The sequence below is a fragment of the Bacillus infantis NRRL B-14911 genome, from assembly GCF_000473245.1.
Classification (GTDB): Bacteria; Bacillota; Bacilli; order Bacillales; family Cytobacillaceae; genus Bacillus_AB; species Bacillus_AB infantis.
The window spans coordinates 1596282-1826967 of sequence record NC_022524.1; the positions used below are offsets into that span (position 1 = coordinate 1596282).

Genomic DNA, 230686 nt, shown 5'->3' on the forward strand with positions numbered 1-230686 from the left:
CGGAAAGCACTGAAGCTTACAATGATTTGCGGTCTGCTTTTTTCTCTGGCAACTGCCATTGCAGGTGATATTTCAGCAAAATTCCTTGCAAAAGAGCAGCCGGAAAAATTGGCTGCAGCTGAATGGCATTTCGAAACAGAAAAAGGCGCTGATCTGATCGTCTTTGGGACGATTGATGAAAACAATGAAATAAGGAATGAAATCCGTATACCAAATGCACTGAGCTTCCTTGCAGGCAGCTCCTTTGATACAGAAGTGATTGGCCTGAATGAATTTCCGGAAGATGAGCGGCCTCCGCTATGGATCCACTATCTGTTTGATTCGATGGTTTCAATCGGCTTCTTTGCTCTCGGCATTTCTGCGCTGTTTGTCTTTCTGTCATATTGGAAAAAGGCTAACCCTTTTAAAAAGTGGCTGCTGTTCCTCATTGTCTGCTCAGGGCCTCTATCCATGCTCGCAATCGAATTCGGCTGGATCTATGCCGAGGTCGGCAGACAGCCCTGGATATTAAGAGGCTATATGAAGGTGGCGGAGGGGGCTACACAGGCAGATAATGTGGGCGTGACCTTCTTGATGTTTTTAGCTTTGTACATTGTATTGGGGATCATCACAGTCACTGTGCTGCTTAAAATGTTCAGAAATAAGCCGGCACAAGCCGAATTTAATGATCGTTTCCCGGACTCTCCGGGCATAGGCCAATAAACTGGGAAGGGGTGGGAGACATGAGCATTGAAATCCTTGGCATAACGGTTCTCTGGGTATTTCTCTATGGATATGTTATTGTGGCATCAATCGATTTTGGAGCCGGTTTTTTTGCTTATTATGGACGGATCACAGGGAAGGAGCATGTGATCAGCCACATTATCAGCAGATATCTATCTCCTGTATGGGAAGTGACCAATGTCTTTTTTGTTTTCTTCTTTGTCGGGCTGGTCGGCTTTTTTCCGGATGCAGCCTATTATTATGGAACTGCTTTGCTGATACCCGGAAGCATTGCCCTGATCCTCCTTGCCATTAGAGGATCATTCTATGCATTCGGGAATTATGGCTCAAAGGACAATTCGTTTTATCTGTTTCTTTATGGCGCAACGGGCCTGCTGATACCCGCAGCACTGTCGACGGCATTGACGATTTCTGAAGGGGGATTTATTGAAGAACAGGGAAATAAGGTCATTTTCCTTGCCGGAGAGCTTGTAAGCTCCCCTTATTCCTGGTCTGTGGTGATTCTTGCCATTGTATCGGTGCTCTTTATCAGTGCTGTATTTCTTACTTATTATGCAGACAGGGCTGGAGACACTCCAGCAAGGGATCTGCTGAGGACGTTTGCCCTGTTCTGGAGTCCGCCAACCATTCTTGCCAGCTTCCTTGTCTTTGCTTCATTAAGGGAGCATAATGAGCGCCATTTCAATAATGCTTTAGAGATTTGGTGGATGTTTGGCTTATCGCTTCTCTGTTTTCTGGCCGCTATGCTGATGGTTTATAAGAAAAAGAGATTTGGGACCAGTTTTATCCTGGTTATGCTTCAATTCTTTTTTGCCTTTTTCGGATATGGCGCTTCCCATCTCCCTTACATCCTTGACCCGTTCATAACGATCTATTCAGGTTATACAAATCCTGAAATGGGGATGGCGCTGGTTGCGGCATTTATAGCAGGGCTGCTGCTCCTCATCCCGTCATTGATCCTCTTGATGAGGCTGTTCCTGTTTAATGCCGATTATGTTAAGGGTGAAAAGTGAATGCTACTAAGAGTTAAGCTATGATAAAATAGAGACGAACTTTGAAACTGCTGGAGGAATATCCGTGAAAAAAGAATTTGCCGTAATAGGTTTAGGACGGTTTGGAGGAAGTATTTGCAGGGCGCTCGCAGAAGAGGGCATGGAGGTAATGGCAATCGACAATGATGAGGACAGGGTGAACGAATTTGCACTGATTGCATCTCATGCCGTTGTCGGGGATACCACCGATGAAAATGTTCTTAAAAGTCTGGGCATCAGGAATTTCGATCATGTCATTGTCGCCATTGGTGACAATATCCAGGCCAGCATCCTTACAACGTTGATTCTAAAGGAAATCGGTGTGAACAAGATTACTGTAAAAGCGCAAAATGATTATCATGAGAAAGTCCTGCGCAAAATTGGAGCAGACCATGTTGTCCATCCTGAAAGGGATATGGGCAGAAGAATTGCCCATAATATTGTCTCCAACAATGTACTGGATTATCTTGAACTTTCAGATGAACACAGCATCGTGGAGATTGTGGCCAGCGATAAGCTTGGCGGAAATTCGATTATCGATTTGGATGTCCGTGCCAATTATGGCATCAATATTGTTGCGATTAAAAGAAAAAATGAAATCATCGTATCCCCGCAGGCAAATGAAGTGATACGGGAAGATGATATCCTCATCGTTATTGGAGCAGATGTTGATATCAACCGCTTTGAGAAGAAGCTGATGGCTTAACCCAAGCCCCGGCAGGACCTGCGAAAACGGCAGATGTCCATTGACTGCTTGTAAAATGGAAAAAGCACTCACAAATATTTGTGAGTGCTTTTTAATATGGTTTATTACACTTCCATAATGATCGGAAGGATCATTGGACGGCGCTTTGTTTTTTCATAAAGGAAAGGTGATAGTGTGTCAGTAATTTCATTTTTAATTTCAGACCACTGTGTCGTTTTTCTTTCCATGACCTTGTTCAGATGCTTAGAGATCAAGGATTGGGCATCGCTGATCAAGTCGCCTGATTCACGCATGTAGACGAAGCCGCGGGAAATGATATCAGGACCTGCGGAAATCTTAAAGTCTTTCATGTTGATGCTGACTACGACAACGACCAGACCTTCCTCAGAAAGGATCCTGCGGTCTCTGAGGACGATATTTCCGATGTCACCCACACCGCTTCCGTCGATATATACAGAACCTGAAGGAATCTTTCCTGCCACCTGAGCGGTATCCTCGCTCAGGGCCAGAACTTCTCCATTGTCCATTATAAAGCAGTTTTCTTCAGGAATGCCGCAATCTATCGCAAGTTTAGAGTGCATTTTCTGCATTCTGTACTCGCCGTGGATCGGCATGAAGAATTTCGGCTTGATCAGTCGAAGCATCAGTTTTTGCTCCTGCTGGCCGCCATGCCCGGAAGTATGGATGTCGTTCAGCGGACCGTGAATGACTTCTGCACCTGCACGGGACAGCATGTTGATTGTTCTGCTGACACTGATCGTATTTCCCGGAATAGGAGAAGATGAGAACACTACTGTATCACCTGGGTTGATCTGGATCTGGCGGTGTGTTCCATTGGCAATCCGTGATAGGGCTGCCATAGGCTCTCCCTGGCTTCCTGTGCAAAGGATGGTAACCTGGTTGGCTGGGAGCCTGTTGATCTGCTGTGCGTCTATGAATACATCCTTAGGAGCGCTTATATAGCCAAGCTCCCGCCCGATGTTGATCGCAGCTTCCATGCTCCGGCCAAAAACAGCCACTTTTCTGCCATTGGTCACAGCAGCCTCGATAACCTGCTGAAGGCGATGGATATTAGAAGCGAATGTTGCAAAAATAATCCGTCCATCCACTTTGCGGAAAATGTCATGAATGCTTTCTCCTACACGGCGTTCAGACATAGTGAAATTAGGAATTTCACTGTTGGTGCTGTCAGAAAGGAGGCATAGGACACCATCCTTGCCGATCTCTGCCATTTTTGTAAGGTTCGCAGGCTCCCCGACAGGAGTGAAGTCAAACTTGAAATCCCCGGTATGGACTACCTGCCCCGGCGGAGTTTTCACTACGACCCCATATGAATCAGGGATGCTGTGTGTAGTCCGGAAGAAAGTGACAGAAGTTTTTCGGAATTTGATAATATCATCTTCCTTGATTTCAATCATTCTTGTCTTTCTCAAAAGGCCATGCTCTTCCAGCTTATTGCGAAGAAGGCCAAGGGCGAGCTTACCGCCGTACACAGGAATATTCACCTGTCTTAATAGATAAGGAATGCCGCCGATATGGTCTTCATGTCCGTGCGTAATGAAGAGGCCTTTGATTTTGTCTTCGTTTTTAACTAAATACGTATAATCAGGGATTACATAATCAATTCCCAGAAGCTCATCCTCAGGGAATTTAATGCCAGCATCGATCAGGATGATTTCATCCTGGAACTGGACTGCATAAGTGTTTTTGCCGATTTCCCCAAGTCCTCCAAGGGCAAATACAGCTGTTTGATCGTTCTTGACAAATTTCATAAATTATCAGATCTCCAATACTTTAAAGTCTTCGTTTCTTTTTTCATATTCCAGGTAATCGCCTTCAACAGGGACTACGAGTTCAATGTTATAGTGTTTGTCCGCCAGCTTCGTACGTACATCTTTCGGGGAATCTCCATCAACATAAACGGTTTTCGTTTTTTCCCTCACTGGGACTTCTTTAATGGATTCCTGGTAATAAACTTTAAAAATCATCATAAATCGCTCCTTAATCCGATATAACTTTTTCTATTATATAAAAAAATAACATGTTTTTCATGTTTTTTCTTTTAAAAGAACATAAAGCACAGTTTTTCCTTATATTTCCGGGGGATAACGAACGCCCCAAAAAGGAATTTTCAGTTTGTTGATTTACACTGTCCACCGCCCTGGCGTGTTATCTTCAGAGGTCCGTGGAGAGGCTTTTCCGCATTTTCATTTTCCGGCTCCGGCGGCTAGAGCCTCGAGTCATAAGCCACGCCAGAATTAAAGGCAAAGAAAGCCTTTTATTCTGCGGTGTCTTATGCTGGGCCCACAGGATGTGGGTCATGCAAGCGTTGCCACAGGACGTGGCGTATTTAGCCTGCGTTCCTTTACCTGAGCAAGCCGCCTCCGCTTTTCTCATTGTCCAGCTCCAAAGCCTAGCCCCTCGAGTCATAAGCCAATCAGGCCAGAAGGTTAAAGAACAACCTTCCGTCCTGCTCGTCTTATGCTTGAGGCCCGCAGGACGCGGGTCATGCAGACGTTGCCACAGGACGTGGCGTTCTTAGTCTGCGTTCCTTTGTGACCAAGGCTTTTCCGCATTTCCCATTGTCCAGCTCCAGTGGCTAGAGCCTCGAGTCATAAGCCACCCAAGAATTAAAGGCAAAGAACGCCTTTTATTCTTGCGCGTCTTATGCTTGTCGGCTCTGGGCAAGCCACTTCCGCATTTCTATGTAACCTTTATACAATTTACCTTAAAGAAGGAGCCCTTCGCAAGTTTGAAGGGCTCTGGGGTTATGCGATCGATTTTTTGCGAAGCATGTCTTTCCACTGTTTCAGGAGCTTTTTGCGCAGCTTCTTTAACATAGTGGATCATCTCCTTACTTCCTATTTTAACCCAACCTTGTCCAATGTAAAGGATTACAATTACTGCTGCCGAACACAACCGTTTTTTTGGGGGGCATTAAGAAAGCCGCCTTTTCTTCTATTATATGATGAAAAGGCCAAAAATCTCATGGATAATGATGGAATAATGTTAAATATGCTGGATTGACATTTAGCATTTCAAGGGTTAGCTTTTAACAGAGTGAAAGTTATCTTGGAAAGAAGAGTGGAAAAATGGGTAAGCTTTATAGTGCGCTGCTCGCTCTAAGTCTGATTTGGGGCACATCATTCCTTTTTATTAAAATTCTGCTCCATGATCTGGGCCCTGAGGCGGTTGTCTTCGGCAGATGCCTATTTGGTGCAGCAGCATTGTGGGGGATCAGCTTTATTAAAAGAGAAAAGATTCAGTGGAAACGCCTGCCTTTCAGGTTGCTGATCCTGGTCGGGCTCATCAATAATGCACTTCCCTGGTATTTTATTTCTAAAAGCGAGACGGCCATTTCATCGAGTATGGCCTCTGTCATTAATGCCACTACACCGATCTGGACGATCATCATTGGGTGGCTTTTCTTCGGTTCAAAGCTCCGGAAAAGCCAGTGGGCCGGTATTATGATCGGATTCTTCGGTATTTTTATTCTCAGCGGTTTCCGGACCGGGGATTTGGCAGAGGGGAATACCGCAGGAATCGTATTCATGTCTATGGCAGCATTCTGCTATGGATTAGGGACCCATCTGTCCAAAAAGTATCTCGAGGGCGTTTCCGTCCTTCAGATTTCCCTTTTTACGCTTACATCAGCCGCCCTGGCAAGCGGCCTGTATACCGGGATTGCATCTCCTTCCAGCATCCCGCTTCTTTTTGCGCCGGAAAGACTCGGTTCTCTAGTTATACTCGGCGCCCTGGGCTCGGGCGCAGCCTATCTGCTATACTATTTCCTTGTACAGAAGGGAAGCCCGGAGTTTGCCTCCCTCGTCACCTATATCGTCCCCGTATCGGCAATCGCATGGGGGTACTTTCTCCTTGGCGAGCATATTAAGCCAGGGATGGCTGTTGGCCTGGCTGTCATCTTTCTGGGAATATATATTTCCTCCTATAAAGTCAAGAGGGTAAAGAAACAAGATCTGGCTGCTTAAGAATGCAGTCCATGCAAATGGAAAGGAAGTAAAAAATGAAGAAAATTGTTTTTTTTGATATTGATGGAACACTGCTGGACCACGGCAAAAACCTTCCGGTAAAAACGAAGGAAGCAATCAGGCTCCTTCAGGAAAAGGGGGTATTTACGGCAATCGCGACCGGCCGTGCTCCTTTCATGTATGAAAGTCTCCGGGAAGAGCTGGGCATTGATTCTTATGTCAGCTTTAATGGCCAGTACGTGGTGTTCGAGAATGAACCGATCTATGCCAATCCTTTGGACACAAAAGAGCTGGAAAGGCTTTTAGAACATGGAAAAAGGAATGGGCATCCGCTCGTTTTTATGAACGAATCAACCATGAAATCAAGTGTGCCGCACCATCCCCATATTGAGGAAAGCCTTGGCACACTTAAGTTCCCGCATCCTGAGAAAGATGAAAGCTTTTATAATGGGCGGGAAATCTACCAGTCCCTTATTTTTATGGATGACAGTCTCGAACAGGAGTATCGCGAAGGATACGGGAAATTCCATTTCATCAGATGGCATCCCCATTCCGTCGATGTCCTTCCTGCCGGGGGCTCAAAAGCGGAGGGCATAAAGAAAATGATCAGCCGTCTCGGCTTTGCAATTGAGGATGTGTATGCATTCGGAGATGGCTTGAATGACATTGAAATGCTCCAGGCCGTCGGCACGGGGGTTGCCATGGGCAATGCTGAAGAAGAAGTGAAGCGCCATGCGGACCATATCACCTCAGATGTCGGGGAAGACGGAATCTGGAACGGTTTGAAAAAGCTTGGTTTGATATAAGAAAAAAGAAGCAGGCAAAGGGGCCTGCTTCTCCTTTTAGGATTACCTTTCAATCGGGAGGGCATCCTTCATTATTTCAAACGGGTTTTCCTTATTGATATGGTCATAGAACATGACTCCGTTCAGATGATCGATTTCATGCTGAAAAACGATTGCCGGTAGGCCTCTCAGCCTTAGTTTCACTTCTCTGCCGTCTATATCAAAGGCTTTGAGGGTAATCCTTGCATAGCGCGGAACAAACCCGGGAAAAGGCTCATCGACTGAGAGACATCCTTCTCCGGACGTTAAAAAGGCTTTCTCGACCGAATGGCTGACGATTTTCGGGTTGAAAAGTGCAAAGCTGTACAGTTTCCCATCTGTATCAGTCACATGGACTGCAATCATTCTCTTCAGGCAGTCAATCTGCGGGGCGGCAAGCCCAATTCCAGGCCTCAGCCCATACTTTTCAGCCAGGGCAGGATTTTGGCTGTTTCTTACATATTCCATCATTTCGGCAAGAGTCTGTTTATCTTCGGCAGAAGGGGGCATAGGCACCTCTTCAGCCGTTTTCCTGAGGGATGGGTGGCCATCCCGGATAATATCCGCCACTGTTATCATTAAAAATCCACTCCTGTGCATGCCTTTTTCGGCAGAAATTTATTATAATATGTTTTAACTGCTGTGCTGGCGGGTAAGTGATTAAAGTTCAGGGAGCTGTATGTACGTCAATAGTCTAACAGACATAAAGAAAAAAGTTAATAAAGAAAAGGTGCTCTGTCGAAGCACCTTTTCGGCTTGTATTAGAATTTCCAGCAGGAACAGCCTACAATAATAAGAAGAATGAAGAGAACGACAATTAAAGCAAATCCTCTTCCGTAGCCAGCTCCGCCTACAGGGTAGCCGCAGCCGTAACCGTATCCACCATAACCATACATAAGGATAACCTCCCTGAAATAAAGTATCGTCCCCTACATATTTATAAGTTTTATGGACGATTTACTATAGCCTATGAAAGAAGGAAAAAATGGTGTAGGCCGCTGCCCAGTCATAAATGAAAAGAATGAAGAATATGTATCTTTATGGCATTATCCTGCTGAATTCTAATTAAATGGTTGGACAAGCTTTTTCATAAAATTAATGAAGAATCTTGGACCACACCTATATGCAGCTTATATGCAGCAGCTATTTTCCACTTAGGGGGTTTAATGATGTCCGTTATCAGAAAGAAAAAAGTACTGGCTGTATTATTTTTAAGTTTGTTTGTGCTCGGGGGATGCATGAACAAGGAGACACCAGGTGAAAAAGCCTACAGCCTTCTGGAGAAAACTGCAGAAGCAGAAGACGGGTTTGAAAAGCAGCAGGACCCGCTTGTTAAACTGGAAAAGCAGGAAAAAGAACTTTATGATCAGATCATTGCGCTGGGCATGAAGGAATTTGACCAAATTAAAAAGCTGTCAGATGAAGCCCTTGAAGCCGTGGGGAAGAGGGAAGAGCTCATGAATAAAGAGCAGGAGAGCATTGAATCCTCCAAAGAAGAATTTGCACCTCTTAAGGATATCATCCCTGACATTGAAGATAAGGAAGCAAAAGAAAGTGCTGAGGAACTGTACAAAGTGATGATGGACCGTTACAGCGTCCATGATGAACTATACAGTGAATATAAGAAGGGCCTTGAACTGGACAAAGAGCTGTATTCGCTGTTCAAGAAGGAAGACCTGACAATGGAGCAGCTGGAAGCCCAGATTGAAAAAATCAATCAATCCTATGAGCAGCTGACGGTCCATAATAAAGAATTTAATGAGCTGACAAAAAAATATAATGAAATAAAATTATCCTTCTATAAGCAGGCTGGTGTAGAGGTTGCTGCTGAGTAAACATAAGCATAGAGGCAACGCCTGTTAAAAGGGGTATATTCGAGAAGTCTTTCGGTCAGATGATGCCGAAAGACTTTTTGTGCTGGACACAAAGTATTTTTTTGAAATAATTCTTCCTAAATAATTCTTCTCTTGTTATAACACATCCTGTTAAAAAGCTGCTTTTTTATAGTACAGTTAATAAGGACTTATTAATACAGTTTTTTAAAATACTCGAAATAATTTTTGAAAAATAGGTTTAAATAATTGACTGTAACGGATTTCTTATAATAAAATGAGTAAGGTGATTTCATTGCTTGTATCAGTGAGACATATATAATTCAATGATACAGAAAATGATTGTAAAGAAATATCAGAATAGACGTTTTTTCCGGAGGCATCTGTGGAAAACTAAGTAAAACTATGTTTTGCAGCTGTCAAAGGATGAGCCGGACAGTTTTTTTGCATGTACGGCTAAATTTAATAGGGAAAAAACAAAAGCAGATTTCTAAGATGAATTCATTTTGGGTATTCTAAGCTTTGTGTATTTATCTCTTAAAATAATGTCTTTTTAATGAAAGGAAAGGGTGACAAAGATGGCTTCTAAAACGAAGAAAGCACAATTGGATGCTACTAAAGCGCTTGAGGCGGTAGAAGAGCAGTTTGAAATGTTTCAAATATTGAATGAAGAAGGCGAAGTCGTAAATGAAGCGGCAATGCCTGAATTAAGCGATGAGCAGCTTCAGGAATTGATGCGCCGCATGGTATACACTCGTATTCTTGATCAGCGTTCCATCTCTCTAAACAGACAGGGGCGCCTTGGATTCTATGCGCCGACAGCAGGACAGGAAGCTTCACAGCTTGCTTCACAGTTTGCTCTTGAGAAGGAAGACTTCATCCTTCCGGGATACCGCGATGTTCCTCAAATGATCTGGCACGGCCTGCCGCTGTATCAGGCATTCTTGTTCTCACGCGGACATTTCCACGGCAACCAGATGCCTGAAGGTGTGAATACAATTTCACCTCAAATCATCATCGGCGCCCAGATCATCCAGGCTGCAGGTGTGGCTCTTGGGATGAAGAAGCGCGGTGCCGGTTCAGTAGCTATTACATACACTGGCGACGGCGGAGCTTCACAAGGTGATTTCTACGAAGGTCTTAACTTTGCAGGGGCATTTAAGGCTCCAGCGATCTTTGTTGTTCAAAACAACCGCTTTGCGATTTCCACTCCGGTAGAAAAGCAATCAGCGGCTAAGACTGTAGCTCAAAAAGCAGTCGCAGCAGGTATCCCTGGAGTTCAGGTAGACGGAATGGATCCCCTTGCTGTATATGCAGCAGTCAGCGATGCCCGCAAACGTGCAGTAAACGGCGAAGGCCCGACTCTGATTGAAACGATGACATACCGCTATGGCCCGCATACAATGGCTGGCGATGATCCGACTCGCTACCGTACAACGGACCTTGACAACGAATGGGAAAAGAAGGATCCTTTAGTCCGTTTCCGCAAATTCCTTGAAAACAAGGGCATCTGGAACGAAGAAAAGGAAAATGAAGTAATCGACCAGGCTAAAGAAGATATCAAAGAAGCAATCAAGAAAGCTGACGGTTATCCGAAGCAGAAAGTAACAGACTTCATGGAGAACATGTATGAAGAAATGCCTCGTAACCTTAAAGAACAATATGAAATTTACCAAGCAAAGGAGTCGAAGTAAGCGATGGCGCAAATGACAATGATCCAGGCAATCACCGATGCGTTGCGCACAGAAATGCGCAATGATCCGAACGTACTTGTGTTCGGTGAAGACGTAGGCGTTAACGGCGGTGTATTCCGTGCTACGGAAGGTCTTCAGAAAGAGTTCGGCGAAGACCGCGTATTCGATACTCCACTTGCTGAATCTGGAATTGGCGGTTTAGCAATTGGTCTAGGCCTTCAGGGCTTCCGTCCAGTGCCGGAAATCCAATTCTTCGGATTTGTGTTCGAAGTAATGGACTCAATCGCCGGCCAAATGGCGCGTATGCGCTACCGTTCAGGCGGCAGATACCATTCTCCTGTCACTGTGCGTTCTCCTTTCGGGGGCGGAGTGCATACTCCGGAACTTCACTCTGACAGCCTTGAAGGGCTGATGACTCAATCACCAGGTCTAAAGGTGGTTGTGCCTTCAACTCCTTACGATGCAAAAGGACTTCTGATTTCATCTATCCGTGACAACGATCCGGTTATTTTCCTTGAGCATCTTAAGCTATACCGTGCATTCCGTGAAGAGGTGCCTGAAGAAGAATACACAATTCCTCTTGGCAAGGCTGATGTGAAGCGTGAAGGTTCAGACCTTTCCATCATCACATACGGAGCAATGGTTCATGAATCATTAAAAGCAGCAGAAGAACTTGAAAAAGAAGGCTATTCAGTAGAAGTAGTAGACCTTCGTACAATCGCACCGCTGGACCTTGAAACAATCATTGCCTCTGTAGAGAAAACAGGCCGTGCCATTGTGGTCCAGGAAGCACAGAAGCAGGCAGGCGTAGCTGCTCAGGTTGTTGCTGAAATCAATGAAAGAGCGATTCTCAGCCTGGAAGCTCCAGTTCTCCGCGTAGCAGCACCTGATACTGTCTATGCTTTCTCTCAAGCAGAAACAATCTGGCTGCCAAACTACAAAGATGTACTGGAAACAGCTAAAAAAGTACTTACTTTCTAATAGATCAATTTTTTAATGGGAGAGGGAAGTTTTTTCTCCCTTTCCTGCATCATCACTCAATTTACTAACAGGAAGGTGAACCCATTGTCATTCCAATTCAGATTACCTGATATCGGTGAAGGTATCCACGAAGGTGAAATCGTAAAATGGTTTATTAAACCAGGCGATAAAGTTCAAGAAGATGACGTATTGTGCGAAGTGCAAAACGATAAATCAGTAGTAGAAATTCCATCCCCAGTTGAAGGGACTGTTGAAGAGGTCCACATCAGCGAAGGAACAGTTGCTACTGTTGGACAAGTGCTCGTATCTTTTGACGCACCGGGGTATGAGGATTTACAATTTAAAGGTGAACACGGTGATGAAGCGCCGGCAGAAAAAACGGAAGCACAGGTTCAATCAACAATGGAAGCTGGCCAGGATGTGAAGAAGGAAGAAGCTCCTGGACAGGAAGACGCCGGTAAAGGCACAGTTATTTCCCAGCCCGATGTTGATCCTGACCGCAGAATTATCGCTATGCCATCAGTGCGCAAGTTCGCACGCGACAAAGGCGTTGATATCCGCCAGGTAGCAGGCAGCGGTAAAAACGGACGTGTGCTGAAGGAAGATATTGAATCATTCTTGAACGGAGGCTCTCAAGCTCCTGCTCAGGAAGCACCACAGGCAGAGGCAGCTAAGGAAGAAGCAGCAGCACCAGCGGCAGCAGCAGCTCCTCAAGGCCAATATCCGGAAACCCGCGAGAAAATGAGCGGAATCCGCAAAGCGATTGCAAAAGCTATGGTTAACTCCAAGCAGACTGCACCGCATGTTACATTAATGGATGAAATCGATGTAACAAAACTGGTAGCACACCGAAAGAAATTCAAGGAAGTTGCAGCAAACAAAGGCATCAAGCTTACATTCCTGCCTTATGTGGTAAAGGCATTGACTAGTGCATTGCGTGAATTCCCGGCGCTCAACACGTCAATTGACGATGCTGCTGGCGAAATCATCCACAAGCATTACTACAACATTGGAATTGCTGCTGATACAGAGAAAGGCCTGCTTGTTCCTGTCGTGAAGGATGCTGACCGCAAATCTACATTTGCTATCTCTGATGAAATCAACAGCCTGGCAACCAAGGCCCGTGACGGCAAGCTTGCTGCGGATGAAATGAAAGGCGCTTCTTGCACAATTACCAATATCGGCTCTGCGGGCGGACAATGGTTTACACCTGTCATCAATCATCCTGAAGTAGCGATCCTGGGAATTGGCCGCATCGCTGAAAAGCCTGTAGTGAAAGATGGAGAAATCGTTGCAGCACCAGTTCTTGCACTTTCTTTAAGCTTTGACCACAGAATCATCGATGGCGCAACAGCACAAAATGCATTAAACCACATCAAGCGTTTACTCAACGATCCAGAACTATTGTTAATGGAGGCGTAATTAAATGGTAGTTGGAGATTTCCCTATTGAAACAGATACTATAGTAATCGGTGCAGGTCCTGGAGGCTATGTTGCCGCTATCCGCGCAGCACAGCTTGGACAAAAAGTAACAATCGTTGAAAGAGGAACTCTTGGAGGCGTCTGCCTGAATGTCGGCTGTATCCCTTCAAAGGCTTTGATTTCAGCTGGACACCGCTATGAACATGCTAAGCATTCAGAAGAAATGGGCATTTCAGCGGAAAATGTGAAAGTAGATTTCACAAAGGTACAGGAATGGAAAGCCGGAGTTGTCAAGAAGCTTACTGGCGGTGTTGAAGGCCTTCTTAAAGGAAACAAGGTAGAGATCGCACGCGGAGAAGCTTTCTTCGTTGATGCAAATACTCTGAAAGTAATGGATGAGAAGTCTTCCCAGACTTACACTTTCAAGAATGCAATCGTTGCGACAGGTTCACGCCCAATCGAACTGCCTGCATTCAAATATTCAAAGCGCGTGCTTGATTCAACAGGCGCACTGGCTCTTGAAGAAGTTCCTGAGAAGATCGTTGTCATCGGCGGCGGCTACATCGGAACCGAGCTTGGCGGAGCTTACGCTAACTTCGGTACTGAAGTGACCATCCTTGAAGGAACTGATGAGATCCTGAACGGATTTGAAAAGCAAATGTCTTCATTGGTTAAAAAGAACCTGAAGAAAAAAGGCGCTAACATCATCACTAATGCACTTGCAAAAGGTGTTGAAGAAACTGACAGCGGTGTAACAGTCAAGTATGAAGTAAAAGGCGAAGAAAAATCTGTTGAAGCTGATTATGTCTTCGTTATGGTGGGACGCCGTCCAAATACTGACGAGCTTGGCCTTGAGCAGGCCGGCGTTGAAATGTCAGACCGCGGCATCATCAAGATCGACAAGCAGTGCCGTACAAGCGTAAGCAACATCTACGCTATCGGTGACATTGTTGAAGGACCTCCATTGGCTCACAAAGCTTCTTATGAAGGTAAAATCGCAGCTGAAGCAATCGCTGGCCACAATTCTGAGATCGACTATCTTGGAATCCCTGCAGTTGTATTCTCTGATCCTGAACTGGCTTCAGTGGGTTACACTGAGCAGCAGGCTAAAGAAGAAGGAATTGCAGTCAATGCTGCCAAATTTCCATTTGCAGCAAATGGCCGTGCCCTTGCTTTAAACAGCACTGACGGTTTCGTGAAGCTGATCACACGCAAAGAAGATGACCTTGTCATCGGTGCGCAAATTGCTGGTGCAAATGCATCTGACATGATTGCTGAACTTGGCCTTGCCATTGAAGCAGGCATGACTGCTGAAGACTTGGCTATGACTATCCATGCTCACCCAACACTTGGCGAGATCACTATGGAAGCAGCTGAAGTTGCACTTGGAAGCCCAATTCACATCATTAAATAATTTGTGACTGCATGCAGGACTTATAAAGAGAAAGACCTTTCCTCACAAAAGAGGGAAGGTCTTTTTTATGTGCCGGTCCTAAGTGCTTTAGACAGCGGTTCAATGATTTTGTCTTTTGATGCATCGCCATTCACTTTTGCTGTAATCCTGTTCTGGTGCAAAACTAAAATGGCCGGGCATCCTTTAAGTTCGAATGTACTATAATACTTTTTCGCCTTGGCAGCCGTTATGACTTTCATTTTCTTCATTTCATCCGGAAATTCCTTTTTCAATTCTATGATTGCATCATAATATGGTGCTTCATTTTGATAGTCAGATTCATCTGTAAAGAAAATCACCTGCTTTTGCGAGCTATCAAGCATTAAATCATCAGCAGCTTTCGTCTTGCTGCAGGAAACGGTCAATATCATAAAAGAAGCTAACAGCAAAAAACGGAAACTCTTCATTTATGCTCACCTTTTCTTCTCTTAATGTGTTAAAAGCTGTAAATAATTTCGTCATAATAGCCCATATTTTAACATAATAAATAGTAATATCTCCGCTTGTCACCCAATTGTTACAAAATTGAAAAATACCCGGCCGGAGTGGTACATATAATACATATAAGCCTGGATTACAAGCAAACATATGAAGGGAATATATATTGCAATTGGCGGTGTTTATATGAAGACTTATTCGGTGATCATGATCCAGCTGATTATATGGAGCGGCTATACTTTTTTGGAGTGGCTTTCTAAGCATGACCATCCAGTTTATAATGTTCTCATGTTTTTTGTATTTTTCTATCTTGCTGTTATTTTGGGTAATTTCATCATAAAATCACCGAAGAGAACTTTTATGGTCACTATGCTGTCTTTGGGGCTGTATGGTTGCTTTCAGGCGGCTCTGGCATTTATTCATTATTGAGAGTACCTGGTGGTAGTTGAACGGAATTTATAAGGCAGCCTGCAGACTTTCCTTTCTAGGGTAAAATGGGAGGACCACTTGAAGATATAAGGTGATGGCAGCATGGGCAGCTAGGACCACTATTCTTAGGAAATAGAAAAAATAGCGGTTCCAGTCGGGTGAGCTAGAATCACTATTCTTAGGAAATAGGAAAATAGCGGTCCCAGCAGATAACCTGTAGCCTCACTTTTGAAAAAATCACAAACGCAGCAGGATAACAATGCTATATAAAAATACACCAACCAAAAAAGCTTCGGGATAAATCATCCCGAAGCTTTTCTATTATGCAGATTTTTGCTGTTTTTCTTTTGTATCGCTCACATTTTCTTCTTTTAAAGCTTTCATCAGTGAAAATACAATCAGGAGCATAATAACTGTAAATGGCAGGGCGGCAATAATCGATGCACGCTGCAGTGCTTCAAGGCCGCCTGTCCACAGCAGTATGGCTGCAGAAGCAGACTGTATGATGCCCCAAACAAATTTAACTTTATTTGGCGGGTTCAGGCTTCCGTTCGTCGTTTGCATGCCAAGCACGAAGGTTGCCGAGTCCGCTGAAGTGATGAAAAAAGTGCTGATAAGGAAGATGGCAAGCAAGGACAGCACCATTGATAGCGGGAAGTGCTCAAAGACAGCAAATAAAGCGATCTCCATGCCATTCTCGGTCATCGTATCCATGATTGGCGTATTTTCAAAGAATTCGAGGAAAATACCGGTTCCTCCAAATACTGAAAACCAAAGCGCACCGAATAATGTTGGTACAGCAAGGACACCGATGACAAACTCCCTGATGGTCCTGCCTTTTGAAATCCGTGCAATGAAGGTTCCCACAAATGGAGCCCACGCAATCCACCAGGCCCAATAGAAAATGGTCCAATCCTGGAACCATGTCAGTTCCTGATCAAACGGGCTGAGCCTGAAGCTCATGGATGGCAGGTTCTGCAAGTAAGAACCGATAGTAGTGGTGAATAGATCCATAATAAAATTGGTAGGCCCTACAAACAGCATGAATAGCAGCAGAAGAATGGCCAGGATGATATTAAGATTGCTCAAGTATTTAATGCCTTTATTAAGCCCTGTCTGGGCCGAAAGCATAAATAAAACCGTGACAGCGGCTATAATGATCATCTGTGTCCCGATGCCGTTGCTGACGCCGCTGAACACATGTGACAGGCCGCCGCTTATTTGAATGGCACCCAGTCCCAGTGAAGTGGCTACACCGAAGACAGTTGCAAATACTGCGATGAAATTGATTAGTACACCAAGCATTCCGTCAACTTTGTCCCCTAAGATGGGACGGAGAATGGAGCTGATGACCCCTGGAGCCCCTTTCCTGAACTGAAAGTAAGCCAAAGCAAGGGCTATCACTGCATAGATGGCCCAAGGGTGGAGTCCCCAGTGGAAAAAGGAATATCTCATGGCTGTTCTGGCAGAATCCGGCGTTTCTCCGTCGCCGAATGGCGGATCGAAATAATGATACATAGGCTCTGCAGCTCCCCAGAATACAAGGCCTATCCCCATTCCTGCACTGAACAGCATCGCAAACCAGGTTAAATAACCGAATTCGGGCTGCTCATTATCTTTCCCTAAACGAATGTTTCCATACTTTGTGAAAATAAGTACAATAGCAAAAATTAAAAAGATCGAGGCTGACAGCATATAAAACCAGCCAAATTTCTCAAGGATGAATCCTTGAACATTTTGTGTAACAACGTCTAAATTTGCATTGGGCAATATCCTTTTTGGAATAAGCCCCCAGATAATAAATAATACAGTTACGATAACTGATACCCAAAAAACTGGTGTCAGTTTCTTCATCCAATCCCTCCAAATCAAATCGTACATATGTGCAGGCTCAGCCATTGCTGATGAATAGGCTGCAGTTTTATGTTTAGAAAATAGTATGGTGTGGAAACAGTGGTTTAGGGAAAACAGCAGATAGAAATACATTACGGATAAAAAGGGGGAGTTATTTCGATTGTCTCTACCAGTTACAAACCATTTTCTATACTAACATTTTATAAGTATAATAAAAAGCATAACGCTTATTGGAGGGGTAATGATGTATAAAAAAACTGCCGCCTTGGTGCTGTCTGCCATGCTGCTTTCTGCGTGCGGTGCAGGCGGAGAAGCAGGCAAAGATAAGGGAGAAGAGACGAAAAATGCCGTGGAAACGGCTAAAGAGCAGGGAAGCAGCGATGCGGAAGAAGCCGTTGAAAGCGGAGAGGCAAGCGGTTCTGATATAGAGGAGACCGGATCCAAGGAGGAACAGCCGGCTGAAACGGAGGGTAAAGAGCCTTTATACCGCATTAATGAAAATAATTGGACTATTGAGCCGCTGGCAGATGCGAACAAAAAAGTGGTCCTCCTTACCATTGATGATGCGCCTGATAAACATGCCGTAGAGATGGCTAAAACATTGCATCAGCTGGGTGTCAGCGCCATATTTTTCGTTAACGGGCATTTTCTGGATACCCCGGAGGAAGAAGAAAAATTGAAAGAGATACATAATCTGGGTTTTCCAATCGGGAACCATACATACAGCCACAGTAATCTAAAGGAAATTACCCCGGCACAGCAAAAGGAAGAGGTATTGAAATTAAATAAACGTGTAGAAGAAATCATCGGGGAAAAGCCTCGATTTTTCAGGGCTCCTTTTGGGATCAATACCGATGCAAGCAGGGAGGCTGCTGCAGCGGAAGGAATGGAGCTCATGAACTGGACATATGGATACGATTGGGAAAAGGACTATCAAAACAAAGAGGCCTTGACGGACATTATGGTCAATTCCCCATATCTGACCGACGGAGCCAATCTGCTTATGCATGACAGAGATTGGACGAATGCAGCGCTGGAGGGGATTGTAAAGGGCCTTCAGGCAAAAGGGTATGAAATTGCGGATCCTGACAGGATCCAAACAGCTTTATAAACCAGAAAAAGAGCGGCATCGAGTGCCGCTCTTTCTTCTTACCTTCTAACATTCCCTTTAAATAATCTAGCTATTATAGTTGTGACTGCGAAAAAGAAAAGAAAATAGCTCAGCTCTGTCAACACGAGGGGAGTAAGCTTGTAATTCGTTTCTTTTTCCAGGGGAGATTCAAATTGTATAACCACCGGATATGCATCCTCCTGCTCTGGCAGATAGCTGGTCTGCTCGGCAAAAGGGAAAGGGCCCCCGAATAGAAGATTCTGTGTTAATGAATCCGGCTTGTCTTCCAGCCTTGCGTCAAAGATGAAAGGGGACACCAGTGTAAAAGCCAGACTGACTATTATGATGATTAGGACTCTTTTCTTCAAGCTGACAACTCCTTAATACCTGAAACTTATTTCAACGAATCTATATTATCATACCTTATTATTTTCGCCCGTTAAAGTACATAATTCTTCCGTTGAACAGCTGCAGTTCAGCCTGGAGTTTCTTAGCTAAAAATTTACAGAATTCATTCGCTTTGCTTTTGTCGCCCATTGCTGCATTTTCCGGCAGGGTAAGCTGTATATAGGATTGGATCCGCTCTGTGCTGTCAGCATCTTGTATCGTTTCTGTTCCTACTCCTATCAGTATCGTATTATAACGGTCATCCAAAGATTGCAGCCAAAGCCGTTTTCCGTCTCCTTGTGTATATTCCTTTATTTCATAAGGAAAGGCTGCTTTGCTGTAACCCCAATCAACCTGATCGCCGGTTTTTGCGGTTATAGCTTTATAATATTCCAGTAAATCTTTTACCTCCTGAATTGTAATCGTTTCCTGGCTTGATGTTTTAACCAGTTTTATGTAAGCGCTGCTCGACATGAAGAAACCTCCTTTAAAAACAGAATATTTAGATTTAATTTTACCATTCTTGTGGGATGCTGTAACCTTATAGAAGTTTTTAAAAGGGAATGATCCTTCCTCCCTGGAAAAAAAGAATGAAAAATAAGCGATAACCCGCAAAATGTGTCATACAATTTAGGCTTGATATTTTAATAATGTTATAATATTATAGATTTAGAGTAAAATAAAACGCTTTCAAAACCAAATTCAGCGAAAAGGGGATTGAACAGATGGGCACAATTGTATGTCAGGATTGCAATTCAACAATCGATCACTTTGAAGATGAAAAGGTAACGGTTCTGTATGCGAAATGCAATTGCAGAAAAGGCGGACAAAAAGAGAAAAGCAATTAGAATCAGCATTAAAAATGATTTTATAGAAGAAAGCATGCAAAAATTGCATGCTTTCTTTTTTAAAGTTTAGGAATTTATAATTAGTAATCCTTGTGGATTATTATCAATTCTTGATCCACGTCCAGCAGCTGCGCCGAGGTCACAAGCCAAACCTCCCAAAAAGGCAAAGAACGCCTTTCCGGGAGGTTCGTCTTGAGGCCCCCCAGGATGGGGGTCATGCAGACGTTGCAGCAGGACGTGGCGTTTTTAGTCTGCGTTCCTTAAGGGGTGGATCAAGGCGCTTGCGCTTTTGTTCCATATTCTTACCTGATCGCTTTATGCTCTTTAATCACACGCAGGAATTTGAAATCGTAGTCCTCAGGTCCCTGGACAGGCAGTCCTGCCTCCATATTTGTTTTAATATAGACAAGATTATCCTTCGTGATGATTTCCCCTGGAATGAAGATTGGGATTCCTGGAGGGTAGACCATGATGAATTCTGCAATGATGCGCCCTTCAGATTCGTCAAAAGGGACAAGCTCAGTTTCTGCATAAAAAGCATCCCGTGGCGTTAACGAAAGCACCGGTATATTAGGCAGCATCACTTTTGCATCCTTACGTTCAGTTTCTTGAAGGCCGCCCGCAGATAATTCCCTGAGTGCCGCAAGCAGGGCATCTGCCTCTTGTTTGGTATCTCCTGGAGTAATGATGCAGAGGATATTATATAAATCTGATAGCTCGACCTCGATATTAAACTTCTCGCGGAGCCATTTTTCTACATCATATCCTGTTACATTTAACTCTTTCACAGAGATAATCAATTTGGTCGGATCATAATCATAAGCCGCCTTGGTTTCAAGAATCTCGTCACCGACACAGTAGAGGCGGTCAACCTCATTGATTTCTTTCCTCATATACTGTGCCAGGTCTATTGTCCGCTCAATCAGCTCTTTCCCCTCTGTAGCAAGTCTTCTTCTTGCAACATCAAGAGACGCAAGCAGCAGATAGGAGGTGGAGGTCGTTGTCAGCATGCTTAGGATCGACTGAACGCGCTTAGGGGAAACAAGATTTCCTTTAACATTCAGGATTGAACTTTGCGTCATTGATCCGCCCAGTTTATGGACACTGGTAGCGGCCATATCGGCGCCAGCCTGCATCGCAGACATCGGCAGGTCTTCATGGAAATGAATATGAACACCATGTGCTTCATCCACAAGGACAGGCACCTCATAGGAATGAGCGATCTCAACAATCTCCTTCAGGTTTGCTGATATTCCGAAATAGGTAGGATTGATAACCAGCACACCTTTAGCGTCGGGATGCTGGCTAAGTGCCTTCTCCACTGAATCTGTAGTGATTCCATGTGAAATTCCCAGCTTTTCATCAACCTCCGGGTGAATGAAAATAGGGGTCGCACCTGAAAAGACAATGGCTGACATCACAGATTTATGAACATTTCTTGGTACGATAATTTTGTCCCCAGGCCCGCAGACTGCCATGACCATCGTCATGATCGCTCCGCTGGTTCCCTGAACTGAAAAGAATGTATGATCTGCACCAAATGCTTCTGCAGCCAGGTCCTGCGCCTGTTTGATGATTCCTTTCGGCTGATGGAGATCATCAAGGGGGCCGATGTTAATCAAATCGATTGACAGGGCATTATCTCCGATAAATTCACGGAACTCCGGGTCAATTCCCGCCCCTTTTTTATGTCCGGGTATATGAAATTGAATAGGGTTCTTTTTTGCATGTGCCAGTAAACCGCTGAATAACGGTGTTTCAGATTGTAGCAACTATTCCCACACCTCTTTAATCATTGTCGTTAATATACTTATAAAACAAATGAATTATAGCATTAAAGCATATGGATGCAAAGCGATTCTAGCCGGCATTGGCAGGCAAATTTGCAGAGCGGCTGAATATATCCCTTTTCTGTAGCATTCGATGAAATACTCTTGACTATTCGCCCCTGCGCCCATACAGTGGATTTCCGGTTTCCCGCCTGTTAAAAAAGGAATTTTCAGCTGCTGTCCCGAAGTATTTGAAGGAGAATTGAGAAGGAAAAGGGGAGACAAAGATGAAATGGCAGACTAGAGTAACGGAATTATTGGATATACAATACCCGATCATTCAAGGAGGCCTCGCGCATCTTGCGTACTCTGAGCTTGCAGGAGCGGTTTCCAATGCAGGCGGACTGGGACAAATAACAGCCATGTCGCTGCCTTCGCCGGAGGAGCTCAAAACGGAAATCAGAAAGGTCAAAACGATAACGGAAAAGCCTTTTGGCGTTAATTTTGCCATCGGGCAGCATGGCAGGCCATTCGAGGGGTTCCTGGAAGCAGCGCTTCAGGAGGGTGTCCCGGTCATTTCCATGACGGGCGGGAATCCGGCTCCGATTTTTGAGATGCTGAAGGGAACTGATGTCAGGAAGCTTGTGCTTGTGGCGGCAAGAAGGCAGGCTGTTAAAGCAGAAGAACTCGGCGCAGATGCTGTGATGGTTGTCGGCCAGGAGGGGGGAGGGCATCTTGGAAGGACAGATACCGGGACAATGGTGCTTGTTCCCCAGGTTTCAGATGCTGTGTCGATCCCAGTGATCGCCTCTGGCGGGATCGGCGACGGCAGGGGCTTGATGGCTGCCTTGAGCCTTGGTGCGGAAGGAATTGAAATGGGCACAAGATTTGTGGCTACAGAAGAGTGTGTGCATGCTTCAAAGCTGTATAAAGAAAGACTGGTCGGGGGATCGGAAAATGACACCATTGTCATTAAACGTTCGCTCGGGGCTCCTGCGAGGGTCATTGCCAACTCATGGGCAGACAGAATATTGGAAATTGAAAAGAATAATGGCAGTTATGAAGAACTGAAGGATTATATAAGCGGGCAGGCAAACAAGCGCTATATCCATGACGGCTCTGAAACTGAAGGATTTGCCTGGGCAGGGCAGGTAATGGGCATGATTAAGGATATTCCTTCAGCTGGCGATCTGGTCAGCAGGATTATTAAAGAAGCAGAAGATATCCGGCGCTCATGGGCAGACTAGGACAAGAATTGCAAAATTTTCTTGGACTGGTTAAAATCAGCTAAGATGCTTGAAGAGGAGTGAACATCTTTGGAATATCAATATCCAATCGACCCGGATTGGTCGACAGAAGAAATTGTAGACGTGATAAAGTTCTTTGAGAGCGTTGAAGCCGCTTATGAAAAAGGGGTCGACAGGGAAATCCTTATGGATTCGTACCGCCGTTTTAAAGAAATTGTACCAGGCAAGGCCCAGGAAAAGACAGTCTGCAGCGAATTTGAAGAAACGAGCGGGTATTCGCCATACCGTTCCGTAAAAGCAGCCAAAGAGGCAAAAGCCGGGGACAAAGTAAAAATGAAGTAAACAAAAGAACCTGCATCGATCTGATGCAGGTTCTTTTGGCAGTTTGGGCGTCTGGACCCGTTTATGCCATTTTGTATAGGGGTAATAGATTTTTAAATACAGAATCAGCTTTCTGCAGGAATTCCTCAGCGCTGAGCTTGATGGCTTCTTCACGCGGTATGTTGACACCGCAGAGGATTTCCGCCTTTTTAACGTTTTCGAGGCGGTCGAACATGGCCTCAAGTTCTGACTTATCAAGGGAACTGTGAGAAACGGCGCCAGGCTTTGTGTGATCTCCTGACCATACATAGCTGCCGGGGATGCTGCTGTAGATTTCGCTTAAGTTTTTCTTTAATGCAGCCCCGAATTCCTTTTTATTGGGTGCTTCGTAAATGGTGGCAAACCAAATGAACACATGGCTTTCCCATAATCCGATCTGAAAATGGGGGAGCATTTTATATCCTCTTGGATTAGCCGCAAAGGCAACCCAGGTATCATTTGGCGGATTGATTGTCCTTCTGGCATGCTTGGCAACATGGGGATGCATTTCATCTCCTGTAAGAGCTGATAAGCCCGGCGCAAAATAGCTGCCCAGCTCCTCAAGCTTTGGACGGATATTTTCTTTCAAGCTATCCATTCTTTCTTCTAGTCCATCTATTTTAAAAACATCAAAGTCTGCATTGGAAAAGCCGCTGAATGGCATATGTATAACCTCCTGCTGATTTTGGCAACATTGTAGCACAGCGCAGGAAAAAGGGGAAATGAACAGCTTCTGACCTCTTATTTACAGGCAATGGGTATCAGCACAATTTTGTTGCAACTGCTTTGAGGACTTCATATTATAATAAAAAAAGATATCTGAAAATTCAACTAAAACCGGAAGGGGTGCAAGATCATGAAACAATTAATGAATTCTGTAAAGAAAAAAGCCGGTGAAAAGGAAAGAACTGCCGTACTGAGGCTTGAAATGGATTATGAATTGGCGACACTTTTCGAAGCAATGGGCGACAATAATGAGAATGTCAAAAAAAGAACAAAACAAAAGCTCGAAAAGATACGTGAAGAGCTGGTTAGGCTGAAAGCGCTGTGAGAGAAAGGCTCTAGCATTTATTTAAATATATATAAAGGTTCATTAAAAAGGAGAAAAAATGTCAGAATGGTCAGCTGAAAACTTCTATAGAAAATAAAAACGGGCTCCCGGTAACATGGGTGGAGTCCGTTTATTATTTTTTCTGAAGGGAAAAAAGAAGGATATTGCTTAATAGAGTGAGGCGGGGGGACGCTATGCTTGAGAAGTTCCTGCATTTCCGATAATCTTATCATTAATATATGGCCGGGCGCAGGGCGCTGGCAGCTGGAGCCCGGCCTTTACGGAGGAAAGAGAAATGACGAACTGGGACCATATTGATGAAAAAGCAAAAGAATGGGTAAAAGAAGCCGGAAGAAGGATTAAGGATTCTTTCCAAAAAACGCTGACTATTGAAACGAAATCCAACCGGAATGATCTTGTGACTGACATCGACCAGGCGACCGAGCAGTTTTTTATCAGCAAAATCAATGAAACATATCCTGAACACCGCATTTTTGGCGAAGAAGGATTTGGGGACAAAATAGAGGATCTGGATGGAGTTGTCTGGATTATCGACCCAATTGATGGAACAATGAATTTTGTTCATCAGCAAAGGAATTTCGCCATATCGATCGGGATATATGAAGATGGGGTTGGAAAGATCGGCCTTATTTACGATGTGGTCCATGATGAGCTTTATCATGCTTTCCAGGGTAAAGGCGCCTATCTGGACGATATGCAAATACCGAGCCTGAAAGAAGCAAGTGTCCAGGATGCTATCATAGGGCTGAATGCTACCTGGGTCACTGAAAACAAAAGGATCGACCCAAGTCTGCTGGCCCCGCTTGTCAGGGATGTTAGAGGCACCCGTTCATACGGATCTGCTGCTATTGAAATGGCTTATGTTGCAACAGGCCGCATCGATGCATATATATCACTGAGACTGGCCCCGTGGGACTTTGCTGGAGGGAATATCCTTATAACCGAATTGGGAGGCAAAGCGACTACCCTGAAAGGGGAAGATCTGAACCTGTTAGAGCAAAGCTCAGTTTTCATCTGCAAGCCTGGCCTGCATGAAAAGATCCTCAGGGACTATTTGCAAAATGGCAGCTGGTAAGATCACCTCAAGGAGCCTTTCAGCAGTAGACTATGCTTTTTTTCAATATTTGGCTGACCATTCAGGAGAATGGCTAGTGCATGAGACACAGGGGAGGGGCATTGAGGAATACATAGAGGTGTATTCAGAACTTGATGGAGAATGGAGAGTGTGGGAGAAGGATGGTGAAAGGGCGGGTGTTACCTTCCATGTAAGAAGGGCACCTTCTAACCGGAAGCCTTGGCTCGGGACTATCCTTGTTCATCCGGACAGAAGAGGGACAGGCCTTGGCTGCGGGATCCTCTTGACACTAGGGGAAGAATTGGCTGCAGAGAATAAGGCGGTATTTGCCGCTGTTCCAGCAAGTGAATCCGGCTGGCTGGAGTTTCTTTCGAAAAGCGGCTTTGAGCAGTATAAATCCGAAAAAGATGAAGGAGGCAAAGAGCACCTCCTTTTGCTGAAGCCTCTTCAGCCATGAACAGCAACAGACTATAAAAAGAAGCCGGACCCCCAATGGGCCGGCTTCTTCGCTGGTTCTATAGTTATAATAATCCGTTTTCGCGCATTTTCTTCTTGGTTTTAAATCCGAAGCCCATTACAAGCACAAGGGCTGCAATACAGGCAATTACCCCGAATATACTTTTCTCGGCAATCGATATGCCGACACCCATGATGCAGGCTGCTGCTGCCACGGCAAAGAATAATAAAGGCCACTTAATGTTTTTCAAAAAAATCCCCCTCCCTAAAGTTTAACCGGGACCAGGCACCTGAAGATTCACTTAAAATCATAAGCAAGTCCAGAATTGAAGCATGGAAAATGTATATCAAGCCCAGTCTTTAGGTATAGTGTAGATATGTGTTCTTTTCTTTAAAATTTATTTTACACAAAAAACTTTTAGTTTACCACTGTCATTATGGTATAATGTTTTAGTTGTGATTGTTTATAAAGCTTTAAAATAAATTAGCTTAGAATATAGCTAGGAGTGAATTTTTTGAAAATCAGAGAAGATCTTCGCAATATCGCGATTATTGCCCACGTTGACCACGGAAAAACGACACTTGTTGACCAGCTGCTGAAACAGTCAGGAACTTTCCGGACTAATGAGCATGTGGAAGAACGTGCGATGGATTCCAATGACCTTGAAAGAGAGCGCGGAATTACCATCCTGGCTAAAAATACAGCCATCCAGTACAAAGATACAAGAATCAATATCCTTGATACTCCGGGCCACGCTGACTTTGGCGGCGAGGTTGAGCGTATCATGAAAATGGTTGATGGTGTTCTGCTTGTTGTCGACGCATACGAAGGCTGTATGCCGCAGACGCGCTTTGTATTGAAAAAAGCGCTTGAACAGAATCTGACGCCAATTGTTGTTGTCAACAAAATTGACCGTGACTTTGCGCGTCCTGCCGAAGTCATTGACGAAGTCCTTGACCTGTTCATCGAGCTTGATGCCAATGAAGAACAGCTTGAGTTCCCTGTTATTTATGCATCTGCCATCAATGGAACAGCAAGTACAGATCCTGAAAAGCAGGATGAGAACATGCAGTCACTTTATGATGCGATTGTCGATCATATTCCTGCACCAGTTGACAATAGTGAAGAGCATCTTCAATTCCAGGTTGCCCTTCTTGACTATAACGACTATGTCGGAAGAATCGGGATTGGCCGTGTTTTCCGCGGAACCATGCAGGTCGGCCAGCAGGTTGCACTCATGAAGCTTGACGGAAGTGTAAAACAATTCCGTGTTAGCAAAATTTTTGGCTTCTTCGGGCTGAAGCGCCAGGAAATTCAGGAAGCGAAGGCAGGCGACCTGATTGCCGTTTCCGGAATGGAAGATATCAATGTAGGGGAAACCGTTACACCTGTTGAGCATCAGGAAGCTCTTCCTGTCCTCCGTATCGACGAGCCTACACTGCAGATGACATTCCTGGTCAATAACAGTCCATTTGCAGGAAGAGAAGGCAAGTTCGTTACATCACGTAAAATTGAAGAAAGGCTTCGTGCCCAGCTTCAGACAGATGTAAGTCTTCGCGTAGAGAACACTGAGTCACCGGATGCGTGGGTCGTGTCAGGACGCGGTGAGCTTCACCTTTCCATCCTGATTGAAAATATGAGACGTGAAGGCTATGAGCTTCAAGTGTCAAAGCCGGAGGTCATCGTAAAAGTAATCGACGGTGTAAGATGCGAGCCTGTTGAGCGCGTGCAGATCGATGTTCCTGAGGAGCATACTGGTTCAATCATGGAATCAATAGGTGCCCGAAAAGGCGAAATGCTTGATATGATTAATAACGGCAGCGGCCAGGTCCGCCTGATCTTTAACGTTCCTGCTCGCGGCCTGATCGGATATACAACTGAATTCCTGACGCTTACCCGCGGATATGGAATCATCAACCATTCCTTTGACAGCTATCAGCCAATGGCACAGGGCCAGGTTGGCGGAAGGCGCCAGGGTGTTCTTGTGTCCATGGAAAGCGGAAAAGCTTCTACTTATGGAATCATGCAGGTTGAAGACAGAGGAATCATCTTCCTTGAAGCCGGAACAGAAATCTATGAAGGCATGATTGTTGGAGAACATACTCGTGAGAATGACATCACCGTCAATATCACAAAAGTAAAACAGGCTACCAATATCCGTTCTGCCAATAAAGACCAGACGGCTACTATGAAAAAGCCGCGCATCATGACGCTTGAAGAAGCGCTTGAGTACCTGAATGATGATGAGTATTGCGAAGTGACTCCGGAATCCATCCGCCTGCGCAAGAAAATCCTGGATAAGAACGAACGTGAACGGATCGCTAAAAAGAAGAAATACGCAGAAACGAACTAAAGACTAAAAAGGAGGAGAGCAATATGATTGCTGAACGCCTGTCTTTTTTCGCCGCGTTATATAAAGTGGACGAGAATCCTGAATTAGGAATGTGGATGCTCTATATAACCATCATTCTTTTATGTGTAGTCGTATTCAAGCTCGGATTTGCCAAAAAGCTCCCGCTGGCAAAGTCGGCTGTCATTTATTTGTTTTTAATCCTGGGCTGCACGGTCCTGACCTTTTTGGGAGTCTTTCTCCCAATTGGGGAGGGCCTGGTGGTTGCCGCCCTTATCCTGATCATCTATAAAATCAGGCTGCACCAGCAGAAAAAACAGGAAGCAGGCATGTAGCAGCCGGGGAGGCAGGTCGTTATGATGAAATCTCTGCAGGATTCAATCTATAATTGGCTTACAATCAAGGTTGTTTGCGATGCACGGCCGGAGGATACTGCAGCTGCAGAAACGGAAGAAATGTTCAAAGCGATTCTGACTGAGGACTTAAAGCTTTCAGAGATTGAGGCTGTTAAAGAAGCGGATTTTTACACTGTCTTTTTTACAGATAAAAATGAAAGAAGAAGCTTCCGTTTTCCGGCTGAGCTGATCGATGTCATGCTGGACCAAATCAATGAAGAGCCGGAGAAATATCCGAACTTCCCATTATAAGAAAAACCCGCTTCCCTCATCAGGGCAAGCGGGTTTTTCTGATTCCCAGCCAAAAGAAGCTGGCGAGGACTATGCTGTAGAGAATATGGCCTGCTGTCCACAAACCGAATGCCATCATATCACCCGGGAGCGGTACCTGCCGCTCTGCCAGAAGGGAGAGTGGAAAATAGAGCAGGAGGGCAGGAAAAGTGATGGCAAACGACCATAAAAAGCATCCCCGGAGTGTCGGCCATTTTCCGGCCTGCAGAATAAGCAGCAGGCAAAAGCTTAACAGCAGCGAAAATAGGAGATGGAAAAAGAATTCAGATGCCTCGCTCCAGCGAATATCCCCCAGCACGGGAATAAAATCGATATTCAGAAGCAGCACATACACTTTCTTGCCGGTCAATGTTTCAGCGGCCTTCAGGAATAATCCCAAAAAAAAGCCTGCTCCAGCCCCGGAGGCAAGGGCGGTTTTTACCATTCCTCTTCTTCCGTGCGGCTCCGGTAAAGCTTAAAGTTGCCTGTGGCGGCCCTTTGGTTGGTTTTTTCCGTTATTCTTTCTTCGCACGGCTTGCACATATACGTATGGATCGGCCGGTTACGCAGGCGTTTTGCCTGAAATGATTCATTTTCAATCGATTCTATCTTATCGCAAAGCACACATTTTACTCTCATAATGACACCCCGATTTATTAATGTAGTTGAATGATCAGAAGTCTGAAGCAGCACTGGTCCTCGCGGCCGGCCCTCTGCCTATTTTTCAGCCGGAGGGACAGCCCGTCAGAAAAGCTGCTTATCTATATTGCTTATTTATATTATAGTACAGTTTGGCAAGAGTTTCGAATTAGATTGCACCGGGGGCAGAGCATCTGGGAACGGGTTCTTGAAAGTTGGGGAAAGTCATACTATTATAGGACTAAGAGGAGGGGAAAGTAATGGCAAATCAAGTTGAGCCGAGGCTGATCAAGCCCTTATTCGATGAGCTTCAGCAGGAGCGGTTTGTTACTCTCGCAACAGTGGACCATGAAACAGGCGGGCCGAACGTGAATGCTATATCATGGGTCCTGGCAAAGGATGAAGAAACAATCTGCTTTGCTATTGACAGCAGATCGAGGATTATTGAAAATATTAAACATAACAGGCATGTAGTCATCAATATCATTGCCAACGAATCTACATACTCCATCCAGGGAGAAGCGGCAGTGAAGCTGGAAAAAATGGAATCTGTCCCCCTCAAGCTGGCACTTGCAGAACTGAAGATCAGTGAGGTAAGGGATGTTATGTTTTATGGATCTAAAATGACAGCTGATCCCCAATATGACAAAACATATGATAAAAAAGCAGCAGAAAGGCTCGATCAGCAGGTGATGGAGGCCATGAAAAAAGCTTAGTCGCGGGACTAAGCTTTTTTTGTGCTGATTCATATAACTTTAATCTTTATGGTAATTCGATTGCTTTTGCTGCTTATCCTCCAGCTCAGAACGTTCTGATGAATTGAGCTTGTTTTTTGGCTCCTCGGTCGCATCCTTCGGCTGGGGCTCAGTGATGTCCCCGGGAACTTCAGGCATAATCCTTCCCGTGATATCTGCGAGTTCATTCAGTATGCCCTGGATGGGACGCCCGTTTTGTATATCCTGGCCGACTTCCCGGATCCTCGCATTCAAGTCCGGGTCTGCTACTACAAGCGCCCTTGCCCCATGAGGGTCGTTGCGCAGGCTTTCTGTAACAGAATATTTAATGGAGCCCACTTCAGATCTGTCTATATCTTTATCCACATCAATCCCTACAATGGCATATCCTGCGAAAACCACAGCCGCCGCATCTTTGACATTTGGCACCCTTTCTGCCAGATCTACAAGATGCCTTGAGATCTCCTGTTCTGATTCCCTGCTGTTATTCGTAATGGTGCTGTTCTTAACATTCACCAGATTCCGGCTGCCGTCATCTGCTGATTGGCTGTTCGCAGCACAGCCTGCCAGCATTGAAACAGCGGCTATATAACCAAGCCATCTCTTCAATTTAAGCACCTCCAATTATTCTTATTCCAGATGTTTTCCAGATGCTGAAAAGCTACATGCCCGGGAAAGTTCTTCGTAAGGATTATTCTGCAAAAATTCGTCTATCTTTATGCAGGAAAACATATAGTTTACCAAGGCTTGTTTCTTAAAGCTTATGATTGCTTCTTCAAGCCAGGCAAAATGCAGGCTCCGGACAGCGAAATATAAGCCTTAGAAGAAACATTCATTTTGACCTACAAGGAGCAGGAGGCATCATATTGACGAAAATATATGTATTGGATACCAATGTCCTGCTGCAGGACCCGCATTCTATCTTTTCTTTTGAAGACAATGAAGTAGTCATTCCGGCAGTTGTCCTGGAAGAGGTTGACTCTAAGAAACGATATATGGACGAGGTTGGGAGAAATGCAAGGCAGGTTTCGAGGCTGATTGATAATCTGAGGGAAACCGGCAAGCTGCATGAAAGGATTCAGCTTGAAAATGGCGGGGGACTCAGAATTGAGCTGAATCACCGGTCTTTTCATGAATTGCAGGAGATATTCATTGAAAAAACAAATGACAACCGGATCCTTGCAGTCGCAAAGAATCTTTCACTGGAAGAAGAGACTAAGGAAAACGGCCGCCCGGTCATACTTGTCAGCAAAGATGCATTAGTGAGGGTGAAGGCGGATGCAATCGGGCTTCAGACAGAAGATTTTCTGAGTGACAGGGTGGTTGAAAATGACCATATTTATACGGGATTTCTTGAGGTGTATGTAAGCGTCGATCTTTTGGGGAGATTTTATGAAAAAGGGGAGGTGCCGCTTGCTGATATAGCCAATCACCCTTTTTATCCCAACCAATTCATCATTATGAAAGATGCACTGGGCTCTTCTTCTTCTGCGATAGGCATAGTAGACCAGGCGGGAAAGAAAGCCAGAAAGCTTGTGTTTGACGGGGACCATATCTGGGGGATCCGCCCTCGCAATGTACAGCAGACAATGGCCGCAGAGCTCCTTCTCCGTAAAGATGTGCCGCTTGTGACGCTGGTTGGGAAAGCGGGGACAGGGAAGACACTGCTCGCACTGGCAGCCGGCCTGATGCAGACTGAGGATTTCGGAGAATACAAAAAGCTGCTGGTGGCCAGGCCGATCGTTCCTGTAGGCAAGGATATCGGCTATCTCCCGGGGGAGAAAGAAGAAAAATTAAGGCCATGGATGCAGCCGATTTACGATAATCTGGAATATCTTTTTAATGCCAAGAAACCGGGCGAGCTTGATGCCATCCTTGCAGGGATGGGGTCGATCGAGGTCGAGGCGCTCACATATATAAGGGGAAGAAGCGTGCCGGATCAGTATATCATCATTGATGAAGCCCAAAACCTTACCAAGCACGAAGTAAAGACCATCCTTACCCGGGTGGGAGAAGGAAGCAAGATTGTCCTGATGGGAGATCCGGAACAGATCGACCATCCGTATCTTGATGCCTTCAATAATGGACTTACCTATGTAGTGGAAAGATTTAAGGACCAAAAGATTTCAGGCCATACTAAGCTTATTAAAGGGGAAAGGTCAGGTCTGGCACAGCTGGCAGCTGATCTTTTATAAGAGGTATATATATGGCGGGCTGGAGCGGGATATAGCAGTTTCAATTTCATGTCATCCGTATGGCGCACGAAAAAGGGGAACTTGAGCCGCTGTATCAGTAAGAGAGGGAACAGCGGCCTTTATGGAACTTACTCCTGTAATACAAAAGCTGATTACGCCCTGTAGAATATTAATCTTATGCCCATAATTAAAGAGGGCGGAGCATCCCGGCTCCCCCCTCCTGCATGATAATCAGCGAACGATGAACTGCTTTATATGCTTGATCGGATTATCCTTATTGCTTCCGTCTCCGTAATAGACGTGCACAGGGCCGTCCTCTTTCAGCGGCTTGCCGTTCAGAGAGTAGCCGAGGATCAGATCTTCAGCGGTTTCCAGCGGCATTTCCACCTCGCCGTCACCGGCAGAGATGACAAAGGAAGAGGCATCTTCAGCAGGTTCGGCATTTTTAAGGAAAGGCTTTAAGGGAATGCCAAAAGTCCCGTTAAGCACTTTTTCTTTCTCGAATTTTTTTTCGGTCTTTAATGTCGGAGGATGGACAGCACCCTCCATGATTTCTCTGTCCCAGTGCTTTGAAACTGATTTTGTATACTCTTCGAGCTCATCCTTTTTGATGATATCAGCGTGAAAGAATTCGTTCAGGTCTACCCTTCGGTCATCAAAAATCCATACACCGGGATCAAGTGTGATCTCAAATTTCACTTTCCCTTTTATCATTATGATATTGTCCATAACTAGCTACCTCCTGTATGTACCTTCTTAAATTATACCTATTTTTGTCTGTGAAAGATACTATGGGACCCTCACACTGGAAGCCCCTCCTGGCGGGGTGCTGGTATTTCTCCCCGCATGTGCAGCTTTCCCCTTATATGTCTTGCATTTTTGCCTTCTTAAGTATAAAATTTATAGATAGATAATCGCTCGGAAACGGGGGGATCCATGTTGGCGTCAGAACTGATAGTCGATCATCAAGAAAGAGCCAATGCCTTGCTTAAGGCGGACGCTGATAAAATATTAAAGCTTATTAAAGTGCAGATGGATAATCTGACAATGCCCCAGTGCCCTTTGTATGAGGAAGTGCTTGATACGCAGATGTTCGGTTTATCCCGTGAAATAGATTTTGCCGTCCGGCTCGGGCTCATCGAGGAAAAGACAGGCAAAGCCATCCTGGGAGAGCTTGAAAAAGAACTCTCCATCCTGCATGAAGCTTCATTAAGAAAATAAATGTAAAAAACTCAAACTTTCTTTTAACACAAGGGTTTGAGTTTTTTTGTACATGCTATGGTAAAGAAAAAGAAGTGCAGCATAATTTTAAATAGTATGACATAATTCTGATGTTTGATGAATTAATATGTTACATTAAAATTAACATTTCTTTACTTCAATGCAGGAATCTCCTTTCTATAGTAGAATAGGTAATACAACGCAGAAGATGAGGAAGAGGTTGGATGTTCAAAAAAATATTAAAATCATACGATTACACATTGATTGCTGTCGTCGTTATGCTGGCATTATTCGGTCTCATTATGATTTACAGTGCAAGTATGGTAACAGCCGTGCAAAGGTATGGCTTCGAAAGCGACCATTTCTATCAAAGACAGAAGATCTATCTGCTCGGGGCCGCCTTAGTATTTATTTTCACAGCACTCTTTCCCTATAAGGCGCTGATCAGCAATAAGATCCTTGTTCCGATGGTTTTCGGTTCACTGATCGGCCTTGGCGCTTTGTTTATATTCGGCCATGTGGCAGGGAATGCGCAAAGCTGGTTTAAACTCGGGCCATTGAGCCTCCAGCCTTCAGAATTTGTAAAGATTTTTGTTATTATTTATCTATCAGCCGTTTATGCAAAGAAACAGAGCTATATCGACCAGTTTAATAAAGGGGTTGTCCCACCCCTGGTATACTTGATCCTTGTCTGCATGCTTGTGGCTGTACAGCCGGATTTCGGGACAGCGGCAATCATTTTCCTGATATCGGCCACAATCATCCTGAGTTCCGGCATGAGCTATAAAAACATCTTAAAGCTGTGTCTGATTGCCTTTATCATTGCCCTCCCGTTTATCCTGATTATGAATGACAAGCTCTTCTCCGATGTGCAAATGGCCAGGATCCAGGTTCTTCAGGATCCCTTTGCAGATGCCCAGAATGACGGGTATCATCTTGTCAACTCTTTCCTGGCTCTCGGAGCAGGCGGTGTAAAAGGGCTCGGCCTCGGGCAGAGCGTGCAGAAGCTTGGCTATCTGCCAGAACCGCACACAGATTTCATCATGGCTGTCATAGCAGAGGAGCTGGGGGCATTCGGTGTTTGTTTCGTTCTGCTCTCACTTGGGTATATCGTTCTGAGGGGCCTGTACATAGGGATGAAATGCAAGGATCCTTTTGGAAGCCTGCTTGCCATCGGCATTGCTGGGATGATCGGCATCCAGTCATTCATCAACCTCGGAGGGATTTCAGGCGTGATACCTCTGACAGGGGTCCCGCTTCCATTTGTGAGCTACGGCGGATCTTCACTTCTGCAGCTTTCAATTGCGATGGGGATTCTTGTAAACGTATCAATGTTTGTAAACTATGAATCTAAATATAAAAATAGAGCCAGCGAAAAACAGGCAGAACAAAACCAGAAAGTTTCCGGGGGAGCCTATTTTTATAAAAAATAAGCGCAGGGGACGTGTTTTTTCCTTGCGTTTTTTTACACATTCACTCTTAATACAGGAACGCTTTAAAGCTGCAGGCATTTAAATCAGGGCTGCAGGCTTTGGCCGCTTTGCTGCAGAATCTCTGCTGCAAAGCGGCCGAAGTCTTTACATATAGCAATACAAATTAGCCAAGCCTTTCTGCAAGTTCCGGAAAGGCATCTAAAAGACTATGGATGGGGTGGAATTTGTGAGCAGACAAATTAATAAGGTACTGGTTGCCAATAGAGGAGAAATCGCAATCCGGGTTTTTCGGGCATGCACTGAGCTGAATATCCGGACCGTGGCTGTTTATTCTAAGGAAGATTCAGGCTCCTACCACCGGTATAAAGCAGATGAGGCGTACCTCGTCGGAGAAGGCAAAAAGCCGATTGATGCCTATCTGGATATAGAGGGGATCATCGGGATTGCGAAGGCAAGAAATGTTGACGCCATTCATCCCGGCTATGGTTTTTTGTCAGAAAATATTGAATTCGCTAAAAGATGTGAAGAGGAAGGCATCATTTTTATTGGACCAACTTCCCGGCACCTGGATATGTTCGGGGACAAAGTAAAGGCAAAAGATCAGGCGATGCGTGCGGGAATCCCTGTCATTCCGGGGAGCGACGGGCCCGTTAAAAGCCTGGAAGAAGTGATTTTATTCGGGAAGGACCATGGTTTCCCGATCATCATCAAAGCCTCCCTTGGCGGCGGAGGCAGAGGGATGAGGATTGTCAGAAGCCTTGATGATGTGAAAGAGGCATACGAAAGGGCGAAATCAGAAGCGAAGGCTGCTTTCGGGAATGATGAGGTTTATGTTGAAAAATTCATCGAAAACCCTAAGCATATCGAAGTTCAGATCATCGGTGACAAAAGCGGGAACATCGTCCACCTGTTTGAAAGGGACTGCTCAGTGCAGCGGCGCCATCAAAAAGTGGTCGAGGTTGCACCGTGCGTCTCTCTCTCTGAAGAATTCCGCGGGAGAATCTGTGATGCGGCTGTAAGGCTGATGAAAAATGTCGACTATGTGAATGCCGGAACAGTGGAATTCCTTACCTCCGGGGATGAGTTTTTCTTCATTGAGGTAAATCCCCGCGTACAGGTTGAGCATACGATCACTGAAATGGTGACAGGGGTGGATATTGTCCAGACGCAGATCCTTGTCGCAGAAGGATTTGATCTCCATAGCCGGGAAGTGGGGATCCCTGCACAGGAGGATATAAAGATCAATGGCTATGCGATCCAGTCCCGGGTTACCACTGAGGATCCTCTGAACAATTTTATGCCTGATACGGGGAAGCTCATGACCTACCGATCCGGTGGCGGTTTCGGGGTGAGGCTCGATGCAGGCAATGGCTTCCAGGGGGCTGTTATAACCCCATATTATGATTCACTGCTCGTCAAACTGTCCACATGGGCACTAACCTTTGAGCAGGCTGCTTCAAAAATGGTGAGGAACCTGCAGGAATTCAGGATCCGCGGAATCAAGACAAATATTCCTTTCCTTGAAAATGTCGTCAAGCACGAGAAGTTCATTACAGGGGAATATGATACATCTTTCATCGACAAATCGCCTGAGCTGTTTTTATTCCCTAAACGAAAAGACCGCGGCACAAAGATGCTTGCCTATATCGGCAATGTAACAGTCAACGGCTTCCCGGGGGTAGAGAAAAAGAAGCGGCCGGTTTTCGAGAAGCCGAGGATTCCGAAGCTCCGCTATAACCAGGAATACCAGGACGGGACAAAGCAGATCCTGGACAGCCAGGGTCCGGAAGGTCTGGTGAAATGGATCAAGGAGCAGGATAAGGTCCTATTGACTGACACCACCTTCCGTGATGCCCATCAGTCCCTGCTGGCCACGCGCGTACGTACGACTGACATCGCGCATATTGCAGAACCGACAGCAAAGCTTCTGCCGGAAATGTTCTCTTATGAAATGTGGGGAGGGGCAACCTTTGATGTTGCATACCGTTTCTTAAAAGAGGATCCTTGGGAAAGGCTTCTCAAGCTAAGGGAAAAAATGCCGAATGTCCTTTTTCAGATGCTTTTGAGGGCTTCCAATGCTGTAGGCTATAAAAACTATCCTGATAATGTGATCAGGGAGTTTGTTCAAAAGTCTGCTTATGCAGGCATCGATGTTTTCCGTATATTTGACAGCCTGAACTGGGTCAAAGGGATGGAAGTGGCGATAGAGGCTGTGCGTGATACCGGCAAAATAGCAGAAGCAGCCATCTGCTACACCGGCGACATTTCGGACAGCGCGAGGACCAAGTATAATCTGGAATATTACAAATCAATGGCAAAGGAGCTTGAAAACCAGGGAGCGCATATTCTGGCAATTAAAGATATGGCGGGGCTGCTCAAGCCGAAATCAGCGTATGAACTGATTTCAGAGCTGAAAGAAACAGTTGATATTCCAATCCATCTTCACATGCATGATACGAGCGGGAACGGCGTCATGACCTACAGCAAGGCTATCGAGGCCGGTGTGGACATTGTGGATGTTGCACTAAGCACGATGGCCGGCCTGACTTCACAGCCAAGCGCAAGCTCCCTGTATTATGCCCTTTCAGGAGAGGAACGCCAGCCTGAAGTAAATGTTGAAGCACTGGAGCAGCTGTCCCACTATTGGGAAGATGTCCGGAAATACTACCAGGATTTTGAGTCCGGAATGAAGTCTCCACATACGGAGATCTATAAGCATGAGATGCCTGGAGGGCAGTACAGCAACCTGCAGCAGCAGGCAAAAGCGGTAGGCCTTGGGGAAAAATGGGACCTGGTCAAGGAAATGTATTCCCGGGTCAACCACATGTTCGGCGATATCATAAAAGTCACTCCTTCATCAAAGGTTGTCGGCGATATGGCTCTGTATATGGTCCAAAATGAATTGACAGAAGAAGATGTCATCACACGCGGACACTCGCTCGACTTCCCTGATTCTGTAGTTGAACTGTTTGAAGGGTCTCTCGGCCAGCCTTATGGCGGCTTCCCGAAAGAGCTTCAGGAAGTTATATTAAAGGGTAAAGAACCAATCACTGTAAGGCCGGGAGAGCTTCTGGAGGACGTGGATTTCGATAAGCTTAAGGAGAAGCTTTTCCACGAGCTCGGAAGGCCGGTGACAAGCTTTGAAGCGATTGCCTATGCACTGTATCCGAAAGTATTCATGGAATACTGCAGCACTGTCGAGCAGTTTGGCGATGTTTCCGTTCTGGATACGCCGACCTACCTGTACGGCCTGAGGCTGGGAGAAGAAATAGAAGTGGAAATTGAAACTGGAAAAACGCTGATTGTAAAGCTTGTTTCCATCGGACAGCCCCAAGCGGACGGCACCAGGATCGTTTACTTTGAATTGAACGGGCAGCCCCGCGAGGTTTCCATCAAGGATGAAAGCATTAAAATTGCTGCATCTGCAAAGATGAAGGCTGATCCTAAAAATGAGAAGCATATAGCAGCATCCATGCCAGGTACAGTTATTAAGGTTATTGTTGAAAAAGGGGAAAAGGTCGAAAAGGGCGATCATCTGATGATCACGGAAGCGATGAAGATGGAAACGACCGTCCAGGCCCCTTATTCCGGTACGGTCGGTGAAATCCATGTTGCAAATGGGGAAGCCATCCAGACTGGAGACCTTTTGATCGAGCTTTCGAAATAGAGGAAATCAGGGCCGAAAGAAAAAATATAGCAAAAGAGGATGGGCAGCCGGTGAGTTGCCCATCCTCTTTTTTATGAATACAGCAATGAAGCATTTTTTTAAAGCTGTTTCATCGGTCCTTATTGAACAGGAACAGACCGGTGTGCCGCATTGTTTTCTTTTTCAGCTGCAGGCGGCACGCTTGCAAGTGCTGCGGCGTTTTTCTTGCTCCTTGCAGTAAGGAGGATAAAATAGCTGAAAACACCGAACAGGCATGAGATGAAGAAGGCATGTCCAAGTGCAATGAACAAGTTGAGGCGGGATATAACAACCATCGCTCCAAAAGCAACCTGAAGGGACACAAGGATAAAGGATATAATCCATCCCCAGAACACGACCTTCTGGTGGCGGTAATGCCTGACGGCCAATATGGTGATATAACCTACCCAAAGAAAAATAATTCCGGCAGCAGCCCTGTGGCCCATCTGTATCCATTCATACATATTGCCCGGCAGCATAATGCTGTCATTCAGGCAGAATGGCCAATCGCGGCAAACAAGGCTGGCATTGGTATGCCTGACGAGGGCACCGCTGTACACGACCGCATAAGAATAAATCGTAATGCCGATGATATGCTTTTGCATCCGTTTATCCAGAACAAGCTTTTCCGCCTGGAACTTTTTATCCACCTCAAAAATCAAAAGTGTGAGGAGCAGGACTGAAGCAAAAGATATCAGGGAAATCCCGAAATGAAGGGCCAGTACAAAATCTGACTGCCCCCATTTAACCGCAGCTGCTCCGATCAGACCCTGCAGGACGAGAAAGAAGAAAGAGACAAGAGCAAGGAATTTTGTTTCTCTTACATGGCCCAGCGCTTTCCAGGACCAGACCGAGAGCACCAGGACCAGTATGCCGACCCCGCCGGATACAACCCGGTGGGCCAGTTCGATGATCAGCTCCGGCGTTATATTGCTCGGGATGAGCTCTCCGTGGCAGAGCGGCCAGGATCTTCCGCATCCCATCCCGGATTCAGTTTTTGTCACAAGAGCCCCTCCAAGGAGCACCATCAGCATTCCGATCGTTGTCAGCACTGCAAACCATTTAAGCAAACGCTGCAATCATGTCACCTTCTTTTAAATTAATTTCATAAATTGCCATAATAGACTTAATCTGTATAATAATAGGGTATAATAGTTCAGGTGAGGCAGCCGGCGCATCGTATCACGAAAACGCTGACTGTTCGATACTACACAATTATGGAGGATTTTACAACTCCCCGGCAGCATATTCCGGCTATAATCTATTATTCATTCAAGTCAGTTGTACTAATAGGTAAGATCTCCGTAATGCTTCAATTATATATTATGCTAAAAAAGTAACCAGTTACAATGTTTGTCATCTCCTCGACACAAATTAGTCATAATTAATTCGAAAAAAATTCACAAAAAAACGCCAAAGTATGATTTAATATACAGAGGCATAGTTATTTTTCTACACAAACTTTTGACAATTTTTATGACATTTGAATAGTAATAACTGCTATTTCGATTAGCATTCCCTCGTTTTCTGTTGCAAATATAGCATCGTATTACTTATAGTAGTTGTAGTGTAGAAAAGCTTTATTTGTGATAAGGGTTAAAGGAGGAGAAGTTATGTCAAACACAAGGGCTTTCAGTGAAGCTGCTTTAGAAAACAGTGAACGAAGCCTTCAAGCCAATATACCGGAGACAACTGCATGGAAGGATTTCCTGGCGCTCATCAAGGTAGGTATAATCAATTCAAACATGATCACTACCTTCACTGGTTTGTGGCTGGCCCTTCATTTTACAGATCAGCATTTTTTCAACAATCTTGATATTGTTTTTTATACACTGGTCGGATCTTCACTGATCATTGCGGGTTCCTGTGCATACAACAATTACTATGACCGCGATATCGACCATTTGATGGAAAGGACAAAAGACAGGCCTACAGTTACAGGAAAGGTCAGCCCGGGCAGGGTGGCACTGCTGAGCATATCCACCATCGCATTGGGAACCTTGCTGCTGCTCCTTGCATCACCCGCAGCTGCTGTAATTGGATTGATAGGCGTCTTTAGTTATGTAGTCCTCTATACAATGTGGACTAAGCGCAAGTATGTTTCCAATACAATCGTAGGAAGCATTTCCGGAGCAGTGCCGCCGCTGATCGGCTGGGCTGCAGTTGACGGAAACCTGGACATGATAGCTTGGGCGCTGTTCCTTGTTATGTTTGCCTGGCAGCCTCCTCATTTCTACGCACTTGCCATGAGGCGTGCAGAGGAATACAGGGCAGCAGGCATACCGATGCTTCCGGTTGTAAAAGGGTTCCGCACTACGAAAAAACATATTTTTGCATGGCTGGCTGTGCTTCTGCCCCTGCCGCTGATGCTTACATCTCTCGGTCTTCCATTCCTGATCCTTGCTTCGGCATTGAATGTCGGCTGGATAGTCCTTGGGATCTATGCCAACAAATTCAAGGATGATATTAAGTGGGCAAAGGCAATGTTCATTTACTCGCTTCAATATCTGACGATTATGTTTGTGGCAATGGTGATCGTTACACTTATTTAACCTACGTTAGGAGATTCCCTTCCGCGCATGCGCGGGGGAGGGAATTTATCCATATTTTTTTTGATCAAACAACAAAAGAAATTTTTTACGAAAGAGGGGTTTGATTAAGCATGAAAAGGCTTGCAAAATGGCGTCTTGCATCATTGTTTGCAATTTTGACGCTCATTCTTTCCGGGTGCGGCGAACCGTTTTTGTCCACGCTTCAGCCTTCCGGGGAAGTTGCGAAAACGCAATATGACTTAATGCTGCTGAGCACGGCGATTATGGTGGGAGTAATTGTCGTTGTCACGGTGCTTTTCCTGGTTGTTATTTTTAAGTTTCGCCGCAAAGACGAAAGAATTCCAAAACAGGTTGAAGGAAGTCACAAATTAGAAATCATCTGGACAGTTATTCCTATTCTTCTGCTTCTTGTTCTGACCGTTCCTACAGTAGCACAGACTTTCAAGCTTGCGGATGTTTCTCCAATGGAGAAAAAGAACGAAGAAGGGAAAACGGATGCATTGGTTGTCAATGTCCGTGCAAATCTTTACTGGTGGGAATTTGAGTATCCAAACCAGGAGATCATCACTGGGCAGGAACTTGTCGTTCCAACTGGTGAAAAGGTTTACTTTAATCTGAAGGCATCTGATGTTAAGCATTCATTCTGGGTCCCTGCAGTCGGGGGCAAGATGGATACGAACACTGATAATGTCAATAAGTTCTATCTGAAGTTCGATAAAGAGAGCTCTGATGTTGCAGGCGATCTTTTTTACGGAAAATGTGCGGAGCTTTGCGGACCTTCACATGCTCTGATGGACTTCAAGGTGAAAGCAATCTCTGGCGAAGAGTTTGATCAGTGGGTTGCGGATATGCAGAATGCAGAAGAGCCTCAGCCTCAGTCAGAAGTTGCACAGCAGGGTCAGGAGATTTTTAACAACAGCTGTATCGGCTGTCACGCTGTGACTCCTGTGGATGGAAGGCCGGAGCAGGCAAGGCAGGCTCCAAACCTTGCAAACTTTGGCGAGCGCGACCGCGTTGCCGGTATCCTGGATCACAATGAAAAAGAATTGAAGAACTGGCTGAAGGATCCTGAAGCTTATAAGCCGGGGAATAAAATGACTGGTACATATGGCCAGCTTTCAGATGAGGAGCTTGACGCTCTGACAGAATATCTGATGGGCCTTAAAGTTCAGGAGTAACGAGTTCGAAAGGGAGGTAAAACTTGTGAGTACCTACGCTCAGAAGAAAGGATTCGGCGCCACTTTATGGGACTATCTAACAACAGTGGACCATAAGAAAATCGCGATCCTTTATCTAATTGCCGGCGGTTTCTTCTTTATAGTGGGTGGACTTGAAGCCATGTTCATCCGTATTCAGCTGGCAGTTCCAAACAATGATTTCTTAAGTGCCGGCTTGTACAATGAGATATTGACAATGCACGGTACAACCATGATATTCCTGGCAGCTATGCCATTGATCTTTGCTTTTATGAACGCAGTCGTTCCTCTTCAGATCGGTGCGCGGGATGTAGCGTTCCCGTTCCTTAACTCACTTGGGTTCTGGCTGTTCTTCTTTGGAGGAATCTTCCTTAATCTGTCATGGTTTTTAGGAGGGGCTCCAGATGCTGGTTGGACGTCTTACGCTTCCTTATCGATGGCATCTGAAGGCCACGGGATCGATTTCTATGCACTCGGACTGCAGATTTCCGGTGCTGGTACCCTAATCGGGGGGATTAACTTCCTTGTAACGATTGTCAATATGCGTGCCCCTGGCATGACATATATGCGTATGCCATTGTTCACATGGTCTACATTTGTAGTATCTGCACTTATTCTGTTTGCGTTCCCGGCTCTTACTGTCGGTATCTTTCTATTGATCTTTGACCGCATGTTCGGCTCTAATTTCTTTGATGTTGCCAACGGCGGAAACACAGTTATCTGGGAGCATTTATTCTGGATTTTCGGACACCCTGAAGTATATATCCTGATTCTGCCTGCTTTCGGTATTTTCTCTGAGATCTTTGCTACTTTCTCAAGAAAAAGGCTGTTCGGATATTCTTCCATGGTATTCGCAACGGTATTGATCGGTTTCCTTGGCTTCATGGTATGGGCTCACCATATGTTTACAACAGGGCTCGGGCCAATTGCCAACGCTATCTTTGCTGTAGCGACAATGGCGATCGCTGTTCCTACAGGTATCAAGATTTTCAACTGGCTCTTTACAATGTGGGGGGGGAGCATCAGATTTACAACACCGATGCTTTATGCAGTAGCCTTCATTCCTTCCTTTGTTGCCGGCGGGGTAACAGGGGTTATGAACGCAGCTGCTCCAGCCGATTACCAGTTCCATGACAGCTACTTTGTTGTAGCTCACTTCCACTATGTAATCGTTGGCGGTGTTGTTCTTGGACTATTGGCAGGCCTTCATTTCTACTGGCCAAAAATGTTTGGAACCATGCTGAGCGAAAAGCTTGGAAAGATCACTTTCTGGCTGTTCCTGATCGGTTTCCATCTGACATTCTTTATCCAGCACTTCCTGGGCTTGATGGGTATGCCTCGCCGCGTATTCACATTCCTGCCTGGACAGGGGCTTGAAACAGGAAATATGATCAGTACAATTGGTGCATTCTTCATGGCAGTTGCCGTGCTGATTTTGCTTATCAATATCATTGTGACAAGTGTTAAAAATGTTAAAGTCGGGAATGACCCTTGGGGAGACGGGCGCACACTGGAGTGGGCTATCCCTTCACCGCCGCCATTCTACAACTTTAAGCAGACGCCGCTTGTCCGCGGTTTAGATGCATACTGGCTTGAAAAGATGGAAGGCAAGAACGCGTTGACGCCTGCAGAGCCGATCGGCGATATCCATATGCCTAATTCATCTTTCATTCCATTCATGATTTCGTTTGGACTGTTCGTAGCTGCCTTTGGTGCAATGTACCACGGCGACGACGGCAACAACTGGGGCATTCCTGTCCTGATTCTCGGCATGGCCATTACACTGGGCTCCATGTTCCTGAGATCTGTCAAGGATGACCACGGCTTCCATATCCATAAAGAAGATTTACTTAAAGAAGATGATGACAAGGGGGTAAAGGCATAATGCATACAGAAGAAAAAATGACTGTAGAAACATGGCCTGCATCGCCTGAGAAACAAACCCTCGAAGCAAAGAATAAATTTCTGGGCTTCTGGTTCTTCCTTGGCGGGGAGACGGTGCTTTTCGCATCTCTCTTCGCAACCTATCTTGCTTTAAAAGATAAGGTTCCGGGAACAGAACATGCCCTGGCTAAGGACCTGTTTGAATTGCCGCTCGTCTTTGCAGCTACCATGCTTCTATTGACGAGCTCACTGACAAGCGTTTACGCCATGTACCATATGAAAAATTTCAACTTCAAGAAGATGCAGCTCTGGATGTGGATCACCGTTGCCCTCGGCGCTGCGTTCCTTGGACTGGAGATTTACGAATTCAATCACTATGTGCATGAATACCACCATACATTCACAAGCAGTGCTTTCGGTTCAGCCTTTTATACGTTGGTAGGCTTCCATGGAGGACACGTTGCATTCGGTCTCCTGTGGATCACAACACTGCTGATCCGCAACTCAAGACGGGGATTGAGCCTTTACAACGCTCCAAAATTTTATGTCGCAAGCTTATACTGGCATTTTATTGACGTTGTTTGGGTATTTATCTTTACAGTAGTATACTTAATGGGAATGGTGGGATAAACTGATGGCGAATCAACAACCGAACTCAGGTAACCCAAGAGTAGACATTGAATACCGTCGCAAGAAAAGTGCAGAGGAAATGAGAATGCAGGTCATCACTTTTGCCCTGATGATTTTCCTTACGCTTGTAGCATTTGTAGCTGTTGGCTATGAGGAATTTTCGGCATGGTTCATCGTGCCGTTCATCCTGATCCTTGCAGTTGTGCAAGTTATCTTCCAGCTTTATTATTTCATGCATATGAGCCATAAGGGCCATGAGGCTCCTGCACTGTTCCTGTATTCCGGCTTGCTCGTGGGTGCAATTACAGTATTGGCTTTCATGACAATTATCTGGTGGTAAAAAAGAAATCGGCTTTTAGCCGATTTTCTTTTTTTTGTATGAATAAGGAGATTTGATGAACTTTGTGCAGGGCTTGCCTGCAGTAAGCTGTGTATTATTGAGTTTCATCTCCAGCAGCGGTATAATGGCTTTGTACATGCATTTGACAGTGCAAGCGACAATATTACTTTAAGAGGTGGCAAGCGATGCTTACACTAGACATATTCGGTTTTAGAGCGCTTTGGAGTCCTTATTTCTTTATAGTCATGCTGGCAATCCTTGCAGCCTATTTTCTGTTGACAGTAAAATACCGGCAGCGATTCAGCGGGAGCACCCCGCTTTCAGCCAAACAGGCAGTTCTGTTTACGGCTGCTATCATTCTTGTGTATGCAGTAAAAGGCTCACCGGTAGACCTGATGAGCCATATCACCTTTTACGCGCATATGATTCAGATGTCGATACTATATCTGATTGTACCGCCCCTTTTGATTACAGGGATCCCGGAATGGCTATGGCGAAAGATACTGGCACCGGCAAGTATTCAAAAAGTTTTCAGGTTCTTAACAAAGCCCCTGATAGCCCTGATTTTGTTCAATGGAATTTTCTCCATTTACCATATTCCATTGATCTTTGACGCAGTCAAGACGAATATGTGGCTTCATGGCGGCTATTCTATACTTCTGTTCATCCTTGCCGGGCTGATGTGGTGGCCTCTTGTGAATAAACTTGAAGAATACGAATCCTTGAATGGGCTGAAGAAGGTCGGCTATATTTTTGCTGACGGCATTCTTCTTACACCTGCTTGTGCGCTGATCATTTTTGCAGACACACCTATTTACGCGACCTTCTCGGATCCGCGTGCCTGGGCTGATGCCATGCATCTCTGTGTTCCTTCAGCCACGCTGGCTTCGCTCAATTTGAGCGGTCCTGAAATGTTCAACAGCATGTCTGCCCTCAATGACCAGCAGCTTGGCGGCGTTCTTATGAAGGTATTCCAGGAAGTTGTATACGGGGTTGTCCTCGCTCAGGTCTTCTTCCAATGGTACAAGAAGGAACAGCAGGAAACTGAAGCAGAACTTAAGGCTTCCAGATCGCTTGATCCGCAGATTGCTGAGTAGGAAAAAATCTCCCAGGCCGGGAGATTTTTTCTATTAAATGGTATCTGGATTTATGAACAATTAGGGAACATTGCTGAAAGAAGCGGATTGTTTATTGAAAAATCGCCGCTGTTTTAATAGAATTGATTTTGTAAACATGAGTCCAGAGAGGAAGTTATTATGAACTATTCATTGCCTGTTTTGCCTACAATCAGCACCACGTTCATTGTATTGAGCGCTGTTACAGTAGCGATCGGCTGGTATCAGATCCGCCAGCGGAAAATAGAAGCGCATAAAAAGACAATGCTGCTGGCGGCAGTATTTGCTATCATTTTCTTCATTATTTATGCGAGCAGGACGGTTTTTATCGGCAATACTGCCTTTGGAGGGCCGGATGATATAAAAATTTATTATACCTTATTTTTGATTTTCCATATTACATTGGCTACTACAGGAGCAGTATTCGGCATTGTCACACTGCTGACCGGCTATACGAATAAATTGGAAAAGCACCGAAAAATTGGTCCGATAACAAGCATCATCTGGTTTTTTACGGCGATAACAGGAGTAGCTGTTTATCTGCTGTTATATGTGTTCTATCATGGCGGGGAAACCACATCAGTCATTAAAGCAATTTTAGGATTCTGATTAAGCTCTGCAGTCCGCTGCTATACAAAAGGGAGGCTCCGCTTGACGGTGCCTCCCTTTTACTGTCTTATGATTCTGAATGAAGGAAATACAAGCCACTCTATAGAATAGATAAAAGTAGAATGGAGGCAATGACAGTGGAAATAAAATTATTGCAAGAGGATTCATTTGATGAAGCCATCAGGCTTTCCAGTTATGCTTTTCAATATCATGTACCAGAAAGTGATTTCCCTAAAAGGAAAGAAACAATGAGGAAACATAAGATATATGGAGCCTATGAAGATGGAAAACTGGCTGCCAAGCTTCACTTACTGGACTTAAAAGTTAAAATTCAGGACAAAGAATGGAAAATGGGCGGAATAGCAGGAGTGGCCACCTTTCCTGAGTACAGAAGAAGGGGCTATGTATCAGGACTAATGCGCCAGGCTCTGTCGGCTATGAAGGAAAATGGGCAGATAATATCCTTTCTCCATCCCTTCAATATTCATTTTTACAGGAAATACGGATGGGAACTGGTTTCTGACCAAAAAAGAGTTGAAATCAATAAAATAGATTTACATATGATCGGCCAGCTGTCCGGAAGGATCACCAGATTTAACAAAGATCACCATGATGCAACAGCAGAAGAGATATACGACCGCTTCACCAGCAAGTTTTCCGGCATGCTTGTCAGGGACAGGGACTGGTGGCTCAAGAGTGTTTATTCCGACTATCAAATTGCGGTATGGCAAACGGATGAAGGAAGGCCGGAAGGTTATATTCTTTACAAGGTTGAAAAGAGCATCCTCGACATTCAGGAATTAGCTGCTTTAACTGCTGAAGCTCGGATTGGTTTGTGGAACTTTATCTGCCAGCATGATTCTATGGTTGATAAAGTAAAGGTGCTTACATCGGTCCACGATCCTTTCCCGTACTATCTCAAGCAGCCAAAGCAGCATATGGAGGTCACCCCTTATTTTATGGCACGGATTGTAGATCTTTCAATGGCATTGGGCACCTATCAATTTAACGGAATTCCGGAACAATCATTGTTCCTGCATGTTGCAGACGAATTAGCTCCCTGGAACACAGGGACCTATCAGCTGTCAGCCAATGGTGTTCAATACTTTCCGCCAAAAGAGGGGGGCAGCTGCGCCCATCCGCCAAAGAGAGGGCTGCAATTGAGCATCAATGCACTGACGGCTGTTATCACTGGATACAAGCGGCCGATTGAGCTGTATGAACTTGGAGAGATCAAGGGATCTGCAGAAGATGCTGACATATTTGAAAAAATGGTTCCCCATCAAAAAGCGTTTTTCTATGATTTTTTCTAACAATAATTATGAGCAGCATGAGTTTGGGTAAGCTGCCGAATCTCTTTAACTCCAGAAAAAAACAAGCAGGGATCTTTTATATAAGAGCCCTGCTTGTTTTTTGAAACTGTTTAAACTTTGAAATCCATCTTAATCAGCCCTGCTTCTTTTGCAGAATTGAAAGCAATCAAAATAAGCGGCCCGATGATAAAGCCAAGAATGCCAAGGAGCTTAAGCCCGAGATACATGGCTATCAAGGTGGAAAGTGGGGAGAGCCCGATGTGGGTTCCCATTACTTTTGGCTCTACGGTTCTTCTGATGATGAGCAGGACAGCTGCCAGGACGGCAAGCTTCGTGCCCAGAACCACATCCCCTGTCAAAAGATGAAACAGCGCCCACGGCCCGAGTATAACAATTGAGCCTATGATCGGAATGAAATCAATGATCCACAGGACGAGCGCCATGACCAGTGCGATATCCGGCGCTATGATAAGAAGCCCGACAAGACTCACAAAAAAGATGATCAGGCTTACGAGGAACTGTGCCTTGAAAAAGCCCAGTACAACATAAGAGAGACGGGATGTCATGAAAGAGACCTTATCGGCTGTCTTTTCTGTCAAGTGGTTGTAGGCACCACGCCGGAGCCTCGGAAGATCGATCAGGAACAGGAATAATGCAATTAAATAAACAAGGAAGCTGACAAGATAATTCGGGATATTGGTAAGCAGCGCCTTCACATTATCAATGCTTACATATGCAACCAGTTCAGTTTTCGTTTTATTCAGGAAAGTCTGTACCTGGTTGCTGATCTCATCCACCACATCTTTTGGAAGATCTTCTGCAGCACGGGTGAACTTTTCCTCTGCATCAAGCCATGCATTGTTTATTTCATTCACATATTCCGGAGCATTTTCAACCAGCTTAATGGCTTCGGTGATCACTTTTGTCGTAATAAAATATCCGGACAGTCCAATAAACAGAACAAAAGCAATGAAAACGATCATGACGGAAATTCTTCGTTTGATGTTAAGTTTTCCCTGCAGAAGCTTTACGAGCGGTTCAAGCATGAGTGCTGTTATAAAAGCAACAATCAGCGGGACGGAAACAGGGAGGATGAAATAGAAAAGCGTGCCTATTAAGATTAGCCCAATAAGCCAGATGAAAAAACGTTTTGTAAAAAAACCGGACAAGGTGAAACTCCTTTCCAAATCACTGAGGGTTTAGCTTCAGATATTGATTCTTTAAACTGAGATATATTATTATATTATATTACGCAGAACTGCTGGCCTACAACTGATTTTGTCCGCTATTTTATCTGGAAAAAAAGACGCATGGTTTCATGCGTCTTTTACAGTGCTTCCCATTGTAATGCGGTTCCTGCAGCTTACAGTGCAAACCCTTTAACTTTGCTCTGGATGTCTGCAAGGGTTTTTTCGCATTGGCTGACCAGTGTCTTAGGGAAGCTTTCTCCTTCTCCATACTCAATTCCATGGGGATAATAATGCTTTCCTAATAAAGGAGTCATCAGCTGGATAACGGCTTTATGGGAGCCGATATCCCCTTCCGCTGCGTAACCGAAGACACGCAGATAGAAAACGCCTTCTTTTAATTCAAACTTGCGGTCGTATGTAACTCTTTCATAATCCCATTGGCCTTCACGGACCAATCCATGTTCAAGCATCACTTCATCAAGACGTGTAAGGTCTGCTTTCAGTTCTTCCAAACCAGTATTTTCGAACTTCATCTTTGTCCCTCCTGAAAAACAATGCCGTCCTTTTGGACAGCAATTCTGTAAGTAAAGGCAACCAGCGGCCAAGCCTTTCAAAAAAGGCATCCCGGGACTATAAGCAATGAAATCGGGACCCTTTTATCTCAAATTTAATAATAGTAGAAAAATGTCAAAGTTGCAACGAATAGATGAAGAAAACTTAAAACAGTCACAATTATGCTGGTCTTTATGGCTGTCCTTATTTTCCCGCTGCAGTACATAATTATCCCTTGACTGGAAACCCTATCTTTTAGCGAATCTGTCTGCCCCTCTGAATGAGGCGGCAGGCAGGAATCAAATAAGGAGGGCTTATAATGAAGAAAATTGGCGATATAATGACAAGAGATGTAGATTGCTGCACTCTTCTGGACAATATGTATGAGGTAGCTTTGAAAATGAAGGAGCAGGATGTCGGCGCCATCCCGATTGTGGATGCTGACAGGCTTGTAGGGATGATTACAGATCGGGACATCGTGGTAAGAGGGGTGGCAGAGAAGCATCCGGGATCTACAAAAGTGGAGGATATCATGAGCAGTGATCTTGTTACAGTCTCGCCTGATGCCAATATCAGCGAAGCATCAAGGATCATGGCTGAGCATCAGATCAGGAGGCTTCCTGTCGTAGAAAACGGCAAACTGGCCGGCATCATATCCCTCGGCGACCTTGCCGTCAGCAGCCGCACCAACGCCCAGGCCGGAATGGCCCTCACAGACATCTCTGAACACGAAAATGAAGCAACTCAATAAACTGCTTAGTAAATTTTTTATTTGGATTAAAACCTTGTAGCAGGTCAGAAATCTAATCTATTGCGATTGATTTTCAAGATTAGTTTAATTTTGTTAATAGGGCTGATGATTTCCGCTCCAGACACTTCGCTTTCCGCGGGGCGGAGTTGAGCCTCCTCACGCTTACGCGCTGCGGGGTCTCAACATTTCCGCTGCTGTCCCGCAGGAGTCTACGTGTCTTCCTCTACAATCATCAGGGTTTCAAAATTTAATTGCTGCCCGAGCTTAACCTAATAATAATTTACTTTAGGACTGCTTAAGCAGTCTTTTTGTGTTTTCAATGACAAACCTGCAATTTTGTCATTCTATTCTATTAAAAAGAAAGTTGAAAATGATATAATAATCTATATACTGCGGCATATAATGATAGAAAAGATAGAAAAGACGGCAGGGAGGGGGCTGGAGTCTGCTAAAATTAATCCGTATTTTAATTATTGTATCCATTTTTTTGGTGATTAGTTTTTATTTTAATATATCATCAGACCCTAAAGACGAACTCCTGATCAGTGATGAGGAAACGAAACCCCAGAAAGACGATTCTCTCAGCGAGCAAAATATGATTGACGAATCTTCCTTAAAGCTTCCGGGGGAGGGCCTGTCATCGCTTATTGGCAAAAATGCCTCTGATCTGCAGGTCTTGCTTGGTGACCCGGAACGTAAAGACCCATCAGAATATGGCTATGAATGGTGGATTTATAAGAAAGGCACCAGCCAGTATGTTCAGGCGGGCGTATTGGATGGAAGGATTGTCACGCTGTTTGCCACAGGGCCCGATGCTGACGTGAGTCCTTTCCATATAGGTCAGCCGGTCAGCGAAATTTATTCTTCTGTGTTTATTGACACTAATATTAATTTTCAATACAAAGGCAGCTCATACCGGTTTGAACTCTCTGAAGACGATCTGAATACCAGGCCGCTCATCAAGGCCGGAAATATTTATGCACAGCTGTATATCGACCGTTTCACAGGCGAGCTGTCCAGCATCAGGTATATGGATGCCCCGACGCTTGTAAAGCTCCGGCCTTATGAACTGGTATACAGGGGTGAGCTGATAGAAGCCAAGCCTTCAGAGCAGGCAGAAAAGAGGCTGATTGAAGAAGGAAATGAAAAACAGATATTCGACATCAGCAACTTTATCAGGGCAAGGCATGAATTGAATGTGCTTGAATGGGACGAAGCTACTGCAAAAGTAGCTTATGAGCATAGCAGGGATATGTTTGAAAGCAAACAGTTTTCCCATACCTCGGAAAAATACGGCGAGCTGTCGGACAGGCTTGAGGCTGGGGAGGTTTTTTATCAGATGGCTGGCGAGAATATCGCTGCTCACTATGTGGATGCTCCCGCAGTAGTTGAAGGCTGGCTGAATAGCAAAGGCCACAGGGAGAGCCTGCTAAACCCGGACTTCACCCACCTGGGCGTCGGCGTGTACGACAGGCATTATACTCAGAATTTTATACAGAAATGGCAAGAGTGAAGATAGTCAAAGAGGCCTCCGGACTGCCGGGAGCCTCTTTTTTTTAGTCTGTTTCAAGGGATGCTGTCTGATTCAGTCCTTTTTTGGGCATTGAACGGTTTACAATGAAAATATCTTTCTGCCATTTCCCGAAAAGGATAATAAATTCGCCCTCTTTAAAACCGGGATACCTGAATTCTTGATCTGCTGCCTGCAGCTTTCTGGCTATGATTGTCTTTGCTGAAGCCTGGAGGCGCATTTCAAGCACCCAAACATACAGATGATGATAATAGCGCTGCTTTTCAAGGTGAAGCGCAGTGACTTTCCCTTCAATCACAGCTTCTTCAGGGACCATGCCAATACTTCTCCATTCTGCTTCGGAATTCCGCCTTTCCTTCCTCGTGACCCAGAAGAAGTATAAGCATATAATAGGGATGACAATGGCGGTGACCATAGCGCCCTCCTTATTTTTTTTCTATAACAAAAAAGCTGCCAGTAGCCTGTGCGATCTTCCGTCCGTCAGCCCTGTATACATCAGCAGAAAGAACCATGGTCTTCGTGCCTTTGTGGCTGAGGGCGGCTGTACATATAATGTTTTCGCCTTTACCGACAGCCAGATAGTGGATATTCAGCTGTGTGGTGACTGCCCCATAGCCCTCAGGCAGAAGGGAGTTGGCAAGGGTGCCCATTGCTGAATCGACAGCAGTGGCCGTGATCCCTCCATGCACGATGCCGAGTGTATTATGCAGGAGGGGGGAGACGGGCATTGTAATTTTGCATTCCTGTGCTGTGATGGTCCGGTCCATATGCAGGATGCCGCCTATATAGGAGCTGTTTATGTTATCCTGCTTCTTCTTCACTCCGGCAAGAAGTGTGTGCAAAACCTTCCTGTCGTCATCAGTGGCCTGTTCAAGGCAGGCTTCGAATAAATCCCTTAGCTGCTCATCCATAAATATCACCTTTCACATGCTTTCTGCTTCATATCTTATCATTTAATTGGCATTTTTTGCATCTGTGAAAGACAGCTTTCACATTTCATGAAGCTTTTTCATATGGTAAAGTAGGCGAATGCATCAGATGAGGTGATTGGATTATGACAGTAAAGAAACTTCATCCTTCCGTTGCGCAATTCAAGGACTTCGTAAAATCCAGGCCGCATATCATAAAAGAAGTAAGAGATGGAAAGTCGACGTGGCAGGATCTATACGAAGATTGGTACCTTCTCGGTGAGGAGGATGCCAGATGGGGCGAATCGGATCCTGGGGCAGAAGTGAAGGAAGAGGAGAAAAAAAGCGACTGGATGTCCACGGTGATGGGCACCGTCAAAAAAATGGATCCCGGCCAGGTGCAAGGATATATTAATAATCTCAGCCAGGCCCTGTCTGCGGTCCAGGGCGTAATCTCCCAATTCCAGACAGGAGGCCAGACCCCAGGCTCACAAAGCCCGGTCCAGGCAAAACCGCCAAATCCTTTTTCATTCCGAAAAGATTGATTTAAGGCAGGTGTGAGATGAGAAGAGATATCCTTGACTATTTAGAGCAGAAAAAAGAACTGAAGCAATTTATTAGAGAACAGCCCCAATGGTATCGCACTTTGTCCAGGAATCCCCAGGAAATACAAGCGCTGGAGGTTGCCGCACTGCATTATTATAAAAGAACGATCCCGCATCATGTTGAGAAGTTCACCAATGGCGTCCAGATGGCTTCCATGATGATGAGCATGTTTCAGGCAATGAACTCACAATCTTCATAGTAAGCTCTTCTCCCGGGAGAAGAGCTTTTTTCATTGTGTTTTAAAAAAAGATTCGCTCTCTCTTTGAAAATTTCTGCTCATAAACAGCTGCCTTCCAAGAAAGACTAGTAATAGCCTGGTGGCAAAGGAGGAACAAGAAATGAAAAAAGTAATCGCCTTGTTCATTGGAATCGGAGCAGTGCTGGCTGCCGGATGCGGCAAAGATTTGCCGGAGCCGGAGGCAAAGCTGTTTGAAACAGCGGATATTGGGGCTAAAAACATTTCAGCAGCAGGGCTGAAGGAAAAGGAGAGCCCGCTATTTGTTAAATATACAATCCATGGCAGTGACCTATACATAGACTGTATCGTTACAGGAGTTTCTTTCCGGGATGGTGCAGGGGAACAGCAAGGGAAAATCCTGCTGTATGCTGACGGAAAGAAAGTGCGGGAAGTCCATGCTGCTTCCTTTTCGGTCAAAGGGCTCGCAAGCGGACTCCATCACATAAAGGTGAAAGTAGTTTCAAAAGGAAGTACTGGGGGGGCAGAAAAGGAATTTACTGTAAAAATACCTTAAGCACATACTTCGCAATTTAACATATTCATGATAGAATATGAATCGGAGGTGGGCTTTTCATGCTTGCAACAACCGAAAGAGTCGAATTGCTTGAGAGAGCTGACCAATTATCGGCCATGATTCTTACATCAGAAGCGGCGGAGCAGTACCGCGCTTGTTTATATAAAGTGAAAAACAGCAGGGAGACTCAAAGGAAAATTCAAGCCTTTGTAAAAATGAAGGAGCAGTACGAAGAAGTGCAGCGCTTCGGAAGGTATCATCCTGATTATAAAACAGTGATGATGAGCATCAGGGAAGTGAAAAGGGAGATGGACATGGACATTCATCTGGCTGAGTTCAAAAAGGCTGAAACAGATCTGCAAAGCCTGCTTGACGAAGTCAGTCTCATCATTGGAAAGTCTGTCTCGGAAAGTGTTAAGGTGCCGACTGGCAACCCGTTCTTTGACTCCAGCTGCGGAGGCGGCTGCGGATCAGGCGGAAGCTGCAGCTGTTCCGCATAAATCAGCATGGCCCGGGAGCTTGTACTCCCGGGCTTTTTGCATTCCGCAGCGGCACATAAGTCTATAAGCTTTTCTTGATATATGCCTTTTTGTTTGCTAGACTATAAAAAACTGCCAAATTGAAGGGGAAAATTATATGCTAGGTCAGCGACAGGGAATCATTGTTTGGCTTTATTCTCTTAAGCAGGCAAAAATGCTGAGACGGTTTGGGAATGTCCACTATGTTTCCAAAAAGCTGAAGTATGCGGTCATTTACTGCGATATAGAGGATACTGAGGCATTGATCCAAAAAATTTCATCCTATTCATTCGTAAAAAAGGCTGAGCCTTCCTATAAACCGTTCCTGAAGACAGAATTCGAAAATTCGAAGCCGGATAAAGCGAAAGAATACGATTATAAAATGGGTATTTAAAAAGGCAGGGAGAAATCCCTGCCTTTTTTTCTGATGAACAAACAATACAATTCTGCTGCGCTGAGCCTTCTATCCTGAAGTGCCTTAAGCTTGTCGGGGCTGATCAAGGCTTTTCAGCATTTCTTAGTGCAGCGGCTGAATATAATGGTTCAATCTGAGAATGCCGATGAGGTACTGATAGAATAATTCTTTTTCTGCAAAGAGTGCAGAAGGCTTGACTTCCAGCCGGATTATTTCCTTTTCGCAATCATCAGCTAAATCCTTAAATAATTGAAACCTGGCGTTGGGAGCTTTGTCAGGATGGGGGATACCTTCCCGGCAAATATACAGAGGCTGGAATTTCCCTGTCTCGGCAGGCCTGAGCACCGCGGCGACCGATGTCATCTCTTTCCCTTCATAAGCGGATTGAAATGCTATCAAATGCTGCAGCCGATGTTTGTTAGAACGGACAATTTCAAGTAATTCATATATATCGGAATAGCCTTCTCCCAATTCAATAAAACGCTGGATCACATAGATTCCTCCTGGTTAATATGAAAAAATTTAATGAATCTCCTGATACTTTATCACTAAGCAGAGTGTTTGAGAAGCCTGCACTCTAATCTGGAAACGGGTCCTCTGGCGGAAAATTATAGAAAGAACGAAAAAAACTCAAATCACGAATCAGGATAAAAGTTTCATGAAATCGTAAAAAAAAGGATAGTCCTGGTCAGGTTCATTTGCTATTGTATGAATAAAGAATTATTTTTCGAAGGGGAATCGGCATGTGGAAAGGATTGTTTCTCAGTTTTTTGGCATTAGGGACTGTAATCGGCGCAATGCTGTTCTTTCAGTGGAATGCCTACTCCAAACAGTCAGAGCCTTCTAAGGTGCTGGAGTCAGCCCAACAGGAGCTGACAATAGAAACAACACAAGATCAATTATTCGTTACACAGACAATAAAAGGCCTGTCGAAAGGCAAAGAATACAGAACTGTCAACACAGAAAAGCAGTTCAGATGGGAATGTCCCGGCATAGAAGGGAAGGGATGCAGCTCTTCTGATGAGGATCCGTCCACATTCATTTCTGAAGACGGCAGCCTCACCTTCGAATATATAATCCCTGTGGGCGCTTCTCCAGCCGCGTTCCTGCTGACTGATTGGACGACCATGATTCCTGATGTTCACATAGATGATACACTCACCGTCATTGTAGATTCCTCCAGAAGGTCCGGAACCTGGTCTGCCGGCGGCCGCCCGGAAGGGTACAAGCAGGGAGAGCTGATCGATTATTATGTGTTTGAACGGGAAGGAGACGCACCGGCAGTCTTCTGGCAGGCTGAAAAGCTGAACACTTTTGAGGCAGGCGATAATGTCATCTTTTTAGCTGCGGAAAAAGAAAACGGACTTGCCATAGCTCCGGAATCGGCGGAGAAAATGGCAGATCTTCCGTTCTTAACTTTAATACAAACCAGTTCCTATAAAGAAGCTGCCGGCAGCGGACTAATGATTATCAATCCCGGAACTGATCCAAATGAGCTGATGGCTAAAATTCTGTCTCAAGCTCTAAAAGAGAAATTCAGCGGGACACCTCCTGGTGAAACCTGGCTGCTGGATTTAGCAGCTTCGGCAGCACTCTCACAGGAGCCTGGCTCTGAAAAGGCAAAAAGTCTTCTGGCAGGGCTGAAGGAGGTCATGGGTGAAGAAGGAATGGAACGATTTTACTCTTACGTTAAAAACTCGGATTCTCTTAATGCGGAACAGCTGGATCGTTTCCTTGTAAGTGAGCTTGGAAAAGATACAAGCTATTTCACCTTGAACAAAGATGAGAAAGCTCCTTATATTCCTTTTTATTTTGCCGATGAGCGGAATATAGATGTCAATGGGACAGAGTCAGATTTGGAGGCAATCGGCCTGGATGGAAAAACATATTTTCCATTTATTAAAACTGCAGGGCTGCTTGGATTCAAAGCGGAAAAAGTTTCTGCTAAAGAAATTCTCCTTCAGGGGGCAGGCAATAATAGCTACCGTTTCTATCTGGACAAAAACATTTTCATATACAATGAAGAGGACTACGGGCTCCTGGAGAATCCGCTGGTAACAGTAGGATCAGAGCTTTTTATGGACAGTCACTGGCTGGAAGCACTATTTAAAATTAAAGTTGCCGAAGATGAACACAGGATTTCTATCGAAAAAGGCAAATAAGAAAAGCTGGCGATGCCAGCTTTTTTCATTTGTTCGTCTGTTAAAAGAAAAGAATGTACCGATAACTATCTAATTTCAAACTTTCCAGCACTCCCGCCATTCTTTTGGCAGAAACAGAAAAAAACCCTGCATTCCTGCAGGGCCCTTCTATATCCCATAGGGACAGAAGGCAAAGGGAGAGGAGAAACCGGAGGAAGAACTTATGGGGAAACGTAAGTCTTCTCCGCGGTTGGCAACAACACCCTCGAATAGATGTTGTTACTTACATTATTTCCATAAAGAACACGGTTATACACCTTTTGGGAACATTTTTTGCAGTTAAGGAAATTTACTAATCCAGCGCCTGCCCCTCGAGTCATAAGCCAAGCCCCCCCCAAAAGGCAAAGAACGCCTTTTCGGGTGTCTTGTCTTAAGGCCCCCAGGATGGGGGTCATGCAGACGTTGCCACAGGACGTGCCGTTCTTAGTCTGCGTTCCTTAAGTGAGCAAGGCGCTTCCGCTTTTCTGCAAAGAAGAATGTGGTATTTCTCTACTTCGGTCACTGTCCAGCTCCAGCGCCTACCCCCTCGAGTCATAAGCCAAGCCCCCAAAAAGGCAAAGAACGCCTTTTCGGGTGTCTTGTCTTATGCTTGTCAGGGGTGAGCAAGGCGCTTCCGCTTTTCTGGTGAATCCGCTTTCAAATAGCCTGTTGGCGGCATGGGGCGAATTGTGTTAGGATAAATAAGAAAATAAGGGAAAATGTCAAATGATTGTGGTGATGAATGATGAGAGTGGTGTCAGGTGAATGTAAAGGCATTTCTTTAAAAGCAGTGCCCGGAAATACAACAAGGCCAACCACCGATAAGGTTAAAGAAGCTATTTTTAACATGATTGGGCCGTATTTTGATGGCGGAACCGGACTCGACCTTTTTGCCGGCAGCGGAGGCCTCGGAATTGAAGCTTTAAGCCGGGGGCTGGTTAGCGTGATTTTCGTTGACCGGGAAGGAAAGGCAATCAAGACGGTCCATGAAAACCTGGAAGCCTGCGGCCTAGAAGAAAAGGCGGAGGTTTACCGGAACGATTCTGAAAGGGCATTGAAAGCGATTGTTAAAAGGGAAATTTCCTTTGACTATATCTTCCTGGACCCTCCTTATAAAAAACAGCAGCTGTTGAAGCTGATGGAATTGATCGGCCGGCATTCCCTCCTGAAAGAAGAGGGAGTTATCGTTTGTGAACATGCTTCAGATATAGAGCTGCCGGGTGAGACAGGGAATTTTGTGAAAACTAAAAGCGAGACATATGGAATAATAGCAGTTTCAATTTTTACATACAGCAACGGTAATGAAGGAGGATGACAATGGCAAGCATTGCAGTTTGTCCGGGCAGCTTTGATCCCATTACATATGGCCACCTGGATATCATTAAAAGGGCCTCGAAGGTTTTTGACCAGATTCATGTGGTCCTGCTTAATAACTCATCCAAAAATCCGCTTTTTTCTGTTGATGAGCGCATCAGCCTGATCAGTGAGGTGACGAGGGAATTCCCCAATGTGAAAGTGGACTCTTTCCAGGGACTGCTTGTTGACTATGCAAAAGGGGTCGGGGCAAGCGCAATCATCAGGGGCCTCAGGGCGGTTTCAGATTTTGAGTATGAGATGCAGATTACATCAATGAACCGGGTCTTGAATGAGGAAATAGAAACGTTTTTCATGATGACAAACAACCAATTTTCTTTTCTAAGCTCCAGCATCGTCAAAGAAGTGGCTAAATACGGCGGAGATATTTCCGAGCTTGTGCCAGAGGCTGTCCAAAAAGCGCTCAGCGGGAAATTCAGTCTTCAGCAGTAAAAATAACCGGCGTGTGCCGGTTATTTTTTTTGTGCATCTCCTGCATAAATTTGCCTGCCCAGCAGGAAAATATAGACAAGCAAAGCTGCGAGTGTTATCAGCGGTCCATGCTCTGCCAGGAAGGCTGCAGCCTGTGAATAAGCATTTCCGCCAAATAGCCCAACAGGCAAAGCATTGGAAGGGGCATCTGTATGATAGAACCTCTCATAGACTGGCCCCCAAAGAAGAAAGGCGAACATAGCCGCAGCAATTCCATGGATGATTCTTGCAGCAAAGAAAGGCTTAAAGCCGATATCTGTCTGGGCCAGAATGCTGGCCACCTGAGCCTGTACACTAAACCCTGAGAATCCCAGTACAAGACTTGTTACGATCACCTGCTGCATCAGGGTGGCCTGCTGAATCTGGCTCGTCATCTGGCTTCCCAGTGTTATTTCAAACAGACCTGATATAAATGGGATGCTGAGCTCGGAAGGAAGACTGATGCTGCTGAAGGCGACTGCTATGAATTCGGCTGCAAAAGCTGTGATATGCAGATGGAAGAGCAATTTATTGATAACCGAAAATAAGATGATGAAGCCCCCGATCATAAGCAGCGTCTGGACTGATGACATAACAGCGTCGCCGAGCAATTTACCGATGGGCCTGTTGTCATTGATCCTTGTCTGATGGAGAGCAGAAAACGCAGCCCTGAGAGAATTTTTCCTTTTTGGCTTTGAGCGGGTCATCTCTTCTTTTCTTCCATAAAATCGCATAATCAGGCCGACAGTAATATTTCCAAGATAGTGGGCCAGAGCCAGTATGATGCCGATTTTTGCATTGTTGAAAAAACCGACAGAGACTGCTCCAAAAATAAACAGGGGGTTGGATGAGTTTGTAAAAGAAACGAGCCTTTCAGCTTCTGTTTTAGTCAGCTGATCTTCCTGGCGCAGCCTGGCAGTAAGTTTTGCCCCGGCAGGATAGCCTGAAGCCATCCCCATCGCCCAGACAAAACCTCCGACGCCCGGAACGCGGAAAAGCGGCCGCATGAGCGGCTCCAGCAAAACGCCGAGGAATTTGACCACCCCGAATCCAATCAGCATCTCAGATACTATGAAAAAGGGGAGGAGAGAAGGAAAGACAATTTCCCACCACATATTGAGGCCTCTAATCGACGCGTCGACTGATTCTTGTGGAAAGGATATGAGCGATACAGCCATTAATGTAACGGATGAAGCTAATATGAGTGTTTTTAGTTTGGAACGCAACACCGGCAAATCCTCCCTTATCAGGTAAACAAACTGTGCAGCTCATGCAGAACAGTGATAAACTGTATTTATAATCAGCGGGCCGGGTCTGGAGCGGCAAACCGTCCCTCCTGAGGCGCAGTAGATTTTTCAGCCAATATACAGGGTTTTCCATTTGCTTTGCCCAATCGGCTTCAGCCGGGCACGCCTTGTCCCCATATATCCCAATATACTCATAGAAAGATAAAATAGACCATAAGATTAAACCAGGCTTTATTGTGTTTGATGCGGAGGTAAGCAAATTCTTGACTATCGCCCGCCATGAGTCATATATAAAAGGGGGGATGCTGATGAGGCAGCCCGTGATTGGATTGGCGCTGGGATCAGGGGGAGCCAGGGGGTTCGCCCATCTTGGCGTCATCAAAGTGCTGAAAGAGGAAGGAATTAACGTCGATGTGATTGCCGGGAGCAGCATGGGAGCGCTTGTAGGCTGCTTTTATGGAGCAGGACTGGACATTGACAGGCTCTATAAGCTGGCAGGTGCTTTCAAAAGAAAGTACTATCTTGATTTTACAGTGCCGAAGATGGGGTTTCTGGCTGGCAAGAAGGTGAAGGAACTTATTCGATTGTTTACCCATGGCAAGAACCTGGAAGATCTTGATATCCCTGTCAGAGTGGTTGCAACTGATCTTAAGGCAGGGGAAAAAGTTGTTTTCAGCAAAGGGCCGATTGCTGATGCCGTCAGGGCAAGCATATCAATACCCGGGATTTTCACTCCGGAAAAACTGGAAGACCGGCTCCTGGTCGATGGGGGAGTCATTGACAGGGTGCCGGTGTCAGTTGTCGAAGAAATGGGAGCGGACCTGATCATAGCTGTCGATGTGTCAAGAGTGAAGACCAGCTCTGACATCACATCGATATTCGATGTGATCATGCAAAGCCTGGATATTATGCAGATGGAGCTCGTTTCGAACCGGGAGATCGCCTCTGATATCATGATCAGACCGCATGTGGAAATGTACAGCTCAAGGGCTTTCACCAATATTGAAGATATCATCAGGATTGGGGAAGAGGAAGCAAGAAAGCAAGTTCCCAGAATAAAGGAAGCTATTCAAAATTGGAAGGGGCAAGAAGACGATGAAGAGAAATAAAATCTTCCTCCGTTCCTTCTTTATCGCTGCAGTGATTTTGCTGGCAGGGTTTTTCTATTATCTGCCTTACTATGTAACAAAACCAGGCATGGCCAAGCAGCTGGAACCGATAATTGAAGTGGAAGGCGGATATGATGAGGCAGGGGACTTCATGCTTACAACCGTCAGGATGGGCAGGGCCAATATTTACTCCTATCTGACTGCAAAGGTGAGCAAGTTCCAGGAAATCTATCCTGTCGAGGAAATTAGGCGCGAAGATGAAACTGATGAAGAATACAATGTCCGCCAGCTGCATCTGATGGACACATCAAAAACAGCAGCCATTGAGGTTGCCTATAAAAAGGCTGGCCTGCCGGTGGATTATGAGTACAGAGGGGTCTATGTGATGAATGTCCTGCCTGATATGCCTGCTGACGGAGTGCTGAAGGCCGGCGATATGATAACACAAGTCGACCATCAGAAATTCAAGTCGTCTGAAGAATTCATTTCATATGTCAGCAAACAAAAAGAGGGAGACACCATTACACTTGCCTATAAAAGAGGCGGGGAGAGCAAAGAAGCAGAGGTTTCCCTGAAAGCTTTCAAGGATGATCCTGATAAAGTCGGGATCGGCATATCGCTTGTCGATGACAAGGAGATTAAAGTCGAGCCGGAAGTCAGCCTCAATACAGAGGAAATAGGCGGTCCGTCCGCTGGATTGATGTTTTCACTGGAAATCTACAATCAGCTGACTAAGGAAGACTTGACAAGAGGTTATCAGATTGCAGGAACAGGAACCATTTCTGCCGATGGAACAGTCGGAAGGATTGGCGGGATTGAGCAGAAAATTGTAGCGGCCGACAAAGCTGGCGCAGAAATCTTTCTGGCGCCGAATGAAAATGGCGCAGCCGGGTCGAACTACAGCGAAGCAGCAAAAACTGCCGAGGAGATCGGGACAGATATGAAAATCATTCCGATCAACACATTTGAAGAAGCGGTAGATTATTTGGAAGGTTTGGATCCAAAATAACTAAGCAGGCAGGATCAATCCCTGCCTGCTCCTTTTTTGTCAGGCCCTGCTGCCTTTCAGATAGATTGGCGGCTGAGTGTATTCCATTTCCAGCAGTTTCTGGCGCTGCGGATGTGGGAGGGCTGAAGCATAGATCCTGGCTGCACGTATATCCTGCCGCAGAGCTTCTTCCGGGCTGGAAGACAGCTTGGAGATGAGAGGCAGGCCGAGGCTTCCTTTTTGCCTGTTTAAATATATCCGCCCTTCCTCACTCATTCCAAGCAGCCTGAGGTAGGATGCTGACTTAGGCTGCGGCAGCATTTCTTCTTTTTTCGTGTTAGTCAGTATATGGACACAAGCGCGCTGCAGCCTTGTCCATGTATACCGCTTCGTTTTTATGGATTCCATGAATTCATGGAAGGTTCCTGCCTTTATAGCCGAAAGCATGACTCTGTTTTCAAGGCCCTCTTCCATTTCATAGATTTCCTTTAGTTCAGGAGCTGACATCTGGAGCAGCCGGTACTTGAGGAAGGGCCAGTACATTTCCCACTTGTGGAAGGCACCGAAGGTTTTTTTATAATCTTCCATGATTTCAAGCGTTGTTCCAGGAACGTAAGATTTGATATCGGTCAGTACCTTCCCTTCTGAAAACAAAGCTTTCCTAATGCTCGTTGCACTTGCAATGGTCTCTGATGAGAAGTATTCGTCATGGTAGCCGGCACTTTTTCTTTCGACAGTCAGGAGCTCCAATTTTCGATGGCGGGAATGGACCGACTTGGCGTACTGATAGCCGAGAATATTGTTAGGCTTGGACAGGTCCAGACCATCTTCGCCAAGCCCGAGATCTTTGAAAGCAAGGGACAATGCTTTAGGATAGCTGTTTCCGTCTCTCATATGGTGCTTGACCCTTTCCTGATAGGCTTCATTATGCTTGTCGAGCAAATGGACGGTAAAATTGAATTTATCGATGTCTCCTGATTCGCTCCCAAAGCAGAGGGAGCTGCATCCTGAGGCAGCAAGAATGGAAACCGCCCCGTCCGCAAAAGTTTCGGCATTTTGAACAGCGAATTTATAGGGAAGCTCAAAGACGAGGTCGGCGCCGGCTTTTAACGCCATTTCAGCCCTTGCCCATTTCGAGAGCAGCGCCGGTTCGCCTCTTTGGAGGAAATTTCCGCTCATGACAGCAATGGCAATATCTGCGCCTGCTGCTTCCCTCGATTTTTCCAGATGATATAAATGCCCGTTATGGAAAGGATTATACTCAACGATTACACCAACTGCTTTCATAAGAACATTCCCCTTATAATGGTTTAATATCGGCTGCTTGTGATAAACCTATATTATAGTGACAGAAGCTATAATGGTAGATGAGCCTTATCCTTCAAGCGGAAAAAGCCCGGAAAATAAGCCGATTCTGCGTTTAACTAGCTTAAATTATAGTGTAAAGAAAAAATATTGACAAATAATTATATGAAAGCTATAATTACTTTTGTTGCCTTGGGGTGATTCGTATGAAATGGACAATAAGTCAATTACAGAAATATCGAAGCAAGGATTATCCGATCGATGAAACAGTGGATGTGAGCGGGATCAGGGAAACCGACCCGACGATCAGAGAAGTTTCTCCGATTCATATATTTGGCCGGGCGGATATAGATTCGTCCAAGGTGACTTTTCATTTAACGATTAAAGGTCATCTGGTGCTGCCTTGTTCTCGTACGTTAGTTGATGTGCATTATCCAATTAATGTTGAAACAACTGAAACATTCCTCTTAAAAGGTTTGGATTATGAAACCGAAGAGGAAACCCATCAGGTGAAAGGCGATGTCATTGATCTTCAGCCGATCATTGAAGAAATCCTTTTGCTTGAAGTCCCTATGCAGGTTTTTTGCGAGGACAGCGGTGAAGAGGGTGCCCCCCAATCCGGCAAGGACTGGGAAGTCATCCAGGAGGAAGACCTTCAAAAAAAAGTCGACCCCCGGCTTGCTGGGCTTGCGAATTTCTTTGATCAAAATGATCCCTCCGGCGAATAGCAGGAAGACTGGGATTATGATCCCCGGAATATTTCCGGACTAATGAACTACTACAAGAAGCATTTGAAGAATCCAGCGAATACCTGGCCTTCATAACTTTCTTAATACTCTTTAAGGAGGTGGGAAGAATGGCTGTACCTTTTAGAAGAACTTCTAAAACTGCGAAAAGAAAACGTCGCACTCATTTCAAACTGCAAGTGCCTGGTATGGTAGAATGCCCAAACTGTGGTGAGATGAAACTTGCTCACCGCGTGTGCAAGGCTTGCGGAACATACAAAGGAAAAGAAGTTGTTAACGACTAATTTTCACCTTTAAAAGCACAGGGATTTTGTCCCTGTGCTTTTAATTTGGGCTTTTTTGGGGGAGCTGGGCTGTTCTGCGATTTTATTGCTATTTAGCTGGACTTCTTCCTATAATGGAAGAAAAGTGAAGGAAGATGATGATGCCGTATTTGATAGAACAGCATGAAGATGGACTGCTCCAATTCACGATCAACAGGCCGGAAGTCCGTAATGCAATCAATTATGAAGTAATGGAAGGGCTGAGGGAGGCTGTCAATCTGGCGGGCAGGAAAGAGGTTAAGGCACTCATGATAACCGGAGCCGGCCGCCAGGCTTTTTGTTCAGGCGGAGATTTGGGGCTCTTCCACAGCCTGAAGACAGAGGAGGAGGCTTTTGGAATGCTGTCCGGGATGGCGGCAATCATGAAAGACCTGCTGTTCCTGCCAAAACCGACAGTCGCTTTTTTAAATGGGGCGGCGGTCGGAGGGGGCTGTGAGCTTGCCTCTGCCTGCGATTTCCGTATAGCAGCTTCAGGTACAAAGGCGGGATTCATCCAGGGAAAGCTAGCAATTACCACAGGCTGGGGCGGAGGCTCTATTCTAATGGAGAAACTCCTGCCCGCCCATGCTCTAAAAATGCTGGCAGAAGCGACGGTTTATGAATGCTCTGAATTGCTGGAGCTCGGATTCATCCATAGACTAAGCGAAAAAGATGCGCTCGAAAGCTGCAGGGACTTTTTGTCAAAAATCCTTCAGCTGGATGTAAATGTGCTTGAAAGCTACAAAAAGCTGCAGATTGAAAAGTGGCAAAACAGCCATATTTTGGAGAGAATTGACGATGAGGTCCGCCGCTGTGCAGTTTTGTGGGAAAAGGATGAGCATCATGCCCAGGTGGACAAATTTCTAAATCGCTCTTAATTATTTTAATTATTATGCATCAGTCTATCTTTTCTAGCAGAAGCATATGCTTTTAAAAAGACTAGGAGGGATAGCTGATGTCGACAACAAGGCAGGATGCCTGGACCCAGGATGAGGATCTGCTGCTTGCTGAAGTGGTGCTTCGCCATATCCGGGAAGGCGGTACACAGCTGCAGGCCTTCGAGGAAGTGGGAAAACAGCTTTCAAGGACCCCTGCGGCCTGCGGTTTCAGATGGAATTCTTATGTGAGGAAGCAATATAAATCAGGGATTGAGCTTGCTAAGAAACAGCGGAAGGAATTGAAGAAAAAGCCGGAAGCAGTCCAGACTGGCAAGCAGGAACCTGAATCCGCCAAAACGGAGGATGGTACCTCAACGGAAAAAGCCGCTACCGGGGCAGAAATCCCTGAAGTTGAGGTTATAGTGGGTTACATTGAAGCATTGTACCGCAAAGCCAATCAGCCAGCCGCGGCTGAGACGGGAGAGCAGATCAAGAAACTGGAAAATCAGGTATATTACCTGGCTGCAGAAAACGAAAGGCTGCTGAAGGAGATTTCTGTCATGGAAAGAGACTATGAAGCGCTTACGGAAATAATGGAAAGGGCAAGGAAGATGGTGGTGCTGAAAGAGGAAGACCGCCAGCAGAAAACAAAGAACAGCCAGCAGGTATTTCAAAAGTGATCATACTAAAAAGCGGACAATTGATGTCCGCTTTCTGGCTGTCTGCCCCTGTTATTTGCTTTCAACCGTCTGTTCAGAGGCTCCGGCAGGAATCCACACCAATGGGTTTTCTCCCAGATCCCTTTCTATGTCATACGAGACGGAAGTGAATCCCATCCTCTCCCAGAATTCCTTTGATTTGATGCGGGGATTGGTTTTGATAGGAAGACTGAAGCTTTTCGCAAAGTTCACAAGCGCAGTTCCGTACCCTTTGCCCTGGTAATCAGGCAGAACTTCCAGCTTCCAGAGCTCAAGATAATCCTGCGGCGGGCTGAAATACCGGTCAAACTTCGCAGCCTCCCGGTAAAGACTCATTCTGGCAACCAGCTTATCCCCGAAATAGATCCCGTAAAAAGGAGACTCGCTGTCGTTCTCAATAATATTGGCTTCAAGATCTTCAAACATGGATAATTCCTGCAGGCCATATTCTTTGAATCTTTTAAATTCCTCAAGTGTTTTATAGTTCACCTTTAATTTTTCTACTTTAAATTCCATTATGTTTCCCCCTTGCGTACTGGTTACATTACATCATATGAATTTTTTTGCCCTGCAGTATAGAAAATTAAACCTGCCTGTTACAGCAAATATTTGAAGGCGCTTTCCAATATTATATAACAAAATAACAAATAATTCTGCATAATCAAGTTGTAATCGATGTTGAATTTTATGGCAGCATGCAGATATCTGGAATGAATGCTGTTGTCAGGCAAAAAGAAAGAGAGCTATTAGCTATTTTCAAATAATATAGAAAGCGTTTTCAAAAAAAGAAGGGAAAAAGGAGAACTTTGTAGAAATATATTTTATTGCAGGGATTAAGCCAGGAAAGGGGACTGAATGTGCGAAAAATACTGATTGCAAACCGCGGGGAGATTGCCTCGCGCGTTATTAGAACATGCCGTGAAATGGGAATTGAAACGATTGCTGTTTACTCAGATGCAGATAGCGGAATGCCATATGTCCAGGAAGCAGATCATGCTTTCCGGATAGGGGAGCCCCCGGTTGGCAGATCTTATCTCAAAACAGATGAAATACTGCGGATTGCCAAAGCTGAAGGGGCCGATGCTATTCACCCAGGCTACGGCTTTTTGTCAGAAAACGCGGCTTTTGCCCGCGCTGCAGCTGATGAGGGGATCGTCTTCATCGGACCCTCCCCTGAGACCATAGAGCTGATGGGAGATAAAATCGTTTCCCGGGATACTATGGCCAAGGCGGGAGTTGCGGTCGTTCCGGGAAGCAGTGAAGGTGTCGCTACGCTGGAAGAAGCTATAAGCCTTGCAGATGAAATGGGCTATCCTGTCATGCTTAAGGCAAGCGGCGGCGGGGGAGGGATCGGAATGATCCGCTGTGAAAATGAGCAAGCGCTCGCTAAGTCCTACGAATCAACGAAAGCACGGGCAAAAGCTTATTTTGGCTCAGATGAAGTATTCGTAGAAAAGTATATTCCTAATGCCAGGCATATCGAGGTCCAAATATTCGGGGATTCATTCGGAAACCTTGTGCACCTGTATGAAAGGGACTGCTCCATCCAAAGAAGACACCAAAAAGTGGTTGAGGAGTCGCCATCCCCTTTTTTATCTGAGGGGACAAGGCAGAATATGCTGAAAACAGCGCTCAGAGCAGGAGAAGCGGTCGGCTATGTGAATGCCGGAACTGTTGAATTCATTGTAGATGAAGAAGAGAATTTCTATTTCCTGGAGATGAATACAAGGCTCCAGGTCGAGCATCCCGTAACCGAGCAGATCACCGGCCTGGATCTTGTAAAATGGCAGATCCTCGTGGCAAGGGGCGAAAAGCTTCCATTGCTGCAGGATGAAATAGCAAGGAACGGCCATGCAATCGAGTTCAGGCTTTATGCAGAAGATCCTGTAAGTTTCATGCCTTCTCCGGGAAAAATTGATAGCTTTTCCTGGATAAAGGGGGACGGGATCCGGATGGATAACGGATATCTCGCTGAAAACACAGTCACACCTTTTTACGATCCAATGATTTCGAAGTGCATCATTTTCGGGGGCTCGAGGTCAGAAGCGATCCAGCGGGCATCTGATTTCTTTACACATTTGGAAATCACGGGGATCAAAACAAATGCTCCTTTATTTCAGCAGATATTGAATGACGAAGATTTTATTAAAGGAAATTATACAACTGCCTTTTTGGCGGAAAAGAAATTTGCAGTTCATTAAGAGGAGGAAATCACATGAAAGAAATAACATCATCAATGGCTGGTACAGTTTTGAACACAATGGCAGGGCCTGGGGACGAGGTCAAGGCCGGCCAGGAAGTCATTATGCTGGAGTCCATGAAAATGGAAATCCCGGTTGAAAGCCATATGGACGGAAAAGTAGCTGAGGTAAAAGTCTCGGCCGGTGATTTTGTCAATGAAGGAGACGTTCTGATCGTACTGGAATAGCAGTCCGCCAAAAGAAAAAGAGGAGGCATAACATGAAGGCAGTCAACACTTTGACCGAAACATTAAGGGAAAGGTCCGAAGCGGCAGAAGCCGGCGGGCCCCCTAAATATCATGAAAAGCTGAAGGCGCAAAATAAGCTGTTTGTCAGAAAGCGCCTCGAGCTTTTATTTGATGACGGGGAGTATATGGAAGACGGCAAATTTGCCAATTGCAAGGAAGAAGGCCTCCCGGCTGACGGTGTTGTTTGCGCCACTGGAAAAGTGGGCGGACAGACAGTCTGTGTCATGGCAAATGATTCAACCGTAAAGGCTGGATCCTGGGGGGCAAGGACCGTCGAAAAAATCATCCGGATCCAGGAAACCGCCGAGAAGCTGAAGGTTCCATTATTGTATTTAGTAGATTCTGCCGGCGCCAGGATTACAGATCAGCTGGAAATGTTTCCAAACCGCCGAGGTGCCGGCCGAATATTCTATAATCAGGTCAAGCTGTCGGGAGTCATCCCGCAGATTTGCCTGCTGTTCGGCCCATCTGCTGCAGGGGGGGCTTATATACCGGCTTTTTGTGATATCGTCATCATGGTGGATCAAAACGCATCCATGTACCTGGGTTCACCAAGGATGGCTGAAAAGGTCATTGGGGAAAAGGTGACGCTGGAAGAAATGGGCGGAGCACGTATGCATTGTTCTGTCAGCGGCTGCGGCGACGTACTTGCATACAGTGAGGAAGAAGCGATCGAATATGCCAAACGGTACTTGCCGTACTTCCCTCCAAACTTCCTGAAGAAAACGGAACTGCTGGAGGGAATGGCAGCCAAAGAGGGCCGTCAGCTGGAAGACATCATTCCGGTTAACCAAAATGCGCCTTTTGATATGTATGAATGCATTGATGCATTGATTGACGAAGGCAGTTTCTTTGAAATCAAGAAGCTGTTTGCTCCTGAAATCGTTACCGGGCTGGCTCGGATAGGCGGGAGAGCTGTCGGTATCATTGCCAATCAGCCGAAGGTTAAAGGCGGTGTGCTGTTTGTTGATTCAGCCGATAAAGCGGCAAAATTCATTCAGCTCTGTGATGCCTTCCATATTCCGCTGCTGTTCCTTGCAGATGTCCCAGGTTTCATGATTGGCACAAAGGTTGAGCGCGCCGGCATTATCCGCCACGGCGCAAAGCTGATCGCAGCCATGAGCTCGGCAACTGTTCCGAAGATATCCGTTATTGTGCGGAAGGCATATGGGGCCGGATTATACGCAATGGCGGGCCCTGCATTCGAACCTGACTGCTGCATTGCCCTGCCGACCGCACAGATTGCGGTAATGGGCCCTGAAGCCGCCGTCAATGCAGTATATTCCAATAAAATCAATGAAATAGAAGATCCAAAGGAGAAAATCGCCTTTGTCCAGGAGAAGCAGCAGGAATACAAAGAACATATTGATATCTACAGGCTTGCTTCAGAATTGATCGTAGATGATATTGTCGCTGCCTCTGATCTCCGCGATCAGCTGATCGAGAGATTCTCTTATTATGAAACAAAAGAACTGAATTTCAGCGTGAGAAAGCATCCGGTTTATCCGGTTTGATAGAAAGGCCTCATCAGGGCTAGGCTTTGCTGCTGGATAATAGAAGAGAGGAGGGTTCCGGTCCAGAGGCTGGAACCCTTTATTTGTAGATAAAGAAGACAGAGGTTCCTAGTCAAGGCCGCTAAGACCCTCTGACCAGGAAAAAAGAAAACAGAGGGTTTCAGTCAGAGCCACTGAGGCCCTCTAACCAGAAAAAAAAGAAAACAGATGGTCTTAGTCAAGGCCGCTAAGACCCTCTGACCAGGAAAAAAGAAAACAGAGGGTTTTAGTCAGAGCCACTAAGGCCCTCTAACCAGAAAAAAAGAAAACAGATGGTCTTAGTCAAGGCCACTAAGACCCTCTGATCAAGAAAAAAGAAAACAGAGGGTTTCAGTCAGAGCCACTGAGGCCCTCTGACCACTGTAGTTCTGCTCCGCTCTACTAATCACGCCAAAATTGCCTTTAATTTACTTTTAAATACCTTCTGCGCGTGATGGCCACTTGCCTGATTTCATCCCATAACTTCAGCTTTTTTTATAAAAAAAAGAAAAAGTCCCAGGCGGAGTACAGGAAGTTGGCTATATCTGATAGAATATTACTAAAAGTTACAAAATAGAGGAGTTATTATGAAAATAGGAATCATTGGCGGGGGGGCCATTGGATTATTATTTGCAGCATTCTTGCAGAAAGGTCATGACGTCACTCTGTATGTCCGTTCTGAAGAGCAGAAAAAGCTTATCTCTTCATATGGGATTTCATTATTGGCGGAAGGCAGGGAACATATTTCTTATGTACAGGTGCTGCTGACTGATGAATGGAAGGGAGAAGAAGAGCTTTCCATTATTGCGGTCAAGCAATATGATATCCACCCCCTTATTTCTATCATAAATGATAAACAGGCGGCGCCATCCTCTTCTTTTTTATTTCTCCAGAATGGAATGGGCCATCTGTCACTGCTTCACGAACTCAGGGCCAGGGCCATCCTTGTAGGAACTGTTGAGCATGGGGCTTTAAAAAAAGATGCAAGGACCGTTCAGCACACAGGTGCTGGAAGAACGAACATAGCGGTTTTCTCAGGAGAAGGAACAGAAGCGGCCGAATGCCTGGAGGAAACTTCAGGGGACTTTCCTTTTACTGTCCGCAAGGATTACAAGGAAATGCTCCTTCAAAAGCTTGTCATCAATGCTGTAGTCAACCCGTTGACTGGCATTCTTCAAGTGAAAAATGGAGAATTGATTGAAAATCCCTTTTATTACATAGTAGTGCAGAAATATTTTGCGGAAATTGCCGCTGTGCTGGAGCTGTCCGATCCTGAAGAAGCTTTTGATGCTTTGGTTTCAGTCTGCAGGAAAACTTCATCAAACACTTCATCTATGTTAAAAGACCTGCAAAACCAGAGGCAAACAGAAGCTGATGCCATTCTCGGATATATTCTGGGAGAAGCGGATAAAAAAAATAAACACGCTCCCCTTGTTCATGCATTTTATTCGTGCATCAAGGGGAAGGAGCCTGGAAACTAGGGGGGATCCATCATGTCATCATTCTTTTCGGCAGTTGCCGCAACACTTGTAACAGTACCGCTGCTAGGCTACCTGATTGTATTCGTCATCAGCAAGCAGATTACAGGAAGCCACAAAAAGTCAGTCCGCATTGCACTCGACTCTAGTACATTTCTTCTTATTCTTTCTGTTCATTTTTTGATCCTGGCTATTTGGGAACGGTCTTATTTATGGATTATAGTGCTGTTCATGCTGTTTGCTGCAGTCATATTCACAGTCATCCATTGGAAAGTTAAACAGGAAATTAATATCCAGATGATTTTCAAGGGGTTCTGGCGATTCAATTTTCTTTTGTTTTTCTCTGCCTATATTGTCCTTTTGATCTTCGGTGTCTTTCAAAGTGTCTCCGGCTATCTGTCTATTCCGTAAGCAGGCAATGCTCCGATAGTCATTTTTGGGGCATGTTTCTCAGGCAAAGTTTTTTTCTTTTCAATTCTGACAATGATATACTCAGATAGGAGTGAAAATTGTTGACCAGAAAGGAAGTACTTAGATGGAGATTTTAAATCTCTCACTGCCGGCATCCAGCCGGTTTGCGACAGATTATACGTCTCATGAGCCTGAGGTGGAGCGTTTTTTCCATTACCGCTATCATGATGCCAGCGAATATCAAAGGCGTTTGAACGAGCTGAAGGGACGGAAGTTTTACAGAGAAGAGCTTGCCGATTATATCGGGCAATATATGTCCAGATTTCCTTCTTCGGACAAAACCGGCATTTCATTAGATAAGCTTCGCTCGGAGGACAGTGTGGTCATCATCGGCGGACAGCAAGCAGGAATATTGACTGGGCCTTTATATACTATACATAAAGTAATTTCTATAATTGTTCTTGCAAAGCAGAAGGAAGCCGAACTCGGAGTTCCCGTTGTACCGGTGTTCTGGATAGCCGGGGAGGATCATGATTATCATGAGGTCAATCATATCTTTGCGGAGAACAGCGGGCGGATTGAAAAAGCTGTGTATCCGCATAAGATACTGGAGAAGAAAATGGTATCTATGATCGAGCTGGATCGAGCCCTGTGTTTCCGCTGGGCTGAAAGCCTGATTGAAGGCTATGGAGAAACAGAGCATACAAAAGATCTGCTTCAGTTTGTCCAGCGGGCTGCCGACGAGTCAGAAACCTTTGTGGACTTTTTTTCATATATGATTATGGAGCTGTTTAAGGAATATGGCATTTTGCTTGCCGATTCAGGCGACAGCCGCCTGAGAAAGCTTGAAAAAAACATTTTCTCTGAACAGCTGAGCCAGTTTTCCTCCATCACCAAAGCTGTCAAACAGCAGCAGAGGGAAGTGGAGGCGGCCGGTTTTAAGCCGGCGATCGAAATAGGAGATAATGCAGCAAACCTTTTCTTCTATGATGAACTCAATTCTGAAAGGGTCCTTCTGGAATATAATGAGGAACTCAACGTATTCGAAGGCAAAAACGGAGCTATTCAGTTTTCTCTTGATGAACTGTCGCTGATTGCCAAGGGATCGCCTGAAAAGCTAAGCAATAATGTGGTGACAAGGCCAATTACGCAGGAACGGCTTTTCCCGGTCCTTGCTTTTATTGCCGGCCCGGGGGAAATTGCCTATTGGGCAGAGCTCAAACAGGCATTTGAACATCTCGGCATGGAGATGCCTCCGATTGTGCCAAGGCTGAATATCACATTGCTGGAAAGGCCTGTTGCTTCGGACATCCAGGATCTGGACCTGGAAATTGCAGCGGTTTTGGAAAATGGAACAGGCAAAGAGCAGGAAGCTTTTGTGGATGGAGTAAAGGACCAGGCGCTTTCAAGCCTTTTCGGAGAAACGAAAAAGCAGCTGATCAGCCAGTATAAGATGATTGAAAGCCGTCTTCGGGAAACTGACAGGGGAATGCTGCCCCTGCTTGAAAAAAATGAATCTTTTCTTCTAAAGCAGCTGGATTTCATGGAGGCGAAGACTGAAGAAAGCTTGAAAAACAGGCATTCAGCCATTCTTTCTAAATACAGGCGGATTGAAGCTGCCTTAAGGCCATCGGGGTCGCCTCAGGAACGGATCTGGAATATCCTATATTATCTGAATTTGCATGGTCTTACCCTTATAGACGATATAATGGAGCTTCCATTTGAGTTTGATGGAAAGCATAAACTGGTAAAGCTCTAAAAAGAAGGACGGCCACTGACCTGCATGCCTGTAAAGAGGTTTGGGATGGAAACATTCCAAACCTCTTTTTTTTTATGAGTTTTTTTGAAATGGAAATTTGTTTCCCCATCCCTTGTCAATATGGCTGGGAATTTTTTCGCATTGAGAGCAGCGCCTGCATCCAGGAAAGAATTTTCCATCAGGAAATAAAAAGGAGAAAAATAATTATTTACCAGAAGGATTTGCAGAATGCAAGGAGAATATTAAAAACATGTGGAGGAAAGTGGGGGAATGTGGTACATTTGAGTTGGAAAGTGGGGTTTAGGGCATGTTCATGGGCGAATACCATCATAATGTTGATACAAAAGGCCGTTTGATAGTGCCTGCTAAATTCCGTGACAATTTGGGCGAAATGTTCATTTTGACACGCGGGCTTGATCAATGTTTGTTTGGCTATCCGCTTTCTGAATGGAAGCAGCTTGAAACAAAGCTGAAAGGGCTGCCCTTGACCAAGAAGGATGCACGAGCGTTTACCCGCTTTTTCTTTTCCGGTGCATCTGAATGCGAACTCGATAAGCAGGGAAGAATCAACATTTCCAGCCCGCTCATGCAATATGCGAAGCTGGAAAAGGAATGTGTCATAGTAGGCGTTTCCAATCGAATCGAAATATGGAGCAAACATCTGTGGGAAGATTTTTTTGCAGAGTCAGAGGAATCTTTTGCTGAAATTGCAGAAAATATGATTGGGTTTGATATATAATGGGAATGTTTTATTAGTATAATAATTCCTCGATGATTCGATTGGAAGGTGGAAGACAAGGATGTTTGATCATAAAACAGTTTTGCTGGAGGAAACGGTAGCCGGTCTCGATATTAAGCCGGATGGCGTCTATGTCGATTGTACAATGGGCGGGGCCGGCCACAGTGAACTGATTCTGACACAGCTGTCAAGCCGGGGGAAGCTGTATGCTTTTGACCAGGATGAAACAGCTATTGAAAATGCACAAGAGAAGCTCAGCAAATATGGAGACAAAATCACTATAATAAAAAGCAATTTTCTTCATTTAAAGGAAGAGCTGGAAAAAGCCGGAGTCACTGAGGTGGATGGTGTGCTCTATGATCTTGGCGTATCTTCGCCGCAGCTTGATACACCTGAGCGGGGATTCAGCTATCATCATGATGCTCCGCTTGATATGCGGATGGATAAGGATGCAAGCCTGTCCGCTTATGAAGTGGTGAATGATTGGCCGTATGAGGACCTTGTCAGGATTTTCTTCCGGTATGGCGAGGAAAAGTTCTCAAAGCAAATAGCAAGAAAGATTGAAGCCGCCAGGGAGAAAGCACCGATTGAGACGACCTCCCAGCTGGTCGAACTGATAAAAGACGGCATACCGGCACCGGCAAGAAGGAAGGGCGGCCATCCTGCCAAGCGGGTTTTCCAGGCAATCAGGATAGCTGTCAACGATGAGCTTGGTGTTTTTGAGAAGTCGCTTGAGCAGGCTATTGATATTCTAAAGCCAGGCGGCCGGATCAGTGTCATAACTTTCCACTCGCTTGAGGACAGGATATGCAAAGCGACTTTCAAGAAAGCAAGCGAGACTCCGCCGCTGCCTCCGGGCCTGCCGATCATTCCAGACGAGTTCAAGCCGGTGCTTAAGCTTGTTGCAAGGAAGCCTATACTTCCATCAGAAGAAGAGCTGGAAGAAAATAACAGGGCGCGGTCGGCAAAGCTGAGGGTTGCAGAAAAACTGTAAGCAGACTAATAAGGGGACAAGCTTAACAGCTTGCCCCAATATAAAAATTAAGGCCAGGCATTGCCCGGCCCTATATGATCACAGGAGGGATAAAATGAGCAACTTGGCAAGGAAAATGCAGCAGGAGGAAGTACAGCAGCACAAGACAGCTGTAAAGGTGAAGAAGGTTAAGATTAAGAACCTGTGGCTCTCGCCCGGCGAAAAAATAATGGGTGTCGTTTTTGGGGCCATTGTCTGTTTTGGCGCTGTCCACATCATTTCAAACCAGGCTGCCATTTATGAGATGAACAAAGATATCCAGGATATCCAAACCTCTATAAACGAGAAAGAAAAATCAAATCGCGAGCTTGAAATGCAAATCAGCGAGCTAAGTACATACGAGCGCATTTTTGAAAAAGCAAAATCTCTTGGTCTGACACTTAATGAAAATGTCAGAGGTGTACAGGATAAATGATGAAAAAACAGCCAAATATCAATTATGGAGCAGCGATATTATTTGTAATATTCAGCCTGCTCTTTTTTGTTCTGATGTACAGATTTGTGTCAATTCAAATAACAGGAGAAGCGGGCGGCCAGCCTTTGGCGGCAAAAGCGGAGCAGAAGTATACCAATGAACGCGTCCTTGAGGCGAAAAGGGGAACCATCTATGACCGGGGGGGCGATGTGGTAGCAGAGGACGCCAGCTCATTTACGCTGGTTGCCATTCTTGATAAAGATATGACTGTCAACAAAAAGAAGCCTAAGCACGTGGTTGACAAAGATAAAACGGCAAGGGAGCTTTCCAAGGTAATTGACCTGGAAGAATCCGAGATTAAGAGGATTCTATCAAAGCCTGATGCCAAACAGGTGGAGTTTGGTACGGCAGGCCGCAATATATCCAATTCGCTTAAGAGGGAAATCGAGGACCTGAAGCTTCCGGGAATTTCTTTCCGGCCGGAAATCAAGCGATTCTACCCTAATGGTATGTTTGCATCCCATCTGGTGGGCTATGTTGAAAAGCCCGAAGAAGAGGATAAGGATGAGCCGGAAAGAACGCCGGCAGTCGGAAAGCTCGGGATAGAAAAAAGCCTGAACACCGTCCTGAGCGGCATCAATGGGAAGGTAACCTATGAAAAAGATCACTGGGGATATCTTCTCCCGGGGACTGACGAAAAGGTAAAACCGGCCAAGGATGGAAATGATGTTTATCTGACGATCGATAAAAAAATCCAGACATTTCTGGAAGACAGCATGAATAGTGTCCAAAAAGAATATAATCCGAAGAAAATGGTGGCGATCGTGGCTGACCCTAAGACAGGGGACATCCTGGCCATGTCTCAGCGGCCGTCCTTCCATCCCCAGACAAGGGAAGGCCTGTCAGATGATTGGTATAATGAGGCAATCGAGACTTCATTTGAACCTGGTTCGACCATGAAGATATTTACGCTGGCATCAGCGATTGAAGAAGGGCAGTTCAATCCCAATGCCTGGTATGAGTCAGGGACCTATGTGGTGGACAAGGGATCAAGGCCGGTCCGGGACCATAACTATGGACGGGGATGGGGTTCAATCACCTATCTCGAAGGAGTGCAGCGATCCTCCAATGTTGCTTTTGCAAAAATTGCCAAAGAGCAGCTTGGCTTTGATGCTTTCAGGAAGTATTTGACCAGGTTTGGGTTTGATAATCCTACCGGAATAGACCTTCCGAATGAAACAGGTGCTAAATTCGCCTATCAGTATCCGATTGAAAAGGCAAACACTGCATTCGGACAAGGGACGGCTGTCACGCCGATCCAGCAGATCCAGGCAGCAACCGCCATTGCGAATAAAGGGCAGATGATGAAGCCCCATGTGATTGACAAAATCGTTGATTCAGCAACAGGAGAAGTAATCAAGGACACAAAGCCTGAAAGCGCCGGAAAGCCGATATCCGAAAAAACGGCGAAGGAAGTCCTTGATATACTTGAAACAGTAGTTTCATCAGAGAAAGGTACAGGCTATAAAAAATATAATCTGGAAGGCTATAAAGTTGCCGGGAAAACCGGAACCGCACAGATTCCGGGATCAGGCGGATATTTGACCGGGCCAGAAAACTATGTTTTCTCCTTCATGGGCATGGCGCCGGCAGAAGATCCTGAGCTGGTCATGTATGTGGCAGTCCAACAGCCGCAAATCGATGATTACGTAAAAGGGTCTCTGCCTGTATCGCAGATCTTCAAGCCGGTTATGCAGAACAGCCTTCAATATTTGAATATAGAACCTTCAAAGCAGACGAAGGTCGAAGCAAAAGAGGTTCCGGATGTTGCAGGCCTTTCTGCGGATGATGCTGCCAAAAAGCTGAGCGGCGCAGGGTTTGTGCCGGCGGTGATCGGGAAGGGCGGCAAAATAACGGGACAGCTTCCGGAACCGGGAGCTTCTATACTCGAAGGGGAACGGGTAGTCATTAAAACGGACGGGACTTTGAATGTTCCTGATATGCAGGGCTGGTCTATGAGGGATGTTATGAAGACGGCTAAAATTGCCGGCCTGAAGCTGAATACGGTAGGCAGCGGCTTTGCAGTCAAACAGAATCTTTCCCCGGGATCTCCAGTCAAAGAAGGCGAGTTTCTAATTGTGGACTTTGAAACGCCTCTGGAACAATACAGCCGGTCAGCTGCCGAAGAGGATGAAGCTGCCGGCGGGGAAGACGCTGAAGAGGAAGAAGTATTGGATTAACAGTAAAGGGCGCACCGTTTCAGGCGGTGCGTTCTATTTGTGCTGGTACAAGCATATAGTTGAACGAGCCATAATTGAAGGAGGTTCGTTTTTCATGCGCGTTTCAAATGTTACCGTAAGAAAACGGTTGACCATTGCTTTATTGGCAGGCATACTCATCTTTTTCATCATCGATATCCGGCTCGGATATGTCCAGTTTTTCCTTGGCAGCATGCTGACGGATGAAGCTAAAGAGCTGTGGAGCCGGGACATCCCGTTCGAGCCGGAAAGGGGAGAAATCGTCGACCGCAATGGTGTGGCTTTGGCAACCAATGTCAGTGCCCCGACCGTCTATGTCGTTCCAAGGCAGGTAAAGGATCCTGATGAGACGGCTGAGAAGCTGGCCGCCATACTGAATATGTCCGAGGAGAAGGCGCTTCAGCTGATCACCAAGCAGGCATCAAGTGTGAAAATACCTGAGGGCAGAAAAATTTCCCATGAAAAAGCAACAGAAATCAGGGCAGAGGGAATGGCTGGGGTCTATATCGCCGAGGACTCCAAGCGGCATTATCCTTTTGGCAATTATCTTTCACATGTGCTCGGATTTGCCGGGATCGACAACCAGGGGCTGATGGGGCTGGAGCTTTACTATGACAAAGATCTGAAGGGCGAGAAAGGCTCTGTCAAATTTTACGCAAATGCAAAAGGACAGCGGATGAATGATATGGCAGATGATTATAAGCCGCCGGTCGATGGCATGGACCTGAAGCTGACGATCGACTCGAAGGTGCAGACGATTGTCGAGAGGGAGCTGGATATTGCAGAGGCGGCCTATAATCCGGACGGGATCATTGCGATTGCCATGAACCCGAATACAGGGGAAATCCTCGCAATGTCAAGCAGGCCGGACTTTGATCCTGCCAATTTCCGGAACGTTGCGCCGGATATTTACAACCGGAACCTGCCGGTCTGGAGCTCATATGAGCCGGGCTCCACTTTTAAAATCATCACTCTTGCAGCTGCCCTTGAAGAAGGGAAAGTAGACCTTGCCGAAGATCACTTTCATGATCCGGGCTACACTGAAGTAGGAGGAGCGAAGCTGCGCTGCTGGAAAAGAGGGGGGCATGGAAGCCAATCATTCCTCGAAGTCGTGCAGAATTCATGCAACCCGGGCTTTGTGGAATTAGGAGAAAGGCTTGGGAAGGAAACACTGTTTAAATATATTAAAGACTTTGGTTTTGGTGCAAAAACAGGCATAGATCTTCAGGGTGAATCAAAAGGGATCTTATTCGATCTTGAAAATGTCGGTCCGGTTGAACTGGCGACCACTGCTTTTGGACAGGGTGTTTCCGTTACGCCGATCCAGCAGGTTGCAGCAATATCAGCAGCCGTCAATGGCGGGACGCTGTATACACCATTTATAGCAAAAGAGCTGATTGACCCTGCTTCAGGTGAAATCGTGATGAGAAAAACCCCTGAGGCTAAGAGGAAGGTCATATCAGAGGAAACTTCTAAGGAAATCCGCCTAGCACTTGAAAGTGTAGTGGCTCAAGGGTCCGGGAAAAAAGCGTTCGTAGACGGATACAGGGTCGGCGGCAAAACCGGGACTGCGCAAAAGGCGGAAAACGGAAGATATCTCGAGAACAATCATATTGTGTCCTTTATAGGCTTTGCCCCTGCGGACGATCCTGAGCTTGTTGTTTATGTGGCAGTTGACAATCCTAAAGGCACTATCCAGTTTGGCGGGGTGGTTGCTGCACCGATCGTCGGGAATATCATGGGCGACAGCCTTAGGGCAATGGGTGTTGAGCCGAGAAAGGAACAGCTTGAAAAAGAGCTGACATGGCTGGATACTCCGATGGTGGAAGTGCCCGATTTAGTAGGCATTACGAAAAAGGAGCTCGGCGAATTGATTGTCAACCTGAAAATAGACGGCAGCGGGGAAGGCGAGACAGTTGTCAGGCAAACCCCTCAGCCTGGTGTGAAACTGAAGGAAGGGTCTACAATCAGACTGTATTTTGATGACAAATAAGAGCAGGATGCGGGCGGCCGGTCAGCGCTGCCCGTTTTCTTTAGTAAGAAGCAAAAGGAATTTTCTCATCCATTTCAGTCAAAGGAAGTTTTTCTTTAAATTTTCATTACTAAATGGCTAAAAGAAGAATAATCATGTAAAATATAAGTCGCCATGCAGGAATTATTTTGGCTGAGAGCTTTAGGGAAAGCATACAGCTGCTTTTTCAGCTATGAAAAAAGCAGCTGCAGATCCGCTGCGTGGCCGACTGAGCAAAACGGCAGGGGATGATGCAGGCTGATGCTGCCTGTCTTTCCTGCGGAATGAGAGGAATGGGTTCAATTGAAATTACATACACTGCTACACTATCTCCACCCCTTTAAACCTTTTGGTGGTGATAATCCTGAAATTGTGTCCTTAGAAAATGATAGCAGGCAAGTGAAAAAAGGGAGCTTGTTCATCTGCATCGAGGGCTTTACGGTTGATGGACATCATTATGCAGAAACAGCTGTCCAGAACGGGGCGGCGGCCGTTTTGGCTGAGAGGGAGCTTTCGCTGAATGTCCCTGTCATCATTGTCAAGGATACAGCAAGGGCCATGGCTGTACTGGCGGATGCTTTCTACGGCCAGCCAAGCCAGCAGCTGCATTTGATTGGAATCACCGGTACAAACGGGAAAACGACGACAAGCCATCTTATTGAAAAGATTCTGGCTGATGCCGGCAAAAGCACGGGCCTCATCGGGACGATGTACACCAAAGTCGCCGGCGAGACGCTTGAGACGAAGAATACGACGCCGGAAAGCCTGACATTGCAGAAGACCTTTGCTTCCATGGTCGAAAAGAAAGTGGAAGCGGCTGTTATGGAAGTAAGCTCCCACGCACTTGATGAAGGGCGCGTCCATGGCTGTGATTTCAATGTGGCCGTGTTTACTAATCTGACACAGGACCATTTGGATTACCACAAAACAATGGACGAATACAGAAGGGCTAAAGGCTTGCTTTTTGCACAGCTTGGGAGCGCGTTCTATCACAATAAACCTAAGTATGCTGTACTGAATGCCGATGATCCGGCAAGCGCCGAATACAGGAAATCGACTGCCGCGCAGATTCTGACCTATGCAATCGATAATGAGGCGGATTTGCGTGCCGTGCACATCCAGATGGATGCCAGAGGCACTTCATTTGACCTTGTCAGCCCGTTTGGCGTGCACCCTGTTGCCATGCAGCTGATCGGCAAATTCAGTGTTTATAATGTGCTGGCTGCAATTGGGGCAGCTTTGGCTTCAGGTCTTGAGCTCGAAGCGATCCTGGAATCCATTTCAACTGTCAAAGGTGTCCCGGGCAGATTTGAAACAGTGGATGCCGGACAGGATTTTTCTGTGATTGTCGACTATGCGCATACTCCTGACAGTCTGGAAAATGCATTGGAAACAGTAAAAGAGTTTGCTGAGGGCCGGATTTTCGTCGTAGTTGGCTGCGGCGGTGACAGAGACAGAACCAAAAGGCCACTGATGGCTAAAATCGCCTGCGGGCTTGCAACTGATGCGGTATTTACATCGGATAATCCGAGAAGCGAAGATCCGGAAGAAATATTGAAAGATATGGCTGCGGGCGTCCCTGAAGGAAATTATACAATGATAGCAGACCGCAAAGAGGCAATAGCATACAGTGTTGGTGCTGCAGGCAAGGGAGATGTGATTCTCATAGCAGGCAAAGGGCATGAAACATACCAGCAGATCGGCGGGCAGACATTTGACTTTGACGACAGGACTGCAGCCAGAGAAGCTATACAAAACAGATAACTAGGGCAGCAGCCGGGAAAGCTGCTGCTCCGATGATATACTCTATAACAAATAATAAATAGATATACTGAAAGGCTTTTGATCATGACGAATACTATTCAATCCAGCGGTGCCGAATGCGGCATGGCTGCCCATAACTACCATAAGATAGAAAATAAAAGTCTTAATGACAGGCTCACTACATATGATATTGCAGTAATGAATGAGCGGGCATTACAGGAAGGAGGGGAATAAAATGATGGAGCAGGCAATATTTCTGACAATCCTGATGGGGTTTTTAATAACAGTCCTACTATCTCCCATTTTCATCCCTTTCCTTAGAAGGCTGAAATTCGGCCAGAGCATCCGGGAGGAAGGACCGCAGTCGCACCAGAAAAAAACCGGTACGCCGACAATGGGCGGGATCATGATTCTGCTTTCGGTTACTGTGACTACCCTGGTGATGTCCAGCAAGTTTGCAGAGCCTACAGCGGAGATATATATGGTCCTGCTGGTCACACTGGGCTTTGGGCTTCTCGGTTTTCTAGATGATTTCATCAAGGTGGCGCTAAAAAGGAATCTAGGCCTTACTTCTAAGCAAAAGCTGCTGGGCCAGATTATCATATCGCTCATTTTTTATTTCATCTTCCAGACAAATGAATTTTCAACAGAGGTGTCTATTCCATTTACAGATCTGTCCATTGATTTAGGCTGGAGCTATGCATTGTTCATCATTTTTTGGCTCGTCGGCTTTTCCAACGCCGTCAATCTGACAGACGGGCTGGACGGACTTGTTTCCGGTACTGCGGCAATCGCGTTCGGTGCCTTTGCTGTTCTGGCATGGAACCAGTCCCAATTTGAAGTGTCGATTTTTTCAGTTGCTGTTGTGGGTGCTGTCCTGGGATTCCTTGTATTTAATGCCCATCCGGCAAAAGTATTCATGGGCGACACCGGTTCGCTTGCCCTGGGCGGTGCAATTGCAACTGTTGCCATCCTGACAAAGCTTGAGTTCATCCTGATCATCATCGGGGGAGTTTTTGTCATTGAGACGCTTTCTGTTATTCTGCAGGTAATATCTTTTAAAACAACTGGCAAGAGGATTTTTAAAATGAGTCCCCTTCACCACCATTATGAGCTTGTCGGCTGGTCGGAATGGCGCGTAGTAGTGACTTTCTGGACAGTCGGGCTCCTGTTTGCAATCCTGGGAATCTATATCGAGGTGTGGTTATAATTGAAGCAGATAGATACTTACAATCATAAAAAAATTCTTGTACTCGGACTCGCCAAGAGCGGGGTGAGTGCAGCTTCTCTGCTGCACAAGCTGGGGGCCTTCGTTACTGTTAATGATATGAAGCCTTTATCTGAAAATCCGGAAGCCCAGGGCTTGCTTGAGCAGGGGATCAAGGTTATTTGCGGAGACCATCCGATAGAGCTTTTGGATGAAGGGTTTGAACTTATTGTTAAGAACCCGGGAATCCCTTATCATAATCCAATGATAGAGGGCGCCATGGAGCGCAGCATTCCTGTCATTACAGAAGTGGAGCTTGCGTATCAGATTTCCGAAGCAGCATTTATCGCGATCACTGGAACGAACGGGAAGACAACAACCACAACCCTTGTCCATGAAATGCTGGAAGCGGGCGGAAAGTCGCCGTTGATTGCGGGGAATATTGGGACGGTTGCCACAGGCGTTGCTGAAGGTGCAAGATCCGATCATACCATTGTCATTGAGCTGTCTTCTTTCCAGCTGATGGGCATAGAGGCCTTCAGGCCGAAAATCGCGATTCTTACAAATCTGTATGATGCCCATCTGGATTATCATGGGACAAGGCATGATTACTTTGAAGCCAAAGCCAATATTACTAAAAACCAGACAGAAGAAGATTACTTTATTATCAATGCTGATCAGGAGGCTGTCATTCAATTAGCAGAAGAAAGCCGCGCCCGGATTGTGCCGTTCTCTGTCAGCAGGGTTCTTGAGGCAGGGGCATGTGTAAAGGATGGCTGGATCTGCTTTAATGGGGAGCCTGTCATGAAGCGGGAAGATGCATCCCTTCCCGGCAATCATAATCTGGAGAACATCCTTTCTTCGATTGCAGCCGCGAAGCTTTCAGGCGTGGATAATAAAGCGATCTTTAAGGTCATGTCCTCTTTTGCAGGTGTCAAACACAGACTTCAGTATATCGGTGAAGTGGATGGACGGAAATTCTACAATGATTCCAAGGCTACTAATATACTTGCTACGAAAAATGCCATTGCCGCTTTTGATGTTCCTGTCATACTGCTGGCCGGCGGCCTCGACCGCGGCAATGGCTTTGAAGAATTGATCCCTTCACTGGCTAATGTAGAAACATTGATCACCTTTGGGCAGACAGCCGGAAAAATAGAAGAGGCAGGAAAGCTTGCGGGAATAAAATCGATCATGCGTGTCGATAATGTTGCTAGCGCCGTACCAGCCGCCCACAGGCTTTCAAAGCCGGGCGATGTCATTCTCCTCTCGCCGGCATGTGCAAGCTGGGACCAATACAAAACTTTTGAGGTCAGGGGAGACATTTTTATCGATGCGGTGCATAAGCTTAAGTAAGGGCTTGTCCCGGGCGCTGACCGTCCGGGAGCGACTGCATCTTCATTGTGCTGCAAACTAGAATGCATGCTCATGCAGGCCCTAAAACTTGCATTCGAGGTGTATTTTGTTGCCAACAAAAAAATCTACTCCGGACTTTATATTGATTTTAGTTACATTTACTCTGCTGGCAGTCGGCCTCATTATGGTATACAGCGCCAGTGCCATTTGGGCAGAGTATAAGTTTGATGATTCCTTTTTCTTTGCGAAGAGGCAGATGCTCTTTGCAGCTGCAGGCATCATGGCCATGTTTTTTATCATGAATATCGATTATTGGACATGGAGGACCTGGGCCAAGGCAATTGTAATTATTTGCTTTGTACTGCTGGTTCTCGTTCTTATTCCCGGGGTGGGAAATGTAAGGAATGGATCAAGGAGCTGGATAGGCGTAGGGGCATTTTCCATCCAGCCTTCCGAATTCATGAAGCTTGCCATGATTGCGTTCCTGGCTAAGTACCTTTCTGAAAGGCAAAAGCTGATAACCTCTTTCCGCAAGGGGCTCCTCCCTTCCCTTGGGCTCGCATTTCTTGCATTCGGGATGATTATGCTTCAGCCTGACCTTGGGACAGGGACCGTGATGATCGGGACCTGTGTGGTTATGATATTTATCTCCGGGGCGAAGATAAGCCATTTTGCTGTTCTTGGGCTTATCGGCCTGGGGGGCTTTGCGGGGCTGGTGCTGTCAGCTCCGTACAGGATGAAGCGGATCACATCATTCCTTGATCCATGGGAGGATCCGCTTGGGAGCGGCTTCCAGATCATCCAGTCACTATATGCAATAGGGCCAGGCGGGCTATTCGGCCTTGGCCTCGGGGAGAGCAGGCAAAAGTTTTTTTATCTGCCTGAACCCCAGACCGATTTTATTTTTGCCATCCTGGCGGAAGAATTGGGTTTCATCGGTGGTTCTTTCGTGCTTTTATTGTTTTCTCTCCTCCTCTGGAGGGGGATAAGGATTGCGCTGGGAGCACCTGATTTGTACGGCAGCTTCCTTGCCGTGGGAATCATTGCGATGGTGGCGATCCAGGTTATGATAAACATCGGGGTTGTTACCGGGCTGATGCCGGTAACAGGGATTACACTCCCTTTCCTCAGCTATGGCGGTTCATCCCTCACTCTAATGCTGATGGCGATCGGAGTCCTCCTGAATATAAGCCGGCATGCGAGATATTGACCCTGTTTCCGACAGGGTTTCTTTTTACTTTCCGGGCTGGCTTTACAAGGGAAAGAAGCTTTCTTCAGTTCAGCTTCAAAAATCAGGGTGACTATCCAGATATTTTAAGGATTTTTATTACATTTGCATGACATTAATGTTATGGCTTATTAGAGCCGTTTAGATTATAGTAGAATGGGGTAAAGCGTGAGAGTGTTTTTTAAGGGAGACTTTGTGCTGCCACCCCTTTAAGGCTATTAATGCCTGCTAAATACCAACACTCTTCTTTGAGGTGAAAGTCATGAGAATTGCAGTCAGCGGAGGCGGTACAGGAGGACATATATATCCTGCACTCGCATTGATCAGAGAAATTCAAAAAGAGAATAAAGACACAGAGTTTTTATATATAGGCACAGAAAAGGGGCTCGAAAGCACTCTCGTGGAAAGAGAAGGCATCCCGTTTAAATCTATACATATCACTGGCTTCAAAAGAAAGCTGTCTTTTGAAAATATGAAAACTGTATTCAGATTCCTGAAAGGAACAGCTGACAGCAGGAAAATGCTGAAGGACTTCAAGGCGGACATTGTCATCGGAACCGGCGGCTATGTGTGCGGTCCTGTTGTCTATGCAGCTGCCAAGCTTGGCATCCCCACAATCATACACGAGCAAAATAGTGTCCCGGGACTGACCAACAAATTCCTAAGCAGATATGTCGATAAAATCGCAGTCTGTTTTGAAGAAGCAAAAGAATTTTTTCCATCTGAAAAGGTTATCTTGACTGGAAATCCCCGCGCCTCAGAAGTGATTGGCCAGGACCCTGTCAAAGGCAGGCTTTCAGCCGGTCTGAAGACAAATATCCCTTCTGTTTTAATTTTTGGCGGCAGCAGGGGCGCAAGGCCGATTAATGAAGCTGTGCTGAAATCGCTCGCCGAGCTGCAGGATAAGCCTTACCAGGTGCTGTATGTGACAGGAGAAGTGCACTATGAGGAAGTCAGAAAAGAGGTAGAACTGGTCGGCAATCCGCCAAATGTGATCATAAAGCCATTTGTCCATAATATGCCGGAGGTTTTGGCCGGCACGGACCTGACTGTGGCAAGGGCGGGGGCGACCACTCTTGCAGAGCTGACATCACTTGGAATCCCGAGCATACTGGTGCCAAGCCCTTATGTGACCAACAACCACCAGGAGAAAAATGCCAGGGCCCTTTCTGATAACGGGGCAGCAGAACTTCTGCTTGAAAAAGAACTGACCAGCAAGAAGCTTGTCGCTTCAATTGATGGAATACTCCTTGATGAGAAGAAACTGAAGGATATGAAAAAAGCGGCCAGGGAATTGGGGATACCGGATGCTGCCAGAAGGCTGCACCGCGTCATGGAAGACCTTGTCCGTAAGAAGGGCCAGTAGCCCAAAGAGCTTAAAAGACATAAGATAGTAAAAAGAATGGAAAGGGAGGTATATATGGACGAATTGATCAGCAGGCTTAAAGATATGCAGGTTGGAAAAGTGAAAGAACAAGAACCTTTGGCCAACCATACAACCATGAAAATAGGCGGACCCGCCGATTTGTTTGTAGAGCCTTCATCTATAGACAATTTCATTAAAACAATGGAGCTTATCCGTGAACATGATATCAAGTGGAGGGTAATAGGCAGGGGATCGAATCTGCTTGTATCAGATAAAGGGATTGAAGGGGCCGTCATTAAGCTTGGCCCAGGATTGGATAAACTGGAAGTGGATGGTTCTGAAGTGACTGCGGGCGGAGGATTCTCTATTGTGAGCCTGTCCGTCCAGATCAGCCGGAAAGGCCTTTCCGGCCTGGAATTCGCAAGCGGCATCCCCGGCTCGGTCGGCGGTGCAGTCTATATGAATGCAGGCGCCCACGGGTCTGATATTTCAAAGATCCTAAAAAAAGCTTTTGTGCTCTTTGAAGATGGAACCATGGAATGGCTCACCAATGAGCAAATGAAATTTTCCTACCGTACATCAGTTCTTCAGAAGGAGCGGCCCGGCATCGTACTTGAGGCAGTGTTCAGCCTTCAGGAAGGAGAGAGGGACAGCATAGTGGCAGAGATGCAAAAGAACAAGGATTACCGGAAAGAAACACAGCCCTATAATTATCCTTGTGCAGGAAGCATCTTCCGCAATCCTCTTCCACAATATGCCGGCCAGCTGATTGAGTCTGCAGGTTTAAAAGGCCACAGCATCGGCGGGGCTAAGATTTCCGAGCTGCATGGAAACTTCATCGTAAATGCCGGCAGCGCGTCGGCCGAAGATGTTCTTGGATTGATCGAGCATGTAAAAGATACTATCTATTCCCAATTTAAGGTTAAAATGGAAACTGAAGTGGAAATTATCGGCCGAAAGTAACAGGAAATTCTCCTTACTGCTGCCATTTATTGTGATATAATATTTCCTTAGAAATAACCTTTAAAAGCCGGCAGAAGACACACCGGCATCCGGATATGCCGGTGCCCATTCTGCTTTCCGTCTGACGAGAACGTTATGCTGCCTGCCAGGCTGATAGGCTATTGGCATTATGCGGCTCAAGCTTTTATAGTGAGGTGAAGGTTATGGAGAAAGGGAACGTAGTCTCGCTGGAGGATCGAATTCCCAAACTGAAGCAGCAAAGAAGGAAAAAAGCGAACCGCAGGCTTATCGTTTTATTGCTTTTATTCTTTTCTATGATTGTTTTTGTGATATATTTCCAGTCGCCTTTAAGCCGTGTAAAAGAGATCAGCATTAGCGGAAATCAGACATACACGACAAAAGAATTGATTGCCGTAAGCGGCCTTTCTAAGAAAACAAATATTTGGAAGGTTGATAAGGGGGCAATTGAGGGTAGACTGAAAGAGCTGCCTGAAATCAGCGGGGCTGAAATAAAAACCCGCCTCCCCAATACGGTTGACATCAAGGTGGCTGAGCACAATCGCATTGCCTACATAGCGAAAGAAAAAAGTTTTTTGCCTGTACTTGAAAACGGGATGATACTTAGCAAACAGGAAATCACAGACATTCCAGTTAATGCACCGCTGCTGCTCGGATTCAAGGAGGGCGACGTCCTCCTTGAGATGATAGACAGCCTGGAAAGCCTTCCGAAAGAGGTGCTGAACGCAATTTCGGAGATTCATTATTCTCCTAAAGAAACGGACGAGTATCATATTACTCTATATATGAATGACGGGTTCGAAGTTAGTGCAACATTGCGGAGCTTTTCAGAAAAGATGGCGCATTATCCTTCAATCATCAGCCAGCTGGACCCTGGGGTCAGCGGTGTGATTGATCTGGAAGTAGGTTCTTATTTTAAAGCCTACGGTCCGGAAGGAGATGATAGCCGTGGAGAAGAAGAAGAAGAAGAAGGTGAAAGGTAAGCGGGTTGTCCTTTCATTGGTGCTCCTTGTTCTCGGCTATATGCTTTCATTTTCCTATCACTTTACAAAAAGTGAAAATGAGGAAGCAGACATGACAGGCAGCCAGTGGGAACGGGACTCTGCACTGAGAAGCCAGCTCATCAGCATGGAAGAGCGCAACCGCAGGCTCCAGAAGGAATTGGACAGCAAACAGGGACAGGTTCTCCAATTCGAAAAGGATTTGTCAAAAGAGGCGCAGGTATATTTCAACCTGGCAGAGGACGCAGAAAAATACAGGATGTATCTTGGGAAAGTCGCCGTCCTGGGCAAAGGGGTGGAGGTCACATTGGCTGACGGGGATTATAATCCCAGCGAAGCCAATGTAAACAGCTATATTGTCCATGAACACCATGTTTTCAAGGTAATCAATGAACTGTATATCTCTGGTGCTTCAGCTGTTGCAGTTAACGGCCAGCGCCTTTCCCATGACTCATATATTTTGTGCAAGGGCCCTGTCATTGAAATTGATGGAAAGCAGCATCCGGCACCTTTTATCATTGAAGCAATCGGCGATCCGGAGGTTCTTTCTTCAGCGCTGAACCTTACAGGCGGAGTCAAGGATTCGCTTGTCAACGAGAACATCCAGTTCTCGCTGGAGGAAAAGGCTGAAATCAAAATGGAACCCAATCTGGGGAATTAAATACGGCTGATCCACTTACTGGAAGCAGAGAAAGTAAGGTGGAAATCGTGAAAAGGAATCAGATCATAAGCTTTACGGTAATTTCCGCTGTGATCGGCTTTATGATTGCGGTCCAGTTCCAATCCGTCAAAGAGCCGGTGGTGAGGGATACCCGCGACACATGGCAGCTTAGGGAGGACTTGCGGAAAGAACAGGAAATTCAGCTGAGGCTGATACGGGAAATCAGATCAAACGAGCTGAAGCTTGCTCAATATGAAAATAAGCGGGAACAAAGCAAAGAACAGGTGCTGAAGGAAACGCTGGATGAGCTTAAAGAGGAAGCTGGCCTTACGGAAGTAAAAGGTCCGGGGGTTATCATCCTCATTGAGCCTGCTGTTGAAGAAGCACTCCTGGGCAATGCACCCGGTGATGTTTCGCCTGATCTGCTTAAAAGGCTGGTCAATGAGCTGAATATGCATGATGCTGAGCAAATATCGATTGACGGGCACAGAATCATTAATACGACCGTCATCCGCGATATTAACGGCGAAACCAAAATCGACGGCCATGCAGTCAGTTCTTTGCCGATTGAAGTCAGAGCGGCCGCAGAAGATATGCAGTCAGCTCAAAAGCTTTATAATCAGATGCAGGTATCCAAATCGGCAGAAGAATTTTTTGTCGAAAATCTCAGGGTCACTATCCTGAAGCCAAAGGAGAACATTGTTATCCCTGCCTATCAGGACACGATCCGGGTAAAAAATATGGAACCTGCAGAAGAAAAAGGAGGCAGTTCTTAATGTGGCTTCCCGTACTGGGTTTGCTTATCGGGGCCATACTGGGCCTTCTTACGGACTTCAGGATCCCTGATGAGTACTCCAATTATTTGTCTATTGCAGTGCTGGCTGCCCTTGACACCCTGTTTGGGGGCATCCGTGCGCATCTGCAGGATATATATGATGAAAAGGTATTTGTATCCGGCTTTTTCTTTAACATCCTGCTGGCAGCATCTTTAGCTTTTCTGGGGGTTCATCTTGGTGTAGACTTGTATTTAGCCGCTGTTTTTGCGTTTGGTGTAAGGCTTTTCCAAAACATAGCGGTCATCCGGAGAATTATTTTGACCAAATGGTCGAACCGAGAAAAAGTAGAAAAAAGTTAAGATAGAATAAAGGGAAATATATTAGTTTTGCCGAATAATTTAAATGATTATATTAATTTAAGATAAAACTAAAAATTGGCATTATTGTTGTTCAATAATCGGATTTGCAAAAGGAGGTGCCAGAGAATGAACAGCAATGAAATTTATGTTAGTCTTGACATCGGTACATCCAGTGTAAAAGTAATCATTGGTGAAATGGTCAACGACTCTTTAAACATTATCGGTGTAGGCAATGTGAAGTCTGAAGGATTGCGCAAAGGCTCAATTGTTGATATAGATGAAACCGTTCATTCTATAAAAAAGGCAATCGAACAAGCTGAGAGAATGATAGGGATGGAGATCAGGCAGGTCATCGTCGGCATCACCGGAAATCATGTCATGCTCCAGCCTTCGCATGGAGTAGTGGCAGTCTCCAGTGATAACAGGGAGATTACAGATGAAGATGTTGCAAGGGTGATCGATGCCGCCCAGGTGGTTTCCATCCCTCCTGAAAGAGAGATTGTGGATGTCATTCCGAAGCAATTCATTGTAGACGGTTTGAATGAAATAAACGACCCGCGGGGCATGATCGGTGTCCGCCTGGAAATGGAAGGCACCATTATTACAGGTTCTAAGACAATTCTACATAATATTCTGAGATGTGTTGAAAGAGCAGGGCTTGAAATTTTGGACATAACGCTCCAGCCGCTTGCAGCAGGGGCATTCGCACTTTCAAAGGACGAAATGAATCTCGGAGTGGCCTTGGTCGATATGGGCGGCGGCTCTACAACCGTTGCCCTGTTCGAGCAGGGAATCATGAAGGCAACAATCGTACTTCCTGTCGGCGGGGACCATATTACAAAGGATTTATCTATTGGCCTCAGGACCTCTACAGAGGATGCCGAAAAAATCAAAACAAAATACGGTTATGCTTTTTATGACCATGCTTCTGAAGATGAAGTCTTCAGTGTCCCGATTATCGGGAGCGATCAGCACCAGCAATTTAATCAGCTTGAAATTTCTGATATTATTGAAGCAAGGATGGAAGAAATTTTCGATCTGATCCAGAATGAGATTAAGAGATTGGGAGTCAGCGACCTGCCAGGAGGCTATGTCCTGACAGGTGGAGTAGCCAACACCCAGGGCATCCTGGAACTGGCACAGATCATTTTCCAGAACCGCGTCCGGATTGCTATTCCGGATTATATCGGCGTAAGGGAGCCGCAGTATACAACAGCAGTCGGCCTGATCAAGTTTGCCTATAAAAATGCAAGGCTTCAGGGCAGGAAGATAGAGCCTGCCCAAGTGAACGAAGCGAAGGAGAAACGCGTCCAAAAACAACCGCAACCAAAAGCAAGACCGGAAAAACAGCCGGAAGAAAAGATTACATCACGAGTTAAAAAGTTCCTTGGCTACTTTTTCGAGTAAACAGTGCTTTAAGGAATATCGACGAATTAGGAGGATTTGTCATGTTGGAATTTGACACTAATTTAGATTCACTAGCGACCATAAAGGTTATCGGCGTTGGCGGCGGAGGAAATAATGCGGTAAACCGCATGATCGAACACGGCGTTCAAGGCGTAGAATTCATCGCAGTTAATACGGATGCACAGGCACTGAACCTCTCGAAAGCAGAAGTGAAAATGCAGATCGGCGGAAAGCTGACGCGCGGACTGGGTGCCGGTGCTAATCCGGAAGTAGGCAAAAAGGCTGCTGAGGAAAGCAAAGAGCAGATTGAAGAAGCACTGAAAGGCGCAGATATGGTGTTTGTCACTGCCGGAATGGGAGGCGGTACAGGTACTGGAGCTGCACCTGTCATTGCACAGATTGCAAGGGACCTGGGCGCTTTGACAGTAGGGGTCGTTACAAGGCCGTTTACATTCGAAGGCCGCAAGCGTGCCGGTCAGGCTGCAGGCGGAATTGCTTCCATGAAGGAAGCTGTTGATACCCTGATTGTCATTCCGAATGACCGTCTATTAGAAATTGTAGACAAAAGCACTCCGATGCTTGAAGCATTCCGTGAAGCGGATAATGTGCTTCGCCAGGGTGTTCAGGGCATATCCGACCTGATTGCCACTCCAGGGCTGATCAACCTTGACTTTGCTGATGTAAAGACCATCATGTCAAGCAAGGGTTCTGCACTGATGGGGATCGGCGTCTCTTCAGGAGAAAACCGTGCGGCAGAAGCGGCAAAGAAAGCTGTTTCTTCTCCGCTGCTTGAAACGTCCATTGATGGTGCACAGGGTGTCCTGATGAATATCACCGGCGGTTCAAGCCTGAGCCTTTATGAGGTTCAGGAAGCTGCAGATATCGTAGCCTCCGCTTCAGACCAGGATGTCAATATGATCTTCGGTTCTGTTATCAATGAAAACCTGAAAGACGAAATCGTGGTTACAGTAATTGCGACTGGGTTCAATGAAGAAGTGGCCGCGCCAAAACCGGCACGCCCATCATTTGGACAGCCTAAACAGCAGCAGACGCATTCACCTTCCCTTAACCGGGACAGGGACAGGGAGCCAAAGCGCGAAGAGCAGAGCCATGAGCCGCCTGTAAGGAACTCATCATCTCAGTCTTCACAAGGTGAAGAAACATTGGATATCCCGACTTTCCTGAGAAACCGCAATAGAAGAAGATAAGATAGCATTCGCTGAACGGCGCCTCATTATGAGGCGCCGTTTTATTTTGGTTTTTAAGATTGATTCGTATTTTTTAGACAGGCATATAAAACAAAATACTGACAAAAACCGAAGGGAATAGTGAAAAAATTCTCCTAAACAGGCTACAGAAAGTGACACACTTCAATGATATGGCTGGGGTATACTTTTCCATAAGATTAATAGATAGATGAATAATCAGTTTTTGGCATCCGGACTTAATAAGCCGGATATGTCTGGAGTGAAGCTGGGTTGGCTATTTATTTGGATATCATTTGGCTGCTGAACTTTCTTTTTGACAGCCTCCTGCTGTATCTCACAGCGATCTTCCTGAAAAGGGATGTTTCTATTTGGCGGATACTGGCGGGCGGTGCTGCGGGCTCAATGATCGTTCTGCTCGCGGTAACACCGGTTCAGTCTATTTCCGGGCATCCGCTATCAAAGCTGCTTTTTTCAATTGTCATGGTCGTCCTTGCCTTTGGATATAAAAGGGCCGGATATTTTATTAAAGGCCTGTTTACTTTTTATATGGCAACTTTCCTCATTGGAGGGACTTTGATAGGTGCCCATTATTTTGTGAAATTTGATTTTGAGCTTTCTTCAGCCGTCCTGCTGGGAAGTGTCAAAGGCTTCGGGGATCCGATCAGCTGGATGTTTGTCATATTTGGATTTCCTGCTGCCTGGCATTTTTCACGGAAGCATGGAGAAAACATGGAAATGGCCAATATCCAATATGACCAGCTGGCTGAGGTCTGCATTTCGATTAATGGGATTGACCTGAACTTTAAGGGGCTTGTTGATACGGGAAATCAGCTTTATGATCCAATATCCAGGACTCCGGTCATGATTGCATCCCTAAAAGGGATGGCAGAAAAGCTTCCTGAAGTTCTCCTCGCCGTTTCCCAGGATCCTGAGCCTTTCCTGATGGGGGAGGCAAGAATCCCGCCTGACTGGGAAAATCGGATGAGAATTCTTCCTTGCAAGGTGGTTGGACAAGAACATCAGCTTATTATTGCCATGAAGCCAGACAGGATCATCATCCAAAGGGGGGAAGAAAAAATCCTGGCAGGCAAGGCGCTCATCTCTTTTACAATGCAGCAGCTCTCCAGTGATGATGCATTTGACTGCATTATCCATCCAAAGATGATGACAGGTGCCGGAAAAGCAGAATCAGCGGAAAAGGTAAGTTAATAATACTATACTCGGAAAAACATAATTTAGAAGGAGGACAACTCATGAAAAATTTGAAGTTTCGCCTATCCTATTACTGGTATAAACTGCTGATCAAACTTGGGCTCAAGACTGATGAAATATTCTATATAGGCGGCAGCGAGGCTCTCCCTCCCCCTCTTTCAAAAGAAGAAGAAGAAGTTCTTCTGATTAAGCTCCCCAAAGGCGATAAAGCTGCAAGATCAATGCTGATCGAAAGAAATCTCCGCCTCGTCGTATACATTGCCCGGAAGTTTGAAAATACGGGCATCAATATTGAAGACCTGATCAGCATCGGGACAATCGGGCTCATCAAAGCGGTCAACACTTTTAATCCGGAAAAGAAAATCAAGCTTGCCACTTATGCATCCAGGTGTATTGAAAACGAAATACTGATGTACCTGAGGCGGAACAATAAAATCAGGTCGGAGGTTTCCTTCGATGAGCCTCTGAATATTGACTGGGATGGGAATGAGCTCCTTTTGTCCGATGTGCTGGGAACCGAAGAAGACATTATTACTAAGGACCTGGAGGCGAATGTAGATAAGAAGCTTCTGCTGAAGGCCCTTCACCAGCTCACTGACAGAGAGAAGCAGATCATGGAGCTCCGTTTCGGCCTCGGCTCTGGCGAGGAAAAAACACAGAAAGATGTGGCTGACATGCTTGGCATTTCACAGTCTTACATATCAAGGCTAGAAAAGAGAATCATCAAAAGATTGAAAAAGGAATTCAACAAGATGGTTTAAAATTTTTTTTATCCCGCTTATCCCTTATTCAGACTGTATATGCCGTTTATTCCGGGGATCATGGAAAATCGGTATGTGCATATTTTTCCTTTCCGAGGAGATACTGTTTTTTGTACAGCAGCTCCTGTGAGGAGGGAAATGGATTGACTCGAAATAAAGTAGAAATTTGCGGTGTTGATACATCAAAGCTTCCCGTTTTGAAAAACGAAGAAATGAGAAAACTCTTCAAGCAAATGCATGAAGGTGATACATATGCCCGGGAGTGCCTAGTCAATGGCAACCTTCGGCTGGTACTGAGTGTCATCCAGCGCTTTAACAACAGAGGCGAATTTGTAGATGATCTCTTCCAGGTGGGATGTATCGGCCTGATGAAATCTATTGATAATTTTGATTTAAGCCAGAATGTAAAGTTCTCCACTTATGCTGTTCCGATGATCATTGGTGAGATCAGAAGGTATTTGAGGGATAATAATCCTATCAGGGTATCAAGGTCATTAAGAGATATAGCCTACAAAGCTTTGCAGGTCAGGGAACGCCTGATGAGTGAAACGTCAAAGGAACCAACGGCTGAGGAAATAGCCAGGGTCCTTGAAGTGCCCCATGAAGAAATCGTGTTTGCACTTGATGCGATACAGGATCCGGTCTCATTATTCGAGCCCATCTATAACGATGGAGGCGATCCGATATTTGTCATGGACCAGCTGAGCGACGAGCGCAATAAAGATATTCAATGGATTGAAGAAATTGCCCTCAAAGAAGGCATGCGCAGGCTTAACGAAAGAGAAAAGCTCATATTGAGAAAGCGCTTTTTCCAAGGCAAAACGCAAATGGAAGTAGCCGAAGAAATCGGCATCTCCCAAGCCCAGGTCTCCCGCCTTGAAAAAGCCGCCATCAAGCAAATGAACAAAAATATCCAAAGCTGAAAGCTGCTGAAAAGCAGCTTTTTGTTTTGGGTTTTGTAAGTGCTCCATGCTGGCTGAAATATGATCTAAAATCCACGTGTGTATATTTAGGGTTAATGGCCAAAAAATTTATGAAAACCTGTTGATTGCAGTGGAAGGCACGAAGACTCCTCATAAAATGCATGCGCATTTTCTTCGTGCGATGTGATTTCAGGGAAGAAAATTCAGTGTCCTATGGGAGATAGCGGAAATGTTGAGACCCCGCAGCGCGCAAGCGTGAGGAGGCTCAACTCCGCCCCACGGAAAGCGAAGTGCCTGCAACGGAAATCACCAGCCCAATCAATAAGTAAAAAAATTGAAGATAACTTATCTCGTTATTCTTAGCCGCGTAAGATGTTTTAGCTGTTATTGAATATTTCCCTAAAACCCCCCATCAAATCAAAATATTCCATCCTTCCGCAACATATAATCAAGTAAGCAACAAATGGCGGGGGTGGACCATGGTTAAGATATCAGAATTCCAGGTCAAGGACGTAGTAAATGTGGCCGACGGCAAAAAACTTGGAAGCATCGGGGATATTGACATCAATCTGATGAGCGGAAAAATTGAAGCCGTCATCATCAGCGGAGCAGGAAAAGTCCTCGGATTCTTTGGAAAAGATGAGGATATCATCATTCCGTGGAAAAATATTTTAAAAATCGGCGAGGACGTCATTCTTGTTCGCTATAAAATCTCAGAAGAACTCAAACAGGTGGAAGAGGATGCGTAAGCTTCCTCCTTTTTTCTGTAACACGAACATTCTTTATGATAAACTAAAGAAAAACACGAAGAGGACACGATAAATGGAGCCATTTGTACTAAAGGAAAGCAAGTTTTTTTCCATTGAAGACTGGACGGAAAAGTTTCCGGGCCTTGCTGCAGGTTTTTCCACGAAAAATGGAGGGAATAGCAATGGAGACTACAGCAGCCTCAACCTTGGCCTTCATGTAAATGATTCTGTCCAGGCGGTATGCGGCAACAGGGAAATTTTCTCTGAGTCAATAGGCTTTCCATTGCCAGCATGGACGGGGGCAGAGCAGACCCATGAAACCTTTATACGGAAAGTATCAAAGGAAGATGCAGGAACAGGATCTTTGGATTATGGCCAGGCATTCAGGAGGACTGATGGCTTTTTCACACTTGAGCAGGGCCTGCTTTTAACTCTATGCTTTGCTGACTGTGTCCCACTTTATTTCACACATCCTGATTCAGGGGCTATAGGGGCCGCACATGCCGGCTGGAAAGGGACTGTCGGCGGGATTGCCGGAAATATGGCCGGTGTCTTTAAGAATGAAGGAATCGATCCGGGGGAAATTTTGGCGGCAATCGGGCCTTCCATTTGCGAAAAATGTTATATTGTCGACGGCAGAGTTGTCAATTTAGTGAAAAATAGACTAGAAGATGTCGATAAAAAACCATATAATCAAGTAAAAGAGAATCAATACCAGCTTGATCTGAAAGAAGTGAACAAACAGCTTCTCATGAAATCAGGCATCCGGGAAGAGAATATAATTGTATCCGGCTATTGCACCAGCTGCCATGAGGAATACTTTTTTTCCCATCGCAGGGATGGGGGGAAGACTGGCAGGATGATGAGCTACATAGGCTGGAAGGAGGCTGACTGCAGCTAGATGAAGGTAGAGGAAAATCTTAAGAGCATCCAAGAAAAAATAGATGAAGCCTGTAAAAGGTCAGGGAGAAATCCCGGCGAAGTGACCATAATCGCTGTAACAAAATATGTTTCCACGGAAAGGGCAAAAGAGGCGGTGTCTGCGGGAATCGGCAATTTGGGCGAAAACCGGGATGATGGTATGCTTGCCAAGCATGAAGAAATCGGCCATGCTGCCAAATGGCATTTCATCGGATCGCTGCAGACCAGGAAAGTCAAGAATATAATCGGCATTGCCGATTATATCCACTCACTGGACAGGCTTTCACTGGCGAAGGAAATAGACAAGCGGGCAGAAGAAACAGTCCAATGCCTGATACAGGTCAATGCTTCCGGTGAAGAGTCAAAACAGGGGCTTTCTCCTGAGGAAGTGATTCCGTTTGTAAAAGACCTGGAGGCTTATCCTTACATTTCTGCTGCAGGGCTGATGACGATGGCCCCTTTGACGGACGATGAGGAAGTATTGCGGCATTGTTTCCGGACACTGAAAACTCTGCAGAAGAATATCCAGGATTTAAACCTTGCTCATGCGCCTTGCAGGGAACTTTCCATGGGCATGTCCAATGACTTTGGAATTGCAGTGGAAGAAGGGGCCACCATGGTCCGGATCGGAACTGCTCTTGTCGGAGAATAAGCAGGAGGTATAAAAAATGAGCATTAAATCAAAAATAAAAACATTTTTTTTCCTTGATGATGAATATGACTATAAAGAAGAGGAAATCATCGAAGAAGAAATCGAACCTGTCAGGCCTCAAAAACAGCCTGCTTCTCCAAAGCAGAATGTGGTCAGCCTGCAAAGTGTCCAGAAGTCTTCAAAGGTTGTGCTTGTTGAACCCAGGGTATATGCCGAAGCCCAGGATATTGCAGACCAGCTTAAAAACCGCCGGGCTGTGGTAGTTAATCTGCAGCGCATCGAAAGGGACCAGGCAAAAAGGATTGTCGATTTTTTGAGCGGCACGGTATATGCCATAGGCGGCGACATCCAGAAAATTGGAACAGATATCTTTTTATGCACTCCAGATAATGTGGAGGTGTCAGGGAATATTTCCCAAATCATGCAGGAGCATGATCTAGAAAATGCGAGGTGGTAGCACTACATGGCAACAGTAGTAGGTATTTTAAGTCAAATAATTTCGTTATATTCCTGGGCATTGATTATTTACATATTGCTGTCCTGGTTTCCAAATGCAAGAGAATCGTCCATTGGCCAGTTTTTAGCCCGTATATGCGAGCCATATCTGGAACCATTCCGCAGGTTCATACCGCCGCTGGGGATGATTGATATCTCGCCGATCGTGGCGATTTTTGTCCTGCGGTTTGCCACCAGTGGACTATATCAGCTCTATTATTGGGTTGCATAGAATTACCAATAACTTGGGACTCTGAGCAGTCCCTTTTTTGGTGGCTGCTGTGATATGCTTGAACATGTCCGCAGATGCCTTCCTGAATAATATAAAAGGAGAGTGCCGATGTCTATTTATCAGCATTTTCGGCCTGAGGAGAAAGAATTCATCGACCAGTCTCTGGGCTGGAAGGACTATGTTGAAACATCCTATGCACCTAAATTGACTGACTTCCTTGATCCGAGAGAGCAGCAGATTGTAAAAATGATTGTCGGGGAGCATTCCGGCGTGAAGCTTCGCTTATTCGGGGGAACTGAGGGTACAGAGCGGAAAAGGGCCCTTCTATATCCTAAATATTTTACCCCTGATGAAGAAGAATTCTCTATCACGCTCTTTGAAATAAATTATCCCAGCAAATTTGTTTCAATCGAACACCCTCAAATACTTGGCAGCCTTATGGCTCTTGGCTTGAAGAGGGGGAAATTCGGGGATATCACTGTCCAGGATGAAAGGGCGCAGTTTTTTGTCTCCCGCGAAATTGAAGACTATGTAAGCATGCAGCTGGAATCGATCGGCAAAGCTTCCGTCACTCTGAAAAAATTGCCGCTGGAGAAAGCGATCACTGCAGCAGGTGCATGGGAGGAATCGTCAGCTTCTGTTTCCTCGCTGAGACTGGATGCCGTCATTTCGGCCATATACAATATTTCCAGGCAAAAATCACAGCTCTTTGTCCAGCAGGGTCTTGTAAAAGTTAATTGGGGACAAGTAGAGGATCCTTCTTTTGTTTGCGGGGAAGCTGATGTTCTTTCTGTAAGGGGAAAAGGCCGATCTAAAATCATAGAAGTAGAAGGAAAGACAAAGAAAGATAAATGGAGAATCATTACGGGAAAGCAAAAATAAATTATTTTTTTGCAGGATTTTAAAAGAAAATGTCGAATATATCTTTATCACTGTGATAATATCAGAAATCAGCGTATTCACGCTGTCATACATATGCTTTAAGACTCATAGGGGGTGGCATTATGCCTTTAACACCATTAGATATACATAACAAGGAGTTCAGCAAAGGCTTCAGAGGCTATGACGAAGATGAAGTAAACGAATTTCTTGACCAGATCATCAAGGATTACGAAATACTGATCAGGGAGAAAAAGGAGCTTTCCGAAAGGCTTACAGATCTGAATGACCGGATCGGGCATTTCACCAATATTGAGGAAACGCTGAACAAATCCATCGTCGTTGCACAGGAAGCCGCTGAAGAAGTCAGGCGCAATGCACAGAAGGAAGCCAAGCTGATCATCAAGGAAGCGGAGAAGAATGCCGACCGCATTGTGAATGAATCCTTATCAAAAGCAAGGAAGATTGCCCTGGAGATCGAGGATTTGAAGAAGCAGTCAAAGGTCTTCAGAACACGGTTCAGGATGCTGATCGAAGCACAGCTGGATATGCTCAATACAGAGGACTGGGACCATCTCCTTCAGTATGAGCTCGATTCAACGGATCTGAAATCAACTGAGGAAGAAGACTCACTGGCTTGACGTAGCCTGCATGAATCGAATATAATCCATATCATAAGAAAATATTGACTGCGTTGAAAGGGACAGTACAGCATTCTATATGCTTTTAAGATTAAGCGATCCAGGGACGGTGGGAGCCTGGAATAAGCAGATTGCTGGAAGATCACCCTAGAGTACCTGCCTGAACGTTCTCCGAACCAGTAAGGTGCAGGCGTTTCATCCGCGTTAAGGATGCTTTGAGCGGGCAGAATGATTCTTTTCTGTCTACAAGGGTGGTACCGCGGGAGCTATAAGCCTTCTCGTCCCTTTACCGGGATGAGAGGGCTTTTTTTGTTTTTCTCAAGTGGAAAACGCCCGGTAACGGCAAGTCAAATTACCTAAATGAAAGCAGGAGGAATTGCAGTGGAATACAAAGATACATTATTGATGCCAAAAACAGAATTTCCGATGCGCGGAAATCTCCCAAAAAGGGAGCCGGAAATCCAGGGCAAATGGGAAGAAATGAATATTTATGAAAAGGTGCAGGAGCACACGAAGGGCCGGCCGATGTTTGTTCTCCATGATGGCCCTCCATATGCTAACGGCGATATCCATATGGGCCATGCGCTGAATAAAATCCTTAAAGATTTTATTGTCCGCTACAAGTCCATGAGCGGATTCCATGCACCATATGTACCAGGCTGGGATACCCACGGCCTGCCGATTGAGCAGGCATTGACGAATAAAGGCGTTAAGAGAAAAGAAATGACAGTTGCCGAGTTCAGAAAGCTTTGCGAGGAGTATGCCTATGAACAGGTTGACAGCCAGCGTTCACAATTTAAACGCCTTGGCGTCCGCGGCGACTGGGAAAACCCTTATATCACGCTGCAGCCTCAATATGAAGCACAGCAGATCAAGGTATTTGGCGATATGGCTAAAAAAGGCTATATCTACAAAGGGAAGAAACCGGTCTACTGGTCACCTTCAAGTGAATCAGCACTTGCCGAAGCGGAGATTGAATACCAGGATAAGCGCTCTCCTTCCATTTATGTTGGCTTTAAAGTCAAAGATGGAAAAGGTGTATTGGATCAGGATGTCCAAATCGTCATCTGGACGACAACTCCTTGGACGATCCCGGCCAATCTGGGGATCAGCGTCCATCCTGACCTTAATTATGTGGTTGCAGAAGCGGGCGGCAGCAAATATCTGGTCGCAGAAGAGCTCTTGGAATCTGTGGCAGGAGAAACTGGCTGGGAAGACCCGGCTGTCGTTAAGACAGTCAAAGGAAGCGAGCTGGAAAACATCCTTGCCTCCCATCCGCTTTATGGCCGCGATTCGCTTGTCATGCTTGGCGACCATGTAACCGTTGATGCAGGTACAGGCTGTGTCCACACTGCGCCCGGCCATGGTGAAGATGACTTTTATGTTGGCCAGAAATATGGACTTGAGGTATTGTGCCCAGTCGATGATAAGGGTCTTATGACCAATGAAGCTGAAGGCTTCGAAGGCCTCTTCTATGACGAAGCCAACAAGCCGATCACCGAAGCGCTTAAAGAAAAGGGTGCATTATTGGGCCTGAAGTTCATCACTCACTCTTATCCGCATGACTGGAGAACGAAGAAGCCGGTCATTTTCAGGGCTACAGCGCAATGGTTCGCATCCATCAAGGACTTCCGCAATGAGCTCCTGGAAGCTGTTAAAGAAACGAAATGGGTGCCGGCATGGGGAGAAACACGCCTGTTCAATATGGTCCGCGACCGCGGCGACTGGTGTATTTCCCGCCAGCGTGCATGGGGCGTTCCTATCCCTGTCTTTTATGCTGAAAACGGCGACAGCATCATTACTGATGAAACAATTGATCATGTTTCTGCCCTTTTCAGGGAACACGGCTCCAATATCTGGTTCGAGAAAGAGGCCAAAGAGCTATTGCCTGAAGGGTTCACACATCCTGGCAGCCCGAATGGCAAGTTCACAAAAGAAACGGATATCATGGATGTCTGGTTTGATTCCGGCTCATCCCACCAGGCTGTCCTGGAAGAACGCGATGATCTGCAGCGTCCTGCAGACCTTTACCTTGAAGGCTCTGATCAGTACAGAGGCTGGTTCAATTCATCCCTGTCCACCTCAGTGGCAGTAACTGGAAAGGCGCCGTATAAGGGCGTTCTTAGCCACGGCTTTGCACTTGACGGCGAAGGCAGGAAAATGAGTAAATCCATCGGAAATGTTGTCGTTCCGGCGAAGGTCATGAACCAGCTTGGAGCAGATATCCTGCGTCTTTGGGTGGCATCTGTAGACTACCAGGCAGACGTAAGAGTCTCTGACCCGATCCTGAAGCAGGTTGCTGAGGTTTACCGCAAGATCAGAAACACATTCAGATTCCTGCTTGGGAACCTGGCTGACTTCAATCCTGAGAAAGATGCAGTTGTCTTTGAAAACCTCAGGGAAGTCGATCAGTTCATGCTCGTGAAGCTGAACAAGCTGGTCAAAAACGTCAAGGAAGCTTATGACCGCTATGAATTCGCAGGCATTTACCATGCGATCAACAATTTCTGTACATTGGACTTAAGTTCATTCTACCTGGATTTTGCCAAAGATGTTCTTTACATCGAGGCCGAAGATAATGCTGACCGCCGTGCGATTCAGACAGTGCTTTATGAAAGCCTTGTTGCGCTTGCAAAGCTGACTGCGCCGATTCTTTCTCATACAGCTGATGAAGTATGGTCCTTTATCCCTGCTGCGAAGGAAGAAAGTGTACAGCTGACAGACATGCCTGAATACAAAGAGCTTCCTAATGCAGATGAACTGATGAAAAAATGGACATCATTCATGAATTTGCGCGATGAAGTGCTTAAAGCACTTGAAGAGGCACGAAATGAAAAAGTGATCGGGAAATCCCTGGCAGCAAAGATCACTCTTTATCCAACGGCTGAAACTAGAAGCCTTCTTGACAGCATTAAAGAAGATGTGAAACAGCTGTTCATCGTTTCCGCCTTTGAAATCGGCGGAGAGTATGGCGAGGCGCCTGAAGAAGCCCTCAAGCTCGACAAAGCGGCAATTCTTGTGTCTAAAGCAGAAGGCGAAACATGCGAGCGCTGCTGGACAGTTACACCGGAAGTCGGTGCTGATTCCAGCCACCCTTCGCTTTGCCCGCGCTGTGCAAGTGTTGTAAAAAACAACTATAGCCATTTGGCATAATAACAAGACCCGGCTGCCTGGTGCAGCCGGTTTTTGATTTTTTTCCTGTCACCTAACCCCCGAAAGATTACCTTTTTTTCGATAAATCCTTCCACCTTATCTAAACTTTGTGCTCTTTGTTAAATGTTTATCAGGTTCTGTGCGCCCAGGCCGGAGATAATAATTTTAAACAAAGAAGAACGGAGGAAGCGGCAATGGACAGCTCATTTGAAAAGCTCTATTCAGAACTCCGTGCAACTAAAGAGGAATTGCTTCAGAGGCTGGAAAGCGGAAGATGCTCAGCCCTTATCCAGCCATTAATATATGATGAGTTGGCCGATATTAACCGCGCCATCGGAAAATTGGAAAAAGGGGAATACGGAAAATGTGAAATATCCGGGGAATTGATACCGGAAAATCTGCTGTCAGTCATCCCAACTATGGTAGCATTGTCAGATTATGATAAGCTTGGGGCGTTTTGCCGAAAGCCGATGGAATCAGTTTTTGAACCGTCCGCAGACACCGCTTCTTTCTTGATGATGATTATGAGAGGCTGAACCGGTCAGCAGCAGCCTTCATAGTGGATAAAAGGTGTCGTTTTCATGGAGATTATGCTAAAATGCTAAGGTAATGACTTCAAATTGGAGGTAGCCTTTGTGTTTTATTACATAATTGCCTTATTTGTTATTGCTCTGGATCAGCTGACCAAATGGCTGATTGTTAAAAATATGGAGCTTGGTGAAAGCATCCCGGTGATCGAGAATTTTCTTTATATCACATCGCACCGCAACAGGGGGGCGGCATGGGGAATTCTTGAAGGGCAAATGTGGTTTTTCTATGTTATTACAGTTGCCGTCATCATAGGTATTGTCTATTACATCAAGACCGCAGCAAAAGGGAAGCGATTGCTTGGCATCGCACTGGGATTAATGCTCGGAGGGGCGATCGGCAATTTTATCGACAGGGTTTTCCGCAAAGAAGTGGTTGATTTCGTCAACACATATATCTTTGGATATGATTTTCCTGTCTTTAATGTGGCCGATTCATCATTGGTTGTCGGGGTAATCATACTGATGATACAAATGCTCCGGGAAGAGCGGGAAGCGAAGGAGAAATCGAATGGAGAAAATGGAATACATCATTAATGAAGAAGTGGCAGGGGAAAGGCTTGATAAAGCTGTTTCACTGCTGAACGAAGAGCTGTCAAGATCACAGGCGCAGCAAATGATCAAGGATGGCCATATCCTTGTCAACGGCCAGGGAACTAAAACGAATTATAAATGCAGCATTGATGATAAGATTGAAATATCATTCCCAGAACCGGAAGAGCTTGATGTCTTACCGGAAGAGATGGACCTTGATATCTATTATGAAGATGGTGATGTCCTTGTCGTTAATAAGCCTAAGGGAATGGTCGTCCATCCTGCGCCGGGTCATGCATCAGGAACGCTGGTCAATGGCCTTATGGCACACTGCAAGGACCTTTCCGGCATCAATGGCGTCCTGCGCCCGGGAATCGTTCACCGCATCGATAAGGATACATCAGGCCTGCTGATGGTTGCCAAGAATGATATGGCCCATGAAAGCCTGGTGAATCAGCTTGTTGAAAAAACCGTGACAAGGAAGTACCAGGCAATTGTTCATGGAACCATCCCTCATGACTATGGAACGGTTGATGCTCCGCTTGGAAGGGATCCTAAAGACAGGCAGAGCATGACAGTGGTGGATGGCGGAAAGCATGCGGTCACGCATTTTCATGTGATTCACCGCTACAAGGATTTTACCCATGTGGAATGCCAGCTTGAAACAGGAAGGACCCACCAGATCCGCGTTCATATGAAATATATCGGCTATCCGCTGGCAGGGGACCCGAAGTACGGGCCAAGAAAGACACTTGAAATCGGCGGACAGGCACTGCATGCAGGTGTTCTGGGCTTTGTGCATCCAAGAACCGGGGAATACATGGAATTTGAGGCTCCACTTCCGGCATACTTCTCGGAACTCCTGGAAAAACTGGGCAAGTAGCATCTAAAAAATAATAATCGTTGACATCTGTCCTAAAATATTTTACTATAGCTTTAATGAATATGACCTTTAAGACCAGTCCTGTGAGACTGAGAAGGTATCGGATACGGAAGGGATTCCCCTTCCTGCACTAAAAGTGCAGCCAAACCTCTCGTCGTGCAGGCGGGAGGTTTTTTTATACAAGAATCGTGCAGCCTGATGCTGGAGGGTGATAACATGACACAAAAAGCAGTGGTATTAGATGAACAGGCAATCAGGAGGGCATTGACCAGGATTGCCCATGAAATCATTGAGAAGAACAAAGGGATAGATGAATGTGTGCTTGTAGGGATCAGGACCCGAGGCATCTACTTGGCAAATCGCCTGGCTGACAGGATTGAACAGATCGAGGGTAAAAGGATCCCTGTCGGGGAGCTGGATATTACGCTGTACCGTGATGATCTGACAAAGAAAACGGATGACGATCAGCCGCTGGTCAAAGGCAGCGACATTCCGCAGGATATCACCAATCAAAAAGTCATCCTCATCGACGATGTACTGTATACAGGCAGGACAGTCAGAGCGGGCCTCGATGCCCTGGTAGACATCGGCAGACCGGCTGCGATTCAGCTGGCAGTCCTGGTGGACAGGGGCCATAGAGAGCTCCCGATCCGGGCAGATTATGTAGGCAAAAACATACCGACTTCCAGCTCGGAAAAAATAGTCGTTGAACTGAAGGAAGTAGATGAAACCGATCAAGTAAGCATCTTTGAAAACTGAACATCCCCCTTTTAACGCAGTCCAGAGAGGCTGGCAAAGGGGAACATGGCTGGTGTCTTTTCAGCTGTGCTCCTATGCCCTCTGTGCGAAAAAGCAAGAGGGTTTTTTGCGGGGAAAAGACGAATACAAAGGAGACAAAGCCATGAATAAACCATTATTAGACGTAAACGAAGTACCAAAGCCATTTCAATGGATTACCTTAAGCATCCAGCATTTATTCGCCATGTTCGGCGCAACCATTCTTGTTCCTTACCTCGTCGGACTTGATCCGGCCATTGCACTCATTTCGAGCGGACTTGGAACCATTGCTTTTCTGATCATCACAAAATGGCAGGTTCCGGCATATCTTGGCTCATCCTTTGCCTTCATCGCACCGATCATCGCAGCGAAGACTGCAGGCGGGCCGGGCGCAGCCATGATCGGCAGCTTTATGGCCGGCCTGGTATACGGCATCGTGGCGCTTATCATTAAAAAAGCAGGTTATCGCTGGATCATGAAGCTGCTTCCGCCTGTTGTGGTCGGCCCGGTCATCATTGTCATCGGACTTGGTCTTGCAGGCACAGCGGTAGGAATGGCAATGAACAATGCAGACGGGGAATACAGCTTCCTGTACTTTTCCGCCGGCCTCGTCACATTGGCGGCCACGATTGTTTTCTCCATCTACTTTAAAGGGATGCTGAGCATGATCCCGATTCTTGGCGGGATCATCATCGGGTATATATACTCCGTATTTGCGGGTCTTGTAGATTTCACTCCGGTTCTCGAAGCAAAGTGGTTTGAAGCACCAAATTTCCTCATTCCATTTGCAGATTATAAAGTTGATCTGTCATCATTGAAGATCGCATTGCTGATGGTGCCTGTAGCAGTCGTCACTTTATCAGAGCATATAGGCCACCAGCTTGTTCTCAGCAAAGTGGTAGGCAGGGATTATATTAAAAACCCGGGACTTCACAGGTCGATTCTCGGGGACGGGATGGCAACCATCATTTCCGCGCTGATCGGCGGACCGCCTAAAACAACTTACGGCGAAAATATCGGCGTCCTTGCGATCACAAGGGTCTACAGTGTATATGTGCTGGCCGGTGCCGCAGTAGTTGCGACCGTGTTTGGCTTCATCGGCAAGATCACTGCGCTGATCGCTTCAATCCCGACACCTGTGATGGGCGGGGTTTCCATCCTGCTGTTCGGCATCATCGCCTCGTCCGGACTGAGAATGCTGGTTGACAGCAAGGTGGACTTTGGGGACAAACGGAATCTGGTCATCTCGTCTGTCATCCTGGTCATCGGGATCGGCGGAGCCCATGTAACTCTGGGCGGATTAAATCTGGAAGGTATGGCGCTCGCGGCAATCTGCGGTGTGGTGCTCAACCTGATCCTGCCAGGCAAACCTCAGATTGAAGAAGATATGTTTGAAGCGGAAACCGAAAAAAAAAGTAATGTTGCATAAGAAAGACACTTTTTAAAGAAGTCCAGAGAGGCTTGCAAGGGTGTTGATGTGCTGCGGGAGGAAGCTCGGCTGCTTTTTCCCGTGCAGTATGGCATGTTGACTTTTCAGCACCTGAACCAGGTTCAGGGTGCTTTTTTTACAGCCTTGCCCGCCTCCGTTAAGGAGGAAGCAAAGATGAAAGATCTGCTCACGATGAATGAATTGAGCTTAATGGAAATCGGGGAGATTCTGAAACAGGCGCAGGAGTTTGCTGAAGGCGCAGTGTGGAGGCCGTCTTCACAGTCCTTCGTTGCCAATCTCTTCTTTGAGGCAAGCACAAGGACCAAGTGCAGCTTTGAAGTTGCTGAGAGGAGGCTTGGACTTGATGTCATCCCATTTGAAGCAGGGACTTCAAGCGTCCAGAAGGGCGAATCGCTTTATGACACGGTGAGGACACTCGAGTCCATTGGTGTCGATGCGGTGGTCATCCGCCATCAGGAGGAAGATTACTTCAGCGCACTTTCCGGTAAGATAGGCATCCCGGTCCTGAATGCAGGTGACGGCTGCGGGCACCATCCAACCCAGTCGCTGCTGGATCTGCTGACGATCCGGCAGGAGTTCCGCCGCTTTGCCGGCTTGAAGGTGGCCATCATCGGCGACATCCTTCACAGCAGGGTGGCAAGGTCCAATGCTGAAGCACTGGCAAGGCTTGGGGCAGAGGTTGTATTCTCAGGGCCGGAAGAATGGTTCGACCCTTCCTTCCGCCATTCTGGAAGCTTTGAAGAAATCGATGAAGCGGCTGCGACTGCGGATGTGGTCATGCTCCTGAGAATACAGCATGAGAGGCATCAGGAAAGCACAGGGATGTCTGCTGCCGAGTACCACGAAAAATACGGACTGACAGAAAAGCGCGAAAGGCGGATGAAGCAGGGAAGCATCATCATGCATCCTGCCCCGGTCAACAGAGGGGTTGAAATAGCTGACAGCCTGGTGGAATGCAGCAGGTCGAGAATTTTCAAACAAATGGAAAATGGTGTATTTGTCCGCATGGCAGTGCTGAAAAGGGCACTTGAACATAAAGAGGGGAGAGGTAATCATGAAAAAGCTGATCAAAAATGGCAGATTGCTTACTGAAAACGGAGAGCTGGTACAGAAGGATATCCTGATCGAGGGCGGAAAAATTGCGAAGATCGGGGTTGAATTTGAAGGTACAGATGCTGAAGTGATAGATGCAGGAGGGCTGCTGGCAGTCCCGGGCTTGGTCGATCTTCATGTACACCTGCGGGAACCGGGGGGAGAAAAGAAAGAAACGATTGAAACGGGGACCCTGGCTGCAGCACGCGGAGGCTTTACAACGATTGCCCCAATGCCGAACACCAGGCCGGTGCCTGACACGGTGGAGCAGCTGGAATGGCTGAACAGAAGGATTGCGGAAACGGCTCATGTGCGGGTCCTTCCTTATGCTTCGATCACCGTCAGGCAGCTTGGCAGTGAGCTGACCGATTTTGAAGGGCTGAAGCAGGCCGGCGCCTTTGCTTTTACTGATGACGGCGTGGGAGTGCAGTCAGCCGGGATGATGCTTTCTGCGATGAAAAAAGCTGCTGCTGTCAGCATGCCTGTCGTTGCGCACTGCGAAGAAAATACGCTGATCAATAAAGGCTCTGTCCATGAAGGGGAATTTTCAAGGAAGCATGCAATCAATGGGATCCCATCTGTATGCGAATCTGTACATATTGCAAGAGATGTGCTCCTGGCTGAAGCGGCTGGCTGCCACTATCATGTGTGCCACATCTCTACTAAAGAGTCTGTCAGGGTTGTCAGAGACAGCAAAAGGGCAGGGATCAAGGTAACTGCTGAGGTTACGCCTCATCATCTGCTCTTATGCGAAGATGATATTCCGGGCCTTGACGCAAATTTCAAGATGAATCCGCCGCTAAGGAGCGCCAGTGACCGTGAGGCACTGATAGAAGGTCTTTTGGACGGTACGATTGATTTTATCGCAACCGATCACGCCCCGCATACCTCGGAAGAAAAAGAGGAGGGAATGGAGCTGGCCCCATTTGGGATCACAGGGCTTGAAACAGCCTTTCCGCTTCTCTACACACATCTGGTGCTAAAGGGGACCCTTACTTTAAAACAGCTGGTTGATTTCATGACAATCAAGCCTTCAGAAGCTTTCGGCCTGCCATATGGAAAGCTGGAGGAAGGTTCTCCTGCCGACCTGGTGCTGGTTAATCTGGATCATGGGCAGAACATTGATCCGCAGGAATTTGTTTCAAAAGGGAAAAACACCCCATTCTCAGGCTGGAACTGCAAAGGCTGGCCGGTCCTGACAATAGCGGGCGGAAAAACGGTATGGGCGAAGGAGAGTGTCAACGCATGAAAAAACAGCTGATTTTGGAAGACGGAACCATTTTTATCGGGGAAGGTTTTGGGAGCGATTCTGCAGCTTTCGGAGAAGTCGTATTCAACACAGGGATGACCGGATATCAGGAAATCCTCTCTGACCCTTCATACTGCAGCCAGATCGTGGTGCTGACTTACCCTCTAATCGGGAATTATGGCATCAACAGGGATGATTTTGAGAGCATTCTGCCGGCGATTCACGGATTTGTTGTTAAAGAAGCGGCTGAATACCCTTCTAACTGGAGGAACGAGCATTCTTTAGGCGCTTATCTTGAAGCGAAAGGCATTCCTGGAATAGCGGGGATCGACACTAGGAAACTGACAAGAATCATCCGGAAGCATGGAACTTTAAAAGGGAGCATATGCCCGATTGAACAGGATCCTTCCGAAGTGATTGAAAAACTGAAATCTGCTGTCCTTCCGCATGACCAGGTGAAAAGAGTATCAACGAAGACAGCCTATCCTTCCCCGGGCCGCGGCCGCAGGGTCGTACTTGTGGATTACGGCATGAAGCATGGAATTCTCAGGGAGCTGAACAAGCGCGGATGTGATGTGATCGTGGTGCCATACCATACAACAAGCGAAGAGATCCTCAGCCTGAGCCCTGACGGGGTTATGCTTTCAAATGGGCCTGGGGACCCGAAAGATGTAGTGGAAGCCATCCCGATGATCCAGGGGCTGCTCGGGAAGGTCCCATTGTTTGGAATCTGCCTCGGCCACCAGCTGTTTGCCCTTGCTTGCGGCGCTGATACTGAGAAACTGAAATTCGGCCACAGGGGGTCCAATCATCCTGTCAAAGAACTTAAAACAGGGAAAGTGGCGCTGACTTCACAAAATCATGGATACTCTGTCAACGAAGATTCTATTTACGGTACACCGCTTGAAGTGACGCATATTGCGCTTAATGACGGAACAGTCGAAGGGCTGAAACATAAGAATGTACCTGCTTTTACAGTCCAATATCATCCTGAAGCCTCTCCGGGGCCGGAAGATGCCAATAATCTTTTTGAACAATTTATGCAAATGATCGAATCTGAGAAACGGGAAGGTGCTGCAGCATGCCAAAGCGTACAGATATAAAAAGCATTCTAGTGATCGGGTCGGGGCCCATTGTCATCGGGCAGGCGGCAGAATTCGACTATGCCGGGACACAGGCCTGCATAGCGCTGAAAGAAGAAGGATACAGGGTCATCCTTGTCAACTCGAATCCGGCGACCATCATGACAGATACAGAGATTGCCGATGCCGTCTATATTGAACCCCTGACACTTGAGTTTGTCAGCAGGATCATCCGCAAAGAGCGCCCGGATGCGATCGTTCCGACCCTGGGAGGACAGACCGGCCTGAACCTGGCAGTCGAGCTGTCTAAAGCAGGCGTGCTTGAAGAGTGCGGTGTGGAAGTGCTCGGCACAAAGCTGTCGGCCATTGAAAAGGCGGAAGACCGCGATCTGTTCAGAAGCTTAATGAATGAATTGGGTGAGCCGGTCCCTGAAAGTGAAATCATCCATAATATCGATGAGGCCCTTGCATTTGCAGAGCAGATCGGCTATCCGGTGATTGTCCGTCCTGCTTTCACGCTCGGCGGAACAGGGGGCGGCATCTGCCATGATGAGGAAGAACTGCTGGAAATCACGGCGAGCGGCCTGAAGAACAGCCCTGTCACCCAGTGCCTGCTCGAGAAGAGCATAGCTGGCTTCAAAGAAATAGAATACGAGGTTATGAGAGACTCGAACGATAATGCGATCGTTGTCTGCAATATGGAGAACATCGATCCGGTAGGGGTACATACAGGAGATTCTATCGTTGTCGCGCCGAGCCAGACCTTAAGCGACCGTGAATACCAGCTGCTCCGCAATGTATCACTGAAAATCATCCGTGCCCTGGAAATCGAGGGAGGCTGCAATGTTCAGCTCGCGCTGGATCCATACAGCTTCGACTATTACATCATTGAAGTGAATCCTCGTGTCAGCCGCTCTTCTGCGCTGGCTTCAAAAGCAACAGGCTATCCGATTGCCAAACTGGCGGCGAAGATTGCCGTTGGCCTGACGCTTGATGAGATGATGAACCCGGTCACCGGAAAAACGTATGCGTGCTTTGAGCCTGCCCTTGACTATATTGTCACCAAGATCCCGCGCTGGCCTTTTGATAAATTTGAGTCAGCCAACCGCTCTCTCGGTACACAGATGAAAGCAACAGGTGAGGTAATGGCCATAGGGCGGACTTTTGAAGAGTCACTGCTTAAGGCCATCAGGTCGCTGGAAGCCAATGTATACCATTTTGCTTTGAATAATCCTGAGGAAATCGATGATGCTCTTATGGAAAAGCGTATCCGCAAAGCAGGCGATGAGAGGCTGTTCTACATCTCTGAAGCGCTGAGGCGGGGAGTAACGATCGAAACCATCCATGAGTGGAGCGAGATCGACTTATTCTTCCTTTATAAAATGAACAAAATCGTGGCATTTGAGAAGACACTCTCTGGCAAACGGTTTGACCAGGAGATTGCGAAAAAAGCAAAGGAAATGGGCTTTTCTGACCTGGTGATTGCGGGGCTGTGGGATGCCTCAGAGCAGGAGGTCTACAGCTGGAGGAAGAAAAACGGCATTGTACCGGTATATAAGATGGTTGATACCTGTGCGGCGGAGTTCGAATCAGAAACACCTTATTATTACGGAACCTATGAAGAAGAAAACGAGTCTATCGTTACAGACAGGAAAAGCATCGTCGTGCTTGGGTCCGGGCCGATCCGCATTGGTCAGGGAATTGAGTTCGACTATGCAACCGTACACTCTGTATGGGCAATTAAAGAAGCCGGCTATGAAGCAATCATCATCAACAATAATCCGGAAACTGTGTCTACAGACTTCAGCATTTCCGATAAGCTTTATTTTGAACCGCTGACGATTGAGGATGTTATGCATATCATCGATCTGGAAAAACCCGAGGGGGCAGTGGTCCAATTCGGGGGCCAGACAGCGATCAATCTTGCGGCAGAACTTGTGAAACGAGGAGTGAAAATCCTCGGGACATCACTTGAAAACCTTGACCGTGCTGAGGACAGGGACAAATTTGAAATGGCGCTGACAGACCTGGGCATTCCCCAGCCGCAGGGAAAGACAGCTTTCTCTGCAGAAGATGCGGCCGTTATTGCTGCTGAAATCGGCTACCCTGTCCTTGTCCGCCCTTCATATGTCCTTGGGGGCAGGGCAATGGAGATTGTCTATAAAGAAGAAGAGCTGCTTCATTATATGAAAAATGCGGTACGTGTGAATCCGGAACATCCTGTTCTGATCGACCGCTACCTGACAGGCAAGGAAATCGAAGTTGATGCAATTTCTGACGGAGAAAGAGTCGTCATTCCAGGCATCATGGAGCATATCGAACGGGCAGGCGTCCACTCGGGCGACTCCATCGCCGTATACCCGCCTCAAAATCTGACTGATGAAGTGAAAGCGAAACTGGCCGAATATACGGAAAAGCTGGCAAAGGGCCTCGGCATCATCGGTCTCCTGAATATCCAGTATGTAGTGGCAAAAGGAGAGGTATTTGTCCTGGAAGTGAACCCGCGGTCCAGCCGGACAGTTCCATTCCTGTCTAAAATAACCAATGTCCCGATGGCTAATATTGCAACAAAGGTAATCCTTGGGCAGTCGCTTGAAAGCCAGGGGTATGAGTCAGGCCTTGTACCTGAAAAGCAGGGCGTGTATGTAAAGGTGCCGGTGTTTTCCTTTGCTAAGCTAAGGCGGGTAGACATCACGCTCGGCCCTGAGATGAAGTCGACAGGTGAAGTCATGGGGAAAGATCATACCCTTGAAAAAGCCTTATATAAAGGCCTTGTCGCATCAGGTATGAAAATCAGCAGTTACGGAAATGTCCTGATGACAGTGGCCGACAAAGATAAAGAAGAAGCGCTCGCACTTGCCAGGAGGTTTGCAGAAATCGGCTATCAGGTAATGGCGACAAGCGGTACGGCAGGCTATTTCTCTGCAGCAGGCATTCCAGTGAAAGTGGTCGGCAAAATCGGGGCAGAAGGCCCGGACCTGCTGGATGTCATCCGCAATGGAGAGGCACAGCTGGTCATCAATACGCTGACAAAAGGAAAGCAGCCGGCGCGCGACGGCTTCCGGATCCGCAGGGAATCAGTGGAAAACGGGGTCGCGTGCCTGACATCCCTGGACACAGCTGAAGCGATTCTCCAGGTAATTGAATCCATGAACTTCTCAGCAGAGGCCATGATGCCGGGCAGCCATGAGAAGAAGGCGGTCCTTCTATGATCAGGAAGGAACTCTGTACGATCGTCTCACATCAGGAAATTGCTAAAGACATTTATGAGCTCACCTTAAAAGGTGAGCTTGTCAATGAGATGGAGACTGCGGGACAGTTCGTCCATTTAAAAGTATCAAACGGATATGACCCGCTTTTAAGAAGGCCGATTTCGATTGCGGAAATCAATAAAAGCCGCCAGACCTTTACGATGATCTACAGGGCAGGAGGCAGGGGCACTATTCTGCTGGCTTCAAAGCAGTCAGGCGAAAAGGTCGATGTCCTTGGTCCGCTGGGCAATGGCTTTCCTGACAATGAAGCCCTGCCAGGCCAGACAGCCCTCCTTATAGGGGGGGGAATTGGTGTGCCGCCCCTATATGAATTGTCCAAAAGATTAAAAGCGAGAGGCGTCAAGACAGTACATGTGCTTGGATTTCAATCGGCTGAACAAGTGTTTTATGAAAGGGAATTTTCAGTGCTGGGAGAAACATTTATTGCAACGGCGGATGGAACATACGGATCCAGGGGCTTTGTGACAGATATTATCAGCCGGGAATCGCTTGTATTTGATGTAATATATGCCTGCGGGCCGACACCCATGCTCAGGGCACTGGAAAATGCCTACCTGGACAAAAAGGTATTTTTATCGCTGGAAGAGCGGATGGGATGCGGCCTGGGTGCATGCTTTGCCTGTGTCTGCCATACGGCGGATGACCCGGAGGGCTTCAGCTATAAAAAAGTCTGCACTGACGGGCCTGTGTTCAGGGCAGGGGAGGTTGTACTATGAGTATGCTGAATGTGGAGCTGCCAGGATTAACCCTTAAAAATCCGATCATGCCTGCCTCCGGCTGCTTCGGCTTCGGAAAGGAATACAGCGGGCTGTATGATTTGAGCCTGCTGGGAGCCATTATGATAAAAGCGACCACTCTTGAGCCGAGATTCGGGAATCCGACTCCTAGGGTCGCTGAAACACCAGCTGGGATGCTGAATGCAATCGGCCTGCAAAATCCGGGGCTTGATCATGTGCTTATGGAAGAGCTTCCGAGACTGGAGCAATATGATGTTCCTATTATCGCCAATATAGCAGGCAGCACGGAAGAAGATTATATAGAAGTGGCCAGAGAGTTATCAAAGGCATCCAATGTAAAGGCTTTGGAGCTGAACATTTCCTGCCCGAACGTCAAGACGGGCGGCATAGCTTTCGGGACCATCCCCGAAATCGCAAAGAGCCTGACAAAGAAAGTAAAGGCTGCATCTGCAGTGCCTGTTTATGTAAAACTGTCCCCGAATGTCACCAATATTGTAGAAATGGCTAAAGCCGTTGAAGAAGGCGGTGCAGACGGTCTTACTATGATTAATACGCTTCTTGGCATGAGGATGGATCTGAACACAGGCCGACCAATCCTTGCCAACCGGACGGGAGGCCTTTCCGGACCATCGATAAAGCCTGTGGCGTTAAGGATGATCTATGAAGTGAGCCAGCAGGTGGATCTGCCCATCATCGGAATGGGCGGAGTGGAAACAGCGGAGGATGTGATTGAGTTCTTTTATGCAGGGGCTTCAGCTGTTGCGGTCGGAACAGCCAATTTCGTCGATCCTTTTGTCTGTCCAAACATAATAGATAAGCTCCCAGAATTGCTGGAGAAGCTTGGTTTTGAGCATATTAGCGAATGTACGGGAAGGAGCTGGGGCAAGCATGAAGAATCCGCTTATCATCGCGCTTGATTTTGCTGAAAAGGAAGAAGTCTTATCCTTCCTCGGGAAATTTCCGGAAGAAAAATTATTTGTCAAAGTGGGCATGGAGCTTTTTTACCAGGAGGGACCTGACATGGTCCGGGAACTGAAGGCGGCCGGGCATGAAGTATTCCTGGATTTAAAGCTCCATGATATTCCTAATACAGTCGGCAGTGCCATGCGAAGGATTGCCGGTCTTGGATGCGATCTGGTGAATGTCCATGCAGCCGGCGGCAGCGAAATGATGAAAGCCGCCCTTGAAGGGCTGGATGAAGGGACAGCAGCCGGAAAAAAAAGGCCTCTGTGCATTGCGGTGACACAGCTCACCAGCACATCAGAGGAACAGATGCGGGCAGAGCAGCTGATCCCTGTTGCACTGAATGATTCTGTTATTCATTATGCAGGGCTTGCCAGACAGTCAGAGCTTGATGGCGTCGTCTGCTCCCCGCATGAAGCAAAGCTGCTGAACAGCCGTTTTGGGGAAGGATTCCTGACAGTGACGCCAGGGATTCGTCTGGCAGAAGAGGCGGCAGGTGATCAAAAGAGGATCAGCACACCGGGATTTGCAAGGCAGGAAGGAGTCTCGGCCATAGTAGTAGGCCGTTCCATCACAAAAGCAGCTGATCCGTATGAAGCTTATCTGTCATTTAAAAATCAATGGGAGGGCGTTTTGTCATGAATAAAACAATTGCTGAAAGATTGCTGGAAATTGGAGCGGTTACTCTGCAGCCTTCCAATCCTTTCACCTGGTCATCGGGGCTGCTGTCTCCCATCTACTGTGATAACCGCCTGACAATGTCCTATCCGGAGGTGCGCAGGGAAATAGCCGCAGGGCTTAAAGTGCTTATAGAAGAGCATTTCCCTGACGCTGAAGTCATTGCCGGAACTGCGACTGCAGGGATTCCTCATGCCGCCTGGGCAAGCGATTTGCTGGAATTGCCGATGTGCTATGTCCGTTCAAAAGCGAAAGAGCATGGAAAAGGAAAGCAGATTGAAGGAAGAGCGGAAAAAGGGCAGAAAGTAGTTGTGGTCGAAGATCTTATTTCAACTGGAGGCAGCGTCATCACAGCTGTTGATGCTCTTCGCGAAGCAGGCTGTGAAGTACTTGGGGCTGTATCCATTTTTACATATGAGCTTAAGCAGGGCGATCAGAAGCTTGCTGAAGCAGGGATACAGTCATATTCCCTGGCCACCTTCACAGAGCTTGCGGAGACAGCAAGAGAGAAGGGCCGTATCACAACTGGCGAAATGGATGCCCTTTCGGAATGGAGAGAGAATCCAGCCGAATGGGGCGCTGCTGCCAGACAATAATTGAAGTACTAAAAGTAAGATTTCTTATCTTGAAATAAAAAAGGAAGCAGAATCTGCGGACTCTGCTTCTTTTTTTTATTGTGATTTTTTTAGTGTCAAAACTGTTTCTTCGTCCGGCGTAACATAAACAGTCTGCTGATTGTCATAGATGACAAACCCCGGTTTTGCACCGCTTGGCTTTTTGACATGGCGCACCTGGGTATAGTCAACAGGCACCGAGCCGGAGCTGCGGGCCTTGCTGAAATAGGCAGCAAGCTTTGCGGCTTCAAGTATCGTTTCATCTGAAGGTGTTTTATCCCTGATGACGACATGAGAGCCGGGGATATCCTTTGTATGAAGCCAGATTTCATCTCTGGCAGCAAGCTTATTGGTCAGATAGTCATTTTGCTTGTTGTTCTTGCCGACATAAATTTCTGTACCGTCTGTTGCTGTATATCTGTCCAGGACTGGCTTCACATTGGCTGATTTTTTATTTTGCTTTTTCTGGCGGATGCGGATATAGCCGCCCTCTGCCAGCTCTTCTCTTATTTCCTCGATATCTTTAGTGGAAGCCGCTTCAACCTGCTGCAAAAGGGACTCAAAGTATGCGGCCTCTTCCTTTGCCTTTTCGATCTGCTCTTTAACAATGCCGGCGGCTGTTTTAGCTTTCTGATATTTGGTGAAATATTTCTGCGCATTCTCTGAAGGAGTTTTTTGCGGATCGAGCGGGATGACCATCGTCGCGCCGTTTTCATCATAATAGTTGATGACCTCGATTTCCTTCATGCCTTTTTCAGCCATATACAGATTAGCCGTGAGCAGTTCGCCGGACAGCTGGTACTGATCGGCATTCCTGGCTTCCTCCAGCGTTTTTTCAAGCTTCTCGATCTTTTTCTCGTTTTTCTCTTTCTCATTGATAATAAAGCGCTCAAGGTCATTTCCCTGCTGCTTGACCCGGTCCCTTTCGGCCTTCCCGAAATAAAACCGGTCCAGCATCCCGCTTAAGGTTTCGAAAGTCCGGCTGCTGCCTCCTGTATGCTCAAGAGGGAACAGGTAAAAATTCTCCTTCTGTCCTGCCGTAATGGCTGGAGTATACTCATGATTTTTAACTGGTCCCAGCAAATCCAAAAATGCCTTGGGAATTGTATTGCGGTTGCTCATTCCTGCCCGTTTGACAGCTTCTTTCGCGAAAAGAGGCGAAATGCCCGCAAATTGTTCCACAAGCTGCTTATCCATTTTCCCGGCATTAAAATCAAGCCTTCTGAGTATATCCTCTTCTTCAAGCCCCAGCGGGTTGATTTTATTCTGTTCCGGCGGTTTTACATATTCCTGGCCGGGCAGGATGGCCCTGTGGCTGTTCAGGGCATATGATACATGCTTGATGCTGTCAAGGATCATATTGCGGCCTTTATCTACAAGTACGATGTTGCTGTGGCGCCCCATGATTTCCACAATCAGCTGTTTGTATGAGATATCGCCAATCTCATTCCGCCCTTTAACATCAAGGATGAGAATCCTGTCCAGGCCAACCTGGCGGATATCTTCCAGTATGTAGCCTTCCAGATGCTTCCGGAGGAGCATGCAGAACATAGGGGGCTCACTTGGGTTTTCGTACGCCTCATGGGTAAGCTGCGCCCGCGCATAGCTTGGATGGGCGGAAAGCAGCAGCTTGTGGTTTTTTCCATTCGCCCTGATGACGAGTACAATTTCGTTTTTGAACGGCTGGTGGATTTTATTGATCCGCCCGCCCTGCAATGTATCTGAGAGCTCATGTGCCATGGCTCTTGTAAACAATCCATCAAATGACATAAGGAACATCCTTTTCTTTTGTCCGGCTGGGGATGATCCCAATCCGGGTGAGTATTTTCAGCGGCTGTTATATGCAGCGCTTTTTTGTTTCTAATATCTTATTTTAGCAAAAATCCTGCAGGATTGCTCATTCTTCCCCTGGCTTCTGGCATTTTTTTGGACAGGTCTGAATAAGATTTCTTAGAGCGGAGTGGGACAGCTTTGTGCCAGAATCTGCCGCAGGGCTGGAAGACGGGGGAATTCATTCAGATCGAGCAGGATTTCTGTCATGGCCTGCTTCAAGGTGGCAGGCTCCCATAGAATTTTAAAGGAGGAAGAGTGATGGCCGGATGAAGTTCCATGAGATGAATGAAAGAGAAGTGGAAGAAGCATTAAATACGGATTTTTCGGCTGGGCTGACCGATGATGATGTGAAAAAACGGAGGAACCAGCATGGCTTCAATGAACTTTCAGAAGGGGAAAAGCAGTCGGCACTGCTGCTGTTTTTCAGCCAGTTCAAAGATTTTATGGTGCTGGTCCTGCTTGCGGCCACTCTTGTTTCAGGGCTGTTGGGAGAATATATTGATGCGATTGCCATCATTGCGATTGTCATCATTAATGGTTTGTTAGGCTTTTTCCAGGAAAGGAAAGCAGAGAAATCGCTCTCTGCTCTAAAGGAATTGTCCGCTCCGCAGGTACAGGTCCTCCGCAGCGGGAAGTGGGTCAGAGTTCCCTCCAAGGATGTAGTCCCAGGTGACCTGCTCAAGTTCTCGAGCGGAGACCGGATTGGTGCAGACATCAGGCTGATTGAATCCAAGAGCCTTGAAATTGAAGAGTCTGCTTTGACGGGTGAGTCGGTTCCTGTCCAAAAGACGACTGCATCTTTAAAAGCAGATAATCCGGGGCTTGGTGATATGGAGAATATGGCCTTTATGGGTACGATGATTACCAGGGGCAGCGGTGTTGGGGTCGTTGTCGCTACTGGCATGAAGACAGCTATGGGCCAGATAGCCGATCTGCTTCAGAATGCTGAAACGATGGAAACACCCCTTCAGCGCAGGCTTGAGCAGCTTGGTAAAATTCTGATTACGGCAGCTCTCCTTTTGACAGTTCTGGTCGTCCTGGTCGGCGTCATCCAGGGCCACGAACTGTACACGATGTTCCTCGCAGGCGTTTCCCTTGCAGTAGCAGCCATTCCAGAAGGGCTGCCAGCCATTGTAACGGTTGCCTTATCGCTCGGCGTCCAGCGGATGATCAAGAAAAAGGCCATCGTCAGGAAGCTCCCGGCTGTAGAAACGCTTGGATGCGCTTCTGTCATTTGTTCTGACAAAACCGGAACGATGACACAGAACCAAATGACGGTCACCCATCTCTGGAGCGGAGGGAAACAGTGGACGGTGGACGGCATCGGCTACGAGCCTTCCGGAACCTTTTATAGTGATGATAAGCGGGTGGATGTTAAAGCCCAGAAGTCACTCCAGCAGATGCTGATGTTCGGGCTGCTTTGCAACCATGCAGAGCTTACAGAGAAAAAAGGGGAATACAGCATTGATGGAGATCCCACAGAAGGAGCTCTCCTGGTAGCGGCTATGAAGGCTGGCTACAGGAGGGAAAGCCTGATGGACCAGTACCAGGTCCTCAATGAGTTTCCTTTTGATTCGGCCAGGAAAATGATGAGCATCATTGTCAAAGACAGAAACGGCAGGCAGTTCATTGTTACAAAGGGTGCACCGGATGTTTTGGCGGGAATCAGCGATTCTATTCTTTGGAACGACAAGCGCCAGATGATGACGGGGGAAATGAAAAAAGAGGTCCAGGAAGCGATTGATGGACTTGCTTCCCAGGCGCTGCGGACCATTGCCATCGGCTTCAGGGAGCTCCCGGCAAACCAGGTGGTCCTTGATGAGAAAGAAGCAGAGAAAAACCTTACGCTGATCGGGCTCCAGGGCATGATAGATCCTCCCCGCCCTGAAGTACGGACAGCGGTGAAGGAGTGCAGGGAAGCAGGCATTAAAACCGTGATGATTACGGGAGACCATGTTATCACTGCCAAGGCGATTGCCAAACAGCTTGGCATCCTGACAGGCAGCAGCAAGGTGCTTGACGGGAAAGCGCTCTCCGAGATGTCCGTTGGCCAGCTGGAGGATGTGGTTGATGAGGTTTCCGTCTTTGCAAGGGTGTCACCGGAGCATAAGCTTAAAATTGTCAAAGCCCTGCAAAACAAAGGACATATAGTTGCAATGACAGGCGACGGGGTCAATGACGCGCCTGCCATCAAAGCTGCTGACATTGGAGTGGCTATGGGCATTACAGGAACAGATGTGGCGAAGGAAGCTTCCGCTCTTGTTCTTCTGGACGATAACTTCGCCACGATCAAGGCAGCGATCAAAGAAGGACGGAATATCTATGAAAATATCCGCAAGTTCATCAGATATCTCCTTGCCTCCAACGTGGGTGAAATTCTGGTGATGCTCTTTGCAATGCTCCTTGCATTGCCGCTGCCGCTGGTTCCTATCCAGATTCTCTGGGTCAATCTGGTTACAGACGGGCTCCCGGCAATGGCTCTCGGACTTGATCAGCCGGAGGATGACGTGATGAAAAGGAAGCCGCGGAGTCCGAAGGAAGGCGTTTTTGCAAGAGGGCTCGGCTGGAAGGTGGTTTCCCGGGGCTTTTTGATCGGAATTGTAACACTGGCAGCATTCATGCTTGCATACAAGAATAATCCGGATCAGCTGGGATATGCCCAGACAGTGGCATTTGCTACCCTTGTCCTTGCCCAGCTCATCCATGTGTTTGATTGCCGGAGCGAAAAGTCAGTTCTGGCCAGGAATCCGTTCGGCAATAAATATCTTGTATGGGCCGTGATTTCTTCTCTTCTGCTGATGATTATCGTCATATACTATCCGCCGCTGCAGCCAATCTTCCACACGATGGCTATACAGCCTGGAGACTGGATTATGATCACAGCACTTGCTTCCGTTCCAACTTTTTTGCTTGCCGGAACGTTTTTGTTAAGAAAAACAAAATAAATTATGGTATAATCCTAAAGGTAGTAGAGAAGCCTCTATTACCTTTTCTTTTGTCTTGAAACGCCGGCAAGCTTTGCTTGCTGCTCAGCATACATAAATCTTGAGATTTGAAAGCCTCATAGCAGCTCCAGCTTTTGGAGACAGGGAAGAAAGTTGCTGTCTGCCGGGAATGGCCCCGAAAAAAGAATGGATGTGATTTTGTGGTTTCAAGTATGACCGGCTACGGCCGGAGCAATAAAAGCACTGATGGCTTCTCGGTCAACATCGAACTGAAAACAGTGAACCACCGGTTTTCCGAGCACCAGCTCCGGATGCCAAGGCAGATGATCAGGCTTGAGGATAAAATAAAGAAGGTTCTGGCCTCCAGGATTAAGCGGGGCAGAGTCGAATTATTTGCCAGCATAGAAGGGGAAGGGGCCGTCAGCCGGAAAGTTAATGTTGACTGGGACCTCCTGGATGAATATTATCAATACATAATGCAAATCAAAGAAAGATATCATTTGAGCGATGGTCCGTCAATCACAGATCTGATCAGCCGCGAGGATATGCTCTCCATCCAGGAAGAGGATGCAGCGGATGGAGAGCTTGAAGCGATTGTCATTGAGGCGGTCGAGGAAGCTGCAGAGCGGCTGGTTTCCATGCGGAAAGCTGAAGGAGCAGAGCTGGAAAAAGATATCCGGGTCCAGCTGGATAAGCTGCAGGCCTGCCTTGTGCAGCTTAAGAACCTTGCCCCGCTGGTTATCAAGCAATATGGCGACCGTCTTGAGAAGAAGATGACAGAGTTCCTTGGCGAGCAGATTGACCAAAACCGCATCCTGGCCGAGGTGGCTGTGTTCTCTGATAAAGCCGATATTAATGAGGAAATAACGAGGCTTGACAGCCATATCGGCCAGTTTGAAAGCACCCTTCTGCTGGAAGAGCCTGTCGGCAGGAAGCTTGACTTCCTTCTCCAGGAAATGAACAGGGAAGCCAACACGATTGGATCTAAGGCTAATGATTCCTCGATTGCCAGGGAAGTGGTTGAGATGAAAAGCCTTCTGGAAAAGATGAAAGAGCAGGTCCAGAATATAGAATAAACGTTTAAAAGACTTCAATAACGGCCAAAATAAGTAACTGACGATTGGAGGACCACCATGCCGATTAAACTGATTAATATCGGGTTTGGCAATATCGTGTCAGCAAACCGGATTATTTCGATCGTAAGCCCTGAATCAGCACCGATCAAAAGGATTATCCAGGATGCCCGGGACCGGGGCTCTCTTATAGATGCGACATATGGCAGGCGGACAAGGGCTGTCATTGTGATGGACAGCGACCATGTTATTTTGTCTGCTGTCCAGCCGGAGACGGTCGCCCACCGATTAAATGACCGTGATGAAATTATTGATGAAGGGTAGGATCTAATAAATGCAGGAAAAGGGTTTACTAATCGTTCTTTCTGGTCCTTCAGGGGTAGGTAAAGGAACTGTACGAAAACAGATTTTTTCACAGCCGGATACTTCTTTTGAGTATTCGATTTCAATGACTACCAGGCTTCCGCGTGATGGCGAGGTTCACGGAGTCGATTACTTTTTTTCAAAAAGGGAAGAGTTTGAAGAGCTGATCAAACAGGAAAAGCTCCTTGAATATGCCGAGTTCGTCGGCAACTATTATGGTACTCCTGTTGATTATGTAAGGGAGACACTGGATAAAGGAAGAGATGTATTCCTTGAGATCGAAGTCCAGGGCGCACGGCAGGTCCGTGAAAAATTCCCTGACGGCCTGTTCATTTTCCTTATGCCGCCAAGCCTTACAGAGCTGAAAAACCGGATAACGACAAGGGGAACTGAGACAGAGGATGTTATCAAGAATCGTCTGACTGCGGCCAAGGAAGAAATTGAAATGATGAATCTGTATGATTATGTAGTAGAGAATGACCAGGTGGAACTCGCAAGCGAAAGGATCAAATCCATTGTTGTGGCTGAACATTGCCGCAGGGAACGGGTCGAGCCGCGCTATAAAAAAATGCTGGAGGTTGAATGAACTTATGCTGTATCCTTCTATTGACTCTTTAATGACTAAAATTGACTCTAAATATTCCCTTGTATCTGTGGCGGCGAAACGTGCCCGCAAGCTTCAGATTGATGCGAAGCCTCAGCTGGACAAATATGTGTCACACAAAAATGTCGGCAAGGCGCTTGAAGAAATTCATGCCGACGAGCTTCACTACAGATTAGGAGAAGTTCCACAGGGTGAAGAGCTGGAATAAACGTTAAAATAACAACCTGGCATGCGGGGTTGTTATTTTTTTTGCTGCCTGAGCATGCTGGACCCGGCGCTTGATGCTTGTCGGCTCTGAGCAAGCCGCTTCCGCATTTCGATTTGTCCAGCTCCAGGCGCTAGCCCCTCGAGTCATAAGCCACTTCAGGATTGAAGGCAAAGAACGCCTTCTATCCTGAAGCGTCTTATGCTTGTCGGGGCTGAACAAGCGCCTTCCGCATTTCGGTATAAAATAGATGAAATATATGTTCGTTTGGAGCATAATGGAGTTTAGAATATTGGGTTTGGATGGGGGTTCGGTTTATGCTGAATGGAAAAAGGATTCTCTTGTGTGTTACAGGCGGGATTGCTGTTTACAAGGCGGCAGCGCTAACCAGCAAGCTGACTCAGGCCGGCGCGGAGGTTAAGGTCATGATGAGTGAGTCTGCAGTGAAATTCGTGGCGCCGCTGACCTTTCAGGCACTTTCCCGCCATGACGTTTATATAGATACTTTTGATGAAAAAGACTCCAGGGTGATTGCCCATATCGATTTGGCTGATTGGGCCGACCTTATTCTGGTTGCACCGGCGACTGCCAATGTGATCGGCAAGCTGGCCAATGGGATTGCGGATAATATGATCACAACAACGCTCCTGGCTGCGACTGCGCCTGTTTGGATTGCTCCGGCAATGAATGTGCATATGTATGACCACCCGGCAGTACAGAAAAATATCAAACTGCTTTATGATTACGGCTGCAGATTCATTGAACCTGGTGAAGGCTACCTGGCTTGCGGGTATGTTGGGAAAGGCCGTCTCGAGGAGCCGGAAATGATCGTCAGCAATATAGAAGGATTTTTCAGGAACAGCGGAAGCCTTGCAGGCAAAAAAGTCGTGGTGACAGCAGGACCGACAAGGGAAAAAATTGATCCTGTACGCTATATCACCAACCATTCTTCAGGAAAGATGGGCTATGCCATTGCAGAAGAAGCCTTGAAGGCAGGTGCTCTGGTTACGCTGATTTCAGGTCCGTCTTCGCTGGCGAAGCCTGCCGGAGCAGCTGTTATTGATGTTGAAAGTGCCGAAGAGATGTATCAGGCTGTTGATGGTGTATTTGATGGAGCTGATATTGTCATTAAAACGGCGGCAGTTTCTGACTACCGCCCTAAAGTGGTGCACGAAAGCAAGGTGAAGAAGCAGGATGGGGACCAGGTTCTTGAGCTTGAGCGGACCAAGGACATCCTGCTGGATCTTGGCCGCAGAAAAAAACAGCAGATCCTCATTGGATTTGCTGCTGAGACGGATCATGTAGAAGAATATGCCAGAAAGAAACTGGCCAAAAAGAATGCTGATATGATCGTTGCCAATAATGTGAAATCTGAAGGCGCAGGGTTCGGCACAGATACGAATATTATCACCATATACAAAAGAGATGGCGGAGCAATAGCGCTGCCGCTTATGAGCAAGCATGAGGCTGCTGCCAGGATCCTGCAAGAAGCCTCAGCTCTGCTAAAGGATGATAACCGATGAATATTGCGAGTGTCATAGTCGATGTGCCGGCCAAACAGACTGACAGGGCCTTTGATTATAAGATCCCTGACAGCCTTATCGGGGCAATCAAGCCGGGTATGCGTGTCATAGTACCTTTTGGACCGAGAAAAATACAGGGATTCGTCATCGGCTTAAAGGACAGCTCTGATTTCGGCAAGCTGAAGGAGCTCATTGAGCCGATGGACCTGACGCCTGTTCTGAACACGGAGCTTCTTTCTCTCGGCAATTGGCTGACCAGCCATACTCTCAGCTATAAAATATCCGCCTTCCAGGCGATGCTGCCTGCAGCGCTTAAGGCGAAATATACGAAAAAGATAAGGCCAGCCGGCGGCTTGGAAACAGCTTCTTTGCCGGAGGCTGTGCAGAGTGCTTTTGGAACCAGGGACGAGGTACTCTGGGAAGATGCTTCCAAAGCGGGGCTCCTGCCGCTTATGCAGAAAGAAGCGGATAAGGGGAACCTTGAGGTCATCTATGAAGTGAAGGAAAAGGTACGGAAGAAGAAGCTGAAGCATATTATCCCTGCTGCACCGGAAAAGCTGATCAGCTTCAAAGAGGATCTGCCAGTCCAGGCTTCCAGGCAGAAAGAGGTCATCGATTATTTTATTGTTAATAATGGACCTGTTGAATTGCGCGAGCTTCTCCCCGCCCTGGGTGTTTCCGCTTCCACCATCAAAGGGCTCGTTCAAAAGGGCATACTTGCTGAAAAAGAAATGGAAGTCTACCGGGATCCCTATGAAGACCGGAACTTTGAGGCAACATCTCCCCTTACACTGACCCCTGAGCAGGATGCGGCCATCAGGCCAATCCTTTCGTCCATTAATGAAACTGAGCACCATGTCTTCCTGCTGTACGGAGTCACTGGCAGCGGAAAAACCGAGGTTTACCTTCAATCCATTCAGCGCGTCCTTGAGCAGGGGCGGGAGGCGATTGTCCTTGTTCCCGAGATTTCCCTGACTCCGCAAATGGTGACCAGGTTTAAGGGCAGGTTCGGGAATCAGGTTGCCGTCCTCCACAGCGGGCTCTCTGCCGGCGAAAAATATGATGAGTGGAGAAAAATCCAGCGCAAGGAAGTGAAGGTTGTTGTCGGGGCAAGGTCTGCCGTTTTCGCCCCTTTCGAGAACCTTGGGATCATCATTATTGATGAAGAACATGAAAACAGCTATAAACAGGAAGAGAATCCCAGATATCATGCGAGGGATGCTGCGATTGAAAGGGCTCAGTACCACAGCTGCCCTGTTGTCCTCGGGAGTGCGACACCTTCGCTTGAGACCTTTGCAAGGGCCCAGAAGGGTGTCTATAAAAAGCTGGAGCTCACCAAAAGGATGAACAGCCAGCCTCTCCCAAAGGTGGAAATCGTGGACATGCGGGAGGAATTAAGGGAAGGGAACCGCTCCATGTTCTCCCGCCAGCTTCTTGAAAAATTAAAGGACAGGCTGGAGAAGAAAGAGCAGACGGTACTTTTCCTCAATAAAAGGGGACATTCCTCTTTTGTCATGTGCAGAGACTGCGGATATGTCGTCAATTGCCCTAATTGCGATATCTCCCTTACTTACCACCAATACAGCCAGCAGATGAAATGCCATTACTGCGGCCATGAAGATCATGTCCCCCCTGTATGTCCGGAATGCGGAAGCGAACATATCCGCTATTTCGGGACAGGCACGCAGAAGGTGGAAGAAGAACTTGGAAAAATCCTGCCTGAAGCCAGGGTTGTCAGGATGGACGTAGATACAACGAGCCGAAAAGGCTCCCATGAAAGGCTGCTGAACGAATTCCAGGAGGGGCATGCTGATATCCTCCTTGGAACGCAGATGATAGCCAAGGGGCTTGACTTTCCGAATATTACACTTGTAGGTGTGCTTTCAGCGGATACAATGCTTCACCTCCCCGATTTCCGGGCGTCTGAAAAAACGTTCCAGCTTCTGACACAGGTGAGCGGAAGGGCTGGGCGTCATGAGCTGGAGGGAGAAGTGGTCATACAAACCTACACGCCTGAGCATTACAGCATCGAACTTGCCGGTGAGCAGGATTTCGAAAGCTTCTACCGGACAGAAATGATGGTGAGGAAGATGCATCAATATCCTCCCTTCTATTATATATCGCTCATCACTGTCAGCCATGAAGATTTAATGAAGGCAGTTTCGGTGACAGAAAAAATCACGCAGTTTGCTGCAGCAAGGCTGAGCCCGGAGGCTAACATCCTCGGCCCGGTGGCATCGCCGATTCCGCGGATCAATAATAGATATCGCTATCAATGTCTGATAAAATACAAACGGGAACCCGGATTGGAAAAAGTATTAAAATCGGTTCTCGACCATTATCAGCAGGAGATATCTGCAGGTTTGCAGATATCGGTTGATCTTAATCCCTATATTATGATGTAGACGGGGATTAATGGTTATGAGTTTCGGGGATTTTGTTGAAAATAGAGAAAAAGACATTGGAGGCAATGATTTGGCCGTTAGAAAAATAGTTACTTATCCAGCAGAGATACTTGAAGAGCCGTGCGAGACGGTTACTGAATTCGATAAGAAGCTTGTGAAGCTTTTGAATGATATGTATGATACGATGATAGAGTTTGACGGCGTAGGGCTTGCCGCCCCCCAGATCGGGATCAGGAAAAGAATCGCCGTCGTTGATATTGATGATGAAAACGGGACGATTGAGCTCATCAATCCGGAAATCATTGAAACAGGCGGGGAGCAGACAGGCCCTGAGGGATGTCTGAGCTTCCCCGGACTGTATGGAGAAGTGACAAGACCGTTCACTGTTAAAATAAAAGCCCAGGACAGAAAAGGAAAAAGCTTCACACTGGAGGCAGATGATTTTCTGGCAAGGGCGATTCAGCATGAAATCGATCATTTGGATGGTGTCCTGTTTACTTCAAAAGTGAACAGATACCTGGAAGAAGAAGAGTTGGAAGGGTTGGAAAGCGAATGACAAAAATCGTATTTATGGGAACACCGGATTTCTCAGTGCCTATCTTAAAGCAATTAATATCGGAAGGCTATAATGTGATTGCAGCGGTAACGCAGCCGGACAGGCCGGTCGGCAGGAAAAGAGTCCTGACGCCCCCTCCCGTCAAGGCGGAAGCTGTAAAGCAGGGAATCCCTGTCTACCAGCCCGAGAAAATCCGCGTAAAAGAGGAGCTGGAGAAGATCCTGGCCCTTGAGCCTGACCTGATCGTCACAGCTGCATTTGGCCAGATTTTGCCGAAGGAGCTGCTGGATTACCCTAAATACGGCTGCATCAATGTTCATGCTTCCCTGCTTCCTGAGCTGAGGGGCGGCGCACCGATCCATTATTCGATCATCCAGGGGAAAGAAAAGACAGGCATCACCATCATGTATATGGCTGAAAAGCTGGATGCAGGCGATATTCTGACACAGGCTGAGGTTAAAATCGATGAGCAGGATACAGCTGGATCTCTGTTCGATAAGCTGAGCGCTGCGGGGGCAGCACTTCTGTCAGAGACACTTCCCAAGCTGCTAAAGGGTGAACTCGAGCCAATTCCCCAGAATGATGAAGAGGCGACATTTGCTTATAATATAAAAAGAGAGCAGGAACAGGTAGATTGGACCAAGACTGGTGAAGAGATATACAACCATATCCGCGGCATGAATCCCTGGCCTGTTGCTTTTACCACTCTTGACGGGTCAGTAGTGAAACTGTGGAGCTCTGCAAAAGTCGGCTTGAAGGAAAAAGCCCTTCCCGGAACAGTTGTCGGGATTGAAAAAGATGGCTTTATCGCGGCAGCCGGGAATATGACCGGCATTAAGATTACCGAGCTGCAGCCGGCAGGAAAGAAAAAAATGTCCGGAGAACAATTTCTCCGCGGTGCAGGCTCTTCCCTGAGCATCGGCACTGTGCTGGGAGAACAGCATGGCGAATAAAAATGTGCGCGAGGCAGCGGTAGAGCTGCTGGAAGCGATCGAAAAAAACCAGTCATACAGCAATCTCCTCCTGAACAGCAGCATCAAGAAAAACGATATCAGCAGCAAAGATGTCGGGCTCCTTACTGAGCTTGTCTACGGAACCCTGCAAAGGAAAATGACCCTTGATTATCAAATGGAGCCATTCCTTAAGAATCCCAAGAAACTTGAAAGCTGGGTGAGGCAGCTGCTCAGGATCACTTTTTACCAGATGATCTATCTGGATAAAATCCCTGACCGTGCCGCTATCTATGAAGCGGTGGAAATAGCCAAGCGCAAAGGGCATAAAGGTATTTCCGGGATGGTGAATGGCGTGCTGAGAAGCCTCCAGAGGCAGGGTGCCCGCAGTCTCGACAGCATCAAAGACAGTGTGGAAAGGCTGGCAATGGAAACGAGCCATCCGCTCTGGCTTGTCAAAAGATGGGTCGACCAGCTCGGGTTTGAACGCGCAAAAGAAATGTGCGAGCTTAATCTGACAGCTCCCATGCAGACAGGAAGGGTCAACCTTATGAAAGTAAGCATGGATGAATGCATGGCGATGCTGGAAGAAGAAGGCTACCTAGTAGAAGCCAGCCCTGTCATACCCGAGGCAGTCAAAAGCAAAAAAGGGAATCTTGCTCATTCACGGGCATTCAAGGAAGGCTATCTGAGCATCCAGGATGAAAGTTCTATGCTTGCGGCATATGCCCTGGGAGCAGAAAAGGATAATCATGTTCTTGATGCCTGTGCCGCTCCGGGCGGGAAAACAACCCATATTGCCGAAAAGCTTGGAAATACAGGACAAGTCATCTCCCTTGACCTGCATGAACATAAGGTTAAGCTTATTGCTGACAATGCCAGAAGACTGGGACTGTCAAATATCGAGACAAAGGCGATGGACAGCAGGACAGTACAGGAACACTTCAATGCGGGCTCTTTTGACCGCATCCTGCTTGACGCCCCATGTTCAGGCCTTGGTGTAATGAGGCGGAAGCCTGACATGAAATACACTAAAAAAGAAGAAGATATCATGCACCTGCAGAAGGTGCAGCTCAAACTGCTGGAAGCAGTCGCCCCTTTGCTGAAGGACGGGGGAACCCTTGTCTACAGCACATGTACAGTGGATCGGGAAGAAAACGAAAACGCCGTGAGGCAATTCCTTGATTCACATCCCGAATTCTCCGGCGACCATTCCTTAGCAGAGAGACTGCCTGATGCAGTGAAAGCATTGGCAAAAGATTTTGAACTACAAATATTGCCCCAGGACCTGGGGTCGGACGGCTTTTATATAGCCAGCCTGAGAAAGAAGGTGCAGTAGTGGAAAACGTTAAAACAACAGAGAAGAAGCAGACAGCCGAGCAAAAACCATCCATCTATTCATTGCAGCTCGATGAGCTGAAGGATTGGCTCAAGGAAAATAACGAGAAGGCATTCCGTGCCGCCCAGATTTTCGAATGGCTTTACCAGAAACGGGTGGCATCATTCGAAGATATGACAAACCTCTCAAAAGCTTTGAGAGATAAACTGAATGAAACCTTTACCCTGACGACATTAAAAACACTTATCCAGCAGACCTCTTCGGATGGAACAATCAAGTTTCTGTTCGAGCTTCATGACGGCTATTCCATCGAAACCGTTTTGATGCGCCACGAATACGGAAATTCCGTCTGTGTGACAACCCAGGTGGGCTGCCGGATAGGCTGTACATTCTGCGCTTCCACACTCGGAGGATTAAAACGTAATTTAGAAGCAGGAGAAATCGTTGCCCAGGTCGTAAAAGTACAACAGGCACTTGATGAAACGGATGAAAGGGTCAGCTCTGTTGTCATCATGGGCATCGGCGAGCCATTTGACAATTATGATCATATGATGTCTTTCCTAAGAATCATCAACCATGATGACGGGCTCAATATCGGAGCGCGCCATATTACGGTTTCAACAAGCGGGATCATTCCGAAAATCTACAAATTTGCAGATGAAAACATGCAGATCAACTTCGCAGTTTCCCTGCATGCGCCAAACACGGAAATCCGCAGCAGGCTGATGCCGATCAACCGTGCATATAAACTGCCGGACCTGATGGAAGCCATCCGCTATTATGTCGATAAAACGGGCAGGCGGGTAAGCTTTGAATATGGCTTGTTCGGGAGTGTGAATGACCAGGTGGAGCATGCTGAGGAGCTGGCTTCTCTGATTAAAGGGCTGAAATGCCACGTGAACCTGATTCCAGTCAATTATGTGCCTGAAAGGGATTATGTAAGAACACCGAAGGATCAGATCTTTGCTTTTGAAAAAGCGCTGAAGAACAGAGGTGTGAACGTGACCATCCGCCGTGAGCAGGGCCATGATATTGATGCAGCATGCGGCCAGCTCCGTGCGAAGGAGCGCAAAGAAGAGACGAGGTGACAGAATGAAAGCTGTCTTTATGACGGACAGGGGAAAGATCCGTCAGCATAATGAAGATAACGGCGGAATTTTTGTCAACCGCAGCGGGCAGCGCCATGCCATCGTAGCCGATGGCATGGGCGGCCACCGTGCGGGTGACGTTGCCAGTGAGATGACCCTCCTGAAGCTGAAGGAGCTCTGGGAAGGCAATGCAGGGATTGAGACACCTGAGCAGGCTGAAGAATGGCTTAGGACCAATATCGGAGAAGTGAATGCCCTGTTGTTCGAACATTCAAAGAATAACAGTGAATGCGAGGGCATGGGGACGACCATTGTTGCCGCCATTGCGACCGGCCTGTTTGCCACCATTGCCAATATTGGCGACAGCAGGGGTTACATATTGAATGAATCTGGGTTCAAGCAGCTGACAGAAGATCATTCCCTTGTGAATGAGCTCCTCCGGTCAGGCCAGATTACAAAAGAAGATGCAGAGCATCACCCCCGGAAGAATGTTTTGCTGAGAGCACTTGGAACAGAAGAAAAGGTACAGATGGACACCAGGACCATCGTATTTGAGGAAGAAGATCTGCTGCTTCTCAGTTCGGATGGATTGACAAATAAGGTTTCAGAGCAGGAGATGCATGAAATCCTTGCCGGGGAGAAAAAGCTCGATGATAAGGCAGCGGATCTGATCCGGCTTGCCAATGACAACGGCGGTGAGGACAATATCACCCTTGTGATTGTCGAGTTCATGGATGCCGGCAGCTCTGGTGATACAGAATGCTGATTGGTAAAAGAATAAGCGGCCGCTATAAGATTTTGGATATGATCGGCGGCGGCGGGATGGCGAATGTTTATCTGGCGCATGACATGATCCTGGACCGCGATGTGGCCGTAAAGATCCTGCGCCTGGATTTTGCTGAAAATGATGAATTCATCAGGAGATTCCACCGTGAAGCGCAATCGGCTACAAGCCTCGCACATCCGAATATAGTGAGCATCTATGACGTCGGCGAAGAAGATTCAATCTATTATATTGTCATGGAATATGTGGAAGGGCAAACACTCAAACAGTATATACAGCAGCATTCCCCTGTACCCGTTGACACGGCACTGGATATTATGAAACAGCTTCTTTCCGCTATTTCCCACGCCCATCAGCATCATATTGTGCACAGGGACATCAAGCCGCATAATATCCTGGTTGACCGGCTCGGGAATGTGAAAATTACAGATTTCGGGATTGCCATGGCCCTGAGTTCAACAAGCATCACCCAGACCAACTCTGTGCTTGGCTCTGTCCATTATCTATCCCCTGAACAGGCAAGAGGGGGGATGGCCAATAAGAAATCGGATATATACTCCCTTGGAATTGTGATGTTTGAGCTTCTGACCGGCAGGCTGCCGTTTTCAGGAGAGTCGGCGGTTTCCATCGCGCTTAAGCATCTTCAGTCCGAAACCCCTTCATTAAGAAGGTGGAATCCGTCTATTCCCCAAAGCGTTGAGAATATCGTCCTGAAGGCAACTGCGAAGGACCCCTTCCACCGTTATGAAAATGTAGAGGATATGGAGGAAGATATCAGGACCGCCCTTGAACCGGGCAGAATGAATGAGAAGAAATTTTCGGTGCCTGATGATGATGATGCCACCAAAGCGATTCCGGTGATCACAAGCGATCGCCCCTATCAGAATATGGACGAAACGCGCGTACATGAAAAAGATGATAAAGGCTCTTCAGCGGGTCCGGCTCCTGCTGCCAAAAAACAAAAGAAAGATAAGAAAAAGAAAAAGAAGTGGCCGATTGTCCTTGTTTCTCTTTTTCTCTTCTTTGTTGTAATGGGAGTACTGGCCCTGACAGTCCTTCCTGAGCTGTTTCTGCCAAAGGAAATCGAGGTTCCTGATGTGGCAGGGGAAACGATTGAGGATGCCACATCCATACTGACAAAAGCAGGTTTTGAGGTGGAAGATCCGGTCGAGATTAATGATGAAGAGGTAGAAGAGGGACTCGTTATCAAAACCGATCCGAAAGCCGGCAGGATGGCGAAGGAAGAATCCAGTATAACGATATATTTAAGTTCCGGGAAAGAGAAGTTTGAAATGTCGGACTATACCGGAAGATCCTTTGAAGAGGTCGAAAGCCTCCTCGAGAAAGAGGGCTTTACACAAATCACCCGGGAGGACGCCAATAATGAGGATGAGCCTGAAGGTACAATCCTTGAGCAGTCAATCGATGAAGGGGAAGAAGTAATCCCTGGCGAAACCGGGATCGAGTTCACCGTAAGCAGTGGACCCGCACCCATTGTCCTGAAGGATCTTACTGGTCTGAATCTAAAGGGAGTTCAGGATTATGCCGAATCAACGGGACTGAAGATCGATACATCAAAAGAAGAGTACCATGATACAGTTGAAAAAGGCCTCGTCATCAGCCAGTCGCAGCCCGCAGGAACTGAGCTTGGCAAAGGTTCAGGCCTGTCAGTCACCTTCTCAAAAGGCAAGGAAGAGATTCCTCCAAAAACAGTGCCCGTAGAAATCACGATACCATATGAGCCTGAGGAAGAAGGGGAGCCGCAGGAAATCCAGATCCTTGTGGAAGATATGAATAATAAGATGACAGCGCCTTTTGATACCTTCTACATTACGGAAGAACGTAAGTATAATATGGAACTATTGATACAGGAAGGCAGCAAAGCGTATTATAAAGTTCTGAGAAACAGCCAGCAGATTATTGATGAAGAAGTCGATTATCCCGGGAACTAAAAAGAATTAGGAGTGTTTGTATGCCTGAAGGCAAAATCATTAAGGCATTAAGCGGATTCTATTATGTGCTTAGCGGCGAAAGAACTGTGCAATGCAGGGGCAGGGGAGTGTTCAGGAAAAATAAGATCACACCCCTTGTCGGAGACAATGTCGTATATCAGGCAGATAACGACAGTGAAGGATATATCCTTGAAGTGAAAGAAAGAAAAAATGAACTGATCAGGCCTCCGATTGCCAATGTGGATCAGGCCATTCTTGTTTTTTCAGCTATTGAACCGGATTTCAGTACGGCTTTACTTGACCGTTTCCTTGTGCTGGTTGAATTTAACCATATCCAGCCGGTTATCTGCATCTCAAAAATGGATCTGGTAAATGAAGAAGAAAGAATGAAGATTGAGGACTACGCAGCTTCGTACAGGGACGCAGGCTATGATGTGCTGCTGACTTCTTCAGAAAATGGGATCGGGATTGATGAACTGCTTCCTTTCCTTGAAAGAGGAATTTCGGTTTTTGCAGGGCAGTCGGGAGTTGGAAAGTCTTCTCTCCTCAATGCCCTCAGGCCGGAGCTGGAACTCAAAACGGACATCATTTCCTCACATCTGGGAAGAGGGAAGCATACAACACGCCACGTGGAGCTGATTGAAATCGGCCAGGGATTTGTTGCTGATACGCCGGGATTCAGTTCCCTTGAATTCACCGATATTGAAGCAGAAGAACTGAATTTCTGCTTCCCTGATATCAGGGAAAAAAGCGAGGCTTGCAAATTCCGTGCCTGCCTGCATATTTCCGAGCCGAAATGTGCGGTCAAAGCAGCGGTCGACAACGGAGAGATCCCGCAATACAGATATGAGCATTACAAAGATTTCCTCCAGGAAATAAAAGATAGAAAGCCGAGGTATTAATATGGTTAAGATTGCACCATCGATATTATCTGCTGATTTTTCCCGGCTGGGAGAAGAAATCAAGGATGTAGAAAGGGGAGGGGCCGATTATATCCATGTGGATGTAATGGATGGCCATTTTGTCCCGAATATCACGATCGGCCCGCTGATTGTAGAGGCAGTCAGACCGATTACAAAGCTGCCGCTTGATGTGCATCTGATGATTGAAAATCCAGATCAGTATATCGAAGCCTTCGCCAAGGCAGGCGCCGATTATATTACAGTCCATGCAGAAGCATCCAGGCATCTGCACCGGACGATCCATCTTATCAAGTCTTATGGTGTAAAAGCAGGCGTCGTCCTGAATCCAGCTACACCGGCAGAAGCTCTTAAGCATATCATCCAGGATATCGACATGGTCCTGCTGATGACAGTGAATCCTGGCTTTGGGGGCCAGAAATTCATTTCATCGGTGCTCCCGAAAATCAGGCAGGTAAAAGAAATGGCTGCAGAGCAGGGGCTGGATCTTGAAATTGAAGTGGATGGCGGTGTGAATGAGGAGACGGCTAAGCTCTGTATAGAGGCAGGCGCAAATGTCCTTGTCGCCGGTTCTGCCGTTTATAATCAGAAAGACCGTGCGAAAGCAATCGCAGCACTTAGAGGATAAAAAAAGAAAAGCCAGCTGAATGATTCGGCTGGCTTTTCTATAAGCTAATTTATGAAAGACAGGTGATACCGCTGATTATCCATATACTTGCAGGAGGGCCGGTGGAACTTCTTCCGGAACTTGTACCTGCCGATGAAGGGGATATTTGGGCAGGTGTGGACCGGGGAGTCTTTACCCTGCTCTCAAAAGGTATTGTTCCGCAGGCCGCATTCGGCGACTTTGATTCAGTATCTCCCGAAGAGATGATGAAAATCCGGGAAGCTGTAAAGAAAGTCCGGCTGTTCAACCCTGAGAAAGATGAAACCGATATGGAGCTTGCCATCATCTGGGCACTGAAGCAGGAACCCGAAGCCATCAAAATATATGGAGGGACCGGGGGGCGCCTCGACCACTTCTTTGGCAACGTGCAGCTCCTCATCGGGCCGCTCCTGAAAGGCGCTAGCACCCATATCGAGCTGATAGACAGCAGAAATATCATTTATGCCAAAGGCCCGGGGGCTTATACTGTCCTGCCCTTGGAGAATATGAAATATGTCTCCTTTGTCCCGGTGACGAGCCATATCAAGGACCTGACGCTCGAAGGCTTTAAATATCCGCTGAAAAATAAATATGTCCCGCTCGGGTCTACCCTGTGCATTAGTAACGAACTTAATCATGATTATGGTACTTTTTCATTTACCGAAGGCATAATAATGGTGATAAGGAGTCATGATTAAAAGTCTTAAACAAAGTGTACTCATCTTAATCTTTTGAATATGATGGTAAGGGCGCAAAAGAGGACAGAGAGATTTGCGGTTAGATGGCGAGGAGGGACATATCCATGAAGTTTTATACGATTAAATTGCCGAAGTTTTTAGGCGGACTTGTCCGCGCGATGCTAGGAACCTTCAAAAAGGAATAAAAGTGATAGATCCATAGCAGAACGTACAAAAATACCACACCTTCAGCAGCATCCGGACAGCGGATGCTGATTTTTTTTGCAAGGAAGGTTATAGAAGCAAGTGCGGTTTGCGGGGACGGAGAAATAAAAAAGGACATCCGCGGGATGTCCTTTTCGAGCTGTTACACTCGTTCTACTTTACCTGATTTAAGCGCTCTTGCAGAAACCCAAACACGTTTAGGCTTACCGTCTACAAGGATGCGAACTTTTTGAAGGTTAGCTCCCCAAGTACGCTTGTTTGCATTCATAGCGTGGGAACGCTTATTGCCTGAAGTTGTTTTTCTACCTGTTACGACACATTTGCGTGGCATGTATATTTCCCTCCTAACTCACAAAGCTTGAAACTATTTTTTCATGCTTTCATTTGCAATGATCATATTGCTCAATCTAAGTAATGGAAAAACAGTAACGAGTATGTTTTTCGGCATTAAAAGATACTTTAATAATTTATCATACAACCCAAATGAATGCAATAGTTGTGATGCAACCTTTCAAGAAAATTTCCTTGACATAGTATACGGGAAGCTGCCCTATAATAAGAAAGGGGAAGTATAGCTTTTAAATTTACCCTTGATATAGTAAAATGACTTTAGTCAAGGAGCAATTTCCAAAGGGGGAACGACTCATGTCCATTGAATTAAAAACGAAATTCGGGCAAATTGATATATCTAATGATGTGATTGCTACTATTGCCGGTGGTGCAGCTGTTGACTGCTACGGCATTGTAGGGATGGCTTCCAAGAACCAGATTAAGGACGGGCTTACCGATATTCTGCGCAAGGAAAACTTTACACGCGGTGTGATTGTGCGCCAGGAAAGCGAAGAAGTACATATCGATATGTATATTATTGTGAGTTATGGAACGAAAATTTCCGAGGTTGCCCACAACGTGCAATCAAAAGTAAAGTACACCCTTGATAAAACTGTTGGACTTGCCGTTGACTCGGTTAATATTTACGTTCAGGGAGTTCGTGTAACGAACCCGTAGTGAGGAGGAAAGATTTGTGTCAATTACAGTTTTAGATGGAAAGCGTTTCGCGGAAATGGTGATGCAGGGTGCAAACCACTTATCCTCTAATGCCAAATATGTAGATGCGCTAAACGTTTTCCCGGTTCCTGATGGAGATACAGGAACCAATATGAATTTATCGATGACTTCCGGAGCGAAGGAAGTCAGGAATAATGTCCAGGCGCATATTGGAAAAGTGGGCACTGCCCTTTCAAAAGGATTATTGATGGGTGCCCGCGGGAATTCGGGTGTCATCCTGTCACAGCTGTTCCGCGGCTTCTCTAAAGCAATTGAGCAAAAGTCTGAAATTACAGCAAGCGAGTTTGCAGACGCGCTGAATACTGGTGTCGAGACCGCCTATAAAGCTGTCATGAAGCCGGTTGAAGGGACGATCCTGACCGTTGCAAAGGATTCTGCCAAAAGGGGTGTCCAGGCTGCGCAAAGCGAGGACGATATTATCAAAGTCCTTGAGGAAGTCCTGAAGGAAGCAAAAGCTTCGCTGAACAGGACGCCTGACCTGCTGCCTGTTCTGAAGGAAGTCGGCGTTGTGGACAGCGGCGGGCAAGGCCTTGTATTTGTCTACGAAGGCTTTCTTGCTGAGCTGAAGGGCGAAAAGCTTCCTGACGCACCTGCCTCTCTTCCGAGCATGGATGAAATGGTAAATGCCGAACATCATAAATCAGTCCAGGGGCATATCAATACGGCAGATATTGAATTCGGCTATTGCACTGAATTCATGGTTAAGCTTGAAGAAGAAAAACTGAACGGAAAAAACTTTTCTGAAGATCTTTTCCGTCAGGATTTAAGCCGTTTCGGTGATTCTCTTCTGGTGATTGCCGATGAAGAACTGGTGAAGGTACATATTCATTCTGAGCAGCCCGGAGATGTGCTGAGCTATGGCCAGAAATATGGCAGCCTGGTGAATATGAAAATTGAAAATATGCGCCAGCAGCACACAAACATAGTGGGTGAGACACATACCCCGCTAAGGACCGGAGAACCTGCCAAAACAAACGAGAAGCTTGAATACGGCATTGTAGCTGTGTCTATGGGCAGCGGCATTGCTGACCTTTTCAGAAGCATTGGCGCCCATGTTGTCATTGAAGGCGGCCAGACAATGAATCCGAGCACCGAGGACATTGTTAAGGCCATAAAGGATGCGAATGCCAAAAAGATCATCATCCTGCCGAACAACAAGAACATTATTATGGCTGCCCAGCAGGCCGCCGAGGTAGCAGAGGAAGACGTTGTTGTCATTCCATCCAAAACTGTGCCGCAGGGTATGGCTGCACTGCTTGCTTTCAACCCTGGTGCAGGCCTTCAGGACAATGAAAGCGGCATGAGCGAGGCTTTAAGCCATGTCAAGACAGGACAGATCACTTTTGCTGTCCGTGACACGAGCATCGACGGCCTTGAAATCGAAAAAGAAGATTTCATGGGCATCGCTGATGGCAAAATCGTTGTCAAAGATAAGGATAAGACTGAATCAGCCAAAAAGCTCCTCACACATATGATTGATGAGGATGCTGAAATTATTACAATCCTTAAGGGCGAGGATGCATCCGAGGCAGATTTGGAAGCCATTGCAGACTTCCTGGAAAAAGAATACGAAGACATAGAAGTTGAAGTGCATGACGGCAAACAGCCATTGTACGCTTTCATCTTTTCAATCGAATAGCCTTACCAGGAAATAGAAGGGGATGCCCCTTCTATTTCTATCTATGCAGGCAGGCAATGCCCCCGAAACTTGCCGAAGCTCCCAAATAGAGATCCCCGGATGCATCCACAGTCATATTCTCCTATAAAGTATAATCGAAATCAGGTGATTAATATGTTGAACGAACCAGTTACAAGTATAAAAGGAATAGGTGCAGAGACCGCTGAAGCACTGGCAGATATGAATATTTTTACTGTCGGCGACCTTTTGGAGCATTTTCCGTTCCGCTATGAGGACTACCGGCTTAAAGACCTGTCAGAAGTCAAGCATGAGGAAAGGGTTACAGTGGAGGGGAAAATCCACAGCGAGCCTTTGCTGACTTATTATGGGAGAAAACGGTCGCGCCTGACGATAAGAGTCCTTGTCGGCCGTTATTTGATCCAGGCGGTATTTTTTAACCAGCCTTACTTAAAAAAGAAGTTTGCCATCAATGATTCTGTCACGATTACCGGAAAGTGGGATCAGCACCGCCAGATGATTTCCGCCAGTGAAATTCATCTTGGGGAGAATGCAGCTTCCAAGGATTTTGAACCTGTATACGCAGTGAAAGGCAGCATTACGGTAAAAGGCATCCGCAGATTCATTGGCATGGCGTTCAGCCAGTATGCTGACAGTATTGCGGAGACACTGCCTGAGCGGCTTCTTGAGCAGTATAAGCTCTTGAACAGGAAAGATGCCCTCAGGGCGATGCATTTTCCGGGCGGACCCGAGGATTTGAAGCAGGCAAGGCGCAGATTTGTTTATGAAGAATTTTTATATTTCCAGCTTAAAATGCAGGCGCTCAGAAAATTCGAGCGTGAACAGTCAAAAGGGATTGTCCAGACGTATGACTTGAAAAAGCTGAAAGAATTCATCGGATCGCTTCCCTTTCCTTTGACTGGAGCCCAAAAAAGAGTAGTGAACGAAATCCTGTCTGATATGAAATCCCCATACCGGATGAACAGGCTCCTGCAGGGTGATGTAGGCTCCGGCAAGACGGTCGTAGCTGCCATCGGTTTATATGCAGCAGCAACAGCAGGCTATCAGGGGGCACTGATGGTCCCGACAGAGATACTTGCCGAGCAGCATGAGAAATCGCTGAAAGAGCTGCTGGAGCCTCAGGGCCTGTCGTGTGAGCTGCTGACAAGCTCTGTCAAGGGAAAGAAGAGAAAAGATATCCTAGCCAGGCTTTCGGAAGGGGAAATTGATGTTCTGATCGGTACCCATGCCCTCATCCAGCAGGAAGTCGAGTTCAAGCGGCTCGGATTTGTCATAACAGACGAACAGCACCGGTTCGGCGTAGAACAGCGCAGGGTGCTCCGTGAAAAGGGTGAAAGCCCTGATGTCCTGTTCATGACAGCAACTCCGATTCCAAGGACGCTTGCCATAACGGTGTTCGGGGAAATGGATGTATCTATTATTGATGAGATGCCTGCAGGCAGGAAGACAATCGAAACTTACTGGGCAAAGCAGGAAATGCTGGACCGGATTCTCCAATTCATGGAGAAGGAGCTTTCCAAAGGAAGGCAGGCATACGTCATTTGCCCGCTGATTGAGGAATCGGACAAGCTGGATGTCCAGAATGCAATCGATGTCCACAGCAATCTGACATTCTATTATCAGGACCGGTATAAAGTAGGGCTGATGCATGGCAGGCTCCATCCGGAGGAAAAGGATGGAGTGATGAAAGAGTTCAGCCGCAACGAGATACAGATCCTTGTATCTACAACTGTCGTTGAAGTTGGGGTCAATGTGCCTAATGCTACCATTATGGTAATCTATGATGCAGAGAGATTCGGGCTGTCCCAGCTGCACCAGCTGAGAGGAAGGGTCGGAAGGGGAAGCGAACAGTCTTATTGCATCCTCCTTGCCGATCCAAAATCAGAGGTCGGGAAAGAACGGATGAAAATCATGTCTGAGACCAATGATGGCTTTGTTCTCAGTGAAAAGGATCTGGAACTGAGGGGGCCTGGAGACTTTTTCGGCCGCAAGCAAAGCGGCATGCCTGAATTCAAGGTGGCAGATATGGTCCATGACTACCGCGCTCTTGAAACGGCACGGAATGATGCATCGAAGCTGATACAGTCCAGCATCTTCTGGGAAGGTCCGGAATATGGGATGCTAAGGGAATATCTTAAAAATACAGGCGTATTCCATGGGGAAAAGCTTGATTGAAGCGGGAAGCAGACGGAGACAGAACGGAAAAGTTCTGCCTTGCGCTCTGCTTTTTTTTTGTATATACTGCTATTAGTACCTAGTCTTAATATCTCGGCGGTGGAGGATATGAGAAAAAATAAAAAAGAACGCCAGCAGCTGCTGGTTGAAACGATAAAGGATAATCCCTTCATTACAGACGAGGATCTGGCCGACCGTTTTTCAGTCAGCGTCCAGACCATCCGGCTCGACCGTCTCGAGCTTTCCATTCCCGAGCTGAGGGAAAGGATCAAAAATGTTGCGGAGAAATCTTTCGAGGATGAAGTAAAATCCCTTCCCATAGATGAAGTCATTGGGGAAATCATTGACATAGAACTTGATAATACGGCGATTTCTATATTTGATGTAAAAGAAGAGCATGTATTCAAAAGGAACCGGATTGCCCGAGGCCACCACCTTTTTGCACAGGCCAATTCACTGGCTGTCGCTGTCATAAATGACGAGCTGGCACTAACGGCTAAAGCGAGCATACAGTTTACCCGCTCAGTACACCAGAATGAGAGGGTAATCGCAAAAGCAAAAGTCGTTAAGATCGACAACAGCTCTGGCAGGACACTTGTAGAGGTTTCAAGCTTTGCGAACAATGAACTGGTTTTCAAAGGCGAGTTCGACATGTTCCGTTCCCACAGAGAAGCATGAAAATAATCCGTTAACAAGCAGGGGATGATGCAAAATGATGAAGATAGCGATAGATGCAATGGGCGGAGACAATGCCCCAAAGGAAATTGTACTCGGGGCCATGAAGGCTGCAGCAGAATTCAAGGACATACATATTACACTCGTCGGTGACGAAAAGAGAATCAGGGAGCATCTCACAGTGAGTGAGCGGATCGAAATCATCCATACAGAAGAGATGATCCTTGGCACCGATGAACCGGTCAGGGCAGTGCGGAGGAAGAAGGATGCTTCTATGGTCCTCGCAGCCAGGCAGGTCGCTGATGGCAATGCTGATGCATGCATTTCAGCCGGGAATACAGGCGCACTGATGGCAGCAGGGTTATTCGTTGTAGGAAGGATTGAGGGCATTGAAAGGCCGGCATTATCGCCGACTTTGCCGACAATAGATGGCAAGGGATTCCTCCTGCTTGATGTAGGGGCAAATGTCGATGCCAAACCTGAGCACCTTCTGCAGTATGCCGTCATGGGATCGATATATTGCGAAAAAGTCAGGGGCATCTCCAATCCCCGAGTAGGCCTTTTAAATATCGGCACAGAAGAAAAAAAAGGAAATGAACTGGCCAAGAATGCATTTGGACTGATCAAGGATGCCGGACTGAATTTTGTCGGGAATGTAGAAGCAAGGGATCTTCTGGAAGGTGCGGCAGATGTTGTCGTCACTGATGGATTTACAGGGAATATGGTTCTGAAGACGATAGAAGGCACCGCCTTATCCGTCTTTAAAATGATGAAAGAGGCGATGACAAGCAGCCTGAAGAGCAAAATGGCAGCAGCAGTGCTGAAGCCGGACCTTGTCCAGCTGAAATCAAAGATGGACTATTCGGAGTACGGCGGAGCCGGGCTGTTCGGACTGAACGCTCCTGTCATCAAGGCCCATGGTTCCTCTGACAGAAATGCGCTCTACAGCGCAGTCAGGCAGACACGTGAAATGGTGCAGAATAATGTGGCGGAAACAATAAAGGCAGCAGCAGGAAAGCTGCCTGCAACAGGCAGGGAATAGCCTGCAGATTTCTTTGAAAAGGAGAAGAGAAAATGGGGAAAATTGCATTTTTATTTCCTGGCCAGGGCTCTCAGACTGTTGGCATGGGGAAATCTTTGGCAGAATCAGATAATAAAGTAAAAGCTGTCTTTGATCAGGCAGACCAAAGGCTGAATGATAAGCTATCAAGCCTGATATTTGAAGGGCCGCAGGAGACACTGACATTAACGGTCAATGCCCAGCCGGCGCTTTTGACGACAAGCATTGCCATTCTCGCTAAGTTCCGTGAGTCAGGAATCAGAGCTGATTATACAGCCGGACACAGCCTTGGTGAATATACTGCTCTTGTCGCTGCAGGCAGCATCTCTTTTGAAGACGCGGTGCATGCGGTAAGAAAAAGAGGCGAGTTCATGGAGGCGGCGGTTCCAAACGGTGAAGGCACGATGGCAGCAGTCCTCGGCCTTGGCAGGGATGAACTGCGTGCGGTGACAGAGGAAATTTCAGGGAAAGGACATCCGGTACAGCTGGCAAACCTGAATTGCCCCGGCCAGATCGTAATATCCGGCTCCAGGCAGGGCGTTGAGCAAGCTTCTGCAAAAGCGAAAGAAGCAGGCGCCAAGAGGGTCCTTCCGCTTGATGTCAGCGGACCGTTCCACTCATCTCTGATGAAGCCGGCAGCAGAGAATCTGCGGGGTGTCCTGGACAGCATCACGGTTTCCGATGCGCAAATTCCAGTCATCTCCAATGTCAGTGCCGCCGAAATGACGGAATCAGGGGATATTAAAGAAAAGCTTGTCCAGCAGCTCTATTCCCCGGTGCTGTGGGAGGATTCTATTGAAAGGATGATCGGCCTCGGAGTCGATACATTCATTGAAATCGGCCCAGGAAAAGTTTTATCAGGGCTTGTGAAAAAAGTAAACCGCTCAGCCAAAACATATGCTGTTTCAGATGAAGCAAGCTGTGCGGCTGCAATTGAGGCATTAAAGGGGGAACCGCAATGAAGCTTGAGGGCAAGTCAGCGATCGTAACAGGCGCTTCCAGGGGAATTGGCCGCGAAATTGCATTGGAGCTTGCGAGGCAAGGAGCCAATGTGACAGTCAACTATTCCGGAAGCGAAGCAAAAGCTAACGAGACTGTTGAAGAAATTAAGGCGCTCGGCCGTGACGCATTTGCTGCAAAGGCAGATGTATCAGACAGTGAGGCTGTAACGGCCATGATGAAAGAGACAATCGAAAAATTCGGAAGCATTGATATTCTTGTCAATAATGCAGGCATCACCCGCGATAATCTTCTTATGAGAATGAAAGAGGAAGAATGGGATGAAGTCATCAGCATCAATCTCAAAGGTGTCTTCCTTTGCACGAAGGCGGCAACAAGGCAAATGATGAAGCAGCGCAGCGGCAGGATCATCAATGTATCATCGATCGTCGGTGTCAGCGGCAACCCTGGACAGGCCAACTATGTTGCCGCAAAGGCAGGCGTCATCGGCTTGACAAAAACTTCTGCAAAAGAACTGGCTACAAGGGGAATCACCGTCAATGCAATTGCCCCTGGCTTCATCTCGACTGATATGACAGACAAGCTTAATGAAGAAGTGAAAGAGCAGATGCTGTCAGGAATCCCCCTCGGACGGCTTGGCGAACCTTCAGATATTGCAAAGGTAGCCTTATTCCTGGCTTCTGAGGACAGCCGCTATATGACAGGGCAGACCCTCCATGTTGACGGCGGAATGGTGATGTAGAAGCCTCTTCAGCAGACAAAAGAAAAAATTGTTAGGCTGGACATTTATTAATCTGCTAAAATGCTCTATAATGTCTTGAGGGGAGGTGACAAGCATGGCAGATGTGTTAGAACGTGTAACAAAGATCATCGTAGATCGTCTTGGTGTTGAAGAGTCTGAAGTAACATTGGAAGCTTCTTTCAAAGAAAATCTTGGCGCAGATTCCCTGGATGTAGTTGAACTGGTTATGGAACTGGAAGATGAATTCGATATGGAAATCTCTGACGATGATGCAGAAAAGATCGCAACAGTCGGCGACGCTGTGAATTACATAAAAGCTAATGTGTAATCGTTAGATTGAGCAAAGCTCCGTTTTGAACGGGGCTTTCTTCTATAAAGGCGGATACAGGGATGATTCACATGCCGGCAGAGCCCGTGCTTCCTGATGAATCGGCCCATTGGTCCAAGAGGCTGGAAGCTGCCTGGAATATTCAGGATGCTTTCAGGTTTTTTTGCGTTTTTAAGAATTATTACGTAAACTGATAATGTATGTAAACTATTAGCAAGGTGGAGGCAATATGCGCAAGAACAATAAAGACCAAGAGAAAAAAGCATACCGCGCGGCAGAAATGCAATTCAGGGAGTTCCAGAAGAAAATCGGGATTTCCTTTGAAAATGAAAAGCTGCTGAAGCAGGCTTTTACACATTCATCGTATGTGAATGAGCATCGGAGAAAGCCGTATGAAGATAATGAACGGCTGGAGTTTTTAGGGGACGCCGTACTTGAACTGACTGTATCCCAATTTTTATACAAGAAATATCCCATGATGAGCGAAGGAGAGCTGACAAAGCTGAGAGCGGCAGTTGTGTGTGAGCCATCCCTGGTTACATTTGCCAATGAGCTTGAGTTCGGGAAGCTCGTCCTTCTCGGCAAAGGGGAGGAAATGACAGGCGGAAGAGAGCGTCCGGCTTTGCTTGCAGATGTGTTCGAGGCATTTATCGGCGCATTATACCTGGAAAAAGGGATAGATACAGTCATCGGATTTTTAGAACAAACGGTCTTTCCAAAAATAAATTCGGGTGCTTTTTCTCATGTGATGGATTTCAAGAGCCAGCTTCAGGAGCTCGTCCAGCGTGATGGAGCGGGTGCAATTGAGTATAAGATCCTTCAGGAAAAAGGCCCTGCACACAGCAGGGAGTTTGTCTCACGTGTTTCCTTGTCAGGGAATGAGCTCGGGACCGGGACAGGCAGATCGAAAAAAGAAGCAGAACAGCACGCGGCACAGATGGCGCTGGAGATTTTAAAATCCCATTTGCAGAATGACTCAACATCCCAAGAAAATCAACCGAGAAGCTAGGAGGGATATATCAGTGTTTCTGAAACGGCTAGATATTGCAGGCTTTAAATCCTTCGCCGAGAAGTCCTCTGTCGATTTTGTCCCTGGCGTGACAGCTGTTGTCGGCCCGAATGGGAGCGGCAAAAGCAATATTACAGACTCCATCCGCTGGGTGCTTGGCGAGCAGTCCGCGAAGTCCCTGAGGGGATCGAAAATGGAGGATATCATCTTTGCCGGGAGCGACAGCAGGAAATCGCTGAATTTTGCAGAGGTGACCCTGACCCTTGATAACGAAGACCAGTTCCTCCCGCTTGATTATAATGAAGTGAGTGTTACGAGGAGAGTCTACCGCTCAGGGGACAGTGAATTTTATATAAACAGCCAATCATGCCGCCTGAAGGATATCATCGATTTGTTCATGGATTCAGGCCTTGGGCGGGAGGCATTCTCCATTATAAGCCAAGGGAAGGTAGAAGAAATCTTAAACAGCAAGGCTGAGGACCGGAGGAGCATTTTTGAAGAAGCGGCCGGAGTCCTGAAATATAAAACAAGGAAGAAAAAGGCTGAGGCCAAGCTTCTTGAAACCCAGGAAAACCTGAACCGGGTGAATGATATCGTCTATGAGCTCGAAAGCCAGGTGGAGCCGCTGAAGATCCAGTCTTCCATCGCCAAGGACTACCTGCAGCAAAAAGAAGAGCTGGAAAAAATCGAAGTTGCCCTTACAGCCTTTGAGATTGAGGACCTTCACGGAAAATGGGAGGCTCTTTCCGCCGTGCTTGAAAAGCTGAAAAAGGAAGAAGAAGCTTTGGGCGGTGCGATCGGGGAAAAGGAAGCTGAAATCGAAGTGGCAAGGGCAGGCATTGCAGACCTTGATGAGTCCATCAATGATCTGCAGGGTGTGCTGCTTCATGCCAGCGAGGAGCTGGAAAAGCTCGAGGGCAGGAAAGAAGTCCTCAAAGAACGGAAGAAAAATGCTTCCCATAATAAAGAACAGCTGAAGAGAAATATAGAAGAGCTGGGGGAAAAGGAAGCTTCTCTTAAAGAAAGAAAAGCAATGCAGCAGGAGATTGCCGATGTTCTTCAGAGAGAGGCAGCTGAGCTTCAGAAAAAGCTGAGAGAAAAACAGGCTGAGCTGAAGCTTTATAGTGAAAATACCGAAGAAAAAATCGACTCTCTCAAAAGTGATTATATTGAATTGCTGAACAGGCAGGCTGCTTTTAAAAATGAATTTCAATATATCGGCCAGCAGCTGGCCCAGCAGGGAGCAAGATCAACCCGGCTTGAGTCAGACAATGAAAAGTTTCTTTCGGAACGAAAGCAGATAGAAGACCAAAAGAAAGAAATCATTGGCAGGCTTGAACAGATACAGGGCGAGCTTGAGGAACAGGTCCGCCTTTTCAAGAATGAGCAGGCAAAGACCGAATCTTTGAAAACGAACTATCAGAAGCAGGAAACGACTCTTTACCAGGCCTATCAGTATCTTCAGCAGGCCAAGTCCCGCAAAGATATGCTGGAAGAGCTGGAGGAGGACTATTCCGGCTTCTTCCAGGGAGTCAAAGAAGTGCTGAAGGCAAGGGGCGGCGCACTTAAGGGCATTGAAGGCGCAATCGCTGAGCTGATTGCGGTGCCGAAGCAGTATGAGACTGCGATTGAAACCGCTCTTGGCGGTGCGATGCAGCATGTTGTGGTAGCGAACGAAGAGAATGGCCGCAGCGCCATCCAGTTCCTGAAAAAGCATTCATACGGCCGGGCGACCTTCCTGCCGCTGAATGTCATTAAAGGAAAGTCGCTGTCACAGGGCCAGCTGCAATCGCTAAAGCTGCATCCATCTTTTATCGGTGCTGCCGCTGACCTGGTATCTTTTGATTCAAAGTATGAAGAGGTCGTTAAAAACCTTCTCGGCAATGTCATAGTTTCAAAGGATCTAAAGGGAGCCAATGAAATGGCAAAGATCCTTAATTACAGAAGCCGGTTTGTCACAATGGAAGGCGATGTTGTAAACCCGGGCGGCAGCATGACAGGCGGCGCCGTCAAGCAAAAATCCTCTTCTTTGCTCAGCCGGAAGACAGAGCTTGAAGAGCTGAAAGAACGTTTGGCCGAAATGGATTCCAAGACGCAGCTGCTGGAAGAGCAGGTGAGAAGGGTCAAGGGAGACATAAACAAGCAGGAAGAACTGATTGAAAACCTGCGCAGATCCGGTGAAGAACTGAGGCTGAAGGAAAACTCCCTGAAGGGCGATCTCCGGGAAGTGGAGATGGCTGAGAAGAACATAAATGAACGCCTTTCCTTGTATGATATGGATAAGTCGCAATCTGCCGAAGAGTCCCAGAAGCTTTCAGCCAGGAAATCTGCACTTGAGCTCGAGCTTGAGAAGATGCAAAAAAGCATCACTGGCCTGGAGGAAGAAATCGAGGTGCTCACACAGCAGAAAAACACTAGGATGACCTCCAAGGAAACGCTCATGGACATGATCGGCGAGCTAAAGATTACGCTGGCATCCAAGAACGAACAGCTGAACTTCGCTAAAGATACTTTCGCGTCCATTGAGGGAGAGCTGGCGGAAACATCAGAGAAGCTTCAGACCTTCAAGGAAGATTTGTCGCTGCTGTCATCAGAGCTGACCAGCAGCTCTTCAGGAGAAGAAGTGCTCGAGGAAGCCGCAAGGAAGAAGCTGAAAGATAAGCAGGAAGCCATTGACTTGATTTCTTCCAGGAAAGAGGAGCGCCTTAAACTCCAGGAAACACTTGAAGACCTGGAGCTTTCAGCCAAGGAGCTCCGCCGCCTTCATAAGGGCATGACTGAGAGCATGAAGGATGAGGAAGTGCGATTGAACAGGCTGGATGTTGAACTGGATAACCGCCTTGCCCATCTCAGGGAGGAATATCTGCTTACCTTTGAAGCAGCCAGGGAGGAGTATCCGCTCCACATTCCTGCTGAGGAAGCACGCAAAAAGGTTAAGCTCATCAAATTGTCCATTGAGGAGCTAGGGACAGTGAACCTGGGTTCCATTGAGGAATATGAGCGCGTATCAGAGCGCTATGAGTTCCTGCTGGCACAGAAGAATGATCTGCAGGAAGCGAAGGACACTCTCTTCCAGGTAATTGATGAAATGGATGAAGAAATGAAAAAAAGATTCAGGCAGACATTTGAAGGAATCAGATTCCATTTTGAGTCTGTCTTCCAGGCGCTGTTTGGCGGAGGCAGGGCAGATCTAAAGCTGACACAGCCTGACGATCTGCTTAATACAGGCGTTGACATCGTTGCCCAGCCGCCAGGCAAGAAGCTGCAGAATCTGGGGCTCTTATCAGGCGGGGAGAGGGCGCTCACGGCAATCGCGCTGCTATTCTCAATCCTGAAGGTGCGCCCCGTACCGTTCTGCATCCTGGATGAAGTGGAGGCTGCGCTCGATGAAGCCAACGTCCAGCGCTTTAGCCAATATCTGAAGAGATACAGTGAGGAAACACAGTTTATCGTCATCACCCACCGCAAAGGGACGATGGAAGAAGCAGACGTCCTGTACGGTGTAACGATGCAGGAATCAGGTGTTTCAAAGCTTGTCTCAGTCAGACTTGAAGAAACCCGGGAGCTTGTTCCGCAATAGACAGGCAAAATATGCCGGAAAAGGGGTGTACGCTCTTTTTCCGGCGATACATACAGATGAATGAGAAGGAAGTGAACAGATGAGTTTCTTTAAAAAACTGAAAGATAAAATTACGAAGCAAACCGATACAGTGACAGAAAAATTCAAGGATGGCCTGACAAAAACGAGGGATAATTTTTCCGGCAAGGTCAATGATCTTGTAGCGAGGTACAGGAAGGTCGATGAGGACTTCTTCGAAGAGCTTGAGGAAATTCTCATTCAGGCTGACGTGGGCTTTGACACGGTCATGGAGCTTGTAGAAGAGCTGAGAATGGAAGTGAAGCGCAAAAACATCCAGGACCCGCAAGGCGTGCAAAGCATCATTTCCGAGAAACTGGTTGAAATATATGAGGGAAGCGGGGAAGCATCTTCCGCTTTGAATATCCAGGAAGGCGACCTGACAGTCATCCTGTTCGTAGGTGTGAATGGGGTCGGCAAGACAACCTCAATCGGCAAGCTGGCGCATAAGTTCAAGTCTGAAGGAAAAAAGGTGCTCATGGCCGCAGGGGATACTTTCCGTGCTGGGGCCATCGAGCAGCTTGAAGTCTGGGGAGACCGGGTCGGCGTCGAAGTCATCAAGCAGGCAGAAGGATCTGATCCGGCAGCTGTTATGTTTGATGCCGTCAGGGCTGCGAAATCAAGGAATGCAGATATCCTTCTTTGTGACACCGCAGGACGCCTGCAGAACAAGGTCAACCTGATGAAGGAGCTTGAAAAAGTCAAGCGGGTGATCGAAAGGGAAATCCCCGGCGCCCCGCATGAAGTATTGCTCGCCCTTGATGCAACAACAGGGCAGAATGCCATGATCCAGGCAAAAACCTTCAAGGAAGCAACAGATGTGAGCGGAATCGTCCTGACAAAGCTTGATGGCACCGCAAAAGGCGGCATCGTCCTGGCCATCCGCAAGGAACTCGACATTCCCGTCAAATTCGTCGGCCTCGGAGAAAAAATGGACGACCTGCAGGAATTCGACGCAGAACGCTATGTCTACGGGCTATTCGCTGACATGGTCGAGAATGCGGAAGAGTAAATTCTAAGAGGTAAGCAGCTGCATATGCAGCTGCTTTTATTTTGGAGAGAAAGGGTACGGTTTGGGTTAGCATCATATTGTAGTATCAAAAGTCCATAGTGCTACCATTCGCCTTTTATTTAATAAGCATAAACTTGCTGCAAAAAAATTGGAGCTCGTTGATTGGAGTGGAAGGCACGAAGACTCCTGCGGGATTGCAGCGGCAGAGCTGAGACCCCGCAGGAGGTACGACGAGGAGGCTCAGCGCCGCCCCGCGGAAAGCGAAGTGCCTGGAACGGAAATCAACATCCCCCTTGTTAAAAAGGTAAATACTGAGCTAGTGAAAGGATATTGAAAGCCCCCCTTCCTTATCTGCAAACTATCCTAGTTTTAATGATTTGGCAGTCTGCAAAACGCAGGCTGTTTTTTTTTGCGCTTTAATTGGATTTTTTTCTCATTCCTTGTAGGGACATCCTGATTTATTTCGTCTATTATACATGAGCCGGAAAGGCAAGCCCTGCAATAGATTTATATTTTCTAAGAATTGCAAACTTTTGCCGGCTCCTGTTCGTCTATTGTAGTGGAATAATAATCTGGGGGGAGTTTTTTTGCGTAAACATACAAAAGCAATCATTGCTGTGATTGCTGCATTGCTGCTGTTTCTTATCTTAAACCAGCCTGCTTATGCAGCACCGGCAGACATCAGCATTTCAGTAGAAGCAGGTCTGGACGGAAAAGTTAAAAGGGGAAAAGGCTTTCCCTTGACTATCAAAGCTGAAAATACAGGAGAGGCGTTCAGCGGGGATCTGCTGATTGATTTTCACCCTTCCTATAATTCCGGCGGAGCCATGAGCATCAAGGCAAATCTGCCGGAAAATTCTTCGAAAACCTTTCACATAACAATACCGGGCAATTCGGAGGACCACCCATCATCATATCAGAACCTCCCTGCCATCCACCTTTATAAAGGGAGCTGGAAGGACGGGAATAAAGTCAAGTTCTCCGGCGACACGAAGCTGAAGGCGAAATACATAGAAGGCGGAGAAATGACAATGGGCATCCTGAGCGAGGACTATGACCGGCTCAAGGAGCTGAGGATCCTTCCCTCTGCAGCGGTAGAGACACTTGAGCTGAAAAAAGAACAGCTGCCTGAAGAAGGGCTCGGGCTTGAAATGCTCGACTATCTCCTGCTCGACGAATTTGCTGTTTCCGACCTGACAGAGGCCCAGCAAAATGCCATTAAGGATTGGGTTGGGAATGGTGGAATACTGATTGCCGGTGCAGCTCCTGATGCAGGCCAATCCCTGGGTGCCCTCTATACTCTTCTGCCGATGAAGCCGGATAAAGAAGGGAAGTCTTCTGCCTCCTTTCTTGCGGATAAAGGAGAGAATGAGCCTCCTTTCAAGGAGCTGCCTATGTTTTACGGCCCTGTCGAAAATCAGGCGGAAATCCTCTCGCTTAGTGGGAATGTCCCTGCAGCAGTGAAAGCTGACTATGGAAGCGGCACAATCCTGCAGACTGCCTTTTCACTCGGCGATGAGCCGCTGTCTTCCTGGACTGGCTACAGCAGGTGGTTTGGCGGGATTCTGCAGTCAGTCCCTGCACCATCTGCCGCAGGAAGCCAGTATGGACCGGATATTTATGATCCGCTGACCTATGAATTTGCTGAAGCGAATGAATATTTCCCTGCTTCCAGCTTTTCAATTGGTCAGCTCTTGCTGCTGCTCATCGGCTATATAATCGTCATTGTCCCGATCCTTTATTTTATTTTGAAGAAGCGGGACAAACGCGAACATGCCTGGTGGATCATCCCTTCTTTGGCTGTGCTGATGTCAGTGGCCATTTTTGGCATCGGGGCAAAAGACAGGCTTGGACAGCCTCAGGTCAATCAACTGGGCGTCTATAAAGCAGTGAACAGCCAGCTTATCGGTATTCAGGCGGCAACCCTGCTTTCAAACACAAGCGGTGAATATGCATTTTCTGTTCCCCGCGGGGAATTCAATGCGATTCCCAGCACTTTGAACAGAGCGGGGACAGATCATTCCGGCGGCGGTGTCATTGAACAGAGCCGCAAGGAAACGAGGATTGTTTTTAATGCAGTAGAGTATTGGTCATCCAGGACCATATTCGGCAAATCGCAAAAAGAAAAGGAAGGCGGCCTGGAGGCTGATCTGACGCTTAAGGACAAACGGCTGTCAGGCACTGTGACAAATAGCTTTCCATATGATTTTGAGGAGCTGTATATATGGACCGGCTCGAATAAGATCAATGTCGGCAGCCTGAAAAAAGGTGAAAGACTGAAAGTCGACGAAAAAGTGAAGAATGACTTTCTCACCGCCCCGTATATGTCGGGCGCCGGCTATGGCTATCCGGGGCCGAACCAGGATCTGGATCTCATGAAGAAAGAAAGGCTTGAATATGCTGCATCTGCCTTCCTTTTCTCAGGGAGCGGGACTGCTGAAGGCCCGATGCTGGCCGGACTTACGAAGGACAGTGTCATTGAGGCGGATCTTCTGTCCAAAAAAGAAAAAGTTTCGGGCCTGAATCTCATCTTTGAACCATTTGAAGCGAAGGTTGATTTTACAGGCGAGTTTTCCCTGTCCAATGAGGTGCTTGATACCGAGCTTGAGGCGGTGCAGGGCATGGTTTACGAAAAGAACGTCAATGGCAGCAAAGATCAAATGATGGCTGATGATGGGGAATATCAGTTCATTGCATCTCTGCCTGCACAAGTGAAAGGAAAATCCCTGGCATTCAGTGAGCTGTCCGTATCGACGAAGGCCAAATTTGCTGAATATGCAGTCCTGAACCATGAATCTGGCGAAATGGAGCCGTTCGAATCAAAGCTCACTATCCAGGAAGATATCGGACGCTATATTGGCAAAGATGGAAAAGTGGTTGTCCGCATTATCAAGACATCGAAGGACCCTCAAATCACGATGCCGAAAATAACGATTAAAGGGGAGGCATCCTAATGATAGAGATTATTGATTTAACAAAGAGATATGGTAAATTTACAGCCCTGAACAGCTTGAACCTCCAAATAGAAAAAGGTTCGGTCTTCGGGTTTGTCGGCCAGAACGGCGCAGGCAAATCGACCACCTTCTCTATTCTGGCGACACTGTTGGCGCCTACATCTGGAACCGCCTATGTAAATGGCTATAATGTCGCTGACGAGCCGAAGATGGTTCGCCGGCAAATCGGCTATATGCCAGATTTTTTTGGTGTTTATGATCAGCTGAAGGCAGAAGAGTATCTCCATTTTTACGGTGCCAGCTATGGGATCGATTTCAATGAAAGGGAAAAGCTTATTCCCCAGCTCCTGGACCTGGTCAACCTTGAGCACAAACGCGATTCTTACGTTGACCTGCTCTCAAGGGGAATGAAACAGAGGCTCTGTCTGGCAAGGAGCCTCATCCATGACCCGGAAGTCCTTATCCTCGATGAACCTGCATCAGGGCTCGACCCGCGGGCGCGCGTGGAAATGAGGGAGATATTGAAGGAGCTGAAGGACATGGGCAAGACCATTCTTATTTCTTCACATATCCTCCCGGAGCTTGCAGAAATGTGCGACACGATCGGGATCATCGATCAAGGGATGCTGGTAGCAGAAGGGTCAGTCACAGAAATACAGGCAAAACTGCGCGGAGAGAAACTGATCATGGTCAAAGTCCTTAAGGATGTGCACAAAGCCTTTACATTCTTTGAGGACACTCCTGGTGTGAGCGGGCTAAGACCCGGGGAAGGTGAAAATTTACTCCAGTTTGTCTACAAAGGGGATGATGCCGGCCAGATTGCTCTGCTGAAAAACGCGATAGAAGCCGGTCTTTCAATTGCAAGCTTTGCAGAAGCGGAAACCGACCTTGAAGATGTATTCATGGAAATTACGAAAGGAGTGGAACTTTCATGAAAAATTTTGCCGTAAATCCCGTCCTGAATAAAGAAATAAAACTGCGGTTCCGCTCGTTCAAGAGCTTTCTCGGCGTATTATTTTATCTCCTGGCATTAGGAGTTATTATATTGGGTTTCATTTTTATTAATATGATGTCGAACAGCCAGGGGTATTTCAAGCCTGACCAGAGCAGGGAGATGTTCATTGTCCTGTCCTTTCTGCAGCTTGCCCTGATATTGTTCATTACACCCGGGCTGACAGCAGGGGTCATCAGCAGTGAAAGAGAGAGGCAGACCCTTAATATCATGCTGACGACGACACAGAGCTCCGCGAGCATCATCATCAGCAAGCTCGTATCTGCTATTTCCTTCCTGCTCCTGCTTATCATAGCCAGCCTTCCGCTTTACAGCATCGTATTCCTGTTTGGAGGGGTATCTCCTGGACAGGTGGCCCTGACACTCGGATTCTACATCTTTACGATCATGGTTTACGGCAGCCTTGGGGTATTGTTTTCAACGCTGATCCGGAAAACAGTCGTTTCTATGGTTACAACCTATGGGGCCACACTTTTTCTGGTCGGGGGAACGGCATTTCTGACGATGATTCTGATGCAGTTAGGGAATATGAATCCAAATGTGCAGACAGACAGCCCGTTTGCTTATTTTACCGCCATGCTGAATCCTGCCATGGTCCTTCTCGGCATTTTTACACCTGACTTTCTGAGGGAGCTTGCTAATGAGACAGGAATCGAATTTCCGCTCTGGATCGCCCACCTGATCGCAAGCTCGGTGATTTTTGTGCTGGCGCTGCTGATCAGCATAAGAAAGCTCAGGCCAAATATGAAAAAGGGATAGGAGTTGTCAGCGTATGGCCAAACAAAACAGGGAGCAGTTCTTAAATCTGCTGAAGCCTGTCCGGCGCCAGCTTCTCTTTGCAGCTGCAATGAAGGAGCTTCAGCTTCTCCTTTTTTACGGAGGTGCCTCCATACTTATCGTCCTGCTTTTGGCCCGGACGGTGGTCATCACAAATCTGCCGGTATATCTTTTTGCAGCTGCTTTTGCGTCTCTATCTTTTTCTTTCTGGAGGTTCTGGATCCGGAAGCCGGTCTTTCGGGAGGCAGCTGCCGTTTACAACCGCTTTGTACCTGATGACAGGGTGCTTACGGCATACTCACTATTGAACAGCGAAGGGCTAATGGAGCTGCTGCAGCTTGAAGAGGCCTTAGCTTATATGAAGAGGGACCAGGCATCTGTCCTGAAACGCAAAAAGCAGTTCTTCTACCCTAAATGGTTCCTCGGAGCGCTTGCTGTTCTTCTCGCCGTTTCAGCCGCCGCTTTTCTTCCCAGCACGAAAATGGAAAGAGCAAGCCAGCTTGACGAAGAAAAAGAAATTGTAGAATCCGCTGAAAAACAGCTCAATGAAAAAGCAGAGAAAGAGAAGAATCCGGAAACAAGGAAGCTGATAGAGGAAACGGCAGATGAAATCAGCAAGCTTGACTCTTCCGCAGAGGCTTTGAAAGAGCTTGAAAAAAAGAATAAGTCGCTGGAGCTGCAGAAAATGAAGGAGCAGGAAAGGCAAAGGAAGCTAGAAGAAACTAAAAGCCGGCTTGATAATGCCGGCTTAAGCTCCCTTGCGGCTGCACTGGATAACAAAGACCTGAACAAAGCGATGGATGAGCTGAAGGAACTGCAGAAAAATCTGGAGGAACTTTCAGATAAGCAAAAAGAAGCTCTCCAGGAGCTGGCTCAAAAGGACGGGCCTTTGACAGATGAAGAGCTCGATAAGCTGGCACAGCAGCTGGAGCAAGCCTTAAACTCCTCCGATGCATTGTCCAGGCTCGCTGCCGCACAGCAGGCTGTCGGCCAGGCAGGGACAAAACTCCACAGCCAAATGTCTGCTAATGGAATGAATCCGGGACAGCTGGCTCTCTCAGGATCCACCGGACAGCCCGCCCCCGGGCAGAGTCCTGGCCAGAGCACAGGCACGGGCGCCCAGCAGCCTGGCAAAGGAAACGCCGGGAATGGATCCGGAAGCGGCTCAGGCTCAGGCACCGGCTCAGGTTCAGGTTCAGGCTCAGGTTCAGGCTCAGGCTCAGGCGGATCGGGTTCAGGCTCAGGCGGAATGGGATCAGGTGCCGGACTTGGCCAAGGCTCGAGGGAGCTCCTGACTGTGCCGGAAAGGATTACGGGCCAGGTGAATACGGAAACTGATTCAGGCCAATTAGGCGATGGAGGGCCGGCCGGACAAAGCGAGGGAGCCGGGCCCATCCTGCGGGGGAGCGCCAGGCCGTACAGCGAAGTCTATGAATCTTATGAAAGATCTTACCGGGAAAGCTCTGAGCGCTACAAGCTGCCTGATGAACTGGCAGAAATCGTAAAAAACTATTTTACAAATATAGATCCTGATGGAGAGTGAGAAATATGGCGTCAATTGAAGAGAAGGCAAACCAATTTAAAGAAGCAGCTGCTATCCTGGATAAAGTGAAGGAAGAAATCAGGTCATTTATCGTCGGGCAGGAGGACGTGATCGATCAGGTGCTGTGGAGCATCATCGCCGGCGGCCATGTACTGCTTGAAGGCCTCCCCGGCATGGGGAAGACCATGCTGGTCAAGACAATATCGGAAAGCATGGATCTGAAGTTTTCGCGGATCCAGTTCACTCCTGACCTCATGCCATCCGATATAACAGGAACCATGCTTCTGCAGCCTGACGGGAGCGGGAAGCAAGCTTTTGTTTTTCATGAAGGGCCTTTATTTGGAAACATCATTCTCGCAGATGAAATCAACCGTGCGACGCCGAAAACACAAAGTTCGCTGCTAGAAGCGATGGGGGAAAAAACAGTCACAATCATGGGTGAGACAAAAATGATGGACCGCCCATTCTTTGTTCTGGCTACCCAGAACCCGATTGATATGGAAGGGACCTATCCTCTTCCTGAAGCACAGCTGGACAGGTTCATATGCAAAATTCAGGTCTCATACCCGACGAAGGAAGAATTGAAAGAGATCGTATTAAGGACGACAGGGACCCGGACTGCCTCCGTTCAAAAAGCAGCTGCAAAAAAAGATGTATTGGAGATCCAGGCTTTGGCGAAGGAGATTCTGGTCAGTGAAGAAATGATTGATGCAGCTGTATCGATCATTTCAGCCACACATCCAGAGTCGCCGGATGCAACGGGGATGGTCAGGCAGTACATCCAGTTCGGGAGCGGCCCAAGGGGACTGCAGAGCCTGATCATGATGGCGAAAGCAAGGGCAATGTCACAGGGGAGATACCATGTTTCCATGGGAGATTTAAGGAAGGCAGCGCTCCCGGTGCTCCGCCACCGCCTCATCGTAAACTTTGAAGCTGACAGCAGCGGCATTTCGGCAGATGAAATCATCCGGGATCTGGTCGAATCCAGAAATCCTGCCAGGGATGGCCGTCAGCATGCATAAAGGAGGCGGACTTCTTTCAAGGCTGCAGAAAAAGCGCCTGCAGGTCAAAACGAAGAAGCGCGGCGCCCATAAAGGGACAAGGCAGTCCAGCGGCTTTGGTTCTTCTCTTGAATTTTCCGATTTCAGGCTCTATCAGCCGGGAGACGATGTCAGGCAAATCGACTGGAATGTTTTCGGTCGCACCCAAAAGCATTATATAAAGCGGTTCCTCGATGAACAGGAGATTTCAGCTGCTGTTTATCTGGACACATCCTCTTCCATGCAAAGCATTGACCAAAAATGGAAGCTGGCTAAAGAATTGGCCGCCTCACTCTGCTATATCGCCCTTTCAGGTGGAGACAGGCTCTATTTCGCCTCTTTGCCCTCTGGAAGTAAAGCCTCTCTCAGAAGAAAAGGAGCCAATTACAGCAAGCAGGTATATGCAGAAATCCTCCAGCTGGAAGGTGCCGGAATCAATGAGGGTTATTCAGACCATTTAAGCCGTGCCCTGCAAAAAAACCAGCAGCTGTCCATCCTCATTACCGACACTATGGAGCCGCTCAGCGTTCTTGAGTCTGCAATGAAAAGGATAGGGGCCATGAAGCAGGATTTCTGGCTGCTGCAGATTCTGGCTAAGGAGGAAGCCGAGCCGAATTACAGTGGAGATATCAGGCTGATTGACAGCGAATGCAGTACTTCTGTTAATGTCAGTATGAATCCCGTGATTGTTGATGGATATAAGAAGAGGCTGGAAGAGCATGGCAGGCAGCTTGAGGCGGCCTGCAGGAAATATGGGGGGCAGTTTGTACCGATTACAGCTGACACAGACATCCAGACCATTTTATTGCGCATCCTGCCTGGTAAAGGCATGTTGAATTGAGGTGAAACACGATGCTCTTTTTTAGCCCGATCTATTTTTTATTAGGCTTTTTTATCATCGCCTTTATATTATTCTACTTTTTCCGGAAGCAGTTTGATGAGAAAATCATTCCTTCCAATATGCTTTGGGTGGAGGCAGTGAATGAGTGGCAGGCATCGCCCTGGCTGAAGAAGCTTCAGCAGAATCTATTATTCTGGCTGCAGCTTCTCGCCCTGCTGCTGCTGCTGTTCGCGCTGGTCCGGCCTTACTGGTTAGGAGAAGAATTAAAGGGGAGCCGCTTGATATTTGTTGTCGATCCCTCTGCATCCATGCTTGCTGAAAGAGATGGTGAACCGGTCTTTGAGAAGGCAAGGGAGAAGATGCTTTCGCTTGCCGGCAGCATGGCCGGCCAGGAGGTTACTCTGATAAGAGCCGGGGAGAATCCGGAGATCCTCCTGTCGGGGGAAAAGGAGAAAGCTGCTGTTAAAAAGTCAATCAATGCTCTTGAAATTACTTATGAGCATGAAAACATGACTAAAGCGCTGCAGCTGGCCAATTCTTTGGCAGATGCAGAGAATTCAGCTATATACATATTTTCTGATGGATTTGAAAAAGAAGCAGCCGCGGCCCTGGATGAAGGAAATTATACAGAAGTCCATAATTTCGGAAAAGAAGGGCAGAATCTTGCGCTTTTATCTTTTGGTGTTGTCCGGGAAGGCGAGGGGATTGCCGGAGGGGCTTCCGTTGAGAACCAGTCAGCGGAGGAGGCCGCTTTTTCCTTCCGGATACTATATGAGGGCCAGGTGCTCTTTGAACAGGAAGTGGAGATTGAAGGAAACGGGCAAACTGTAGTCCAGATTCCCGGACTCCCCGAGCATCCGTATTATAAGGCAGAAATAAAGGCGGATGATGCTTATCAAGCCGACAATGAGCTGACAGCGATCTATAATGAGCCGAGCCAAAAGGTGATTGCCGTTGGCAGCATCAGTCCATTTGTGCTGAAAGGCTTTGAAACATGGGGTGCTGAACTGGTTCAGGCCGATCCTTCAACAGCTGCAGCCGGGGAAGAAGGCATATACCTTGCAGATGCCGGCAGCCTTGAAGCGGCAGAGGGAAGGCCTGTAATCATCTTCAATGCGGAAACGGGAAGGGAAAATCTGGAAGAACTGCCGGAGGCCGCGGATGATCCGATTCTTGAACATGTGGGGGCCGAGAGTATTTTCATTGATTCCTCGTACGAGCCGCTTAAAGGTGATTGGGAAACCCTCCTGCAGTCAGGCGGGCGCCCTCTGATCCAGAAGGGAACACAGAATGGGACTCCGGCTTTGCTGATCAATTTCGCTTTGGAAGATTCTGATTGGCCATTGCAGCCCGGTTTTCCGGTCTTCTTGTATAATGCCTATCAATGGCTGGCTGCCCAGTCAGATTTTCTTGGCTATTTTTCACCAGGGGAAGAGAAGTGGCTCAATGCAGGGGCTGGCTCTGGTTCACTGGATATTTACAATGATGTAAACGAAAATCTATATTCACTGGATCTGGCAAAGGAAAACTTTGCTGCTCCCTATAAGCCGGGAGTCTACCAGGCTGCCGCAGGGGAAGAACATTATTTTTTCTCTGTCCTGCTTGATGACAGGGAAAAAGCTGCCAGGCATGCCTCTTCCTTTACAATGAATGATAAAACTGCTTCAAATGGCTATGAGGAAAAAGAGCAGGACGGACTTTGGTTTTGGCTCGCATTATTCGCTTTCATCCTGATAGCAGCAGAATGGGAGGTGTTCAGGCGTGGGAATAGAATTTAAACATCCTTTTATGCTTTTGCTCATCATTCCTTCCCTGCTCCTGGTATTCTTGTACATCAAGACAGCAAAGGGCAGGGGAAATAGGCAGGGAGCAGCTGTGATGAGGGCCATCGTGTTCATTCTGCTTGCCTTTGCGCTGGCTGTCCCTTCAATCAGACTGCCTGCTCCGGGAAAAACGGTGGTTTTCATCGCCGACCGCTCTGCCAGTGTGCAGGGCAGGGAAGGAGAGCTGCTGGATTTCATCGATGCCGGAATTCAGTCCAAAGGAAAGGAAGATTCATATGCCGTGATCTCGGCTGGAGAAACAGCTGCTGCTGAAAGCTCTCTGGCCAGTATGAAGGGGGAGTTCCGGGAGTTCAGTACTGACACCGGGAAGGGTGAAACGAATCTCGAGGCAGGCATTCAGCTGGCTTCGACTCTCATGCCGGAGGAAACCCCTGGGAGGATTGTCCTTTTATCAGACGGAAGGGAAACGGCCGGAAGCAGCCGTGAAGCGGCAAAGCTTTTGAAGAACCGGGGGATAGAGCTTGATTATGTCCTGCTGGACAGCAGCAGGAAAGAGGACATGTCCATTTCCAGCCTGGAAGTCCCTCCGGCCTTATATGAAGGTGAAGAAGCATCCATCACAATGGCGATAGACAGCAATTCTTCAAAAGAAGCTGATTTAAGGCTTTCTGTAAACAGCCGGGAAGTCCTGAAAGAGAGTATCACGGTTAAAGAAGGAAAAAATGTCTATACCTTCAAGCACAAAATCGATGAAACAGGCTTATCCGCAATCAAGGCTGAAATTTCCGCTGAAGGGGATGGATTCATAGAAAACAATAGCCTTCAGTCTGCTGTCAATATTAAAGGGACTCCCAAGGTTTTGATCGTAGAGCAGGAAAAAAGCCAGCTTGAAAACATACTGGACGGGTCAGGACTTCTGGCCGATTCCATCGTACCGGAAAAACTGCCTACCTCACTTTCCGGGTTTCTTCCCTATCAGTCCATCATTTTCAATAATATACCGGCAACGGTGGTTTCCGAGAATCAGATGATGCTTATCGAAAAGGCTGTAAAGGAATTTGGCTCAGGATTCATTATGGCGGGGGGAGAGAACAGCTTTGGTCTTGGCGGCTATTTCAAAACGCCGATTGAAAAGCTGCTGCCTGTCAACATGGATATTAAAGGGAAGAAGGAAATGCCCTCCCTCGGCCTTATGATTGTAATGGACCGTTCTGGAAGCATGGCAGGGAGCAAGCTGGAACTGGCAAAAGAGGCGGCAGCAAGATCAGTTGAACTCTTGCGAGAGAAAGATACTTTGGGATTCATAGCATTTGATGACCGGCCGTGGGTCATCGTGGAAACCGGACCGCTTGAAGATAAAAAGGACGCGGTGGACAAAATTGGCTCAGTCACTCCCGGGGGAGGCACGGAGATCTTTACTTCCCTCGAAAAAGCATACGAAGAGCTGGAGAACCTTAAGCTCCAGCGGAAGCATATCATCCTCCTGACAGACGGGCAGTCTGCCAGGAGCACTGATTATGAAAGCATGATAGAGACGGGGAAAGAAAACAATATTACTCTATCGACTGTGGCGCTTGGAAGCGATGCCGACCGGAATCTGCTGGAAGAGCTGGCTGGGCTTGGTGCCGGGCGCTTCTACGATGTCACGGATTCATCGGTGATTCCGAGCATTCTATCAAGGGAAACTGTTATGGCGACGAGAACATATATCGAAGACAATCCTTTTTATCCATCTTTGCGGCCGTATCCGGAATGGGGCGATTTTTTTGCAGGCGGCGTTCCGCAGATGAATGCCTATATTGCTTCTGAAGCCAAACAGGGTGCAGAGGTCCCCCTTCTCAGTGAGAAAGAGGATCCGATCCTGGCTCAATGGCAGTATGGCATCGGCCATACGATCGCCTTTACTTCGGATATAAGCGGAAAATGGTCGGGGGACTGGGCCCGCTGGGAAAAATGGCCGCAGTTCATCAATAAACTCGCCAGCATTTCACTTCCAAAATATGAGAGCGAAGCTTACAGCCTTTCAGTCCGAAGAGAAAACGAAGAAACTGCCGTTTTGCTTGAAGGAAACAGCAAGGCCGCCCTCCCTGCAGAAATAGCAGTTATTTCAGATAGCGGGGAAAAAATTGATGCAAGCACTAAACTGGCAGCTCCCGGCAAGTACGAAATTAAAATGCCTTCAGAGCCTGGCATGTTTTATGTCAATATCAGCCAGCAAAGCCTGTCGGGAGAAACAAGGACCTATAAAACCGGCTTTACTCTCCCGTATTCAGAAGAATATTTGATGCAAAAAGAAAATGAAGGACTCCTTAAGGAAATCTCTGCCTTGACGGGAGGAGAGCGGCTCGAAGAAGGCAAGGAGGCATTCCGCCCGCTGAAGGCAGGAAGTTTTGAAAAGGCATCAATCAGTGAATGGCTGCTTCTTGCTGCATTCCTCCTCTTCTTTGCGGAGATAGCGGCCAGGAGGTTCGGGCTCAGGCTGATTCCGGACAGACGAAGGACCAGGAAAGCTGCAGCGGCCGGTGGAAGCCGGCCATTAGAGAAAACAGCCGCCAAAGTGCGGGCGGCCGACCGGCAGAAAGGCATCCGGGTTCCGGAGTCCCGCGCTCAGGTAGCAGAGCCCGCCGCGCGGCAGGGTGAGGTCCGGAAACCAAAAGGACGCTCCGGAGCAAGCATCAGTCCGGATGAGCGGGAAGAGAGAATGAAACGCCTGCTGGAAGCCAAAAAGAGGAAACGCTGACAAAGGCCGAAGAAGCGGCGCCGGGCCCGGATTTTCTTGACACAGTTTGGGGTTCTGTGTAAACTGTTTTATTGTAAAGGCTTTTCACTTAACAAGGGGGAATGAGCTATGCTGGAGAAGACGACGAGGATGAACTATCTGTATGACTTTTATCAGTCGTTGTTGACGCCGAAGCAGCGGAGCTATATGTCCCTGTATTATCTGGATGATTATTCGCTCGGTGAGATTGCCGAGGAATATGACGTCAGCCGGCAGGCAGTGTACGATAACATCAAGCGTACCGAAGCAATGCTGGAGGAATATGAAGAAAAGCTGCTGTTATTTCATAAATTTCAACAGCGCAGCAAACTTATTCGCGAAATGAGAACTTTTCTTGAAGAAGGCAGTCCTTCCCATCAATTTCTGATGGAAGCAGTGGCTGAGCTAGAGAAATTAGATTAGGAGGCGGCATATATGGCATTTGAAGGATTAGCCGACCGACTGCAAAATACGATACAGAAGATCCGCGGCAAAGGGAAAGTATCCGAGGCGGACGTCAAAGAGATGATGCGCGAAGTGCGCCTGGCCCTTTTGGAAGCAGACGTCAACTTTAAGGTTGTCAAAGAGTTTGTGAAAAAGGTCAGCGAGCGTTCAATCGGCCAGGAAGTGCTGAAGAGCCTGACGCCGGGCCAGCAGGTTATAAAGGTTGTTAAAGAGGAGCTTACCGAACTGATGGGCGGGGAGCAGAGCAAAGTGGCGGTATCCAATCGCCCGCCGACCGTGATCATGATGGTCGGGCTCCAGGGTGCCGGTAAAACGACCACCACAGGGAAGCTTGCGAACCTGCTCCGTAAAAAGCATAACCGCAATCCGCTGCTGGTGGCCGCGGACATCTACCGTCCGGCTGCCATCAAACAGCTTGAAACGCTCGGCAAACAGATCAATATGCCTGTATTCTCTCTCGGCGACCAGGTCTCGCCTGTTGAGATAGCCAGGCAGGCCATCGCCAAGGCGAAGGAAGACCACCATGATTATGTGCTGATCGATACGGCAGGGCGCCTTCATGTGGATGAAGCCCTCATGGATGAGCTCAAACAGATCAAGGAGCTTTCCAAGCCGGATGAGATCTTCCTTGTCGTAGATGCAATGACAGGGCAGGATGCAGTGAATGTCGCCCAGAGCTTCAACGAGCAGCTGGGGCTGACAGGCGTTGTCCTGACAAAGCTTGACGGCGATACACGGGGGGGAGCTGCGCTTTCCATCCGTTCTGTTACCAGCACGCCGATCAAATTCGTCGGACTCGGGGAAAAGATGGATGCAATTGAAGCCTTCCATCCGGAAAGAATGGCGTCCCGGATACTCGGCATGGGAGATGTCCTCACCCTGATCGAGAAGGCTCAATCCAATGTTGATGAAGAAAAGGCAAAAGAGCTCGAAAAGAAAATGCGGACTGCTTCCTTTACCTTTGATGACTTCCTTGACCAGCTTGGCCAGGTCCGCAATATGGGGCCGCTGGATGAAATTCTGAAAATGATGCCCGGCGCCAACAAAATCAAGGGGCTTAATAATATGCAGATCGATGAAAAGCAGATCGCGCATGTCGAGGCCATCATCAAATCGATGACAAAGGAAGAGAAGACACATCCGGAAATCATCAACGCGAACCGCCGGAAGAGGATTGCGAAGGGCAGCGGCAGGACCGTACCCGAAGTGAACCGTCTTCTCAAGCAGTTCGAGGATATGAAAAAAATGATGAAGCAGATGACAGGAATGCAGCAAAAGGGGAAAAAGAAAGGCTTCAAGCTGCCTTTCAATCCGTTTTGATTTTTGTCCCTCTGCACCTGGAAAGCATGTCCCGGCATGCTCAAAAGCACGGCTGAAAAGCCGCGGGAATCAAGTTTTTATAACATGTAAAGAAAAAACACTTTACAAACCATTTATCTATTGATATTATACTATCTTGTGTGAAACTATTCGGAGGTGCTTATTTAACATGGCAGTAAAAATTCGCTTAAAACGTATGGGAGCTAAAAAATCCCCTTTCTATCGTATTGTAGTAGCAGATTCTCGTTCTCCTCGTGACGGACGTTTCATTGAAACAGTTGGAACTTACAATCCAGTTGCACAGCCTGCTAAGGTTGAAATCAACGAAGAGCTTGCTCTTAAATGGATGAACGATGGCGCTAAGCCTTCTGACACAGTACGCAACCTGTTCTCTAAAGAAGGCATTATGGAGAAATTCCATAACGCTAAGAACGGCAAGTAATTCTGCGCGTGATGAAAGAGCTTATCGAAACGATCGTTAAGCCCCTGGTTGATTTTCCCGATGATGTCCGGGTGGATGTCCGGGAAGATGACCACCGCGTTACCTATCAGCTTTCTGTCAACAAGAGTGACATGGGGAAAGTGATCGGGAAGCAAGGGCGCGTCGCTAAATCGATACGGACTGTTGTGTATGCAGCAGGATCATCACAGCAAAAAAGAATTTTCTTGGAAATAACTGAATGAACCTTCCCGAGGCATGTCCGGAGGAATTAGAAAAAGGAGGGGGATCCCCTCCTTTTTTTACCATTCAGAAGCTTTTAGAAGTTGGTTCGGTACCAGGACGCTGAAGGAGGCTTAAGGGTGAAAATACTTCAAACCGCCACAGTTAAACAGATCTTAACCGAAAAAAGCAAAAGGAAGCTTCTTGAAACCTATATGGAAAGAAAAACACAGCTTTTGAAAGAATGTGAACAGCTTCGCTTTGAAGCGAGAAAGATAGAGAAATCGAAAAAGTTCCAGCAGGCAGGCCTGACTGCCAATTTTGAAAAAGAAACAGACAGGCGGAAAGAAAAGATCAAGCTGCTGGAGTTTCAAATTGAACAACTACATATGCTACCATTAGGCAGTGAACTGAAGGAAAAAGAAGTTCAGGCTGTCGTGGAGATCGGCATTGGCGACACCTGGGATGAGGTATCCGCAAACAAAACCATCATCATTGAAGATGGAGTCGTTAAAGAAATTCGCTAGAGGTGATCGGCAAAGATGGAAAAGTGGTTCAATGTAGGGAAGATTGTCAATACACACGGTGTCAGGGGCGAAGTAAGGGTCGTATCCCGCACCGATTTTCCGGAAGAGCGCTATAAGGCAGGCAGCCATTTATTCTTATTCCAGGCGGGTTCGAAGGAACCGGTGAAGCTGACTGTAAAAACACACAGACAGCATAAATCGTTTGATCTGCTTACTTTTGAAGGCCTGGACAGCCTGAATGAGGCGGAAAAGCTTAAAGGCGCAATATTGAAGGTCTCTGAAGACCAGCTGGGGCAGCTGGAGGAAAATGAGTATTATTTCCATGAAATCCTCGGCTGTACCGTGAAAACAATTGATGAAGAAGAAATAGGGGAAATAACGGAAATCCTGACCCCTGGCGCCAACGATGTGTGGGTGGTCAGCAAAAAGGGGCAGAAAGATATACTGATCCCTTATATTGAAGATGTTGTCAAAAAAGTGGATGTGAAAGAAAAAGTCATCATCATTGAACCGATGGAAGGCTTGCTGTCATGATGAAGATCGATGTACTTACTCTGTTTCCCGAGATGTTCGGCGGTGTTTTCGGCCATAGCATCCTGAAGAAGGCAGAAGAAAATAACGCTGTCAGCTACAATGTAGTCAATTTCAGGGACTATGCCGACAATAAGCATAAAACGGTTGATGATTATCCATACGGCGGGGGAGCCGGCATGGTGCTGAAGCCCCAGCCGATATTTGACGCAGTTGCTGACTTAAAGGTGAAGGCAGGCGGCGGAGAGCCGAGAGTTGTCCTCCTATGCCCCCAAGGTGAGCGTTATACCCAGAAAAAGGCGGAGGAGCTTTCTTCCCTCGATCATTTGATTTTTGTGTGCGGCCATTATGAAGGCTACGATGAACGGATAAGGGAGCATCTTGTGACAGATGAGATCTCTATCGGAGACTTCGTGCTTACCGGAGGGGAGCTTGGGGCCATGGTGCTGATTGACAGCATCGTCCGCCTTCTCCCGGGTGTCCTCGGAAATGAGGAGTCCCATATGAAGGATTCGTTCAGCACCGGATTTCTGGAGCATCCGCATTATACAAGGCCCGCGGACTTTAGGGGGATGAAAGTGCCTGATATCCTGACCTCAGGCAACCACCGCCTTGTTGATGAGTGGAGGATGAAAGAGTCTCTGAAAAGGACCTATCTCCGCCGCCCGGATCTCTTTGAAGGGGCAGAGCTGACAAAAGAGCAGGTCCGCCTTCTCGAAGAAATAAAAAAAGAGCATAAAAGCTATTGATGACAGGCATTGTTTATGTTATGATAGTTTTTGTGGCTTGGGCTGAGTGATCGGCCGGGTCTTATAACGATGTTCCGCTGCAATAAAGAAAGTCTGTGCAAGAGCATCTGTTGGAAGGAGTTGAAAACGATGCATAAATTAATCGAAGAAATTACAAAAGAACAGCTTCGCGCTGATGTTCCTGCGTTCCGTCCTGGTGATACTGTACGTGTACACGTTAAAGTTATCGAGGGTACACGCGAACGTGTTCAGGTGTATGAAGGTGTTGTAATTAAGCGTCGTGGTGGTGGAATCAGCGAAACTTTTACAGTACGTAAAGTTTCTTACGGTGTAGGCGTTGAGCGTACATTCCCTGTACACACACCAAAAATTGCGAAGCTTGAAGTTATGCGCCGCGGTAAAGTACGCCGTGCGAAACTTTACTACCTGCGTAACCTGCGCGGTAAAAAAGCTCGTATCAAAGAAATCCGATAAAAGTAAAGCGGCGGTGCGCTCTGCACCGCCAATTGCGAAGAAGGAGCTTGTATATCAAGCTCCTTTTTCACATAAAAGCGTTAAGTATGACGTGCTAATCAGCCGGATCCGGCCTTGGCCAAACTCGGCGCCAGCCGGGTTTTTTCATTTGGCTTTTTTCACCCGATCTCCTTTTGCAGCTGCACTTGCCTGGCTTCCGGATTTTTTCAGGGCTCTGGAGGTGCAGGGGCTTAAATGGCAGAAAATAGGCCAATACTAGGAATTATACATCCCATCGTGTTTATTGAAGTGAAATAATGTAAATGTAAAGAATGAATCATGCAGATAATCAGTAGGACGCTGGATATATCTTTTAGCAGAGATTGGTGGGAACTAACATGGGAAAGAGCAAAAGTGAATTCTGGGAATGGACAAAGGCGCTGATCATCGCTGTGCTCCTTGCGGCTGTCATCCGCTATTTCTTATTCGCCCCGATTGTGGTGGATGGACTGTCGATGATGCCGACGCTCCACGATACGGACAGGATGATCGTGAATAAGTTCTCGTATAAGATTGGCGACCCAAAGAGATTCGACATCATCGTCTTTCATGCCCCGGAAAACAAGGACTACATAAAAAGGGTAATCGGCCTGCCGGGTGACAGGATCGAATACAAAGATGATATCTTATATGTAAATGGCGAAGCGGTCGAGGAGCCGTATCTTGATGAATACAAGAAAGAGGTCATCGACGGGCCGCTGACAGAGCCTTTTACACTTGAAGATAAAATCGGGCAGGAGACCGTGCCGGAGGGCCATCTCTTCGTAATGGGCGATAACCGGCGCTACAGCAAGGACAGCCGCCATATCGGCACCATCCCGATGGAAAAGGTGCTTGGGGATACAAATATCATCTATTGGCCCCTTGAGGACTTCCGCATCGTAAAATAGCAATTATTCTAGTCAGAAAGGGTGGCAGCCTTGACAATACAATGGTTTCCAGGGCATATGGCAAAAGCCCGCAGGCAGGTCACAGAAAAGCTGAAGCTTGTTGATATTATTTTTGAACTTGTCGACGCGCGCCTGCCGCAGTCTTCAAGAAATCCAATGATCGACGAGATCATCCAGCATAAACCGAGGCTTGTGCTGCTCAATAAGGCTGATATGGCTGATAAAGAAGCCACAAAGGCCTGGATCCGCTATTTTAGCGATAGAGGGATCAAAGCGCTTGCCATTAATTCACAGGCAGGGTCCGGCATGAAGGATATCTCCTCTGCAGCACAGGAAATATTGAAGGAAAAGTTTGACCGTATGAGAGCCAAAGGTGTAAAGCCAAGGGCGATCAGGGGAATGATCGTAGGAATCCCGAATGTCGGCAAGTCAACGCTCATCAACCGCCTTGCAAAGAAAAATATTGCCAAAACAGGCAATATGCCCGGGGTGACGAAAGCACAGCAGTGGATAAAGGCCGGCAAGGAAATGGAACTCCTGGATACACCGGGGATTTTATGGCCGAAATTTGAAGACCAGGAAGTGGGCCTCAAGCTGGCTCTTTCCGGAGCGATAAAGGATACCATTTTAAATCTTCATGACATCGCCATTTATGCACTGAAGTTTCTTGAAAAACACTATCCTGGAAGGCTGCTGGAAAGATACAGCCTTGAAGAATTCCCTGAGGAAGCAGTAGAAGCCTTCGATAAAATCGGAAGGCTGAGAGGCTGCTTAATGGGCGGGGGCGAAGTCGATTATGATAAAGTCGCAGAGCTGATCATCCGTGAAATCCGGACAGAAAAGCTTGGCCCTTTATCATTTGAACATCCGTCAGATTTTGCAGCAGGCGAACCTGCAGAGTAAATCGGCTTTTTTTGTCCGCAATACCGTTTTAAAATGGTAAAATAAAATAGCAGCAATAAATAAAGGCCTCTGCATGGGGCCTTTATTTTTTGATATATATCCGGAAGGGCCCGGCAGGATGACTGGCCCTTCCTTCTACATAATGGCATAAGGGTGGATGGAATGAAACAGCTTACAATCAGTGAAATCAGCGTGAAGCTGAAGGATCTGAAAGACGACAACGACCCATTTTTTGGGGAGCTCAAATCTGATGGACGGAAAGGGGTGCAGCAGCTGCTTGCGAGATGGGACAGGCAAAGGGCCGAGGAGGTCAGGCTTTACGGCCGGTACCAGGAAATGACTGTATTTGAGCGGAGGCTGAAGAAAAGCGGCTGGACAATGATTGCAGGCACGGATGAAGCCGGCAGGGGGCCGCTGGCCGGCCCTGTCATCGCAGCAGCAGTCATACTGCCGGAGGGATTTTATCTTCCTGGCCTTGATGACTCCAAGAAGCTGTCTGAAGCAAAAAGGGACGAGTTTTACAAAGAAATCATGTCCGGCGCCTCTGCTGTCGGAATCGGCCGCATCAGCGCAGGGGAAATCGACCGGATTAATATCCTTCAAGCTTCAAAGAAAGCAATGCTCCTGGCCTTGGCAGATATGGGCAGTACGCCGGATTACTTACTGACAGATGCGGTTGATCTGGATGTTCCCTATCAGGCAGAGGCAGTCATAAAAGGCGACAGCAAAAGTGTGACGATTGCTGCTGCCTCTGTGATAGCCAAGGTAACGAGGGACCGGTATATGAGGGAACTTGACGAGCAGTATCCTCACTACGGCTTCGGCCGGAATATGGGCTACGGCACCCGGCAGCATCTTGAGGCAATTGAAAAGCACGGGATCATCAATGAACATCGAAAAAGCTTTGCCCCGATCAAGGGCATGTATTAGAGGTGAAGAGGAATGGATCCGCTGAATATTGTCGGTTCAATACTGCAGAACAGAAACAGCGGCGGTCCTAAGCCGCTTGCCTTGAACCCCGGGCAAATCGTAAGCGCAAAGGTCATTAAGCTTCATCCCAATCAGACCGCAGAGGTCATGATTGGAGGGCAGAAGGTGATAGCGCAGCTTGAAACAGCATTGTCGGTAAATGAGCGGTACTGGCTGCAGGTCCTGCCGGGAGATGGGGCTCCGCGGCTGAGGCTTCTTCCTGGTGCTGAAGCACAAAAGGGAATGAACGCTGAAGAAGTATTGCTTAATAAGCTGGCACTTGCAGCCGCCAAGACGAATATTGATATGGTTTCTTTTTTGGTAAAAGAGCAGCTGCCGATTACAAAAGAGGGCTTGTCCGCGATTGCAGAATGGCTCGGCGGCAGCCGGCCTTCACAGAATCAGCTTGAAGCAATCAAGCAGGCCCTGGCAAGGCAGCTGCCGGTTTCAGGCAGGGTTTTGGATTCTTTGATGGCTGCACAGGGAGGAAAGCCCATCCAAGCCCTTCTCACAGAGCTTGTGGACCTGCTGGATCAGCCTGGTGTGGGCACTTCGGGGAAAGCGCTTCTTCATATGGCGGCAGATCTTGGGGCTTCATTAAAGATGAAGCAGGGGGAAGAATCACTCTTGTTCTTAGTGAAAGAATGGCTGGGAAGCCAGGACGGGAAGCGTGCCGAAGGGGCCAGGCACCTGCTGGAAGCAGCCGGCGCCCTGCCAAAAGGGCTGAAGGAGGCCGACCTTCTTCAGCGGATTCTTGTTTCCAGTGGACAGGCTGGGAGGCCTGCAGGATCCCTGGAAGACCTCTTAAAGGCTTTTGCCGGCAGATTGCAGGGGAATATGCATAGATCCTCTAACGAGTCAGGAGAAGGGATGGAGGGGGCAAAAACTGCACAGAACGCCTCTATGTCGAATTCGGATGCAGATATCGATCCTGCAGGCCGCCCAGCTTCGGCTGTCCTGCAGCCGGAACGAACTGCAGAAGCATGGAAGGGCCAGCTTTTTTCAGCGCTTGCCGGCAGAGATATGAAGCCGGCAGAAGCCATTCAGCTTCTGCGGATTTTGCATCCGCAAATGCCTGAGTTTGAAAAGGTGTCCGAAAGCATCAAGCTATTAACTGAAAGCGATCCAGAAGGGCAGGGAAAAAAAAGCATGGACGCCAGGCAGGTACTGCTTGGCGAAATCTCGGCAAAATCAGCCGCGGCTGCAGCAGCCGGAGACGGGCTGCTGCAGTCCAGGCTAACGCACATACTGAAAAGCCTGGGCTATTCCCACGATCATGCAGTGCTCAGCTTCCTCTCGGTCGGGGATGACAGCGGCTTGAAGAATGAATCACTTAAAATGATGCTATTGCAGTTTCTGAAGGAAGGTCCTCCCATTCAGCACAAAGAGGCTGCGGAGCAATTGCTGAATAAATTGACGGGACACCAGCTATTGGCTCAAGAAACAGGACCGCTGCAGCAGTATATATTCCAGCTGCCTGTCCCGCTGTGGAACAGGACAGCGGAAATGACCATGCAATGGAGCGGAAGGAAGCTGGCCGATGGGAGAATCGATCCTGCCTATTGCCGCGTCATTTTCTACCTGGACTTGGACCATTTAAAGGAAACGATAGTCGATGTCCAGGTCCAGAACAGAATCGTGCAGATCAAGGTCTTTAACGGGGACAGCCGCATCAGGGAGTGGGCAGCCCCTTTTACAGACGGATTGAAAAAAGGGCTGGAAGAGCTGGATTACAGGCTTTCTTCCATTGTCTTCGAGAAAGGCAGCGGTGCCCAGCCGCAAACAAAAGGGATGGCGTACCAGCCATTGTCCGATTCAGGGAAATACAGCGGAGTTGATATAAAAATATGAAACAGCAGGACCCGAAGATCAGGAAGGAAGCCGTCGCCCTATCCTATAGGGACGGACAAGAAGCACCTAAGGTTAAGGCCAAAGGAAAGGGACTGACAGCCGAGAATATCCTCGAAAAAGCGAAAGAGCATAATATTCCCATTCAGGAAGACGCGTCACTGGTTGAATTGCTCGGAAAGCTGAACATAGATGAAAATATCCCGGAGGAGCTGTATCAGGCAGTGGCAGAAATTTTCGCCTTTGTTTATAAAGCCGACCGCCGGGCAGGAGAGCACAGCAGGGGGCAGGGATTATAGCCTGTCCTTATTCGTATTTGGCAGCAGAGCTCTTTTGAGGAAAGAGCGCTTTCCAAAGTCATATTTTCTCACTTGGAAAGCCGCGGCCAGGACCTGCTCCCGAAGGGTAACTGATCATCCTTTCTTAAATATATTTCTATGCTGAAAAAACAATTTTTGAAAATAAAAAATGAAAACGCTTTACTTTACAGGGTTTTTTATAGATTTAAATTTTAAAATTTTTAAAGAAATATAATATTTTAATCATAATTGTAGACAAGGGTGTGCTCATTTTATAAAATGAAAGCGCAGTCTATTTTTTGAAGAGTTTGATAGGAGGATGGGAAATGAATATTCATGAGTACCAGGGAAAAGAAGTCCTCAGAAAATACGGGGTAACGGTTCCGAATGGAAAGGTCGCTTTTACAGTTGAAGAAGCAGTAGAAGCAGCCAAAGAACTTGGCACAGAGGTAGTTGTAGTTAAAGCGCAGATCCATGCCGGCGGACGCGGAAAAGCGGGCGGCGTCAAGGTTGCGAAAAACCTCGATGAAGTACGTACATATGCATCTGAAATCCTGGGGAAAACACTGGTCACGCACCAGACAGGCCCTGAAGGGAAAGAAGTGAAGCGCCTCCTGATTGAAGAAGGCTGTGATATCCAGAAAGAATATTATGTCGGCCTTGTGCTTGACCGTGCAACTTCCCGTGTCGTGCTGATGGCGTCTGAAGAAGGCGGCACAGAAATCGAAGAAGTTGCTGAAAAAACACCAGAAAAGATTTTCAAGGAAGAAATCGATCCGGTCATTGGCCTGACAGCTTTCCAGGCGCGCCGCATCGCTTTCAATATCAATATCCCGGGCAAGCTTGTCAACCAGGCAGCAAAGTTCATGCTCGCGCTTTATAATGCTTATATTGAGAAGGACTGCTCTATTGCAGAAATCAATCCGCTTGTTGTCACTGGCGACGGCAAGGTAATGGCACTTGATGCAAAGCTTAATTTTGATTCAAATGCCCTGTACCGCCAAAAGGATATTCTTGAGTACCGTGATTTGGAAGAAGAAGATCCAAAAGAAATCGAAGCTTCAAAATATGACCTAAGCTACATTTCCCTTGACGGAAACATCGGATGCATGGTCAACGGTGCCGGCCTGGCAATGGCGACAATGGATATTGTCAAGCATTACGGCGGCGACCCTGCCAACTTCCTTGATGTTGGGGGCGGTGCAACAGCAGAGAAAGTAACGGAAGCATTCAAAATCATCCTTTCTGATCCGAATGTAAAAGGAATCTTTGTCAATATCTTTGGCGGAATCATGAAATGCGACGTCATTGCAGAAGGCGTTGTAGAGGCTGCAAAGCAGGTTGGCCTGAAAGTGCCGCTTGTTGTACGCCTTGAAGGCACAAACGTAGACCTTGGCAAAAAGATTCTCGCAGAATCCGATATTGATATTATCGCAGCGGATTCCATGAGTGACGGGGCAGAAAAAATCGTTTCACTAGTAGGTTAAGAAAGGGGAATTTGACGTGAGTGTATTCATTAATAAAGATACAAAAGTAATAGTTCAAGGGATAACAGGTTCAACTGCCCTTTTCCATACAAAGCAGATGCTGGAATACGGCACACAGATCGTCGGGGGCACAACTCCAGGCAAGGGCGGCATGGAAGTGGAAGGAGTACCTGTATTCAATACAGTTCAGGAAGCTGTCAAAGAAACAGGCGCAACCGCTTCTGTCATTTATGTTCCTGCTGCTTTTGCTGCAGATGCCATCCTTGAGGCGGTAGATGCAGAGCTCGACCTGGCCATCTGTATTACAGAGCATATCCCTGTTCTTGATATGGTTAAAGTGAAACGTTATATGGAAGGCAAGAAGACCCGCCTGGTAGGTCCTAACTGCCCTGGCGTCATCACACCTGATGAGTGCAAAATCGGGATCATGCCAGGATATATCCATACAAAAGGGCATGTCGGCGTAGTGTCCCGCTCCGGTACATTGACGTATGAAGCTGTCCACCAGCTCACACAGGCTGGAATCGGCCAGTCCACTGCAGTTGGAATCGGCGGAGACCCTGTCAACGGAACAAACTTCATCGATGTATTAAAAGCATTCAATGAAGATCCGGAAACCAAAGCGGTCATCATGATCGGTGAAATCGGCGGAACGGCTGAAGAAGAAGCAGCAGAGTGGGTAAAAGCTAACATGACAAAGCCTGTTGTCGGCTTTATCGGCGGCCGCACTGCACCTCCAGGGAAGCGCATGGGCCATGCCGGCGCCATCATCTCAGGAGGTAAAGGCACTGCTGACGAAAAAATCCGTGTGATGAATGAATGCGGAATCCAGGTTGCCGATACTCCATCCGTAATGGGTGAAACTTTGATTAAAGTCCTGAAAGAAAAAGGCCTTTTCGACGAATGCAAAACGCACTAAACCTATAGATCAGACTTTCCGGTCCCCTTGCCTCAAGGGGACTATTTCTCCTTCTTTTAACTCCCTCTCTAAAAAATCCTATCAGGAGGTCCGCAAATGGACGAATTCAAGCTGAAATTTATCTCCCTCCATCACAAAAGCTCCTGGAGCAGCATTTATCATTTCCTAAAGAAAGATCCCCACATGAAAACCTCCCTGTCAGCAGCTTTCTCTGAACCCGATCGTAAACTCTTTTTTCCGACTAACAGCAGCCTGGAGAAAACGATAGAGAAAATCAGACAATACGAGAAATACGGCATTCACTGCATTACAATATTTGAACCTGAATATCCACCGCTTCTTAAGGAAATTTATCAGCCTCCCTGGGTGCTATACGCAAAAGGAGACATCAGCTTTTTGCATCTGGATCCCAAGCTTGCGGTTGTAGGCTCCAGGCAGATAACAGGATACGGCAGGAGCGCAATAAAAAAAGTATTTCCGGGCTTGGTGGGAAAGGGAGTGACCATCGTAAGCGGCCTTGCAGCCGGAGTGGATGCCGAGGCGCATGAAACAGCCATTTCGCTCGGCGGCCGGACGATCGGTGTCATTGCTGGAGGCCTTAATCATATTTACCCAAAATCCAATGAACGGCTGGCAAGAAGGATGATGGAAGATCATCTTGTCATTTCTGAATATCCGCCTGATGCACGGCCTGACAGATGGCAGTTCCCAATGAGGAACAGAATCATCAGCGGGCTTTCCCAGGGGACCTTTATAATAGAAGCAAAAAGCAAGAGCGGATCGCTGATTACGGCAAATTATGCGGTCAATGAAGGCAGGGATGTGTTTGCCCTGCCAGGCAGCATATTCAGCCCGGCTTCCGCAGGCACGAATGAATGGATCCAGCAGGGCGCAAAGCTGATTGCAGATGCCAGTGAGATCCTTGAAGAACTTAATTTTTAAGAAAATCCCGTTAGGCAGAACAAAGATTTCTTAAAAAAGGCATAAAAGTATGCATTTGAATTGTATAATTCATCACAGTGCATTTTTGCTGAAAATAGTCTGAAATTAGAAAATTTATGTCAAAAAGGTTGAAATTATTTAAAATCTGTTATACATTGTGCAACAGACGCAATGTAAAGGCTGCAAAACAGGCTGTAACCGTTTGCTTGTCGAGCCGGCCATGTTTTGCCATCCATACATGATGCTATCAGAGATTTGACAACCCATAGCAGCATGGACAATAATAATGGAATATTTCACCCCCTGCCGGATTGCAGGATGAAAAATATTTAAAAATGGAATCTGCAGCTGCCGTGCTTCTGCAGACTATCAAACAAAAAATAAAATAAAATCAGCGCCGCCCGCCCGCAAATGACAGCAGGCGGCCAATCTTATCCCTCTTAAGGAGGATGTTTAATGGCAGATTATTTAGTGATCGTTGAGTCGCCTGCCAAGGCGAAGACGATTGAAAGATACTTGGGAAAAAAATATAAAGTAAGAGCATCGATGGGGCATATAAGAGATCTCCCTAAAAGCCAGATGGGCGTTGATGTGGAAAACCGCTTTGAACCAAAATACATCACGATACGCGGCAAGGGCCCTGTGTTGAAAGAACTTAAAACAGCTGCAAAGAAAGCCAAGAAAATCTATCTCGCAGCTGACCCCGATCGCGAAGGGGAAGCCATTGCCTGGCATTTGGCGCACAGCCTGGACATGGATGTCCATTCTGACTGCCGTGTGGTTTTCAATGAAATCACAAAGGATGCCATCAAAGAATCATTTAAAACTCCGCGGCCGATTAATATGGATCTTGTGGATGCCCAGCAGGCGCGCAGGATCCTGGACAGGCTCGTCGGCTATAATATAAGCCCTTTATTATGGAAGAAAGTAAAAAAAGGATTGAGCGCCGGAAGGGTGCAGTCAGTGGCAGTCCGGCTGATCATCGACCGGGAAAAGGAAATCAAGGAATTTATCCCTGAAGAATACTGGTCAATTGATGGTGAATTCCTGAAAGGAAAGTCCGTGTTCGAAGCGTCCTTCTACAGTGCGCAGGGACAGAAGACGGACTTAAAATCAGAACAGGATGTAAAAGAGATCCTCGGAATGATGAAGGGGAACAAGTTCACTGTTGCTTCCGTCTCGAAGAAGGAACGGAAACGGAATCCAGCTGCTCCCTTCACAACATCTTCCCTTCAGCAGGAGGCAGCCAGGAAATTAAACTTCAGGGCTAAGAAAACAATGATGCTTGCCCAGCAGCTGTATGAGGGAATTGATCTTGGTTCAGAAGGGACGGTCGGTCTCATCACCTATATGAGAACAGACTCGACCCGGATCTCTGAAATCGCACAGACCGAGGCGGCAGGCTATATCACAGAGTCTTATGGCAAGGACTATCTCCCTGGGGAGAAAAAGAAAGAAACCAAGAAATCCAATGCACAGGATGCGCACGAAGCCATCAGGCCGACAAGCACCCTGCGGGAGCCGGCAAGTCTTAAAGAATTTTTATCAAGAGACCAGCTCCGTCTGTATAAACTGATATGGGAACGCTTTGTGGCAAGCCAGATGGCATCCGCAATCATGGATACAATGAGTGTGGATCTGAAGAACGGGGAAGTTGTCTTCCGGGCCACCGGCTCAAAAGTGAAGTTCCCCGGCTTTATGAAGGTTTATGTCGAAGGCAGCGATGATCAGGCTGAAGAAAAAGATAATATGCTCCCCGACCTGAAGGAAGGCGATGAGGTCCTGAAAAAGGACATTGAGCCGAAGCAGCATTTCACCCAGCCGCCGCCACGCTATACAGAGGCAAGGCTGGTAAAGACACTGGAAGAGCTCGGGATCGGAAGGCCGTCAACCTTTGCCCCGACACTGGATACAATTCAGAAACGCGGCTATGTAGCGCTTGATAATAAACGCTTCATCCCTACAGAACTTGGAGAAATAGTCCTGGAATTGATTCTCGAATTTTTCCCGGAAATATTGGATGTCGAGTTTACGGCCAAGATGGAGCAGGATCTTGATGATGTAGAAGACGGCAAAGAAAATTGGAAGAATATCATCGAAGAATTCTACAAAGATTTCGAGAAGCATCTGGACAAAGCCGAAAAAGAAATGCAGGAAGTAGAAATAAAGGATGAGCCCGCAGGAGAAGATTGTGAAAAATGCGGACATGAAATGGTTTATAAAATGGGGCGCTACGGCAAGTTTATGGCCTGCTCGAATTTCCCTGAATGCAGGAACACAAAAGCGATTGTGAAAGAAATCGGTGTGAAATGCCCGAACTGCAAAGAGGGGAATATAATAGAAAGAAAAAGTAAAAAACGCCGCATCTTCTACGGCTGCGACCGGTTCCCGGAATGCGAATTCATCTCATGGGATAAACCGCTTGCCAGACAGTGTCCGAAATGCGATAATGTCCTGGTTGAGAAAAAGCTTAAAAAGGGCGTCCAGGTTCAATGCATTGAATGTGACTATAAAGAAGAAAAGCAAGGCTAAGGGTGGGCTTTATGCTCACTCTTTTCTGTTTCGCGGGAAAATATGGCAGTGCAATGCATGAAACTTTTTTATTTTTCATACGTATTGTACAATGCAGATTGGATATGAATGAATGCCGTCCATTTTGGGAACAAAATTAAAGATTGGACAGGCCCTTTAAAAGAGATAAGAAGTCCGGCTGGATCAATAAACCAGTTTAACTATTCATAAGTATACCTGGAGGTTCGTAAAATGAAAGAAGCAGCAATCAATGTTATCGGGGCGGGGCTTGCCGGAAGTGAAGCGGCCTGGCAGATCGCGAAAAGAGGAATAAAGGTAAATCTGTATGAAATGAGGCCTGTAAAACAGACCCCGGCCCATCATACAGATAAATTTGCCGAGCTGGTCTGCAGCAATTCTCTCCGGGCCAACAACCTGACAAACGCGGTTGGCGTACTGAAAGAGGAAATGAGGATGCTTGACTCTGTTATCATCAATTCGGCTGATGCATGTGCCGTACCGGCAGGAGGAGCACTGGCAGTCGACCGGCATGAATTCGCCGGAAAGGTAACAGAGCAGGTCAGGAACCATCCGAATGTAACCGTGATGAATGAAGAAGTGACTGAAATTCCAGAGGGGATCACTGTCATTGCAACCGGTCCCCTAACGAGTGAGTCACTGTCCAAGCAGCTGAAGGAGCTGACAGGCGAGGATCATTTATATTTTTATGATGCAGCAGCGCCTATCATTGAAAAAGACAGCATCAACATGGAAAAGGCTTACCTTAAATCAAGATATGATAAAGGGGAAGCAGCATATATCAACTGTCCGATGACAGAAGAAGAATTTGAAACATTCTATAACGCCCTGATCAGTGCCGAGACGGTCCCATTGAAAGAATTCGAAAAAGAGATTTTCTTTGAAGGATGCATGCCGATCGAGGTGATGGCAAACAGGGGAAAGAAAACCATGCTGTTTGGGCCGATGAAGCCGGTAGGCCTGGAAGACCCGCGGACAGGCAAGCGCCCGTATGCAGTTGTCCAGCTGAGGCAGGATGATGCGGCAGGAACTCTTTATAATATAGTAGGTTTCCAAACGCATCTGAAATGGGGCCCGCAAAAGGAAGTGCTGAGGCTGATTCCGGGATTGGAAGAAGCAGAGATTGTACGCTATGGCGTCATGCACCGCAATACTTTCATCAACTCGCCGAAAGTGCTCGAGGCAACCTATCAATTCAGAAACCGTGACGGCCTGTTCTTTGCCGGGCAGATGACAGGTGTGGAAGGATATGTGGAATCGGCAGCTAGCGGCCTGATCGCAGGCATCAACGCAGCCAGGCTGGCAGAGGGCAAAGAACTTCTGGAATTCCCTCATGAAACGGCCATCGGCAGCATGGCAAGATATATCACGACAACAAACTCTAAAAACTTCCAGCCGATGAATGCCAATTTCGGACTGTTCCCTGAACTGCCGGTTAAGATCAAAGGCAAACAGGAGCGCAATGAACAGCATGCTAACAGAGCGCTGGAAACAATTCAGAACTTTGTGAAAAATATGTAAATTTTATTGCATGGGCTACTAAATTGTGATACTATTTAGTAGCTCTTGTGAGGTGAATCATTTTGAGCCCAAATGTGAACGATTCGTTACAATCATTTATTGAATATTTACAAATAGAAAGAAATTATTCACAATATACTATTGAACACTACCAGCATGATATTAAAGAGTTTTTCTTGTTCATGTCTGAACAAGCCATTCAATCAGTTAATGATGTTGAATATTTTGATGTCAGGCTTTATTTGACCAGGTTATACGAGCAAAAGCTTTCCAGGAAATCGGCAGCCCGCAAAATATCCAGCCTCAGAAGCTTTTATAAGTTTCTGGCAAGAGAGAAACTGGCAAATGACAACCCTTTTTCTGCCGTTTCGCTCCCGAAACTGGAAAAAAGGCTGCCTGAATTTTTTTATGAAGAAGAACTGAACTGCCTTTTTGAAAGCTGTGAAACAGATAGCCCCCTTGGAAAAAGGAATAAGGCTCTCCTTGAACTTCTGTATGCCACAGGCATGCGGGTCAGTGAATGCAGCCAGATCAGCCTGAAGGACATCGATATGGCTTTATCGACTGTGCTGGTGCATGGGAAAGGGCAGAAGGACAGGTATATCCCTTTCGGAAGCTTCGCACAGGATGCTTTGGAGCTATACATAACTGAAGGCAGAAAAGAACTGTTAACAGGCAGGGAAAGCCATGACAGACTATTTGTCAATTTCCGGGGCGGCCCCCTGACACCGCGGGGCATCCGGGAAATATTAAATAAAATGATCCAGAAATCTTCTTTGGAAGGCACTATTCACCCGCATATGCTTCGGCACTCCTTTGCTACGCATCTTTTATCGAATGGTGCTGATATGAGGACTGTACAGGAGCTCCTGGGGCATGCCTTCCTTTCATCCACCCAGGTATATACACATGTTACAAATGAATATTTGCGCAAGACCTATTTGAACACCCACCCGCGGGCATAAGCTCCAAAAGGAGGAATAATCAATGTCTCAATTTCATGCTACAACTATTTTTGCCGTACAGCATAACGGGAAGTGCGCCATGGCAGGGGATGGCCAGGTCACATTCGGAAATGCTGTCGTCATGAAGCATACAGCAAGAAAAGTCAGGAAATTGTTCAACGGAAAAGTGATTGCAGGCTTCGCAGGATCGGTGGCGGATGCATTCACCCTGTTCGAATTGTTTGAAAGCAGGCTTGAGGAGTATAATGGAAACCTGCAAAGGGCGGCCGTTGAGCTTGCGAAAGAGTGGAGAAGCGATAAGGTCCTGAGAAAGCTCGAAGCCATGCTTATTGTCATGAACGAATCAGATCTTCTTCTCATTTCCGGGACCGGGGAAGTGATTGAACCTGATGACGGGATATTGGCAATCGGTTCAGGCGGCAACTATGCGCTGGCTGCTGGAAGGTCCCTGAAAAAATATGCAGGGGAACACCTGACAGCAAAGGAAATCGCCAGGTCTTCGCTTGAGGTGGCAGCTGAAATCTGTGTATATACGAACGAAAATATAATAGTGGAAGAGCTGTAGAAGGCTGCTCCCCTGCAGCGGATATTCCGTTTGCGGGGCAGGCGCCTGAAATTTGAGGCTGACGCCACAGGCTTGATCGTCTTGGCCGGCTAATACAAAGGAGTGCTGAATATGAGCTTAAGTACAAATTTAACACCCAGACAAATTGTTGAACGGCTTGACCAATATATCATTGGACAGAAAGATGCAAAGAAAGCAGTGGCAGTTGCTTTAAGGAACCGCTACCGCCGCGGCCTGCTCGAGGAAGCTATCCGCGATGAAATCAGCCCGAAGAATATCCTGATGATCGGACCAACCGGTGTAGGGAAGACGGAAATTGCCCGCAGGATGGCTAAGCTTGTCGGTGCTCCATTTGTAAAGGTCGAAGCCACGAAATTTACAGAAGTCGGCTATGTTGGCCGTGATGTAGAGTCAATGGTGCGTGATCTGGTGGAGACATCGGTCCGCCTTGTAAAGGAAGAAAAAATGCAAAGCGTGAAAGAAAGGGCAGAAGAGAATGCGAACCGCCGCATTGTAGATATGCTCGTCCCTTCAGGCAAAAAAGCAGCTTCCTACAAAAATCCGCTGGAAATGCTGTTTGGCGGCGGAGGCGGCCAGCAGGATCAGGAAAATGAACCAGCGGAGGATTACAGCCTTACAGAAAAACGGAAGATCGCCAGGGAAAAGCTCGCTATGGGCGAGCTTGAAAATGAATTGATCACCGTCGAGGTCGAAGAGCAGCAGCCGTCCATGTTTGATATGCTTCAAGGCTCCGGAATGGAGCAGATGGGCATGAATATGCAGGATGCGCTGAGCGGACTTATGCCAAAGAAAAGGAAGAAGCGCAAGCTGACTGTCCGGGAAGCGCGCAAAGTCCTTTCGAATGAAGAAGCACAAAAGCTGATCGATATGGATGAAGTGACCCAGGAAGCTGTCTTCAGGGCAGAGCAGAGCGGCATCATTTTCATTGACGAAATTGATAAGATCGCCAGCAAATCAAGCGGAGGATCAAATGCTGATGTATCAAGGGAAGGCGTACAGCGTGATATCCTTCCTATTGTTGAAGGCTCAACGGTCGTTACGAAATACGGCTCTGTCAAAACAGATCATGTCCTTTTCATGGCAGCAGGGGCATTCCATATCGCCAAGCCGTCTGACTTGATACCGGAACTTCAGGGGAGATTCCCGATCCGGGTAGAGCTGACAAAGCTGACAGTCGAAGATTTTTATAAAATTTTGGTTGAACCTGATAATGCACTGACAAAACAATATACTGCATTATTGGAAACAGAAGGTATACAAATTGAATTTTCTGACGATGCTATTCGTAGAATCGCTGAAGTGGCATACGAGGTTAATCAGAATACAGACAATATCGGCGCAAGAAGACTTCATACAATCCTTGAGAAACTGCTTGAGGATCTGTCTTTCGAAGCACCGGAAATTTCAATGGGCAAGGTGACCATCACCCCTCAGTATGTTGAGGAGAAACTTGGTGCCATCTCCCGCAATAAAGACCTGAGCCAGTTTATCTTATAGTTTTAACAAAAAGGTGTTAGGGTACAACAAACACATACGTACCAATGCCACTAAGGGATGAACACAGGTTATATCATTTAATAAGCAGTGTGTCACAGCCAATAGGAGGAAGAACAATGGATTTATTAACGAAAACAAGAAAAATTAATGCAATGCTGCAGAAAGCTGCCGGAAAACCGGTAAACTTCAAAGAAATGGCCGAGACGCTTAGTGAAGTGATCGAAGCGAATATCTTTGTGGTAAGCCGCCGCGGAAAGCTGCTTGGCTTTGCAGTAAACCAGCAGATCGAAAATGAGCGCATGAAAAAAATGCTTGAAGACCGTCAATTCCCTGAAGAATACACCAAGAGCCTGTTCAATATCCAGGAGACGTCTTCAAATCTTGATGTAGAAAGCGATTATACTGCTTTCCCTGTTGAAAACAAGGAGCTGTTTAAGAACGGTCTGACAACGATCGTACCAATCATCGGGGGCGGAGAGCGCCTAGGTACGCTGATCCTCGCAAGGCTTCAGGAGCAGTTCCATGACGATGATCTGATTCTTGGCGAATACGGTGCAACAGTTGTCGGTATGGAAATCCTGCGTGAAAAAGCGGAGGAGATCGAGGAAGAGGCACGCAGCAAGGCTGTTGTACAAATGGCTATCAGCTCCCTTTCATACAGCGAGCTGGAAGCGATCGAGCATATCTTTGAAGAGCTTAACGGCAAAGAAGGCCTGCTTGTTGCTTCAAAAATTGCCGACAGAGTCGGAATTACGCGTTCTGTCATCGTAAACGCATTGAGAAAGCTGGAGAGCGCAGGAGTCATTGAATCGCGTTCACTCGGCATGAAGGGAACCTATATTAAAGTCCTGAACGATAAGTTCCTCGTCGAACTGGAAAAACTGAAAACAAGCTGATATCTCACAAAAAACCTGTTTCTGAAGAAACAGGTTTTTTTATTTTGGTTTTAAATGATGAATTATTACGGACATTACAGGGATTTTACACAATTCGTCGTAAAAGCTTGGTAAATCATAGAAATAATATTATATCTTAATAATGATAAAAGTCGTATTTTTGCTAACATGAGAAGGATGTCAATAATGGATATAGGAAAAAGGAACTAATTGATTCGCAGCTTGAATTTTATTAATAAACCCGCATTCTGTAAGGAAAGAAAGCATGAAGCGAAAAAGCTTTCTGCATAAAAAAGGATTTTGTTCGTTCCAAAGAATGAAACATCAAAATAGGACTTATGAATTATTAAATTTAACTTTAACTTCATAGACATATTATTTCAAATTCATTACAATAGTGATTAAGATTGAAAATTCGCCTATAATCATCAAATTTCAACAAGAATTAACATTTTTTCTACTTTATACTGGCAGGTGCTGAAATTGAATATTTTTTCTAATACGATATCGACACTTGAAAATTCTTTAAATCAAGCGTCTTTGAAACAGAAGGTTGTAGCGCAGAATATTGCGAATGCAGACACCCCGAATTATAAAGCAAAGGATGTAAGCTTTAAATCTGTTCTTCAGTCAGAAATGGCCATAGGCGGGATAGAGGCGAAACGGACGGATGTCCGCCATTACAGCTTTGCTGCTGAGGGCAGCGGGCAGTCCGGAGTCATTATCAATAAAAATACGGACTTTAATCATAATGGCAATAATGTGGATATGGATAAAGAAATGTCAGAGCTGGCAGAGAACCAAATCTACTATAATGCCCTGGTTGAAAGGATCAGCGGGAAATTCACCAGTCTTCAGAATGTGATAAGAGGTGGAAGATAATCATGAGCATGTTTCATAGCATGAACACAACATCCTCTGCCCTGACAGCGCAAAGGCTGAGGATGGATGTCATTTCGTCAAATATGGCAAACGTTGATTCAACAAGGGGCAAGCTTGTCAATGGCGAGTGGCAGCCTTATACAAGGAAAGAAGTTGTGATGCAGCCGCAGGAAAAAAACTTTTCTTCATTCCTGAATACAGCTATGAATGCAGGCAGTGCAGGCAGCGGCGTGCGTGTATCGGAAATCAGGGAAGATCAGACACCGTTCAAGCTTGTTTATGACCCGAGTCATCCTGATGCAAATGAAGCAGGATACGTACAGATGCCGAATGTGGATCCCCTCAGGGAAATGGTAGACCTGATAAGCGCAACACGTTCTTACGAGGCAAACGTCACAGTCTTCAATGCTTCTAAAAGCATGATGATGAAAGCCTTGGAGATAGGAAAGTAAAGGAGACTCTATGATGAATAATATTTCTTTTTCGCCTGTTTCAAGCATCATGCAGCCGGCAAAGATCACAGGAACGGCTGCCGGAAGCGCGGCAGAAGGACATAAAAGCTTTGCTTCCATGCTTAAGCAATCGATTGATAATGTAAACAGCTCCCAGCTGCAATCTGATGTTATGACAGAAAAGCTTGCCCGGGGCGAAGATATCGGCCTCCACGAAGTGATGATTGCGTCACAAAAAGCCAGCATTACCATGCAGGCTGCGCTTGAAGTCAGGAATAAAGTGATAGAGGCATATCAGGAAACCATGAGAATGCAGGTTTAATAGATTGCTGATTTAAGATTATGATGTTTAGCGGTTATTAGCTGCGGCTTGCTAGACAGGATAACCGGGGGATTGTGATGAAAGAAAAGCTTCAAAAATTTTTCAACCCATTAAAAGAATTTTGGCAGAGCCGGACTAAGAAGCAGAAGGGGCTAATGGCTGGCTCTCTTATTTTGCTCCTATTGATTGCTTCGGCTGCCGTACTCCTGGCAGGGAGGACAACGATGGTTCCTTTATACAGCAATCTGTCACCTTCTGAAACAGGGGCAATAAAGGAAAGCCTGGACGGAAGAGGAATTGCTTCCGAAATAGCCGATGGAGGCTCAACCATCATGGTCCCCGAGGAAGTAGTGGATACTTTGAAGGTAGAGCTTGCCGCTGAAGGCATCCCGAAATCAGGCAGCATTGATTATTCGTTTTTCAGCCAGAATGCCGGAATAGGAATGACTGAAAATGAATTTAACGTTCTGAAGCTGGATGCTATGCAGACAGAGCTGTCCAATCTGATAAAAGGGATAGAAGGTGTCAATGATGCCAAAGTCATGATCAATCTTCCTGAAAAGGGAATTTTTATAAATGACCAGACAGAAGAAGCATCTGCGAGCATCGTTTTGAACACAAAGCCAGGGTATCAGTTCGAAACGGAACAGATCAAATCCCTGTATCATCTGATTTCAAAAAGTGTTCCTAATCTGCCTACAGATAATATCGTCGTAACAAACCAATTCTTTGAGTATTTTGATTTGGAAAACAGCAATGATACTTCAGGCAAAACAATCACGGCCCAGCTCGATGTAAAAAAACAGATCGAGAGAGATGTCCAGCGCCAGGTCCAAAGCATGCTCAGTACGCTGATGGGCCCGGAAAAAGTAGTGGTTTCCGTTTCTGCTGATATAGACTTTACCCAGGAAAACAGGGAAGAAAACCTGGTTACGCCTGTAGATGAAGAAAATATGGAAGGCATTGCGATCAGCGCCAAGAAAATCACTGAAACCTTTACTGGAAGCGCGGAAGAAGCGGGCGGTATTGCAGGCACCGGTGATAACGAGATTACTAATTATCCTGGAGCAGCTGAAGGCTCAAATGGCGATTACGAGCGGATAGAAGAAACGATCAATAATGAAGTCAATAAAATCCGGAAAGAAATTGTAGAAAGCCCTTATAAGGTAAGAGATCTCGGCATTCAGGTAATGGTAGAACCGCCGACAGCTGACGATCCGACTTCCCTTCCGCAGGAGCGGGTCGATGATATTACTCAGATTCTCAGCACCATTGTCAGGACCACAATCGATAAGAAAGCTGCCGGTGCAGATCTTACAGATGAAGATATTGCTGACAAAGTGGTTGTATCTGTTCAGCAGTTCCAGGGCAAAACCGAATTCCCTGAAGAAAGTGCTGCTGTTATTCCTTGGTGGGTATACGCCATTGGCGGTGTTCTGGTTGCGATCATCCTTCTGCTGGTGTTCCTGTTTATCAGGGCGAGGAGAAAGAGCCAGGAAGAGCAGGCAGAACTGGAAGAACAGGTTGAACCTGTCACCATCAAAGATGTGAACGAAGAACAGGAAACAGAAAGCAGCCTGAGAAGGAAGCAGCTTGAAAAGATGGCAAAAGAAAAACCGGAGGACTTTGCGAAGCTTCTGCGGTCATGGATTGCAGAAGACTAGGAGGGTTTTTAATTGGCAAAAAAAGAATTGAAAGAATTAACGGGCAAGCAAAAAGCAGCCATACTGCTGATCTCACTTGGACCTGATGTTGCCGCTTCGGTGTACAAGCATTTAAGTGAAGAAGAAGTAGAAAAGCTGACGCTTGAGATTTCAGGGGTCAGAAAGGTCGAGTCCCATTCCAAGGAGGAAATTCTTGAAGAATTCCATAATATTGCCCTCGCGCAGGATTATATCTCCCAGGGAGGCATCGGCTACGCAAAAACGGTCCTGGAAAAAGCGTTAGGAGAGGAGCAGGCAGCCCTGATCATTAACAGGCTGACTTCATCCCTTCAGGTGCGGCCATTTGATTTTGCCAGGAAGGCAGATCCGGCGCAAATACTTAATTTCATCCAAAATGAGCATCCCCAGACAATCTCGCTGATTCTTTCCTATCTGGATCCTCCTCAGGCAGGGCAGATATTGTCTGAGCTGCCGCAGGAGATGCAGGCGGATATTGCCAGAAGAATAGCGGTCATGGACAGCACATCGCCTGAGATCATCAATGAAGTTGAGCAGATTCTCGAACGGAAGCTTTCTGCAACAGTCACTCAGGATTATACGCAAACTGGCGGTATTGAAGCGGTTGTCGATGTTCTTAACGGAGTCGACAGAACAACAGAACGGACAATCCTGGACGCCCTTGAGATCCAGGATCCTGAACTCGCAGAGGAAATCAAGAAGAGGATGTTTGTGTTCGAGGATATTGTCACCCTTGACAGCCGTGCAATCCAGCGGGTGATCAGGGACTGTGAAAGCGAAGACCTGATGCTTTCATTGAAGGTCTCCAGTGATGATGTCAAAGACATTGTCTTCAAAAACATGTCTACCCGGATGGTTGAAACCTTCAAGGAGGAAATGGAATATATGGGCCCTGTCAGGCTGAGGGATGTAGAAGAAGCCCAGTCAAGGATCGTAGCCATTATCCGCCGCCTTGAAGAAGCCGGGGAAATCGTCGTAGCGCGCGGCGGAGGAGATGATATTATTGTCTAGGCTTATCAAGTCGCATTGGGCCCAGCCTTCAGAGCAGCAGAAAAAAGTCATATCCATTAAGCTGCTGAATCAGGATTTGCCAGCCGCCGAGCTGCAGGAAGAAGCGCCATTTAATCAGCAGCTTCTTATAGATGAGGCCCGCAGAGAAGCAGAGTCCATCATTCAGCAGGCGAATGAAGAAGCCCGGCAGCTCCTGGAGCATATAGAACAGGAGCGGGTCCGATTCGAGCAGGAGAAAGAAGAGGCCAGAGAGTCAGCGAGGCATGACGGATTCCAGGAAGGCCTGGCAGAAGGAAGGCAATCGGGCCTTATGGAGTTCAGTGAAACGATAGGGTTTGCAAAAGAAATTGTTGAATCATCCAAAGCTGACTACCAGAATACGATTGAGTCTTCGGAAGGGACGATCCTTGATATTGGCATCAAAGTGGCTGAAAGAATTCTCAGCAGTGTGCTTGAAGAAGACAGCAGCAGATTCCTGCCGGTTGTCAAAAGAGCCCTCAAGGAATCGCGGGAATACCGGGAGGTCCAGCTCCATGTCCATCCCGGCCGCTACAGTTTCCTGCTTGAGCATAAGGATGAGCTGCTGGCCATCTATCCAAGGGAAACTAATCTTTATATCTATCCTGACGAAGAGCTGGAAGAGTGCAGCTGCGTCATTGAGTCTCCCGGCGGAAGGATCAATGCCGGTGTTGACAGCCAGCTTGAAGAAATGAAAAGGAAGCTGATTGAACTGCTGGAGAGTGAAAATAATTGAAGGCTGCAGATCTGATTAGTGAGATAGGGCAGATTGATACGTACAAACGCTACGGTAAAGTGAAAAAAGTAGTGGGCCTGATGATTGAGTCACAGGGTCCTGAAAGCTCCATCGGAGATGTTTGCATCATCCATGTGGGTTCAGGGAAAAAGCGGAAGATCATGGCTGAGGTTGTAGGCTTTAAAGAGGAAAATGTCATTTTGATGCCATATACAGCTATCAGTGAGATAGCCCCGGGGAGCCTGGTGGAAGCGACTTTAAAGCCTCTGGAAATCAAAATCGGAACGTCCCTTATTGGCGAGGTAATAGATGCGCTCGGGCACCCGCTTGACGGAAAAGCATTGCCCAAGGGGCTGGCTTCTGTACCGACTGAACAGGACCCCCCAAACCCGATGAACCGCCCGCCGATTTCCGCACCGGTGGAGGTCGGGGTAAGGGCGATCGACAGTCTCCTGACAGTCGGCTACGGCCAGCGGGTTGGCATATTTGCAGGCAGCGGCGTCGGAAAGAGTACGCTGCTGGGAATGGTCGCCAGAAATACAAAGGCTGACCTGAATGTGATAGCGCTCATCGGAGAGCGAGGCAGGGAAGTCAGGGAATTCATCGAGAATGATCTTGGCGAAGAGGGCCTCAAGAGGTCGATCGTCATTGCCGCCACTTCTGACCAGCCTGCACTGATGAGGATAAAGGGTGCATATACAGCCACCGCAATCGCTGAATATTTTCGTGATAAAGGCTTGAATGTTGTATTGATGATGGACTCGGTGACAAGGGTTGCCATGGCGCAAAGGGAAGTAGGCCTTGCGATAGGGGAGCCGCCGACCACGAAAGGCTATACACCGTCTGTATTCGCGGTGCTGCCAAAGCTGCTTGAACGTACAGGGACGAACCATAAGGGATCGATTACAGCTTTTTACACAGTGCTGGTGGACGGCGACGATATGAATGAGCCGATAGCTGATACTGTCAGGGGAATACTTGATGGGCACTTCGTCCTTGACCGGGCCCTGGCCAATAAAGGGCAGTACCCGGCTATCAATGTATTAAAAAGCGTCAGCAGGGTGATGAACAATATCGTACCGCATGAGCATAAAAAAAGCGCAGAATTGCTGCGCGAAAGGCTGAGCACTTATATAAACTCCGAAGATCTTATCAATATTGGAGCCTATAAAAAAGGGACATCAAGGGAGATTGACCAGGCTGTCCGCCTCTATCCGGAAATCATCTCATTTTTAAAACAGGGAACAGAAGAAAAAGTAACGATGCAGGACAGCATACAGCACCTGCTCCGTTTAATGGAAACAGGTGAATAATTCATGCAATATCAATACAGATTTGAAAAGGTAATGTCGATACGGGAAAGGGAAAAGGACGAAGCCCTGGACAGCTATAACCAATCTGTCCGAAGGTTTGAAGAAGCGGCAGGAAAGCTTTATGAGCTCCTTAAGAAGAAGGAAGATCTGGAGGAGTTCCAGTTCTCCAAGCTTGCCAGCGGATTGCCGGTCCAGGAAATCAGGCATTATCAGCATTTTATCCACAGCCTTGAAAAAACGATCGAACACTACCAGCAGGTTGTATTCAATGCGAGAAATCAGATGAATTATTATCAGGATAAATTAACGGAAAAAAATATAGAAGTAAAAAAATACGAAAAGATGAAAGAGAAAGATATTGTCCGTTTTGCGGAATCTATGAAGCTGGAAGAAAACAGGCAAATGGATGATATCTCGATTCAGCTGTATGCCAATCGGGGAAGCCAGGTGGGCCAATGAATAAAACGGCAGAAGAGACAGAAAAAAAATACAGCAAGTTTCAAATGTTTTTTATATTGGTTGTGATTCCTCTCCTTTTTGCGATTGCAGTTACATTGATTATATTAACTGTCAATGGGACCAACGTATTTGAAGCAGGCAGGGAACTGGGCAGCAAACTCCCTGTTATCTCGGAGATGATCGATAAGGAACAGTCAGCTGCTGATAAAGAAGCTGATCAGAGGATCGTCGAGCTTGGAGCAGCTATTGAAGACAGAGAAGCACAGATTGAGCGGCTGGAGTCCCAGCTGGAATCGAAAGACAGCGAGATTGAGGAAAATGAGCTGGAAAAACAGCAGCTGCAGAATCAGATAGACGAACTCCTGGCCATACAAGAGGAAAACAAGCGTGCGTTCAAGGATATTGTAAAAACCTATGAAACGATGTCAGCCAAAAATGCTGCGCCCATCCTTGCACAGATGAATGATGATGAGGCCCTTCAGATCCTCTCGAATGTAAAGCCTGACACGCTGGCAGGCATCATGGAAAAAATGCTGCCGGAAGATGCTGCAAAGTTCACAGAGCTTTTGACAAATGAAAGCAGCCGGTCAGCTTCAGAATGACTCAGCGTGATATGAAAGGGGGTGAAAAGAATGCAGCTAACAGGTTTGGGGGCAATCGTTAGTGCAGGTCCGGCCGCTGCAAATGCGGGAAAAACTGAGGCGGGCCAGGGATTCACGGCTATGATGTCAATGCTTTTGGCAGGCCAGGGAGAAATCCAGCAGGAGTCCAGCGGGAAACCCCGTGAAGTTGATCAGAAGGCTCTCATGTCACTGGCTGAATTCATGTCTGCTGATTCCCTGCTTGATCTGGAGGGCGGACATCAGCTGCTCGACCAGCTTTTGAGCGGTGAAGATACCGGTCTGCTTGAACAGATTCAGAGCTATCTTGGATTGTCTGACGAAAGAATATCCTTCATAGTAACTGACCTAAACAAGTACTTGTCAGATCTAACAGGGAAACAGGCGGATGAACAAATAAATATTGATCAGTTGCCATACTTGGAAAACATCATGAACATACTTGCTCAATTGACCGCTCTTCCAGAAAATAAAGTCGCCGGTTTACTTTCGAAAGAACTTATCGATGCAGCCAAAATTGTAAAGTTATACGACCTTCTTCAAAAAAATGCCGACTTCGCAGGCGAACAGCCGCTTGCCAAAGGAGCAAGGCAATTGCTGGAAAAACTTGACGGTTTTATCATGTCAGCGGCAAGCAAAGAAAAGCTCCAATATTTGCAGAAAAGTTTTACCCAGCTTTCAAATGATTTAAACCTGGGCCCGCAAAAAAGCAATGAAGGCAAATATCAATTGCCAGACGGCGGAAAAACCATCTCCAGGCTGGATGCTGGTGCATCTTCGTTCACCCTGATGCCGCAGATGACAAAGGTTGAGCATCTGACACTGATGCAGTCTAACCAGGGGAAAATGGTCTCAACTGAGCAGCTCATCGAACAATTTGAATCTATCCTGGCGAAAAGCCAGCTTACAAAAACAGGCGGAGTACAGCGGATGTTTTTGCGTCTTAATCCCGAAAATTTAGGCTCACTGAGGATTGAATTGATTCAAAAGGATTCCCAGCTTACAGCCAGGATTCTGACATCAACAGGTGCAGCTAAGGAAATGCTAGATTCCCAGGTGAATGGACTTAAACAGGCACTCCACTCACAGAATATCCAGGTAGAACGGATTGAAATTTCACAGCAGCTGAGCCAGCAGGAGAAAATGCCGCAGCGTGATGCCCAGCAACAGCAGCAGGGGCAAAATCAGCCTGACAGGCAAAAACAGCAGGCTGGAAGAGATGAAGAATCAGCCGGTGAATCTTTTGAAGAAATTCTATTAAATACAGAAGCATAGGTGGTAGCATGGCAAATACAATTGATTCGTCTTTAATGCTTTCAAGCTATAAAAAGGATGAACGGAAAACCGGGTCAGATATTTTGGGCAAAGATGATTTCTTAAAGATATTGATGGTTCAGCTGCAAAACCAGGATCCTTCGAACCCCTTGCAGGATAAAGATTTTATTGCCCAGATGGCAACATTCTCATCTCTGGAGCAGATGACAAACATGAACACAAGCATACAAAAACTCGTCCAAATGCAGGAACAGGATTCTCTGATTGCCTATAGTGAATTTGCCGGCAAGGAAATCAAATGGCATAAAGTCGCAGAATCAGATGATCCAAATGCACAGCCTTCGATCGAGGAAGGAACAGGGAGGGTTTCCTCCATCCAGTTCAAGAACGGCAATGCTGTTTTTATCCTGGAAGATGGGACAGAACTGGGACCAGCCAATATTTCCGAAGTCAAGGGAGGATCCCAGGATAACAGCCTCATGCAGGCGAGCATGCTGATTGGAAGAATGATAACCTTTGTTGGGGAAGATGGGGCTGAGCAAAAGGATTTTGTTAAATCTGTCAGCCTTAAAGGCGGAACTACGCTCTTCCAGCTGGGCAATGGTACAGCTGTGACTTCATCGCAAATTACCGAAATCGAATAGGATAGGAAGTGATTGGATGGGCAAGCAAGTGTATCTTCCAATTCAATCGCAATTAAATCCGGCAGTTCCAAGAAAGCCGCAGGCACACAGAAATACACATCTTGCTTCTTTTTCAGATCATCTGCAGAATGCCATTAATATTCCGGCAAAGCTGAATATCAGCAGGCATGCCAGTGAAAGGCTGCAGCAGAGGGATATACATATCACTGCTGACCGCTGGGATCAGGTTGAAACAAAGGTGGCAGAAGCAAAGGGAATGGGAATCGCAGAATCACTTGTCCTACTGCCGGAAGCCGCATTAATAGTAAGCGTCCGGAATAACACGGTGATCACGGCGATGGAACGGAAGGAAGCAAACAGCCAGATTTTTACGAATATTGACGGAACGATACTGATGGATTAACACTAAATGGGCCGGACCTCATTGAGGAAGCCACGTCTGCCGACTGACTGAAGCAGACTTAACATGAAAGGAGCAGATAAAATGCTGCGTTCAATGTACTCAGGAATTAGCGGAATGAAAAACTTCCAGACAAAGTTAGATGTAATCGGCAATAATATTGCCAATGTAAATACCTTTGGTTATAAAAAGGGAAGGGTTACTTTTAAGGATATGGTGAGCCAGACTGTTTCGGGGGCTACCGCTGGCGGAGCGGGGGTTGGTGGAATAAACCCTAAACAAGTCGGACTGGGTTCGCAGATGTCATCAATTGATACAGTTGATACTCAGGGGAGTCTACAGACTACTGGCAGGATCTTGGATATCGGAATCCAGGGAGATGGTTATTTCAGAGTACAAAAAGGAACCAATTCTTATTATACAAGAGCAGGAAACTTTTATTTTGATAACAGCGGAAATATGGTTACTGCTTCTGGAGAACAGGTGCTGAACAGTAATGGAACTGCTATAAACATTCCAAACATCAGCCAAATTGAAAATTTAAGCATTGGGGCTGATGGAAGTATTTCTTTTATACAAGGCGGAACTTCAACAACTGGTCCAACCATAGGACTTGCAAGGTTTTCAAATAACGGAGGGCTTGAAAAAGTAGGAAATAACCTTTATAAGTCTACTGCCAACTCAGGACCAGCACAAAATGTTTTACCTGGTACTTCTGGAGCGGGATCACTCGTATCAGGTTCCCTCGAAATGTCCAATGTAGACCTTTCTGAGGAATTCACTGAAATGATCGTGGCTCAGCGCGGATTCCAGGCGAATACCCGTATCATCACAACTTCCGACGAGATCCTGCAGGAACTGGTAAACTTAAAACGTTAAGCTGAGGAGGGACAGGGCTGGAGGCTTCCTTCGGTCCTGGCGCTTACAATGATTACTGTTACAAGGCTGAATGGAAAGACATTTACAATTAATGCTGTTTATATTGAAACGGTCGAATCTTTTCCCGACACGACCATTACACTGGCCAATGGAAGAAAGTATGTGGTGAAGGATGATGAGGACTCGGTGAAAAGGAAGATTATCGGGTTCTATCAGTCTATCGGATTGCTTGGGCACAAACAGCTGGAGGGAATGGAAAATGAAGAATAATAAACTCTTAATGATCATGCTGTTTTTGCTCATAGCTATCACTCTGGTTGGTGCGGTGGCATTGGTCGTTGTTATGAAATATACAGATGGTGCAGAGGAGAAAGAGCCTTCAATTGAAGAAGTGCTGGAAGCATCTGTGGACATTAACCAGATCACAACGAATTTGGCCAGCGATGATTTTATCCGTATCTCCTTCAAGGTTGAGACTGACAGCAAAAAAGCGAAGGAAGAGCTTGAGAAGAGAGATTTCCAGGTCAAGAATATTATCATCCAGGAGCTTTCAGAAAAGAAGGCGGAAGACCTGCAGGGCAAAGAAGGCAAAATCAGCCTGCAGGAGGACCTTAAATCAAAAATCAACAGCCTGATGCAAAACGGAAAAGTAGAGAGTGTCTATATCACTGAGTCTCTCCTCCAATAATCCGGATTTTCCTCGGCAGATTACGAAGATGGAGGTGAGGGTTCATGTCTGGTGAGGTTTTATCGCAAAATGAAATCGATGCACTGCTTTCCGCTATATCAACAGGGGAAATGGATGCAGATGAATTAAAGAAAGAACAGTCTGAGAAGAAAGTGAAAGTATATGATTTTAAGAGGGCACTCCGGTTTTCAAAAGACCAGGTTCGGAGCCTGACCAGGATTCACGAAAATTTTGCCCGTCTATTGACGACCTTCTTCTCAGCGCAATTAAGGACCTATGTCCAGATCTCGGTGGCTTCTGCCGACCAGATACCATATGAGGAATTTATCAGATCGATTCCGAAAATGACGATATTGAATGTATTCGAGGTACCCCCGCTCGATGGAAGGATCCTGATGGAGGTCAATCCTAATATTGCCTATGCGATGATGGACCGGATGATGGGCGGCAGGGGTTCGAGCATCAATAAAGTCGATACATTGACAGAAATCGAGACAAAGATCATGTCCAATACTTTTGAACGGGCATTTGAGCATTTGAGGGAGGCATGGAGCACGATTACCGAAATCGATCCTTTCCTTGCCGAATTCGAGATCAATCCGCAGTTTCTGCAGATGGTCTCCCCAAATGAAACGGTTGTCGTCATATCGCTGAACACCATGATCGGCGAAACAAGCGGGATGATTAATATCTGCATACCCCATGTTGTGCTTGAACCGATCATTCCCAAGCTTTCTGTCCATTACTGGATGCAGACAGAGAAAAAGGAAAGGGAGCCAGAGGAGCTCGGCAGGCTTGAGGACAGCATACAGAAGGCACAGGTGCCGGTTTCAGCAGAACTGGGCTCTGCCGATATTTCCATCCAGGACTTCCTTATGCTTGATCTCGGGGATGTCATTGAGCTGAACCAGGCGATTGACCGTCCGCTGACGATCAAAATCGGGGATATTCCTAAATTTACAGGACAGCCCGGTAAGGCGAATAAAAAGCTGGCTATTCAAATACTTGATACATTGAAGGGGGGAGACAGCGATGATGAGTGACGATATGCTCTCGCAAGATGAAATAGATGCCCTTTTAAGAGGAACCGACGACACAGAGGAAGACGATATTTTTTCAGTTGAAGATTACCTATCCATGATGGAACAGGATGCGCTTGGTGAAATCGGGAATATCTCTTTTGGCAGTTCTGCTACTGCTTTATCTACACTTTTGAATCAAAAGGTTGAAATAACAACCCCGACTGTTTCTGTCATATTAAAAAGAAAGCTTCAAGAGGAGTTTCCGCACCCGTATGTGGCCATCCAGGTCAGCTATACAGAAGGATTCTCAGGAAGCAATCTGCTTGTCATTAAACAATCAGATGCTGCAATCATTGCAGATCTCATGCTGGGCGGAGACGGATTGAACCCCGCAGATCTGCTTGGCGAAATCCAGCTGAGCGCCGTGCAGGAAGCAATGAACCAGATGATGGGTTCCGCTGCAACTTCCATGTCCACCATTTTCAGCAAACGGGTTGATATTTCGCCACCATCCATTGATTTTCTGGATGTGCAGCAAGGGGAAGGGACAGATAGGATTCCAGATGACGATATGCTTGTAAAGGTATCTTTCAGGCTGAAAATTGGGGATCTGATTGATTCAAGCATCATGCAGGTGGTCCCGCTGGAATTTGCTAAAAGGCTGGTTGAAGAGCTTATGAATCCGGGGGCGCAGGCTGAAAACCCGGCTGCAGATTTGAGCAAGCCTGACCCTGTGCAGGCACAGGAGCCAGCATTCCATCAACCGCCGGCAGAACCAGTGCCGGATATGGCAGCAGCCCCTCCCGGCTATGGACAGGGAACTGCGCAATACTCCGGCATGGAAACACAGACGCAGCGTCCGGCTGCCCAGGCGGCTCCCCAGCATCTTGGGGCCCATTATCCAGGCGGACAGCCGCCGCAGGTTCAGCCTGCTGTATTTTCAAACTTTGAGCCTCAGCAGCTTCAGGAGTCTGAAACAAAGAATCTGAATATGCTCCTGGATATTCCTTTGCAGGTGACAGTAGAGCTGGGCAGGACAAAGCGTTCTGTTAAAGATATACTGGAGCTTTCCGCGGGATCTATCATCGAACTGGACAAGCTTGCAGGAGAACCGGTAGATATTCTTGTCAACAGCCGCCTGATTGCAAAAGGTGAAGTGGTTGTTATTGAAGAGAACTTTGGTGTCAGGGTCACAGATATCATCAGCCAGAGCGACAGGATCAAAAATTTAAGATAACTAATATGGGGGTTAAGTATTATGGCACAGAAGATTTTGATAGTGGACGATGCGGCATTCATGCGAATGATGATTAAGGACATCCTGTCCAAGAATGGCTACGACGTTGTCGGCGAGGCAGCGGATGGGGCCCAGGCTGTAGAAAAATACAAAGAAACACAGCCTGACCTGGTGACAATGGACATAACGATGCCGGAGATGGATGGCATCACTGCACTGAAAGAAATCAAAAAGCTTAATCCTTCTGCAAAGGTCATCATGTGTTCGGCCATGGGTCAGCAGGCGATGGTCATCGATGCCATCCAGGCCGGCGCAAAGGATTTTATCGTTAAGCCTTTCCAGGCTGACAGGGTCTTGGAAGCTATCTCAAAAACCTTAGGCTAAAAGCAATTTTAAAAATAGAGGGTGCATCATGTTGCAAATAGTTAAACAATTGCTCATAACCCTGCTTCTTGCTGCAGCTGCTTTGCCGGGCCTTCAATCTGTGGCCCATGCAGAGCAGCTGAATAACAGCGTCAAAGACTGCTTTGAGCAGAAAGCGGGAGATTGCGCAGAGCCTGCAAAGGGAGCCGGCTCGGCTGCAAAGGAAGAAGGATCTGGCGGAGTTGGCATTAACAGCTGGGATATAGCCAAGATGATTTTTGCCACAGCATTTGTCATTGGCCTGCTGTACTTTCTGCTTAAATTCATCAACAAAAAAAGCCGGAACTATAAATCTTCCCAGCTTGTCGAAAATCTCGGCGGCGCCTCGCTCGGAGCCAGCAAAAGCATTCAGATCATCAAAGTAGGCAGGCAGCTTCTTGTAGTGGGTGTGGGTGATAATATACAGCTGTTGAAAGAAATAGATGATGAAGAAGAATATCATCAGATCATCAATGATTATAACAACAAAATGGAACAGCTTGTTCAGCCAAGCGATATTGTGACAAAAGTGATTCAAAGAGCAAAGGCAGCCAGAACGGAAAATGCGGCAATGTCAAAATCCGCTGAAGGCAGCAATGGCGATTTTCAGTCTGTCTTAAAAGGACAGCTGGAAGAGCTGAGCAGAGAGCGCAGGAAAATTCACCAGGAAATGGAGCAGAAGGGGCCTAAAGATCAATGAATGAATTTATGGAATTTTTCAATGCGAGCTCCCCTGATAATGTATCCACTTCAGTAAAAATGCTCCTGCTGCTGACGGTTTTATCGCTGGCGCCAAGCATATTGATTTTAATGACATGTTTCACCAGGATCATCATTGTTCTTTCTTTTGTCAGAACGGCGCTTGCTACCCAGCAAATGCCACCCAACCAGGTGCTTGTAGGCCTCTCGCTTTTTTTGACATTCTTCATCATGGCACCCACCTTCCAGGAGGTTAATGAACAGGCGCTGACTCCGCTTTTTAATGATGAAATCAATCTTGAACAGGCGTACGAAAAAGCTTCTGTCCCTTTCAAGGACTTTATGAGCGCCCATACAAGGCAGAAGGATTTAGCTTTGTTCCTGGAATATTCCGGTGCCGAAACGCCGGAATCCATACAGGATATTCCGCTGACAGCGCTGGTTCCGGCATTTGCCATCAGTGAGATAAAAACTGCTTTCCAGATTGGATTTATGATTTTTATCCCTTTCCTAGTGATTGATATGATAGTGGCCAGTGTGCTTATGTCCATGGGGATGATGATGCTTCCGCCGGTCATGATATCACTTCCGTTTAAAATTTTGCTGTTCGTTCTTGTGGATGGATGGTATCTCGTGGTCAAATCTTTACTACAAAGTTTTTAAGCAGGTGAATGAATGAGTCCCGAAACAGTTATATCGATCGCAGAGCAAGGGATTATGAGTGTTTTATATATCAGCGGGCCGCTTTTGGTGCTTGCGCTTGTCGTGGGGCTGATTGTCAGCATCTTTCAGGCGACCACCCAGATCCAGGAACAGACCTTGGCATTTGTGCCAAAGATCGTTGCTGTCCTTCTCGGTGTTGTTTTTTTCGGCCCTTGGATGCTCAGCCATATGCTTTCTTATACAAATGAAATATTTTCAAATCTGACTAGATTTGTAGGATGATGACATGCTAGATTTACTTCCGGCGTTTCCTGCTTTTTTACTGATATTTGTAAGAGTGACTTCCTTCTTTCTTCTGATGCCGCTTTTTTCTTACCGGTCAATCCCTAATACCCATAAAATTGGCTTGGGCTTTTTTCTGGCCTGGATCATCTTTTATGCGGCGGATGCCCCGGCATTTGAAATTAATGGTGCCTATTATTTGCTGATTATGAAAGAAGCACTGGTTGGGCTTGTCATAGGCTTTATATCATATTTAATCCTTTCGGCCATTCAAATAGCAGGCGGTTTGATCGACTTTCAGATGGGTTTCGCCATCGCCAATGTAATTGATCCGCAAACAGGTGCGCAAAGCCCGCTCATGGGCCAGTATTTATACACGATATCTCTGTTTTTCCTCCTGATGGTCAATGGGCATCATCTGCTCATTGATGGTATTTTCTACAGCTATCAGGCTATACCGCTCGACCAGCCGTGGATCCCGTTCGGGGATGAAGGTATGGCTGAATATATGCTGCGGGCCTTTAATTCGATGTTCATATCGGCATTCCAGATGTCTGTGCCGGTGGTCGGGTGTCTGTTCCTTGTGGATGTGGCGCTCGGAATTGTAGCAAGGACCGTTCCCCAGCTGAATGTGTTTGTAGTCGGAATTCCGCTGAAAATCGGCGTCAGCTTCATTGTTCTTGTTGCTGTTATGAGTGTCCTGCTCTATGTAGTCTCGCAGCTTTTCGGCGCGATGGCCAGTACAATGAAAGGCCTGATGGATCTGATAGGGGGAGCGTCCGGATGAATAGGATCAGGCTTGATTTACAGTTTTTCAGCGGGGAGAAGACAGAAAAGGCCACCCCTAAGAAGCGTCAGGACTCCCGTAAAAAAGGGCAGGTTGCCAAAAGCCAGGATGTCAATACAGCCTTGGTTCTGCTGGCTGTATTCCTGTTTCTCCTTTTTGCAGGCGGATATTTAAAAAATATCATCATGTATTTGCTGACGCACTCTTTTCAGGAATTTATGCTCATGGAACTGACCGAGAGCAATGTACAGGCCATTTTCCTTGCAGTCATGAAGGAATTGGCTTTGTTTCTGGGACCGGTCATGCTGATTGCCATGATTGCCGGGGCAGCGGCCAATTATATGCAGGTTGGATTTTTATTTTCAACCGAAGCCATTCAGTTTAAGCTGGAAAAAATCGATCCTATCAAAGGATTTAAAAGAATTTTTTCAATGAGGGCCATTGTGGAGCTGCTGAAGTCGGTCTTAAAGATCGGATTTGTCGGTGCGGTCACATTTGTGGTTTTATGGATGCGGATTGACGAGATCCTGATGCTTTCACAAAAATCCCCGGGGGCGGCACTGATCATTTTGGCCAGTCTTACCGTGCAGATGGGCTTATTTGCATCAGCTGCGCTTCTCTTTTTATCTGTCCTGGATTATCTCTATCAGAAGTATGATTTCGAGAAAAACATCCGGATGTCCAAGCAGGACATAAAAGATGAATATAAAAACATTGAAGGCGATCCTTTGATCAAGTCAAAGATCAAGCAGAAGCAAAGAGAAATGGCGATGAGCCGCATGATGCAGGAAGTGCCGAACGCCGATGTCGTCATCACCAATCCTACCCACTTTGCCATTGCCCTGAAGTATGATGAAGAAAAGCAGGATGCACCGTATGTGGTGGCAAAAGGCGCAGATTATGTTGCACAGAAAATCAAATATATAGCCAAAGAAAATGAGGTAATTACGGTGGAGAACAGGCCGCTGGCAAGGGCTCTGTACAGCCAGACCGAAATCGGCAGCACCATACCTGAGGAGTTTTTTAAAACGGTTGCGGAAATCCTTGCGTATGTATACCGCACCAAGAACAAAATGTAAGCAGCAGCGAAGAGGCCTGAAAAGTCCGGCCATGATGACGCTTCTGAATAGAGCGGAGTCCTTCGTCTGCGTTCCATCGAACCAAGTGCCTTACGCATTTCTAAATTGTCCAGCTCCAGGCACTAGCCCCTCGAGGTCTTAAGCCACATAAGGACGGGAGGAAGAACGCCTCCCATCCTTATGCGTCTTAAGCTTGTCGGGGCTGAACAAGTGCCTTACGCATTTCTGTTAGGAGAGAGATTATGTCTGGTAGAGATTTATCGGTTGTTGTCAGTGTCATCCTGATTGTCGCCATGCTTATCATACCATTTCCATCGTGGCTGTTAAGCATCCTGATCATCATGAATATATCACTGGCGCTTCTCGTTTTGCTGATATCCATGAATATGAATGAACCGCTGCAGTTTTCCATTTTTCCATCGCTCCTGCTGCTGCTGACATTATTCAGGCTTGGACTGAATGTATCCACGACCCGATCTATTTTATCAAAAGGTGAAGCAGGCGGTGTCGTTGAGACGTTCGGGACATTCGTTGTCGGCGGGAATGTAATAGTAGGGATGGTTGTTTTCCTTATCCTGATTATTATCCAATTTATCGTTATAACAAAAGGTTCTGAGCGTGTTTCAGAGGTTGCAGCAAGATTTACGCTCGATGCAATGCCAGGAAAGCAGATGAGCATCGATGCTGATCTGAATGCGGGGATGATTTCTGAGCATGAAGCAAGGGAAAGACGGGAAAAGGTCAGCCGGGAAGCTGATTTCTACGGCTCGATGGATGGTGCGAGCAAATTTGTAAAAGGGGACAGCATAGCCGGGATCATCATTGTCCTGATCAACCTTATATTCGGGATTGTCATTGGCATGATGCAGCAGGGACTCGGCTTCGCTGATGCGGCCAGCCGCTATTCGCTGCTGACAGTGGGTGACGGGATCGTCAGCCAGATCCCTGCATTGCTTATTTCAACCGCGACAGGAATTGTCGTGACCCGGGCAGCATCCGAAGGGAATCTGGGCAAGGATATTACTTCACAGATACTCGCATACCCAAAGATGCTGTATGTAACCGGAGCGACAATATTCCTGCTTGGACTGTTTACGCCTATCAGCAATATCCTTACTTTCCCGATTGCCGGATTGTTTGCTTTTGGCGGATTTATGTTATCAAGGGTGAAGGAGCCTGATAAAGAGCAGCTTCAGGAGATAGAGGAAGAGCTGGAAACAGATGAAATGAAGAGTCCTGAAAGTGTGGTCAGCCTTCTGAATGTGGACCCCATTGAATTCGAGTTTGGCTATGGGCTTATCCCGCTTGCAGACGCCAATCAGGGCGGAGACCTTCTTGACAGGATCGTGATGATCCGGAGGCAGCTTGCAATTGAACTGGGGCTGGTCATTCCTGTGGTGAGAATCAGGGATAATATCCAGCTGCAGCCGAATGAATACAGGCTGAAGATTAAAGGAAATGAAATGGCCCGCGGTGAGCTGCTGCTTGACCACTATCTGGCCATGAGCCCCGGGATTGAAGATGACAGCATCGACGGGATTGATACGGTCGAGCCTTCCTTTGGGCTTCCAGCCAAATGGATAACAGAGGAAACGAAAGAGCAGGCAGAAATTTTTGGCTACACGGTAGTGGACCCCCCTTCGGTCGTCTCTACCCATATTACTGAAATCATCAAAGCGAACGCCTATGATCTGCTCGGAAGGCAGGAGACAAAGCAGCTGATTGACCATCTGAAGGAAAGCTACCCGATCCTTGCAGACGAAGTCACGCCAAATCCATTGTCAGTTGGCGAAGTTCAAAAGGTATTGGCCAAGCTGCTTAAGGAGAATGTTTCTATCCGCAACCTGCCGATCATTTTTGAAACGCTGGCTGATTTTGGAAAAGTGACATCTGATACAGATCTGCTCACTGAATATGTAAGGCAGGCGCTGGCCCGCCAGATCACCAACCAGTATTCCGCACAGGGCGATTCACTGAAAGTTGTGACATTGTCAGGGAAAATTGAAAAGCTGATAGCAGAAGGCATCCAGCAGACTGAGCATGGGAATTATCTTTCAATGGATCCGGCTGTTTCACAAAGCATCCTGGAATCGATCGCTTCCCAGGTGGAGCAGCTTTCCATCATGGACCAGTCGCCTATCGTTCTTTGCTCGCCAGCCGTTAGGATGTATGTGAGACAATTGACAGAACGGTATTTCCCGCTCGTGCCGATCCTTTCCTATAATGAATTGGAAGCAAATGTAGAAGTACAAAGTGTAGGGGTGGTGAACATCGATTGAAAGTAAAAAAATTCACGGCACCTTCAATGCCTGAAGCAATGAAAATCATCCGCGAAGAGCTTGGCAGCGATGCAGTCATCCTGAATTCCAAAATGGTGCAGACAAACGGATTCCTAGGGTTTTTCAAGAAAAGGAATATTGAAGTCATTGCAGCAATAGATCCTGAGCCCAGCCAGCCTAAGGAAGTATTAAAAGAAAAAATGATCGAGCCTCCGCCTGTAAAGGCAGCTGAATTTTTTCCAAAAGCAGGGGGACCTTCTTCGGAAGAACTGGCAGCGGAAATCCGGGAGCTTAAGCGTTTAATGCAGCAGTCTTCTTCTGGAGGAAGCTTAAGAGCCCAATCTTCCCTGCCGCTTCCGCTCAAGAAAGTGCAGGAAGAGCTGGCAGGACAGGAAGTGGAACCTTCAATCATTGAAGAGCTTATGGAAAAGCTTTTGGTAAAATGGTATAAATCTGACTTAGAACCTGATTTTAACAAGATTAATAGCTGGCTGAGGGAACTTTTGACGGCAAAGCTCGAAACAGCCCAATATGGCGGAATTGCGTTTGATCACAAAATCATTAACTTTGTCGGACCTACAGGCGTTGGCAAAACAACTACTCTGGCTAAAATAGCTGCTGAATGTGTGATAAAGCAAAAGAAAAAAACGGCCTTCATCACTACAGACACGTATAGAATCGCTGCCATCGACCAGCTGAAAACATATGCAGATATACTCGATGTGCCTATGGAAGTATGCTATACAGAGGAAGATTTCAAGGCTGCAGTGGACACTTTCAAGGACTTTGAGGTCATTTTGATTGATACAGCGGGACGCAATTTCCGCAACCCGAAATATGTCCAGGAGCTTAAAAGCCTGCTTGAGGCAGAAAGCAGCCAGACCTATCTGGTCCTATCGTTAACATCCAAGCAAAGGGATATGGAAGAAACAATCAAACAATTTTCAGTAGTGGACATTAACAGGTTCATATTCACAAAAGCAGATGAAACGTCGACCTTTGGACCGCTGCTCAACATAATTGATAAAACAGGAAAAGGGGCAGCCTATCTGACTACCGGCCAAAATGTCCCGGATGATCTTGTGCCCGCCGGCCCGAAAACAATAGCCGGGGCGATAATGGGAGAATCAAAGTATGAATGACCAGGCAGAACAGCTTAGAAGGAAACTGAGGAACGGGGAAGATAAGGCTTCAGCAAAGACTATCGCTGTAATAAGCGGGAAAGGAGGAGTAGGGAAATCGAATTTTTCCCTGAACTTCTCCCTTTCACTCCAGGAAAAAGGGCATGATGTTCTGCTGCTGGATCTTGATATCGGAATGGGGAATATAGATGTCCTGCTTGGCCTTGCTTCTCCTTATTCGGCTGCAGACTATTTTGCAGGCAATGCTTCACTCGAGAAAATCATTTCAGTGGGACCGCATGGACTCCATTACATAGCAGGGGGAACAGGCCTTTCTCAGCTGGCCGAGATCTCAGCACCGGTGCTTGACCAATTTTTCTTGGATTTCTCGGAGCTGTTTTCTAAATATGAATATATCATTCTGGATATGGGTGCGGGAATCAGCAGCCAATCTCTTCATTTTATTTTATCCGTGAATGAACTGATAGCAGTGACAACCCCTGAGCCGACTTCTTTGACCGATGCTTATGCTGCTTTGAAGTTCATCCATCTCAGGGACAATAAGATGCCGATTAGTATAGTCGTCAATAAAGCAGAAACAGAGAAGGAAGCAGCCTCGGCGTTTAACAGGATATCACAAGTAATGGAAAGCTTCCTGGGAAAAAGGGTCACAAGGCTTGGCGCTGTTCCTGATGACCGCAGCGTTCAGCAGGCCGTCAGGAAGCAGACCCCTTATCTGCTTTATAAAAGAAGCTCGGCAGCTTCAAGGGCCACTCTTGACATTGCTGATTTTTTCCTGCAGCAGAACGGGAAGCAGCAGGCTGATGGGAAGGTTCCCTTTATGTCGCGGCTTAAGCAATTGCTTTTTGAAAAGGGGCGGAGCTAAATGGGCAAGATCAATGTACTCGTAGTGGATGACTCTGCTTTTATGAGAAAGCTTATCTCTGACTTCCTCTCTGAGAATGAACAAATCAATATATGCGGAACCGCTAAAGATGGGGAAGATGCTTTAAGGAAGATTGAGGAATTGAAGCCGGATGTCGTTACCATGGATGTGGAAATGCCGAAGCTTAATGGACTTGATGCATTAAAGAGAATCATGGAAGTTCATCCCCTTCCTGTCGTCATGCTGGCCAGTGCCACCAAAGAAGGCGCAGAAAAGACAATGAACAGCATCCAGCTCGGAGCTGCCGATTTTATCTCAAAGCCTTCAGGTTCTATTTCACTGGACTTGTTCAAAATTAAACAGGAGCTTGCAGAGAAGGTCATTGCTGCAAGCAGGATATCAGCTGCCAAACTGGCAGACAAGCCTTTATATGGAAAAAATACTATTAAGCTATACGAAAATTATAGTAAAATAGAACCAGAGACTTTCGGACCGCCCCTCAAGCCAGGCAGCCTGCCCGCAGCAGACAAGCTTGTGTGCATCGGTACCTCAACCGGCGGGCCGAGAGCGCTTCAAAAGGTGTTTTCCAAGCTTCCAGGGACCCTGGATGCACCAGTGCTTGTTGTCCAGCATATGCCTCCAGGCTTTACCAAGTCATTGGCTGACAGGCTGGATCTCTTGTCGGAGCTGTGTGTAAAAGAAGCCGAGCACGGCGAATTGCTGAAAAAAGGGACAGCTTACATAGCGCCCGGGGGCCTTCACCTGACAGTACAGCAGACGAAAGCCGGCTTGATGGCGGTCTTAAGTGAAGCTGCGCCGGTCAATGGGCACAGGCCATCAGTAGATATACTGTTTGAGTCGGCAAGCATGATTGAAAATTGCCATAAAATCGCTGTAATCCTGACTGGCATGGGTTCAGACGGGACAAAAGACTTATCAGCAATCAAGAGCAAAGGAAATGCTTCTGCTATTGCAGAATCAAAAGATTCAGCGATTGTATTCGGAATGCCGAGGACGGCAATAGAAACCGGGCTTGTCGATAAAGTTGCGAATATAGAAGAAATTGCTGAAAAAATAAAGAGCTATGTTTAATTCAGAGGGGTGAAAGCGCCATGGAAATGAGCCAATATTTAGAAGTATTTATTGAAGAAAGCAGGGAGCATCTGCAAGCGATTAATGAACATCTGCTTGAACTTGAAAAGAATCCTGCCGATTTGAAAATAATTAATGAAATATTCAGATCTGCCCATACGTTAAAAGGAATGTCTGCCACAATGGGTTACGAAGACCTGGCCCGCCTGACCCACCAGATGGAGAATGTTCTTGACGCTATTAGAAATCAAAAGATAGGCGTCACGCCTGAACTCCTGGATACCGTTTTCCTGGCAGTCGATGATTTGGAAGCCATGGTATTATCCATTTCAGAAGGAGGGGATGGAAAGCGCGATGTCAGTACGGCGGTAAAGCAGCTGGAGCTGATTGAAAATGGCCAAACCCCTTTAATGGAATCGCGTCAGGAAGCGGCGGCTGCGGCTGCTGCAGAAGCAGAAGTTCCTGCAGAGCTGAGAAGTGATTATGATGAATTTGAACGGACTGTGCTCAGCCAGTCAAAGGAACAGGGCTTTGACGTTTTCGAGATATCCATCTCTTTGAGGGAAGATTGCCTCCTGAAGGCTGCGAGAGTATTTATGGTGTTCGAAGTATTGGAGAAGTCCGGTGAAATCATTAAGTCCAATCCTCCTGTGGACGTGCTGGAGGAAGAGCAATTTGATTCAGCCTTTACGGTCACGCTGGTTACAAAGGAACCAAAAGAAGAGATTCAGGCGAAGATCATGAAAGTATCAGAAATTGAAAAGGCAGAAATCATAAACATTGACCTGATGCCTGCCAGTCCGGCTGAAGAAGAACCGGCGCCTGCACCCGGCATCATCCAGCCTGTGGAAGAACCAAAAGAAGAAAGCAGGAATGGTGCACCGGCCAAACAGGCAAGCAGCAAAACAATCCGGGTGAATATAGAGCGTCTGGATATATTGATGAATCTGTTTGAAGAGCTTGTCATTGACAGGGGAAGACTTGAGCAGATTTCGAAAGAGCTCAACAACCAGGAGCTCCACGAAACCGTTGAAAGAATGTCCCGCATCTCAGGAGACCTTCAGAATATTATTCTCAATATGAGGATGGTGCCTGTTGAAACGGTATTTAACCGCTTCCCTAGGATGGTCCGCCAGCTGGCCAGGGACCTGAATAAGAAAATCAATCTTGAAATTGTAGGTGCAGAAACAGAACTGGACAGAACGGTTATAGATGAAATTGGCGATCCTTTAGTACACTTGATCCGCAATGCACTGGATCACGGAGTTGAAACTCCGGAAGTACGGAAGGCGAACGGGAAAAATGAAGAAGGGACAGTCGTTCTGAAAGCGTACCACAGCGGCAACCACGTCTTCATCGAACTGATCGATGACGGAGCTGGGATAAACCGTGACAAAGTCCTGCAAAAAGCTGTCAAAAACGGCATTATAACGGAGCAGGCAGGCGCTTCATTAACTGACAAACAGGTGTACGAGCTCATTTTTGCATCCGGTTTTTCCACTGCAGACAAAATCTCGGATGTTTCCGGCAGGGGCGTAGGCCTGGATGTAGTGAAAAGCACCATTGAATCATTAGGCGGAACAGTCACGATTGATTCCCAGGAAGGAAAAGGCTCAACCTTCTCCATCCAGCTTCCGCTGACACTTTCCATCATTTCTGTCATGCTGATTGAAGTACAGAAGGAAAAGTATGCGATTCCTCTTTCGTCTATTATTGAAACGGCAATCATTAAAAAAGAGGATATCATGAATGCCCACAACCAGAAGGTCATAGATTTCCGCGGCAAGGTCGTTCCGCTTCTGTTCCTGAAGGATGTGTTCGCTGTTCCTGTGCATTTGGAGGAAGATGGTTATTATTCGGTGGTCATCGTCCGCAAAGGGGACAAGATGGCTGGACTGGTAGTCGACTCGTTTATTGGACAGCAGGAGATCGTGCTTAAATCACTCGGAGGCTATCTGAATGATATTTTTGCAATTTCCGGAGCTACGATCCTTGGGGATGGGCAGGTTGCATTGATTGTTGACTGCAATGCTTTAATAAATTAATAGACTGGCATGAAAGCTACTGCCAATTCAGGGAGTGTATGAAATGAGTGAAACAATGACCGCAGATTTAAAACTGATCATTTTCTTATTAAAAGATAAAGAATATGCGATACCGGTCTCTCAAGTAAGATCAATCGAGAAAGTACAGCATATTACAAGAGTGCCCGGGGCAGCCTCCTCTGTCAAAGGAGTGATCAATCTGCGCGGCGTGGTTACCCCGATCATTGACCTGAGGACAAGATTCGGTCTTGAACAGAAAGAGTATAGTGACAGCACAAGGGTCATCATCGCCTCGGCCGATGAGATGGAAGTCGGCCTCGTGGTTGACGGGGCCAATGATGTGATCGACGTATCAGAAGATTCTATAGAACCATCGCCGAACGTGATCGGCGCCGAGGAGGCGGAGTTCATAAGCGGTGTCGTCAAAGTGGAAAAACGCCTGCTGATCCTGATCGACCTTGGAAAGATTCTGGAAGGCGGAGAAATGAAGCTGGCAGGCCATGAGTAAGCAGACCGGCAGCTTCCTGCACGGCATTTCATCCCTGCACCTGGACCTGCTGAAGGAGATCGGCAATATCGGGGCAGGGCATGCAGCAACCGCGCTGTCGACTTTGCTGGATAAAAAGATTGATATGAGAGTCCCGAATGTTAAGATCGTCTCATTTGATGAAATGATGGAAATGGCCGGGGGCCCGGAAAATGTAGTGGCCAGCGTTTTTCTGAGAATCGAGGGCGATGCCCCCGGAAGCATGTTCTTCATCCTTCCGGTGGAGCAGGCCGAATCCTTCATCCGGCAGATGACTGCTGATGACAGATTTCAGCTGGCAGAACCGCCTTTTGATGAAATAGGGCTGTCAGCTCTGCAGGAAATGGGCAATATTCTGGCAGGCTCCTATTTGTCCTCACTCTCTGATTTTACAAATCTTTCACTCTATCCTTCAGTGCCTGCACTCGGAATCGATATGGCAGGAGCGATCATCAGCTTCGGCCTTATAGAGCTTTCCCAGGTGAGCGACAGTGCAATTGTCATCGAGACAACTTTGACTGAAGTGGCACCGGCTGTCACGCATACATTAAAAGGCCATTTTTTTCTGCTGCCGGACCCCTGCTCCTTTGAAGTGATTTTCAGCTCTTTGGGAGTATTGGGCGATGAATGAAATTGCCAGCATCATCAAGGTCGGTATAGCAGATTTGAAAATCGCATCTATGCCTGACATACTGCGCACCTCGGGACTTGGCTCCTGCGTAGGAGCAGCGGTATATGACCAGTCATCAGGCCTCGCGGGAATGGCACATATCATGCTTCCTGATTCTTCCCTTGCGCGAGCCGGTTCAATCAATAAGCTGAAGTACGCCGATACAGCGATCGAAGAACTCGTAAGGCAGATGGTCCGGCACGGGGCAAGTCCGGGATTTCTCAGGGCCAAGATTGCCGGAGGGGCGCAGATGTTCCAATTTTCTTCAGGAAGCGACCTTATGAGAATCGGGCCGAGAAATGTGGAAGCAGTCAAAATAGCCCTGCAAGTGCATAATATCAGGCTGATTGCAGAGGATGTCGGAGGAAACAGCGGAAGGACAATAGAATTCAACACGAAGACGTCCATGCTGCAGATCAAAACGGTCAACAAAGGGGTCACTGAGCTGTAGGGCAGCCCTGCTCGAACATGAAAACAATTCTAATAGCTTCATCCCCGGGCACAATCCATCTCCAGAAAAAAGTCAGCCATTTGAATGGGGCTGATTTTTTTCCGCTTTTGGCCCAGTGAAAAAGCGGGATGAGCTGACTGAGGATATATAGGAAATGTTTCCTGAATCTGAGAATTTCAACTGCTGCAATATTAATAGGAAAGCAATTTTGATATAATTTACAAATACTACACCGGGCTTGCGCTTAAGGAGGTATACGTACGAATGCATGGACAATCATCTGATGAACAAGCATATTGGGCATTATGGCAGCAAAGCCGTGATGCTGAGGCCGGCAATTCCCTTGTAAAAAGATATATGCCTCTAGTGAGCTATCATGTTCAGAGAATCTCTGCCGGCCTCCCGAAAAATGTTTCCAGGGATGAGCTGAGGAGCCTCGGCTTGATGGGGTTGTATGATGCGCTTGAAAAGTTCGATCCCACAAGGGACCTGAAGTTTGATACGTACGCTTCCTTCCGGATCAGAGGATCGATTATAGATGGCCTGAGAAAAGAGGACTGGCTTCCAAGGAGCACAAGGGAAAAAGCAAAAAAGATCGAAGCTGCAGCGGAAAGGCTGGAGCAGCATCTAATGAGAAAGGCGACGGCGGCTGAAATCGGGAAAGAAGTGGACCTGCACGAAGATGAAGTGCAGACGGTCATGAGCGAGCATTTTTTCGCAAATGTCCTTTCAATGGATGAACAGCCTCAGGATCAGGATGAGAAGGATGGAGCAACCTATATCCTTAAAGACCATCGCGCAGTGGTCCCGGAGGAGAAGGTGGCAAAAGATGAACTCCTGTCAGAGATGGCCGATGCGGTTTCCTGCCTGAATGAAAAAGAACAATTGGTCATCAGCCTTTTCTATAAAGAAGAGCTGACACTGACAGAGATTGGCCAGGTGATGGGGCTTTCCACTTCAAGGATATCCCAGATCCATACGAAAGCCATATTCAGCTTGAGGCATACACTTCAAAAGATCATGTAAATGGCTTGGCCCGAGGGTATCATGCACTGCTGATAACAGCAGGAGCGATCTGAAGGGAAGTGTCCGATATGAGTTTGAAGCTGATTGAAATGCAGGTTGCCCTTCCAAGGATGCAGGATGCATCCAAGATCCAGGAGCAGCTGCAGCAGAGAGGACAAATGATGAACGACCAGGCGGCAAGGGCTGTGCAGAAGCAGGAGGAGAAGGACAGGAAGTCGGTCGTGAAGAAGCATTCCCGGCTTCAGGCCGGCTGGCAGAAGGAACGGAGCCCAAACAGCGGCGGATCGCTGCCTGAAAAGGAAAAGGAAGAAAAGGATGAAATCGTAAAAGAGGTTCATCCCTACAAAGGAACATCAATTGATTTTAGAAGATAGAGGGATTCAATGACTATTTTTCTGCTGGCAGTCAGTTTGATTATCAATCTGATTCTCATTTTTGCAGTAGCACTATTGTATATGCGCCAAAATCGCCTTTTTGAAATGGAGAAAAGGCAGGGGCAGTCATTCAGGGAAGTGGAAGATGCAATAGCCGCTTTCATAGTAGAAATAAAAGAAGATAACGACAAGCTGCTGAGGAACATTCAAAAAAGCTCACAGCCTGCAGGGGATGTTCATTCTGAAACTAATGGGACTGCGGCTGCCCAAGCTGCAGATGCCGGTGCGGGCAGAGTGAAAGATCCTCCCGCACCCAATCTGAGAAAAGGTTCCTCGATGCAGAAGAAGGCTGCCCAGGCGTACAGCCAAAAGAAGGAGCCGATGCCGGAGGATTATATGCTTTTCCCCGAGGATATTGTCGAGCTCGGAGAAGCCTCCCAGAGCGGGGCTGAACCTTCCCCGGCAGAACCTGAAGAAAGCGGACAGGCAGGCGGATCCATCCTGGAACAGGCCCAAACCCTTCACGATCAGGGGTTTGCCGAAGAGGAGATAGCCAGGAAACTTGGCAGGGGGAAAACTGAAATATCATTATTATTGAAATTTCGTCAAAATCGGCAGGAATAACTTGATTGTAAAAGTCACTTGTGCTATATTTACTCATGGTGTTAATACACACGCCTATGGATTCAGGCAATTGGTGCTGTTTTGTACAGTTTTTGACTGAAGATGATATGGGCGGAGGCAAACAAACCATTAGGAGGAACTAACATGTCAGTAATTTCAATGAAACAGCTGCTTGAAGCTGGTGTACACTTCGGTCACCAGACTCGCCGCTGGAACCCTAAGATGAAGAAATATATCTTCACTGAGCGTAACGGCATCTACATCATCGACCTTCAGAAGACGGTCAAGAAAGTAGAAGAAGCTTATAACTACGTGAAAGAACTTGCTGGTAACGGCGGAACAATCCTTTTCGTTGGTACAAAGAAGCAAGCTCAGGATTCTGTTAAGGAAGAAGCTCTCCGTTCTGGTATGTACTTTGTAAACCAGCGCTGGTTAGGCGGAACTTTAACTAACTTTGAAACAATCCAGAAGCGTATCACTCGCTTGAAGGACATCGAAAGAATGTCTGAAGACGGAACTTTCGAAGTGCTTCCTAAGAAAGAAGTTGTACAGTTAAGAAAAGAACAAGAACGTCTTGAAAAATTCCTTGGCGGAATTAAAGATATGAAGACTCTTCCAGACGCTCTATTCATCATTGACCCGCGCAAAGAGCGCATTGCAGTTGCAGAAGCTCACAAGCTGAACATCCCTATCGTCGGCATCGTTGATACAAACTGCGATCCGGACGAAATCGATGTTGTTATCCCTGCAAACGATGATGCTATCCGCGCTGTTAAGCTTCTAACAGGTAAAATGGCTGATGCTATCCTTGAAGCTAAGCAAGGGGAAGAAGTAACAACTGCTTAATGTCTGTAAAGGTGATAATAGGGAGCACCCTTTATCACCTTTTTTTAAAGAAAATATGAAAATTACATATATTTAAGGAGGATTTCACTATGGCAATTACTGCTCAACTCGTTAAAGAATTGCGTGAAAAGACTGGCGCTGGAATGATGGACTGCAAAAAGGCGCTTCAGGAAACAGATGGTGATATGGAAAAAGCAATCGATTTCCTTCGCGAAAAAGGTATCGCTAAAGCTGCTAAAAAATCTGACCGCATCGCGGCAGAAGGGACAACTTACATCCTTGCACAAGGCAATGAAGCTGTCATCCTTGAAGTGAACTCTGAAACAGATTTCGTTGCAAAAAACGAAGGCTTCCAGGTTCTTGTAAAAGAATTGGCAGAGCACCTGCTTAAAAACAAGCCTGCTTCTGCTGAAGAAGCTGCTTCACAAACAATGGAAAACGGTGCGACTGTAGAAGCGCACATCAATGCTGCAATCGCTAAGATCGGAGAAAAGCTTTCCCTTCGCCGTTTTGAAGTGAAAAGCAAGACTGACAGCGACGCATTCGGTGCTTACCTGCACATGGGCGGACGCATTGGCGTTCTGACTGTTCTTGAAGGTTCAACTGATGAGCAGGCTGCTAAAGACGTAGCTATGCACATTGCTGCATTGAACCCTAAATATGTGTCACGCGATGAAGTTTCTGCTGAAGAAGTAGAGCGCGAGCGCCAGGTTCTGACTCAGCAGGCTTTAAACGAAGGCAAGCCTGAAAACATTGTTGCAAAAATGGTAGAAGGCCGTTTGAGCAAATATTTTGAAGACGTTTGTGTCCTTGACCAGGCATTCGTTAAGAATCCTGACCAAAAGGTTCGCGACTTCGTAAAATCAACTGGCGGAACTCTTAGCGAATTCGTTCGCTACGAAGTAGGAGAAGGCATTGAAAAGCGCGAAGACAACTTTGCGGAAGAAGTTATGAACCAGGTGAAAAAATAATAGATAAAAGCCGTTGAATCTGCTTTTATGAAGGTAATCGGGGAACACATTGTGTTCCCTCTTTTTCAAGAAATCATGTAATTCCAATACATATGGAGGTTCTTATGAGCAGCCCTAAATACAAACGAGTTGTCTTAAAATTAAGCGGTGAAGCTTTAGCAGGAGAGCAGGGCTTCGGCATTAATCCTTCTGTCATCAAGTCGGTTGCGCAGCAGGTGAAGGAAGTTTCCGATCTTGGGGTCGAAGTGGCGGTCGTCGTAGGCGGCGGCAACATCTGGCGCGGGAAGATCGGGGAAGAGATGGGGATGGACAGGGCGAATGCAGACTATATGGGCATGCTTGCAACTGTCATGAATTCCCTTGCCCTTCAGGACAGCCTTGAAATGCTGGATGTTGAATCACGCGTTCAGACATCCATCGAAATGCGCCAGGTTGCAGAGCCTTATATCCGCAGGCGTGCAATCCGCCATCTGGAAAAAAAGCGTGTCGTAATCTTCGCAGCCGGTACTGGCAACCCGTATTTTTCAACAGATACTACAGCAGCATTGCGTGCTGCTGAAATCGAAGCAGAAGTTATCTTAATGGCGAAAAATAATGTAGATGGGGTATACTCCGCAGATCCTCGGCTAGATGTAAATGCGGTTAAATATGAAGAATTGTCTTATCTGGATGTCCTGAAAGAGGGGCTTGCCGTAATGGATTCAACAGCTTCCTCCTTATGCATGGACAATAATATTCCGCTTATTGTATTCTCAATTATGGATAACGGCAATATTAAGCGTGCCGTATGCGGTGAAAAAATCGGAACGATCGTCAGGGGGAATAAATAATGCCAAAACAAGTTATTTCAAACTCGAAGGAACGTATGACAAAAGCAATCCAGGCGTATTCACGGGAGCTTGCAAGCATCCGCGCAGGCCGGGCAAGCGCTTCGCTGCTTGACAGGATCACTGTGGATTATTATGGGGCGCCTACACCGGTCAACCAGCTTGCTGGAATTTCCGTGCCTGAGGCCCGCCTTCTCGTCATCCAGCCTTATGATAAGAGCATTCTTGGAGAAATCGAAAAGGCGATCATTAAATCTGACCTTGGCCTGAATCCTACGAATGACGGGAATCTGCTTCGCCTTGCCATCCCTGCCCTGACTGAGGAACGCAGGAAAGAGCTTGTGAAGGTAGTCAAAAAAGAATCAGAAGATGCAAAGGTCGCAATCCGCAACATCCGCCGCGATGCCAACGATGATCTGAAGAAGCTGGAGAAAAACGGCGAGATTACTGAAGATGACCTTCGCGGCTACTCAGATGACATCCAGAAGATGACAGATGAGCATATCACAAAGGTCGACAGCATCACAAAAGACAAAGAAAAAGAAATTCTTGAGGTTTAATTCTTTTTCCGGTGTTATATCAGCTAAATATACAAGAACCCTCTATGTATATAGGGGGTTTTTTTGCTCATATGGCGATATGGAGCATAATTATGGCACCCTGCCATAATGTGCTGCTTCTTGTATTCTTATTTTTATTATGTTTACATATTCTTTTTTATAGAGATATCTTCATTTATTTTTGGTATGATAAGAACGTGCGGATTTTGGGAACAGGCAAATCGTACATTTTGGGGAAAGATCTTTTTTCGGAGGATAAGAGAAACGCATTTTGAAGGAGCCGTCTTATGTTAAATAAAATTAAAAAATGGAAGAACCAAGCACCTTCTTCCGATCTCCGAGAGCGCATAATAAAAATAAGGGAACAAAAAGTACCTTCTCATGTAGCGATAATAATGGATGGGAATGGCCGCTGGGCCAAAAAGCGGGCCCTGCCGAGAATAGCAGGGCACCATGAAGGGATGAAGGTGGTCAGGAGGACGACTAAGCTTGCCAACGAGCTCGGAATCAAGACTCTGACCCTTTACGCTTTTTCGACTGAGAACTGGAAACGGCCGAAGCTTGAAGTCGATTATCTCATGAAGCTTCCGGAAGAATTCCTGGGAACTTTCCTTCCAGAGCTGGTTGAGGAAAATGTCCGTGTCCAGATGATAGGCTATAAAGATAAGCTTCCGGGCCATACACTCAGAGCGATTGAAAAGGCAATGGAAGAAACAAAGGACAATGATGGCCTCATTCTGAACTTTGCTCTCAATTACGGCAGCCGGGCAGAAATACTCGAAGCCGTCAAACGGGTCTTAAATGATTGCCAAAGTGGCATAATGGAAGAAAGCGAACTGAATGAAGAAGTTTTTTCAGCCTACTTAATGACTGAAGGGCTGGAAGATCCCGATCTTCTGATCCGGACAAGCGGAGAAATCCGCCTGAGCAATTTCATGCTGTGGCAGCTGGCTTATACGGAGTTCTGGTTCACAGATGTATTATGGCCGGACTTCACTGAGGGAGAATTGCTCGAGGCCATTGAGGTGTTCCAAAACCGTCAGAGGCGGTTCGGAGGAGTATAATAAAGGTGTTGAAAACTAGATGAAGCAAAGAATCATAACAGCGATCATATTTGGAGCTATACTAATCCCTGTTGTCATATACGGAGGGACACCGGTTGTGCTGCTTGCCTATGTGCTTGCCGCCGCGGCTTTATTTGAAGTATTGAAAATGCGCAGGCTTAAGATGTTATCAGTGCCCGGCATTATTACACTTGCTCTATTATGGGGGCTGATGCTTCCTGATGGTGCACAGGAATGGCCGGCATTGCAGTTTGCTGCCGGATCAAAGACAGAAATCGGGATGCTTGCTGTCCTGCTTTTGCTGACCTATACCGTGGCATCAAAGAACAGATTTACTTTTGATGATGCAGCCTTTTCAATTCTTGCATCCATATATGTGGGGATTGGCTTTTACTATTTTATTGAAACACGTGAAGCAGGCATTTTATTTATCTTTTTCTCTTTATTCATTGTATGGGCAACAGATTCCGGTGCCTATTTTATCGGGAAAGCCATGGGGAAAAACAAGCTGTGGCCTGAAATCAGTCCGAATAAAACGGTGGAAGGCTTTATAGGCGGGGTCGTATGTGCGGTCGCCGTTGCAGTTCTGTTCGTCCTGCTGACTGATATAGACGCGACACTGATGCAGCTTACTTTCATCACGATTGTTCTGTCTATCTTCGGCCAAATAGGAGATCTGGCAGAATCGGCGCTTAAAAGGCATTATGAAGTGAAAGATTCCGGGACAATCCTTCCCGGGCACGGCGGCATCCTGGACAGGTTTGACAGCCTTTTATTCGTATGGCCGCTTCTGCATTTCTTCCAGCTGCTTAACTAGCCGGGAGAGTCTAGCTTGTTGAAACAATAGGAGTTGAACAATAGTGAAGTATATTAGTTTAATGGGGGCAACCGGTTCTATCGGCACCCAGACCCTTGATGTTATAAGGGAGCATCCAGAGCAATTCAGGCTGGCCAGCATGAGCATCGGCAGAAACCTTGAACTTGGCAGGAAAATTATGTCGGAATTCAAACCTGAGCTGGTAGCGGCTGCAGAGAAGAATGATGCAGACACACTTGCAGGCGAGTTCCCGGGAATTAAGTTTGCTTATGGCCAGGAAGGGCTTATAGAAACAGCCGTACATCCAAAAGCAGATGTCCTCGTTAACGCTGTCCTTGGCAGCGTCGGCCTTCAGCCGACACTTCAGGCCATTGAAGCAAAGAAAACAATTGCGATTGCCAACAAGGAAACACTTGTCACTGCAGGCCATATCGTCATGGATGCAGCCAGGAGAAACGGTGTGGAGCTTCTTCCTGTCGACAGTGAGCACTCCGCTATCTTCCAGGCGCTTCAGGGGGAAAAAGAGAAGAATATCGATAAACTCATCCTTACAGCGTCCGGGGGAAGCTTCCGCGATAAAACAAGGGAAGAACTCAAAGATGTGACTGTTGAACAGGCTTTAAACCATCCAAACTGGTCTATGGGAGCTAAAATAACCATTGATTCTGCAACAATGATGAATAAAGGTCTTGAAGTGATAGAGGCCCATTGGCTGTTTTCTATAGCATATGAAAAAATTGAGGTCCTTCTTCATAAGGAAAGCATCATCCATTCTATGGTGGAATTCCATGACAGCTCTGTCATCGCCCAGCTGGGGACGCCTGATATGAGGGTGCCGATACAGTACGCCCTGACATATCCGGACCGCCTTCCCCACCGGACCGGCAAGAAGCTTAATCTGGCAGAAATCGGACAGCTTCATTTCCAGGAGATGGATTACAGCCGATTCCGCTGCCTGCAATTCGCATTTGATGCCGGCAGGCGGGGAGGCACACTTCCTGCTGTCCTGAACGCAGCTAACGAAGCGGCGGTTGCAGCTTTCCTGGAAGGTAAAATCACTTTCCTCCAGATAGAGGATTTAGTCGAAAAGGCTATGGAAAAGCATGCTGTTTCAGATAACCCGGGCCTCGAGGAAATCCAGGAAGTTGATCGTCAGACAAGGCAGCTGGTAAACGCGCTTCTATAAGCTGGTGTTCAGTACAGGAAAGAGGAGATCCAAAGAGGGTTTTGGCGCTTGAAGATTGCCGGCTTTCCGGCTCCATGCGCCATCCGCTTGCGGGAAAGCCGGCTGGCGAAAAGTCAAATAAAAACCTACCAGCCTGTTACCCTTGAAGCCTGCAGGATGAGGGCCAGGCAGACTTTGCCGCACGGCGCGGGCCGCTTTCGCTTTTCTTACTGAACAACCTCTAAAAAAAGGTGGTTATATTTTTGGATACTGTGATAGCCTTTATTATCATTTTCGGAGCCCTTGTTTTTTTCCATGAGTTGGGGCACTTTGTATTCGCCAAAAGGGCCGGCATTCTTTGCCGTGAATTTGCCATAGGTTTCGGCCCCAAGGTGTTCTCCCATAAAAAAGGAGAAACTGTCTACACCATCCGTCTGCTTCCGATTGGGGGATTTGTCAGGATGGCAGGGGAAGATCCTGAAATGGTGGAAATCAAACCGGGCTATCGTGTTGGTTTGATTTTGGATAATGACGAACGGGTCAGCAAAATCATCCTTAATAATAAAGATAAATATCCGGATGCAAGGCCGATTGAAGTGGAATATGCCGACATCGAGCATGATCTTGTCATCCGCGGCTATGCCGAGGGTGAAGAGGAAGAAAGGCTTGTTTCATATCCGATCAACAAGGATGCTCTCCTTGTCGAGGATGGTGTGGAAACGCTCATCGCCCCGTATGACAGGCAGTTTGCTTCCAAGACGCTCGGACAGAGGACCATGGCCATATTTGCCGGACCGATGATGAACTTCATCCTTGCATTTGTCGTATTTGTACTGATCGGCCTTCTTCAGGGGATGCCGACAAACGAACCTGAGCTTGGCCGGCTGACGCCTGATGGAGCTGCGAAGGAATCTGGCCTCCTTGAAGGAGATCAGATCCAGAGCATCAATGGCGCTGAAATCTCTAGCTGGAACGATGTGGTGGAAATCATCCAGAAGAGTCCAGGTAAAGAGCTGGATTTCATCCTGAGCCGCGACGGAGAAGAGCTTGAAATCCCTGTAACTCCTGAGGCAAGGGAAGTTGAAGGGGAAAAAGGCAAAGAAACCATTGGCATAATCGGCGTGTACAGCCCGATGGAGAAATCTCCGCTGAAAGCCATCGCTTATGGTGCAGAAGAAACATACACATGGACGAAAGAAATTTTCGTCATGCTTGGTAAGCTTGTCACAGGCCAGTTCTCCATTGATGCTTTATCAGGCCCTGTCGGCATTTATGTATCAACAGATACAGTGGCTAAATCAGGCATCTATTATCTGATGAAATGGGCAGGAATACTGAGCATCAACCTTGGAATCATGAATCTGCTCCCAATTCCGGCACTTGATGGCGGAAGGCTTATGTTTTTTGCAGTGGAAGCATTGCGGGGCAAGCCGATCGACCGCAACAAGGAAGGGATGGTCCATTTTATCGGATTCGCCCTCCTTATGCTGCTGATGCTTGTTGTCACATGGAATGATATCCAGCGTTTCTTCCTGCAATAGAATAAAATAAACATCTGCGGCTATCTCCAGAACCGGCGATAGCCCAGTTTTTTCTCCGGATACCCGGGAAACAGGACAAGCCCTTACACTGATTAAGAATCAATATATGAAACGAAGAGGTGCTGATTATGAAGCAAAGCATGACACTTATCCCAACTTTAAGAGAAGTACCGGCAGATGCCGAGGTCAGAAGCCACCAGCTTCTCCTCAGGGCAGGATTCATCCGCCAGAACGCAGCGGGTGTATACAGCTATCTGCCAATGGCACGAAAAGTGCTGCAGAAAATCGAGGCCATCGTCCGGGAAGAAATGGATGACGCAGGGGCGAGCGAACTGTTGATGCCGGCGCTCCAGCAGGCTGAGCTGTGGCAGGAATCAGGAAGATGGTATACATACGGGCCAGAGCTTATGAGATTAAAGGATCGTAATGACCGGGAGTTTGCTTTGGGTGCAACCCATGAAGAAGTAATCACCAGCCTGGTACGTGACGAAGTAAAATCATATAAAAGACTGCCATTGACGCTTTATCAGATCCAGACAAAATTCAGGGATGAACAGAGGCCGCGTTTCGGAATTCTGCGCGGGCGCGAATTCATCATGAAAGATGCGTACTCTTTCCATTCTTCACAGGAAAGCCTTGATGAAGTTTACAGCAGGCTCTTTACAGCCTACTCTAATATCTTTACACGCTGCGGACTGAACTTCAGGGCAGTTATTGCTGATTCTGGCGCTATGGGCGGAAAAGATACCCATGAATTCATGGTGCTTTCCGATATCGGGGAAGATACGATTGCTTATTCCGATGCTTCGGATTATGCTGCCAATGTTGAAATGGCACCAGTCATCAACGCCTATGCGAAAAGTGATGCCGCTCCAAAGGAATTGGAAAAGGTCCAGACGGAAAATCAAAGGTCGATTGAAGAAGTGTCTTCATTCCTGAATGTGTCAAGCGAGGAATGCATTAAATCCCTTCTTTTCAAGGTTGATGACAAATATGTGCTGGTTCTTGTCCGCGGTGACCACGAGGTAAACGATATTAAACTGAAGAACCTCTTCTCAGCTGCTTCGGCTGAATTGGCTTCTCCGGAAGAAACACGCAGCATCCTTGGCTGTTCTGTAGGATCACTGGGCCCAATCGGCGCTAAAGATGTTGAAATTGTTGCAGACCATGCTGTGGAAGCAGTAGTGAACGGCGTATGCGGTGCGAATGAAGAAGGATTCCACTATATCAATGTCAATGCCGGACGCGATTTTGAAGTCTCTCAATTTGCCGATCTCCGCTTTATCCAGGAAGGCGACCTCTCGCCGGATGGAAACGGCAAAATCCTTTTTGCAAAGGGCATTGAAGTCGGCCATGTCTTCAAACTTGGCACCCGCTACAGTGAAGCAATGAATGCCGTTTACCTTGACGAGAACGGCCGTACCCAGCCGATGATCATGGGCTGCTATGGCATCGGGGTATCCCGTATCCTTGCAGCAATCGCCGAACAGTACAACGATGACAAAGGCTTCATATGGCCGGCAGATCTCGCGCCATTCAAGGTTCACGTCATTGCCGTAAACATGAAGGACGAAGCACAGGCAGGCCTCGGAGAAGAGCTTTACAAAGAACTCCGTGGAAATGGCTACGAAGTACTCTTTGACGACAGGCCCGAAAGAGCCGGCGTAAAATTTGCCGACGCCGACCTCATCGGACTTCCAGTCAGAATAACAGCCGGCAAAAAAGCCTCCGAAGGCATCGTCGAAGTAAAAGTAAGAAGCACAGGCGAAATGGAAGAAATCCACAAAGACCAGCTATTAGAGCATATTGCGTCCATCCTTACTTCACAAAAGTAATTTAAGACTATAGACGGATCCCGCTGCGGGGTCCGTTTTCATTTGGGGAAAATAGTTAGTGAAAGATTCATTTCTATGTAGGATATTAAAAGTTATTAGAACTGAAAAAAAAATATAAAAGCCTGTTGATTGGAGTGGAAGGCACGAAGACTCCTGTGGGAAATAGCGGCAAGGCTGAGACCCCGCAGCGCGCAAGCGCGAGGAGGCTCAAACTCCGCCCCACGGAAAGCGAAGTGCCTGCAACGAAACTCAACACCCCATATAAAAGCAGAAACAATTTGCAGGAATAGAGCATAGGAATTTGGTTTTTAGAAATTTAATACGCAAAAAAAATTCAAAGCCCCTGTTGATTGGAGTGGAAGGCACGAAGACTCCTGTGGGAGATAGCGGAAATGTTGAGACCCCACAGCGCGCAAGCGCGAGTTATCATGAACGAAACTAGCTCCTACTCGTAACATCGTAGGTTAATCTGGTTAGAATGTTTACTGTTAAAATACATTCCCAAATCAGAGCTACATTACGGAAGGAGCTAGTTATTATGCAGGATACCATAAAATACGTAGGTTTAGACGTCTCAAAAGAAAAGATTGCGGTCGCTATCGCAGAAGAAGGCCGGGCAGAGCCTAGATACTGGGGATTGATCCCCCATACCCCAGAAGCAGTAAAGAAATTAATGAAAAAGTTAGGCAGGCCTGAAACACTCCGAGTGTGTTATGAAGCCGGTCCGACCGGATATCCACTTTATCGGCTACTTATGGCAATGGGGATTCAGTGCTCGGTAATTGCCCCTTCTCTTATTCCTAAAAGACCCGGAGAACGCATTAAGACGGACCGCAGGGATTCTATTCGCTTAGCTCATTTGTACCGTGCTGGCGAATTGACTGCCATCTATGTTCCAGATAAAGAAAATGAGGCGCTGCGGGATCTTATTAGATGCAGAGAAGACGCCAAAGAAGACGAACTGAGGGGGAAGCATCGATTAAGTAAGTTTTTACTTCGCAATGACATTAAACCACCAAGTGGAATAAACAAGTGGACAAAAAAGTATTTTGAATGGCTTGATACTTTAAAGTTTGAAAACACTTCCCTGCAAATCACTTTCCAGGAATACTATCACCAAATTAAAGAATTATCACAACGGATTCTAAGGCTGGAAGAAGAAATTAGGATTCAGTCCAATGAAGGGGTTCACGCCCAGAAAATTCAGGCACTCCAATCATTAAGGGGTGTGGCTTTTATCACAGCGACAAGCATTGTGGCAGAAATCGGTTCGTTTAAACGTTTTACTACGCCCAAACAATTCATGGCGTATGTTGGTCTGATACCTAGCGAGTATTCAAGTGGAGAAAGAAGAAGCCAAGGACAGATAACCAAAACAGGAAATCGGCATGTGCGGCGATTATTGGTAGAGGCCTCATGGAGCTATAGATATAAGCCAGCTGTGAAAGGAGAACTTAAAAAACGACAAAACGGCCAGTCTCCAACTATCCAGGCAATATCATGGAAGGCACAGAACAGGCTGCATAAAAAGTATTTCCGTTTACTAGCGAGAGGTAAAGAAAGTCCAAAAGCCGTTACAGCTGTCGCGAGAGAATTGGCAGGATTTATTTGGGCAGTGATGCAAGAAGTAGAAGACATTCCTCAAGGGTAAAAAAGAGAAGTAGTGATCTATCGGAAGATAGAGGTTTTAAATAGAACTGAGAATAGGGCTCGAAGGCAAAGAGAAAAACCGGAAAGGAAGATCCACGTGCCTCCTCTGTGCTATATCTTAATAGATTAACGCACGTCGCGAGTTAGTGGCAGGTCCTTTATACGGAAAGATAAAATGTGAAAACCCACGAATATCAGAATGATAACCGCAGTTGAGTTTTTGCCTTCGTGCCGTGTTTTTATCTTCTATTCCTATCAATAACAGGAGGTCGATTATTCCTTCTTTTAGCTCTAACTAGCCTCTCATCGCTTGGATGGGCCGTCAAGGAGACCACTTGACCGCCCATCCAAGCGATGAGAATTGGTCAGTAAGCTAAAGAAGAAGCTATTCTAGCCAATTTGGCTAAATATCTAACCAGCACAAGAAGCCAAAATAGCTTCTCTTCTTAAAAGTGCCCAAAAATAAAACCAAAACGATGGTGGAGTGGGAATCTTGACAGTTTCGTTCATATCAGGAGGCTCAACTCCGCCCCACGGAAAGCGAAGTGCCTGCAACGGAAATCAACAGGCTCATTTACAGCAGAATATTATTCTGCAAATCACAACCAAATTACTCCAGGGGTTAGATATCATTGTTCTAATTGATAATGTAAAAGACTTTAAAAAGTAGACATGCCAAATTAAAACCAACTTCATTTTCACACTATTTCTTTTTCAAAACACACCCACTCTTTATGGTATAATGACTAATGTTTCTAACCAAAAAAACAATCACAAATAGAAAATAGATTTTAAGGATAGGAGAGAGAACGATGAGCGATGCCACAGGCAAAAAAGAGCGATTCCACCTCTTGCTCCAGCAGCTTCAACTCACAGAAGATGCCTTTGTAAAGCATTTCGAAAATGCACAAATAGACAAAGTGGTAATAGAAAAGCAAGCGAAGAAATGGCATTTTTACTTCATGTTTGACAGCATCCTGCCATGCAGTGTCTTCAGCCGGTTTTCTGTCCAGCTTGAAAAAACATTTTCACATATAGCAAACACATCTTTTACGATAGAAGTGGCAGACCAGAACTTCACACAAGAGCTTCTCCTGGATTACTGGAAAAGCTGCATCCAGGAAATCGAGGGGATATCACCTCCGCTGATCAAGCTTCTGAATGAACAGACGCCGAAGGTTCAGGGAACGAAAGTCATATTGAATGTCCGCAATGAAATGGAAGGGCTGGCGATCAAGCGGAAGTATGCCGGCATGATAGCGAATGTCTTCCAGACGTTTGGCTTTCCCATGCTGACAATCGATACAGAAATAAATGCCGATTCCTCATCAAACGCCGAATATGAGCAATTCCTGAAGGCAAAGCAGCAGGAAGATCAGGAACGGGGCCGCCAGGCAATGATCGATATGCAGAAAAAAGAAGCCGAGGGAGACTCAGGCTCCGGCGAGCTGCAGGGACCGCTTTCTATCGGCCTTACCATCAAGGACGATGCCGACTTCAGGCGTCTTGAGGAAATTGTGGATGAAGAGCGCAGGGTTGCGGTTGAAGGCTTTATTTTTGCAGCTGAAACAAAAGAGCTCCGAAGCGGCAGGACCTTGCTGACTTTTAAGGTCACAGACTATACAAGCTCCATCATGGTCAAAATGTTCTCGCGCGATAAAGAAGATGCAGCCCTGTTCCAGCATGTCCAAAAAGGCATGTGGGTGAAGGTGCGCGGAAGCATTCAGAATGATACTTTTGTTCGTGACCTGGTCATGATCGGAAACGACATTAATGAGATTAAGCCGGTCCTGAGAAAAGACACGGCACCGGAAGACGAGAAACGGGTCGAGCTTCACCTTCATACGCCTATGAGCCAGATGGACGCAGTTTCATCGGTAAGTGCGCTGGTATCACAGGCGAAAAAATGGGGACATAAGGCGATTGCCATTACAGACCATGCCGTGGCGCAGTCATTCCCTGAGGCATTTGGTGCCGGAAAGAAAAATGATATTAAAATCCTTTACGGAGTCGAAATCAATCTGATTGATGACGGCGTTCCGATTGCCTATAATTCTGCCCCGATCCCTCTGGCAGAAGGTACGTATATCGTCTTTGACGTCGAAACAACAGGGCTTTCCGCTGTTTATGACACGATCATCGAGCTTGCGGCTGTCAAAATACATGACGGCGAAATCATAGACAGATTCGAATCATTTGCGAACCCGCATCATCCTCTGTCAGCGACAACGATAGATTTAACAGGCATCACGGATGACGATGTCAGGAATGCCCCAGAGGTAGAAGAGGTGCTCCGCAGGTTTAAAGAGTGGTCCCAGAATGATATCCTGGTTGCCCATAACGCTTCATTTGATATGGGCTTTTTGAATACAGGGTATAAAAGATATGGTCTCGGCAAAGCCGCCAACCCTGTCATCGACACTCTGGAACTAGCAAGATTCCTGCTTCCTGAGATGAAGAACCACCGCCTGAACACATTGGCAAAGAAATTCGATGTTGAGCTCACACAGCATCACAGAGCCATTTATGATGCTGAAGCTACAGGTTATCTATTGATCAAGATGCTCAAAGAGGTTATGCAAAAAGGCATTGAATATCATAATCAGCTTAATGACAATATGGGCAAGGGCAATGCCTACCAAAGGGCGCGTCCGTCCCATTGCACACTGCTGGCCCAAACAGAGGCGGGCCTTAAGAATTTATTTAAACTTGTATCCATTTCACATATGAACTATTTTTACCGGGTTCCGAGGGTTCCCCGTTCATTGCTTGAAAAGTACAGGGAAGGTATCCTTGTCGGCTCTGGCTGCGACCGCGGCGAGGTTTTTGAAGCGATGATGCAGAAGGGGCCGGAAGAAGCTGAAGATCTGGCTTCCTTTTACGACTATCTTGAAGTCCATCCAAAAGCTGTCTATGCACACCTGATTGAATTGGAGCTGGTCAGGGATGAAAAAGCACTGGAAGAAATCATTTCGAATATCGTGAAGCTTGGTGAAAAACTGGACATCCCTGTCGCAGCTACCGGGAATGTCCATTACTTGAATCCTGTTGATAAAATATACAGGAAGATCCTGATCAATTCACAGGGCGGCGCCAATCCGCTGAACCGCCACCAGCTCCCGGATGTACATTTCCGGACAACCAATGAAATGCTCGACGCCTTCTCCTTCCTCGGCAAGGAAAAGGCAAAGGAAATTGTTGTCGAAAACACGAATAAAGTTGCCGACATGATTGATTCCATTAAACCGATCAAGGACGACTTGTACACTCCGAAAATCGATGGTGCGGATGAAGAAATGCGCAATATGAGCTATGACATGGCAAGGCGGATTTACGGGGATGAACTGCCGGAAATCGTCGAGGCCAGGCTTGAAAAAGAGCTTAAGAGCATCATTGGCCATGGATTTGCCGTTATTTATCTCATCTCTCATAAGCTAGTAAAAAAATCGCTGAATGATGGGTATCTCGTTGGTTCGCGGGGATCGGTCGGTTCTTCTTTTGTCGCAACCATGACCGAGATTACGGAAGTAAACCCGCTGCCGCCGCATTATGTCTGCCCGGCCTGCAAGCATTCCGAGTTCTTTAACGACGGCTCTGTCGGATCGGGCTTTGATCTTCCTGACAAAAACTGCCCGACCTGCGATATTCCCTACCGCAAAGACGGCCATGACATCCCGTTTGAAACGTTCCTTGGATTCAAAGGGGACAAAGTCCCTGATATTGACTTGAACTTCTCAGGCGAATATCAGCCGAGGGCACATAATTACACAAAGGTATTGTTCGGTGAAGACAATGTTTACCGTGCGGGAACGATCGGCACTGTAGCAGATAAAACGGCTTACGGATATGTTAAGGCATATCAGCAGGAC

226 protein-coding genes and 1 other annotated feature (2 of these 227 only partly in view) are annotated in these 230686 nt (G+C 46.8%); of the genes, 200 read left to right on the forward strand and 26 right to left on the reverse strand.

Annotation, left to right across the window (positions count from 1 at the left end; all coding sequences use genetic code 11):
- The 3 genes from N288_RS08120 to N288_RS08130 all read left to right on the forward strand — a co-directional run.
- Window positions 1-702, forward strand: partial view of a cytochrome ubiquinol oxidase subunit I gene (locus N288_RS08120; protein WP_022543667.1) — the 3' portion only. 645 nt of this gene lie to the left of the window's left edge; only the last 702 of its 1347 coding nucleotides appear in the window; its start codon lies off the left edge, out of view; it ends in the stop codon at window positions 700-702.
- Window positions 703-722: 20 nt separating this feature from the next.
- Window positions 723-1736, forward strand: a complete 1014-nt coding sequence (locus N288_RS08125; protein ID WP_009794329.1) for a cytochrome d ubiquinol oxidase subunit II — start codon at window positions 723-725, stop codon at window positions 1734-1736.
- Between the two features lie 64 nt (window positions 1737-1800).
- Window positions 1801-2460, forward strand: coding sequence for a potassium channel family protein (locus tag N288_RS08130; protein ID WP_022543668.1), 660 nt, complete (start codon window positions 1801-1803; stop codon window positions 2458-2460).
- Between the two features lie 104 nt (window positions 2461-2564).
- On the opposite strand, the gene rnjA is transcribed toward N288_RS08130, so the two are convergent.
- Together rnjA and N288_RS08140 are read right to left on the reverse strand one after the other, a co-directional pair.
- Window positions 2565-4232 carry a ribonuclease J1 gene (rnjA, locus tag N288_RS08135; RefSeq protein ID WP_009794332.1) on the reverse strand — a complete coding sequence of 556 codons (1668 nt, stop codon included), beginning with the start codon at window positions 4230-4232 and terminating at the stop codon, window positions 2565-2567.
- Window positions 4233-4238: 6 nt separating this feature from the next.
- Window positions 4239-4448, reverse strand: coding sequence for a DNA-dependent RNA polymerase subunit epsilon (locus tag N288_RS08140; protein WP_022543669.1), 210 nt, complete (start codon window positions 4446-4448; stop codon window positions 4239-4241).
- Between the two features lie 1104 nt (window positions 4449-5552).
- Between N288_RS08140 and N288_RS08145 the strand changes: the two genes are divergently transcribed.
- Together N288_RS08145 and N288_RS08150 are read left to right on the forward strand one after the other, a co-directional pair.
- The gene (locus N288_RS08145) at window positions 5553-6449 is read left to right on the forward strand and encodes a DMT family transporter (RefSeq protein WP_022543671.1); all 897 of its coding nucleotides are present in this window, start codon (window positions 5553-5555) and stop codon (window positions 6447-6449) included.
- A gap of 35 nt (window positions 6450-6484) precedes the next feature.
- Window positions 6485-7255 (forward strand): Cof-type HAD-IIB family hydrolase, encoded by a 771-nt coding sequence (locus N288_RS08150; RefSeq protein WP_009791085.1) that lies wholly within the window; start codon window positions 6485-6487, stop codon window positions 7253-7255.
- A gap of 42 nt (window positions 7256-7297) precedes the next feature.
- Here N288_RS08150 and def (N288_RS08155) read toward each other — a convergent pair whose 3' ends face one another.
- Window positions 7298-7852 (reverse strand): peptide deformylase, encoded by a 555-nt coding sequence (gene def, locus N288_RS08155; RefSeq protein ID WP_009791086.1) that lies wholly within the window; start codon window positions 7850-7852, stop codon window positions 7298-7300.
- Window positions 7853-8034: 182 nt separating this feature from the next.
- Window positions 8035-8169: a YjcZ family sporulation protein gene (locus N288_RS24640; RefSeq protein WP_009791087.1), complete on the reverse strand. Its 135-nt coding sequence runs from the start codon at window positions 8167-8169 to the stop codon at window positions 8035-8037.
- A 270-nt stretch (window positions 8170-8439) separates the two neighbouring features.
- On the opposite strand from N288_RS24640, the gene N288_RS08160 reads away from it, so the two are divergent.
- From N288_RS08160 to lpdA, 5 genes are all read left to right on the forward strand, one after another.
- Complete coding sequence (locus N288_RS08160; protein WP_232217712.1) at window positions 8440-9108, forward strand: YkyA family protein; 669 nt, start codon at window positions 8440-8442, stop codon at window positions 9106-9108.
- Between the two features lie 575 nt (window positions 9109-9683).
- Window positions 9684-10799, forward strand: a complete 1116-nt coding sequence (pdhA, locus tag N288_RS08165; RefSeq protein WP_009791090.1) for a pyruvate dehydrogenase (acetyl-transferring) E1 component subunit alpha — start codon at window positions 9684-9686, stop codon at window positions 10797-10799.
- Window positions 10800-10802: 3 nt separating this feature from the next.
- Entirely contained in the window at window positions 10803-11780 is a 978-nt protein-coding gene (locus N288_RS08170; protein ID WP_009791091.1) for an alpha-ketoacid dehydrogenase subunit beta, read from the forward strand.
- 84 nt (window positions 11781-11864) lie between these two features.
- Complete coding sequence (locus N288_RS08175) at window positions 11865-13202, forward strand: dihydrolipoamide acetyltransferase family protein (protein ID WP_009791092.1); 1338 nt, start codon at window positions 11865-11867, stop codon at window positions 13200-13202.
- 4 nt (window positions 13203-13206) lie between these two features.
- Entirely contained in the window at window positions 13207-14616 is a 1410-nt protein-coding gene (gene lpdA / locus N288_RS08180) for a dihydrolipoyl dehydrogenase (RefSeq protein WP_009791093.1), read from the forward strand.
- A 65-nt stretch (window positions 14617-14681) separates the two neighbouring features.
- Here the strand turns inward: lpdA and N288_RS08185 are convergent, their stop codons facing one another.
- Together N288_RS08185 and N288_RS08195 are read right to left on the reverse strand one after the other, a co-directional pair.
- The gene (locus tag N288_RS08185) at window positions 14682-15062 is read right to left on the reverse strand and encodes a hypothetical protein (protein ID WP_022543673.1); all 381 of its coding nucleotides are present in this window, start codon (window positions 15060-15062) and stop codon (window positions 14682-14684) included.
- 781 nt (window positions 15063-15843) lie between these two features.
- Entirely contained in the window at window positions 15844-17376 is a 1533-nt protein-coding gene (locus N288_RS08195; protein ID WP_022543674.1) for a glycine betaine uptake BCCT transporter, read from the reverse strand.
- Between the two features lie 241 nt (window positions 17377-17617).
- Between N288_RS08195 and N288_RS08200 the strand changes: the two genes are divergently transcribed.
- Window positions 17618-18487 carry a polysaccharide deacetylase family protein gene (locus tag N288_RS08200; RefSeq protein ID WP_009791098.1) on the forward strand — a complete coding sequence of 290 codons (870 nt, stop codon included), beginning with the start codon at window positions 17618-17620 and terminating at the stop codon, window positions 18485-18487.
- A 38-nt stretch (window positions 18488-18525) separates the two neighbouring features.
- Here N288_RS08200 and N288_RS08205 read toward each other — a convergent pair whose 3' ends face one another.
- Together N288_RS08205 and N288_RS08210 are read right to left on the reverse strand one after the other, a co-directional pair.
- Window positions 18526-18855 carry a hypothetical protein gene (locus N288_RS08205; protein WP_009791099.1) on the reverse strand — a complete coding sequence of 110 codons (330 nt, stop codon included), beginning with the start codon at window positions 18853-18855 and terminating at the stop codon, window positions 18526-18528.
- 58 nt (window positions 18856-18913) lie between these two features.
- A complete protein-coding gene (locus N288_RS08210; protein WP_022543676.1) occupies window positions 18914-19348 on the reverse strand; it encodes a DUF1885 family protein in 435 nt (144 codons plus the stop codon).
- 251 nt (window positions 19349-19599) lie between these two features.
- Here N288_RS08210 and N288_RS24645 point away from each other — a divergent pair, with 251 nt between their 5' ends.
- Window positions 19600-19722 (forward strand): GapA-binding peptide SR1P, encoded by a 123-nt coding sequence (locus N288_RS24645; protein WP_083783061.1) that lies wholly within the window; start codon window positions 19600-19602, stop codon window positions 19720-19722.
- Between the two features lie 302 nt (window positions 19723-20024).
- Here the strand turns inward: N288_RS24645 and N288_RS08215 are convergent, their stop codons facing one another.
- Window positions 20025-21494 (reverse strand): aminotransferase class I/II-fold pyridoxal phosphate-dependent enzyme, encoded by a 1470-nt coding sequence (locus tag N288_RS08215; protein ID WP_009791103.1) that lies wholly within the window; start codon window positions 21492-21494, stop codon window positions 20025-20027.
- Between the two features lie 284 nt (window positions 21495-21778).
- Between N288_RS08215 and N288_RS08220 the strand changes: the two genes are divergently transcribed.
- On the forward strand, window positions 21779-22738 hold the full coding sequence (locus N288_RS08220) for an NAD(P)H-dependent flavin oxidoreductase (protein ID WP_022543677.1): 960 nt from the start codon (window positions 21779-21781) through the stop codon (window positions 22736-22738).
- A 69-nt stretch (window positions 22739-22807) separates the two neighbouring features.
- On the forward strand, window positions 22808-23080 hold the full coding sequence (locus N288_RS08225) for a UPF0223 family protein (RefSeq protein ID WP_009791105.1): 273 nt from the start codon (window positions 22808-22810) through the stop codon (window positions 23078-23080).
- A 61-nt stretch (window positions 23081-23141) separates the two neighbouring features.
- Here N288_RS08225 and N288_RS08230 read toward each other — a convergent pair whose 3' ends face one another.
- Window positions 23142-23762 carry a YktB family protein gene (locus N288_RS08230; protein WP_009791106.1) on the reverse strand — a complete coding sequence of 207 codons (621 nt, stop codon included), beginning with the start codon at window positions 23760-23762 and terminating at the stop codon, window positions 23142-23144.
- Between the two features lie 192 nt (window positions 23763-23954).
- On the opposite strand from N288_RS08230, the gene N288_RS08235 reads away from it, so the two are divergent.
- From N288_RS08235 to N288_RS08245, 3 genes are all read left to right on the forward strand, one after another.
- Window positions 23955-24149 carry a hypothetical protein gene (locus N288_RS08235; RefSeq protein WP_009791107.1) on the forward strand — a complete coding sequence of 65 codons (195 nt, stop codon included), beginning with the start codon at window positions 23955-23957 and terminating at the stop codon, window positions 24147-24149.
- 295 nt (window positions 24150-24444) lie between these two features.
- Entirely contained in the window at window positions 24445-25245 is an 801-nt protein-coding gene (locus N288_RS08240) for an inositol monophosphatase family protein (protein ID WP_009791108.1), read from the forward strand.
- Between the two features lie 76 nt (window positions 25246-25321).
- Window positions 25322-25702, forward strand: coding sequence for a GNAT family N-acetyltransferase (locus N288_RS08245; protein WP_156917001.1), 381 nt, complete (start codon window positions 25322-25324; stop codon window positions 25700-25702).
- Between the two features lie 64 nt (window positions 25703-25766).
- Here N288_RS08245 and N288_RS08250 read toward each other — a convergent pair whose 3' ends face one another.
- Window positions 25767-25952 carry a YlaF family protein gene (locus N288_RS08250; protein WP_009791110.1) on the reverse strand — a complete coding sequence of 62 codons (186 nt, stop codon included), beginning with the start codon at window positions 25950-25952 and terminating at the stop codon, window positions 25767-25769.
- A 264-nt stretch (window positions 25953-26216) separates the two neighbouring features.
- Here N288_RS08250 and typA point away from each other — a divergent pair, with 264 nt between their 5' ends.
- From typA to N288_RS08265, 3 genes are read left to right on the forward strand one after another with little or no spacing between them, the layout of a single operon-like run.
- Window positions 26217-28055, forward strand: coding sequence for a translational GTPase TypA (typA, locus tag N288_RS08255; RefSeq protein WP_009791111.1), 1839 nt, complete (start codon window positions 26217-26219; stop codon window positions 28053-28055).
- Between the two features lie 23 nt (window positions 28056-28078).
- Complete coding sequence (locus N288_RS08260; protein WP_009791112.1) at window positions 28079-28387, forward strand: YlaH-like family protein; 309 nt, start codon at window positions 28079-28081, stop codon at window positions 28385-28387.
- 24 nt (window positions 28388-28411) lie between these two features.
- Complete coding sequence (locus N288_RS08265; protein WP_035401075.1) at window positions 28412-28699, forward strand: hypothetical protein; 288 nt, start codon at window positions 28412-28414, stop codon at window positions 28697-28699.
- Between the two features lie 19 nt (window positions 28700-28718).
- On the opposite strand, the gene N288_RS08270 is transcribed toward N288_RS08265, so the two are convergent.
- On the reverse strand, window positions 28719-29162 hold the full coding sequence (locus N288_RS08270) for a hypothetical protein (protein ID WP_009791114.1): 444 nt from the start codon (window positions 29160-29162) through the stop codon (window positions 28719-28721).
- Complete coding sequence (locus N288_RS08275) at window positions 29156-29356, reverse strand: YlaI family protein (protein ID WP_009791115.1); 201 nt, start codon at window positions 29354-29356, stop codon at window positions 29156-29158. Before N288_RS08275 ends, N288_RS08270 begins: the two co-directional genes overlap by 7 nt.
- A 260-nt stretch (window positions 29357-29616) precedes the next feature.
- On the opposite strand from N288_RS08275, the gene N288_RS08280 reads away from it, so the two are divergent.
- On the forward strand, window positions 29617-30072 hold the full coding sequence (locus N288_RS08280) for a pyridoxamine 5'-phosphate oxidase family protein (protein ID WP_009791117.1): 456 nt from the start codon (window positions 29617-29619) through the stop codon (window positions 30070-30072).
- Window positions 30073-30111: 39 nt separating this feature from the next.
- Here the strand turns inward: N288_RS08280 and N288_RS08285 are convergent, their stop codons facing one another.
- Window positions 30112-30699 carry a YhcN/YlaJ family sporulation lipoprotein gene (locus N288_RS08285; RefSeq protein WP_022543679.1) on the reverse strand — a complete coding sequence of 196 codons (588 nt, stop codon included), beginning with the start codon at window positions 30697-30699 and terminating at the stop codon, window positions 30112-30114.
- Window positions 30700-30956: 257 nt separating this feature from the next.
- Here N288_RS08285 and N288_RS08290 point away from each other — a divergent pair, with 257 nt between their 5' ends.
- The gene (locus N288_RS08290; protein ID WP_009791119.1) at window positions 30957-32285 is read left to right on the forward strand and encodes a PhoH family protein; all 1329 of its coding nucleotides are present in this window, start codon (window positions 30957-30959) and stop codon (window positions 32283-32285) included.
- A 231-nt stretch (window positions 32286-32516) separates the two neighbouring features.
- On the opposite strand, the gene N288_RS08295 is transcribed toward N288_RS08290, so the two are convergent.
- The gene (locus tag N288_RS08295; protein WP_009791120.1) at window positions 32517-33014 is read right to left on the reverse strand and encodes a molybdopterin-binding protein; all 498 of its coding nucleotides are present in this window, start codon (window positions 33012-33014) and stop codon (window positions 32517-32519) included.
- A 210-nt stretch (window positions 33015-33224) separates the two neighbouring features.
- Here N288_RS08295 and N288_RS08300 point away from each other — a divergent pair, with 210 nt between their 5' ends.
- The 3 genes from N288_RS08300 (at window position 33225) to pyc (ending at window position 38606) form a co-directional block, all read left to right on the forward strand.
- Entirely contained in the window at window positions 33225-33506 is a 282-nt protein-coding gene (locus tag N288_RS08300; protein WP_022543680.1) for a YlaN family protein, read from the forward strand.
- Window positions 33507-33730: 224 nt separating this feature from the next.
- A complete protein-coding gene (locus tag N288_RS08305) occupies window positions 33731-34939 on the forward strand; it encodes an FtsW/RodA/SpoVE family cell cycle protein (protein ID WP_009791122.1) in 1209 nt (402 codons plus the stop codon).
- A gap of 226 nt (window positions 34940-35165) precedes the next feature.
- Window positions 35166-38606, forward strand: coding sequence for a pyruvate carboxylase (pyc, locus tag N288_RS08310; protein ID WP_022543681.1), 3441 nt, complete (start codon window positions 35166-35168; stop codon window positions 38604-38606).
- Window positions 38607-38725: 119 nt separating this feature from the next.
- Here the strand turns inward: pyc and N288_RS08315 are convergent, their stop codons facing one another.
- Window positions 38726-39703, reverse strand: a complete 978-nt coding sequence (locus tag N288_RS08315) for a COX15/CtaA family protein (protein WP_022543682.1) — start codon at window positions 39701-39703, stop codon at window positions 38726-38728.
- Window positions 39704-40237: 534 nt separating this feature from the next.
- On the opposite strand from N288_RS08315, the gene cyoE reads away from it, so the two are divergent.
- The 8 genes from cyoE to N288_RS08355 all read left to right on the forward strand — a co-directional run bounded on the left by cyoE (window position 40238) and on the right by N288_RS08355 (window position 48263).
- The gene (gene cyoE, locus N288_RS08320; protein WP_009791126.1) at window positions 40238-41176 is read left to right on the forward strand and encodes a heme o synthase; all 939 of its coding nucleotides are present in this window, start codon (window positions 40238-40240) and stop codon (window positions 41174-41176) included.
- 110 nt (window positions 41177-41286) lie between these two features.
- Window positions 41287-42354 carry a cytochrome c oxidase subunit II gene (gene coxB, locus N288_RS08325; protein ID WP_009791127.1) on the forward strand — a complete coding sequence of 356 codons (1068 nt, stop codon included), beginning with the start codon at window positions 41287-41289 and terminating at the stop codon, window positions 42352-42354.
- A gap of 25 nt (window positions 42355-42379) precedes the next feature.
- Window positions 42380-44257 (forward strand): cytochrome c oxidase subunit I, encoded by a 1878-nt coding sequence (gene ctaD / locus N288_RS08330; RefSeq protein WP_022543683.1) that lies wholly within the window; start codon window positions 42380-42382, stop codon window positions 44255-44257.
- Window positions 44257-44886: a cytochrome (ubi)quinol oxidase subunit III gene (locus N288_RS08335; protein ID WP_009791129.1), complete on the forward strand. Its 630-nt coding sequence runs from the start codon at window positions 44257-44259 to the stop codon at window positions 44884-44886. The genes ctaD and N288_RS08335 overlap by 1 nt, the downstream gene beginning before the upstream one ends.
- 4 nt (window positions 44887-44890) lie before the next feature.
- Window positions 44891-45226 carry a cytochrome c oxidase subunit IVB gene (gene ctaF / locus N288_RS08340; protein ID WP_035401058.1) on the forward strand — a complete coding sequence of 112 codons (336 nt, stop codon included), beginning with the start codon at window positions 44891-44893 and terminating at the stop codon, window positions 45224-45226.
- Window positions 45227-45411: 185 nt separating this feature from the next.
- Window positions 45412-46323 (forward strand): cytochrome c oxidase assembly factor CtaG, encoded by a 912-nt coding sequence (ctaG, locus tag N288_RS08345; protein WP_022543684.1) that lies wholly within the window; start codon window positions 45412-45414, stop codon window positions 46321-46323.
- Between the two features lie 159 nt (window positions 46324-46482).
- Window positions 46483-46950 (forward strand): DUF420 domain-containing protein, encoded by a 468-nt coding sequence (locus tag N288_RS08350; protein WP_009791133.1) that lies wholly within the window; start codon window positions 46483-46485, stop codon window positions 46948-46950.
- 131 nt (window positions 46951-47081) lie between these two features.
- A complete protein-coding gene (locus tag N288_RS08355) occupies window positions 47082-48263 on the forward strand; it encodes a GNAT family N-acetyltransferase (protein ID WP_232217713.1) in 1182 nt (393 codons plus the stop codon).
- Between the two features lie 110 nt (window positions 48264-48373).
- Here N288_RS08355 and ytvI read toward each other — a convergent pair whose 3' ends face one another.
- Entirely contained in the window at window positions 48374-49432 is a 1059-nt protein-coding gene (ytvI, locus tag N288_RS08360) for a sporulation integral membrane protein YtvI (RefSeq protein ID WP_009791135.1), read from the reverse strand.
- Window positions 49433-49626: 194 nt separating this feature from the next.
- Entirely contained in the window at window positions 49627-49986 is a 360-nt protein-coding gene (locus N288_RS08365; protein WP_009791136.1) for a YugN family protein, read from the reverse strand.
- 338 nt (window positions 49987-50324) lie between these two features.
- Here N288_RS08365 and N288_RS08370 point away from each other — a divergent pair, with 338 nt between their 5' ends.
- Window positions 50325-50756 carry a CBS domain-containing protein gene (locus tag N288_RS08370; protein ID WP_009791138.1) on the forward strand — a complete coding sequence of 144 codons (432 nt, stop codon included), beginning with the start codon at window positions 50325-50327 and terminating at the stop codon, window positions 50754-50756.
- Window positions 50757-51243: 487 nt separating this feature from the next.
- Complete coding sequence (locus N288_RS08375; protein WP_009791140.1) at window positions 51244-52269, forward strand: CAP domain-containing protein; 1026 nt, start codon at window positions 51244-51246, stop codon at window positions 52267-52269.
- A gap of 43 nt (window positions 52270-52312) precedes the next feature.
- Here N288_RS08375 and N288_RS08380 read toward each other — a convergent pair whose 3' ends face one another.
- Together N288_RS08380 and N288_RS08385 are read right to left on the reverse strand one after the other, a co-directional pair.
- The gene (locus tag N288_RS08380) at window positions 52313-52702 is read right to left on the reverse strand and encodes a hypothetical protein (RefSeq protein ID WP_009791141.1); all 390 of its coding nucleotides are present in this window, start codon (window positions 52700-52702) and stop codon (window positions 52313-52315) included.
- A 10-nt stretch (window positions 52703-52712) separates the two neighbouring features.
- Complete coding sequence (locus tag N288_RS08385) at window positions 52713-53198, reverse strand: PaaI family thioesterase (protein WP_009791142.1); 486 nt, start codon at window positions 53196-53198, stop codon at window positions 52713-52715.
- 143 nt (window positions 53199-53341) lie between these two features.
- Between N288_RS08385 and N288_RS08390 the strand changes: the two genes are divergently transcribed.
- From N288_RS08390 to N288_RS08410, 5 genes are all read left to right on the forward strand, one after another.
- The gene (locus tag N288_RS08390; RefSeq protein ID WP_009791143.1) at window positions 53342-53740 is read left to right on the forward strand and encodes a YlbD family protein; all 399 of its coding nucleotides are present in this window, start codon (window positions 53342-53344) and stop codon (window positions 53738-53740) included.
- A gap of 17 nt (window positions 53741-53757) precedes the next feature.
- Window positions 53758-54000, forward strand: a complete 243-nt coding sequence (locus N288_RS08395; protein ID WP_009791144.1) for a YlbE-like family protein — start codon at window positions 53758-53760, stop codon at window positions 53998-54000.
- Between the two features lie 139 nt (window positions 54001-54139).
- A complete protein-coding gene (locus N288_RS24265; RefSeq protein WP_022543687.1) occupies window positions 54140-54553 on the forward strand; it encodes a hypothetical protein in 414 nt (137 codons plus the stop codon).
- Between the two features lie 59 nt (window positions 54554-54612).
- Window positions 54613-55053, forward strand: coding sequence for a YlbF family regulator (locus tag N288_RS08405; RefSeq protein WP_009791146.1), 441 nt, complete (start codon window positions 54613-54615; stop codon window positions 55051-55053).
- 136 nt (window positions 55054-55189) lie between these two features.
- Window positions 55190-55465: a YlbG family protein gene (locus tag N288_RS08410; RefSeq protein ID WP_009791147.1), complete on the forward strand. Its 276-nt coding sequence runs from the start codon at window positions 55190-55192 to the stop codon at window positions 55463-55465.
- Between the two features lie 123 nt (window positions 55466-55588).
- On the opposite strand, the gene N288_RS08415 is transcribed toward N288_RS08410, so the two are convergent.
- On the reverse strand, window positions 55589-55978 hold the full coding sequence (locus N288_RS08415) for a DUF7147 family protein (RefSeq protein ID WP_009791149.1): 390 nt from the start codon (window positions 55976-55978) through the stop codon (window positions 55589-55591).
- 251 nt (window positions 55979-56229) lie between these two features.
- On the opposite strand from N288_RS08415, the gene N288_RS08420 reads away from it, so the two are divergent.
- The 3 genes from N288_RS08420 to coaD all read left to right on the forward strand — a co-directional run bounded on the left by N288_RS08420 (window position 56230) and on the right by coaD (window position 59472).
- Entirely contained in the window at window positions 56230-57648 is a 1419-nt protein-coding gene (locus tag N288_RS08420; RefSeq protein ID WP_009791150.1) for a hypothetical protein, read from the forward strand.
- Window positions 57649-58411: 763 nt separating this feature from the next.
- Window positions 58412-58981 carry a 16S rRNA (guanine(966)-N(2))-methyltransferase RsmD gene (gene rsmD / locus N288_RS08425; RefSeq protein WP_022543688.1) on the forward strand — a complete coding sequence of 190 codons (570 nt, stop codon included), beginning with the start codon at window positions 58412-58414 and terminating at the stop codon, window positions 58979-58981.
- A gap of 2 nt (window positions 58982-58983) precedes the next feature.
- The gene (gene coaD / locus N288_RS08430) at window positions 58984-59472 is read left to right on the forward strand and encodes a pantetheine-phosphate adenylyltransferase (RefSeq protein ID WP_022543689.1); all 489 of its coding nucleotides are present in this window, start codon (window positions 58984-58986) and stop codon (window positions 59470-59472) included.
- A gap of 20 nt (window positions 59473-59492) precedes the next feature.
- On the opposite strand, the gene ylbJ is transcribed toward coaD, so the two are convergent.
- Entirely contained in the window at window positions 59493-60719 is a 1227-nt protein-coding gene (gene ylbJ, locus N288_RS08435; RefSeq protein WP_035401061.1) for a sporulation integral membrane protein YlbJ, read from the reverse strand.
- 326 nt (window positions 60720-61045) lie between these two features.
- Between ylbJ and N288_RS08440 the strand changes: the two genes are divergently transcribed.
- Together N288_RS08440 and N288_RS08445 are read left to right on the forward strand one after the other, a co-directional pair.
- Entirely contained in the window at window positions 61046-61846 is an 801-nt protein-coding gene (locus N288_RS08440; protein ID WP_022543690.1) for a patatin-like phospholipase family protein, read from the forward strand.
- Entirely contained in the window at window positions 61833-62855 is a 1023-nt protein-coding gene (locus N288_RS08445; protein WP_022543691.1) for a SepM family pheromone-processing serine protease, read from the forward strand. Before N288_RS08440 ends, N288_RS08445 begins: the two co-directional genes overlap by 14 nt.
- A gap of 39 nt (window positions 62856-62894) precedes the next feature.
- On the opposite strand, the gene N288_RS08450 is transcribed toward N288_RS08445, so the two are convergent.
- Complete coding sequence (locus tag N288_RS08450; RefSeq protein ID WP_022543692.1) at window positions 62895-64121, reverse strand: nucleotidyltransferase; 1227 nt, start codon at window positions 64119-64121, stop codon at window positions 62895-62897.
- Between the two features lie 224 nt (window positions 64122-64345).
- Between N288_RS08450 and N288_RS08455 the strand changes: the two genes are divergently transcribed.
- The 4 genes from N288_RS08455 to N288_RS08470 all read left to right on the forward strand — a co-directional run bounded on the left by N288_RS08455 (window position 64346) and on the right by N288_RS08470 (window position 66745).
- The gene (locus N288_RS08455; protein WP_009791159.1) at window positions 64346-64867 is read left to right on the forward strand and encodes a YceD family protein; all 522 of its coding nucleotides are present in this window, start codon (window positions 64346-64348) and stop codon (window positions 64865-64867) included.
- Between the two features lie 128 nt (window positions 64868-64995).
- Complete coding sequence (gene rpmF, locus N288_RS08460) at window positions 64996-65169, forward strand: 50S ribosomal protein L32 (protein WP_009791160.1); 174 nt, start codon at window positions 64996-64998, stop codon at window positions 65167-65169.
- A gap of 137 nt (window positions 65170-65306) precedes the next feature.
- Complete coding sequence (locus tag N288_RS08465; RefSeq protein WP_035401065.1) at window positions 65307-66065, forward strand: enoyl-CoA hydratase/isomerase family protein; 759 nt, start codon at window positions 65307-65309, stop codon at window positions 66063-66065.
- A gap of 77 nt (window positions 66066-66142) precedes the next feature.
- Complete coding sequence (locus N288_RS08470; protein WP_009791162.1) at window positions 66143-66745, forward strand: RsfA family transcriptional regulator; 603 nt, start codon at window positions 66143-66145, stop codon at window positions 66743-66745.
- Window positions 66746-66796: 51 nt separating this feature from the next.
- Here the strand turns inward: N288_RS08470 and N288_RS08475 are convergent, their stop codons facing one another.
- Window positions 66797-67279 (reverse strand): N-acetyltransferase, encoded by a 483-nt coding sequence (locus N288_RS08475; RefSeq protein ID WP_009791163.1) that lies wholly within the window; start codon window positions 67277-67279, stop codon window positions 66797-66799.
- Between the two features lie 341 nt (window positions 67280-67620).
- On the opposite strand from N288_RS08475, the gene N288_RS08480 reads away from it, so the two are divergent.
- The 48 genes from N288_RS08480 (at window position 67621) to pyrE (ending at window position 118719) form a co-directional block, all read left to right on the forward strand.
- The gene (locus N288_RS08480; RefSeq protein WP_035401084.1) at window positions 67621-68964 is read left to right on the forward strand and encodes an acetyl-CoA carboxylase biotin carboxylase subunit; all 1344 of its coding nucleotides are present in this window, start codon (window positions 67621-67623) and stop codon (window positions 68962-68964) included.
- Window positions 68965-68978: 14 nt separating this feature from the next.
- On the forward strand, window positions 68979-69191 hold the full coding sequence (locus tag N288_RS08485; RefSeq protein ID WP_009791165.1) for a biotin/lipoyl-containing protein: 213 nt from the start codon (window positions 68979-68981) through the stop codon (window positions 69189-69191).
- Window positions 69192-69223: 32 nt separating this feature from the next.
- The gene (locus N288_RS08490) at window positions 69224-70765 is read left to right on the forward strand and encodes an acyl-CoA carboxylase subunit beta (protein ID WP_009791166.1); all 1542 of its coding nucleotides are present in this window, start codon (window positions 69224-69226) and stop codon (window positions 70763-70765) included.
- A gap of 605 nt (window positions 70766-71370) precedes the next feature.
- The gene (locus N288_RS08495; protein WP_009791167.1) at window positions 71371-72264 is read left to right on the forward strand and encodes a 2-dehydropantoate 2-reductase; all 894 of its coding nucleotides are present in this window, start codon (window positions 71371-71373) and stop codon (window positions 72262-72264) included.
- Window positions 72265-72276: 12 nt separating this feature from the next.
- The gene (locus tag N288_RS08500; RefSeq protein ID WP_009791168.1) at window positions 72277-72672 is read left to right on the forward strand and encodes a DUF3397 domain-containing protein; all 396 of its coding nucleotides are present in this window, start codon (window positions 72277-72279) and stop codon (window positions 72670-72672) included.
- Window positions 72673-72796: 124 nt separating this feature from the next.
- Window positions 72797-74431, forward strand: coding sequence for a bacillithiol biosynthesis cysteine-adding enzyme BshC (gene bshC, locus N288_RS08505; RefSeq protein ID WP_009791169.1), 1635 nt, complete (start codon window positions 72797-72799; stop codon window positions 74429-74431).
- 307 nt (window positions 74432-74738) lie between these two features.
- On the forward strand, window positions 74739-75170 hold the full coding sequence (mraZ, locus tag N288_RS08515) for a division/cell wall cluster transcriptional repressor MraZ (RefSeq protein ID WP_009791171.1): 432 nt from the start codon (window positions 74739-74741) through the stop codon (window positions 75168-75170).
- 61 nt (window positions 75171-75231) lie between these two features.
- A complete protein-coding gene (rsmH, locus tag N288_RS08520) occupies window positions 75232-76164 on the forward strand; it encodes a 16S rRNA (cytosine(1402)-N(4))-methyltransferase RsmH (protein WP_009791172.1) in 933 nt (310 codons plus the stop codon).
- Between the two features lie 94 nt (window positions 76165-76258).
- Complete coding sequence (gene ftsL, locus N288_RS08525; protein WP_009791173.1) at window positions 76259-76618, forward strand: cell division protein FtsL; 360 nt, start codon at window positions 76259-76261, stop codon at window positions 76616-76618.
- Window positions 76615-78858 (forward strand): penicillin-binding protein, encoded by a 2244-nt coding sequence (locus tag N288_RS08530; protein ID WP_009791174.1) that lies wholly within the window; start codon window positions 76615-76617, stop codon window positions 78856-78858. The genes ftsL and N288_RS08530 overlap by 4 nt, the downstream gene beginning before the upstream one ends.
- Window positions 78859-78952: 94 nt before the next feature.
- A complete protein-coding gene (locus tag N288_RS08535; RefSeq protein ID WP_022543694.1) occupies window positions 78953-80869 on the forward strand; it encodes a stage V sporulation protein D in 1917 nt (638 codons plus the stop codon).
- Window positions 80870-81190: 321 nt separating this feature from the next.
- A complete protein-coding gene (locus N288_RS08540) occupies window positions 81191-82651 on the forward strand; it encodes a UDP-N-acetylmuramoyl-L-alanyl-D-glutamate--2,6-diaminopimelate ligase (RefSeq protein WP_022543695.1) in 1461 nt (486 codons plus the stop codon).
- A gap of 84 nt (window positions 82652-82735) precedes the next feature.
- The gene (locus tag N288_RS25080) at window positions 82736-82885 is read left to right on the forward strand and encodes a hypothetical protein (protein ID WP_009791178.1); all 150 of its coding nucleotides are present in this window, start codon (window positions 82736-82738) and stop codon (window positions 82883-82885) included.
- 1 nt (window position 82886) lies between these two features.
- Window positions 82887-83861, forward strand: coding sequence for a phospho-N-acetylmuramoyl-pentapeptide-transferase (mraY, locus tag N288_RS08545; protein WP_009791179.1), 975 nt, complete (start codon window positions 82887-82889; stop codon window positions 83859-83861).
- Window positions 83862-85214 (forward strand): UDP-N-acetylmuramoyl-L-alanine--D-glutamate ligase, encoded by a 1353-nt coding sequence (gene murD, locus N288_RS08550; RefSeq protein ID WP_009791180.1) that lies wholly within the window; start codon window positions 83862-83864, stop codon window positions 85212-85214. It begins immediately after the preceding gene.
- A 109-nt stretch (window positions 85215-85323) separates the two neighbouring features.
- On the forward strand, window positions 85324-86424 hold the full coding sequence (gene spoVE, locus N288_RS08555) for a stage V sporulation protein E (RefSeq protein ID WP_022543696.1): 1101 nt from the start codon (window positions 85324-85326) through the stop codon (window positions 86422-86424).
- Window positions 86425-86704: 280 nt separating this feature from the next.
- Complete coding sequence (gene murG / locus N288_RS08560) at window positions 86705-87808, forward strand: undecaprenyldiphospho-muramoylpentapeptide beta-N-acetylglucosaminyltransferase (RefSeq protein ID WP_009791183.1); 1104 nt, start codon at window positions 86705-86707, stop codon at window positions 87806-87808.
- Between the two features lie 54 nt (window positions 87809-87862).
- Window positions 87863-88771, forward strand: a complete 909-nt coding sequence (gene murB / locus N288_RS08565; protein WP_009791184.1) for a UDP-N-acetylmuramate dehydrogenase — start codon at window positions 87863-87865, stop codon at window positions 88769-88771.
- Window positions 88772-88974: 203 nt separating this feature from the next.
- Window positions 88975-89772: a cell division protein FtsQ/DivIB gene (locus tag N288_RS08570; RefSeq protein WP_009791186.1), complete on the forward strand. Its 798-nt coding sequence runs from the start codon at window positions 88975-88977 to the stop codon at window positions 89770-89772.
- Window positions 89729-90451 carry a DUF881 domain-containing protein gene (locus N288_RS08575; RefSeq protein WP_009791187.1) on the forward strand — a complete coding sequence of 241 codons (723 nt, stop codon included), beginning with the start codon at window positions 89729-89731 and terminating at the stop codon, window positions 90449-90451. Before N288_RS08570 ends, N288_RS08575 begins: the two co-directional genes overlap by 44 nt.
- A 47-nt stretch (window positions 90452-90498) precedes the next feature.
- Window positions 90499-91227 carry a DUF881 domain-containing protein gene (locus N288_RS08580; protein WP_022543698.1) on the forward strand — a complete coding sequence of 243 codons (729 nt, stop codon included), beginning with the start codon at window positions 90499-90501 and terminating at the stop codon, window positions 91225-91227.
- Window positions 91227-91586, forward strand: coding sequence for a small basic family protein (locus tag N288_RS08585; protein ID WP_009791189.1), 360 nt, complete (start codon window positions 91227-91229; stop codon window positions 91584-91586). Before N288_RS08580 ends, N288_RS08585 begins: the two co-directional genes overlap by 1 nt.
- Before the next feature lie 126 nt (window positions 91587-91712).
- Window positions 91713-92993 (forward strand): cell division protein FtsA, encoded by a 1281-nt coding sequence (gene ftsA, locus N288_RS08590; protein ID WP_009791190.1) that lies wholly within the window; start codon window positions 91713-91715, stop codon window positions 92991-92993.
- Window positions 92994-93034: 41 nt separating this feature from the next.
- Entirely contained in the window at window positions 93035-94201 is a 1167-nt protein-coding gene (ftsZ, locus tag N288_RS08595) for a cell division protein FtsZ (RefSeq protein ID WP_009791191.1), read from the forward strand.
- Between the two features lie 270 nt (window positions 94202-94471).
- On the forward strand, window positions 94472-95410 hold the full coding sequence (gene spoIIGA / locus N288_RS08600; RefSeq protein ID WP_009791192.1) for a sigma-E processing peptidase SpoIIGA: 939 nt from the start codon (window positions 94472-94474) through the stop codon (window positions 95408-95410).
- A gap of 44 nt (window positions 95411-95454) precedes the next feature.
- Window positions 95455-96174, forward strand: coding sequence for an RNA polymerase sporulation sigma factor SigE (gene sigE, locus N288_RS08605; RefSeq protein ID WP_009791193.1), 720 nt, complete (start codon window positions 95455-95457; stop codon window positions 96172-96174).
- Between the two features lie 143 nt (window positions 96175-96317).
- On the forward strand, window positions 96318-97097 hold the full coding sequence (gene sigG, locus N288_RS08610; protein WP_009791194.1) for an RNA polymerase sporulation sigma factor SigG: 780 nt from the start codon (window positions 96318-96320) through the stop codon (window positions 97095-97097).
- A 479-nt stretch (window positions 97098-97576) separates the two neighbouring features.
- Window positions 97577-97846 carry a YlmC/YmxH family sporulation protein gene (locus N288_RS08615; RefSeq protein WP_009791726.1) on the forward strand — a complete coding sequence of 90 codons (270 nt, stop codon included), beginning with the start codon at window positions 97577-97579 and terminating at the stop codon, window positions 97844-97846.
- Window positions 97847-97919: 73 nt separating this feature from the next.
- A complete protein-coding gene (gene pgeF / locus N288_RS08620) occupies window positions 97920-98747 on the forward strand; it encodes a peptidoglycan editing factor PgeF (protein WP_009791727.1) in 828 nt (275 codons plus the stop codon).
- Window positions 98748-99419: a YggS family pyridoxal phosphate-dependent enzyme gene (locus N288_RS08625; RefSeq protein WP_009791728.1), complete on the forward strand. Its 672-nt coding sequence runs from the start codon at window positions 98748-98750 to the stop codon at window positions 99417-99419.
- 16 nt (window positions 99420-99435) lie between these two features.
- Window positions 99436-99876, forward strand: a complete 441-nt coding sequence (locus tag N288_RS08630; RefSeq protein ID WP_009791729.1) for a cell division protein SepF — start codon at window positions 99436-99438, stop codon at window positions 99874-99876.
- Window positions 99877-99882: 6 nt separating this feature from the next.
- On the forward strand, window positions 99883-100146 hold the full coding sequence (locus N288_RS08635) for a YggT family protein (RefSeq protein ID WP_009791730.1): 264 nt from the start codon (window positions 99883-99885) through the stop codon (window positions 100144-100146).
- A 108-nt stretch (window positions 100147-100254) separates the two neighbouring features.
- On the forward strand, window positions 100255-101028 hold the full coding sequence (locus N288_RS08640) for a YlmH family RNA-binding protein (protein ID WP_009791731.1): 774 nt from the start codon (window positions 100255-100257) through the stop codon (window positions 101026-101028).
- A 122-nt stretch (window positions 101029-101150) separates the two neighbouring features.
- Window positions 101151-101666 carry a DivIVA domain-containing protein gene (locus tag N288_RS08645; RefSeq protein ID WP_022543700.1) on the forward strand — a complete coding sequence of 172 codons (516 nt, stop codon included), beginning with the start codon at window positions 101151-101153 and terminating at the stop codon, window positions 101664-101666.
- Between the two features lie 44 nt (window positions 101667-101710).
- Window positions 101711-101955: a binding site (T-box leader), on the forward strand.
- 92 nt (window positions 101956-102047) lie between these two features.
- Window positions 102048-104819 carry an isoleucine--tRNA ligase gene (gene ileS, locus N288_RS08650; protein ID WP_009795990.1) on the forward strand — a complete coding sequence of 924 codons (2772 nt, stop codon included), beginning with the start codon at window positions 102048-102050 and terminating at the stop codon, window positions 104817-104819.
- Between the two features lie 194 nt (window positions 104820-105013).
- Window positions 105014-105355 carry a hypothetical protein gene (locus tag N288_RS08655; RefSeq protein WP_022543701.1) on the forward strand — a complete coding sequence of 114 codons (342 nt, stop codon included), beginning with the start codon at window positions 105014-105016 and terminating at the stop codon, window positions 105353-105355.
- 99 nt (window positions 105356-105454) lie between these two features.
- Window positions 105455-105943, forward strand: coding sequence for a signal peptidase II (gene lspA / locus N288_RS08660; protein ID WP_022543702.1), 489 nt, complete (start codon window positions 105455-105457; stop codon window positions 105941-105943).
- Entirely contained in the window at window positions 105918-106823 is a 906-nt protein-coding gene (locus tag N288_RS08665) for an RluA family pseudouridine synthase (protein WP_009795987.1), read from the forward strand. Before lspA ends, N288_RS08665 begins: the two co-directional genes overlap by 26 nt.
- 216 nt (window positions 106824-107039) lie before the next feature.
- Window positions 107040-107582: a bifunctional pyr operon transcriptional regulator/uracil phosphoribosyltransferase PyrR gene (pyrR, locus tag N288_RS08670; RefSeq protein WP_009795986.1), complete on the forward strand. Its 543-nt coding sequence runs from the start codon at window positions 107040-107042 to the stop codon at window positions 107580-107582.
- 142 nt (window positions 107583-107724) lie between these two features.
- Window positions 107725-109029, forward strand: coding sequence for a solute carrier family 23 protein (locus tag N288_RS08675; protein WP_035403544.1), 1305 nt, complete (start codon window positions 107725-107727; stop codon window positions 109027-109029).
- Window positions 109030-109203: 174 nt separating this feature from the next.
- On the forward strand, window positions 109204-110142 hold the full coding sequence (locus tag N288_RS08680) for an aspartate carbamoyltransferase catalytic subunit (RefSeq protein ID WP_035403541.1): 939 nt from the start codon (window positions 109204-109206) through the stop codon (window positions 110140-110142).
- Window positions 110105-111391 carry a dihydroorotase gene (locus N288_RS08685; protein ID WP_009795983.1) on the forward strand — a complete coding sequence of 429 codons (1287 nt, stop codon included), beginning with the start codon at window positions 110105-110107 and terminating at the stop codon, window positions 111389-111391. Before N288_RS08680 ends, N288_RS08685 begins: the two co-directional genes overlap by 38 nt.
- Window positions 111388-112494 carry a carbamoyl phosphate synthase small subunit gene (locus N288_RS08690; RefSeq protein ID WP_009795982.1) on the forward strand — a complete coding sequence of 369 codons (1107 nt, stop codon included), beginning with the start codon at window positions 111388-111390 and terminating at the stop codon, window positions 112492-112494. Before N288_RS08685 ends, N288_RS08690 begins: the two co-directional genes overlap by 4 nt.
- Complete coding sequence (carB, locus tag N288_RS08695) at window positions 112473-115685, forward strand: carbamoyl-phosphate synthase large subunit (RefSeq protein ID WP_009795981.1); 3213 nt, start codon at window positions 112473-112475, stop codon at window positions 115683-115685. Before N288_RS08690 ends, carB begins: the two co-directional genes overlap by 22 nt.
- Window positions 115682-116461, forward strand: coding sequence for a dihydroorotate dehydrogenase electron transfer subunit (locus tag N288_RS08700; protein WP_009795980.1), 780 nt, complete (start codon window positions 115682-115684; stop codon window positions 116459-116461). Before carB ends, N288_RS08700 begins: the two co-directional genes overlap by 4 nt.
- A complete protein-coding gene (locus N288_RS08705; protein WP_009795979.1) occupies window positions 116458-117399 on the forward strand; it encodes a dihydroorotate dehydrogenase in 942 nt (313 codons plus the stop codon). The genes N288_RS08700 and N288_RS08705 overlap by 4 nt, the downstream gene beginning before the upstream one ends.
- Window positions 117371-118087 (forward strand): orotidine-5'-phosphate decarboxylase, encoded by a 717-nt coding sequence (gene pyrF, locus N288_RS08710; protein WP_009795978.1) that lies wholly within the window; start codon window positions 117371-117373, stop codon window positions 118085-118087. Before N288_RS08705 ends, pyrF begins: the two co-directional genes overlap by 29 nt.
- Window positions 118084-118719, forward strand: coding sequence for an orotate phosphoribosyltransferase (gene pyrE, locus N288_RS08715; RefSeq protein ID WP_009795977.1), 636 nt, complete (start codon window positions 118084-118086; stop codon window positions 118717-118719). Before pyrF ends, pyrE begins: the two co-directional genes overlap by 4 nt.
- Window positions 118720-118794: 75 nt before the next feature.
- On the opposite strand, the gene N288_RS08720 is transcribed toward pyrE, so the two are convergent.
- Window positions 118795-120507 carry an Rqc2 family fibronectin-binding protein gene (locus tag N288_RS08720; protein WP_009795976.1) on the reverse strand — a complete coding sequence of 571 codons (1713 nt, stop codon included), beginning with the start codon at window positions 120505-120507 and terminating at the stop codon, window positions 118795-118797.
- 329 nt (window positions 120508-120836) lie between these two features.
- Here N288_RS08720 and N288_RS08725 point away from each other — a divergent pair, with 329 nt between their 5' ends.
- The 17 genes from N288_RS08725 (at window position 120837) to spoVM (ending at window position 138806) form a co-directional block, all read left to right on the forward strand.
- Window positions 120837-123515, forward strand: a complete 2679-nt coding sequence (locus tag N288_RS08725; protein WP_009795974.1) for a calcium-translocating P-type ATPase, SERCA-type — start codon at window positions 120837-120839, stop codon at window positions 123513-123515.
- Window positions 123516-123715: 200 nt separating this feature from the next.
- The gene (locus tag N288_RS08730) at window positions 123716-124591 is read left to right on the forward strand and encodes a YicC/YloC family endoribonuclease (protein WP_035403538.1); all 876 of its coding nucleotides are present in this window, start codon (window positions 123716-123718) and stop codon (window positions 124589-124591) included.
- 57 nt (window positions 124592-124648) lie between these two features.
- Window positions 124649-124912: an extracellular matrix/biofilm regulator RemA gene (remA, locus tag N288_RS08735; protein WP_009795972.1), complete on the forward strand. Its 264-nt coding sequence runs from the start codon at window positions 124649-124651 to the stop codon at window positions 124910-124912.
- 10 nt (window positions 124913-124922) lie between these two features.
- The gene (gmk, locus tag N288_RS08740) at window positions 124923-125537 is read left to right on the forward strand and encodes a guanylate kinase (RefSeq protein WP_009795971.1); all 615 of its coding nucleotides are present in this window, start codon (window positions 124923-124925) and stop codon (window positions 125535-125537) included.
- A 4-nt stretch (window positions 125538-125541) separates the two neighbouring features.
- On the forward strand, window positions 125542-125763 hold the full coding sequence (gene rpoZ / locus N288_RS08745) for a DNA-directed RNA polymerase subunit omega (protein ID WP_022543704.1): 222 nt from the start codon (window positions 125542-125544) through the stop codon (window positions 125761-125763).
- 314 nt (window positions 125764-126077) lie between these two features.
- Window positions 126078-127283 carry a bifunctional phosphopantothenoylcysteine decarboxylase/phosphopantothenate--cysteine ligase CoaBC gene (coaBC, locus tag N288_RS08750; protein ID WP_009795968.1) on the forward strand — a complete coding sequence of 402 codons (1206 nt, stop codon included), beginning with the start codon at window positions 126078-126080 and terminating at the stop codon, window positions 127281-127283.
- On the forward strand, window positions 127280-129688 hold the full coding sequence (gene priA / locus N288_RS08755) for a primosomal protein N' (protein ID WP_009795967.1): 2409 nt from the start codon (window positions 127280-127282) through the stop codon (window positions 129686-129688). The genes coaBC and priA overlap by 4 nt, the downstream gene beginning before the upstream one ends.
- Window positions 129689-129758: 70 nt before the next feature.
- Window positions 129759-130244 (forward strand): peptide deformylase, encoded by a 486-nt coding sequence (def, locus tag N288_RS08760; protein ID WP_035403535.1) that lies wholly within the window; start codon window positions 129759-129761, stop codon window positions 130242-130244.
- Window positions 130241-131197, forward strand: a complete 957-nt coding sequence (gene fmt / locus N288_RS08765; protein ID WP_009795965.1) for a methionyl-tRNA formyltransferase — start codon at window positions 130241-130243, stop codon at window positions 131195-131197. Before def (N288_RS08760) ends, fmt begins: the two co-directional genes overlap by 4 nt.
- On the forward strand, window positions 131187-132533 hold the full coding sequence (rsmB, locus tag N288_RS08770) for a 16S rRNA (cytosine(967)-C(5))-methyltransferase RsmB (protein ID WP_009795964.1): 1347 nt from the start codon (window positions 131187-131189) through the stop codon (window positions 132531-132533). Before fmt ends, rsmB begins: the two co-directional genes overlap by 11 nt.
- The gene (rlmN, locus tag N288_RS08775) at window positions 132533-133621 is read left to right on the forward strand and encodes a 23S rRNA (adenine(2503)-C(2))-methyltransferase RlmN (RefSeq protein WP_009795963.1); all 1089 of its coding nucleotides are present in this window, start codon (window positions 132533-132535) and stop codon (window positions 133619-133621) included. The genes rsmB and rlmN overlap by 1 nt, the downstream gene beginning before the upstream one ends.
- 4 nt (window positions 133622-133625) lie before the next feature.
- The gene (locus tag N288_RS08780) at window positions 133626-134387 is read left to right on the forward strand and encodes a Stp1/IreP family PP2C-type Ser/Thr phosphatase (protein ID WP_022543706.1); all 762 of its coding nucleotides are present in this window, start codon (window positions 133626-133628) and stop codon (window positions 134385-134387) included.
- Window positions 134381-136357 (forward strand): Stk1 family PASTA domain-containing Ser/Thr kinase, encoded by a 1977-nt coding sequence (gene pknB / locus N288_RS08785; protein WP_009795961.1) that lies wholly within the window; start codon window positions 134381-134383, stop codon window positions 136355-136357. Before N288_RS08780 ends, pknB begins: the two co-directional genes overlap by 7 nt.
- 20 nt (window positions 136358-136377) lie before the next feature.
- A complete protein-coding gene (gene rsgA / locus N288_RS08790) occupies window positions 136378-137259 on the forward strand; it encodes a ribosome small subunit-dependent GTPase A (protein WP_009795960.1) in 882 nt (293 codons plus the stop codon).
- A 1-nt stretch (window position 137260) separates the two neighbouring features.
- Window positions 137261-137905, forward strand: coding sequence for a ribulose-phosphate 3-epimerase (gene rpe / locus N288_RS08795; protein WP_009795959.1), 645 nt, complete (start codon window positions 137261-137263; stop codon window positions 137903-137905).
- A gap of 71 nt (window positions 137906-137976) precedes the next feature.
- The gene (locus tag N288_RS08800) at window positions 137977-138621 is read left to right on the forward strand and encodes a thiamine diphosphokinase (protein WP_035403534.1); all 645 of its coding nucleotides are present in this window, start codon (window positions 137977-137979) and stop codon (window positions 138619-138621) included.
- Between the two features lie 104 nt (window positions 138622-138725).
- The gene (spoVM, locus tag N288_RS08805) at window positions 138726-138806 is read left to right on the forward strand and encodes a stage V sporulation protein SpoVM (RefSeq protein WP_022543708.1); all 81 of its coding nucleotides are present in this window, start codon (window positions 138726-138728) and stop codon (window positions 138804-138806) included.
- A gap of 161 nt (window positions 138807-138967) precedes the next feature.
- Here the strand turns inward: spoVM and rpmB are convergent, their stop codons facing one another.
- Window positions 138968-139156, reverse strand: a complete 189-nt coding sequence (gene rpmB / locus N288_RS08810; protein WP_009795956.1) for a 50S ribosomal protein L28 — start codon at window positions 139154-139156, stop codon at window positions 138968-138970.
- A 314-nt stretch (window positions 139157-139470) separates the two neighbouring features.
- Here rpmB and N288_RS08815 point away from each other — a divergent pair, with 314 nt between their 5' ends.
- From N288_RS08815 to N288_RS09255, 86 genes are all read left to right on the forward strand, one after another.
- Entirely contained in the window at window positions 139471-139833 is a 363-nt protein-coding gene (locus N288_RS08815) for an Asp23/Gls24 family envelope stress response protein (protein ID WP_009795954.1), read from the forward strand.
- Window positions 139834-139849: 16 nt separating this feature from the next.
- Window positions 139850-141532, forward strand: a complete 1683-nt coding sequence (locus N288_RS08820) for a DAK2 domain-containing protein (protein ID WP_009795953.1) — start codon at window positions 139850-139852, stop codon at window positions 141530-141532.
- Window positions 141533-141676: 144 nt separating this feature from the next.
- Window positions 141677-143725: an ATP-dependent DNA helicase RecG gene (gene recG, locus N288_RS08825; RefSeq protein WP_410110755.1), complete on the forward strand. Its 2049-nt coding sequence runs from the start codon at window positions 141677-141679 to the stop codon at window positions 143723-143725.
- 108 nt (window positions 143726-143833) lie between these two features.
- Entirely contained in the window at window positions 143834-144403 is a 570-nt protein-coding gene (gene fapR, locus N288_RS08830; protein ID WP_009795951.1) for a transcription factor FapR, read from the forward strand.
- A gap of 37 nt (window positions 144404-144440) precedes the next feature.
- The gene (gene plsX / locus N288_RS08835) at window positions 144441-145442 is read left to right on the forward strand and encodes a phosphate acyltransferase PlsX (RefSeq protein ID WP_035403531.1); all 1002 of its coding nucleotides are present in this window, start codon (window positions 144441-144443) and stop codon (window positions 145440-145442) included.
- Window positions 145443-145474: 32 nt separating this feature from the next.
- Window positions 145475-146422, forward strand: a complete 948-nt coding sequence (gene fabD / locus N288_RS08840) for an ACP S-malonyltransferase (protein WP_009795949.1) — start codon at window positions 145475-145477, stop codon at window positions 146420-146422.
- Window positions 146419-147162, forward strand: coding sequence for a 3-oxoacyl-[acyl-carrier-protein] reductase (gene fabG / locus N288_RS08845; RefSeq protein ID WP_009795948.1), 744 nt, complete (start codon window positions 146419-146421; stop codon window positions 147160-147162). The genes fabD and fabG overlap by 4 nt, the downstream gene beginning before the upstream one ends.
- 94 nt (window positions 147163-147256) lie before the next feature.
- Window positions 147257-147490 (forward strand): acyl carrier protein, encoded by a 234-nt coding sequence (locus N288_RS08850; protein WP_009795947.1) that lies wholly within the window; start codon window positions 147257-147259, stop codon window positions 147488-147490.
- Window positions 147491-147719: 229 nt separating this feature from the next.
- Complete coding sequence (rnc, locus tag N288_RS08855) at window positions 147720-148499, forward strand: ribonuclease III (RefSeq protein ID WP_009795945.1); 780 nt, start codon at window positions 147720-147722, stop codon at window positions 148497-148499.
- Window positions 148500-148512: 13 nt separating this feature from the next.
- Window positions 148513-152079 carry a chromosome segregation protein SMC gene (gene smc, locus N288_RS08860; protein WP_009795944.1) on the forward strand — a complete coding sequence of 1189 codons (3567 nt, stop codon included), beginning with the start codon at window positions 148513-148515 and terminating at the stop codon, window positions 152077-152079.
- A 79-nt stretch (window positions 152080-152158) separates the two neighbouring features.
- The gene (ftsY, locus tag N288_RS08865; RefSeq protein ID WP_009795943.1) at window positions 152159-153148 is read left to right on the forward strand and encodes a signal recognition particle-docking protein FtsY; all 990 of its coding nucleotides are present in this window, start codon (window positions 152159-152161) and stop codon (window positions 153146-153148) included.
- A gap of 587 nt (window positions 153149-153735) precedes the next feature.
- Window positions 153736-156102, forward strand: a complete 2367-nt coding sequence (locus N288_RS08870; protein ID WP_009795941.1) for a hypothetical protein — start codon at window positions 153736-153738, stop codon at window positions 156100-156102.
- Window positions 156102-157037, forward strand: a complete 936-nt coding sequence (locus tag N288_RS08875) for an ABC transporter ATP-binding protein (RefSeq protein ID WP_009795940.1) — start codon at window positions 156102-156104, stop codon at window positions 157035-157037. Before N288_RS08870 ends, N288_RS08875 begins: the two co-directional genes overlap by 1 nt.
- Complete coding sequence (locus tag N288_RS08880; RefSeq protein ID WP_009795939.1) at window positions 157034-157873, forward strand: ABC transporter permease; 840 nt, start codon at window positions 157034-157036, stop codon at window positions 157871-157873. The genes N288_RS08875 and N288_RS08880 overlap by 4 nt, the downstream gene beginning before the upstream one ends.
- A gap of 13 nt (window positions 157874-157886) precedes the next feature.
- Entirely contained in the window at window positions 157887-159434 is a 1548-nt protein-coding gene (locus N288_RS08885) for a hypothetical protein (protein ID WP_009795938.1), read from the forward strand.
- Between the two features lie 5 nt (window positions 159435-159439).
- Window positions 159440-160456, forward strand: a complete 1017-nt coding sequence (locus tag N288_RS08890; RefSeq protein ID WP_009795937.1) for an AAA family ATPase — start codon at window positions 159440-159442, stop codon at window positions 160454-160456.
- On the forward strand, window positions 160449-161315 hold the full coding sequence (locus N288_RS08895) for a DUF58 domain-containing protein (RefSeq protein WP_022543709.1): 867 nt from the start codon (window positions 160449-160451) through the stop codon (window positions 161313-161315). The genes N288_RS08890 and N288_RS08895 overlap by 8 nt, the downstream gene beginning before the upstream one ends.
- An 11-nt stretch (window positions 161316-161326) precedes the next feature.
- Complete coding sequence (locus N288_RS08900) at window positions 161327-163093, forward strand: vWA domain-containing protein (protein ID WP_009795935.1); 1767 nt, start codon at window positions 161327-161329, stop codon at window positions 163091-163093.
- On the forward strand, window positions 163077-165839 hold the full coding sequence (locus N288_RS08905) for a VWA domain-containing protein (protein WP_009795934.1): 2763 nt from the start codon (window positions 163077-163079) through the stop codon (window positions 165837-165839). The genes N288_RS08900 and N288_RS08905 overlap by 17 nt, the downstream gene beginning before the upstream one ends.
- Window positions 165840-165947: 108 nt before the next feature.
- Complete coding sequence (locus N288_RS08910; protein ID WP_009795933.1) at window positions 165948-166280, forward strand: putative DNA-binding protein; 333 nt, start codon at window positions 165948-165950, stop codon at window positions 166278-166280.
- A 12-nt stretch (window positions 166281-166292) separates the two neighbouring features.
- Entirely contained in the window at window positions 166293-167642 is a 1350-nt protein-coding gene (ffh, locus tag N288_RS08915; protein ID WP_009795932.1) for a signal recognition particle protein, read from the forward strand.
- A gap of 169 nt (window positions 167643-167811) precedes the next feature.
- On the forward strand, window positions 167812-168084 hold the full coding sequence (gene rpsP / locus N288_RS08920; RefSeq protein ID WP_009795931.1) for a 30S ribosomal protein S16: 273 nt from the start codon (window positions 167812-167814) through the stop codon (window positions 168082-168084).
- A gap of 11 nt (window positions 168085-168095) precedes the next feature.
- Window positions 168096-168326: a KH domain-containing protein gene (locus tag N288_RS08925; protein WP_009795930.1), complete on the forward strand. Its 231-nt coding sequence runs from the start codon at window positions 168096-168098 to the stop codon at window positions 168324-168326.
- 117 nt (window positions 168327-168443) lie between these two features.
- On the forward strand, window positions 168444-168830 hold the full coding sequence (locus N288_RS08930; protein ID WP_009795929.1) for a YlqD family protein: 387 nt from the start codon (window positions 168444-168446) through the stop codon (window positions 168828-168830).
- A 15-nt stretch (window positions 168831-168845) separates the two neighbouring features.
- Complete coding sequence (rimM, locus tag N288_RS08935) at window positions 168846-169364, forward strand: ribosome maturation factor RimM (RefSeq protein ID WP_022543710.1); 519 nt, start codon at window positions 168846-168848, stop codon at window positions 169362-169364.
- Window positions 169361-170110 carry a tRNA (guanosine(37)-N1)-methyltransferase TrmD gene (gene trmD, locus N288_RS08940; RefSeq protein WP_022543711.1) on the forward strand — a complete coding sequence of 250 codons (750 nt, stop codon included), beginning with the start codon at window positions 169361-169363 and terminating at the stop codon, window positions 170108-170110. The genes rimM and trmD overlap by 4 nt, the downstream gene beginning before the upstream one ends.
- 129 nt (window positions 170111-170239) lie before the next feature.
- Window positions 170240-170584, forward strand: a complete 345-nt coding sequence (gene rplS, locus N288_RS08945; protein ID WP_009795926.1) for a 50S ribosomal protein L19 — start codon at window positions 170240-170242, stop codon at window positions 170582-170584.
- 377 nt (window positions 170585-170961) lie between these two features.
- Entirely contained in the window at window positions 170962-171513 is a 552-nt protein-coding gene (gene lepB, locus N288_RS08955; protein ID WP_009795924.1) for a signal peptidase I, read from the forward strand.
- Between the two features lie 30 nt (window positions 171514-171543).
- The gene (gene ylqF / locus N288_RS08960) at window positions 171544-172416 is read left to right on the forward strand and encodes a ribosome biogenesis GTPase YlqF (RefSeq protein ID WP_035403507.1); all 873 of its coding nucleotides are present in this window, start codon (window positions 171544-171546) and stop codon (window positions 172414-172416) included.
- A gap of 162 nt (window positions 172417-172578) precedes the next feature.
- Window positions 172579-173346, forward strand: a complete 768-nt coding sequence (locus N288_RS08965; protein WP_009795921.1) for a ribonuclease HII — start codon at window positions 172579-172581, stop codon at window positions 173344-173346.
- Between the two features lie 12 nt (window positions 173347-173358).
- On the forward strand, window positions 173359-175236 hold the full coding sequence (locus N288_RS24270; RefSeq protein WP_009795920.1) for a hypothetical protein: 1878 nt from the start codon (window positions 173359-173361) through the stop codon (window positions 175234-175236).
- Window positions 175233-175532: an EscU/YscU/HrcU family type III secretion system export apparatus switch protein gene (locus N288_RS08975; RefSeq protein WP_009795919.1), complete on the forward strand. Its 300-nt coding sequence runs from the start codon at window positions 175233-175235 to the stop codon at window positions 175530-175532. Before N288_RS24270 ends, N288_RS08975 begins: the two co-directional genes overlap by 4 nt.
- 326 nt (window positions 175533-175858) lie before the next feature.
- Window positions 175859-177019 carry an ADP-forming succinate--CoA ligase subunit beta gene (gene sucC, locus N288_RS08980; RefSeq protein WP_009795918.1) on the forward strand — a complete coding sequence of 387 codons (1161 nt, stop codon included), beginning with the start codon at window positions 175859-175861 and terminating at the stop codon, window positions 177017-177019.
- 16 nt (window positions 177020-177035) lie between these two features.
- Window positions 177036-177938 (forward strand): succinate--CoA ligase subunit alpha, encoded by a 903-nt coding sequence (gene sucD, locus N288_RS08985; RefSeq protein ID WP_009795917.1) that lies wholly within the window; start codon window positions 177036-177038, stop codon window positions 177936-177938.
- Between the two features lie 96 nt (window positions 177939-178034).
- The gene (gene dprA / locus N288_RS08990) at window positions 178035-178880 is read left to right on the forward strand and encodes a DNA-processing protein DprA (protein WP_009795916.1); all 846 of its coding nucleotides are present in this window, start codon (window positions 178035-178037) and stop codon (window positions 178878-178880) included.
- A gap of 456 nt (window positions 178881-179336) precedes the next feature.
- Window positions 179337-181412: a type I DNA topoisomerase gene (gene topA / locus N288_RS08995; RefSeq protein WP_009795914.1), complete on the forward strand. Its 2076-nt coding sequence runs from the start codon at window positions 179337-179339 to the stop codon at window positions 181410-181412.
- A 231-nt stretch (window positions 181413-181643) separates the two neighbouring features.
- Window positions 181644-182951, forward strand: a complete 1308-nt coding sequence (gene trmFO / locus N288_RS09000) for an FADH(2)-oxidizing methylenetetrahydrofolate--tRNA-(uracil(54)-C(5))-methyltransferase TrmFO (protein WP_009795913.1) — start codon at window positions 181644-181646, stop codon at window positions 182949-182951.
- 62 nt (window positions 182952-183013) lie between these two features.
- Window positions 183014-183916, forward strand: coding sequence for a tyrosine recombinase XerC (gene xerC, locus N288_RS09005; protein ID WP_035403504.1), 903 nt, complete (start codon window positions 183014-183016; stop codon window positions 183914-183916).
- Window positions 183917-183938: 22 nt separating this feature from the next.
- Window positions 183939-184481, forward strand: a complete 543-nt coding sequence (hslV, locus tag N288_RS09010; RefSeq protein ID WP_009795911.1) for an ATP-dependent protease subunit HslV — start codon at window positions 183939-183941, stop codon at window positions 184479-184481.
- Between the two features lie 111 nt (window positions 184482-184592).
- Window positions 184593-185999, forward strand: a complete 1407-nt coding sequence (hslU, locus tag N288_RS09015) for an HslU--HslV peptidase ATPase subunit (protein WP_009795910.1) — start codon at window positions 184593-184595, stop codon at window positions 185997-185999.
- Window positions 186000-186115: 116 nt separating this feature from the next.
- A complete protein-coding gene (codY, locus tag N288_RS09020; protein WP_009795909.1) occupies window positions 186116-186895 on the forward strand; it encodes a GTP-sensing pleiotropic transcriptional regulator CodY in 780 nt (259 codons plus the stop codon).
- A gap of 483 nt (window positions 186896-187378) precedes the next feature.
- The gene (gene flgB / locus N288_RS09025) at window positions 187379-187777 is read left to right on the forward strand and encodes a flagellar basal body rod protein FlgB (RefSeq protein WP_022543712.1); all 399 of its coding nucleotides are present in this window, start codon (window positions 187379-187381) and stop codon (window positions 187775-187777) included.
- A gap of 2 nt (window positions 187778-187779) precedes the next feature.
- Window positions 187780-188229 carry a flagellar basal body rod protein FlgC gene (flgC, locus tag N288_RS09030; protein WP_009795906.1) on the forward strand — a complete coding sequence of 150 codons (450 nt, stop codon included), beginning with the start codon at window positions 187780-187782 and terminating at the stop codon, window positions 188227-188229.
- Between the two features lie 10 nt (window positions 188230-188239).
- Window positions 188240-188551, forward strand: coding sequence for a flagellar hook-basal body complex protein FliE (gene fliE / locus N288_RS09035; RefSeq protein ID WP_009795905.1), 312 nt, complete (start codon window positions 188240-188242; stop codon window positions 188549-188551).
- Between the two features lie 77 nt (window positions 188552-188628).
- Window positions 188629-190215, forward strand: coding sequence for a flagellar basal-body MS-ring/collar protein FliF (fliF, locus tag N288_RS09040; protein WP_009795904.1), 1587 nt, complete (start codon window positions 188629-188631; stop codon window positions 190213-190215).
- Between the two features lie 12 nt (window positions 190216-190227).
- Window positions 190228-191244, forward strand: coding sequence for a flagellar motor switch protein FliG (fliG, locus tag N288_RS09045; RefSeq protein WP_009795903.1), 1017 nt, complete (start codon window positions 190228-190230; stop codon window positions 191242-191244).
- Window positions 191228-191998 (forward strand): flagellar assembly protein FliH, encoded by a 771-nt coding sequence (gene fliH / locus N288_RS09050; RefSeq protein ID WP_009795902.1) that lies wholly within the window; start codon window positions 191228-191230, stop codon window positions 191996-191998. The genes fliG and fliH overlap by 17 nt, the downstream gene beginning before the upstream one ends.
- Window positions 191995-193311, forward strand: coding sequence for a flagellar protein export ATPase FliI (fliI, locus tag N288_RS09055; RefSeq protein ID WP_009795901.1), 1317 nt, complete (start codon window positions 191995-191997; stop codon window positions 193309-193311). Before fliH ends, fliI begins: the two co-directional genes overlap by 4 nt.
- A gap of 3 nt (window positions 193312-193314) precedes the next feature.
- Window positions 193315-193770, forward strand: a complete 456-nt coding sequence (gene fliJ / locus N288_RS09060; protein ID WP_009795900.1) for a flagellar export protein FliJ — start codon at window positions 193315-193317, stop codon at window positions 193768-193770.
- The gene (locus tag N288_RS09065; protein ID WP_009795899.1) at window positions 193767-194372 is read left to right on the forward strand and encodes a MotE family protein; all 606 of its coding nucleotides are present in this window, start codon (window positions 193767-193769) and stop codon (window positions 194370-194372) included. The genes fliJ and N288_RS09065 overlap by 4 nt, the downstream gene beginning before the upstream one ends.
- Window positions 194373-194402: 30 nt before the next feature.
- Window positions 194403-195665: a flagellar hook-length control protein FliK gene (locus tag N288_RS09070; RefSeq protein ID WP_009795898.1), complete on the forward strand. Its 1263-nt coding sequence runs from the start codon at window positions 194403-194405 to the stop codon at window positions 195663-195665.
- Between the two features lie 8 nt (window positions 195666-195673).
- Window positions 195674-196309 carry a flagellar hook assembly protein FlgD gene (gene flgD, locus N288_RS09075; RefSeq protein ID WP_009795897.1) on the forward strand — a complete coding sequence of 212 codons (636 nt, stop codon included), beginning with the start codon at window positions 195674-195676 and terminating at the stop codon, window positions 196307-196309.
- Window positions 196310-196325: 16 nt separating this feature from the next.
- The gene (locus N288_RS09080) at window positions 196326-196712 is read left to right on the forward strand and encodes a TIGR02530 family flagellar biosynthesis protein (protein ID WP_009795896.1); all 387 of its coding nucleotides are present in this window, start codon (window positions 196326-196328) and stop codon (window positions 196710-196712) included.
- An 81-nt stretch (window positions 196713-196793) separates the two neighbouring features.
- Window positions 196794-197588 (forward strand): flagellar basal body rod protein FlgG, encoded by a 795-nt coding sequence (gene flgG, locus N288_RS09085; RefSeq protein ID WP_035403520.1) that lies wholly within the window; start codon window positions 196794-196796, stop codon window positions 197586-197588.
- Between the two features lie 48 nt (window positions 197589-197636).
- The gene (locus tag N288_RS09090) at window positions 197637-197858 is read left to right on the forward strand and encodes a flagellar FlbD family protein (protein ID WP_009795894.1); all 222 of its coding nucleotides are present in this window, start codon (window positions 197637-197639) and stop codon (window positions 197856-197858) included.
- Window positions 197848-198276, forward strand: a complete 429-nt coding sequence (gene fliL / locus N288_RS09095) for a flagellar basal body-associated protein FliL (RefSeq protein ID WP_009795893.1) — start codon at window positions 197848-197850, stop codon at window positions 198274-198276. Before N288_RS09090 ends, fliL begins: the two co-directional genes overlap by 11 nt.
- Window positions 198277-198320: 44 nt before the next feature.
- A complete protein-coding gene (gene fliM / locus N288_RS09100; protein ID WP_009795892.1) occupies window positions 198321-199319 on the forward strand; it encodes a flagellar motor switch protein FliM in 999 nt (332 codons plus the stop codon).
- Window positions 199309-200535, forward strand: coding sequence for a flagellar motor switch phosphatase FliY (gene fliY, locus N288_RS09105; protein ID WP_009795891.1), 1227 nt, complete (start codon window positions 199309-199311; stop codon window positions 200533-200535). Before fliM ends, fliY begins: the two co-directional genes overlap by 11 nt.
- Before the next feature lie 21 nt (window positions 200536-200556).
- Entirely contained in the window at window positions 200557-200919 is a 363-nt protein-coding gene (locus N288_RS09110; RefSeq protein WP_009795890.1) for a response regulator, read from the forward strand.
- Between the two features lie 28 nt (window positions 200920-200947).
- The gene (locus tag N288_RS09115; protein WP_022543715.1) at window positions 200948-201637 is read left to right on the forward strand and encodes a flagellar biosynthetic protein FliO; all 690 of its coding nucleotides are present in this window, start codon (window positions 200948-200950) and stop codon (window positions 201635-201637) included.
- The gene (gene fliP, locus N288_RS09120) at window positions 201634-202299 is read left to right on the forward strand and encodes a flagellar type III secretion system pore protein FliP (protein ID WP_009795888.1); all 666 of its coding nucleotides are present in this window, start codon (window positions 201634-201636) and stop codon (window positions 202297-202299) included. Before N288_RS09115 ends, fliP begins: the two co-directional genes overlap by 4 nt.
- A 12-nt stretch (window positions 202300-202311) precedes the next feature.
- Window positions 202312-202581, forward strand: coding sequence for a flagellar biosynthesis protein FliQ (fliQ, locus tag N288_RS09125; RefSeq protein ID WP_009795887.1), 270 nt, complete (start codon window positions 202312-202314; stop codon window positions 202579-202581).
- Between the two features lie 4 nt (window positions 202582-202585).
- Window positions 202586-203368 (forward strand): flagellar biosynthetic protein FliR, encoded by a 783-nt coding sequence (fliR, locus tag N288_RS09130; protein WP_009795886.1) that lies wholly within the window; start codon window positions 202586-202588, stop codon window positions 203366-203368.
- Window positions 203365-204447, forward strand: coding sequence for a flagellar biosynthesis protein FlhB (gene flhB, locus N288_RS09135; protein WP_009795885.1), 1083 nt, complete (start codon window positions 203365-203367; stop codon window positions 204445-204447). Before fliR ends, flhB begins: the two co-directional genes overlap by 4 nt.
- A 242-nt stretch (window positions 204448-204689) precedes the next feature.
- Entirely contained in the window at window positions 204690-206726 is a 2037-nt protein-coding gene (gene flhA / locus N288_RS09140) for a flagellar biosynthesis protein FlhA (RefSeq protein WP_009795884.1), read from the forward strand.
- Window positions 206723-207868: a flagellar biosynthesis protein FlhF gene (flhF, locus tag N288_RS09145; protein WP_009795883.1), complete on the forward strand. Its 1146-nt coding sequence runs from the start codon at window positions 206723-206725 to the stop codon at window positions 207866-207868. The genes flhA and flhF overlap by 4 nt, the downstream gene beginning before the upstream one ends.
- A complete protein-coding gene (locus tag N288_RS09150; protein WP_009795882.1) occupies window positions 207861-208733 on the forward strand; it encodes a MinD/ParA family protein in 873 nt (290 codons plus the stop codon). Before flhF ends, N288_RS09150 begins: the two co-directional genes overlap by 8 nt.
- Entirely contained in the window at window positions 208734-209825 is a 1092-nt protein-coding gene (locus tag N288_RS09155; protein WP_022543716.1) for a protein-glutamate methylesterase/protein-glutamine glutaminase, read from the forward strand.
- A 20-nt stretch (window positions 209826-209845) separates the two neighbouring features.
- The gene (locus N288_RS09160; protein WP_009795880.1) at window positions 209846-211870 is read left to right on the forward strand and encodes a chemotaxis protein CheA; all 2025 of its coding nucleotides are present in this window, start codon (window positions 209846-209848) and stop codon (window positions 211868-211870) included.
- A gap of 43 nt (window positions 211871-211913) precedes the next feature.
- Complete coding sequence (locus N288_RS09165; RefSeq protein WP_009795879.1) at window positions 211914-212378, forward strand: chemotaxis protein CheW; 465 nt, start codon at window positions 211914-211916, stop codon at window positions 212376-212378.
- Window positions 212371-213027 (forward strand): chemotaxis protein CheC, encoded by a 657-nt coding sequence (locus N288_RS09170; protein ID WP_009795878.1) that lies wholly within the window; start codon window positions 212371-212373, stop codon window positions 213025-213027. The genes N288_RS09165 and N288_RS09170 overlap by 8 nt, the downstream gene beginning before the upstream one ends.
- Window positions 213020-213517: a chemotaxis protein CheD gene (locus N288_RS09175; protein WP_009795877.1), complete on the forward strand. Its 498-nt coding sequence runs from the start codon at window positions 213020-213022 to the stop codon at window positions 213515-213517. Before N288_RS09170 ends, N288_RS09175 begins: the two co-directional genes overlap by 8 nt.
- A gap of 264 nt (window positions 213518-213781) precedes the next feature.
- Window positions 213782-214543 carry a FliA/WhiG family RNA polymerase sigma factor gene (locus N288_RS09185; protein ID WP_009795875.1) on the forward strand — a complete coding sequence of 254 codons (762 nt, stop codon included), beginning with the start codon at window positions 213782-213784 and terminating at the stop codon, window positions 214541-214543.
- A 68-nt stretch (window positions 214544-214611) separates the two neighbouring features.
- Entirely contained in the window at window positions 214612-214917 is a 306-nt protein-coding gene (locus N288_RS09190) for a hypothetical protein (RefSeq protein ID WP_009795874.1), read from the forward strand.
- 9 nt (window positions 214918-214926) lie between these two features.
- A complete protein-coding gene (locus tag N288_RS09195) occupies window positions 214927-215541 on the forward strand; it encodes a hypothetical protein (RefSeq protein WP_009795873.1) in 615 nt (204 codons plus the stop codon).
- Between the two features lie 144 nt (window positions 215542-215685).
- A complete protein-coding gene (gene rpsB, locus N288_RS09200; RefSeq protein ID WP_009795872.1) occupies window positions 215686-216387 on the forward strand; it encodes a 30S ribosomal protein S2 in 702 nt (233 codons plus the stop codon).
- An 89-nt stretch (window positions 216388-216476) separates the two neighbouring features.
- Window positions 216477-217358: a translation elongation factor Ts gene (gene tsf / locus N288_RS09205; protein WP_009795871.1), complete on the forward strand. Its 882-nt coding sequence runs from the start codon at window positions 216477-216479 to the stop codon at window positions 217356-217358.
- A 104-nt stretch (window positions 217359-217462) separates the two neighbouring features.
- A complete protein-coding gene (pyrH, locus tag N288_RS09210; RefSeq protein WP_009795870.1) occupies window positions 217463-218188 on the forward strand; it encodes a UMP kinase in 726 nt (241 codons plus the stop codon).
- On the forward strand, window positions 218188-218745 hold the full coding sequence (gene frr / locus N288_RS09215; protein ID WP_009795869.1) for a ribosome recycling factor: 558 nt from the start codon (window positions 218188-218190) through the stop codon (window positions 218743-218745). Before pyrH ends, frr begins: the two co-directional genes overlap by 1 nt.
- Window positions 218746-219032: 287 nt before the next feature.
- A complete protein-coding gene (locus tag N288_RS09225) occupies window positions 219033-219809 on the forward strand; it encodes an isoprenyl transferase (protein WP_009795867.1) in 777 nt (258 codons plus the stop codon).
- Window positions 219810-219828: 19 nt separating this feature from the next.
- Window positions 219829-220626, forward strand: coding sequence for a phosphatidate cytidylyltransferase (locus tag N288_RS09230; RefSeq protein ID WP_009795866.1), 798 nt, complete (start codon window positions 219829-219831; stop codon window positions 220624-220626).
- A gap of 43 nt (window positions 220627-220669) precedes the next feature.
- A complete protein-coding gene (locus N288_RS09235; RefSeq protein WP_009795865.1) occupies window positions 220670-221812 on the forward strand; it encodes a 1-deoxy-D-xylulose-5-phosphate reductoisomerase in 1143 nt (380 codons plus the stop codon).
- Between the two features lie 242 nt (window positions 221813-222054).
- Window positions 222055-223332 (forward strand): RIP metalloprotease RseP, encoded by a 1278-nt coding sequence (rseP, locus tag N288_RS09240; protein ID WP_009795863.1) that lies wholly within the window; start codon window positions 222055-222057, stop codon window positions 223330-223332.
- Between the two features lie 128 nt (window positions 223333-223460).
- Window positions 223461-225167 (forward strand): proline--tRNA ligase, encoded by a 1707-nt coding sequence (locus N288_RS09245; protein ID WP_009795862.1) that lies wholly within the window; start codon window positions 223461-223463, stop codon window positions 225165-225167.
- Window positions 225168-225705: 538 nt separating this feature from the next.
- Entirely contained in the window at window positions 225706-226818 is a 1113-nt protein-coding gene (locus N288_RS09250; RefSeq protein ID WP_022543719.1) for an IS110 family RNA-guided transposase, read from the forward strand.
- A gap of 811 nt (window positions 226819-227629) precedes the next feature.
- Window positions 227630-230686: the 5' portion of a PolC-type DNA polymerase III gene (locus tag N288_RS09255; protein WP_009795859.1), read on the forward strand. The gene runs 1266 nt beyond the window's last position; the window shows 3057 of its 4323 coding nt (coding positions 1-3057); the start codon lies at window positions 227630-227632; the stop codon falls past the right edge of the window.

What these genes read in the sequence shown, in the direction of transcription:
- N288_RS08125 (WP_009794329.1), top strand. Translation starts at nt 723, where the DNA reads ATGAGCATTGAAATCCTTGGCATAACGGTTCTCTGGGTATTTCTCTAT.
- rnjA (WP_009794332.1), bottom strand. Translation starts at nt 4,232, where the DNA reads ATGAAATTTGTCAAGAACGATCAAACAGCTGTATTTGCCCTTGGAGGA.
- N288_RS08140 (WP_022543669.1), bottom strand. Translation starts at nt 4,448, where the DNA reads ATGATTTTTAAAGTTTATTACCAGGAATCCATTAAAGAAGTCCCAGTG.
- N288_RS08145 (WP_022543671.1), top strand. Translation starts at nt 5,553, where the DNA reads ATGGGTAAGCTTTATAGTGCGCTGCTCGCTCTAAGTCTGATTTGGGGC.
- N288_RS08150 (WP_009791085.1), top strand. Translation starts at nt 6,485, where the DNA reads ATGAAGAAAATTGTTTTTTTTGATATTGATGGAACACTGCTGGACCAC.
- def (WP_009791086.1), bottom strand. Translation starts at nt 7,852, where the DNA reads ATGATAACAGTGGCGGATATTATCCGGGATGGCCACCCATCCCTCAGG.
- N288_RS24640 (WP_009791087.1), bottom strand. Translation starts at nt 8,169, where the DNA reads ATGTATGGTTATGGTGGATACGGTTACGGCTGCGGCTACCCTGTAGGC.
- N288_RS08160 (WP_232217712.1), top strand. Translation starts at nt 8,440, where the DNA reads ATGATGTCCGTTATCAGAAAGAAAAAAGTACTGGCTGTATTATTTTTA.
- pdhA (WP_009791090.1), top strand. Translation starts at nt 9,684, where the DNA reads ATGGCTTCTAAAACGAAGAAAGCACAATTGGATGCTACTAAAGCGCTT.
- N288_RS08170 (WP_009791091.1), top strand. Translation starts at nt 10,803, where the DNA reads ATGGCGCAAATGACAATGATCCAGGCAATCACCGATGCGTTGCGCACA.
- lpdA (WP_009791093.1), top strand. Translation starts at nt 13,207, where the DNA reads ATGGTAGTTGGAGATTTCCCTATTGAAACAGATACTATAGTAATCGGT.
- N288_RS08185 (WP_022543673.1), bottom strand. Translation starts at nt 15,062, where the DNA reads ATGAAGAGTTTCCGTTTTTTGCTGTTAGCTTCTTTTATGATATTGACC.
- N288_RS08195 (WP_022543674.1), bottom strand. Translation starts at nt 17,376, where the DNA reads ATGAAGAAACTGACACCAGTTTTTTGGGTATCAGTTATCGTAACTGTA.
- N288_RS08200 (WP_009791098.1), top strand. Translation starts at nt 17,618, where the DNA reads ATGATGTATAAAAAAACTGCCGCCTTGGTGCTGTCTGCCATGCTGCTT.
- N288_RS08210 (WP_022543676.1), bottom strand. Translation starts at nt 19,348, where the DNA reads ATGTCGAGCAGCGCTTACATAAAACTGGTTAAAACATCAAGCCAGGAA.
- N288_RS24645 (WP_083783061.1), top strand. Translation starts at nt 19,600, where the DNA reads ATGGGCACAATTGTATGTCAGGATTGCAATTCAACAATCGATCACTTT.
- N288_RS08220 (WP_022543677.1), top strand. Translation starts at nt 21,779, where the DNA reads ATGAAATGGCAGACTAGAGTAACGGAATTATTGGATATACAATACCCG.
- N288_RS08230 (WP_009791106.1), bottom strand. Translation starts at nt 23,762, where the DNA reads ATGCCATTCAGCGGCTTTTCCAATGCAGACTTTGATGTTTTTAAAATA.
- N288_RS08235 (WP_009791107.1), top strand. Translation starts at nt 23,955, where the DNA reads ATGAAACAATTAATGAATTCTGTAAAGAAAAAAGCCGGTGAAAAGGAA.
- N288_RS08240 (WP_009791108.1), top strand. Translation starts at nt 24,445, where the DNA reads ATGACGAACTGGGACCATATTGATGAAAAAGCAAAAGAATGGGTAAAA.
- N288_RS08260 (WP_009791112.1), top strand. Translation starts at nt 28,079, where the DNA reads ATGATTGCTGAACGCCTGTCTTTTTTCGCCGCGTTATATAAAGTGGAC.
- N288_RS08265 (WP_035401075.1), top strand. Translation starts at nt 28,412, where the DNA reads ATGAAATCTCTGCAGGATTCAATCTATAATTGGCTTACAATCAAGGTT.
- N288_RS08270 (WP_009791114.1), bottom strand. Translation starts at nt 29,162, where the DNA reads ATGGTAAAAACCGCCCTTGCCTCCGGGGCTGGAGCAGGCTTTTTTTTG.
- N288_RS08275 (WP_009791115.1), bottom strand. Translation starts at nt 29,356, where the DNA reads ATGAGAGTAAAATGTGTGCTTTGCGATAAGATAGAATCGATTGAAAAT.
- N288_RS08280 (WP_009791117.1), top strand. Translation starts at nt 29,617, where the DNA reads ATGGCAAATCAAGTTGAGCCGAGGCTGATCAAGCCCTTATTCGATGAG.
- N288_RS08295 (WP_009791120.1), bottom strand. Translation starts at nt 33,014, where the DNA reads ATGGACAATATCATAATGATAAAAGGGAAAGTGAAATTTGAGATCACA.
- N288_RS08305 (WP_009791122.1), top strand. Translation starts at nt 33,731, where the DNA reads ATGTTCAAAAAAATATTAAAATCATACGATTACACATTGATTGCTGTC.
- cyoE (WP_009791126.1), top strand. Translation starts at nt 40,238, where the DNA reads ATGTCAAACACAAGGGCTTTCAGTGAAGCTGCTTTAGAAAACAGTGAA.
- coxB (WP_009791127.1), top strand. Translation starts at nt 41,287, where the DNA reads ATGAAAAGGCTTGCAAAATGGCGTCTTGCATCATTGTTTGCAATTTTG.
- N288_RS08335 (WP_009791129.1), top strand. Translation starts at nt 44,257, where the DNA reads ATGCATACAGAAGAAAAAATGACTGTAGAAACATGGCCTGCATCGCCT.
- ctaF (WP_035401058.1), top strand. Translation starts at nt 44,891, where the DNA reads ATGGCGAATCAACAACCGAACTCAGGTAACCCAAGAGTAGACATTGAA.
- ctaG (WP_022543684.1), top strand. Translation starts at nt 45,412, where the DNA reads ATGCTTACACTAGACATATTCGGTTTTAGAGCGCTTTGGAGTCCTTAT.
- N288_RS08350 (WP_009791133.1), top strand. Translation starts at nt 46,483, where the DNA reads ATGAACTATTCATTGCCTGTTTTGCCTACAATCAGCACCACGTTCATT.
- N288_RS08355 (WP_232217713.1), top strand. Translation starts at nt 47,082, where the DNA reads ATGACAGTGGAAATAAAATTATTGCAAGAGGATTCATTTGATGAAGCC.
- N288_RS08365 (WP_009791136.1), bottom strand. Translation starts at nt 49,986, where the DNA reads ATGAAGTTCGAAAATACTGGTTTGGAAGAACTGAAAGCAGACCTTACA.
- N288_RS08370 (WP_009791138.1), top strand. Translation starts at nt 50,325, where the DNA reads ATGAAGAAAATTGGCGATATAATGACAAGAGATGTAGATTGCTGCACT.
- N288_RS08380 (WP_009791141.1), bottom strand. Translation starts at nt 52,702, where the DNA reads ATGGTCACCGCCATTGTCATCCCTATTATATGCTTATACTTCTTCTGG.
- N288_RS08385 (WP_009791142.1), bottom strand. Translation starts at nt 53,198, where the DNA reads ATGGATGAGCAGCTAAGGGATTTATTCGAAGCCTGCCTTGAACAGGCC.
- N288_RS08390 (WP_009791143.1), top strand. Translation starts at nt 53,342, where the DNA reads ATGACAGTAAAGAAACTTCATCCTTCCGTTGCGCAATTCAAGGACTTC.
- N288_RS08395 (WP_009791144.1), top strand. Translation starts at nt 53,758, where the DNA reads ATGAGAAGAGATATCCTTGACTATTTAGAGCAGAAAAAAGAACTGAAG.
- N288_RS24265 (WP_022543687.1), top strand. Translation starts at nt 54,140, where the DNA reads ATGAAAAAAGTAATCGCCTTGTTCATTGGAATCGGAGCAGTGCTGGCT.
- N288_RS08405 (WP_009791146.1), top strand. Translation starts at nt 54,613, where the DNA reads ATGCTTGCAACAACCGAAAGAGTCGAATTGCTTGAGAGAGCTGACCAA.
- N288_RS08410 (WP_009791147.1), top strand. Translation starts at nt 55,190, where the DNA reads ATGCTAGGTCAGCGACAGGGAATCATTGTTTGGCTTTATTCTCTTAAG.
- N288_RS08420 (WP_009791150.1), top strand. Translation starts at nt 56,230, where the DNA reads ATGTGGAAAGGATTGTTTCTCAGTTTTTTGGCATTAGGGACTGTAATC.
- rsmD (WP_022543688.1), top strand. Translation starts at nt 58,412, where the DNA reads ATGAGAGTGGTGTCAGGTGAATGTAAAGGCATTTCTTTAAAAGCAGTG.
- coaD (WP_022543689.1), top strand. Translation starts at nt 58,984, where the DNA reads ATGGCAAGCATTGCAGTTTGTCCGGGCAGCTTTGATCCCATTACATAT.
- N288_RS08440 (WP_022543690.1), top strand. Translation starts at nt 61,046, where the DNA reads ATGAGGCAGCCCGTGATTGGATTGGCGCTGGGATCAGGGGGAGCCAGG.
- N288_RS08445 (WP_022543691.1), top strand. Translation starts at nt 61,833, where the DNA reads ATGAAGAGAAATAAAATCTTCCTCCGTTCCTTCTTTATCGCTGCAGTG.
- N288_RS08450 (WP_022543692.1), bottom strand. Translation starts at nt 64,121, where the DNA reads ATGAAAGCAGTTGGTGTAATCGTTGAGTATAATCCTTTCCATAACGGG.
- N288_RS08455 (WP_009791159.1), top strand. Translation starts at nt 64,346, where the DNA reads ATGAAATGGACAATAAGTCAATTACAGAAATATCGAAGCAAGGATTAT.
- rpmF (WP_009791160.1), top strand. Translation starts at nt 64,996, where the DNA reads ATGGCTGTACCTTTTAGAAGAACTTCTAAAACTGCGAAAAGAAAACGT.
- N288_RS08465 (WP_035401065.1), top strand. Translation starts at nt 65,307, where the DNA reads ATGATGCCGTATTTGATAGAACAGCATGAAGATGGACTGCTCCAATTC.
- N288_RS08470 (WP_009791162.1), top strand. Translation starts at nt 66,143, where the DNA reads ATGTCGACAACAAGGCAGGATGCCTGGACCCAGGATGAGGATCTGCTG.
- N288_RS08475 (WP_009791163.1), bottom strand. Translation starts at nt 67,279, where the DNA reads ATGGAATTTAAAGTAGAAAAATTAAAGGTGAACTATAAAACACTTGAG.
- N288_RS08485 (WP_009791165.1), top strand. Translation starts at nt 68,979, where the DNA reads ATGAAAGAAATAACATCATCAATGGCTGGTACAGTTTTGAACACAATG.
- N288_RS08490 (WP_009791166.1), top strand. Translation starts at nt 69,224, where the DNA reads ATGAAGGCAGTCAACACTTTGACCGAAACATTAAGGGAAAGGTCCGAA.
- N288_RS08495 (WP_009791167.1), top strand. Translation starts at nt 71,371, where the DNA reads ATGAAAATAGGAATCATTGGCGGGGGGGCCATTGGATTATTATTTGCA.
- N288_RS08500 (WP_009791168.1), top strand. Translation starts at nt 72,277, where the DNA reads ATGTCATCATTCTTTTCGGCAGTTGCCGCAACACTTGTAACAGTACCG.
- bshC (WP_009791169.1), top strand. Translation starts at nt 72,797, where the DNA reads ATGGAGATTTTAAATCTCTCACTGCCGGCATCCAGCCGGTTTGCGACA.
- mraZ (WP_009791171.1), top strand. Translation starts at nt 74,739, where the DNA reads ATGTTCATGGGCGAATACCATCATAATGTTGATACAAAAGGCCGTTTG.
- rsmH (WP_009791172.1), top strand. Translation starts at nt 75,232, where the DNA reads ATGTTTGATCATAAAACAGTTTTGCTGGAGGAAACGGTAGCCGGTCTC.
- ftsL (WP_009791173.1), top strand. Translation starts at nt 76,259, where the DNA reads ATGAGCAACTTGGCAAGGAAAATGCAGCAGGAGGAAGTACAGCAGCAC.
- N288_RS08530 (WP_009791174.1), top strand. Translation starts at nt 76,615, where the DNA reads ATGATGAAAAAACAGCCAAATATCAATTATGGAGCAGCGATATTATTT.
- N288_RS08535 (WP_022543694.1), top strand. Translation starts at nt 78,953, where the DNA reads ATGCGCGTTTCAAATGTTACCGTAAGAAAACGGTTGACCATTGCTTTA.
- N288_RS25080 (WP_009791178.1), top strand. Translation starts at nt 82,736, where the DNA reads ATGACGAATACTATTCAATCCAGCGGTGCCGAATGCGGCATGGCTGCC.
- mraY (WP_009791179.1), top strand. Translation starts at nt 82,887, where the DNA reads ATGATGGAGCAGGCAATATTTCTGACAATCCTGATGGGGTTTTTAATA.
- murG (WP_009791183.1), top strand. Translation starts at nt 86,705, where the DNA reads ATGAGAATTGCAGTCAGCGGAGGCGGTACAGGAGGACATATATATCCT.
- murB (WP_009791184.1), top strand. Translation starts at nt 87,863, where the DNA reads ATGGACGAATTGATCAGCAGGCTTAAAGATATGCAGGTTGGAAAAGTG.
- N288_RS08570 (WP_009791186.1), top strand. Translation starts at nt 88,975, where the DNA reads ATGGAGAAAGGGAACGTAGTCTCGCTGGAGGATCGAATTCCCAAACTG.
- N288_RS08575 (WP_009791187.1), top strand. Translation starts at nt 89,729, where the DNA reads ATGATAGCCGTGGAGAAGAAGAAGAAGAAGAAGGTGAAAGGTAAGCGG.
- N288_RS08585 (WP_009791189.1), top strand. Translation starts at nt 91,227, where the DNA reads ATGTGGCTTCCCGTACTGGGTTTGCTTATCGGGGCCATACTGGGCCTT.
- ftsA (WP_009791190.1), top strand. Translation starts at nt 91,713, where the DNA reads ATGAACAGCAATGAAATTTATGTTAGTCTTGACATCGGTACATCCAGT.
- ftsZ (WP_009791191.1), top strand. Translation starts at nt 93,035, where the DNA reads ATGTTGGAATTTGACACTAATTTAGATTCACTAGCGACCATAAAGGTT.
- sigE (WP_009791193.1), top strand. Translation starts at nt 95,455, where the DNA reads ATGAAAAATTTGAAGTTTCGCCTATCCTATTACTGGTATAAACTGCTG.
- N288_RS08615 (WP_009791726.1), top strand. Translation starts at nt 97,577, where the DNA reads ATGGTTAAGATATCAGAATTCCAGGTCAAGGACGTAGTAAATGTGGCC.
- pgeF (WP_009791727.1), top strand. Translation starts at nt 97,920, where the DNA reads ATGGAGCCATTTGTACTAAAGGAAAGCAAGTTTTTTTCCATTGAAGAC.
- N288_RS08625 (WP_009791728.1), top strand. Translation starts at nt 98,748, where the DNA reads ATGAAGGTAGAGGAAAATCTTAAGAGCATCCAAGAAAAAATAGATGAA.
- N288_RS08630 (WP_009791729.1), top strand. Translation starts at nt 99,436, where the DNA reads ATGAGCATTAAATCAAAAATAAAAACATTTTTTTTCCTTGATGATGAA.
- N288_RS08635 (WP_009791730.1), top strand. Translation starts at nt 99,883, where the DNA reads ATGGCAACAGTAGTAGGTATTTTAAGTCAAATAATTTCGTTATATTCC.
- N288_RS08640 (WP_009791731.1), top strand. Translation starts at nt 100,255, where the DNA reads ATGTCTATTTATCAGCATTTTCGGCCTGAGGAGAAAGAATTCATCGAC.
- N288_RS08645 (WP_022543700.1), top strand. Translation starts at nt 101,151, where the DNA reads ATGCCTTTAACACCATTAGATATACATAACAAGGAGTTCAGCAAAGGC.
- N288_RS08655 (WP_022543701.1), top strand. Translation starts at nt 105,014, where the DNA reads ATGGACAGCTCATTTGAAAAGCTCTATTCAGAACTCCGTGCAACTAAA.
- N288_RS08665 (WP_009795987.1), top strand. Translation starts at nt 105,918, where the DNA reads ATGGAGAAAATGGAATACATCATTAATGAAGAAGTGGCAGGGGAAAGG.
- pyrR (WP_009795986.1), top strand. Translation starts at nt 107,040, where the DNA reads ATGACACAAAAAGCAGTGGTATTAGATGAACAGGCAATCAGGAGGGCA.
- N288_RS08675 (WP_035403544.1), top strand. Translation starts at nt 107,725, where the DNA reads ATGAATAAACCATTATTAGACGTAAACGAAGTACCAAAGCCATTTCAA.
- N288_RS08680 (WP_035403541.1), top strand. Translation starts at nt 109,204, where the DNA reads ATGAAAGATCTGCTCACGATGAATGAATTGAGCTTAATGGAAATCGGG.
- N288_RS08685 (WP_009795983.1), top strand. Translation starts at nt 110,105, where the DNA reads ATGAAAAAGCTGATCAAAAATGGCAGATTGCTTACTGAAAACGGAGAG.
- N288_RS08690 (WP_009795982.1), top strand. Translation starts at nt 111,388, where the DNA reads ATGAAAAAACAGCTGATTTTGGAAGACGGAACCATTTTTATCGGGGAA.
- carB (WP_009795981.1), top strand. Translation starts at nt 112,473, where the DNA reads ATGCCAAAGCGTACAGATATAAAAAGCATTCTAGTGATCGGGTCGGGG.
- N288_RS08700 (WP_009795980.1), top strand. Translation starts at nt 115,682, where the DNA reads ATGATCAGGAAGGAACTCTGTACGATCGTCTCACATCAGGAAATTGCT.
- N288_RS08705 (WP_009795979.1), top strand. Translation starts at nt 116,458, where the DNA reads ATGAGTATGCTGAATGTGGAGCTGCCAGGATTAACCCTTAAAAATCCG.
- pyrF (WP_009795978.1), top strand. Translation starts at nt 117,371, where the DNA reads ATGAAGAATCCGCTTATCATCGCGCTTGATTTTGCTGAAAAGGAAGAA.
- pyrE (WP_009795977.1), top strand. Translation starts at nt 118,084, where the DNA reads ATGAATAAAACAATTGCTGAAAGATTGCTGGAAATTGGAGCGGTTACT.
- N288_RS08720 (WP_009795976.1), bottom strand. Translation starts at nt 120,507, where the DNA reads ATGTCATTTGATGGATTGTTTACAAGAGCCATGGCACATGAGCTCTCA.
- N288_RS08725 (WP_009795974.1), top strand. Translation starts at nt 120,837, where the DNA reads ATGAAGTTCCATGAGATGAATGAAAGAGAAGTGGAAGAAGCATTAAAT.
- remA (WP_009795972.1), top strand. Translation starts at nt 124,649, where the DNA reads ATGCCGATTAAACTGATTAATATCGGGTTTGGCAATATCGTGTCAGCA.
- gmk (WP_009795971.1), top strand. Translation starts at nt 124,923, where the DNA reads ATGCAGGAAAAGGGTTTACTAATCGTTCTTTCTGGTCCTTCAGGGGTA.
- rpoZ (WP_022543704.1), top strand. Translation starts at nt 125,542, where the DNA reads ATGCTGTATCCTTCTATTGACTCTTTAATGACTAAAATTGACTCTAAA.
- coaBC (WP_009795968.1), top strand. Translation starts at nt 126,078, where the DNA reads ATGCTGAATGGAAAAAGGATTCTCTTGTGTGTTACAGGCGGGATTGCT.
- priA (WP_009795967.1), top strand. Translation starts at nt 127,280, where the DNA reads ATGAATATTGCGAGTGTCATAGTCGATGTGCCGGCCAAACAGACTGAC.
- fmt (WP_009795965.1), top strand. Translation starts at nt 130,241, where the DNA reads ATGACAAAAATCGTATTTATGGGAACACCGGATTTCTCAGTGCCTATC.
- rsmB (WP_009795964.1), top strand. Translation starts at nt 131,187, where the DNA reads ATGGCGAATAAAAATGTGCGCGAGGCAGCGGTAGAGCTGCTGGAAGCG.
- N288_RS08780 (WP_022543706.1), top strand. Translation starts at nt 133,626, where the DNA reads ATGAAAGCTGTCTTTATGACGGACAGGGGAAAGATCCGTCAGCATAAT.
- pknB (WP_009795961.1), top strand. Translation starts at nt 134,381, where the DNA reads ATGCTGATTGGTAAAAGAATAAGCGGCCGCTATAAGATTTTGGATATG.
- rsgA (WP_009795960.1), top strand. Translation starts at nt 136,378, where the DNA reads ATGCCTGAAGGCAAAATCATTAAGGCATTAAGCGGATTCTATTATGTG.
- rpe (WP_009795959.1), top strand. Translation starts at nt 137,261, where the DNA reads ATGGTTAAGATTGCACCATCGATATTATCTGCTGATTTTTCCCGGCTG.
- spoVM (WP_022543708.1), top strand. Translation starts at nt 138,726, where the DNA reads ATGAAGTTTTATACGATTAAATTGCCGAAGTTTTTAGGCGGACTTGTC.
- rpmB (WP_009795956.1), bottom strand. Translation starts at nt 139,156, where the DNA reads ATGCCACGCAAATGTGTCGTAACAGGTAGAAAAACAACTTCAGGCAAT.
- N288_RS08815 (WP_009795954.1), top strand. Translation starts at nt 139,471, where the DNA reads ATGTCCATTGAATTAAAAACGAAATTCGGGCAAATTGATATATCTAAT.
- fapR (WP_009795951.1), top strand. Translation starts at nt 143,834, where the DNA reads ATGAGAAAAAATAAAAAAGAACGCCAGCAGCTGCTGGTTGAAACGATA.
- plsX (WP_035403531.1), top strand. Translation starts at nt 144,441, where the DNA reads ATGAAGATAGCGATAGATGCAATGGGCGGAGACAATGCCCCAAAGGAA.
- fabD (WP_009795949.1), top strand. Translation starts at nt 145,475, where the DNA reads ATGGGGAAAATTGCATTTTTATTTCCTGGCCAGGGCTCTCAGACTGTT.
- fabG (WP_009795948.1), top strand. Translation starts at nt 146,419, where the DNA reads ATGAAGCTTGAGGGCAAGTCAGCGATCGTAACAGGCGCTTCCAGGGGA.
- N288_RS08850 (WP_009795947.1), top strand. Translation starts at nt 147,257, where the DNA reads ATGGCAGATGTGTTAGAACGTGTAACAAAGATCATCGTAGATCGTCTT.
- rnc (WP_009795945.1), top strand. Translation starts at nt 147,720, where the DNA reads ATGCGCAAGAACAATAAAGACCAAGAGAAAAAAGCATACCGCGCGGCA.
- ftsY (WP_009795943.1), top strand. Translation starts at nt 152,159, where the DNA reads ATGAGTTTCTTTAAAAAACTGAAAGATAAAATTACGAAGCAAACCGAT.
- N288_RS08875 (WP_009795940.1), top strand. Translation starts at nt 156,102, where the DNA reads ATGATAGAGATTATTGATTTAACAAAGAGATATGGTAAATTTACAGCC.
- N288_RS08880 (WP_009795939.1), top strand. Translation starts at nt 157,034, where the DNA reads ATGAAAAATTTTGCCGTAAATCCCGTCCTGAATAAAGAAATAAAACTG.
- N288_RS08885 (WP_009795938.1), top strand. Translation starts at nt 157,887, where the DNA reads ATGGCCAAACAAAACAGGGAGCAGTTCTTAAATCTGCTGAAGCCTGTC.
- N288_RS08890 (WP_009795937.1), top strand. Translation starts at nt 159,440, where the DNA reads ATGGCGTCAATTGAAGAGAAGGCAAACCAATTTAAAGAAGCAGCTGCT.
- N288_RS08895 (WP_022543709.1), top strand. Translation starts at nt 160,449, where the DNA reads ATGCATAAAGGAGGCGGACTTCTTTCAAGGCTGCAGAAAAAGCGCCTG.
- N288_RS08900 (WP_009795935.1), top strand. Translation starts at nt 161,327, where the DNA reads ATGCTCTTTTTTAGCCCGATCTATTTTTTATTAGGCTTTTTTATCATC.
- N288_RS08910 (WP_009795933.1), top strand. Translation starts at nt 165,948, where the DNA reads ATGCTGGAGAAGACGACGAGGATGAACTATCTGTATGACTTTTATCAG.
- ffh (WP_009795932.1), top strand. Translation starts at nt 166,293, where the DNA reads ATGGCATTTGAAGGATTAGCCGACCGACTGCAAAATACGATACAGAAG.
- rpsP (WP_009795931.1), top strand. Translation starts at nt 167,812, where the DNA reads ATGGCAGTAAAAATTCGCTTAAAACGTATGGGAGCTAAAAAATCCCCT.
- N288_RS08925 (WP_009795930.1), top strand. Translation starts at nt 168,096, where the DNA reads ATGAAAGAGCTTATCGAAACGATCGTTAAGCCCCTGGTTGATTTTCCC.
- rimM (WP_022543710.1), top strand. Translation starts at nt 168,846, where the DNA reads ATGGAAAAGTGGTTCAATGTAGGGAAGATTGTCAATACACACGGTGTC.
- trmD (WP_022543711.1), top strand. Translation starts at nt 169,361, where the DNA reads ATGATGAAGATCGATGTACTTACTCTGTTTCCCGAGATGTTCGGCGGT.
- rplS (WP_009795926.1), top strand. Translation starts at nt 170,240, where the DNA reads ATGCATAAATTAATCGAAGAAATTACAAAAGAACAGCTTCGCGCTGAT.
- lepB (WP_009795924.1), top strand. Translation starts at nt 170,962, where the DNA reads ATGGGAAAGAGCAAAAGTGAATTCTGGGAATGGACAAAGGCGCTGATC.
- N288_RS08965 (WP_009795921.1), top strand. Translation starts at nt 172,579, where the DNA reads ATGAAACAGCTTACAATCAGTGAAATCAGCGTGAAGCTGAAGGATCTG.
- N288_RS24270 (WP_009795920.1), top strand. Translation starts at nt 173,359, where the DNA reads ATGGATCCGCTGAATATTGTCGGTTCAATACTGCAGAACAGAAACAGC.
- N288_RS08975 (WP_009795919.1), top strand. Translation starts at nt 175,233, where the DNA reads ATGAAACAGCAGGACCCGAAGATCAGGAAGGAAGCCGTCGCCCTATCC.
- sucC (WP_009795918.1), top strand. Translation starts at nt 175,859, where the DNA reads ATGAATATTCATGAGTACCAGGGAAAAGAAGTCCTCAGAAAATACGGG.
- dprA (WP_009795916.1), top strand. Translation starts at nt 178,035, where the DNA reads ATGGACGAATTCAAGCTGAAATTTATCTCCCTCCATCACAAAAGCTCC.
- topA (WP_009795914.1), top strand. Translation starts at nt 179,337, where the DNA reads ATGGCAGATTATTTAGTGATCGTTGAGTCGCCTGCCAAGGCGAAGACG.
- trmFO (WP_009795913.1), top strand. Translation starts at nt 181,644, where the DNA reads ATGAAAGAAGCAGCAATCAATGTTATCGGGGCGGGGCTTGCCGGAAGT.
- hslV (WP_009795911.1), top strand. Translation starts at nt 183,939, where the DNA reads ATGTCTCAATTTCATGCTACAACTATTTTTGCCGTACAGCATAACGGG.
- hslU (WP_009795910.1), top strand. Translation starts at nt 184,593, where the DNA reads ATGAGCTTAAGTACAAATTTAACACCCAGACAAATTGTTGAACGGCTT.
- codY (WP_009795909.1), top strand. Translation starts at nt 186,116, where the DNA reads ATGGATTTATTAACGAAAACAAGAAAAATTAATGCAATGCTGCAGAAA.
- flgC (WP_009795906.1), top strand. Translation starts at nt 187,780, where the DNA reads ATGAGCATGTTTCATAGCATGAACACAACATCCTCTGCCCTGACAGCG.
- fliE (WP_009795905.1), top strand. Translation starts at nt 188,240, where the DNA reads ATGATGAATAATATTTCTTTTTCGCCTGTTTCAAGCATCATGCAGCCG.
- fliF (WP_009795904.1), top strand. Translation starts at nt 188,629, where the DNA reads ATGAAAGAAAAGCTTCAAAAATTTTTCAACCCATTAAAAGAATTTTGG.
- fliH (WP_009795902.1), top strand. Translation starts at nt 191,228, where the DNA reads ATGATATTATTGTCTAGGCTTATCAAGTCGCATTGGGCCCAGCCTTCA.
- fliJ (WP_009795900.1), top strand. Translation starts at nt 193,315, where the DNA reads ATGCAATATCAATACAGATTTGAAAAGGTAATGTCGATACGGGAAAGG.
- N288_RS09065 (WP_009795899.1), top strand. Translation starts at nt 193,767, where the DNA reads ATGAATAAAACGGCAGAAGAGACAGAAAAAAAATACAGCAAGTTTCAA.
- N288_RS09070 (WP_009795898.1), top strand. Translation starts at nt 194,403, where the DNA reads ATGCAGCTAACAGGTTTGGGGGCAATCGTTAGTGCAGGTCCGGCCGCT.
- flgD (WP_009795897.1), top strand. Translation starts at nt 195,674, where the DNA reads ATGGCAAATACAATTGATTCGTCTTTAATGCTTTCAAGCTATAAAAAG.
- N288_RS09080 (WP_009795896.1), top strand. Translation starts at nt 196,326, where the DNA reads ATGGGCAAGCAAGTGTATCTTCCAATTCAATCGCAATTAAATCCGGCA.
- flgG (WP_035403520.1), top strand. Translation starts at nt 196,794, where the DNA reads ATGCTGCGTTCAATGTACTCAGGAATTAGCGGAATGAAAAACTTCCAG.
- N288_RS09090 (WP_009795894.1), top strand. Translation starts at nt 197,637, where the DNA reads ATGATTACTGTTACAAGGCTGAATGGAAAGACATTTACAATTAATGCT.
- fliL (WP_009795893.1), top strand. Translation starts at nt 197,848, where the DNA reads ATGAAGAATAATAAACTCTTAATGATCATGCTGTTTTTGCTCATAGCT.
- fliM (WP_009795892.1), top strand. Translation starts at nt 198,321, where the DNA reads ATGTCTGGTGAGGTTTTATCGCAAAATGAAATCGATGCACTGCTTTCC.
- fliY (WP_009795891.1), top strand. Translation starts at nt 199,309, where the DNA reads ATGATGAGTGACGATATGCTCTCGCAAGATGAAATAGATGCCCTTTTA.
- N288_RS09110 (WP_009795890.1), top strand. Translation starts at nt 200,557, where the DNA reads ATGGCACAGAAGATTTTGATAGTGGACGATGCGGCATTCATGCGAATG.
- N288_RS09115 (WP_022543715.1), top strand. Translation starts at nt 200,948, where the DNA reads ATGTTGCAAATAGTTAAACAATTGCTCATAACCCTGCTTCTTGCTGCA.
- fliP (WP_009795888.1), top strand. Translation starts at nt 201,634, where the DNA reads ATGAATGAATTTATGGAATTTTTCAATGCGAGCTCCCCTGATAATGTA.
- fliQ (WP_009795887.1), top strand. Translation starts at nt 202,312, where the DNA reads ATGAGTCCCGAAACAGTTATATCGATCGCAGAGCAAGGGATTATGAGT.
- fliR (WP_009795886.1), top strand. Translation starts at nt 202,586, where the DNA reads ATGCTAGATTTACTTCCGGCGTTTCCTGCTTTTTTACTGATATTTGTA.
- flhB (WP_009795885.1), top strand. Translation starts at nt 203,365, where the DNA reads ATGAATAGGATCAGGCTTGATTTACAGTTTTTCAGCGGGGAGAAGACA.
- flhA (WP_009795884.1), top strand. Translation starts at nt 204,690, where the DNA reads ATGTCTGGTAGAGATTTATCGGTTGTTGTCAGTGTCATCCTGATTGTC.
- N288_RS09150 (WP_009795882.1), top strand. Translation starts at nt 207,861, where the DNA reads ATGAATGACCAGGCAGAACAGCTTAGAAGGAAACTGAGGAACGGGGAA.
- N288_RS09155 (WP_022543716.1), top strand. Translation starts at nt 208,734, where the DNA reads ATGGGCAAGATCAATGTACTCGTAGTGGATGACTCTGCTTTTATGAGA.
- N288_RS09160 (WP_009795880.1), top strand. Translation starts at nt 209,846, where the DNA reads ATGGAAATGAGCCAATATTTAGAAGTATTTATTGAAGAAAGCAGGGAG.
- N288_RS09165 (WP_009795879.1), top strand. Translation starts at nt 211,914, where the DNA reads ATGAGTGAAACAATGACCGCAGATTTAAAACTGATCATTTTCTTATTA.
- N288_RS09170 (WP_009795878.1), top strand. Translation starts at nt 212,371, where the DNA reads ATGAGTAAGCAGACCGGCAGCTTCCTGCACGGCATTTCATCCCTGCAC.
- N288_RS09175 (WP_009795877.1), top strand. Translation starts at nt 213,020, where the DNA reads ATGAATGAAATTGCCAGCATCATCAAGGTCGGTATAGCAGATTTGAAA.
- N288_RS09185 (WP_009795875.1), top strand. Translation starts at nt 213,782, where the DNA reads ATGCATGGACAATCATCTGATGAACAAGCATATTGGGCATTATGGCAG.
- N288_RS09190 (WP_009795874.1), top strand. Translation starts at nt 214,612, where the DNA reads ATGAGTTTGAAGCTGATTGAAATGCAGGTTGCCCTTCCAAGGATGCAG.
- N288_RS09195 (WP_009795873.1), top strand. Translation starts at nt 214,927, where the DNA reads ATGACTATTTTTCTGCTGGCAGTCAGTTTGATTATCAATCTGATTCTC.
- rpsB (WP_009795872.1), top strand. Translation starts at nt 215,686, where the DNA reads ATGTCAGTAATTTCAATGAAACAGCTGCTTGAAGCTGGTGTACACTTC.
- tsf (WP_009795871.1), top strand. Translation starts at nt 216,477, where the DNA reads ATGGCAATTACTGCTCAACTCGTTAAAGAATTGCGTGAAAAGACTGGC.
- pyrH (WP_009795870.1), top strand. Translation starts at nt 217,463, where the DNA reads ATGAGCAGCCCTAAATACAAACGAGTTGTCTTAAAATTAAGCGGTGAA.
- frr (WP_009795869.1), top strand. Translation starts at nt 218,188, where the DNA reads ATGCCAAAACAAGTTATTTCAAACTCGAAGGAACGTATGACAAAAGCA.
- N288_RS09225 (WP_009795867.1), top strand. Translation starts at nt 219,033, where the DNA reads ATGTTAAATAAAATTAAAAAATGGAAGAACCAAGCACCTTCTTCCGAT.
- N288_RS09230 (WP_009795866.1), top strand. Translation starts at nt 219,829, where the DNA reads ATGAAGCAAAGAATCATAACAGCGATCATATTTGGAGCTATACTAATC.
- N288_RS09245 (WP_009795862.1), top strand. Translation starts at nt 223,461, where the DNA reads ATGAAGCAAAGCATGACACTTATCCCAACTTTAAGAGAAGTACCGGCA.
- N288_RS09250 (WP_022543719.1), top strand. Translation starts at nt 225,706, where the DNA reads ATGCAGGATACCATAAAATACGTAGGTTTAGACGTCTCAAAAGAAAAG.